Source organism: Steroidobacter agaridevorans (assembly GCF_009932555.1).
Classification (GTDB): domain Bacteria; phylum Pseudomonadota; class Gammaproteobacteria; order Steroidobacterales; family Steroidobacteraceae; genus Steroidobacter; species Steroidobacter agaridevorans.
Genome location: NZ_BLJO01000001.1, coordinates 763,230 through 983,665, shown reverse-complemented (window position 1 = coordinate 983,665; position 220,436 = coordinate 763,230). Strand labels below are relative to the sequence as shown.

The following is a 220,436-nucleotide window of genomic DNA, read 5'->3' as shown; positions in this document are numbered from 1 at the left end:
TTATATGACGGCGGACGCGTTGGTCACCACTCAGCAACATGTGTTGTTGATCAAGCGGGGTGGAACGATCGGTCATGGCTTGTGGGCGCTGCCTGGCGGATTCGTCGATCCATGGGAACGTTTCTATCCGGCCGCCGTGCGCGAGCTGGCGGAGGAGACGGGCTACAAGCCGCATGCCGCACAACTGCGCAACGCGCTGAAAGCTTCCGCGATCTTCGATCATCCCGCCCGCTCGCCGCGTGGGCGCATCATCACCAACGCATTTCACTTCGATCTCGAGGGCGCCGAGTTCCCCGACGTCCAGGGCAGCGACGATGCCAAGCTCGCGAAGTGGGTGCCCATCGCGCAGCTGCCATCGCTCGAATCGCAGCTGTTCGAAGACCACGCGTGCATTCTCGATCATTTTCTCGGGCTGTACCCGCCGCCGTGACGCGCCGCAGTTCGGTACGATTCGTCTGACCTCATAACATTTCAGTCGGCGACAGCTCCGGAGCTTCGATCTATAGTTGCCCGTTGTCAGCGGTTGAACGGGAGCAGCACCATGTCATTGAGAATTGGCGACAAGGCGCCGGACTTTCAGGCACAGACCACGAAGGGCGCCATCAAGTTTCACGAATGGCTCGGCGATTCCTGGGGCATTTTGTTTTCGCATCCCAAGGACTTCACGCCGGTGTGCACGACCGAGCTGGGGTACCTCGCGAAGCTCGAGCCGGAGTTTGCGAAGCGCAACACGAAGATCCTGGGATTGTCGGTCGATCCGGTGACGGATCATGAGCGCTGGCTCAGCGACATCAAGGATGTCGGCGGCGCAGCGGTGAATTATCCGCTGATCGGCGATCACGACCTGGCCGTTGCCAAGCTCTACGACATGCTGCCCGCCGACGCGGGCACGACATCGCAAGGGCGCACAGCCGCGACCAACCAAACCGTGCGCACGGTGTATATCGTTGGCCCGGATAAGCTGATCAAGGCGCTTCTTGTTTATCCGATGAGCAGCGGTCGCAATTTCGATGAAGTGTTGCGCCTGCTCGACTCGATGCAGCTCACCGCGGAACACAAGGTTGCGACGCCGGTGAACTGGAAGCACGGTGAGGACGTGATCATCGTGCCATCGGTCTCCGATGAGGAAGCCAAGCAGCGCTTCCCGCAGGGTTGGAAAACCGTAAAGCCGTACCTGCGCGTCGTGCCTCAGCCCGAGAAGCAATAAACTGCTCTGGTCGGCACGCCCTCATGACGTGCCGACTTCTACTAGAACAAAACGGCCGATCTTCGATCTCGCCTGCTGTTGTCCGCGATGCCCTCACTACGCATCGTATCGGCACCGACGCGTTTCATACTGCCGCGTACTCGTCGAGGGGATCACCAGGAAACGCAAATGACGCGGACAGCTCGGTTCACGACGGTCCTGGCGTGTTGTTGCCTGCCATTGAGCTTTGTGGCCGCCGACGCACAGAAGAAATCAGCGCCGCAGGGAACGCGCATGGAGCACGACCTGCTGGGCGACAAGGCGGTGCCGGCGAATGCCTACTACGGCGTGCAGACCGCGCGCGCGCTGGAGAACTTCCAGATCTCCAACGTGCCGATGAATTTCTACCCGGAGTTCGTCGAAGCCTTCGCGATCGTGAAAGTTGCCGCCGCGCGTGCGAACACCAGCGTTGGCGCGATGAAGCCGGATCGGCTCGCCGCCATTGAGAAAGCCTACGAAGCCATCAAGGCGGGCCGTTATCACGATCAGTTTCAGGTCGACTGGTATCAGGGCGGCGCGGGCACGTCGGCGAACATGAACGCCAACGAAGTGATGGCCAACGTCGGCCTGGAGCTCACCGGGCGCAAGAAGGGCGAATACCAGCACCTCGAGCCGCACGACGACTTGAACATGTCGCAGTCGACCAACGACTCGTACCCGACGGCGATCAAAGTGGCTTTTATCCTACGCAACGCCAAGCTGGTCGATGAGCTGCAGAAGCTGGCGCAGTCGTTTCGCACCAAGGGCAACCAGTTCATCGAGATTCCCAAGATGGGGCGCACCGAACTGCAGGACGCGGTGCCGATGACCGTGGGCCAGGAGTTCCATGCGTTCGGCGCGTCGCTGGAAAGCGAGATCGAGCTGCTCAAGGACGCGGAGAAGTATCTGTATCCGGTCAACATGGGCGCGACCGCGATCGGCAGCGGCATCAACGTGCCGAAGGGGTATTCGGAAGCGGTTGCCAAGGAACTGGCCAAGCTCACCGGCAAGCCGATCGTGCCCGCGAGCGATATGTTCGCCGCGACCTGGGATCAGCAGGGATTCGTGGTGTACTCGGGCGCGCTCAAGAGCGTGGCCATCAAGCTCTCCAAGATTTCGAGCGATCTGATCCTGCTGGCATCGGGGCCGCGCGCCGGTCTGGGTGAGATCGATCTGCCCGCAATCCAGCCGGGCTCGTCGATCATGCCCGGCAAGGTCAATCCGGTCATTCCCGAGCTCATCAATGTGATCGCGTTTCGCGTCGTCGGGAACGATGCGGGCGTCGCGATGGCCGCGCATTCGGGCCAATTGCAGCTCAATGCCTACGAGCCGCTGGTAGGACTGGCGGTGATGGAGTCGCAGCACTTGATGTTCAAGGGCGCGGTTGCGTTGCGGACCAAGTGCGTCGACAGCATCACAGTCAACGAACAAGTGCTCAGCCGCTACATGGAGGAGACGGTGGGCATCGTCACCGCGCTGAATCCGGTGATCGGCTACGAGAAGGCGACGGAGCTGGCCAATGAAGCCTATCGCACCGACAAGGGGCTGCTGGAAATCATCCGCGAGAAGAAGGTGCTGACCGAGGAGCAGATCAAGGATCTGCTCGATCCGGTCAAACTGGCGAACCTGGACAAGAGCAAATATCCGCGCTGACTCGACTGCGTCGAGGAAGGAGAAGATGGTATGAATGCGCCTCTCAAATGCTGGGCAGCCGCGCTGTTCGCGTTGTCGCTCAGTTCGGTCGGCTGGTCCGCCTCCGCGGATCAGCAGAAGCCGAAAGTAACGATTCTGGCAACGGGCGGAACCATCGCTGGAGCCGCGGCGACCGGAACGCAATCCGGCTACACGTCGGGCGCCGTCACCATCGATGCGATGCTCGCCGCTGTGCCCGGCATCGACAAGGTCGCGACCGTGAAAGGCGAGCAGGTCGCCAACGTGGGCTCCCAGGATATGTCGTTCGATGTCCTGCTGAAGCTCGCCAAGCGCATCAACGAAATCGCGCCCGGTTCCGATGTCAACGGCATCGTGATCACGCATGGCACGGACACGATGGAAGAGTCGGCCTATTTTCTCAACCTCACTGTAAAGACCGACAAGCCGGTCGTGATGGTCGGCTCGATGCGGCCGTCGACGGCGGTGAGCGCCGACGGTCCGCTCAATTTGTATAACGCCGTGGGAGTCGCCGCCGATCCGAGGGCGAAGGGGCGCGGCGTGATGGTCGTCATGAACGATCAGATTCACGCCGCGCATTCCCTGACGAAGACCAGCACGACGGCCGTGGAAACATTCATGTCGCCGGGACGCGGTCTGATCGGCGTCGCGAGCTATGGCAAGAACGATTTCTACAATTCGCCGACCTGGAAGCACACCTCGCAAAGCGAGTTCGACATCAGCCAGGTCACGAAGCTGCCGCGCGTAGATGTCGTCTTCGCGGACGTCGACATGCCGGCGGACCTGATCGATGCTTCCGTCGCCGCTGGCGCGAAGGGAATCGTCATCGCGGGCGTCGGCAACGGCAACATGAACAAGGCATCGGTCGATGCCGCTGCCAAGGCTGCCAAAAGTGGCGTCGTCGTGGTTCGCAGCAGCCGCGTGCCGACCGGTCTGGTCGGCCGTAACGTCGAGCTCGACGACGACAAGCTCGGTTTCATAGCGTCCTACGAGCTGAATCCACAGAAGGCAAGGGTGCTATTGGCGCTGGCGCTGCTACAAAAGCGCTCGCTTGACGACATCCAGAAACTCTACGACCTCTATTGATAGAGGGAGTATGCGAGTCCGCGCTCGCTGGGCGTCATGCTTGCTTCTGTCGGTCGCGGCCCATGCCGCTGCCGCGGAAGGGCAGGATGAAATATCGGAGCGGTACCGTACTCTCGACGCGGCGGAGGCGGACGACCCCGGCCCCCGCCGCAAGCTCGTCGATTGGAACGAGTATGAAGGCCCTTACTTCACGATGCGTCTGGGGGGCGGCTTTCTCTACGACTACGTCGCCTACTCCCAGGACGACGACAGCAAAGAGCAGATGACATTGCGGCCGACCGGTCAGCTGCGCGACTTTCGTTTGTTGCTGAAAGGGCGATTCCCGACACTGCCGCGGCTGAGTTACACGCTCGGCTACATGTACGACGCCGGCATCGAAGAATGGCGCTTCCGACAGACCGGCCTGATGCTCGACGTACCCGAGCTGGGCGGCAATCTGTTCGTCGGCCGCACCAAGGAAGGCTTCTCGACCAACAAGGCGATGGTCGGCTATCACGGTTGGGCGAACGAACGCTCGGCCGCGAACGATGCCTTTCTGCCGATTCTAGCCGATGGCGTGAAGTGGACCGGTTGGGCGGCGGACGGCCAGTTTGTTTACAACCTCGGCTGGTTCAAGGACACGCGTTCGGAGAACGAGTCGTTCAATCGGAACGACAATCAGTTCGCGGCGCGCGGCGTGTGGTTGCCGTTGGGAAACGGCCAGGAGTCGCCGAAACTGTTACATCTGGCGTTGGAATATCGCTACGGAGAAGCCGACGACGGCGCGTTGCGCTACCGTTCCAAGCCGGAATCGTTTCCCGCGCAGTCGTACGCGATCGATAGCGGCAGCTTCGCTGCTCATCATTCCAATATGTACGGCGTCGAGACGTACTACCGCGACGGGCCATGGACGTTCGGCATGGAGTATTACTTCAACAAGGTCTCGGCGCCGGCGTCGGGCGATCCGCTGTTCCATGGAGGGGAGGTGTTCGCGGCCTGGATTCTGACCGGGGAGACACGTCCCTACAGCGCCCGCGGCGCTTTGTTTCAAGCAGTTTCGCCGTCGAGAACCGTGTTCGAGGGCGGCCCCGGCGCCTGGGAGTTCGTGCTGCGATATTCCTATGCCGATCTGAACGAAGAGTCGATTCGCGGCGGCCGGTTTCGACGCATCACACCAATGGTCAACTGGCATCTTTCCGACCACGTGCGCCTCGAGCTCGCCTATGGCTATGGCGTGCTCGATCGCTTCGGCCTGCAAGGCGCAACGCACTTCTTCCAGACGCGCCTGCAATTGCAGATGTGATCTAGGGCACGCGTCTCTTCACCTAGAGCCAGTGTCGGCACCTCACAGACGCGACTAGTTTGTATCCCGCGTCGCGCGGCGTTCTTGCGCGCAGCCGTGCAATCCACTTTCAGGAGCGATGCGGAGGCGATATGCGAACGTTGCTGCTAGGGGTTACCAGTCTGTTCTGTTCGAGCGTCGCGCTGTCAGCGGAGGACACGAATACGACCATGGACCTGTACGGCTTCGTGATGCTCGATACCGGCTACCAGAGCAAACAGAACGATCCCGACTGGTTCGATGTCGTGCGGCCGACCAAGTTGCCCGCCTTCGAAGATGAATTCGGCGCGGACGGCAACTGGTTCGCCAGCGTGCGCCAGACCCGCTTCGGCGTCAAAACCAGCACGCCGACCGGTCTCGGCGAGTTGAAGACCCAGTTCGAGTTCGAAATGTTCGGCACCGGCGTCGATGCCGGGCAGACCACGATCCGCCTGCGTCACGCCTACGGCGAGCTGGGTCAGTTCGGCGCTGGTCAGACGTGGAGCCCGTTCATGGACATCGACGTGTTCCCCAACTCGGTGGAGTATTGGGGACCGAGCGGCATGGCGTTCTTCCGCAATGTCCAGGTGCGCTGGATGCCGATCAAAGGGGACTACACGCGGCTCACGTTTGCGCTGGAGCGTCCGGGAGCATCCGCCGACCAGGGCGCGTACGCAGACCGCATCGAGCTCGAAAACATCTCGCCGCATTTCCCGTACCCGGACGTGTCCGGGGAATTTCGCATGGGCAATGAGAACTGGGGCTATGTCGAGATCGCCGGCATCGTGCGCTACATCGAATGGGAAGATCAGCTGGCGGATCAGTTCGATCTGGGCGGCGACGAAATGGGCTGGGGAGTGAATCTCAGCTCGAATCTCAAGCTCGGCAACAGCACCCTGCGGCTGGCGGTCGTGTACGGCGAGGGCATTCAGAACTACATGAACGACGCGCCGGCCGACGTCGGCATTCGCAATAACTTCGCGGATCCGCGCCGGCCGATCGTCGGCGAAGTCCTGCCTGTGCTCGGTGTCACGGCCTTCATCGACATCAACTGGAGCGACAGCATGTCGACGTCGATCGGCTACTCCCTGATCGATATCGACAACTCCGACGGCCAGACCGACGACGCGTTCAAGCATGGCGACTACGCGCTGGCGAACATCCTGTTCACTCCAGTGAAGAACTTCATGTTCGGGCCGGAGATCCAGTACGGCCGCCGCGAGAATTTCCGCGACGGCTTCACCTCGGACGATGTGCGTGTGCAGGTCTCGTTCAAATACAGCTTCAGCAAGACTTTGGGAGGAGAGTGACATGGGCCCGCGCAGTCGAAGATTCATCCAGCTGGCGTCGCTTCTCAGCGTATTCGCCCTCTCGCCAGCGATGGCGCAGATCCAGTCCGCCGATCAAGTCCAGTCGGCGCTGAATGCGGTGTACACGAGATACAAGGACATCAAGGAAGGCAAGAATGCCGACTACATTCCGGCGCTGGCGCGCGTCGATCCGAAGATCTACGGCATCGCGCTGGTGACGACCGACGGCAAGGTTCACACCGCCGGCGACGTGAAGTCCGAGGTCTCGATCCAATCGATCTCAAAAGTGTTCACCATGGCGAAGGTCATGGAGCAGCTGGGGCCGGATGCCATTGCCAAGCGCATCGGCGTGGATGCGACCGGCATGCGCTTCAACTCCATCGTTGCGGTCGAGTTCGCGGAGAAGGCGCTCGGCGGGCCAGAGATCAATCCGCTCGTGAATCCCGGCGCGATCACTGCGACCAGCATGGTGCAAGGTAAGACGCGCGACGAGGTCTGGAAGAGCATCCTCGATTTTCATTCGGCGTTCGCGGGTCGTCCGCTCAGCGTCAACAAAGAAGTCTTCGACTCGGAGGCAGCGACCAATCAGCGCAACCAGGCGATCGGTGCATTGATGTATGCGTACGGCTTCATCAAGGAAAAGCCGGAGCAAGCCGTCGACGTTTACACCGAGCAGTGCGCGATCAGCGTCAACGCAAAAGATCTCGCGACCATGGCGGCGACGCTCGCGAACGCCGGCAAGAATCCCGTGACCGGCAAGCAGGTGATGAAGTCGCAGAACGTGCCTGAGGTGCTGGCCGTGATGGCGACCGCTGGGCTCTACGATGACTCCGGCAAGTGGCTATATCACACCGGCCTGCCGGCGAAGAGCGGCGTGGGCGGCGGAATTATCGCTGTTTCGCCCGGCAAGTTCGGTATCGCCGTCGTGTCGCCGCCGCTCGACGAGGCGGGCAACAGCGTACGCGCGCAGAAGGCGATCACGGATGTGTCGAACACGATCGGCGGCAATCCCTATGCGCCGTCGGTCGCCAAGACGAAGTGACATCGAGTCGGTCGGGAGACAGCGAGGGGAAGCATGGGCACGATGCCGTCGCTATGGGTTCGCGTGTGGATCGTGTCGATGGGTTCTTTGCTGCTCCTGGCCGGCACCGCGGTCGCCGAGGAAGCCGAGGTGCCGGCCGAGCCCGGGCACAAGTTGTTCGAACCGGACCCGAGGCTGGCCGATGAGAAACCCACTTGGGGGGCCATCGACACGACCGGTCAGGGCATCGTGTTGTTCGACGATAAGGACATGGGGCAGGTGGCGCTGAGCGCCTACGCGCTGGTGCGTTACATCGATCAACGCCCCGCGGACCAGACGTTCGTCGATCACTTGGGCAACGAGCGGGACGTCGATACGCGCCGGGACATCCAGTTCCATCGCGCGATGATTCATCTGAAGGGCTGGTTCTATACGCCAAAGTTTCGCTACCAGATCACGGTGTGGACCGTGATGTCGACGGATCAGACCACGTTGTACGGATTCCTGGGTTATCAATTCAACAAGTGGTTCAATCTATACGGCGGCATCAACACCCCGGGCGGCTCGCGCTCCGTGATGGGCTCGCATCCGCTGTGGCTCGCGAACGATCGCGTGATGGCCGACGAATTTTTCCGCGGCAGCTTTACCGGGACGTTGTGGGCGAATGGCGAGGTTCTGCCGGGACTCTGGTATCACGTTGCGCTGTCCAACAATCTGAGTCAGCTGGGCATCACCGCCAGCCAGCTCACCCGTGACATGGGCACCGGCTACGGCATGTGGTGGATGCCGACCACGCACGAGTTCGGTCCGCTCGGCTCATACGGCGATTGGGAATGGCACGAGACGCTGGCGACGCGCTTCGGCTTTTCTCACATCCGCAGTCGCGAGAACCGGCAGGAGCTGGAGAACAACAATCCCGAGAACACGCAGGTCAGGCTGGCGGACAGTTTGCTGCTATTCAACACCGGCTCGCTCGCGCCGGGCGTGACGGTGGAGGAGGCGGATTGGGAATCTCTCTCGATCGACGCAGGCATCAAGTACAAGGGCATCTTCCTGCAGGCCGAGTACTACCGCCGCCAGCTCGACAACTTCGTCGCCGACGGCCTGGTGCCGGTCAGAAAAATCGTCGATGACGGGTTCTACGTGCAGGGCGCGTTCTTCCCGATCAAGCAGAAGCTGGAGCTCTACGGCGTCACGTCATGGGTGTTCGGCGACGAGGATGCCGGCTTCGGCGAGTCGCGGGAATACATCATCGGCGCGAATTACTATCCAGCGCGGACGCGCAAGCTGCGCGTGAACGCGCAGATCATCGACGTAAAGAAGTCTCCTGTCAGCAGCACGTTCGGCTTCTATGTCGGCGGTCAAACCGGCACCACCTATTCCGTAGCGGCGTCGTTGCTGTTCTGAGAGGACAACCATGCGTTCACTCGCCGTCATCGCCGCGCTCGCATTCACGGTCGCTGCCGAGGCCGCGCAGTCGAAGTACGATGTCCACGACTCGCACTTTCACCTGACCAACTATGTCCAGGAAGGCACGGACATCCGTGACTTCGTCCGTATCATGGGAGATCGGGTAGGGCGGGTCGCGCTGTTCGGGATTCCGCTGCAGCAGACCTGGTCGCATCGAAATACCGGCGATTTCGCGCCGACCTACTATCTGCAGACCGATTCGCCGCTGTACTACTACTCCTTCACCGACGCCTACATCGCGCAGGCATATCTGTCGTTGCCCGAGAAGGATCGGGCGCGCTTCGATCCCATGATCACGGGCTTCAATCCTGCCGACATGTACGCGGCGGATCACATCAAGCGGGTGCTGAAGACGTTTCCTGGCGTATTCACGGGCATCGGCGAGTTCACGATCCACAAGGAGTTCGTGTCCTCGAAGATCGCGGGCGATGTCGCCAGCCTCACCGATCCGGCGCTGGATCGGATCATGGACTTTGCGGCCGAAGCGGGGCTGGTGGTCATTCTTCACAACGACATCGACATGCCCTATCCACGGGAGGACCAGGAGCCCTACGAGCTGAAGCAGCTGTCGGAGCTGTTCCAGCGCCATCCGAAGACCAGCATCATCTGGGCGCACTGTGGTGTCGGCCGTGTCGTCCGGCCGATCGAGCGTCAGCTGGAGCTGCTGGAGCGCGCGCTCAGTAATCCAGCTTCGTCGCACGTGTCGATCGATATCTCCTGGACCGAGACCGCGAAGTACATCCTGGCGACGCCGGAGACGACCCGGCGCGTCGCTCAGACCATCAATCGATTTCCGGATCGCTTCCTGTTCGGCACCGATGAGGTCGCCCCGAAAGATCAGACGAGCTATCTCAAGATCTACGACATGTATCAGCCGCTGTTCGCTCAGCTCACGCCCGAAGCCAGCGAGAAGCTGCGCAAGGGGAACTACGAACGGCTGTTCGATGAAGCGCGTCGCCGGGTGCGCGCATGGGAGAAGGCAAACGTGAAATGACGCGGACGGTTCTCATCGTTGTCGTGTTGCTCGCCTGCTTCGAAGCATCCGCACAGACAGAGGATGTGAAAGCTGGCGAGCCTGCGGTGCTGTCGCTCTGGAACCGGCCGATCGTGACTTTTCGCGCCACCGTCGACGGCGTACCGCCGGCGCAGCGCGTACACAATTCCCGCGAGCGCATCGATGAGCATCTCGAAGCACACACCGCAGCGCCGGTGACAACACGGGTCACGACGATCGGTGACGTGAAGGGCATTCTGGTGACGATGGGCCCGGACGTTGCGTTCGGACTGGTCGAAGGCGATCTCGACGCCGAGTCGTCGATGTCGCTCCAGCAAGCGGCTGCGCGGGCTGCGCTACGCTTGCAAGAAGCGCTGCAGGCTCATGAGCAGCAACAGCGACCCTTGATTGTGGCGCGAGGCGTGGGCTTGTCTGTGCTGGCGCTACTGGTGTTTGTCGTACTCATCAAACTGATACTGGTGGGGCGCGAGTGGGCGATCCATGCCATCGACCGGCGCTTGCAGCTGCGACACTGGGTGATCGGCGGCGTCGACATTCTGCCCACGATTTCGACCATCGAGCGCGCGACGTTCCGTGTGCTCGCCTGGGTCGGCATCGCCGCCGCTACCTATCTTCTGGTGATCTTCGTCCTGCAAGCGTTCCCTTACACCGAACCGCTGGGCGATCGCCTGGGCACATACCTGCGAGGCAGGCTCGCCGATGCCGGTATCACGGCGGTCAGGGCATCGCCAAACATTCTGGGAATCGTCGCAGTCATTTACATGACACGCACGATTTCGCTCTGGGTCTCCCGTGTGATCGCCGAGGTGGAGCATGGCGTGCGGACCGTGACATGGATCGGTCCGTGGCAGGCACGCGCCACCCGGCGCATCGCGAGCGGCTTGATTTGGGTGCTGGGCCTCGCGGTCGCCTATTCGCTGCTGCCGTGGTCGAACAATCCCATTTTTCAGGGCATGAGCCTGGTCATCGGTCTGGGCGCGTCGCTGGCGTCGGCGGGGCTGGTGAATCAATGGATCAGCGGCGTCGTCGTGCTGTATTCACGCTCGTTCCGAATCGGCGATTACGTGAAGATCGGCAACGTCGAAGGCTACGTCACCGAGATGGGGCCGCTCGCCACCAAGCTCCACACCATACGTCGAGAGGAAATCACGGTGCCGAACGCTGTGATGACCAGCGACAACCTGGTCAACTACTCGAAGCTCGGCGACGAGCAGGGCGCTTTGCTCAGTGTGTCCATTCAGATCGGATATGACGTGCCGTGGCGACGCGTCGAGGCGCTGCTGTTGGAGGCGGCAGCGAAAACCGAGGGCGTACGACGCGATCCGGAGCCGCGGGTGCTGCGTTGGGAGTTGAGCGATTTCTCGGTCTTATATCAATTGCACATCCGACTCGTGAACGCCGAGTATCGGGCCACGGTGCGTTCGGAGCTGAATTCAAACATCCTCGATGCGTTCATGACGGCGCAGGTGCAGATCATGACGCCGCATTTCGAGGGACAACCGGAGAAGCCGGTGCTGCCGGCACTTCAGTAGAACGAGTATCCGAGCGAGGTGGTCAGTCCGTAGTCGGAGTTCTCGGCATTGGCATCGGGCGGCTCGCTGTCGTAGGCATGGTAGAACGACAGGTCCAGATAGAAGTCTTTCACCAGTTCGCGGCGCAAGGACAGATTGAGATTGGTGCGATAGCGGCCGCTGTCGGTGAGGCTCGGGAACAACAGGGCCGCGGAGCTCATGCTTACCGTGGGCGAGTTGAACTTGAAGATGCGCCAGTTGCCGCCGACGATGCCTTCGATGCTTTCCTGAGAATCCTCCGAGCCAGTCGCCCATTCGCGCGTCAACGCGAGGCCCAGCATGCCCGAGAGCTCGGACTTGGAGGTCTGCCGGAAATATTTCCCGTAACCCGCGCCGAGTTGCAGGCGCGCGTCGATGCCGGTCTCCTCATTGCGTTCCAGCAAGCTCAACCCCGAGATGAAACGCTGCTGCCGAAGCAGCCATTGATAGGTGAAGCCGAGCGAGTGCCGGTCGACGGTGCCTTGCTCCGGATCCTTGGTTGAATTGATGTCCGCGCTGACATTCCATCGGAACTCGGGGGCGCGATACGTCGTGTCGAAGCTGCCGGAGACCGTCGAGATTTCGGTGGCCTTGGCGTAGTCGAATCCCACCGAGAAGGAGCCACTCAGACGATTCCAGAAGATCGTCTCGTCCGCGTAGACGCGCTCGATCTCATCGAGCCCGAGCGCGGTCATCGTTCCGTCGTCGCCGCGGACGACAATGCGACGGTCGATGCCGCTCGCGACGAGCGATCCGGAGAAATAACGCCCCCGCAGGTCTTCGACGATGAACTGCTGGGGGCTCTCTGCCCGAGCGATATCGAGCCATTCGATGGTCGCCGTGCCGAGATAGTCGGTCTTGAGACTGAGCTTGCCGAATTGCATGACGACGATCTGGCCGGTGAGCCGATCGCCGTTACGCATGGTAAGCACGTCCGCTTTCTCACGCGCCGCTGCCGCCGTCCAGTACGAGCACAGCACGAGTAAGAGAATGCTTGCAGGAGGCGGGAGTGGCGCCATGCAGGGAAACTTAGTCGGCGCCGCTGCCACCGATGTATCCGCGCGATGGGCACGAGCACGCGGTCAAAGCCGCTTCGGTGCGGCCGCGCAACTCTCGATCTGGTGTTTTGCGGCTGCCCGCCGTACGGACTCGCGCACGAAGTGCCCGAACGCAACATCGTGCGCTACGCGCCAGAACAACTGAGGAGAACGTCATGCGTTCGTCGATTTCTCGATCCTTGCGACACGCCTGCATCGTGTTGACGGTTGCTTTCTTCTCCAGCCAGGCGATGGCGGATGACAACGACTCCGGCATCTACGTCGGCGCGGGTTACGGCGAGTTCGACACCAAGATCAAGAACGTCGAAGGCGTCACCGACGTCATTGGCAACATCGATACCGACGACGGCGCGTGGAAGGCGTTCGTCGGGTGGCGCTTCAACAAATTCATTTCGATCGAGGCCGACTACATCGATCTCGGCAATCCGCGCGGCAACTTCGATGCGTCGGGATCGGACGGCGACTACAACCTGGAGCTCTCGGGCTTCAGTGGATATGTCATCGGCACGTTGCCCATCACCATCTTCGAGCTCTCGGCGAAGATCGGCTACTACTTTCATGATGTCGAGCTCGATGTGAACCTGGACAACATCGGCGGCGGCAATGGCAATGTCCTCCACACCGACGACAATGGCGAGGCGCTGGTCTACGGCGTCGGCGCGGGCGTCACATTCATCGATCACATCAACCTGCTGGTCGAATACGAGCTCATGGATTTCGACGAGATCGACGACTCCAACGTGCTCTGGGTGTCGGCGGCGTGGCGCTTCTAACCTTCCTGACGTGTTTGTAACGTCCGTTATTACTTGAAATATTTACTATTTCAGAGTAAATCATGCGGCGGGGAATTATCGCGGCCGACTCGAGGGGCGGTGGAATGGTGCTCGGACGTTAGCTATGGCCATCGATCTCCAGGGATGGATGTTTTGGTTGCCGAGCTTTATATGTTTCGCGTGCAGCCTGATTCTGGGTCATCTGTACGTGAAGCATCGCGCGCGTTCGAAAGTTCTCGCCGAGCGATTGTGCAGAAGCCGATCGGCTCTGAAGCGAGTGCGGGCGCAGCTGCGTTCAAGGATAGAACGGCAGAAACTCACATTGCGCGCCAGCAACGATGTCATTTTCCATTGGAATGCGCATAGCGGCCTGCTGCGCTGGAGCGCCAACGGCGGACGTTTCTTTACCGCGCCGCCGCGGCCCTGCAATGCCTGGCGATTGTTACAAAGATGTGTGGACAAGCGCGACCGCGAGCGGGTCCGGCACGAGTTGCAACTCTTCATGGCCGGCGGCGCAGCGGTCTGGGAAAACGAATTCACCCTGAAAGGACGCGGCAAGGCGCGCGTCCCGGTGCGCGTTCGCGGCATCCTGGTGCGAGATGTTTCAGGGAAACCCCTAAAGATGGTCGGCGCGCTCAGCGACATGACCGACGCGCATGCCGCCAAGGAGGCAGCCCGAGCGCTGGCGCGGGCGGCCCGGCTGGCAACGATAGGAGAGATCACCGCCGGCATCACGCATGAAGTGAACCAGCCGCTCGGCGCGATTCTCAACAACGCCGAGACCGGACTGTTCCTGCTGCAAAGAAAACGGCCCTCGATCGGCATGCTCAGGACCATTCTGGAGGACATTCGTAACGACGACCTGCGCGCCAGCCAGGTGGTGCGTCGGACGCGGGCGCTGCTTCAAACCCGCGAGATGATTCGCGAGCAGGTCAGTTTGAACAAAGTACTCGCCGAAGCAGTAGACCTGCTGTGGATGCAAGCCAAGCGCCGGGGGATCGCTTTGACGCTCTCGCAGGGATCGATTCCATCGATCAGCGGCGATTCCGTGCACCTCCAGCAAGTGATCATCAATCTCATCGGCAATGCGCTGGATGCCACCGAGGTGGATATCACCGGCAGCAAGCGCGTCGAAGTGCTCAGCCAGTATGTGGATAGCAGCATTCGAGTGTCGGTGCGCGACACGGGCTGCGGGATTGCTCCGGAGCAGCTCGAGGACATCTTCGAATCGTTCCACAGCGGCAAGGTCGAAGGGCTCGGCCTCGGCTTGTCGATCGCACGCGCCATCGTCAAGGCCCACGGTGGCCACATCTACGCCGAGAACAATCTGCATGGCCCGGGAGCGACCGTGTCGTTCGAGCTGCCCGTGCCGGTAGATGCGTCAACGACGCCATTTCCCTCGACGCTGCTGGTGCGCCAGGCAGCCGACTAATTCCTCTCGTTCTCCGTGCACGTGCGTAGTAGGGGTATCGCCCTGCTCACGCCGTACTGGTTCTCGCGCGCCAAGCCTCCGCGCTACCTATGTGCTTCACAACACGGAATCGACAACTCAACGAGGGGCCATGGTTACTACCTCATCGCCGCTGGCGTTCGCTAACTTCGTGACGCGCATTCATGCGCATGGCCTGGACGAGGCAGCGGCCCAGCTCGCTCCGTTCCTGAGAGCGCGTTACGTGCAGCTGGAACGCGGAATGGCTTGTTCGCGAGGCTCGGCTGCGCGGCTGGATCAAATGAGCGTCGGCTATGTGGGCGCGGATCGTCACAAGGTCGAGTGGCTGGAGGTGCCTCGGGGGCGGATGCTCATCGTCGTTCCTACACGCGGGCGCGCGCGACTGGGCACCACGAATGTCGGGCGGGGACGGGCCATCGTTGCGCATGGGCCGACGGAGTTGACTCTCTGCACCGACCGGGACTATCGATCGACGTTTGTTTCGCTGCCGGATCGTGGGGTCGGTGAGTTCATCGCGCAGAGCTACGTCGTCACGGGCTCCGTTCGTGTCCGGGTGCTGCCTGCGGCAGAGGAGGCGATTGAGACATTCGATGCCTGCGCTCGGCAGCTGACCGAAACAGCGGGCGCCGCGAACGATGCGTTGCTCGAAGTCTGCGAGTCGTGGCTGCGCGAAGAGCCCGATGACGACGTGGCATTCGCGCCCTCGACGGCCAGGTGCCAGGCGGCGATCCGGGCGCGCCAATACATCGATGAGCATCTGGATCGCCCATTGACGCTCGCCACGGTCTGTCAGGCCAGCTACTCCAGTCCGAGAGCCCTGGAATATGGCTTCAGGGAGATCTTTGGCGTCTCGCCCATCGCATACCTTCGCTGCGCACGGCTGTCGCGCGTGAGGCGGGAGTTGCACTGTTCGGCTCCCACGAGCGGCCGGATCACTCAGCTCGCGATGAAGTGGGGCTTCTGGCACCTGAGTCAGTTCTCTAAGGACTACTACGACCTGTTTGGCGAGCTGCCATCGGTCACTCTGGGGCGGACACGCATGGCCGTGGCGGAGGAGCTGTGAGGCTGCTGTTTACCCTGCTGCTGGTCGTGGCGGCGGCAACGGGCTTCGCAGAAGGTCCGGAGCGCAGCGGCGGGGATCGGCTGGCCATCGACACCTCGGCGAGCAAAGCCGAACGGCGCTTCTTCGATATCGTGGCGATGCGCGCGACGGCCATCGACCAGGCGCTCGGGCCGATACTGCAAGGCGCGGGTGACAAAATTACGATCGAGCTCGTTTATTCGGGCGACCCTTCCTATCCGCGCAACGGCCCCGCTGTCTACGATCCGGCGCGCCGCACGTTAACGTTCCGCCGGAGCATGCTTGGCTTGGTGGGCCGCGGTGTGAAGTCCTGGGCCAAGGCGTACTGGCCCTATTATAAGAATGACGAGATTCGCGCGCTGCTGCCGGCCATCGAGCTCATCGACAATGCGCTGTGGATGACTCATCTGCAGGAGGCCGCGTATCGCAAGGGACTCTCGTGGCCGCACCAGGACTGTTCGTCGCTGGAAATCCAGAAACGTCTGGGCTGCGAGATGCTGGTGTACGGCGTGGAGGCATCGCGCCGCCAGGTGCAGCCGTTCTACAACACCAATCGAGTCGACATGATCTGGCCGGAAGACTTGCGGGAGTTACATGGCCGCGGTCAGGAGGACACGGATTATCGCGACGTCCAGCAACTCGGCGGATCGATGTTGATACGCCCGCTGATTGCGGAGTTCGGCGTGCCGCGCGTCCTGCAATACATAGCGCAGACGCCGTTTTCCATCCAGGACGACAACGTGCGCGCATCGGCGCTGCGTTATCAGGAGCAGGCGCGGCTGGCGCTGACAGCCAATGCGATAAATTGATAGCTCGCACGCCGATGCGAAACGATGATCCCGGAGACTCATGACGAGGTCATCCATGAACGCGGCAAACTCGATGGTGAGATGCGGGCTGACGGTGGCGGTGGCGTTGCTGGCCGCCTGTGCCAGCAAGCCGACGATCCGCACCAATGTCGATCCGGCAGCGGACTTCTCGAAGTATCAGACCTACGGCTTCTTCGACGAAGTGACCGGTCGGGCATCGGCGTACGACTCGTTCGCGACCCGCTACATCAAGACCGCGATCGACAACGAGATGCAGAAGCGCGGCTTTCAAAAGAGCAGCAATCCGCAGCTGCTGGTCAACACTCACGTGCAGACCAAGGACAAGGTGAAGGTCACCGAGTCTCCTTCGGGCTACTACGGTTATCGCTACGGAATGTATGGTTGGGGCGCAGGCGTCTCCACGTCCGTGGACAATTACACCGAGGGCACGCTCAACGTCGACGTCATCGACAGCTCGACAAGCCGCTTGCTATGGGAAGGTGTGGCAGTCGGGCGCATCCACGAGAAGTCGCGCGACGACCCGCAGGCGGCGATCGATGAAGTCGTCCGGCAGGTGTTCGAGAAGTTCCCGAAGCAGCCTGCCACAACACCTCAGGCATGAGGCAGGGCGGCGGCGACGGCGTCCAGGATCTGCGCCGTCGGGCACGGTTTCACCAGCACCGCGGCGAACAGCTGCAATTTCTCGTCCCAGTCCGGCGGCGTGGCGGTGAGCGCGATGATGGGAATGTGCGCGAGCGGCTGCTGCCCTTTGATCTGACGCGCGGCCTCGAGGCCACTGCCGTGGCGCAGGTGCAGGTCCATCAATATCACATCCGGGTTTAGCGCCGCGGTCTTCTGGACCGCTTCGGCCGCGCTCGCTGCTTCGATGGTCGTGTAACCGCGAGCGCCCAACAGGCGCAGCGTGCTGGCGCGCATGCTGCGATCGTCATCGACGACGAGTATCACTTGACTCAAGTAGCCACCCTGGCACGTTGTTGCTGTCCGTGACGAATCAACGGCGCGGACTTTACGTTCAGGATTGCCTGCGGACTGGGACGCCGTTCATCTTTCGACAACGCCGGCGCACCGGTTCGCAAGCTTGTGACACGGATCAATTTCGCCGAAATATCTCAGAACATAAAAGCCATGCCGAGCCGGAACTGGTCGAAGTCCGGCGTGCTGCTGGATTTCGAATAGTCGAGCCAGTGCTTCTCGTACAACAGCCGCAGCGAGTAGCTCTTGTTGATGTCCCAGCGCACCCCGGCGCCGAGCTGATAGGTGAAATCGTCGAACGATTTCGTGCTCTGGTAAGGCGTGCAGATGTAGCCCCACCAGGGATCCCACCAGCAGCCGACCTGCACCCGGCTGTTGGGAATATTGGTGTCGACGAAGGCCCAGCCCATGCCGACATTGAGGAACGGCGTCAACGGGCCCTTCAAGATGTTGTAGTTCAGGACCACCTTGGGGACGAACGTCTCGATGTCGCCGCTCACGTCGGCCGACACGCCGGGCACAGTCCCCGACTGGAAGGTCGCGTCATAGTTTATTTCGGACCAGTCGAGCGCGGCCTGCAGATCGAGGTGCTCGTTGAAACGGTAGGACCACCACAACGTGACGCCGACGTCGTCCGAAAAGTCGACCTTCGAGCCGCCGTCGAACGAGATCTTCTGGCTGAGCTGATACACCACGTCGAAGCCGAATTCCGAGCCGGGCGGGCGGGTCTCCTGCGCTTGCGCGGACCACGACAGGCAGGCAGCCAAAATGCCCGAGAAGATCAAAATGCGCATGGACAAGCCTCCTGATGACTTCCGGTCTATATGACGACCAGCCATCGGGGCTCGCCATCCGTAGCGCGGGCCGGATTCGTGCCACTTGCCGCTGACAGCAACGCGGTCGGCGCCAAGTGCGCACGGGCCGTCCAAGACCGCAACGGCCGCCTCGCATACCTTGCAACGGCGCGAGAGCGAGAGATTTCCTATGACGTCCTCCACGGCCAGCCCAGCGCGCGACGCCATGCGGGCGGTCGCCATCAGCACGTTCGGCACGATTGTGGCTGCGACCATGCCGCTTGCCGTGATCCTGTCGATCGGCGACGTGGCGGGCGGCCTGTCGGTCGGCGCCGATGAGGCGAGCTGGATCACGACCCTCTACAACGTCGGCGCGATTGTCGGCGTACCGATGACGGTGGGCTTCGTCGGCATGTTCGGACGCGGACGCGCCATGCGAATCGTCGGGCTCGGATTTGCGGTTGCGAGCTTCGCGGCGGGCATCGCTCATTCACTGGAATGGATGGTGATTGCGCGCTTCGTACAAGGCTTCTTCGGCGGCTCGTTGCCGCTGCTCATGATGCTGCTGGTGCTGACGAGCATGCGGCCCGGCCAGGGTCAGCTCGAAGGCATGACGGCGTTCGCAATCGTAACGACGCTGGGCGTTGGATTGTCCGCCGGCGCCGCATCGGGCCTGATCGCGCTTGGCGGTTGGCGAATGTTGTTTCTGTCACAGGCGGTCGTCGGCCTCGTCTATTGGTTCGCAGCTCGCTTCGTATTCCGCGAAGAACGCGGCAAGCGCGAGTTGGTGAAAGGCTTCGACTGGCAGGGATTTGTTCTATTGTCGCTCGGTGCGGGCCTGCTGCTGGTCGTCCTTGCCGAGGGAGAGCGGAGGTTCTGGCTCGAAAAATGGTGGATCGCCGCGTGTCTCGCGTGCGGGACTCTGTGCATGGTGTTTGCTCTACGACACCTCGTGTCAACGCCGCGGCCGGTGGTGCTGCTCGATGTGTTTCGCAAGCCGACGTTCTCGATCACCATCGGGCTGCAATTGTTGTTTCGCTTCGGCACGCTGCTGGCGGTCTTCATCACGCCTCAGTTCCTGAGCCGGCTGCAGGCGTTTCGCGTCGAGCAACTTGCAACGGCGATGCTCGTCATGGCGCTCGCAACGATCGGCGTGACGCCGCTGGCGTACGCCATAACGCGTGATCACGATCCGCGAATCGCGCTATCGGGCGGGCTGGCGTTGCTGGCGCTCGCCGCCGCGTTGTGCCTGCAGCTCGCGCCCGATTGGGCCATGAGCGAATTCGTCGTACCGCTGGCGTTGGCTGGCGCGGGGCAGGCGTTGTTCTCGACTGCCACGATGCGTTACGCAGTGCATGGAGCGACGCTTCAAGACGGGCCGTCGCGGGGCATCGTGTTCAACGTCGCGCGTACGTTCGCACTGGTCGGCGGGCTCGCGGTTGCATCGCATGTCGTCATCGAGCGAGAGAAGTTTCATTCGGCGCACCTGGTCGAATCGTTGACGACTTTCGAGCCGCTTACCGTCGAGCGCGCTCGAGTGCTGGCCGGAACGTTCGGGTCGATGCTGTCCGACGGCGCCAGCGCCCAGCGCGCCGCTTCGGCCGGGCTGGCTCAGCTGCAAACGAAACAAGCGTTCGCCCTCGCATTCGGCGATGCGTTCTTCATTACAGCGATCGTGATGTTGCTCGCTGCTGTGCTCGTCTGGGCGCTGCCTGCGTTGCCTCGTTCCACGGTCTCGCCACTTCCCCTGCAGGTGCCGTCGCGATGAGTGCCATTCCAGAAGGGCAAGTGTTGCCCGCGCCGCCGGCATCGTCCGGGCTCTCGCCGGCGATGCGGCGGCTGCTCATTGGCGCCGGCAGCGTGCTGGCGACAGCCGCCGTCGTGGCCTTGGCGTACGGAAGCTGGCATGGGGTAACGCCGTTCGAGACGACCAACAATGCTTACGTCAAGGGCGATCTCACTTTCGTCGCAACGAAGGTTGGCGGTTACGTCGTCGAGGTGAACTCCGAGAACAACCAGCGCGTCGCCGCTGGGCAAGTCCTGGCGCGCATCGATTCGCGAGACTATGAGTCGACGCTGCGTGATGCGTCGGCGCTCGTCGCTCAACAACGGGCGGCGTTGGTCCAGATCGATGCGCAGGAACAATTGCAGCATGCGCAGATTCGCATTGCCGATGCGGCCGTCGCCAGTGCGAATGCCCAGTTGCGTAAGGCCAGAGAGGAGTTCACACGCGCATCGGCGTTGGTGGACGAGGGCGGTGTGAGTCGTTCGATCCATGATCAAGCGACTGCGGAGAAAGTGCGCGCCGAGACGGCGGTCGAACAGGCGCAAGCGCAGGCGGTCTTTGTTCGCAAGCAGCTGGCCGTGATCGATGCGCAACGTCAAGCGATCAAGGCGGCGCTGCAGGGCGCGGAAGCAAGACAGCTGCGTGCTCGGAACGATCTGGAGGCGACGGCGATTACGTCGCCGCGCGAAGGAGTAGTCGCCGGGCGCAACATTCGGCTCGGCGAGTTCGTCAATGCCAGCACACGGCTGCTTGCCATCGCGCCCACCCAAGATCTTTGGATCGAAGCGAACCTGCGGGAGACGCAACTGTCGCGCATTCGGCCGGGCGATCGGGTTCGCGTGGAAGTCGACGCCATTCGCGATGTCGTTTACTGCGGCACCGTCGAGAGCATTGGCGGCGCGAGCGCCGCCGAATACGCATTGCTTCCGCCCGACAACGCGACCGGCAACTTCACGAAGATTGTCCGGCGGTTTCCGGTGCGCATCCTGCTGGACGAGGCACAGCCCGGTCTGGACCGACTCGCAGGCGGCATGTCCGTCCAGCCGATGATTGCAATCGACTCTCACACCGATGGTCGCGCACATCGCGGTCTGATCGGATGGTTGTTCGGTCCCTTCGGCTGCGAGTCGCCCGGAGCACGCTCGTGATCCGTGCTGTAGCAGCGGCTTGCACGCTTGCACTGGCAGCGTGCGCGATCGTGCCGGATGTCGGGCCGAAGCGAGCGCCCAAGTCGGTCGACGATTACGCGATTCAGAGAACGATCGCCGACTCCAATGGTGAATGGCCGAGCGACGCCTGGTGGCGAGCTTTCAACGATGCACAGCTCACGGCGCTGATCGATGAGGGCTTGCAAGCGGCGCCTTCGATTGCCTTGGCTAACGCGCGCCTGCTCAAGGCCGATGCTCTTTTGGAACAGACCCGGGCTGTGCGATTTCCCAATGTGAGCGCCGGTGTTGCGCTGGCCGAGTCGAGACCGAGTTACAACACCGGCTTGCCGACGCCGCCCGCGTTGCATGGCTGGAATGACACAGCCCGGCTGTCGCTCGACGCGGCCTACGAGATCGATTTTTGGGGTAAGAATCGTGCAGCGATTGCCGCGGCGGTCGGCGATGTGCAGGCGGCACGAGCCGAGTTGGGCGCGACGCGCTTGTTGTTGTCGGCGGCGATCGCAGCGGAGTACGCCGAGCTCAATGCCCTGCAGAAAGATCGGGCAGCGCTCGAACGAACACTGCAGGTACGCGAGCAAACGTTGGCGCTCGTGCAACGTCGGTTTCAGTTTGGCTACGACTCGGAGGCGGACCTGCGACAAGCTGAAGCCGGGCCGCCGACGTTGCGAGCGCAGTTGGTCGCGGCGGATGAAAGAATCTCGATTTCACGTCTGCGTTTGGCCGCATTGATCGGCAGTGGCCCGGATCGGGCGTTGCAGTTCGAGACCGCGACAGTCACGCGAATCCAAGGACTCGAGACGCCCGCAACGTTGCCGGCCGAGCTGCTCGAACATCGTCCTGACGTTGCAGCGGCGCGACGACGCGCAGAGTCCGCAGCGGATCGCATCGACGTGGCGCTCGCGCAATTCAAGCCAAGCGTGAATCTGCTTGCGTTGCTCGGGCGGCAGTCTCTCGGCATCGACGATGTGTTCGCCGACGGTTCGGGCTTTGGCTCGATCGGTGCTTTGATTTCGATGCCGGTATTCGATGGCGGACGGCGCGCCGGTAACTATCGAGCCGCACACGCTGACTACGACGCTGCGCTCGCAGTGTACGAGGCGACGCTCGTTCAAGCGTTGCAAGAGATTGCAGCGGCGATGCTCCAACACCAGGCAGTCGATGCGCGGCTGATCGAGGATCAGGCGGCGCTGGCTGCTAATACGCGTGCGTTGGAATTAGCTCGCGCCCGATTCACTGCGGGGGCGGCGGATCTGCAGTCAGTGTTGCTCGCCGAGGATCGTTTGCTCGCCAGCGAACGAGCGGTTGCGGCCGATGAGTCGCGTCGAATCTTTCTGCAAGTGGCTTTGATTCGCGCACTGGGCGGCGGGTGGACGCCGCCCGTTCCATGATCAGGTTGTGCCGACCTGCGCCGTGCGCCACGCCCTCGGCGTCACGCCGACGATGCGACGGAACAGGCGGGCGAGATGGGCTTGATCGACCAGGCCGCATTCGAGTGCGATCTGATTCAGCGGTGTGCGAGTCGAGCGCATCAGTTGCTGTGCGCGCTCGATGCGCCGACGGATGATGTATTCGTGCGGCGGATTGCCAGTGCTGTTGTGAAAAGCACGGCAGAAGTGAGATCGGCTCAGCCGAGCCACGTCGGCGAGCTCGCTGTTGCGGATCGGCCGGTCGAGATTGCTATCGATGTATTCCTTGACGCGCCGGGACTTCCATAACGGCAGCTCCGGACGGGGCGGGCTGCTCACGGACGGGACGATCTGGGCTGTGAAGGGCATCTGCTGGTTCATTCGCCGGCTCCATTACGGTTGCCGTCAGCATGACGCTTCGCGCCGCCGCCGTCGTGTTAAGGGATGTTCAATGGTGCAAGCTGGCGCAGGCACAGGCCGCGAGACGCGCGTCGCAAATCCCGGTCGCCGCCGATTGCTAATCAACACTAGTGTCGATTAAGATCCCCGCCATGGAAACGCTGGCGGCAGTGCGGAGCTTCGTCGTAGACAACCCGATCGGGCGCTTTCTGGCGTTGTTCGTGGTGGTGGGGTTTATTGCGACCGTGTTTCAGGGCTACCTGCGCGCCCGGAAAATCCAGCCGAACGGGTTCAGATGGCGGACGCTGCGTAACGAGTTCCTGTTCGCCGTGCTCAATCTGACCGTGACGGTGTTCGCGCTCGGGTTCTTGACCGGGGCGCTGACCAAACACGGCTTCATCGCATTCAGGACCGGGCCGGTGGAGTGGTGGGTGGTCGCGCTGGAGTACTTGTTCTACTTCTTCGCGTTCGACACTTATTTCTATTGGCTGCACCGCTGGATGCACAACGAGCCGGTCTACACCTGGGTGCACAAGATCCATCACCACTCGACGGCGCCGAACCTGCTCACGACGCTGTCGGTCGGGCCGCTCGAATCCATCATCAACGGCGGCTTCGTGCCGTTGTTCACAGCGGCGTTGACGGTGCACGAGACGACCATGGCGCTGATCACGCCCACCAGCATCATCATGGGACTGTACGTCCACTCGGGTTACGAGTTCCTGCCGCGCTGGTGGAACAAGTCGTGGCTCACCCGGTGGTTCATCACCGCGACATTCCACGATCAGCACCACAAGTACTTCCGCTGGAATTTCGGCGGCTACACCACGATCTGGGATTTCCTCTGCGGCACCGCGCGGCCGAAGTACCTGTCGGACTTCGATCAGATCAAAGCCCGCGCCAGCGGCACGCAGCCAGCGACGCCCGCGGCTGCATCGTCAGATTAGGGGCTGGGCTCGCCGGGCGGATTCTCCGCGAACCACTCGACGATCGACGGCATCTGCCGCTCGAAGCCACCGGGCACATTGATGCTCATGAAGCCGACGCGCGCCGGGCTGCGATTCTGGAAATCGTGGGCCGTGCCGCCCGGAATCAAGATGTATGAGCCGCGTTCGGCCGGCGACCAGGTCCCATCGAAGAACACGCTCAACTGACCTTCGATCACGTAGTAGACATGGTCCTCGGGATGAGCGTGCGCTCCCGGTCCAGTCGTGTGCGGCTCCAGCCACCACTCCGAGATCGAGTACTTCGTTTCGGTCTCGTCAGTATCGGCCTTGAAGATCGCGCGCATCTTTCCCATCGGATAAGCGCGCCCCTGACCTGGCGCCACGATCGCGGCAGTCCGGGAAGGTTTGTTGGCAGGATTCATGGAGCTCTCCCGACTCTGGGCGCGTCCGGCGCCCGGTTAGGACATCGATCTCCTAACGATCCTGCACCATCTGCCTGTTGATAAACAATGCCACCAGCGTGCCCACCGCGCCGGACAATAGATAAGCGCCCGAGAAGCCCAGGCCGAAGCTGCTCGACAGCTGCAACGCCACCCATGGGGCGAAGCCGGCGCCGAACAACCACGCCAGATCCGAGGTGATGGCGGAGCTGGTGTAGCGATAGTTCATCTGGAAGTTCGACGCCACTGCGCCCGATGCCTGGCCGAAGGCGAGGCCGAGCAGCAGGAAGCCGGAGATCATGAACACCAGCTCGCCGAGTTCGCCGGCGGCCAGCAACTGAGGCGCGAAGCCGCTGAACGCTGCGATCGCGGCGGCGGTGCCAGCAAGCAGGGTGCGACGACCGACACGATCGGCCAGCCAGCCGGACGCAACGATGGCCGCGACACCGAACGCGCCGCCGATGGCTTCGATCAACAGGAAGCGTGCCGGGCCTTCCTGCGTGTACAGGAACACCCACGACAGCGGGAACACGGTCACCATGTGAAACAAGGCGAAGCTGGCGAGCGGTGCGAACGCGCCGATGACGATGTTTCGTCGTTCCTGGCGCCATGTTTCCAGGATGGGCTGCGGTTGCAGCTCCCGCGTCTCGAACAGCTGGGTATATTCCGGCGTGACGACGATACGAAGGCGCGCGAACAGCGCCACGACGTTGATGGCGAAGGCTACGAAGAACGGATAACGCCAGCCCCAGCCGAGGAAGTCTTCGGCGGACAGATGCGCGATGATGTAGGCGAACAGCGCGGCTGCGACCATCAAGCCGAGCGGTGCGCCGAGTTGCGGAATCATCGCGTAGTAGCCGCGACGTTTCTGTGGCGCGTTCAATGCGAGTAGCGACGCGAGGCCGTCCCATGAGCCGCCCAGCGCCAGACCCTGGCCAATGCGCAGCGCGCCTAGAAAATATGCGGAAGCGACGCCGATGGATTCATAACTTGGGATGAACGCGATGGCCACCGTCGACGTGCCGAGCAGGAACAGCGCGATGGTGAGTTTCATGCCGCGCCCGTAGGTGCGGTCGATGGCGGTAAATATTACTGTGCCGAAAGGACGCGCGACGAACGCCAGAGCGAAGATCGCAAACGAGTACAAAGTACCCGTCAACGCATCCACGTAGGGAAAGATCAGCTTCGGAAACACCACCACCGAGGCGATGGCGTACACGAAGAAGTCGAAGAACTCCGAAGTACGGCCAATGATGACACCGATGGCGATGTCGCCCGGCCGCACTTCGCCGGCATGCGCTTCATTGGTCCGCCGGGCATCGCGTTCCAGCGACGAGGTGGGCGCACCGGACTGCGCGGCGGTCATAACTTACTCCTACGGATCATGACGCCATTTATAGCTTCGGAAGAGCACAGGGACCATTGGGCAAAACGCCCAATGTCGCGCGGCACCAGGAATGCCTATCCTGTGCGCATCTATGCTGGGTTCTAGGCATGACTCGATGAAACTCCGCCTGCGCTCTCTCGCAGTGTTGCCGTTGTGTGCGGCTTTGTCCGCTTGTGACATGGTCGTGCTCAATCCGGCGGGCGACGTGGCCGCTCAACAGCGCGATCTGCTGGTCACATCGACGTGGCTGATGCTGCTCATCATCGTTCCTGTGATGGCGCTCACGGTTATTTTTGCCTGGCGTTATCGGCACAACAACCGTGAGGCGCGTTACGAGCCCGATTGGCATCACTCCATGCGCCTGGAGCTGGTCATCTGGTCCATGCCGCTGCTCATCATCATTTGTCTGGGCGCGTTGACCTGGCTCGGCTCGCACCTGCTCGATCCCTACCGTCCGCTGGACCGCATCGCGCCCGGGAAAGAAATACCCGAGGACACGCGCACTTTGCAGATCGAAGTCGTGGCGCTCGACTGGAAGTGGCTGTTCATCTACCCACAGTACGGTGTCGCCACCGTCAACGAGATGACGGTGCCCGTGAATCAACCACTGTCGTTACGAATTACCGCGTCGTCGGTAATGAATACGTTCTATGCGCCGCATCTGGCGGGAATGATTTACGCGATGCCGAGCATGGAGACGCGATTGCACGGTGTCTTGAACTCGCCCGGCGAGTCGGAAGGATTTTCGGCGAACTACAGCGGCGCTGGATTTTCCGGCATGAAATTCAAGATGCGCAGTGTGAGCGACAACGAGTTTCAACGCTGGGTCGGCATGACGCGTGCCGCCCAACAATCGCTGACGCGCGATGCCTATCTGCAATTGGCGAAGCCGTCGGAGCGAGAGCCGGTGCGATATTTTTCCGCCGTGGACAGACAACTCTTCGACGCGATCGTCGGGATGTGCGTCGAACCCGGCAAGATGTGTACGCATGACATGATGGCGATCGACGAGCGGGGCGGGCTCGGCATGGCCGGCATCTACAACGTCGCCCGGCGTTCGGGAGATCAGCCGCGCGCGGTGTTCGGCGCCGATCATTCTCACGTCATCGGGATCTGCGCGGCGCCCGTTGTACGTACTTTTGAGGACGACTTGCTCCCGCAAGTCGATCGCTCGCCGCTGCGAGGCGCGGGATTGCCTCGCCCGGCGCCCAGCCGGTCCGGTTCATTGCTCGCGGACGCCGTTGATTCCTCGAGCGCGCGGTAATCGATGATGCAAGCAGAATTGCCAGTGTTGGATCCGATCTTTGGGCGCTTGAGTCTTGCGGCTCTGCCGCTGCACGAGCCCATTCTGGTCGCGACTTTCGTCGCCGTCGCAATCGGCGGCATCGCGTTGCTCGCCGGCGTGACGCGCTATCAGCTGTGGGGCTATCTGTGGCGCGAGTGGATCACGACCATCGATCACAAGCGCATCGGCATCATGTACATGATCCTCGGCATCATCATGCTGCTGCGTGGCTTCGCCGACGCCGTCATGATGAGACTGCAGCAGATGATGGCGTTCGGCGGCTCCGAGGGTTACCTCAACGCGCATCACTACGATCAGATCTTCACCGCGCACGGCGTGATCATGATTTTCTTCGTGGCCATGCCGCTGGTCACCGGCTTGATGAACTACATCGTGCCGCTGCAGATCGGCGCACGCGACGTGGCGTTCCCGTTCCTCAACAACTTCAGTTTCTGGATGACCACGGCGGGCGCGATTCTGGTCATGTTCTCGCTGTTCGTCGGTGAGTTCGCGCGCACCGGCTGGCTCGCCTATCCGCCGCTCTCGGGCATTCAATACAGTCCGGACGTGGGCGTCGACTACTACATATGGGCGCTACAGATAGCCGGCGTAGGAACCTTGCTATCCGGCGTCAACTTGCTGGCGACCATCATCAAGATGCGCGCGCCCGGCATGACCCTGATGAAGATGCCCGTGTTCACGTGGACGTCGTTGTGCACGAACGTGCTGATCGTCGCCGCATTCCCGGTGCTGACCGCGGTGCTGGTGCTGCTGTCGCTGGATCGTTACGTGGGAACGAACTTCTTCACCAACGATTTCGGCGGCAATCCGATGATGTACGTCAACCTCATCTGGATCTGGGGTCATCCCGAGGTGTACATCCTGATCCTGCCGTTGTTCGGCGTGTACTCGGAAGTCACCTCGACGTTCTGCGGCAAGAAGCTGTTCGGCTACAGCTCGATGGTGTACGCGACGGTCGTCATCACCATCCTGTCGTACATCGTCTGGCTGCATCACTTCTTCACGATGGGCTCGGGCGCGAGCGTCAACTCGTTCTTCGGCATCACGACCATGATCATCTCGATCCCGACGGGCGCGAAGATCTTCAACTGGTTGTTCACCATGTACCGCGGCCGCATCCGTTTCGAGCTGCCGATGATGTGGACCGTCGCCTTCATGCTCACGTTCGTGATCGGCGGCATGACGGGCGTGCTGCTGGCGGTGCCGCCGGCCGACTTCGTGCTCCACAACAGCCTGTTCCTGATCGCGCACTTCCACAACGTGATCATCGGCGGCGTGCTGTTCGGCTTGTTCGCCGGCATCAACTACTGGTTCCCGAAGGCGTTCGGTTTCAAGCTGGATCGGTTCTGGGGCCTGGTGTCGTTCTGGTTCTGGGTGATCGGCTTCTGGGTGGCGTTCACGCCGTTGTACGTGCTCGGTCTCATGGGCGTGACGCGCCGGCTGCGTTACTTCGAGGATCCGTCATTGCAGATCTGGTTCCAGATCGCCGCGGTGGGCGCGGGCCTGATCGCGATCGGCATCGGCGCGATGCTGATCCAGTTCTACGTGAGCATTCGCAAGCGCAACGAGCTGCGCGACACGACCGGCGATCCGTGGGACGGCCGCACGCTGGAGTGGTCCACCTCGTCGCCGCCGCCGGCCTATAACTTCGCGTTCACGCCCATCATCCATGACGGCGACGCGTGGTGGGACATGAAACAGCGTGGCTATCAGCGGCCGTTGTCTGGCTTCCGGGCGATTCTCATGCCGGCGAATACGGGCGCGGGCTTCGTGCTGGCGGCGCTGAGCACGGCGTTCGGCTTCGCCATGGTCTGGTACATGTGGTGGCTGGCGATCGCGAGCTTCATCGGCATCGTCGGTTTCACGATCTATCACACGTTCAACTACAAGCGGGAATTCCACTTGCCATTGGAATATGTAGTGCACGCCGAGGAAGAGCGCTCACGGCAGCTGGCGACGGTGCGGAGCTGATCGAATGGGACACGCACTGACCACCGAACAAGCGGCGGCTCGCACGCTGTTCTATCAAGCCGACGAGCACGATCACGAAGCCGGCGGCAGCACGCTGCTCGGTTTCTGGATCTACCTGATGAGCGACTGCCTCATCTTCGCGGTGCTGTTCGCCACTTACGGTGTGGTGGGCGGCAATTACGCGGCGGGGCCGGGGCCGAAGGATCTGTTCGACCTGTCGCTGGTCGCGCTCAACACTTCGATGCTGCTGTTGTCGTCGATGACGTATGGCTTCGCCATGCTGTCCTCGTATCGGAACAAGGTGGCGGCGACCCAGGTGTGGCTGGTCGTCACGGGATTGTTCGGCGCCGCCTTCCTGGGCATCGAGCTCTACGAGTTCGCGCACATGATTCACGAGGGCGCGACGCCTCAGCGCAGCGCTTTCTTGTCCGCATTTTTCACGCTGGTCGGCACGCACGGCTTGCACGTGACCTTCGGCATCGTGTGGCTGATCACGTTGATGGTGCAGATCGGCAAGCACGGGCTGAACAAGGCGAACGCGCGCCGGCTCGCGTGCCTGAGCCTGTTCTGGCACTTCCTGGACGTGATCTGGATCGGTGTCTTCACGTTCGTTTACCTGATGGGCATGCTGCGATGAGCGCTCACGAACATCATCACGAAGAGGGCCTGATCCACGGCGACGGCCCGCATGGCACGCTGAAGGACTATCTGACCGGCTTCATTCTGTCGGTCATTCTCACCGCGATTCCGTTCTGGCTGGTGATGGGCGACGTGGCCTGGAGCAAGCAGACCATCGCGTTCGTCATCGTGGCGTTCGCGGCCGTGCAGATGGTCGTCCACATGGTCTACTTCCTGCACATGACGCCCAAGAGCGAGGACGGCTGGACGCTGACCTCGCTGGTCTTTACGCTGATCCTCGTCGTCATCACGCTCGCCGGTTCCCTATGGGTGATGTACCACATGGACAGCAACATGATGCCCAAGCACGAAGTCAGCCAGCCGCTCTGAGCGCTCGGCCTCGTTCGGCGCGTCCGCCGCTGTCGCCGTTCCAGCTGGCGGTCGTATCGATCGCCGCGCTGGCCGGCATCGCCGTCCTGATCAGCCTGGGCGTATGGCAGGTCCATCGACTGGCCTGGAAGCGGGACTTGATCGAGCGCGTCGATCAGCGGGTCCATGCGCCGCCCGTCGCGGCGCCCGGCCGCGAGCAGTGGCCCAGCGTCAATCGAGCCAACAGCGAATATCTTCGCGTGGCCGTGCGGGGCCATTACCAAAACGATAAGGAAACGCTGGTCCAGGCGGTCACCGAGCGCGGCGGTGGATTCTGGGTGCTCACGCCGCTCGTCACGGACTCGGGCTACACAGTCCTGATCAATCGCGGCTTCGTGCCGCCTCCGCAACGGGACCCCGCCAGCCGGCCGCAAGGTCAGATCGAAGGCGAGACCACCGTCACCGGGCTGCTGCGTTTGAGCGAACCTGGAGGAGGGTACCTGCGGACCAATGAGCCGGCGAACGATCGCTGGTTTTCGCGGGACGTGGCGGCAATCGCAACCGCTCGAGGGCTGAGCGACGTCGCGCCGTATTTCATCGACGCCGAGGCGCTCGAGCCTGAAATCGCCGGCGCGCCCGTCGGCGGCCTCACCGTGATCGCATTTTCCAACAATCACCTGCAGTATGCGCTCACCTGGTTCGGGCTGGCGCTGATGTTGATCGCCGGCACGGGCCTGGTGCTCCGCCACGAGTGGCGCTTGCGCAGGCCGCAGACAACGTGAACGCCGTTCCATCGCACATCGATACCGCGAATCGAAAGAATCTGGCGCTGCTGATCCAGCTGCGCTGGATGGCGGTGCTGGGGCAGGTGGTGACGATTGCCATCGTGCACTTCGGCCTGCGGATTCCCTTGCCGCTGGCGCCGATGGCGATGGTGCTCGGCGCGTTGCTGGCGCTCAATGCGCTCAGTCATCTATGGCTGCGCCAGCATCTGCACATCAGCAGCCAGGCATTGTTCTCGGCGCTGCTGCTGGATGTCGCCGCGCTCACCGTCCAGTTGTATTTCAGCGGTGGCGCCACCAATCCATTCACGGCCCTTTATCTGTTGCAGATCGCGCTGGCAGCGGTGTTGCTGCCGGGACGGGGGGCATGGCTCATCGTCGTGGTGACGTGTGTGGCGTTCGTGGGATTGATTGGCATCAATCAGCCATTGGCGGTGCAGCCGCCGACCAGCCTGCTGAGGCTGCACATCCTGGGAATGTTTGTTTGCTTCGTGCTGGGCGCGGTGCTGCTCGTCATCTTCATCAGTCGGATGTCGCGCAATCTGCAGGAGCGAGATATCTATCTGGTCGAGTTGAAGCGGCGAGCGGCGGAAGAAGATCACATCGTGCGGATCGGCTTGCTGGCGTCGGGCGCGGCTCATGAGTTGGGCACGCCGCTGGCGTCGGTCTCGGTGATCCTCGGCGACTGGCGACGCATGCCGGAGATCTCTCAAAACCCCGAGATGCTGCAGGAACTCCTGGAGATGCAGGCCGCGATCCGTCGTTGCAAGAGCATCCTCAGCGGCATCCTGCTGTCGGCCGGCGAAGCGCGCGGCGAGGCGCCGGTCGTGACCTCACTGCATCGCTTTCTCGACGAGATCGCCCGCGATTGGTCCGACGGCCGGCCGAGCGGAACGCTGCAGTATCATGCGGGCAGCGGTGCGCTGGGCGAGGACACCAGGATCGTGTCGGATCCTGCGCTCAAGCAGGTCGTCACCAATCTGCTCGACAATGCCTTCGAGGTCTCGCCGGGCTGGGTTCGGTTGAACGCCGAGCGTCGCGGTGACATGCTGAGAATCGAAGTGCTCGATCTCGGGCCCGGCTTCACGCCCGAGATGCTGGAGAACTTCGGCAAGCCGTACAACTCGACCAAGGGCCGGCGCGGCGGCGGGCTGGGGTTGTTCCTGGTCGTCAACGTGATTCGCAAGCTCGGCGGCAGTGTGTCGGCGCACAATCGTCAGCCGGGCGGCGCCACCGTAACGGTCGAGTTGCCGCTCGCGGCCTTGGAATATCGAGAGAAAGATCGTGGCTGAGCATGGAGTCGAAAAACTGTTGCTCATCGTCGAAGACGACGAGTCGCTCGCGCGCACCCTGAAGCGTTCGTTCGAGCGGCGCGAGTATCGCGTGCTGACGGCCTCGAGCCATGACGACGTAGTCGAGTTGCTGAAGACGGAATCGCCGGGCTTCGCGGTCGTCGATCTGAAGTTGAACGGCGCGTCGGGCCTCGCGTGCGTGCAGACCCTGCATGCGCACGATGAGGATATGAACATCGTCGTGCTCACCGGTTTTGCGAGCATTGCGACCGCGGTGGAGGCGATCAAACTCGGCGCCCGTCACTATCTGGCCAAGCCGTCGAACACGGACGATATCGAGAAGGCTTTCGGCAAGACCGAGGGCGATACCGACGTGGAGCTGGGCACGCGGCCTTCGACCATCAAAACACTCGAGTGGGAGCGCATCCAACAGACGCTCGCCGACGCCGACTTCAACATTTCCGAAGCGGCCCGCCGCCTCGGCATTCACCGCCGCACGCTGGCGCGCAAACTGCTGAAGCGGCAGGTCAAGTAACTTTCGCGAGCTTGTTGAGATAGGTGCAGAACAGGATGCGTGTGCGGGCCAGGTGGCAAGCACTACTTCCAAGGATTCACTATGGATTTCCCGGACGCTTCGAAGTCCGACGCGTTGCGAGTGACCAAGGTGAGCGCATGCACTTGAGCGGTGGCTCCGATGATTGCATCCATTGCATGGATAGGGCGACCGAGGGATTCGTGGCGGGCAACCAAGCGGCCCCACTCATCAGCTACGGCTCCATCGACAGGCAAGATGCGCTGCTCGAACCGGAGAGGCAACTCTCCCTTCAGCCACTCATCAAGCTGCTTCTTGCGCTTGCTCGTCGGCAGTCTCTCAATGCCATGCCGCAATTCGGCGAAGGTGATCACGCTGAGAAAAACCGAATCTTCGTCGATCTCCGAGAGCCAGTTCACGACACCGGCATCCGGGCGGGGTTTCGTCCATTCGGAAACGACATTAGTATCGAGCAGGAAGTTCATAGATCAGTCGGGCGCATCCGATCTTTCGATCTGCGGACCTTCAAACCCGAACCGCGCAGAGGAGACGCCGCGAAGAATTCGGCGAGGTTGCCGCTGCGTTTTGTCCTTCGTTCCCATTCTTCAGCATCAACCACAACCACGGCACGGCGTCCGTTACGGGTGATAACCTGCGGGCCTTCTTTCTGAGCATGTTCGATGACTTCGCTCAGTTTGGCTTTTGCCTCTGCCACCGTCCAAAGGTCGTTGTCCACGAGGGCTCTCCGTCAATTGGTCAGGATGGTCATTATAGTCATCAGCGGATGGTTGGCAAGCCAGTCGATCCTCCCACACTCGATATCCAAGCGACGCTGCCATCGCAAGGTTGAGTGCGAAGAAGCGCTGCACGCTGTTCCTTCAGTCTCGGTGGGGTCCGCGTGCGGTGACCAAGAGACGTCAGCTCCCTCGGGCCAGAATCGGCCATTGCGCGACGTTGTCACGAATACCAGCCTCTCGTGTGCGCGCATTCGCCGACTGCTAACATCATTCGAAATGCAAGAGAGTGAATCGATGCTCGACCGTGCCATGCAAGCTTTTTTGTCGGACCGCCCAGTGGCGGTCGGTGAAACGGTACAGGCTGGATGGCTCGTATTTCGAGTTGCGGACCTCGGACCCGCCCGTCAAACTTGAAAGCCTCGATTTTGTGCGCATGGCGTCCTTCACTAGGGACCTCAGTCGAGCCGAAGCCATCTATCGTGATCAGCAAGCGATGCTCAGGCGTCATGGCGTCGAAGAGGAACTGTGCACTGTCATGCACTCAGCTATTGTCTCCAAGAGCTATCAGGCGGGTCATCCGAGCGCATTCCTCAAGCGCGATGCTGCGGTTGAGGGCCACAGTTCCGGTTGGTACGTCGGTATTCTCAACGATCCACTCAGTATGGATGACGAAAGTACGTTCGAACTTCGGTCTCTCTACGAGCTCTCCATTTTGGATGAGCGAATGATTCCGTTCTGGCTGATGCCTGTCGGAACCACTGCCTTCTTGGCAGACGGGACAGTTGAGTGGATAGGAACGTAGGGCTCAGGAGCGATCGGTGTGATGCCGGTAGTTCCGAAGAAGCGATTTGAACATGCGCGTGCGTATGGATCGAGCAGCCTGGAAGTGCGCTTGGTGGCGGGCGATGAGCCCTCTTGCGCTGCGGGGGCGCCGCGGGCAGATTACGCGCCATGCGTAAAACCCTGCTCGCCAGTGCGGTACTGGCTGTATGCAATCTGTGGTCTGTAGCGTCGATGGCTGAAGACTTTCCCAATCCGGAACAGCTTTCGTCGATGGCGGCGCGCTTTGCGCCGGTCGAAGTGAAGGTCGATCTGGCGAATCTGCCGGCGCAGGAAAAGGCGGCGCTGGCGAAGCTGGTCGAGGCTTCGCGTTATGTCGATGCCGTGTTCATGCGTCAGCGATCCCCCGGTAACAACGCGCTATTACTGCAGTTGCTGTCGGATCGCAGTGCCTTGGGGCGTGCGCGGGTCGACTACTTCCTGCTCAACAAAGGGCCGTGGTCGGAGCTGGACGAGGATCGGGCGTTCCTGCCGGGTGTCGGCGCCAAGCCGCAGGGCGGGAATTTCTATCCCGCCGATGCAACGCGCGAACAGATCGACAGCTGGATGCAAGGTCTGCCGCAAGAGCAGAAGGCCGAGGCCACCGGCTTCTTTACGACGATTCGTCGTGGCGCAGACGGCAAATTCGTGTCCGTGCCGTATTCGCTCGAATATCAAGGTGAGCTGATGGAGATGGCGCGTCTGCTGCGAGAGGCGGCAGCGCTCACTCAGCAGCCGACGTTGAAGGCGTTTCTGGAGAAGCGCGCCGCGGCGTTTGTTTCCAACGATTATTACGCCAGCGACGTGGCGTGGATGGAGCTGGATGCGTCGATCGAGCCCACCATCGGGCCCTATGAGGTGTACGAAGACGAGTGGTTCAACTTCAAGGCCGCCTTCGAGGCTTTCATTACTCTGACCGACGCGGCGGAGACCGACAAGCTCAAGCGCTTCAGCTCGCAGCTGCAGGACCTGGAAGATCACCTGCCCATCGACAAGAAATTCCGCAAGCCGAAGCTCGGCGGCTATTCGCCGATCCGCGTCGTCAATGTGGTGTTCTCGGCCGGTGACGCCAATCACGGCGTGCAGACCGCTGCGTTCAACTTGCCGAATGACGAGCGCGTCGTTGCGGAGAAGGGCTCGAAGCGCGTGCTGCTGAAGAACTTCCAGCAGGCCAAGTTCGACAAGGTGCTGACGCCTATCGCGGATATCGCACTGGTGCCGCAGGATCGGCAGCTGCTGTCGTTCGACGCGTTCTTCACTCACATTCTCATGCACGAGTTGATGCACGGCCTCGGGCCGCAGACCATCGAAGTGAACGGTCGCGCGACCACGGTCCGGCAGGAGCTGAAAGAATTGAATGGGCCGCTGGAGGAGGCGAAGGCCGACGTGTCCGGTCTCTGGGCGCTCCAGTACCTGATGGACAAAGGCTTCCTCGACAAGAAGCAGGAGCGGAACATGTATGTAACGTTCCTGGCCTCGACCTTCCGCACGCTGCGCTTTGGATTGAACGCCGCGCACGCGAAGGGCATGGCGCTGCAGGTGAACAACCTGCTCGATGCGGGCGCGATCCGCATCGATTCGCAGGGCCGGTTCTCACTCGACGTTCCCAAGACCAAGCGCGCCGTGACGTCGCTGACGGCACAGATCATGACCCTGCAGGCGCATGGCGACTACGCGGGCGTCAAGCGCCTGTTGGATCGCATGTCCGTCATCCGACCCGAAGTCCAGCGTGTGCTCGATCAGTTGGACCAGGTGCCTGTCGACATCGCGCCCCAATTCGTTACTGCGAGCACCCTCGCGCCGTAATCAAGGGTTGTAGCGCACCCGATCCGGCACGGGTCGGGTGCGATCCACCTTCGTATACCACGGCATCAGAATAAAGAACGCGAAGTAAACAACCGCGAACACTCGTGCAGCGTTCGTGTAGCCCGGCGTAGCCGGCTGCAAGCCGAGATAACCTAGCGCGAGGAAGCTGGCCGCAAAGGAGAACAGAAACCCTTTGAAAAGCCAGCCGCGATAGCGGATCGATTTCACTTTCGAGCGGTCGAGCCAGGGCAGGAAGAAGAACGAAACGACCGCGAGCCCCATCAGCACCACGCCGAACAGCTTGTTCGGAACGGCACGCAGAATCGCGTAGTAGGGCGTGAAGTACCACACCGGCGCAATGTGTTCCGGCGTCTGCAGCGGATTCGCCGGATCGAAGTTGGCGTGCTCCAGGAAGTAGCCACCGAAGTCCGGTGCGAAGAACAACACTGCCGCGAAGAGCATCGCAAACGCGACGATGCTGACCAGGTCCTTCACCGTGTAATAGGGGTGGAATTTCACGCCATCGACGGGATGACCGTCGCGGCCCTTGACCTTCTTGATCTCGACGCCGTCGGGATTGTTCGAGCCCACCTCGTGCAGCACCAGAATGTGAGTGACGACGAGGAACACCAGCGCCAGCGGCAACGCGATGACGTGCAGCGCGAAGAAGCGGTTCAACGTGATATCGGAGATGTAGTAGTCGCCGCGGATCCACTCGACCAACGATTCGCCGATGCCGGGAATCGCGCCGAACAGCGACACGATCACCTGCGCGCCCCAGTAGGACATGTTGCCCCAAGGCAGCAGGTAACCGAAGAAGGCCTCGGCCATGAGGCATAGATAAATAAGCATGCCGAAGATCCACACCAACTCGCGCGGATCCTTGTACGAGCCGTACAACAGGGCCCGGAACATGTGCAAATAGATGACGATGAAGAACGCCGACGCGCCGGTGGAATGCATGTAGCGGATCAGCCAGCCCCATTCCACATCCCGCATGATGTACTCGACCGACGAGAACGCCTCGGCGGCCGAGGGCTTGTAGTTCATCGTCAGGAAGATGCCCGTGACCAGCTGGAGTATCAGCACCACGGACGCCAGGGCGCCGAAGTAGTACCAGAAGTTGAAGTTCTTCGGCGCGTAGTACTCGGTCGCGTGCTTCTCGATGATTTGAGTGAGAGGAATACGCGCATCGAACCAGGCGAGGAGAGCCCGCAGGCGCGAGCTCTCCTTGTTTTGCGGTTGGGCACTCATGACGTGCTTGAATTCCTCAAGCCACCAGCCGGGCGTTGGCATCGACGCTGCCTTCCTCGGCAACGATCGAGGCACGCACGCCTGGATCGGCAAGCATTCGTGCAAAGAAGCTCGCCAGATTGTCGAGCCCCTTGGCATCGATGTGCAGCTTGACCGTCCAACGCAGCATCACGAACAGATAGGGATCGGCGACGGAGCGCTGGTCGGCGATCCATTCCCGGCCTTTCATCCGTCCATTGATGCGCTCCAGGTACTCGCGAACGTTCTTGCGTGCCGTATCCGCGACCACCTTGGACTGCGACGCGTCCGGGTGATAGCGGTTCGGCGCGAAGATCGGCTTGAAGGCCGGATGCACGTCGGAGTTCAGCAGCGAGAGCCACTTCATAACTTCGGCTCGTCCGCGAGTCGTGCCGTCGCCGAACAATCCTGCATTCGGATGGCTCGCGGCGAGGTATGTCAGGATCGCGGCGTTCTGACTGAGCACGAAATCGCCGTCGACCAGCAGCGGCACCGCACCGTTCGGATTCAGCTTCAGAAACTCCGGCGACTTGGTGCCGTCGCGATCCAGCTTGACGGTCTCATACGGCGCGCCCAGCCACTCGAGAACGACATGCGTGGCCAGCGAGCACGCACCCGGAAAGTAATAGAGTTTCATGACAGTCCTCACTTCGCAGCTTGCGACTCTTTCAGCCAGATTTCGAAGCGCTTCGACCCGCTGCGCGCCCCCGGACCGGTGACCAGCGACTGGTCGTCGATCTCGGCGCCGAAGTAGGGCACGTGGGTATCCCGGATGATCTCGCGTGTATCGCCCTTCGCTCGCAGCACGCGCTCGACCAGCTCATCCATGCGGAAACGTTCCGGGCCGCCGACTTCGACGACGCCGTTGACCGGCGCGCCGAGCGTCAATTCGGCGAGCGTTGCAACCACGTCGTCGGAGACGATCGGTTGGAACATCGCGGTCGAGACGCGAACGCTCTTGCCGTCGGGGCTCGCCTCTGGAATGCGGCCGATGAACTCGAAGAACTGGGTCGAGTGCAGGATCGTGTACGGGACCGGCGATTTCTTGATGAGCTTTTCCTGCGCGACTTTGGCGCGCATGTAGCCGCTATCGGGCAACCGCTCGCTGCCGACGATGGACAGCGCGAGGTGATGCCGCACGCCGGCGCGTTCTTCCGCCGCGAGCAGGTTGGTGGTGGAAGTCTCGAAGAACTTCAGCACGGCCGCGGTCTCGAAGGACGGCGAGTTCGCCACGTCGACGACGACCTGGGCACCGGCCAGCGCCGCGGCCAGACCTTCGCCGGTGATGGTGTTGACCCCTGAATCGGGCGACGCCGCGAGCACTTCATGTCCCCTGGCGCGCAGTGTGCTCACCAGCTTGGAACCGATCAGGCCGGTGCCACCGATGACGACGATTTTCATATCTGACTCCTAACGTTGCGTTTGACTGCTTGAAGCCCGCCCTCGCGTCGTCGTGTAACTGTCCGGCGCCTTGCGGCGGATTCGCGCATGAACGGGCGGAAAATGCGCCTTCCGGAACAGCCCCTCGACGAGCTGATGGCCCGTCTTCTTCGTTGCGAGGGCGGGCGATGATCGAACCTAATTCAATGCGCGTGCGCCTCCGACGTGTTTCAGCCAGTCGTCGAAGCGTCCCACGCCGATGATCGCGCCTTCATCCGGAGTCAGGGTGTCCTCACTGAGCTTCGCGCCGAAATAGCGGGCCTGGGGATCCGCAATGACTGCACGCGAATCTCTCTTCGCCTGCATCACGCGGAACACGGCGTCGTCGAGACGGAAGCACTCGGGCCCTGCGAACTCGACCATTCCGTTGCGAGGCGCGGCTGTCGCAAGATCGGCGAGCGCCGCGGCAACTTCAGCCGACTCGATGGGCTGCACCAGGGCCGGGGAAACGCGCACGGCATGCTGGTCTTTTTCCGATTGCACCACCGTCGGCATGAACTCGAAGAACTGCGTCGAGCGCAGCACGGTGTGAGGAATCAACGACTCCCGCACCAGATCTTCCTGACGCATCTTGGCGCGGAAGTAGCCGCTCTCCAGCAGCCGATCGGTGCCCACGATCGACAGAACGACGTGATGCTTGACGCGCGCGGTCTCGGCGGCAGCCACCAAGTTGCGGCTCGAGGTCTCGAAGAACTTCAGAACGTAGTTGTCTTCGAAGGAAGGCGAGTTGGTGACGTCGATGACGACGTTGCAGCCGGCCATCGCCGCGGCCAGACCTTCTCCAGTAATCGTGTTGACGCCGGTGCGAGGCGAGGCAGCCAACACGTCGTGGCCCCGGTGGCGAAGGATCTCCACCAGCTTTGCGCCGACGCGGCCGCTGCCGCCGACTACCACGATTCTCATGACCCACTCCGCGTGACCGATGTGGCGACATGGTCTGCGAGCGCCGCGGGCGATTCTTGACTGGGTCAGGGGCGACTTGGACGAGAGCGGCGCAATGCCGCTTAGCGCTGTTTAACACCACTGAACTTGGGGCTGCGCCGCCGCAGTGGGACAGTTCACTCAGAGCTTGAACACCACAACACGGAGTCAGCCTGATGAACGCATCGCCGTCGTCGACGGATCAACTCACCCCTTCCTCCCCGCGCCAAGGAGCCCGAAACGTGAACCTCATTACCAGTAAAGACGGCACCCAGATCTACTACAAGGACTGGGGCCGTGGCCCGGTCGTCACCTTCTCGCACGGCTGGCCGCTCAACGCCGACGCGTGGGACGGGCAGATGCAGTTTCTGGTGCAACAGGGATTCCGAGTGATCGCCCATGACCGCCGCGGCCACGGCCGTTCGGAGCAGGCGTCCTCGAACAACGACATGAACGGTTACGCCGACGATCTGGCGGCCGTCATCGAAACGCTCGATCTGAAGAACATCACCATGGTCGGCCATTCGACCGGCGGCGGCGAAGTGGTGCGCTACCTGGGGCGCCATGGCACCAAGCGCGTTGCCAAGGTCGTGTTGATCGGCGCCGTTCCGCCCATCATGGTCAAGTCCGCCGCGAATCCCGAAGGCTTGCCGCTCGACGTGTTCGACGGTTTGCGCTCGGCCGTGTTCAAAGATCGCTCGCAGTTCTACAAGGATCTGGCTCTGCCGTTCTACGGCGCCAATCGCCCGGACGCGAAGGTGTCGCAGGGCACGCTCGATCAGTTCTGGCTGTGGAGCATGCAGGTCGGCCTGAAGAATGCGTACGAATGCATCAAGGCGTTCTCGGAGACCGACTTCACGGAGGACCTGAAGAAAATCGATGTGCCGACGCTGCTGATGCACGGCGAAGACGATCAGATCGTGCCGGTGCACGACGCGGCGAAAAAAGCCGAGAAGCTGCTCAAGAACGTCAAAGCGATCTATTACCCCGGTGCGCCGCATGGCCTCACGGCCACGCATCAGGACCAGGTGAACGCGGATCTGCTCGCGTTCCTGCGTGCTTGAACGGAGCGAAGTCATGGACACGTTTACACCCCAGCTTACACCCCAGCTGACATTTGCAGCCCGCATGCCGCCCGACGAAATGGCCGGACAGGGCGTGTGCGTGCGGCAGTTACGGTCCGTCATGACGGAGCTGTGCACAGCTCTGCGTAGCGCACTCGACGACGAGCGCGTGACCGCGGAGGACAGCTTGCGAAGAGCCGCCGAAATCCTCGAGGGATTGGGCGGCACGGAGACGGTGGCCAAAGAGCCGGTGCGCGGCGGCTTGTCGCCGTGGCAGATCCGCAAGGTGACCAGCCACGTCGACGCGAATCTGGATCGACCGATCAAGAACGAAGAGCTTGCTTCGCTGGTGCGCTTGAATGCCTCGCACTTCGGCCGGGCGTTTCGTAACAGCTTCGGCGAGCCGCCGCACGAGTATGTGATCCGGCGGCGAGTCGAGCGGGCGCAGGGCCTCATGTTGTCGACCGAAGCTTCGCTCAGCGACATCGCTCTGGACTGCGGTCTCGCGGATCAATCTCATCTGACCAGATTGTTCCGTCGCATCGTCGGAGAGAGTCCCCGAGCGTGGCGTCGAGCCCGCCTCAGCGAGCCCGGAGAAGTTCAATGATGAATGTGAAGGATCTGGTTGTGGTCGTCACCGGCGGCGGTGGCGGGATCGGACTCGCTGCCGCTCGGGCGTTCGCCAGGGAACAGGCGAACGTGCTCATCACGGGCCGGCGGGCTGCAAGGCTCGAGGAGATTGTGAGATCGGAGCCGCGCATCGAGTCGTTGACCGCGGACGTCGCGGATCCTCTGGATGCGCGTCGGACGATCGATCGTGCGATCGAGTTGTGGGGGCGCGTCGATGTGCTGGTCAACAATGCCGGCGCCGGCGCGCCATCGCCGCTCATTGAGACGACGCTCGAACACGCCCGCGACATCTATGGTGTGAATGCGATCGGGCCGACGATGCTCGCGGCGGCGGCAGCACCGCATCTGATCAGAGCTGGCGGTTCGATCGTCAATATTTCGAGCAGCCTGGCGCAGAAGGCGGTGGCGGGTTTCGGTGCCTACTGTGCGAGCAAAGCCGCGCTGGAGCAGCTGACTCGCTGCTGGGCCCTGGAGCTGGCGCCTCACGGTGTGCGAGTCAATGCGATTGCGTCGGGGCCGGTGGAATCGGATTTTCTGCGCGATCGCATGGGCCTGTCGGAGGCCACCGTCGAAGCGGTGAAGGAGCAGGAGCGAAGCATCATTCCGGTCGGTCGGCGCGGCGTGCCCGACGACGTTGCGCGTTGGATCGTCGCGCTTGCGAGCAGGGATGCCGACTGGGTGACCGGCCAGGTGTTCAGCATCGACGGCGGGTTTACGTTGGTGTGATGCGTTGGATTCGCCGGCGACCGAGTGGTCGCCGGCGACCGGACTTACTCGATGACCGTGAGAATCGGCGCGTTCTGCTTCTTCAGCAGCACGACGATGAACTTCGCCGTCTCGGTCTGGCTCGCGTTGCGGCCGACGGTGTGCACATCGTTCGGACCTTCGTAGAACGTTTGTCCGGGCTTCAAGGTGACTTCCTTGCCGCCCTTGACCTGCATGACGATGGTCCCTTCGAGCACATAGACCATCGCGTGCGCGTCGTGTCGATGCACCGGATCGACCGAACCTGGCGGATACTCGACCGTGATCATCTCCAGTTCCTTGCCCGCGAGCTCGGGCACGGGCTTGGTCATCAGCTGGGTGACGATGGCGTGATTCGCGTCTTCCGATGCGTACACATTGGGCGCCGCGGCTGCGCAGGCGACGACGATGGCCGGGGCCAGTTTCTTCAGAACAGACATAGCAAAGTCCTCGGTTGGGGAACAGATCACTCGGAAATCCACGGATCGCGCCAGCTGAGCTCGACGATCGTTGTTTCGGCAGCGATGTCGGGCTGCTCGTAGTTCGAGCCGAGCAGCTGCAGCTGCACTTCGCAACGGGTCAGCACGCACAGCTCGTCGGCCCACTGATGACCTTTCGCAAACCAGACGGGCAGGGCGTCGTCGCCGTCGGACGTCGGCTCCAGCGTGATGTACACGGCAATGAGCGAGCCGCGTTCGTGAACCGCCCAGAGATGACGAACCGAATCGTTCGCGGCGTACCACTTGGTGAGACAGTCAGTCACGGCTGCGACTTCCTGGGCGTCGGTCGAGAGGCGATTGATGGCGAGATCCATGATGCTTCCAGCAAGGGCGCATTGATGCGCTGGTGAGTGTTCAACGGATCGGACGGCGATGCTTGATGAATCTGCTCTTCAGTTGAATGGAACCGGCCCGCGCAGGTCTATTCCAAGGTCGGCGCGGTTCTCCAAGCTTTATTGCCTGCGCAGGAGCAGGATCGTGGCTCTAGAAGATTTGGGAGAGCGCGATGAACTCGATCGATAAAACGTTGTATCCGACGGTGCCGACGCGCCTGCTCGCCGGCGTCATCGTGCCCGATACCCGTATCGTGACCAGCGCAATTGAATTTGCGCGCGAGCATTGCGAGCCGTACCTGTTCAATCACTCGATGCGATCGTGGCTGTTCTCCGCGGCGCTCGCGCAGCTGAAGAACGCTTCGCACGATCCGGAGGTTTTAGCGGTTTCGACGCTGCTGCACGATATCGGTTTGGTGCAGGAGTTCAGTGGGCCGCTGCGATTCGAAGTGGAAGGCGCGAATGCGGCTCGCGAGTTCGCTCGCACGCTTGGGATGGAGGATCGGCAGGCGCAGTTGATCTGGGACGGCGTCGCGCTGAACTCGACGCCGTCGATCGGGTTGCACAAGGAGCCCGAGGTGGCGCTGTGCACGGCGGGCATCGGGTTGGATTGGGGCGGGTTTGGCTATGAGATGTTGGCGCCGGCACTCATCGGTTCCATCGTCGATGCGTATCCGAGGCTCGATATGAAGCAGGCGTTTACGCATGCGGTGTGCCGGATTGTCGAGGCGCGGCCGGACACGACGTACGATAATTTCGCGCGAGACTTCGGTGAGCGACTCGTGCCGGGGTATAAGAGGCCGTCCGCTGTCGATTTGCTGATGGACGCGCCGTTTAAAGAGTAAGAATGCGCGTTTGCGGTTTCGCGCCGCTCCCGACGCCGCCGAGATGTCACAGCGGAGTCGGACGGGCGACTTACGGTCGCGGCTATCGCGCTCTGCGAGCGCTCACGTTTCTTGCTGTCGCTCGAAACTGGACGAGTCGTCTTCGCGACGACTCGCGACGGAGAGCTGTCCGATCGAACTGCGCGTAAGGTCACTCGCTTGCAACAGAGATCTGTACGATCGAACTGCGGTAGGGTCTCTGCTCGCAATAGAGATCTGTACGACCGAACTGCGGTGCCGTCACCCGGCGGCCGCGCCGAGCGCGGCCGCAACTGCCGTTACGACATTGAGCAACGCCAAACTCACAACCGAGGGTTGGTGGGTTGGAGAAGAGTCACGCGCGAATGCGCCTGTGACGTATCGGCGGCGTCGGGAATGTCCTAGGTCTTCCCGGCAGCTTCGAACAAGAGGGACCTTGTCGGAGCAGTGCGCCCAGGGACGGGACCCAAGGAATCCGCGCGACAGCGCGAGTGACGGGGAGCACGGTGCCGGGAAGACCTAGGACGTTCCCGGCGACGCAGCCCACAACGCCTCCGACAGCAACGCGGAGATAACCCACCGCCGGGCGACGCAGCCCACAACGCCTCCGACAGCAACGCGGAGATAACCCACCGCCGGGCGATGCAGCCCACCAACGCCTCCGACAGCAACGCTGAGATAACCCACCGCCGGGCGACGCAGCCCACCAACGTCTCCGACAGAAGCGCCGAGTTAGACCACCGCTGACGTCGAGGTCAAAGCCTGCCCCCAAGCCACAGCGCCACGTTCCGAACGTAATTGTGAACCGACGCCATCGCCGGCGAACTCGGGAATTCATAGACCGGCGTTTCGCTGACGAAGTCCGGGCTGCCGCGACGGGGATCCCAGTTGTAGTCGGCGAAGTGGTGGAAGGTGGATTCCGCAATCGCCGGTCCTTCGCTTTCCGTTCGCTCGAACGCGATAGAAATATTGAAACGCTGCCCGCTCGCGAGACTTTGGCCCGTGGCGATCACCCTCGCATGCGGCGCCGACGCCGGAGCGACGACCGCGCCTTCGTGGGGGTGAGCAGGCAGGAACGTTACTTCGCGCATGACAGGATGCACCGGCAGCACCGCCTCCACTCGCTGAGCCGCGCCATTCGCACCCGAATGAAAGTTCGGCCACCCAATCTGTGGCGTGCCTTTGTCGTCCGGCGGGGGAATCGTAGGCCCCGCGTTGTGCGTGTGGAAAACATGGGCGGCGCCGATCACGCCGAGGTCGCAGATCGAACAGCCCAGGTCCATGTGATCTCGCGTGATCATGATCCCGCCGCCGCGGGCGCGGAAGCGAAGGATGCCGGCGCGGTCCTCGTCGTTGAGGCCGTTGCCCACATCGACGGCGAACAGCCAAAGCTCGTCGTAGTTGGAACGATCGAGCGAAGACAGCACCGAATCCGACGCGCCGACCGGGTCTCGATCTCTCGCCGTGACCCGAAACAGGGGCGCGCCGTCGGGCGTGGTCAGCGAAGCGAGATAATCACGCAGCATCGAAAAGCGGCCGATGTGCCAGTCGTTTTCGGTGGGCTCGATGGTCGTTTGCAGCAGGATGTTGATGGGCTGGGTCATGGGGCGATCCTATTCCTGCGGAGTTTGTTTCCACACAGCGCAGTAATCGTAGCAGGCGTGCAGCTGCTTGATGACGGTCAGAATCTGCTCCGCTTCGAGCACCACGGTGCCCGACGATTGTTCGATGACCGCGCGTCCCTCGGCGGTGGTGTAGACCCGGATGTCTTGCAGGCCGTCAGTATTGGCGCTCATGCCGCACCTCCCGTGATCGCTCGGCTGTGAGCCGTGATGATTTCTCAGGAGGCCGCGGCCCGTCTTGGACGGGATTGACGGCTCGTCGGCGAATTGTGCTAATAGCGCGCATCTCGCCCTGGGAGCCGACATGGACTCATCACGAATCCGCACAGCGCTTGCAATTCTGGTCCTCGCGCTGACGGCCGCTTGCACTCCGCGAGACCAGCAAAGCACCTCGGCCGTCGATCCGGAAGCCGAGAAACAGGCGATCCTTGCAGTCATCAACCGCATGGAGCTGGCCTGGAATCGCGGCGACTTCCGCGGTTACATGGAGGGTTTCGCCAACCCCGACGTGATCTTCGTCTCCCGTGGCGAGTTCCAGAAGGACTGGCAGGGCACGCTCGATCATTACATCCGGGACTACGGCGCCTCGGAAGAAACGCGTGGCAAGCTGCACTTCTTCGACATCAAAATCGAGCTGCTCGCGCCCGATGCCGCCCAGCTCATCAGCCGCTATCAACTCGACCGCCCCAAGGGCGCGCAAGACGGCATCAACACGCGCCTGATGCGCAAACGCGATGGCAAGTGGGTGATCGCACTCAATCATGTGTCATCGCGCGAGTTGCCTTGACTGCGCAGCGGTCTGAAGAACTTTCGAATGTCCTCGGCAAGCAGCTCCGGCTGCTCCCACGCCGCGAAGTGGCCGCCGCGAGGCAGGGTCGACCAGTGCACGACGTTGAATGCGCGTTCGGCCCAACTGCGCGGTGGCATGGGTAGCTCGCGAGGAAGATGGACGATGCCACAGGGCGGCGTGATTTTTTGCCCGGCCGCGAGATGAAACGGATGCTCGCGCGACTCGCTGTAGAAGCGCATAGCGGAGTGCGCTGTGCCGGTGAGCCAGTAGAGCATGATATCGGTGATCATCTCGTCCTTGGTGAGCGCCTCATCGGGCAACAGTTGATTGTCGCTCCAACTGCGAAACTTCTCGACAAACCACGCTGCGAGGCCCGCGGGTGAGTCGGTGAGCGCATAGCTCAACGTGAGTGGCTTCGTTCCCTGAATGGCGATGTATGCGCCCTCGGTGTCCATCCATCTTGCAACTCGCGCCAGGTAGTCCTCTTCGGCGGCGCTCAGCGGCGGATCGCTTGAGCTGAGCGCGGGGCGGAATCGTGTCGAGAGATAGTTGAGATGCAAGCCGACGATCCGCTGCGGATGGCGGAGTGCGGTGGCGGCGCTGATCCATGAGCCCCAATCGCCGCCTTGCACGCCGAAGCGCGGATAGTTCAACCCAGTCATCAGCTTCGCCCACAGATCGGCGACGACGAAAACGTTTGTTCCACGGCTCGCAGGCCGGCTCGAAAAACCATAGCCCGGGATGGAGGGCGCGATGACAGTGAACGCATCGGCGGGATCGCCACCGTGCGCTGCCGGGTCCGTGAGCAGCGGGATGATCTTCAGCATCTCGACGACGCTGCCCGGCCAGCCGTGCGTCAGCACCAGCGGAATGGGCGAGGGGCCGTTGCCGACCTGGTGGATGAAATGAGTACGATGCTCGTCGATCTGCGCGACGAATTGCGGAAACGAATTCAGGCGCGCTTCGTGCGTCCGCCAGTCATATTTATTCAGCCAGTAGTCGATGAAGCGCTGCATGTACGCCACGGGCGGGCCGTAGCGCCACGGCTCGGCGGCGACTTCATCGGGCCAGAGTGTGCGACGGAGTCGCTGTTGCAGATCGTCCAGCGCCTCGGGTGGCGCCTCGAAGCGGAAGTTCTCGATCGCGAAATCGGCCATGGATCCTCCTGTCGCGCGCCGAGTCTACAAGCGCGGCGACCGAGGCAAATCCAATTAAGAAGGCCGGCGATCTATGAGGCGAAGTTATATCGGCCGGACCCGCTCAATGCTTGCGTCCGGGCAGGAAGTGCACGATTGCGACGATCACGCCGCCGATGATGAGTCCCACGACGGCTGAACTCGCTGCAAACGTCAGCCAGGCGGCCACGGCCCCGAGCACCGATGCGTGATGGGCCATCTCCGAGAGCGTGTGGATGAGATGAGGCACGGTCTCCAGGTGAAAGTGCTCGAGCCCGTGCACGATGATGCCGCCGCCGACCCACAGCATCGCGGCCGTGCCGACGACGCTGAGGGTTTGCATGACATGAGGCATCGACTTCACCAGCGCTCGTCCCGTGCCACGCGCCACGGTCGATGCGCGTGCGGCCAGATGCACGCCGATATCATCCATTTTGACGATCAAGCCGACCACGCCATAGACGGCGGCGGTGAGCGCGAGGCTCACGAGGACGAGTGCGCCGGCTTGGATGCCGAAGGGACGATCCGCGACGGTGGCGAGGGCAATCGCCATGATTTCGCCCGATAGAATGAAATCGGTGCGAATCGCTCCAGCGACTTTCTGAGCTTCGATCTCTGCCGAGCTCTGCGCAAGCTCTTCGACATGAGGAGTGCTGTCCTCGTGGCTCGCGGTCTTCGTGACGGCCTCGATGATCTTCTCGGTCGCTTCGAAACACAGATAGGCGCCGCCGACCATCAGAATCGGCGTCACCGCCCAGGGCGCGAACGCGCTCAGCAGCAGTGCGCCCGGCAGCAGGAAGAAAAACTTGTTGCGTAACGAGCCGAGCGCGATCTTCCAGACGATCGGCAGCTCGCGCTCGGGCGTAAAGCCCATCGCGTAGCCGGGCGTGACGGCGGCGTCGTCGACGACGACTCCCACCGCCTTGGAGCCGGCTTTGCCGGCTGCCGCGGTCACGTCGTCAAGGGACGCGGCCGCCAGCTTGGCGATCGCCGCAACGTCATCCAGTAGTGCTGCAAGTCCTGAAGCCATCCCGCTAGGTTGGCGTGCGCGCGCGCACAAGGCAAGGAAATTGAGGGTTGCGCAGACTGAAAAGACGGACAAACGCGGAGCGGAGCCCTGTCTACATCTGGGAACAGGTGGACCTGGCCCGGACAGAACTACAAACTGCCTCTGTGTGCGGGTAGAGCGACTACGTGCCGACAGGCCATCTGTCCCCTCGTTCAGGGGTTCTCCGATGTGATCGCATCAGGCGGACTAGTAACGTTTCGCCATCGCCCCGGCCCCTCTGGCCGGCCCGAGCCGGTGCATCCGGCCTCGCAGGATAGAGGCCCACTACGAGGACCCCATTTGATGACCGAATCATCGTCGCAGACTTTTTCGAATCGTCTCACGGCCCGCGCTGTTCGACTGGGCCTGATCGCCTCGGCTGTTGTTGCGTCGGGCGCCGCATCGTTCGCGGCGGACGCCGCCGTTTCCGTGATCCCGAATGTGAAGACCAACGGCATCACGACGCCCGCGGGCCGCGGCGGCGCCGTTCATCGCGTGACCAATCTCAACGCGGACGGAGCAGGCTCGCTCAAGGCCTGCGTCGATGCCAGCGGTCCGCGCGTGTGCGTATTCGAAGTCTCCGGCACCATTCGGCTGACCGGCGATCTCGTGCTGCGCAATCCAAAGATCACGATCGCGGGTCAGACCGCTCCCTCTCCGGGCATCATGCTCCGAGGCGGCGGCCTGAATGTGCGGACCTCGGACGTGCTGGTCCAGCACCTGCACGTGCGCCCCGGCGACGATGCCGGCGGCGAGCCTGCGATCAACCGCGATGGCTTGAAAATCTCCGGTCCGCCCGAGGCTGCGATCAAGAACATCGTCATCGATCATTGCTCCTTCAGCTGGTCGATCGACGAGCTGGCGAGCGCGTGGGCGAGCTGGGACAACGTCAGCATCACCAACAGCATTTTCGCCGAGCCGCTGCACGAGTCGCTGCATCCCGAGGGCGCGCACGGCTACGGCGTGATCTTCGGACCGGTCGCCGGGCATATCACGTTCGCGAACAATCTGATCAGCGGCGCGAAGTCGCGCAATCCGCTCAGCAACTCGACCAACACCACGATCGTCAACAACGTGATCTACAACTGGACGAACAAGGGCATCGAGCTGCAGAGCCATGGCGCCAAGACGAACAATTCGATCGTCGGCAACGTGCTCATCCGGGGGCCGCTGACGACCAGCTCGGAACAGCCGATCCTGGTGCGCGCCGACTCGACCAAGCCGCCGTCCGGCAGCAAGGTGTTCGTCGTCGACAACGCCGCCGAGGGATCGACGTCGGATCCGTGGGCGCTGGTCGGCACGTCTTTCGGCTCCATGAGCCTGTCCGGCTACAAGGCTTCGGCGCCGGTCGCCTGGCCGGCGGGTTTCACGACCAAGCCGACGGGAGACGATGTGACTCTGAACTACGTGCTCAAGTACGCGGGTGCGCGGCCGGCCGATCGCGATCCGATCGACACGCGAGTCGTGCAGAACGTGCGTAGCCGTACCGGTGAGTCTATCAACTGCGTCGCGCCGAACGGCACCGCGCGTTGTAACAAAAACGCCGGCGGCTGGCCGGCGATGGCTGAGAACGCTCGCGCGCTGACGTTGCCGGCGGATCCGAACACGGTGACCGCGAGCGGTTACACCAATCTCGAGCTGTGGCTGCACGGCATGGCTGCCGAAGTTGAAGGCCGCTCGCGCAAGACGCCGGCATCGCCGGTGCTCGCCAACAAATAAGTTTTCACATCCTGAGTTGTGAATTCGCCGTCTGCGCCTGGTGCGCAGGCGGCTTTTTTTTGCCCCAGGCTTAGTTGCAGCTGGTGAGCGAATCGATCCATTCGCTGATCAGCTGCACGCCGGCGGTATCGACGTGTGCGCCGATGGGCGGCATCTGATCCGTAGCGTTGCGCAAGCTCATGCGCGCGACGGCCACCGATCGAGTGGCGGCGCCGGGCGCGATGATTCGTGCGTTCTCGATCTCGAGATCGCCCGCCGTGGGTGCTACATCGCATGCGTTGGTGCTCGCGAGCGGCGTCGAGTAACGCAGATCCATGTTTGCCGTCGTCGGTCCGCCAGGGCGATGGCACTGCGAGCAATTGGTATGCAGATAAGAGCGCGCTCGCTCGGTGAGCGTGCCGGCCGTTCCCGTCGGAGCAGGGTACGCAGTCTCCGCCGTTGGATCGGCGATCGGCGGCGACAGGGTATTGATCGCGTTCAATGTCACGAGCTGATTGGCGGTGCGCTCGGTCTGCGGATAGGCGATGGCAGTCGCCAGTTGTTTGGTTTCCAGGCCGAGGGAATGACCGGCCGCTTCAGTGTGACATTGCGTGCACTGGGACTCGCTCGGATAGATCCACGTGTTCGCGCCGATCGTCACTTGCTTGCCGCCGCGCACCAGCGTCGCGTCGGTTTGCTCCGCGTTCCATTCGTAGCTGTAGCCGGCCCAGACGCCATCTGGATGGCGCATGAAGAGACGTGTTTCGACCAGTCGATTGTCGAGGCGGAAGTTCTTCACCAGCACCGTGCCATTGGGGAAGTCCCAATCGCCATCGTCCTTGACGGTGATGTTCTGTCCGTCCGGCAAGCCGATCCAGCGCTGCTTGTCTGCGCCGTCGGACCAGAATGCCGCGCTCGGCTCATAAGGAATGAGTCCGCTCGCGGGCAGGGTCGCATTGTTCGGATCGACGCAGCCCGTGGCGGAGAGCTGCGTGGCGACGCCGCCCGTTACCGTCCCCGTGCCGGTGATCCGATGCAGATCGCCGCGCATGCTCACGACGTACAGCTCGCCATCGAGATCCTCGCCGAACGAAGAAACCAGCAGGCCCGAGTCGTAGCCTTCCTCCACGTTCAGTGTGGGCGGGGTGTCGACGGGAATGTGCCAGATGCGTCCGCTCACGAAATCGCCGAACAGGTAGTGACCGAAAAGACTGGGAATGGCCGAGCCGCGATAGACATAGCCGCCGGTGACGGCTTGCCCGAGCGCATGGGTGTATTGAGCGACCGGCGGCAGCAGCGGACCGACCGGTGTGCCGCAGCCGCGGCCGGTGTCCTGCGCGCCTTCGAAGCAGCGCCAGCCATAATTGCCCTCGCGCACGACATGATCGACTTCTTCGATGGTCGCCTCGCCGACATCGCCGAGCCAGATGTCGCCGGTCTGGCGATCGAAGCTCCAGCGCCACGGATTGCGAAAGCCCCACGCCCAGATCTCGGGACAGTTCTGCGCGCCGCTGCCGTTGGCGTGACAGGTCGCGGTGCTGGCGGCAAACGGATTGTCGGAAGGAATGCCATAGAGCGCGGAGCCCGTCGTGCCGTCCACGTCGATGCGGATCACTTTGCCCAGCAGGGTGTGCAGATCCTGCGCGTCATTTCTGCGTGCCGAGTTGCCGTCGCCGGCGGCGAAGTACAGATAACCGTCGCGGCCGAAGATGATGTTGCCGCCATGGTGATGCACCGAGTTCTTATAAACAGTGATGAGGACGCGCTCGGAGGCCGGATTCAGCGTCAGCCCGCCGTCCGGCGAGGTGAATTCGGAGAGATGAGTATCCGGACCGCCGCCACCGTTGCGATCCAGGCTGGTGTACACCAGATAAGCACGTGGGGTGGCGGGGAAGTCGGGATGAAACGCCATGCCGAGCAGTCCGCACTCGGCGCAGGTCGATTCGACGCGTGCGCCGATATCGAGAAACATCGACGAGGTCGAGACGGCGGGATTGTTGTCGAACACTTTCACGGTGCCGAAGCGCTCGACCACGAACCAGCGGCTGCCGTCGCGAGGCGCCTGAATCATCAGCAACGGATTTCGGGTCGTGCCGCTGGCGTCGACGAAACGCAGGTTTGGAAAAACCCGCTCGGTGGCGATGCTGCCGCTGCCGCTGGCTCGCTCCGGCGCGATACAAGTGGTGTTGCTCGGCCTTGCATCCAGTCCAACGACGCTTGGATCCACGGGTTGTGTCGGCGGCGGGTCGGGTGTGGTTGGCGGCGGTTCTTGCCCGGAGGGCGCCGGACTATTGTCGCTGTCGCCGCCATTGCCATCGCAACCGGCGATCAATAAAGCCAACGACATCAACACCCAGGTTGCGTGCCTGGCCAGAGGCATGGTGGCGTCCTCGTGCGCATTCGTCCCACCGTCGAATCAGTATTGTTACGCGCGGCGTGTCGACTAGTTCCGAGGGTGCGGTTCGAATGTTTTATTTGCCCACGCTCGCTATTGACGCTCTGTAATTTAATTCGACGTCAGGAAAAACAAGCAGTTTCCTACTAAAAACGTGGGTCGAGCCGGCCAAAATTGCATTCCGATGCCCGCGGTGTTCGCCTATAAAGGCCGGCGGTTCCCGTTGAAGGCAAAGTGATGACCATCGAAGCCACAGATTCGTTCGTGGATGTGCCGGGCGGCAGAATTTTTGTTCGGCAGTGGCAGGGCTCGCGTACTCGAGGTGCGCCGCTCGTGCTGCTGCATGATTCGTTGGGCAGTGTCGGGCTGTGGCGTGATTTTCCCGCTGTCCTGGCGCAAGCGTCGAGCCGGCATGTCATTGCCTACGATCGGCTCGGCTTCGGCCAGTCGACGCAGCGGACCGACCGGCCGTCCTTCGCATTCATCGACGAAGAAGCCGAACGATATTTTCCCGCTGTGAGAGACGGCCTGGGATTGGATCGTTTCGCGCTGTTCGGTCACAGCGTGGGTGGCGCGATGGCTTTGCGAATCGCCGCGTCGTTGCCAGAGTCGTGCGAGGCCGTCGTCACGGAGTCTGCGCAGTGCTTCGTCGAGTCACGCACGCTGGAGGGAATTCGTGCGGCACAGACACTGTTCGAAGATCCTGCGCAATTGCAGAAGCTCGCCAAGCGGCACGGCGACAGAGCGCAGTGGGTGCTCGACGCATGGATCAAAGTCTGGCTGGCGCCGGAGTTTCGGGATTGGAGCCTCGATCCTCATCTCGGCCGCGTCGCCTGTCCGGTGCTGGCGATCCATGGCGACCAGGATGAGTATGGCTCGGAAGAGTTTCCCAAGCGCATTGCCAGCGGCGTGCGCGGTCCGTCGCAAATGGTCCTGCTCAACGATTGCGGCCACGTGCCGCACCGGGAACGCAGCGAGCAGATCGTTCGGCTGACCGCCTCGTTCCTCGAGAGTCTCAACACGACTCTGCGTGTATGACAAGTCGCAGGCGTGGCCTGCGTTAAAGTTAAAATCGCATTGTCGATTTGACAAGACCCCGCAGGTCGCAGACTCTTGGCGTCCGCCAAAGCTGCACAACGACGGCTGACGCGGACCCAAGCGGGATAAGGAACGCTTCATGGCTCAAGGAAGAGCGACGCTGGCGGTCGTCGAGACCTCGGCGCCGAAGGCAGCGCAAACAAACGAATCGCGCGATCTCGCCCTGCACGGCCTGGTGCTGCTGGCGCAATTCCATGGAGTCGCCGCGGATGCCGGCCAGCTCGCGCATGAGTTCGGTCGCGCCGGCGAGCGCTTCGACGAAACGACCCTGTTGCTGGCAGCGAAAAAGCTGGGCCTGAAGGCCAAAGTCACAGCGCAGCCCGCCGCGCGCGTGGGCCTGGTCAGCCTGCCGGCCCTGGTCCTCGCGCCCGAGGGCGAACCCTTCATCCTCGCCAGATTCGAAGGCGAGCAAATTCTCATACACGATCTGGCCGAGCGACGCCCGCGGGCGATCTCGATGCAGGAATTCGAGGCGCGCTACGCCGGCCGTCTGTTGCAGATCGCCTCGCGCGCTTCGGTGCTTGGCGAGCTCGCGAAGTTCGACTTCACCTGGTTCATCCCGGCGGTGGTGAAGTACCGCAAGCTGCTGCTGGAAGTCTTCGTCGTCTCGTTGTTCATCCAGCTGTTTGCGCTGGTCACGCCGTTGTTCTTCCAGGTCGTCATGGACAAGGTGCTGGTCCACCAGGCGCTGACGACGCTGAACGTGATCGCGATCGGACTGGTCACGATGGCGGTATTCGAGGTCGTGATGACCGGGCTGCGCACCTATGTCTTCAGCCACACGACCAGCAAGATCGACGTCGAACTGGGCGCGCGCCTGTTCCGTCACGTGCTGACATTGCCGCTTGCATACTTCGAGTCACGGCGGGTCGGCGACACCATCGCCCGTGTTCGTGAGCTGGAGAATATCCGCAACTTCCTCACTGGCCAGGCTCTGACCTCGGTGCTCGATCTGCTGTTCACCGTGGTGTTTATCGCCGTAATGTTCTGGTACAGCGGCTGGTTGACCCTGATCGTGCTGTTGTCGCTGCCGGTGTACGTGCTGATCTCGGCGGGAGTCACACCCGTCCTGCGCAAGCGCCTCAATGAGAAGTTCGCTCGCGGCGCGGACAATCAGGCATTCCTGGTCGAGACCGTCACCGGTATCGGCACGATCAAGGCCACTGCGGTCGACCCGCGAGTGACGCGCACTTGGGACAATCAGCTGGCCGGCTATGTCAGCGCCGGGTTCGGCGTCACACGCATTGCCACCCTCGGCCAGCAAAGCGTGCAGCTGGTGCAGAAGCTGGTCGGCATCGCGTTGCTGTTCTGGGGAGCGAAACTGGTCATCGACGGCAAGCTGTCGGTCGGCCAGCTGATCGCTTTCAACATGTTGTCCGGCCAGGTGGCGGCGCCGATCGTGCGGCTGGCGCAGCTCTGGCAGGATTTCCAGCAGGTCGGCATCTCGGTCGAACGGCTCGGCGACCTCCTCAACACGCGCACCGAGACAGTCGGCAGCCGGCTGGCGCTGCCTCCGATCGAAGGCCGGGTCACCTTCGAACGCGTGAGGTTTCGGTATCGGCCGGATACGCCCGAGGTGCTCAGCGACATCGAGCTCGATATTCAACCGGGCGAGGTCATCGGCATCGTCGGCCGCTCGGGTTCCGGCAAAAGCACGCTCACCAAGCTGGTGCAGCGGCTATATATTCCCGAACGCGGCCGCGTCTTGATCGACGGCCACGATCTGGCGCTGGCCGACCCCGCGTGGTTGCGGCGTCAACTGGGAGTGGTGTTACAGGAGAATTTCCTGTTCAACCGCAGCGTCCGCGAGAACATCGCGTTGGCCGATCCAGGCATGCCGCTGGAGCGCGTGATCGAAGCAGCCCGGCTGGCCGGCGCGCACGACTTCATCACCGAGCTGCCGCAAGGTTACGACACGCAGGTCGGCGAACGCGGCGCCAGTTTGTCGGGCGGGCAGCGTCAGCGCATCGCGATCGCACGCGCGCTGATCACCGATCCTCGCGTCCTGATTTTCGACGAAGCCACCAGCGCGCTCGACTATGAATCCGAGCACGCTGTCATGACCAACATGCGCGCCATCTGTCGCGGCCGAACCGTGCTGATCATTGCGCATCGGTTGTCCACGGTCCGGCATGCAAACAGGATCGTGGTCATCGACAAGGGCCGCATCGTCGAGTGCGGCAGCCATGCCGAGCTCCTCGAGCGCACCGATGGCCACTACGCGCATCTGTACCGGCTACAGCGGGGGCCGGCATGAAACATGTCTTCGACGGGGTGTGGGAGTTCGTAACCCGCTATGTGGCTGCATTCAAATCCGCCTGGTCGCTGCGCCACCGCTTGCAGCCAGTCGAGCGTACGCCGGATGAGCTGGCGTTTCTGCCGGCCCATCTGGAGCTGACCGATACACCGGTCTCGCCGCTGCCACGCTGGACGATGCGAATCATCATTGCGTTCTTCTGCACGGCGTTGCTGTGGGCGTGTTTGGGCAAGCTCGACATCGTGGCGGTCGCGCCGGGCAGGACGGTCGTCAGTTCGCGGACCAAGGTCGTGCAGCCCGCCGAGACCGCGGTGGTGCGGCGGATCCTGGTGCAGGATGGCCAGCTCGTGAAGCAGGGTCAGTTGCTGATCGAGCTGGACGCCACCGCGACCAGCGCCGAGTTCGAGCAGGCCAGCGAGGCCGAGGCCGATGCACGGCTCTCATCGCTACGGCTCGCGGCGTTCGCGGAGTCGATCGAGACTGGGCGGGCACCGCGACTCGAAACAGTCAGCAACTTGGCTGCGAGCCGGGTCGAATCGGAGCAGGCGCTCGCGACCAGCCAGTTCGAGGCCTTCCAGGCGCGCAAGCAAGCGCTGGCCGCGACGATCGCCCAGCGCCAAGCGGAATTGCAAACATTGACGGCGACCATCAGGCCGCTCGAGGAAACGGCGCGGATCGCCACGACTCGCGCGGAGAGTTACGCCGGCCTCGTCAAAGACAATTTTGTGGGCCGTCACGATTACCTGGTGCTCGAGCAGGAGCGCATCGCTGCCGAGCGCGACCTGGCGTCTCAACGAAACCGCCTGCAGGAAGTCCGCTCCTCGATCGGCGCCTCGCAGGAGGAGCTGCGCGTGCTCATCGCCGAGACGCGCCAGCAAACACTCGACGATCTGCGCAAGGCGCGCGAACAGATGGCGCAACTGACGCCCGAAGTCAGCAAGACCGGACAGCGCGATCGTCAGATGGAACTGCGCGCGCCCGTGGACGGCACCGTGCAGCAGCTTGCCATCCACACGATCGGCGCGGTGGTCACGCCGGCTCAACCGCTCTTGGCGGTCGTGCCGAGCGAGGAAGGGCTTGAGGTCGAAGCCACGGTGTTGAACAAGGATATCGGCTTCCTGAAGCCGGGTCAGCCGGTCACCATCAAAGTGGAAAGCTTCCCCTATACTCGTTATGGATATCTCACCGGTACGTTGACCAGCGTCTCGCACGATGCGGCTCAGGACGAAACCCTGGGCCTGGTGTTTCCCGCGAGAGTGCGGCTCGATGAGGCAGTGCTCATGATTGACGGGGTGCGAGTGCGGCTGAGCGCCGGAATGAGCTTGAGCGCAGAGATCAAGACTGGCAGACGTCGAGTCATCGACTATCTGCTCAGCCCGTTGCGTACCCAGGCGGAACAGTCGATGCGCGAGCGGTAGCAGGGAGTCATGGAGTAGCGATGTTCGAGTGGATCCGTCCACGTTTCATGCTGGTGCTCATAGCGACGCTGGGCGCATGTACCAAACCGGAAGATCCTTCCGACCGTACCGCACGCGAGACGCAACGGAATCTGGAGCTCAGCCAGGTCCGTCTGGATCCCGCCAGGTGTCCGGGAGGTGGCGATGGAATGCTGTACGTCGCGTTGGGCGATCTGGTCATGCGCGTTCCCAACTTCAGCGCTCCGGGACTGCGCGGTCCGGTCTACTCGGGCGCAGAAAAGCTGCCACGTCCTCCCATGCCCGATGCTCCGGAGGGCTGCAAGCAGCACCCGGCGCGGGCGCAGGTGCTTCATCTCTCGTTGCTGGTCGCGCAGAGCCCGGATCATATCGCCGCGCCATTGAGGGCGATCGGCGTGTACCGGAGCGATGGGCGTGCACACATGCAGGAAGTCAACGAAGGCGCCTTCGATCGGGCGCGCGCGCGAAGCGATTGCATGACTTCGCCGTCGGGACTGACGATCTGCGGCCGGCGTGAGGAGGGCTTGCGCGTGGCCACCGGTATGCAAGTTGCTGGTGGCAATGTCGCTGGAGGGCCGCGGTGGGTGGCCGCATGCGGCTTCGGCAGCGGATCCATTCTGGTCGATGACTGCACCGTCTACTACCGGCTTCGAAAGCACATGCTGGTGAAGTACCTGTTCAACCAGCAGCAAGTGTCCCTGGAGCGCATGTTCGAGCTGGACCCCGCGATCCGAGACTGGCTCAACTCCCTCGTGGTGGAAAACTATCCATGGCCTGGCCCGTCCATGAGTAAACAAACATCGAGCAAGGAGAGATGATGGCGCGGTTCTTCAAACGTTGTGCGGCTGTCGCGCTCGGATTGGCGCTGCTGTTTGTGGGATTGCGCGCGGGATTGAACTATTCCGGCTTTTGTCTCGAGCAGCGGCGCTGGCTGACGGATCGCGAGAAGATCGAGATTGCGATCAAGAGAATCCTGGCCTCGTACCCGCCGACGCTGATCGAGGTGGTTACCTATCCGGACGGACGCAAGGCCGACCGCTATTTCCAGCCGGAGAACCCGGTTCCATATCGATCCGTCGATGAGTTCCTGCAGGTCAATCCGGAGTGTTGTGAAGTGACGCAGCGGGAGCATCCGAAGATCAGCGGCAGCATCTCCCTCGGCAGCCGGCTGTTCGGCATCACGTCCGCGAACGTTCGCGTGCGCTATCAGGTGCGCTATCTCGATGCGAGTGGACGGATGATCACCCGAATCATGGAGCCTTATATAGCGATTTCCAACTGCGGTCGCCCGCTCAACTGAGCCGCGTCGGTTTCTACCTCGTGCAATCGAGTCAACAAGGAGTGTTCGATGACTTTGCCCAGCTCGCAGCAAATTACCAATCTGTATCTCTATGGCCAGGATACGACGCCCGAGAACCTGGCGAACGATGCGTTGATCAGGCCCTCGGATGCGCGTGCGCACACCACGGTCAACGTCAACGAATATATGGAGAGCGGGGCGGGCCGCTTTGCCAACGCGGCCTTCTTCGAGTTCATCAAGCTGTTCTTCTCGCCCACTTCATCCGGGCTGCATACCCCCGGCACGAGGCGAGAGCTGACCCAGCAGCAATTGCGCGCGGAGCTCGGGCTCGATAATTCGACAGCCCTGATCTCGCAACAGCAGTGGGCCTATGCGGATGGTCAGGACGATTGGGCCGAGCGTGTCTACATCTGGAACACCGTGGCCTACGAGCTGGCGAACGATGCGCGCTTCATCATCACCGAAACCGGCGAGAGGTACATCGAGAATTTTCGCATCCGGCCGTGGACCAACACCGGCGAAGAGAATTTCGATTTCGAGTCCAGCGACTGGATTGCCGAGCTGGGTGGCTGGGCGCTGGGAACGGAGGAGGGCGTCGATCCGAGCGGTATCGGCAGAACCGTCGATATCGGCTTCACCGGCGAGCGCACCATGCAGCCACGCTATGACTTCGCGGACTATCAGGCCGACACCGCGAGGGCGGTGCTGCCCAACCCGTTGCTGCTGGCCACTCGCACCGGCGAGCTGGTGGATCTGGTGGACCGACTGAACTGGAATGGCACGACGGATTTTCGCGAAGACGGTCGACCCATCATCTATGGCACGACCGGAAACGACGAAATCAGCGAATATGAGACGACCACCGGGGTCGATCTGGACGATCACGACTATCTCGGCCCTCACGTCGGCAACGGCATCCACTACATCGCCGGAGGCGGCAACGACAACGTCACAGGCACGGGCGCGAGCGACGTGCTCGACGGCGGCACAGGCAACGACGACTTGCGGGGCGGCGCAGGCGACGACACGCTCCGCGGCGGCGCCGACTTCGATGAGCTGCATGGCGAAGCGGGAAACGACAGGCTCTACGGCGGCGACACCGTGGACACGCTTTACGGCGGCGCCGATCGCGACTATCTCGAGGGCGGGGACGGCACCGATCTCATGTACGGCGGCCAGGGATTCGATACCTATACCGCCGACGCTCTGGACGTCATCACCGACGAGGACGGCAGGGGCAGCGTCTACCTCGGTCGCCGCCGACTCACCGGCGGCACGCGCACGGAAGAGGACCCGGAGAACGAGTATCGCAACGGCAGTTTGATCTACGTACTCGACGGCAGCACGTTGACCATCAACGGCGGGCTGACCATCAACGATTTCAGCAACGGCGATCTGGGCATCTTCCTCGAAACCGAAGAAGACGACGAGGACGGCCCGGACATGGACGAGCCTGAAAGACGCGTCTCGCCCCTGGTGATCGATCTGGATGGCGATGGCGTCGAGACTGCGGCGTACAGCCGCGACCGTTACTTCGACCACGACGCGAACGGCATGCAGGAATCGACCGCTTGGGCGGGCAGCGACGATGGCTTGCTGGTGCGGGATCTGGATGGCAACGGCAGCATCGATAGCGGGCGCGAGCTGTTCGGCAGCCAAACGCGGCTGGCCTCGGGCGCTTTGGCCGCGAATGGTTTCGCAGCGTTGGCCGAGCTCGACAGCAACGGCGACGGCATCGTCAACGCTGCCGATGAAAACTTCGCGCAACTGCGCATCTGGCGGGATGCGAACGGCAATGGCGTCAGCGAGGCCGGCGAGTTGCTCACGCTGGAGCAGGCAGGCCTGCAAGGATTGAACACCGCGTGGTCGAGCTCCACTCTCGTGGACGCCAATGGCCAGGCGCATCGTCAGGTAGGTTCCGCCATACGCGCGGACGGCAGCGCGGCCAATGTCTCTGACGTGTGGTTCACATCGGACTCGTCACGTCGCATCAACAACGTGGATGTTTCCATCGAAGCGTTGTTCGAGCTGTCGGAGACGCCGAACGCCAAGGCCTTCGGCAATCTTCCCGATTTGCATCAAGCGCTGGTGAGCAACGCGGCGCTACAGCCGTTGCTGGACGCCTATCTGACGGAAACCGATCCGGCCGCACGCAAGACCAGGCTCGAAGCGTTGATCTTCGAATGGGCAGGGGTCACCGGCATCGACCCCGCCACTCGCGGTCCCTACATGGACGCGCGCAAGATGGCGGTGGTGGAACTGATCGTGGGCAGGCCGTATCGCAACCAACACACGCCCAACGATCCGAACCCGCGCTGGGAAGCATCCAACTTGCTGCTGGCCGAATATGCAGAGTTCGAGCAGTACGTCGCCGCGCAGCTCGCCGCTCAAGTCGATTACGGCGAAACCGGCATTTTCGAAGCGGGCTTCTCCTCCGGCTACTCGCGAGTGATGGTCGACTGGCAGGCGGTCGTCCAGCACGTCGGTGTGCTACGCGCGAGCACGAACATGGAGGGCATCGCTGCGCTGTGGGACACGCTGCGTGCACTGTCGGTGTACTCGCTGACGTTCCAGCAGGAAATGAACGGCATCCTGCCGACGCTGGTGGCGATGTATCCGGACGTCGAGCCGGTGCTGTCCGGCGCGAAGTTCGTCACCGGTACCGCCGCAAACGAAACGTTGTATGGCACCAGCGCGAACGAGATCATTCGCGGCGCGGCGGGCAACGACATCCTCTATGGCCAAAGCGGCAACGACAGTTATGTCTACCGTCCCGGCGACGGCGATGACGTCATCTTCGATAGCCGTGGCAACGATCAGCTGGTGTTTGCGGGCGGCATTCTGCCGGCGCATATCTCCATCACCCGCGATGTGTCGGCGATCCGCATCGATGTCAATACCGGCACATCGACCGGCAGCATTCGCATCAGCAACGTATTCGAAGGAGCCCAGGGCGCGCTGCGCGAGGGCGTGATCGAGGGGATCCGATTCGAGGATGGCACACTCTGGGATCTCAATCGCATTCTGGCGGAGATCCAGCAGCCCAGCACGCCCGGCAACGACGCAATGTACGGCTCGGCGGTGAACGAGACGTTTGCCAGCGGCGACGGCGACGATCAACTGTTCGGCTACGGCGGCGACGATCATCTGAGCGGTGAGGGCGGTGCGGATGTTCTGGACGGCGGGGACGGCAACGACCAGTTGTTCGGCGGCGCGGGCAACGACGACCTCCTCGGCGGCATTGGCAACGACATCCTCCAAGGCGACGCAGGCGCCGACGACTTGCGCGGTGGCGATGGCGCCGACCAGCTCACCGGCGGCGCGGACAGTGATTTCCTCGACGGCGGCATGGATAACGATATTCTGCAAGGCGATGCCGGTGCCGATTCCTTGTACGGCGGCGGCGGCGCCGATCAGTTATGGGGCGGCGCTGACGCTGACTTTCTCGCTGGAGGCGAAGGTGACGATCAGCTGATCGGCGGGTTGGGCAATGACCGCATGGAAGGCGGCGCCGGCGACGACCGTTACTATCACGCTCGCGGCGACGGCACCGACACCATCTACGATTCGAGCGGCCACAGCACGATCTATGTTTCCAACCTGCCGTTGAACGAGGTGTACTTCCGTCGCGACGGCACCAGCCTGGTCATCCGCTTCACCAGCAGCGCGGACGATGAGATTCGCCTGGAGCGCTGGTTCGATCCCGTGAGTGGCTTGGCGTTGTCCGGCATTCGAGTCGATCAGGGCGACGGTCTGCCGTGGGAGATCACGCCGGCGGCGCTCGATCTGGAAGTGCTGAAGGCGACGACGGCGGCCGACGTCATCCTTGGCAATCAACTGGACAATGTCGTGGAAGCGTTGGCCGGCAACGATACGGTCCGGGGTCACGATGGCAATGATCAGATTACGGGCGGCGATGGCGACGACCAGTTGTATGGAGACGCGGGCAACGACGTCCTGAGCGGCGGCGCCGATGTCGATCTGCTCGAAGGCGGAGCCGGCGACGATCAACTCGACGGCGGTGACGGCAATGACACTCTGGCCGGCGGCGACGGCGTGGATATATTGCTCGGCGGCTCGGGCGCCGATGCCCTGACCGGCGGAGCCGACGCAGATCAGTTGGATGGCGGCGAGGGCAACGACACGCTCGATGGCGGCACCGGGGCCGATCAGCTCATGGGCGGCGCGGGCGACGACATCTATCTCGTCGACGACGTCGGCGATGTAGTGACCGAGTCGTCCGATGGCGAAGACATCATCCGCAGCTCGGTCAGTTACACCATCGCCGCGAATGTCGAGTCGCTGGAGCTGATCGGCACAGGCAACGTTGACGCGACCGGCAATGCCGTCGCCAATCGCCTGGTCGGTAATGAGGGCGACAATCGTCTCGACGGCCTCGATGGCGATGACATTCTGGAAGGCGGCGCGGGCGCGGACGAACTCGTGGGCGGCGCTGGCACGGATCAACTCGATGGCGGAACCGGCCAGGATCATTTGGCCGGTGGCGCGGGTGACGACGCGTACATCGTCGATCAAGAGTCGGACGTCATCCTCGAGCTGGCGGCGGAAGGAAACGATACAGTTGTCGCGCACAGCAGTTACGCGCTCTCCGACAACATCGAGTCGCTCACGTTGGCCGAGGGCTCCGGCGCCTACAGTGGCACGGGCAACGCGAGCGACAATCTCATTACGGGCAACTCTTCCTCCAATCGCATCGATGGCGGGGCGGGCGCCGATCGGATGGTCGGCGGTGAGGGAGGCGACACTTATGTAGTCGACGATGCCAACGACGAGGTCGTGGAGCAGGCTGGGGAGGGCGACGACACCGTCGAATCCAGCATCGACTACGTGCTCGGCTCGACGCTGGAGAACCTCACGCTGACCGGAAGCCTGGACCTGCACGGCGCCGGCAACGACGGCGACAATGTTTTGATCGGCAACGACGGCCACAACCGCCTCGATGGCGGCAGCGGCGGCGACGATATGTACGGCGGCGGCGGCGACGATTATTTCATCAACGATTCCAGCGGCGACTGGATCTACGAATACTCGGATGAAGGCATCGATACCGTCGAGCGTCGTCACGAAACCAACCTGGTCCTCTCCAACAACGTCGAGAATCTGATCCTGGCCGAGGGCATCGAGACCGGCAACGGCAACGCGCTCGACAACACGATCACCGGCAACACGGGCGACAATACGCTGGGCGGCTGGGATGGCGACGACGAGATCCACGGCCTCGACGGCGACGATGCGTTGTTCGGCGGCACGGGCAGCGATCTGATACTCGGTGGGACGGGAAGCGATTACCTCGACGGCGGTGCGGGCGTCGATCATCTCGAAGGCGGTGTCGGCGACGACACCTACATCGTGGACGACAGCGCCGATGTGGTCGTGGAAGCCGATGGTGCGGGAGAGGATGACAGGGTCCAGACGACTGCTTCGTACACACTCAGCAGCAACGTGGAAATCCTGTTCCTGCAGGGTTCGGCAGCTATCGACGGCACCGGCAATGCGTTGGACAACTACATCGCGGGCAATGGCGCCGCCAACACGCTGAGTGGCGAAGGCGGCAACGACACCTTGGTGGGCGGTGGCGGTGACGACACTATGATTGGCGGCGCGGGCGATGACAGTTATGTCGTCAGCGACACCACTGGCTCGGATGTCATCGACAACACGGCTGGCGGCGGCTTCGATGGCGTGTTCTTCATCAACGGCATTACGCGGGAGCGACTCTCGTTCAGTCGTGATGGCGATGACTTGCTGATCGGCGTTGACGGGGCAAGCATTCCCGCCGTTCGCGTCCTGAATCATTTCCTCGGCGGCGTGGCGGCGATCGACTTCGTCCAGCCCGACGGTGGTTACTATCTCACCACGGCCGAGATCAATCAGATCGTCGCCGGCGGTCAGAGCGGCGAGTACGACCAGGTGATCGAGGGCACGGCCGCAGGCGAACAGTTGGTCGGCAGCCAGGGCAAGGACCTGATCAAGGGTCTGGGCGGCAACGATCAGATGTTCGGCATGACCGGCGACGACACTCTGCAAGGCGGCGATGGCGACGACTATCTCGCTGGCGGCGACGGCGGCAGCACGGGCTCGGGCGCCGACCGGCTGGAGGGCGGAGCAGGCAACGATACGCTCGCCGGGCAGGACGGCAACGATACGTTGATCGGCGGCATCGGCAATGACTCTTATGTCTACGGCGGCGGCCAGGACACCATCGACAACGGGGATGGCGGCTACGACGGCATCTTCTTCAACGACGGCATCGATGCGTCGCGCCTGGATTTCAGCCGCGAGGGCGACGACCTGCTCATCACCGTAGATGCCGATGCGAACAGCACGGTGCGCGTGGTGAATCATTTCTTGGGCGGCAATGCGGCCATCGACTTCGTGCAACCCGATGTCGGCGCGATGCTGGATACCGCGGCGATCAATGCGTTGGCGGATCCTGGCACGGGCGGCCCGGGCGGCGGCACACCAGGCAATGACGCCGATTATTCGAACGTGGTGCAAGGAACAGCCGCCGGCGAACAGATGCTCGGCAGCAGTGCCCGGGATTTAATGCGCGGCCTGGGCGGCAATGACACGATGTTTGCATTCGGCGCCGACGACAAGCTCGAGGGCGGCGACGGCAACGACGACCTCTATGGCGGCAACGGCTCGTTCAGCAATTCGGGCAACGACATCCTGATCGGCGGCGCCGGCGATGACAGTCTCAAAGGCGAAGACGGCGCCGACTACCTGATGGGCGGCGCAGGCAACGACAACTATTACTACACGGCGAATTCCGGTCGCGACACCATCGACAACTCCGGTGGCGGCAGCGATTACATCTATTTCGCCTCGATCGCCCGTACGCGCCTGAGCTTCCATCGCGACGGCGACGATCTGCTCGTCCGTGTGGATGGCAGTGCGAACGCGGAGGTGAGAGTGCTCAAGCACTTCCTGGGCGGCGAGTACGCGATTGCGTTCGTCCAGCCGGGAGATGGTGGATTCGCGATTCCCGCCTCGACATTCGGCAATCTCTTGACGCCGTTGCCGGGGGCCTTCGCGGCGTCAGAGCAGCAGAATGTGCTGACCCGTCCGACTTCCGAGCTGGCGTGGCTCCACGATGCGGTCGGATCGCCTGTGCTCGATGGCTTCGGGGACTTCGCGTTCCGCGGTTCCGTCAGACGAACCCAAGAGCTCGACGGCGCACTCGAAGTCGGCGTGGGCGACCCGACGGCGGATGCTCGTCGCGAGCTCGAGTTGCTGGTCAACGCCATGAGCGCTCATGTGGGTGCAGCCACGACTGAGGCGGATCGGCACGACATCGGCTCTCTCGCACGGGAGCTGACATCGAGCGCGTTCCGACAGCATCACCTCCGCGGCACACAGCAAGCCACGATGCTCGACGTTTGATGTCATAACGCGGCTCTGGGGCCGGTCTCTCCGGCCCCAGAGCTTGTCGAGCGGTCGGGGTGTGATCGGCTGTAGACTCTCTACTTCGAGGGGCGGACCCCGCGAGTAGGGAAGAATATGAATAGAAGAGACCTCGACGCATTCGTGGCTCACTATGGTCTGTCGGCCGAGGCAACCGACGTCGTTCTGGATCTGGCGGCGGCGAGGCCGGCGCCCGCCGAGTTTCGATTGTTTCTTGTCCGAGTGCTGCAACTCGCCGGCGTGCTGTCGCTCGCGGCCGGGCTCGTATTCTTTATCGCCGCGAACTGGCAGGACATCGGCGTCACCGGCAGATTCGCGCTGATCCAGGTTGTCATCGTCGTGAGTGTCGCGCTGGCATTGTGGAAACCGCCGCCGCACGCACTGGGTCGTTACGCATTGCTCATGGCTTTCATTGCAACGGGTGCGTTGCTGGCATTGTTTGGCCAGACATATCAGACTGGGGCCGACGTTTATGAGCTGTTCCTCAGCTGGGCGCTACTCGGATTGGCCTTTGTCGCGGCGGGGCAGTGGTCGGTCCTCAGCGCCGCGTGGTTGGTTGTATTCAACGTCGCGTTACTCCTGTTCCTCGGCGGGCGCCCCAGTGGCGGGTGGTTGTGGACGGTGTTCGCGCCCTTTCGTGGCAACCTGTCTTTGGAGCTTCTCGCGCCGGCGCTGCTCAACCTGGCGTTGTGGTGGCTCGCGGAGTTCGGCAGGCGAGTGCGCTGGAGTGCTTTCGAGGCGCGCTGGGTTTCCGGGTTGGCGCTCGCTTGTGCTTTCGGCTTCTTGACGGGCGCAGGAATCGACGCGGTGGAATCCAGCATGATGGATGGTTTCGACGTCCTGGCTCTGTTGTTCGTGCTGGCGATCGAAGCCGCTTTGGTCGTTCATGCGATGCGCCTGCGGAACGACGTGTTTCCCTTGGCGCTGACCGCCGCGAGTGTGATCGCCATCGTCAGCTGCGCTGTCATGGAGCACATTGATGTAGGCGATCTCGGCATCACCTTCTTGCTCGCGCTGTGGCTGACGGTGAGCTCCACGGTCAGCGGACGTGTGCTGATGTCACTCGTCCGGGAGTGGCGCCAGGCAGGAGAGGCGGCATGAACGGAACGATAACCGCTGCTGAGTTGCGGCACGAACTGGTGCGTCGTCAGCTGATCGAACCCTCCGCCGACAATGTTCCCGATACGACGGACGGCCGGCCCTGGTTCATCAGCCTTGTGCTCGGCGCATCGGGTTGGTTGGCCGGCGTGTGTGTGCTCGCCTTCGCGTCGACGCTGTTCGAGCCGGAGTCTCCAGTCGCTGTTGCGGTGATGGGCCTGGTGCTGCTGGCGGCGGCGTTCGCTTTATATGCTGTCGATCGCGACAGCCAATTCTTCGATCAGTTCGCGCTGGCGCTGTCGATCGCGGGGCAGTTCGCGATGGTATGGGCAGCCCATGGCGCTACTGACTCCGATGCCACGACGGCTGCGGCGACGTGCGCGATGCAGGTCCTGCTGTTATTCGCGATGCCGAATCCTTTCGCGAAAACCATCGCTGCTTTCTTCGCGTGCTGCGCGTGGGCGTTGACGGTTCGATTCGCGTGGTGGGGTTCGAGCACCCACGACGACGCTGCGCAGGTGGCTCTGGCGCCCGCGCTCATCGGCTGGTTCATCGTCTGGCTGCCCATCATCGGGGCCACTCACGCGCTTATAAACAATGAGTCCCGCTGGATGCCCGGCGCCGCTCGACGAATCGCGCGACCGGCACTGACCGGGTTGCTCATCAGCCTTTCTCTGGCGACCTGGATCTCCGAACCGTTCGATAGCCTGATGTTCTGGAACGATCAACCTCAGAAGAACTGGCTTGCGCTGTGGCCGCTGCTCGGCGCTGCCGGCGCGCTGCTGGCTGCGATCTACGCATTCCGGTTGCGCAGTCGTGCATTGATCGGTATCGCAAGTGTCGGTGCGTTGTTGCACGTCGGCCAGTTCTACTATCTGCTCGGCCTGACCCTGCTGACCAAGTCCTGCATCATGGTCGCCCTTGGGGTGCTCGGGCTGCTGACGGCGACGTGGCTGCAACGGCGCGGGTCGGAGCAGGAGGTCGCGACATGATGAGCTCGATGTTGACTCGCGCGATCGCGGTGCTCGGCGCGATTCTGGTCCTGGTCGCGGTCAATCACTCGATCCGCGCCAAAGAGCGGATCATCAGCACCGGCGAGCTCATCTACCTCGAGCTCGCTCCGGTCGATCCTCGCTCGCTCATGCAAGGCGACTATATGGCGTTGCGATTCCAGCTCGCCGACCAACTCGCCGACACGCTGGCTGAGAATCTCTCGAACCTGCGCGTACCGATCGTGCTCGACAAGCGCGGCGTCGCGACGCTCGCCGGGCAGGGTATCCCCACCGATCTCTTCATCCGCTATCGCCTTCGCGACGGCCGCGCGTGGCTGGGCACAAACGCCTATTTCTTCGAGGAAGGGACTGCCGCCCGTTTCGCCAACGCGCGTTTCGGTGAGTTCCGGTTGGATCGTGAGAGTGGGGAGGCGGTGCTGGTCGGGCTGCGGGATGTGGAATTGAAGGCGCTTTGACTGTCATTGAGTCCGGCCGGAAAGGCGCCGTCCGTGCGACTAATCCGTCCGTAGGTCCGGTGGAGACTCGCGTTTGACTTTTATTCCTTCGATGACTTTCGCGATGAGCAGGATGTATTGATGTCGTGCAGCGCCCGGTGACATCTTTGCCTTCTCAATGACCTTGATTGCGACATCGACCTCCTCGTCACCGACACTGTCTTCAGTTAGAGAGCACTTGATTGCTCTGAGATTCATCACCACGATGCCCAGTACAGGTAAGCCCCAGGCAGGCAGGCGGGTGAGATTGAGCAGTGTGAAGTTATTCAACATCGGCTCGAAGATGAGGGTAAGGACGTATACGCCCAAACCGAGGACGACCCCCAAACCGGTGCGGTTGGGGGAGTTCATGAGTAGCAGGTCCGCGACCTTACCGACAAGCTGGGTCCAGCGATCCATAGCGGTCATTCTGTAATTGCTCCAGCCGGGACCTTCTGACGACCCGTAGATTGAACTGGTGGCTCGAATATTCGCCGCGGTTTCCCGTTGCGATCGTCAAAATCGATGGCGCTGGAGTTCTGGATGAGAAACCGGAGCAGAAGTCGTGCCTCGGCGGCCGTGCTACCGAAAAGCCCGTGAGAGATACGGTAGCTGACAACACCTTCCTTCAATGCGACTGCGGCAAGGAACGAGATCGAAAGACCAGCGACTGGGAGCGCCCCGGGGAAGCCCAGCATGGAGACAATCAGGATCAGTAGCGACACACCGACGAGCGCCAGCTTTGCAGGGCGGTTCGCTTTCTGGAAATGTACGAGGTAGGTTGAACTGAGGGAAAGGCTGAGCAAGTCAGCCGCTGCTTGCTCGTGCCGCGCGGGACAAGTCGATTTTGTCTGCCGTGGCGGATATAACGCGAGTCCGCATGCAAGGAACACGTTGCTCGAATTCGCTCCGCCGAGCGAATCCACTCGTTGCTGCCCAGACTTGCCATCCAGTTCCATCACTCTCAGGATTGCTGAGATATTTTCTGGACTCCGCCTGAGCCAAGCGGACAATTGTCTTCGATCCGATCGAGTCAGCTGCCGCTCATCCGCCATTCTTATCCACCAATACGCAGCCTCCTGTGAGACCAGGCGGAGCTTCTCATTGGGCTTTGGCGATTCCATTGCAGGTATGACCGGTCGAGCTCTGAGAGTGATCCTCAATGTCAGAGGCTGCTCCAGCGCCGAAGAACTGAATCCACAATGGGCGTAAGATGGGCCTCGATCTGATACGGGAGGCATCCCATGACGATGTTTCACGACGGCAACCGAGAGTTGCAGCAGCACTTTGCTTCGACGGCGCTGGCCGATCGCCTGGTGGAACGACTGCGCCACTCCGAATTCACCGATGACGATCGGGAGTTCATCCAATCGGTAGAGTTCTTCTTTCTCGCCACCGCGGCTCCCGACGGTCAACCGGATTGTTCCTTCAAAGGCGGGCCGCCCGGCTTCGCGCGCGTCGTGCGGCCCGATCTTCTGGTTTGGCCGGACTACGACGGCAACGGGATGTTCAAGAGCCTTGGAAACATCGGCGTCAATCCGTTCGTGGGCTTGTTGTTCATTCGAATGGGCGCGGCGCCCAAGCGTCTGCGCGTCAACGCGAGAGCAGAAGTCGTGCTCGACGACCCGCTGATGCAGGAGTTCACGGGCGCACAAGCGCTGGTCCGCGTCACTCCAATCGACATCTTTCCAAATTGCCCGCGTTACATCCCCGATCTCGAGGCGGGTAAGCCGTCGCCCTATGTTCCGCGCGAGGGCGAGCCGCCCGTCGAGCCTGGGTGGAAATCGAATCCGGCGTGGAAAGAAGTTGTTCCACCGCGAAGGGGGTGAGCGACCAGACGTTTCAGGTTCGGAATGCTTACGAACGCCATTCATCCTCGATGTGCTGAGCGTCTCGAACCGCGGGCGATGAATAACTCACCGTTGCGCTGCGACGCGCGGACAGTGGAGCCCGTGCCGCGCCCTTGTTCTACCGAGCGCCGCTTAGGTGGATTCAAGGTTCCCGCTCGGTTGCATGGGCAGCGGATCCCGTCCTTGTACTTATAAGTCTCGAATCGCGCCTGCACCATCCCGCGTTGCCGGAACCTTTCTTTTCGCAACTCATTGGCTATGCATCCGGCCATCATGAGATGGAGAAGAAACATGCGAAGCTGTCTCGGATTCCTGGTGCTCATGGCGGCCGCCGGCAGCGCCGCCGCGCAGAGTGAAAACCCGGGAGATATTCCTTCCGGTCACGAAGCCCAGGTGCAGCTGAGTAATGACACGCTGCAGCTCAAATACATTTCCGGCGGCAAGAAGGTGGGCGTCGACAACAGTCGTTTCTCCGGCGCCTTCTTTCTGAGCGAAGAGCGCGACATCGTGCTCAGCGCGGGGCTGGTGTTTCCGGTGGATTTCGATTTCGGCCGGCTCAGCGTGCTGGTCGGACCGCAGGCCTATGCAGCGCTGCTGAACGATGAAAACAACGACGTGATGGCGTTGAGCCTGGGCGCGGAGTTGCGCTTCGTCCTCGATAAGGATCTGGACCTCGCAGTCGCAGGCTACGCCTACTATGCGCCCGATATCACGACGTTCGGCTCTGCGGACAGCCTCACCGATCTGAGCGCGCAGGTGGAGATTCCGCTCTCGGATAAAATGAAGGGATTCGCGGGGATGCGCTGGTTCGAGTTCGATCTGACGGAAGGCGGCGGTTCGCAGACGCTGCAGGAGGAAATCTTCGTCGGAATCGGCTATCGCTTCTAGCTCGACACTTCGAGCAAGGTGCGAGGCTCGGTGGCTGGAGCCACCGTGACCTGATTGCGCCCGAGCCGCTTGCTTTCATACAAACCGCGATCGGCTTCATCGAGCACGTCCAGGGTCGTCTGCGGCTCCATGCTGACGCGGTTCGACAAACTTCCAATCCCGATGCTGACCGTGACGCGCAGCTTGCCCGCCGCCGTGGCAAACGGCGTGCTTTCGATGGCTGCGCGAAGTCGCTCTGCGACGATAGCGGCGTCATCGCGACTGGTGTGAGGAAGAACGGCCGCGAATTCCTCGCCGCCAATCCGCGCGAGCACATCGTATTCGCGAGGTAGATGCTCCCTCAACGTCGCCGCGAGACGTCGCAGGACTTCGTCGCCCACATGGTGGCCGTACTGATCGTTCACTTGTTTGAAGTGGTCCGCGTCGATGAGCAGCACCGAGATGGGCTCGCCAAAGCGGCGTGCGCGCTTGAACTCGGCGTTGAGCCTTCGATCGAAGGTGCGGCGATTGGGCAGTCCCGTCAGGGCATCGGAAGCGGCCTGGCGAGCCTTGCTTTCCAGGGTGCGACGAAGGCGCTGTTCGAGTGTCACGATGCGCTCCGCCACCCGCAAACGTGCGCGGAGCTCGGCCGGAGGCGCGCCCTTGTGGAGATAGTCATCCGCGCCTGCATCGAGCGCCTCGACCACACCGTCCTCCTGGTCGTGGCCGGTCATCACGATGATATAAACATAGCCGGGCCACTTGCCGGTGCGCAGCTTCCGACACAGCGACAGGCCGCCCATGCCGGGCATCTGCACGTCCGTGATCACGATCGGGCAGAAGAATTTCCGCATGTCCTCGAGTGCCGTCTCGGCATTCGGGCAGGAGCGGGTCTGGAAGCCTTGCTCCTGGGTGTAGATGTTTACTAAGTCCTGAATGGCCTCATCGTCGTCGACGATCAGAATCGTCGGGCGCGACGCCGAGCTGAGCAGCGGAATCGAATCTGTCGGCTTCATTCGTGCGGCTTCGTGTTCTTGCGCTCCAAGAACCGCGATTATCGCCAGCAACGGATGTCAACGCCATGAACGGCGCTGTCTGCATACGCTGACAGGAAGAAACTACAGGACGTAAGTCATGCGGATCCGGATCGTCTGAGATCGCGAAGGAACGCGCAATCGACAGCGGCTTGAGGGGAGTGGCCTTCATCGTAGAAGGTGCGCCACGAATCCCAGTCGATATCGCCGTCCTTCACATCCCTCAACACTTCGCCAAAGTCGAATCGGATGATGGCGACCACACTGGCGCGCCACTGAAACCATGAATATTGCATCGAACTCACAGTCATCGCAGGGGACAGCCCCGCGATAACTGTACCAGCCTCCGGTCGCGAGGTCAGTCGTGTGCAGGTTACATGGGGGTTATGGCGCGAGCGGTCGATTGACCTGTCGGAAATGCCCGGGCGTGACGCCGGTCACCGCCCGAAACGCCGCCGAGAAATTCGATGCCGCACTAAACCCGAGACGGGCGGCGATTTCTTTCAAAGGCAGCTGGGTCTCCGTCAGGTACGACTGCGCTTTCGCGATCTGCGCCACGCGCAGATAGTGGCCGATCGATTGTTTGGTTTGCTCACGAAACAACTTGGCGAAGTAACGTTCGCTAAAGCCGCATGCGGTCGCGAGCGCGGCGACGCTGGGCGCCTCGTGATTCAACTGGCGCAGATAGTCGTCGATGATGCGGAAGTGGCGAGGCGTCAGTCTGCCGCGATCCCGATGATGGCCCTCGACGAGTAATGCGTGCGCGCACTCCAGTAGCACTGCTTGTCCCAGCGATTCCACCAGCGCAGTGCTGATGAAACTTGGCGAGAGCACTTCGGCCATGAGCCTCGTCATCAGGGCCGGCAACAAAGTGCTCGGCACGCTCAGGCAGCCCTGCGAGTGCGACCGTGAGAGATCGATCAAGCCGCCGATGATGCCTTCCGAATGCGACCGCTCGTAGTAGCAGGAGACCAGCCGGACTCTGCCAGGCTTGCGGGTGCGGCCGAACACTGGTGTGTCCGGCGGCGTGAAGACCACGCGCCCAACCTGTTGCAGCCCGCGACGGCGGCTGCCCAGATAGCTTGCCTCGATGCGGCTGCGACCGCCGGCCAACACCAGTGTAATTGCCGGGCGGTCGACCGACATCATCGTCTCGGCCGCGCGCTTCCAGGAAAACTCGCTGACCTGCACTTGGACGCTCGGCGCGCTCAGGCTTGCAATCGGGTTCGCCATGGCGGTTGCAACGTGGTGGAAGTCGAAAATCATAATAACCGGCCGGTCTCATAACGCCGCCGCGAATAACCTATATCTGCGAGTGCGCAGGGCAGACGCCTGCGGTCAAGACAGAACGGGCTGGGAATGCTAGGGGCGAGCGCCATGGCTGTATATTACGATCCGTATCATCCCGACATCGTCAAGCAACCCTATCCGGTGTATCGACAGCTGCGCGACGAGGCGCCGCTGTACTACAACGATAAATATGATTTCTACGCGGTCAGCCGTTATCAGGATGTGCGCAAGGGGCTGCTGGATCATCGCACCTTCATCTCCAGCCGCGGCGGCATTCTGGAGCTGATCAAAGAAAACGTGCCCATGCCGCCGGGCACCTTCATCTTCGAGGACCCGCCGCGACACACGATGTATCGCCAGACCGTGCAGCGCTTGTTCATGCCGCGGCGGATGAATGGCCTCGAGCCGATGGTGCGGGACTTGACCGCCAAGGTGCTCGAGCCGCTGCTCGGGCGCGACGAGTTCGATTTCATCGCCGACATCGGGCGACAACTTCCGATGCGCGTCATCGGCATGCTGCTGGGCATCCCCGAGCAGGATCTGCAACAGGTGCGTGAGATCACCGATTCGAAAATGCGCACCGAGCAAGGCAAGCCGCTCAACTATGAAGGCGGCTTGCAGATGGAGCAGAGCTTCGGCGAATACATCGACTGGCGCGCGAAGCACCCCGGCGACGATGTGCTCACCGAGCTGCTGAACGTCGAGTTCACCGATGATCTTGGGGTCAAGCGAAAGCTGACGCGTGAAGAGCTGATCACGTTCTTCAACGTGCTGGCCGGTGCGGGCAATGAGACCACCAATCGATTGATCGGCTGGACGGCGAAGACGCTCGCCGAATATCCGGAGCAGCGGCGCGAGCTGGTGCAGGATGCTTCGCTGATTCCGGCTGCCATCGAAGAAGTGCTGCGACTCGAGCCGCCGGGGCCGCATGTGGCGCGCTACGTCGCCAGCGATGCCGAGTTTCAAGGCAAGACCGTGCCCGCGGGCAGCGCGATCCTGTTTCTGGTCGGCTCGGCCAATCACGACGAACGCGAGTTTCCCGATCCGGATCGATTCGCCCTGCACCGGACCCGAGCGGCGCACGTCACCTTTGGCTACGGCATCCATACCTGCATCGGTAATGTGCTGGCGAGGCTGGAAGGTCGTATCGTCTACGAGGAACTGCTCAAACGCATTCCCGAGTGGGACATCGCCATCGAGCATGCCAGCCTGCTGCCCACATCCACGGTGCGAGGTTGGGATACCTTGCCTGCGTATGTGAACGCGCGCGGCGCGAGCAAGATCAAGGCACGCGCCGCCGAGCCGGTTGCTGAAGCTTCGCTCGCGGCACCGACCTCAGTTGCAGGCACGTGGATCGTCACGGTGAAAGGGCCGACGGGTCCGATGGATAGCACGCTCACGATCGAATCCGCCAATGGCGCGTTGAGCGGCACGCGCCTGGCGATCCAGCGGCAGCCCCATCATCTTCAGAAAGACCTGAACGGGCAGGGGCTCGGCGATCGAGGTCAGGAAGTCGCAATGGCCCTGATCTTTCACGGCGTCGATCAACGAGTCGGCGAGGGCGCGAATTTCTTCTCGTTTACCGACCGCCGACTTGGGAGAGAAGGTGGCCTGCAGCGGGCCTCGATATTTGCCGTGCGCGGGCGGATCGAGCGTGATCGGGATTTGCTGGGGAATGTGACGGCCGATCTTCTCTTCCAGCGCCGCGAATCTCGCCATGCCCGCGGCGTCGGCCGGAGAGCTGGAGAATGTTTCTGGATCGCGTGACACTGTGAACACTGCCGCGTGTCCGATGGCCGCCCAGTGGCCGCCATTGTGAGGCGTCCAGATCACACCGTTCGGCGCGCGTCTCAGCAGATCTCGAACGCGCTCGTGCGGATCGCGCAGCAGCTCCGGGTCCTTGAACATATCGAAATCGCAGACGGCGGCGTCGGGCACGTGGTCGGGCTTGGCGACCGGATGGATGCCTCTCATATCGCACTCCTTGGCGGGCGTATCAAACGTCGTTGAGATCGCTGTCCTCGGGCATTCCAGTGCCGCGATAGTGCGAAGTCAATGACAGCAAGCGACACGCCGTTTCATCCATTTCGTCGCCCGCGATACGCGGAGCCGCGGGCGGCCGACGTTGCTGGAACGTGACGAGTGTGGCTAGATCCGCGATTACCTGCGCCAGGAAGTCCATGGCTCATTGAACCGGCGCGTCCGCTTCCGCTCAAGCAACATTGCTGGCCGGCTGCCATAATCTGAACTTATGCCAACTTCGCAACGCCTGCCGTCGCTGCATACCTTGCATGTTTTCGAAACCACAGCCCGGCGCCTGAGTTTCACACGCGCGGCTGAGGAACTGCATCTCACTCAGGCCGCGGTAAGCCGGCAAATCCGGCAGCTCGAGGAAGCGCTTGAGCAGCCTTTGTTCATTCGCATGCACCGGCGTGTCGAGCTCACTCCCGTGGGCGAGCGCTTGGCTGCCGATCTGTCACACAGCTTCATGCAGATCGCACGCTCGGTTGCACAGGCACGGGGCGAGACGCGCGAACGATTGCGGCTCAGCGTGGAACCTGCTTTCGCCGCTCGGTGGTTGTTGCCGCGTCTGCCGCGATTCGTGGCGAGCGAGCCGCAGATCGATGTGGAGGTCGATTCCACCGAGATCATGCGGGAGCTGGGCAGCGAGACCGATATGGCGATTCGCTACATCGAAGGTCCGCGACGCAGCCCGCAGCGGAGCGCCATCCTGGTGGAGGAAGTCGCGATGTTTCCAGTGCTCGCGCCATCGCTGCTACGTCCAGGCCAGAGCCTGCGGACGCCGGAGGATCTGCTGCAGTATCCGCTGCTCCATGAGGATGAAGACCGCTCCTGGCAGGCGTGGTTTCGAGCGGCCGGCCTGCCGGGTATTTCGATTCCGCGTCGCATGCGATTCAACGACGTTGCGCTGGTCCTGCAGGCCGCGGCGAACGGTCACGGCATCGCGTTGGGTGACGATCTGCTGGCGGGCGACGATTTGAAAGCGGGCAGGCTGATCAAGCCCTTCGAGATCACCGCTCCCTGCGGCACTTATTGGCTGCTCGGCGGGTCATCGCGGTCCCGCGCGAGGCGGACGTTTCGCGATTGGTTGGCGGAGCAACTGACGCACTAACCTTTGCAATCGACAGCCATCGGCGCAGGCGGTAACTTGGCCGGTCGATGGGCAAACGAACCGGCAGCGCAGATCTTCCCCTACACGGCGGGCACGTTCCGCCCTGGCTGTCCGCGCGCATGGCCAAACTTGGACGGGTCATCGTCGAAGCGGTCGTGCTGGAGTATGGGCGGGACGAGTTGCTGCGCAGGCTGGCTCACCCGTTCTGGTTTCAGTCCTTCGGCGCGGTCATGGGGATGGACTGGCATTCCTCCGGCATCACGACCAGCGTCATCGGCGCGCTAAAACGTGGGCTCACACCCGTGCAGCAGGAGCTGGGCATTTACGTCTGCGGCGGCAAAGGTGCGAAGTCCCGAGACACCCCGCAAGAGTTGACCGCTGTTGGCGATCGCACCGGACTGGATGCGACGCCTCTTACGAATGCGAGCCGCCTGGTGGCGAAAGTCGACAGCGCAGCCGTGCAGGATGGCTATGACCTTTATCTGCATGCGTTCATCGTGAGCACCGAAGGTCGCTGGTGCGTCGTTCAGCAAGGAATGAATGAGCAGCGACGCGAGGCTCGTCGCTATCACTGGCTCTCGGAGAATCTGCAGAGCTTCCTGGACTCGCCGCACTCGGCCATCGAGGGGCGCAACCAGGGTTCGATCATCAATCTCGCGGATGCCCGAGCCGAAAGGAATCGACGCGCCGGACTCGAGCTCGTGCATGCCGGCCCGGACCGGCCCGTCACGTTGTTGAAGCGATGGCGCGATTCGGGGAACACGGCGCTCAGTCTGTTCCCCGAGTTGGAGCCGGCGCCCGAACCGCATTTGCGCTTGCCCGCCCATCACGAGGTGCGAGCATCGGACGTCGTACTCAGACGTTTGCATGCAGCGCTCGCCGCGGCGGCAGATCGTGGTCCGAAAGATTTCGCGGATCTGCTGCTCACGCCGGGCGTCGGTGCTCGGACGGTTGCAGCGCTCGCATTCGTTGCTGAGGTCCTGCACGGCGCGCCGTCGCGTTTCACCGATCCAGCGCGCTTCTCGATGGCTCACGGGGGCAAGGATGGCCATCCATTCCCGGTGCCCTTGAAGGTTTACGATCAAACCATCCGAGTGCTCAAGGACGCGGTCGGTCGGGCGAAACTCGGCAACGACGAGCGACTCGCCGCGATTCGCCAGCTCGATGCTCAAGCGCGCGCGTTGGAAGGGCAGGTCTGCGGGCCGAGCTTCGACGAGTTCATCTCTGAAGAACGCGCGAACGCCGCCGAGTACGGCGGCCGGACAGTGTTCGACCCTAAATAGGATTTGCGAGCGCGGCTGCTTGCTCGAGGGTGATGCTGCCCACTAACGGATCGGCGTGGCGATGCGCCAGCCGCCAGCCGCTTCCTTCCCGGCGATACACCAGAGTGACGCGCAGCGCCCAAGGCTGGGGCGGCAAGCCGCCGACTTCGACATGGGCTCGTTCGATGAGCGCGAGCACGACCATGTCCGACGAGCCATAGGCCGCAATCACTTCCTGCTTCAGCGTGCCGTTCCTGAAGAAGCGCCCCATGGCGCTCATTCGCTCATCGGTGAGCTCGGCGCGATGCGTCGGTTTGCCGCCGAAAGGAGCCATGATCGTGAAGTCGTCGGTGAAGGAGATCAAAGCTCGATACTTCTCGATGTCCCCTCGCATCAACGTGGCGTTGGATTCTTCGGAGAGCTTGATGAGCTCTGCGATCGTCTCGTTCGTGCCGGTGGCGGCAACGTCGAAGGAGGTCAGGGCGGCACCGGCGGCAGCCAGGACGGAACGGCGGGAGGCAGGCATGGGTGCGCACTCGAATTCAACTGGAGTCGCGACGGTAGCGGGGTCCTGCCGGCGGTCGAACTGTCTTTGGTTATCCCCGGGCGCCGACCCGAGTCTGGAGGTCCGGATACATTCGGATACAGACGGGTGCGCTGGCGACATCAACCGTATACATGCGCACGTTTGAATACGCCTCACCGGGTTATCGGACGAGGACGAGCATGAAGACGGTATTCATTACGGGTGCGAGCAGCGGCTTGGGCAAGCTCACCGCGGCCTACTTTGCTAAGCAAGGCTGGAATGTGGCGGCGACGTTGCGCAATCCCGAGGTCGACACCGAGTTGCGCAAGCTGAGCAATGTGCGGTTGATCAAGCTCGACGTAACCGACGTTGAACAAGTGAAACGCGCCGTCGACGAAGCGATCCAGGCCTTCGGCTCGGTGGACGTGGTCGTCAACAATGCGGGTGCGGGCTCTTACGGGCCGCTCGAATTCGCGAGCGAGGAGACCATCGACTGGCAGTTTCGGCTGAATGTCCGTGGCCCGATCAACGTCATGCGCGCATTTCTCCCACACTTCCGTGCTCGTCGACGCGGGATGTTCATCAACATCAGCTCCTTCATGGGCCTGACGACGGTCGTGCCCACGGGCTCGCTGTACAACATGTCGAAATTTGCGCTCGAAGGACTCACCGAAGGGCTGTACTACGAGCTCGCGCCGCTGGGTATCGAGCTGCGCCTGATCGAGCCGGGCGGGTCGCGCGGCAATAACTTCAAGCACAACATCGTGTTCAACGCCAACCCGGACATTCGCGACTACGACGCGATCGTCAACAAGGTGCAATCGCTATTCGAGGCCACGCCCGAGGACATGCTGGACGATCCGCAGACCATCGTGGATGCGATCTATGCGTCGGCGACGGGAGCGAACCAGCAATTTCGCCAGGTGGTGGGCAACCAGGGGCAGGGACTGGTCGCGCTTCGCAAAGAGTTGCCCATCGAAGAATACCTGGAACGAATGGCGGCAATGTTCCGGTAGCCACTACCAGACGCCGGGAAAGAAGCGCCAGCGAACTTTCCGGGCGTACTCCGCGTAGCCGTTGTCGAGGAGCCGCAAATGCCGCTCTTCGGTGACGGCGCGCAATGCATAAATTGCCGTCCAGCCGAACAGGGCGAGCAGCGAATACGCGAATGTTTGCCAGTGGCCCGCGGCGAGCGTGGTTCCGAGCAGGGGTAGGGCTCCAAGGCACCATGCGAGATTTTTCGCCGCATAGCCCGGATGTCTGACGAACGCATAGGGACCGTGCGTCACGATGCCGCGATTCGTGAGATTGCTGGCTTTGAAGCCGAGCGCAATGGAGGCCCAGGAGAAGATGCCGAGCGCCATCAGCACGCCGATGTTGAGAGTGAAATGCAGGAAGTCGCTGCGGAACTGCGGAAAGTCGCTGCTCTGCCATTCCAGAAAGCGCAGCGTGAGATCGTTGAACGGCGGATAACAGGCCAGGCAGATGAACCAGCCGAAAAACGTCGGATCCACGGAGCGGATGCGATTGCCGAGCGCGGGCAGCTCGATGATGTAGCCGAGTGTAAACAGCAGTGTGTCGACGAACAGGATCAGCTGAAAGGCGGCCCAGAACAGCGAGGTGTCGAACAGCTCGCGCCCGGACAGGCCGCCTTGCGTCCCATCGATGAGCTGAAACAACGACCCGGTGAGATTGGCGACATGAACCAGGCACCAGTTGATCATCAGCGGCGCAAAAAAGAACTTCAGCAACAACGCCAGGCCTGCCTGTCGAGCGAGTGGCGAGAGCTGCGGATTCGAGCGATCACGGCGCAACGCGAACCACACGCCCTGCGCAAATGTGAATGCCTTCGAGCGCATCCAAGGGTAGGCGGCGTAGTACGGAATCAATATCGCTGCATAGATCGCGATCAACGTCACGAACAGTGCGTGCACCGTGATGACCAGGTCGGCGCCGAACAGGCCGAGCTGCCACTGACCTTGCAGCATCGAACGATGGAAATTGCTGAGTTTCGAAACGATCCAGTACGACAGGCCGATGAAGGCCAGTGTCGACAGGTAGTTCGAGACGAAGCGCCCGCTCCACAGCCTCGCGAGCAGGCTGTAAAGAAGGGTGGACGGGGATCCACCCTTGGCAGGGACCACGCGAACTTCGGCGTTCATGCTTCGCGAGTCAGAGTTGCATCGTTATCGATCACGGATCCAGACCGGACTCAGGGAGTATTGCCGTAGCCAATGGCGCCATTGCAATGCATCCACTCGCTGTTCGAGCCGCCGCCACAACTGCCATTGGCGTACAGCCCGGTGTTGTAACTTTGCGCTTCGGACTGACGGGTCTGGCCGTTCACCTGGATGTAGTCGACCTGCACGTCGCGGTTGCCGCTGTCGTTGGTGTAAGCAACCGTGATGCCGCCGCTCAGCGTCGTCGTCGCAGTAAAGTTTTGCATGCCGGTTGAGAGCGACCAGGTCGCAACAGTGCTGTTGTTGACGCGGAGGGAGATGGATTCTCCGCCAACCGTGCCGCGTGCGCGCACGAGAATGGTCTTGCTGCCGCCGCCACCGCTGCTGCTACTACTGCTACTGCTACTGCTACTGCTACTGCTACTGCTCGATGACGATGAGCTGCTGCTGCTACTGCTACCGCCATCGCCGACAGTGATGTCGGAGCTGCCGCTGCTTTGATAGCCCTCGGTCGCCATGATCATGTAGTTGAACGTGCCGAGATTCAGCCCGTAGCTGCGCCAGGCATCGAAATGATTGCCGGTGGTGATGGTGCCGCCGACCCGTTTCTGCTGGCGCACGCTCCAGTACTGATAGAACGTTCGCGTGCCTTCGATGGAGGGCTGATTGACCCGCTGGGTGCGATAGACATCGTACGTGCCGCCATCGCTGGTGACGGTGCCGAGGTAGCCTTCGCCACCGGGCGGGCGCCACGTGCCCCAGCTATCGACGATGTAATATTCCACCAGCGGATTGGTCGTCCAGCCATACAGCGCGAGATACGAATTGCCCGACGGATTGAAGCTGCCCGAATAGGTCACATTGCGGCGTCCGCCGGTCTGCCAGCCTTTGCCGCCGACCCAGTTGCCGACATTGCTCCATTGCGACGTGTAACGTCCGCCGGATTGCAAGGTGAAGGAAACGGAGCCGCCGCCGTCGGTCCAGAACGAGTAGTAATAGCCGCCGTGAGTGCCGGTTTGACTCTGGGTCAGAGTCTGGGCGTTGGCGGCCGAAGTGCATAGCGCGGCAGCGCAGGTGAGTGCAGAGAACAGCGTGCCGGCAACGGAAAATCTTCTCAAGATTCCATTCATGGAAAGTCCCCCTTTCGTTGTGGCGTCAATGTAAAACAGGCGTTCGATGTGCTGTTTGTTATAAACCTCCTTGAATTTTGTTACCGCTACCTTTCGGGCGTACTTATCCGCCGGTCGAGCCAGCGTGTCAAGCGCCGCTGCGAATGTATCGAGAGATATAAAATGCCGAACTGGGCTCGGGTCGCAGGAGTTGGGTGTCGTCGGCGCCGGAATCGGCTCGATTACAGGGGCGAAGGTTATGAGCGAGAAGAATCACGACACGATGAACGTCGAGGGTGGCGCGCACGTCAAGATGTGGACGCAGGGCGTGCCGGTCGAAAACGAGGCCAGGGAACAGCTGCGCAAGACGGCCAAGATGCCATTTATCTTTCATCACATCGCGGTGATGCCAGACGTGCACGTCGGCAAGGGCTCGACTATCGGCAGCGTCATTCCGACCGTGCAGGCGGTGATTCCTGCGGCGGTGGGCGTCGACATCGGTTGCGGCATGATCGCGGCCAAGACCACGTTGAAGGCTGCGGATCTTCCCGACAACTTGAGCGGCGTGCGTTCGGCGATCGAACGGGCCGTGCCGCATGGCAAGTCGCCTGGACGACGGGACAAGGGTGCGTGGGGCGACGACCCTCCGCAGAACGCGGATTCTGCGTGGTCCAAGCTGCAAGAGGGCTTCAAGCGCATCACGGACAAGTACCCGCGCCTCGAGAAGACGAACAACCGTGCGCACCTCGGTACGCTCGGTACTGGCAACCATTTTGTCGAAGTTTGTGTCGACGAGGAACAGTCGGTGTGGTTCATGCTCCACAGCGGATCGCGTGGCGTCGGCAATGCCATCGGTACGCACTTCATCGAGCTGGCGCGGCAGGACATGCAGCAATGGATGATCAATCTGCCGGACCGGGACCTGGCCTATTTCCCGGAGGGCACGCAGCACTTCGACGATTACGTCGAGGCGGTGGAGTGGGCGCAGAACTTCGCGAGATTGAATCGCGAGGTGATGATGCAGAATGTGATCGCGGCCGTGCGCAAGGCGATTCCGAAGCCGTTCGAAAGTCACATCGAGGCGGTGAACTGTCATCACAACTATGTGAGCCGGGAACATCATTTCGGCCGCGACGTCCTCGTGACCCGCAAGGGAGCCGTGAGCGCGCGAAAGGGCGAGCTCGGCATCATTCCGGGAAGCATGGGGGCGCGTTCGTACATCGTGCGCGGCCTCGGCAATGAGGACAGCTTCCATAGCTGCAGCCACGGTGCGGGGCGGACGATGTCACGAACCGAAGCTCGGAAGCGCTTCACGGTAGAGGAGCATCGTGCGGCAACGGCGGGAGTGGAGTGTCGCAAGGACAAAGAGGTGATTGACGAGACGCCCGCTGCTTACAAGGACATCGACGCGGTGATGAACGCCCAGCGCGACCTGGTCGAGGTGGTCCATACGTTGAAGCAGGTCGTGTGCGTCAAGGGATGAACATGATCGAGATCGATGGCGCCAAGGGCGAAGGCGGCGGGCAGATGTTGCGCTCGTCGCTTTCGCTGGCCATTTGCACTCAGCAGCCGTTCCGGATTACCAACATTCGCGCCAATCGCGATAAGCCGGGGCTGTTGCGCCAGCATCTCACTGCGGTCAAGGCCGCGGGGGAGATCTGCGATGGAGAATTGATCGGCGCCGAGATCGGCAGCCGAGAGCTGACGTTCAAGCCGGGCCGGTTGAAGGGCGACAATTATTCGTTTGCCATCGGCACGGCGGGCAGTTCGACGCTCGTTTTGCAGACGGTGCTGCCGCCATTGTTGACCGCGGAGGAGCCAAGCGTCGTTCGCATCACGGGCGGAACTCACAATCGCGGTTCGCCGCCGTTCGACTTCCTGCAGCGAGCGTTCTTGCCGGTCCTCGCACGGATGGGGGCGCAGGTAGAGCTCGAGCTGCGGCGTTACGGTTTCTATCCGCGAGGTGGCGGCGAGATCGTCGCCAGGATCACTCCGTCTGCTTTGTCGGCACTGACGCTGATGGAACGGGGCGATCGAGTGCGAGCCTACGCCGAAGCCTACGTGGCGGCGTTGCCGATCGATATCGCGCGGCGCGAGTTGGAGGTCATTGGCCATCGGTTGAATTGGTCGCAGGATCAGTTGTTCGTGCGCGGGCTGTCGAATGACATGGGGCCGGGCAATGCAGTGACGATCACGGCCGAGCACGAGCATGTCACTGAAGTGTTCACCGGCTTCGGCGAGCGCGGCGTTCGAGCAGAGACTGTCGCGGGTGGCGCAGTCGACGAAGCTCGCAACTACATCGCAGCGACCGCCGCGGTCGGCGAGCACCTGGCCGATCAGTTGCTGTTGCCAATGACGCTCGGGCAGGGCGGGTCGTTCACGACCACGATGGTCACGGAGCATCTCCGATCGAACGCATCGATCATCGAGACGTTCACGCCGAAGCGCGTGTCGATCAGCGAGGCTGAGAGTGGCTTCCTGGTGCGTGTCCGGTGATCATCCCAGCTCGATCACACCGTCGAACACGACGTTGAGCTTCACGCCTTCGAGCTCCAGCGTCATCCGGGCGGGGAGGGTTGCGGTGCCTGAAATCCTGCCCTCCTGGATCGCCTGGGCCACTGCCTGCTCGATCTCGCGTTGCGAACCGACGCCGACCATTTTCAAAAACTTGCGAATGCTGAGATTGAAGGTTTCGTCGTTCATGAGTGGCTCCAGGCGCGTGATGGACTCGAGCAGATAACGCGCCGTCCCGGGGAGTGGTTGCCGGTCAGGTCGGCAGGGGTTCGCCCGTCTGCTCGCGAACCAGGTAATCGGCGTACCAGTCGGGCCAGTTTTTATCGCGCTCTCCGGTGCGTTTCTCATGCTCTCCATGGGCAGCTTCCGCGCGCCGCAGCGCTTTAGCGAGCTCGCCCGCCGACGTGAACCTGGTACCTGCATCGACGCGTCCGGGAAGGCGAGTGGTGACTTCTTGCAGCAGCCAGGTGTTGCCGTCCGGATCGCGGAACGTTGCAAAGGAAGCGTAGCTGCCTCGCTCGGGATGAATGCCCGGGCGAATGGGTTGTCCCGGGCCCTGACGATGCGCTACTTCGCTGACCTCGACGCCCAGTTCGATCAAGCGGGCGCGCACTGCCTGAATGTCCGAGACGACCAGAAACAATCCGGATGCCGAGCCGGGCGTGGCTTCAGTGAGGCCCTTGCCGAAGTGCACCGAGCACGAGGAGCCCGGCGGTGTGACCTGCACTCCTCGAAAAGCATCGCCGACGACGAAATCGCCATCGAGCCGCCAGCCCAGCTGGGTATAGAAGCGCAGGGCGCGCTCGACATCTGCCACCGGGATGACGACGACTTCCAGCTTCATGATTTCGGGTGCGGTGCTCATGTGGGCTCCTCGGAGGGGAACGGACCGACTCCGGCAACGTAGCGAAACTGGCGCGGGCCGCGATTAGACCAAGGGGGCATCGACCTGGGCTGCAACCTTTGGCGGATGTGCCGCGTCGTAGGTCGCATCCGCAGCGAACCTGGAAGGTTGTTCTCATGCATTGGATGATCCCTATCTCGATCGTTGTGCTGGCGCTCGGCAGCACGCGAGCAATCGCTGCTTCACCTTCGAATCCCATTCCTTGCGAAGTCGGCAGCTATGCCATGGCGGACGGGACCAGGCTGGACATCGCGCCCAGCTCCGAAGGCAAGTTGCGATGGAGATTTCTCGACGGCCGCACCGGCGCGCTGACTTCGCAGGGAAAGGGGCGGTGGGCCAGCAAGCTGGGCTGGACCGATCGCGCCGACGGACATCACGTCACGTTTTCCGATTGCAAGCGGGGTGAGATTCGATTCGACGAAATCACGGGCAAGCGCCAGGCTTTGATTCAAATCGACACGCGTTTTCAAGGCAGCGGTGTCGAGCTGGCCGGGCGATTGACGCTGCCGCCGGGGCAGGCGCGAGTGCCCATCGTCGTATTGATTCATGGCGCCGAGCATTCATCGGCGCTCGAGGATTATTCGTTGCAGCGGCAGTTCGCGAGCGTCGGCATCGGCGTGTTCGCCTATGACAAGCGGGGCACGGGCGCGTCGGGCGGGCGTTACTCGCAGAATTATTTGTTACTGGCGACCGATGCAATTCACGCCGTGCGTGAGGCGCGGCGTCTCGCCGGCGAACGCGCAGGACGAGTTGGATATCAGGGTGGCAGCCAAGGAGGCTGGGTGGCGCCGCTGGCTGCGCAAATCGAGCCAGTCGACTTCGTCATCGTGAGCTTCGGGCTGGCGGTCTCGCCGCTCGATGAAGATCGCGAGGCGATCCAGTTCGACATGGAGCGTGCCGGCTTCGGGCCCGAGATCGAGGTCAAGGCCCTGGAGATTGCCGATGCCACGGCGCGAATCGTCGAGAGCAACTTCACTGAAGGCTACGAGCAGCTCGCCGCCGTGAAGCGCAGGTATGGCAACGAGCCCTGGTTCAAGTCGGTCCGCGGCAACTTCACCTGGTATCTGCTGGCCGGGTCGGAAGAATCGATACGGAAGGAAGGCCCACCCTTACTCGAAGGCGTACCGGCTCGCTACGACCCGATGCCAGTGTTGTCGAATCTCGACGTGCCGCAGCTGTGGGTCCTGGGAGGACAGGATCGCGACGCGCCGCCACGGCAGACACTGCGTCGGCTGGAGGCCCTGAGAAAAGCCGGTCGGCCAATTACGGCGGCTGTTTTTCCCGACGCGGATCATGGGATGTATGAGTTCGAGACGCAGGCGGATGGCGAGCGCGTGTCGACACGCCAGCCGCAGGGCTATTTCCAGATGATGCAGGACTTCATCGAGGGCAAGCCGCAGGCTCCGGGCTATGGAAGTGCGGAGCTGCGAGGCGGCAGCACGTGGATTACAGAGCGCCGAAGCCCCGAACGGCCAGCCACGACGCGCCCACCCACACCGCGCCCTTGACGAACAGGGCCAGGAACGTGGCGCGTGCAACGCCTTTCACCCACGTGGGCGGGTTGTGGAAAGTAGCGGCGACAGAAGCGGCAATCGGCGTATGCATCGCGTGAGTTCCTCGAGCGCAATAGGAAACTGCGAACGAGCATACGAGCGGAGTCCGTGCAGCAAACATGGTCGTACGGACCAACGACCCCTACGGCCGGATCTGCGATTTGCTCTACGACATCGCCTTAACCGGATCGACCACAGCGGGCGCTAATTTCTCCAGTCCGTCAGGCCCTCGCGGTCGTTGACCTCGATAAATGCAGGGCGGGAGCGCATGCGATGGATGTAGGGCGCGAGATTTTTCCAGGCGGTCGCCGGTCGCGGCATGTTTCGCGACCAGCGCATGACCATGGTGGCGAGGAAGTCGGCCGCGGTCAGTTCACTGCCCATGATGTAAGTGCGACCGTCGGCGAGATGCGCATCGAGCCGGTCCCATGCACCTTCGATTCGACGTCGCGCGAGCGCCTTGACCGCGTCCGCGTCCGCAGGATCGCCATCGGTCTGGGCATAAAACCAATCGCGCTTGGCGGGCAGCACCGTGTTCGCGAGGAAGATCATCATCTCGAGCCAGTCGGCGCGACCGGGCGCTCCCGGCGACGGCGCGAATTTCTTCTCTGGATGACGCTCGGCGAGCAACATCAGCAGCCCGGCGGATTCTCCATGCGCCTTGCCGTCGACGATCAGGGTGGGAATGCGTCCGGTGGGATTCACACGCAGATACTCCGGCGATTTCTGCGCGCCGGCATCGATGCTGACCAGCTTCGCCTCGAACGGCACGCCGAGCTCGATGAGCATCCAATGCACCGCCAGGCTGGCGGACCCCGGCGAGTAATAGAGCGTGTAAGTCATGGCGATATCGTTCCGGGAAATGTCGATGCGGAAGTTTAGCCCAGCGACGTGCCCGAACTACGGACCGAAAGCGCCATCGTTGCGGCCAGAGACGGTCATCGAGGCGGGGGAACCGTTGTCCGAATTGGGTGTTACAAGTCAAACCGAATCGACGAGGACCGCACCATGGCGCAAGCACGGGACAGCTCCATCCTGGCCAGCTCACTTTGGATGATCCTGATCAGCCTGGTGCTGTTCTTTCTGCCGGCCATCAACGGCCTGATCGGCGGCTGGGTGGGTGGCTACAAGGCGGGATCGGCGGGGCGCGGGGTGGGTGCGGCGGTGTTGCCGTCGATCGTGGTCGGCGCGGCGCTGTGGATCATGTTGGCTTCGTATGGCCGTCCGCTGCTCGGTTTCTTCGGCGGAATGGCGGTCGGCTTGTGGGCGCTGATCTCGAGTGTGAGTTTGTTGATCGGCGCCGCCATTGGCGGCGTGATGGCGCCGGACCGCTCGGGCCTGCGGCTTTAGTAGAGATTCTTTTCATAGTCGTGGTCGAGCCCTTTGCGCATCATGCCCGGGATCGACACGCTGGCCCGGGCCAGGGCCGCCTCTGCGCCGCGGACCCGGCTCAGCTTGATGTGAGCTTTGAATATCTCCGCGGGTTCGAGGCCGGTGGCGGTCTGCACCGCCGGCCAAAGTCGTGCGCGAGACAGGGCTTCGCTTCTACGCAAGATACATTCGGTTTGCTCGATTCGGGTCACGAGCTTCGGGGTTTTCTCGTTCACCGCAAACGATGCGCGTACCGCTTCATCGGTGGACACACTGGCGACGCCCGTAACGAGCATGACGTCCAGCGATCCTGGAATCACCGCCATCGCCGCGATCCGCGGTTGGGTCAAGATGTTCCGAAAGCTGTCGACGCGGCGGTTGCCCGGACGATCCGGGTACCACACAGCCTCCTGATGCGCTTTCAATAACGCGCCGGCTGGATCTCCCTTGGGGCTCACATCTGCGCGGCCGTCCTTGTCGATGGTGGCCAGCGCCATGAAGCGGCTTTGCGCGACGAAAGCGGCAGCATCGGCAGTCACATTTCCATCGATAGGCGTTGCGCTCCAGAATCCCGATCGCATGAAAGCCTTGGCGCAATGTAAGTAGCATTCTGCCACTGCGACACCGATATGACCGTCGGAGACGCTGCGAACACGTCCATTGATGCGCAACGTTTCATCGATCCCGGGCACGAGGAAGAGCGAACCGAGGCCTTGTCCTTCACGCGCCAGGCCGGGATCGTCGAGCAGCGACCGGGGCAATTGAATGGACTGAGGATCGGTCACGCGCAGGAAGCCCGTTTCACCGCCGCCCGCCGTCACCCGGATTCCGCCGTGATCGCCAACAGCCGCAAACATGAACGGCGCAGCCGCGAGCCAGCGCAGGGCGTTGTCGTCGAGGTAATCGATGACTTTCAAGTCGCGCGGGGCGGGCAGTTTGCCAACGTGGCCTTGCAACGTGTCGAGATCGGTGACCAGGTCGTTCACGGCGTTCCTTCGTCCTTCGGCGGCGGCAGTCGAGCGCAGTTTGCCCGAATCGGCGATACATGCGGTAACCTCTCCGTATGACTCAAAGCTGGTGGGTTTATTTGCTCGTCTGCCGTGATGGCCGCACCTATGCGGGCATCGCGACCGACGTTGCTGCCCGTTTCGAAGCTCACAGCCGTGGCAAGGGCGCGAAATTCACGCGCTCGAATCCGCCCGTTCGCGTGCTCGGCGCGCAAGCCTTTGCCACCAAGTCCGAGGCGATGAAAGCGGAAGCGGCGTTGAAGAAGCTCGACCGCCCGGCGAGGCTTGCGTGGGCGAGGCTGACTTGGGCAGGGATGCCCTGATGCAGCGGGCACATGGATGTGCAGGAGCTGCCGGAAGTCAGCACATGACCGGACCGTTACGCCGCAACTCGCTCCGTTGCCGCCGGTTCGGCGCGGTGGCCGTCTCACTGTGCATGAGCCTGATCGCGAGCTGTATGAATCCGCCAGTGCGCGAGCCGGCCATCGATCCGGATGTGGCGCGGGCCGAGATCGCCAAGCGCATTTCTCCCACGGTCAAGAATCGCGACGGCTGGGCGATCGACATCTTCGCCGCGTTCGAGGCGCTCTCGATCCGTCCGACCTCGGAGAACATCTGCGCGGTGATCGCAGTGACCGAGCAGGAGTCCACGTTCCAGGCCACTCCAGCGGTGGCGGGGTTGCCAGCCATTGCGCGCCGTGAGATCGATGCGAGGGCGGCACGTTACAAGATTCCAAAGTTTCTGGTGGATGCGGCGTTGAGCGTGCAGTCTCCGGATGGCAAGAGCTATCGCGAGCGGCTGGACAAGGTCAAGACCGAGCAGGAGCTGAGCGAGATCTTCGCCGACTTCATCGGCATGGTGCCGCTCGGCGGACGTTTGTTCGGCAGCTTGAATCCCGTTCGCACCGGCGGCCCGATGCAAGTGAGCATCGCGTATGCCGAACAGCACGCCGATCGGAAGCGCTATCCCTATCCCATGCCGGGCAGCGTTCGCGAGGAGGTGTTCACTCGACGCGGCGGCATGTATTTCGGCATCGCGCATCTGCTCGATTATCCCGTGAGCTATCCGGGCATGGTGTATCGCTTCGCCGATTTCAACGCCGGCCACTACGCCAGCCGAAATGCGGCGTTTCAGAGCGCCATCGCCAAATTGTCCAAGACGAAGCTGGCTCTCGATGGTGATCTATTGATCGAGGGCTCGAGCGCGCCGAGCAAGACGGAGCTGGCGATTCGCAGCCTGGCCGGTGAGCTGGAGCTGGACGACCGTGCGATTCGGCGGGACCTGGAGTTGGGCCGTGAGCAGGCGTTCGAAGACAGTAGACTTTTCAAGCGAGTGTTCGCGTTGGCTGACAAGAAACTGAAAGGCTCAGTGCCACGCGCGCTCGTGCCTAACATCCGTCTGGAAAGCCCCAAGATCACACGCAAGCTCACCACCGAATGGTTCGCCAGGCGCGTCGACGATCGCTACCAGAAATGCCTGGCCCGAGGCCGCGCCAGCTGAGCTGACTTGGGCATGGATGCCCTGATGCAGCGAGCGCATGGACGTGCAGGAGCTGTGCTATCGTCGCGTATGCCGTTCGATCCCTCCCTCCCGTACTCCGACGACGAAGATCTGACGCCCGTGGCAGTGCCGCACACCGAGCTGTCGGCCGATGCGCTTCGCGGCGTCATCGAATCGTTCGTGTTGCGTGAAGGTACGGAGTACGGCGAGCGCGAGTTCACGCTCGAGGAAAAGCTGGCGCACGTGATGCATCAGCTCGAGCGGGGCGAGGCGCAAATCATGTTCGATCCGCAGTCGAATTCGGTCGACATCGTGGTCACCCGAAAGCTCAAGTAGATTCCCGGTCATGTCCCAACGCGATTTCAATCTGTTCGTCATCGGCGCCGGTTCCGGCGGTGTGCGCGCGGCGCGCGTGTCAGCGGCGCATGGAGCCAAAGTCGCAGTCGCCGAGGAATATAGGATCGGCGGCACTTGTGTGATCCGCGGCTGCGTGCCGAAGAAGCTGCTGGTGTACGGCGCTCACTTCGCCGAAGACCTGGAAGATGCGCGCCGCTTTGGCTGGCACGTCGAGGGCAAAAGGTTCGATTGGCCGACATTGCGCGATAACGTGCTGGCCGAAGTCACGCGACTCAGCGGCCTGTACACGCAGACGCTCGAAAATAACAAAGTAAAGATTCTGCAGGAGCGGGCTGTGGTCACGGGCCCGAACAGCGTGCGAGTCGGCGAGCGCGAATACACGGCCGACGTGATTCTCATCGCGACTGGAGCGCGACCGCACGTGCCGAAGCAGCCGGGCTGCGGGCATGGCATCACTTCCAACGAGGCGTTCCATCTCGAACAGCTGCCGAAGCGGTTGTTGATCGCCGGCGGCGGCTATATCGCCAATGAGTTCGCCGGCGTGTTCAACGAGTTCGGCGTCAAAGTCACGGTGGTCAATCGCTCCGATGCGATCCTGCGTGGCTACGACGCGCAGATTCGTGACAGGCTGCTGCAGATCTCGATGATCAAGGGCATCCAGTTCCTGTTCAATTCGCCCATCGAGAAGATCGTCAAGGAGTCGAGCGGCGCGCTCACCGTTCACATGCCCGGCGGACCGGCCGAGTTCGATGCGGTGATGTTTGCTACCGGCCGCGTGCCGAATACGCAAGGTCTGGGGCTGGAGAGCGCGGGCGTCGAGGTCGACGAGAATGGCGCGGTCCGCGTGGACGATGAAAGTCGCTCGACGTGTCCATCCATTTACGCCGTCGGCGATGTGACCGATCGCGTGCAGCTGACGCCAGTCGCGATCCGCGAAGGACAAGCATTCGCGGACACGGTGTTCGGCAAGAAGCCGACCAAGGTGGATTACAGCTGCATTCCTTCAGCCGTCTTCAGTCATCCGCCGCTCGCCGGTGTCGGGATGACGGAAGGGGAGGCGCGCAATCGACTCGGCGCCGTGAAGGTCTACACCGCAGACTTCCGTCCGATGAAGAACGTACTCGCGGGACGCAACGAGCGCGCGCTGTACAAAGTCATCGTCGACGGGGCGAGCGAGAAAATCGTCGGCGCTCACATGATCGGTCCGGATGCGCCGGAGATTCTGCAGGTGCTGGCAATTGCCGTGAAAGCCGGCATCCGCAAGTCACAGCTCGATGAGGTGGTCGCGGTTCATCCGACGATGGCCGAAGAGCTGGTGCTGCTGAAGTAGCCTCAGGTTTCCGGCGTCGGTTCCGGCGCCGGCGGGCTGGGGCGTTTCTTCAGTGCATATTCGCGCCACAGGATGATGAGCCCGCCGGCGACGACCAGCGGCGCGCCGATCCATATCGAAGCCGTCGGGATCTCCGCGAAGAACACATAACCCAGGATGACCGACATGATCATGTTGGTGTAATCGAGCGGGGCGATGGTGGAGGCCGGCGCGTATCGATAGGAATACGTCATTACCAGCTGGCCGGCGACGCCGAACACGCCGGCTCCGACGATCAGCAGCCACTGTGCCAGCGTCGGTACCACCCAGCCACCGAACGCTGTGAGCGCCGCGCAGACCATGAAGGTCAGCGAAAAATAAAACGTGATCGTGAGCGCGTGCTCGCCGCCGCTCATCATGCGCAGGAAGATCATCGCCACGGCCGAGAACATCGCCGCACCCAGCGCAACCAGAACGCCGAGCGACGCGCCATCTGCAAACGTGAGATGCGGGCCGAGCATGATCAGCACGCCGATGAAGCCAAGCGCCAGCGCGGTCCAGCGGAAACGATGGATCTGCTCGCCGAGGAACACCATCGCGAGCAAGGTGATGAACATGGGCGAGGTGAACGAGATCGCTGTCACATCGGCCAGTGGAATCATGGTGACGGCCGTGAACAGGCAGAACATGCTCACCGTGCCCGACAGCGAACGCAGCGCGTGCGACTTCAGGTTGTTGGTCTTCAGCAGATGCAGCTGATTGGTATGCCAGGCAATCAGCGCCAGCAGCAGGATCGACAGCAAACCGCGCACGAAAATCGTCTGCCCGACCGGCACCGCCGGCCCGAGCAGCTTTACGCACAACGTCATCCCGGCGAACAGGACGACAGACACGAGTTTCAGCGCGATCCCCAGGATCGGGCGGTGTAAAGCAGCTGCGGCGTGCAAGGAGGGCTAATTCGGTGAGCGACGGCCGCCAGGGAGTGCGGCCCAAGGCCCGGCAGCTTACCCTATGGCCGGTATTTCTCACAGAGCTCGGTGCATGCACAACCTTGGAACGTACCGTCTCATCGGCCTGACTCTAGTCGCGCTTGTTCCGTTCTGCGCACACGGCCAGAAGCAATGGGACGCGAGCGCGCCCTCCGCGGAGCCCGTGCCGGGGTTTGCGAGTGTCGATATCGGCGGGCGTTCGTTGCGCTATAGATGTCAGGGCAGCGGCGCGCCGACGGTGATCATCGAGCCAGGCGGCGGTGTTTCGGTCGAGACGGTCACCACGTGGAATCTTCCCAGAGGCTGGCCGGTCATCATTCGCGACGTCGCGAAGACGACGCGGGTCTGCGCCTATGATCGGGCGGGCCTGGGTCGAAGTGACAAAGCGACTCTGCCGCGCACCAGTCTCGACGTGGCGAAAGATCTGCACGTGCTGCTCGTCGCCAGCAAGGCGGGACACAACATTCAAGCCGACGAGCCGCAGCTGGTGACCGACGCGATCCTCGACGTAGTCGCTCAGGTGCGGGCGAAGGCGAAGTAACGTTATCCGTCCTGCTCTTCGTCGACGATCTTCAGCTCGCCACGCTCGTAGGCGTCGATGATGCGCCTGGCGGCGCTGGCGTCGGACTCGTCGACCAGGATCGCAAGGTGGCCGAGCGCGGGCAGTTCGCCCAGGCCACCTTGCAGCATCGCGCCCTGCAGGAATGTCTCGATGCCTCGCTCTCTCAGCAGTCCTTCGACGAGATGAGCTTCGATGTAATCGCTGCAGCGGAACACTCGTATCACGCAGACTCCTATTTGACCTCGGCGATCTGATAGAACATATCGACATAGCCCATGACTGCGTCGACGATGCCCGCAACTTTGGGATTGGTCGACTCGACCACGTAGTACTCGTCCGGAGCGTGCGCGCCTGACCCGTGGCCGAGGCCGAAGTGACCTGCAGGCAGTGACACCGGCGGAGCGGTGAACACAGCGCCGGGCCACGAGCCAGCGAGTCGCGGATTGAGCGTCGCCTTCACGCCAGCGCGCTTGTAAGTTGCAAGCTCGGCGCGAATGATGCGGCTGTCTTCGGCTGTTTCGGTCGGGTCGTAGCCGCCGGTGACTTTCAACTCGACGTCGTTGAAGCCCTTCTTGTCCAAATACGCGCGCAGCTTTTCGACCACTTCCTTGCGCGTCTGGCTGGGCACCAGGCGCAGGTCGAGCTTGGCGACGGCGCGTCCGGGCAGGATGGTCTTGCCGCCGGGCCCGGTGTATCCGGAGACCAGGCCTTCGATGTTGACGGTCGGTTGCGAGGCCAGCCGTTCGAGCGCCTGCGCGTAAGGCAGGTCGTCGATCCATCGGGTCACACCGAGCAATTTCTTCTGAGTCGCCTCATCGCCGCTGCGGGCGATCTCCGCGATCAGTTCTTTCTCGCGCGGTGTGAGCGGGCGGACGTTTTCGAACCAGCCATCGATGGCCGCGGTATTGCCGTCCGGCGTCACCAGCGTGTTCAGCGCCTGCACCAGCCGCCAGGCGGGCGAATCGACCATGGCCTTCATGCTGGAGTGGATGTCGCCCTTCGGACCGCGGCCCCACTTCTCGCCGCTGGCAATCAGCTCCAGCTCGACCACGCCCTTGGAGCCCAGATTGACCGCGACATGGCCATTCATGTCCTGCCAGCTGGCCGGAATGAAAATGCCCTCGGCTTTCTTCAGCGCCGCGAGCACATTGGGGCTCTGCACGACCTGATGGAAATTCGGCGAGCCGATTTCTTCCTCGCCCTCGGCGACCAGCACCAGATTGACCGGCAGCTTCACCTTGGCGGCTCGGAAGGCGTGAAGTGCGGCAAGCACGGTCGCTTCGGGGCCTTTCTGATTGACCGCGCCGCGACCGACGATCGCGCGGCCGAAGCCGGGCTTATCGACGATGCGGCCTTCGAGCGGCGGGGATGACCATTCGGCGGGATCGAACTGCTTCACGTCGTACATGAAGTACAGCGCGAGCGTGCGCTTGGCGCCGTTGTCCATGGTCGCGAACACACCGGGATGGCCGTCGGTCGGCATGAGGGTGGCCGAATCGAAACCCGCCTCGCGGGCAAGGTTGGCCATGTACTCGGCGCCTTCCTTCATGTTGAGGTTTTCGGCGGCGATGGATGGGTGCGCGATCCAGTCCTGGATGCGCTTGATGGCGGCTTCGCGCCCGGCTTCCGCAGCCTTGCGGATCGCGGGATAGCGTGCGGCGGAGGATGCCCATGCGGGTGTGCCTAGCGCCAGGGCGCTGGCGCCTGCCAGAGCCAGAAAATCGCGACGATCGACGCCGTCGCGAACGCGGGTGAACTCAGCCATCGATTCTTCCTCGCCGGTAGCCGGAACTGGCTGAGATTCTGCCCTGAATACTGCTGACGGCCAACAGGCGAGGTGTTGGCCGTCAGCCGTTGGCGGGTCACGGCTGCGCGATCACGACGTTGTCGAGGTCCAGCGCTGTCTTGTACATCGCGACGCCGGCGGTGGAGGCGACGGGCGTGATCGATGCGTCGGCGGCTTCCGCCCGTAACACGCCGTTGACATAGACGCGCAGGCTCGAGCCGACCGCTTCCAGCCGGACGCGATAGGAAACATTCGCCTGCACCGTGAAGGGCACGCTGACCAGGGTCTGGGCCGTGCCGTTGACCAGCTTCCTGATCTGCAGCGTGCCGCTGGTGCGCAACGTGACATAGTGATAGTTCGCGTCGTCGCGATAGCGCGCCATCAGGCCGAACCAACGGTCCGTGCCTGAGAACTGCGTCGGACGCAGGTCCGCTTCGACGATCTGATCGCCGAGCGTTTCGCCGATGGTCACCAGGCGAGCGCCGCCCGTGAGATCGCTCTGTCGGCGCACCCACGTAGTGCCGGTATCGACGCGATTCCACGTGCCCGCGACCGCGTTCCAGTCGAAGTTGATCAGCTGGAAGTCGTCGACGAACGCCGTGAAGGCGGGGTTCTCGTTCACCACGATATTGTCGTAGTCGGCCTGCGTTCGAAACATCATGACGCCGGGCTGGCCGCCGCCGGCGATGCCCGAGTCGCGCACGCGAATGACTGGCCGGTTATTCACCAGCACACGAATGTGATCTGCCACCGCTTCCAGGCGGATGCGGTGAGTGGCGCCGATGGTGACGGGCAGCGCGGCGGTGCCTAACGTTGTGAACGTTCCGCCCAACATGCGCTTCAGATGGATGCCGCCGCCGGAACGGGCGGTGACGTAGTAGTAGTTGTTAGCGTCGCTGTAGCGGGTCACCAGGCCGAACCATCGATCCGCCCCATCGAACGCGCGCGGCGTGATGTCGGCTTGGATGGATTGATCGTTGTTGGGCGTCGTTTGCCACAGAGCTGCCGCGTTGCCGGTAGTGTTCGTCTGTCTGTAGAAGCGCGACGTGCCGCTGGTCGCGACAGCAAACGTGCTGCCCGGCGTTGTGACCCAGCCGACTGCGTCGCCGTCCTGGAAGGTGTCTTCGACGAGTGCGTTACGGTTGAGGTTCGACGGCACCTCGTATAGATAAGCTGCGGCTGTCGGGCTTCGATATGACGCGAGCAGCGCGCGGCCGGCATCGGAGCTCATCGATGTAATGCGAGCCTCGTCACTTGCCGCCAGTTCGGCGCGAACGGGCCACGCATCTCCCGAGGTGGTGCGTCGATGCAGCTGCGCATAACGGTACGCCCCGGCAAAGCCGAGAATGGTCACCTCGTCATCATCGAGTTGGGATGCGCCTGGCACTATGGTTTCAAAACGCCATTGACCGTTTGCATCGGGCCGGAACACATAGCCTTCGATCAACGCCGTATTGGCGGAAATCATCACTTGCCGAGACCAGCCGGTCGCAGTCGGTGGGCCATTCGGTTGCGTGAGCGCGGTGACGGTGGGCTGTGCCCAATTGCCGCCCGGGCCCGGCTTGTAGATATAGGCCGTGGACAGATGCGGCGGGTCGCTGTCGAAGCCCCAACTGCCGTGGATGGCGTAATTCGGCGAGATATCCACGCGCGGCGAATAATACTCATCGTCGCCCAGGGGAAAGCCGTTTTCATAGCTTGCGATCCGCACCCAGCCCGTGGCCTGGCGTTGGTAGAGCACCGCGCCGTGCGGCTCTTCTTCGCCGATTGCGATGATGCCGTTCTCGATTGCGACCGAGAAACCGCTGCCACTGCCCGGTGTGCTTCCCAACACGGCGGTTTGCTGCCAGCTGCCTGAGATTTTTTCGTACACGTGCGCGAGGCCGGAGAAGACGGCCGCCACGACAATGACATTGCCGCCGACGGCCACGTCTATTCCATACAAATCGCCATCGTCGCCGGTGGTGAGTTTGGCCGTTTGTATCCAGGCGCCGGACGCCTGGCGCTCGAAAACATATGCCGCGCCCAGTAAATCTTCTCCCGCGCCGTGCGTGGCTTGCTGGTTGTTCGCCGTGATCACTGCGACATTGCCGTCGATCGCGACCGAGCGGCCGAATCCGCCATCGGGCGCGCCGTCGGATGGAGCCAGTCTGGCTTTTTCGAGCAACACCACCGGTGCGGCCGGCAGCGAGAGGGAATAGCAGGCCAGAACACCGCCGGCCAGCAGACGCAGGAACGCCGCGGAACACTTCATTGTGCGCATGACCGCCCCCTGGAGAAATATAATTGTCCGTTCGTTAGGCACGAACGAACGCCGCGCTGCCAAGTTCCAGGAGCGGCGGGCGGCCGAAAGAATATTTTTTAGCGCGGCGCGATTCAGTCTTTCAGTTCGGCGGGCACCTTGCCGCCGTGCGCGGCCAGTTGTTTCATGACTTGCTTGTGCAGCCAGATATTCATGGCGGCGGAATCGTTGCTGTCGCCCTGGTAGCCCAGCTCGCGAGCCAGTTCCTTACGATTCTCGAGGCTGGAGTCGAGGCCGACCAGTTTCATCAGATCGACGATGGAGGTACGCCAGTTCAACTGCTGTTTTTGATTTGCGGCCATCTGCTGCAGCACCGCTTCCACGTCGACGGCGGCTGCGGCCGGCGCAGCTGTTGAAGGCGTGCTCGCTGGAGCTGTTGCTGGTTTCGGCGCCGCCGTCGTTGTCGGTTTGGGCGCCGCCGAAGGTGCAGGCGCCGGCGCCGCCTTGGCGCTCGCTCCGAAGATGGCGTCTTTGATACGTGAGAAGATGCTCATGAGATGCTCCCGCGCTGATGACCATACAACGAAGCAGCTAACACGGCGCCAGGTTCCAACCCCGACGCTGTAGGCAAAAATCGAGCTCAGGGCGACAGGGTGAGCGCCGCATCGATGGCTTGGATCAATGCCTGTCCGGTGAAGGGTTTGGTGAGATAGGACGCACCGGCGCGCGCTGTATAGCGGGTGTGTGCATCGTCATGGGCGGTGATGAAGATGACGGGCCGGTGGATACCGGCCGCATCCAGCCGGTCGAGCAGCTCGACGCCGGTGATGCCGGGCAGATGAATGTCGAACACAAAACAATCCGCGGCCGGCGCCGAGGCGCTCTGGAGCAAATGTTCGGCGGATTCGAAGCTGCTGGAGCGGAAGCCTGCGATGTTCAACAGTCTCGCGACGGCACGGTTCAAGCCCATGTCGTCTTCGACGATGATGACGTTGGCGCGGCACACTTGCATGCGAAGCGTCTCATGGGCTTCGCGCTCGCGAGGCTACTGGTTGACAGCTTGCATGTCACTTGCGCCGCTCAGTACGTCCAGCATTTTCGCGGTCTTCACCAGTCCGGCGACCGACGAGACTCGCATCTTGCGCATGACGCTGGAGCGGTGCGACTTGATCGAGCGCTCGCAGATGCCGAGCTTCAGCGCCATCTGTTTGTTCAACTTGCCGTGCACCACGCCTATGTAGATGTCTCGCTCGCAAGGGGTCAGCTCGGAGTACCTGGATTGCAGTTGCTCGAGCTCCCGGCGCTCGGCGCGCCTTCGGGCGTCGCGCGAGATGGCGTCCCGCAGGGATTGCAACAGGCGCTTGGTATCGAGCGGTTTCGACAGCGAGTCCATGGCGCCGGCCTTCATCGCCTGCACCGTGGCCGGAATGTCATTGAACGCGGTGACGAAGATGACCGGCGGCGCGTTCCTCTGATGGGCCAGCGACGCCAGCAGTTCGAGCCCGCTCGGCCCGGGCATCAACATATCGAGCACGATGCAGCTCGGACAGTCGGCATGGTCGGCCAGCAGATAATCGCCGACGCTTCGGCACGGCACAGGAAACATTCCCGCGGTGCTGAGCAGGCGCGCCAGGCTGCTGCGGAAACTGTCATCGTCGTCGACGATATAAATGCGGTGGTCGCAGGTGAGTGGATCGTAAAGCTGCATATCAACCTCCAGGACTCGTCAGTTCAGGGATGCCAACTCTGGGAGTGCGTTGGCGTTGACGTTGGGGTAGGGGCAGGCGAAACGCGAAGATCGAGCCGCCACCGGGGCTGCGTTCGGCCCAGATCGTGCCGCCGTGGGCCTGCACGATCGAGCGGGCGATCGACAGGCCGAGACCCATGCCGCCCTCCTTGGTGGTGAAGAACGAGTCGAACAATCGGCCGGCATTCGCGGCGTCGATGCCGTGGCCGTTGTCTCGAACGGCAATTTCTACCGCCGAGCCGGCCCGCAGCCGCGTGCGCACGTGCAGACAGCGTGCCTGCGGCGGGGTCTTGTTCATCGCATCCATGCCATTGACCAGCAGGTTCAACACCACCTGCTGCAAATGAATCGGATCGACGGCCACCGGCGGCAGGTCCGGTTCCAGCTCGATGCGCAGTTGCACCAGTCGGCGGCCCGCATCGGCGCGAATCAGTGTCACGGCGCTACTGACGAGCGCGTTGATGTCCATGGGCTCCAGCTTCAGCTCGCGCTTGCGAAGCAGGGCGCGCAGGCGGTTGACTACTTCGTTGGCCCGCATGTCGTCGCGCTTGATATCGGCGAGAATGGGCGCGAGCGCCTCCGCGTCCGTCGAGTTCTGACGCTGTTTGAGGATCAGCTCCGCCGTTTCGACATTATTGAGAATCGCGCCGAGCGGCTGGGCGATCTCGTGCGCGATCGACGCCGTCAGCTCGCCGGCCAGCGCCAGGCGGGCGTGGTGCGTGACTTCGGCGCCGAGGCTCGAATTTCGCTGCGGGTTCCCGTGTCTGTCGTAGGTGAGGACGATCACGACCAACGCCAGCTGAGCGATGAGGACGAGGCCGATCAGATAGGCATAGTTGAGAAAGTCACCCGTCATGAGCGGCTTGCATTCCAGTGACCAGGGGCTGGTTGAATTGAAATTGGCATGGCCGTCCCTGCCGGAACAGTTGGACCTAGGTCCAACCGCGGTCAGCGTGTGCAAGCGCCCGTGGCTAGAGAGGAAACTGCAGATTGAGCCCGGCGTATATCTGAAATTCGGGCACGCCGTCGCCATCGTGCGCGAGCGTCCACTGCGGTTCGACGAACACGTTCCAGGTCGCGGCGGAGGGCTTCCAGACCTTGCCGACGCCGGCGCCGACCGGCAGGTAGTAGGTGCCCTCGTGCAGGTCCCAGGTCCAGGTCGCGGTGCTGCGCAGGTACCAGCCCCTGGGAAGGTTGAATATCACCAGCGGCTGCGCCTGCAGATTGTTTTGAGTGCGACGGTCGCTGTCGCCCGCGAACGAATGCTGCCAGGTCACCAGACTGCCCAGGATTCCCCAATGCCGCGGACCGATCGCCAGGAAGGCGAGGCCCGCCTGCCACTTGCCGGTGCCTGTTTCATCGCGGCCCGCGGTCGGCAAGGTGAGTTGCGGGCCCAGGCCCAGTTCGAACTTGCCGGCCTTCATCAGCAGCAGATCGAACAGATTGAGATCGCCCACATCGGTCTGCGAGCCGGTGGGCGGCAGGTCCGGCGTGGTGACGATCGGCAGCGTGGCACGCATCAACAGCGGCTTGCCGAAAAGTTTGTGCGGCGTGGATCCGCGCAGCAGGCCGTTGTTGCCGTCGACATCGCGCAGTCCGTAATAACTGTCGATGTAGATGTTCTGGAGGTTGAGGCTCACGCTGGGCTGCAGCGGATTATTCGCTGCATTCATTTCAGCGTCGGTCTGAGCGAAGGCTGGCGAGCTTTCGGCAATTAGCGTAACGATACAGACCAACCACAAGGGAGCGGAGCCGGCCTTCATTTCGTTCCTTCCGAAAAAATCGCGCCGCCGGTGTGCTTCGGGCGAAGTATCGACCGGCGGCGTTGAGGCCAGGGGATGCGCTATAGCACGGGGAGTCAGCGCCACGGCCTCCAGGGGGACGAGACAGCTTTATGGGAACGCGTTTTGGCACGTGGCAGCAATAGGTGCGAAGGGAGCGGAGTGCGCCCGCAGCTCGCACTGACTTCGAGCACGCGGCTGTAACAGAGTCGGGTCGATATGAAATCTTTCTCGCGCGCCGTTCTCACAATCGTCGCTGCTGCAGTCCTGCCGGGTGTAGTAGCAGCGTTGCCCACCGATATTCTCGGCAACAGTGCATTGCTGAGGCTGAGCGACGAAGACAAGAAGTTGCAGTACCAGGCCGTGGTGGATGTGCTCGAGAGCAGCGATGTTCATGCCGTGCGCGAGTGGGAGAACAAGAAGACCGGTTTCAAAGGCCGCGTCGACGCGCAGGGAGATATGACATCCGCCGACGGTTTGCGCTGTCGCAGGCTCCAGCTGCGCATGCAGCTCAACGGCTCGCAGAGCCTGTTTACTTTTCCATTTTGCAAGGACGAGCAAGGCCAATGGTTCATCGCCTCCGGCAGGAAGTTCAGCGATGAGTCGAGCCAGCGCTAGTCACGCGACCGCGCTGGCCGACGGTTCCTGACTCGGCGCGGGGACGTTGGTCGCCACCTTTCTGACGACGCAACGAAAGCCGATGTGACAGGTCGACGAGTCGATGGGCTGCGCATGGCGGGCGGCCGGGCGATAGCGCCGGCAGTAATTCGGCGCGCACAGGAACGAGCCGCCCTTCAGCACCTTGCGAGGAATCAGGATGTGCGGCTGGCAAGGATCGTAACTGCCGCGTTCGAGGCCACCGCGCGGATTGTGAGGAATGCAGCAGGGCTTGGTGGCGTCCGGCGGATGATTCGCGGCGAACCAGTCATCGGTCCATTCCCACACGTTGCCGATCATGTCGTAGATGCCATACGGATTGGGAGGAAATGCTTTCACGGGCGAGGTGCGTGGATAGCCGTCGCTGGAAAGATTCTGATAAGGAAATTCGCCCTGCCAGGTGTTGGCGAGATGACGATTGCGAGGCGTGAACTCGTCGCCCCAGGCGAACTCGGCGCCTGCCAGGCCGCCGCGGGCGGCGAACTCCCATTCGGCTTCGGTCGGCAACTCCTTGCCGCGCCATCGCGCATAGGCGAGGGCGTCCTGATGGGTCACGTGCACGACCGGATGATCGCTGAGATGACGGTTCGAGGCGGCGCGACCGTAGGGCCGGCGCCAGTTCGCGCCGAACTTGAATCGCCACCACGCCTGCCAGTTGCGCAAGTCGACCCGATGTTTCGGCGGCGTGAATACCAGCGAGCCCGGCTTCAGCATGTGAGGCAGCGCGCCGGGGTACATTTTCGGATCCGGCGGCAACTCCGCCTGAGTGACGTAGCCCGTGGTCTCGACGAACTCACGAAACTGCCGGTTGGTCACCGGCGTCACATCGATCCAGAAGCTGTCGACGGTGACGTGATGGGCGGGGGCTTCTTCGGGGTAGTGATGGTCGGATCCCATCAGATAGGCGCCGCCCCGCACGAACACCATGCCTCTCAATGCTGTCATCGCGGTCATGTTGTTACTTCCCTGCGCTGAAGACGCGCAACCAGTCGCGTTTCATATCGATGATGAGCCACTGCTGCCGCTGCGCTTCGTCGAGTGCCTTATCGAGCTTGCCGACGGCGGATTGCCGGTCGTAGGCGAACTCGCGATCGGCATCGGTGTGATGGATCAATGCGACGAAGCGCGGCCCGGCGCCGCCCGCCGTCCACTGCAGCATCTGCAGGTCGCCGTCCGAATTGCCGAACGCAAGCAGCGGGCGCCGGCCGATGAAACGATTGATCCCCGAAGGCTTGCCGATGCCGTCGTCGATGAATTCCACGTGCGGCTCCTTGATCAGCGCCGGCTTGCCATCGGTTCCCACGGGAACGAATTTGGTGGCGGCGGAAGAGCCGATGACCTGCTCGGGGGGAATGCCGTAAACCTGCTCGGCGAACACTCGCATGAATTCCACGCCGCCGCCCGAGACGATGAATGTCTTGAAGTCCTGGCTGCGCAGGTAATCGAGCAGCTCGAGCATGGGCTGATACGCAAGCTCGGTGTACCGGCGCTGGAACCGCGGATGTTTCGCCGTGGCGAGCCAGGAGCCGACGATGGTGTTGAAGTCCTCGGTGGTGATCCCGGAGTGCGAAGCTGCCATGACTTGCAGCAGCCCTTGCTTTCCTGAAGCAGCCAGCGCTTTGATGTCGCCGGTCAGCACGTCTTTGAACGGCGCGGTCGTGCGCCACTCCGGGTGCACGGACGAGAGGGTCTTCACGCGGTCGATCGCGAAGGCGAACTGAAAGTAGATCGGCTGCTCGGCCCACAACGTGCCGTCGTTGTCGAATACAGCGATACGTTCGCGAGGTGCGATGTAATCGGCGCTGCCTTCCCGAGTGACGCGGCCGACGAATTCGAAGATCGCCTTCTTCGGGGCGCCATCGTTCCATGAGGGCAGCGGATCGGCAGCGGAAGCGACCGCCGCGACCGCGACCAGCGGCGCAGCCATCAATAACGAGCGGGAAGTACGTTGACGAGATATCACGAGCCTACCTCAGTGATGAATCGACGCGGCCTCGGCGCGGGCCGCGTCTCGCTCGCGGACCTCCGCGAGATCGCGCTCGAGGAAATAATTCAAGAAGGTGCGGATCGCGGCGATGGCCGCCAGCCGGCCCACCGCATCCCAGCTCTCCACGATGGTGGATTCGATGATGTCGGCTGCGAGCTGGAACGTGAGGCCCGCGACCAGCCAGCGGGCGTACGCAATCCAGACCAGCCGGCGCTCGTGCCCCTCCGGTTTCGTGCGCATGACGCGAAGCATGGAGACAAACGCGTTCGCGGTGCCGAACAGAATGATCAGCACCGCGATGACGTCGATCACGCCCACCGCAAGGTGCGTCGCCTCTAACATCCATTGACTCACGGTGGCGCACGCTCCGGTTCCGGCTAGTCGCCGCTCGGCACTTCACTCATCTTTGCGAGCGCCTGGTCGACGGTGAAGCTGCCCGGCCGTTGCGCCGGCGGGAAGTCTTTGAACGACTCGGCGAACTTTGCCGCCGCCGCTTGCGCCGCGTACAGGAAGTACGCGTTGTGGAGCATCCAGTCGTAGTAGGTGTTCGAGGTGATGTCGGAGCGCTCGAACGGATCGGTGCGCAGGTTGAAGAACTTCGGCAGCCGCAACCGGGTGAATGGCTCCGCCCACACTTGCAGCGTGCCATGGCAGCGCTGCTCCATGAAGACGATCTTCCAGTTGTCGTAGCGCAGCCCGAGCATGTCGCCGTCGTCGCTGAAATAGAAAAAGAAGTTGCGCGGGCTCTTCGGCTGCTCGCCGGTGAGGTAGGGCAGCAGGTTCATGCCGTCGATGTGGTTCTTGTACTCGCGGCCGATCGCCTTGTAGCCGCGCTTGAGCTTCTCGACGACGTCAGGCTCGCCGGCCATCGCCAGGAAGGTCGGCAACCAGTCGTGATGCTGGATGATTTCGTTGGAGATCGAGCCGGCCTTGATCTTGCCCGGCCAGCGCACCATCATCGGCACGCGGAACGCGCCTTCCCAGTTGGTGTTCTTCTCGCTGCGGAACGGCGTCATCGCGCCGTCGGGCCAGGTGTTCATGTGCGGCCCGTTGTCGGTGGAGTACATCACGAATGTGTCTTCGGCGATGCCCAGCTCATCGAGCAGATCGAGCAGCTGGCCGACGTGGCGGTCGTGATCGATCATGGTGTCGTGATAGGGCGATTGCCAGCGGCCGGCCTGGCCCAGGCTCTCTTTCTTGGTGTGGGTGAACAGATGCATGTGGGTCGTGTTCACCCAAGTGAAGAACGGCGTGCCGGCATTGTGCTGGCGCTTGATGAAGTCCTTCGCGGCGGCGACGAATTCGTCGTCGCAGGTTTCCATGCGCTTCTTGGTGAGCGGACCGGTGTCCTCGATCTTCTGCTTGCCGACGCGGCCCCAGCGGGGCTCGTCGGTCGCATCGTCCTTGTCGGTAGCCTGCGAGCGGATTACGCCGCGCGGCCCGAACTGTTTACGAAAATTCGGGAAATCCTTGTCGTTGGGATAGTTGGCCATCTCCGGCTCTTCCTCGGCGTTCAAGTGATACAGATTGCCGAAGAACTCATCGAAGCCATGCGCCGTCGGCAGGTGCCGGTTCAGATCGCCGAGATGGTTCTTGCCGAACTGGCCGGTGGCGTAGCCCTGATTCTTCAGCAGCGCCGCGATCGTGACGATGCTCTCGGGCATGCCGACCGGCGAGGCGGGAATGCCCACTTTCGACAGGCCGGTGCGATACACGCTCTGCCCGGTAATGAACGAGGAGCGGCCGGCGGTGCACGACTGCTCGCCATACGAGTCGGTGAACATCATGCCTTCCCGCGCGATGCGGTCGATGTTCGGCGTCTGATAGCCCATCAATCCGTGCGTATAGCAGCTGAGATTGGCGATGCCGATGTCATCGCCCCAGATCACCAGGATGTTGGGCTTGTCGGATTTCTTGGCTGCGCGTGCCATGGATGCTCCTCGTTGCTACGAATCAACCGAAAGGCCCGGTGCGAAACGTCATGCTCACGATCGCGGCGATCCCGAGGATCAGCAGCGCGACGGCGGTGAGCAGCGTCAACGACACCGGGAAATGACTTTCCGCGTGAATCAATCCTTCCTCTTTCATCTGCCCGCGCTCATGACGCAGGCCGATCATGAACTGCACGTGGAACAGGATGCCGAGCGCCAGCATGCCGATGCCGATCCACACCAGCGTCATGCCGAACGCGCGGGTCGAAGTCGCGGTGCTCACGATGTTGTTCTCGGCGAGCTTCTGGAAGAACTGGAAGATGGTGAAGCCGAAACTGATCAGCGACAGCGACGTGCGGATGATGGCCATGAGCGTCCGGTCGGCGCTCATGCGCGTGCGATGGAACGACATCCCCGTCCGGCGGGAGGACAGCTCGACCGAGATCTCATCCGATGGCGATTGCGCTGAAATCATGGCCTTCATCGATGCACGGCTCGGTGATGGGCTGCGTGCCGGGACTGCCACCAGCGCGCGACTCTCGCGGCCGGGCCACGGATCAGAAAGTAGGGCACGACGGCGAGCACGACGGAGACGATCAGCGCCTCCAGCGGATAGAACTTCTTCAGCACGACGAACTGGTAGACGGTGTCCATGACCAGCCCGAGCAGAAAGATTCTGAGGGTCGCCGACACTCCTTCGCGCAATCGTGCTTTGCGCTCGGCGGGCTCGGTCCACAGCGCGAGGAAATACGGCGAGCGGCCGGTGCGTGCATCGACGATGCCGGCGCGGATCGCTGCGATCGCGGCCATCGTCGGCTGCAGCAGGAAGCGGAAAGCGAACGGACCGCTCGGCCGCGCCAGCAGGTCGTGCCAGAGTCGCGTCGTCATGTCCTGCAGAAGATCGAGCATCGTGGGAGCGCGCACGGCGAGTTTGGAACGAGCATATGAATCCGCGATCAGCAGTCAGACCATACGCAGATGGTGGTCAGTCGCGTGCCCGACTCAGCCGGATTTCTTCGGCGTTTGGCGCTCGCATCGCGCGCACGATGAAGCGCTGCGGCGCTGAGCCTGCGAAATAGAATGGATAGCACGTCACCAGTGTGATGGTCGGCTCGGCCGTCGCTCGCAGCACGCTGGTCTCGGAAGGATCGACGACACGCGTGCTCACGATCCGGTAGCTGACCGTCGCTTCGGGCAGGTCCACCTGCAGGACATCGCCGACTTTCACATCGCGCAGGACGCGGAAGAATCCGTCGCGATGGGCCGCTATGCCGGTGTTTCCCGACGCACCGAAGGGTGAGGTTCTTTCGATGCGGCCCGCCGCCTGGTCGAGAATCTCCGGGCTGGTGCCCGCGAACACGGGTACGACCAGACCGACGCTCGGGATTCTGAGCATGGCTTCGGGTTTCTGCTGCAGCGGGACCCGCTTGCGATAGGCGGCGATGCGAGTGGCCGACCACGAGGACATATCGACGACGTGATCGGCGATCGTATCGGCGTGACCCATCGCGCCGTCGCCGCTCAGCGCCGCGACGCTCAGCAGCCACGCCATCATCGCAGTTCTCACGCAGAGCAGTCTCATGGGCCAAAGTTGTAACGCAGGCCGAGCAGCGGACCGCTGACCAGCATGTCGAACTTGAATCGATCGGCGCCGGAGCCGTCGCTGTAATCGGTATCCAGCGCGCGATAGCCGAAGACGAGGCCGAAGTTCTCGGAGATGCTCCAATCGACGGCCGCCAGCGCGCTCCAGGTGAGGTCGGAGCCGACACCGAAACCGCCGACGTCGGCGCGTGCTATGAGTGTGAACGCTTGCCCCAGTGGCCACGCGGCGCGCGCGCCGAGGAGAGGATCGAACAGACTCTTGGACTTGGATGCGGCATCGCTGGCGCCATCCGACTGCTTGAGGGAAAGGTCGACTGCCAGCGATTGATAGCGCCCGCCGACGTAGAGCTCGTAGAAGTCGTTCAGGCGCCACGACCAGGCGAGCTCGATCATGTCCTGACTGACATCGACGTCGTAGAAGGCGCCGCCCGCATTCTCGCCCTCGGCGCTGAGCCCGGTGAAGACCGCATTCATAGTCAGCGCATAGCGATCCTTCTCGCTGCGCAGAGCCATCATGCCCGCCATGTCGAGGTGATCGAACAATTCGCTGGAGCTCACTTCGACATCGGCTTGCCGGCCACGCACCTCGATGTGACCGTCCATGTTCGCGAACTGAGCGTAGATCGTGCCGCTGGTATGCCACTCGTCCGCATGCGCCGGCGCCGTGAGCGCGATCACGGGCGCGGCGACGATGCCGAAGCGAATGTGAACTTGTCTCAAGGCCGCAGTCATCGCGATGTTTGGGATATTCATCGTGCGTGGCCGGGTGCAGCGAAGAATCGGCATCGCGGGCGCAGCGCTGTGCCCGAGCTACGAATGGCCGCTATTGGGAATTTCCACTGAGGTAGCGGCCATGTGCGGACGCATCGCAGTGCTCATCGGTTCGATGGTGATGATGTTGCCGGCGCATGCATTCGACTTCGGCGCAGCGTTCACCGATCCGCTCGACCACCAACGCGGCATCGCCAAGAGCAGATACCAAGGCGACGCTGTCGTTACCACCGAGTTCGAAGCGCGCTATGCACTGGATGCCCGCTGGTCCGGTGTGACATTTGCAGGCGTCGGCCGCGCTGCGGATTCAAGCGGCGATCTGCACGACGCACCGAACCGATGGAGCGGCGGCATTGGCGCGCGCTATCTGATCGCTCGTCTGCTCGGGCTGCAAGTGGGTGTCGATGTGGCGTGCGGCCCGGAAGAATGGGCGTTCTATATCCAGATGGGCAATGGCTGGTCGTTCTGAGAGCGATGACCGTTCATGCGCGGACTCTTATTATTAGTGCTGGCGACGATGGTGGCGGGCTGCTCCGTAGCGCCTGCGACCGACGACGGCGGCATCGAGCATGTAACCGTCACCGGCCTGGAGGATGTCCGCTTCTCATCGGCGCACATCCGGCAAGGCGTGTGGTCACCAGGTGAATTTGAGCGAGAGGCTCGCGGCGGGATCTTCTTTGTCGATCCGCCTGTTGCCGGGCGCACGGTCGTGCTGTTCATCCATGGGATCAATGGCTCGCCGCGCGATTTCAGATTCTTGATCGAACATCTGGACCGCAGCCGTTTTCAAGCCTGTGTGTTCTTTTATGCATCGGGTTCCAGCCTGGCGCAGATCGGCCGCGAGCTGGCGGAGGACATCGGCGAATTGCATCGCCGCCATGACATCGAGTCGCTGGTGCTCGTCGGGCACAGCATTGGCGGGTTGATTGCACGCGATCTGGTGTTGCACCGATCCTCGCATCCCGACGTCGATATTCCGCTGTTGATCACGATGTCGGCGCCGTGGGGCGGTGTGCCGAGTGCGGGTGTCGGTATCCGCTTTTCGCCCGTAGTCATCGATTCCTGGCGCGATATCGCCTCCGGTAGCGGGTATCTGAGCTCGCTGTTCGTCGACGCTGACGGCTCCACCAGGGATCTGCCCGTGTCGACGCGCCATTATCTGTTGTTCTCTTATCGCAAGAGCTGGTCGTCGTTCGGCCTGTCGGGCGATGCCGTGACCAGCGTCGCCAGTCAGCTGTTCCGCACGGCGCAGCAACAAGCCTATCGCGTCTACGGCTTCGACGTTTCTCATTCCGAGATCCTGCGCAACGGCGGCGTCGTGAACGTCCTCGATGAAGCGCTGCGCTCCCTGTCGTCTCAAAACACCAAGGCCGCACTATGATGACGTTCGTCTCGCACTGCCTGCGCAGCGTGCTGTGTTCCGTCGCATGTTTGAGCGCGCTGGCCTATGGCGGGCAAAGCAACGCGGCGGCGGAAGAACCCTCGAGCATCCTGTTGGAGAACGTTCGTGTGTTCGACGGCAAGTCGCCGCGCGTATCGAGTCCGACGAACGTGTTGATCGTCGGGCCGCTGATCAAGAGCATCTCGAGCACGGCGCTGTCCGAGTCCGATGGCAGCGTGACGCGCATCGATGGCGGCGGTCGCGTGCTCATGCCGGGCCTCATCGATGCGCATTGGCACTCGATGTTTCTGGCGACGACACCGCTGGTCGGGCTCACGAGCGACGTGGGCTATCTCAACTTGCTTGCCGCGGAACAGGCGAAAGCAACCCTGATGCGAGGCTTCACGACGGTTCGCGACTTGGGCGGGCCGGCATTCTCGTTGAAGCAGGCGACCGATGAAGGTGTCGTTCCCGGCCCGCGCATTTACCCGTCCGGCGCGATGATCACGGTGACGAGCGGGCACGGCGATTTCCGGATGATGTATGAGCTCCCACGCGTCATCGGCGGGCAGCTGACTCGAACGGAGCAGATTGGCGCGAGTGCGGTCACCGACACGCCGGATGAAGTCAGGATTCGAGTGCGCGAGCAGTTGATGCAAGGCGCGACGCAGATCAAGCTGACTGCGGGCGGTGGCGTCTCCTCGCCTCACAGCCCGCTCGACGTTTCAACCTTCACGCTGCCCGAGTTGCGAGCAGCCGTGGAAGCGGCGGAGAACTGGGGCACGTATGTCGCGGTTCATGCCTACACGTCGCGTGCGGTTCGCACCGCGCTCGACGCGGGAGTGAAGTGCATCGAGCATGGCCACCTGGTCGACGAAGCCACCGCGAAGCTGATGGCCGAGAAGCAAGTATGGTGGAGCCTGCAGCCGTTCGTTTTCGACGAAGCTACGAATCCGTTTTCAGAAGGCTCGCAGGAGGCGGCCAAGAAGAAGGAAGTGGCCGAGGGTACGGACCGAGCCTACGCGCTCGCGAAGAAGTACAAGATCAAGACCGCGTGGGGCAGCGACATTCTGTTTTCACCCATCCTCGCCAAGGGTCAGAACGCGATGCTGACCCGGATGGTTCGTTGGTACACGCCCGCGGAAGTGCTGATCATGGCGACGAGCACGAACGCGCAGTTGCTGACGATGTCGGGCAAGCGCAACCCCTATCCCGGCAAACTGGGCGTGGTGGAAGAGGGGGCGTATGCGGACTTGCTGCTGGTCGACGGCAATCCGCTGGAGAACATCGAGCTGATCGACGACCCGACCAAGAACCTGGTTGTCATCATCAAGAACGGCGCGATCGCGAAGAACTCGCTCACGCCTGCAGGTAGAACGTCTCCTTGATCTCCTCCATCACGACATAGCTGCGCGACTGAGCGGAAGAGGGCATCCGTTGCAGGATGTCGCCGAGCAGCGTCCGATAGTTGTGCATGTCCGGGATGCGCGCTTTGACCAGGTAATCGAAGTCGCCGGACACCAGGTGACATTCCATCACGTCGGGAATGTTGTGCAGCTCGTTCTTGATCTTCTCGAACACCTCGTCCGATTTCACCGCCAGCTTGATCTCCAGGAACACCAGCAGGTTGCGTCCGACCTCCCGGGGCGAGAGGCGCGCGTGGTAGCCGGTGATCACCCCCGTGCGTTCGAGGCGACGGACGCGATCGGCGCAGGGTGTGGCGGACAAGCCGACCTGCTGGGCGAGGTCCGTGATGGAGATGCGCCCGTCGCGCTGAAGGATGTCGAGGATCTTGCGGTCGATGCGGTCGAACTGCTGCATGTCTGGGATGTTGGGGCGGTGGCGGACACCCCATAGATTACGTTCAGGTTTTGCCCGATGCCAGCGATCTGGGCTGGCATTCCAGGAAAAGACCAGTGATTTCCGCTGGCCTAGGCGAGTTATGTCTCCCCAGGACAGCGGAAACCGCTGAGAAACGCGCTACTTCGAAGGAAGTCGCTGCCGGGCTCTACATAGAATTGCTGACGCTTCAGATGCACTGTCGGAGTGTTCATGCGCGTAGTGGTTCTGGGTGGTGGCGTCATCGGCGTGGCTAGCGCGTGGTATCTCGCGCGTCGAGGCGCCGAGGTCACGGTGATCGATCGACAGACTGCGGTGGCGGCGGAGACCAGCTTCGCCAACGCCGGCCAGGTCTCGCCCGGCTATTCCACGCCCTGGGCGGCGCCCGGCATTCCGCTCAAGGCTTTGAAGTGGATGTTCCAGAAGCATGCGCCGCTGTCGATCAGCCTCGACGGCAGCCTGCACCAGCTGAAGTGGATGGCCCAGATGCTCGTCAACTGCTCGCCCGAGCGTTACGACATCAATAAGGAGCGCATGCTCCGCCTCGCCGAATACAGCCGCGATTGTCTGCGCGCTCTGCGCGTCGAGACTGGCATTCAATACGAACAACGCACCGGCGGCACGCTGCAGTTGTTCCGTACCCGCAAGCAGTTCGAGTCGGCGCGCCAGGACATTCGCGTGCTCGAGCGTTGCAACGTTCCTTACGAGTTGCTCGAAGAGCATCAGCTGTCGTCCGCCGAGCCGGCGCTCGAGCACGTGAAGGGCAAGCTGACGGGCGGTCTGCGTTTGCCCAATGACGAGACTGGCGATTGCAACCTGTTCACCCAGCGCCTGGCCGAGGCTGCGGAGAAGCTGGGCGTTACGTTCCGCTTCGGCCAGCACATCGCTGCGATCGACACGAGCGGTGGACGCATCACCGGCGTTCGCATCGGCGAAGAGCGGATCACCGCGGATGCTTACGTTTTGGCGTGCGGCAGCTACTCGCGCGCGTTGGCCCTGCCGCTCGGCATCGAGCTGCCGGTGTATCCGGTGAAAGGTTACTCGCTGACGCTGCCGATCGTGAATGAGTCGTCGGCGCCGGTGTCGACGGTGCTCGACGAGACTTACAAGGTCGCCGTGACCCGTTTCGACGATCGCATTCGCGTCGGCGGCATGGCGGAGCTGTCGGGCTTCGATCACGAGCTGCTGCCGCAGCGTCGCCAGACGCTCGAGTTGGTCGTCAACGACTTGTATGCGGGCGCGGGCGATTTGCAGAAGGGTCAGTTCTGGACCGGCCTGCGGCCGATGACGCCGGATAGCACGCCGATTGTCGGCGCGAGCGAGTACCGCAATCTGTTCATCAACACCGGTCACGGCACGCTCGGCTGGACGATGGCGTGCGGTTCGGGACAGCTCATTGCCGATCTGGTGACGGGCTATCGTCCCGAAATTCGCACCGACGGCCTGGATGTTTCGCGCTATCAGAAGGTGAGCGCGCCTCGGCCGCGTCTGGTCACTGGCGAGGAGACGGCGTGACGCGTCCGACCAGTGTTCGAATCGATCTGGCGGCGCTTCGAAACAACTATCTCTACGCACGCGGCGTGCACGGCGGTCGTGCGCTGGCCGTGCTCAAGGCCAACGCTTATGGCCACGGGGCGCTGGCGTCGGCTCATTCGCTCGCGTCGGTTGCGGACGGATTTGCCGTTGCGTTCCTCGATGAGGCCTGTGCGCTGAGGGAAGGTGGGGTTCGCAATCCCATCCTGGTGCTGGAAGGCTGTTTCAATGCGTCCGAGCTGAAGATTGCCAACGAGCTCGATCTTTGGGTGGTCGTGCATCAGGAGGAGCAGATCCGCCTGATCGAAGAGAGCCGGACCGGTGCGCGCTTCAACGTCTGGTTGAAGATCGATACGGGCATGAGCCGGGCCGGGTTCCGTGCTTCCGATGCTGCCAACGCCTATCAGCGATTGCAGAGCACGGGCAAGGTGAGCGCGATCACGTTGATGACTCACTTCGCGCGTGCCGATGAGCCGGGCGAGTCCATGACTGCTCAGCAGATCGAAACATTCGACGCGGCCACCGCGATGCTCAGAGGCGAGCGGAGCTTGTGTAATTCGGCTGGCGTGCTGGTGTGGCCGTCCGCACGGCGCGATTGGGCGCGGCCGGGATTGATGTTGTACGGCACGACGACGCATGGACGGGAGGTGCCTGAGTTGCAGCCGGTCATGACGTTCGAGAGCCGAGTGTTCAACGTGCGCACGCTCGAGCCGGGCGAATCGTTGGGCTATGGCGCGACGTTCGTTGCTTCGGAGCGCACGCGGGTGGGGTTGGTTTGCGCGGGTTATGCCGATGGCTATCCGCAGACGGCTGCGACGGGCACGCCGATCGCCGTCGATGGGCATGCGACGTCGCTGATCGGTCGGGTCTCAATGGATATGTTGACGGTCGATCTCACGAACGTGCCGAATGCCGGCGTCGGTAGTTCGGTCGAGTTGTGGGGTCCACGAGTTCCTGTGGCGGCCGTCGCCCAAGGAGCCAGTCGCAGTCCTTACGAATTGCTCTGTGCGGTGAAGCGTGCGCCACTCGTGCACGAGAATGTCGGACAGGGCATTGGTGAGCCCCTGCGAATGACGGGAACTCGCTGAGCGATCGTGGTCTAAGGGTTATGCCGGTGGGGACGACCCCACCGCGCTTTTCATCTTCCGGGGACGACCCCTCTAACAGCGCGAAGGCGCACCCCGGAGGCATCATGGCTTGGGTATTACTTCTCATCGCGGGCCTGTTCGAAATCGGCTGGGCCATCGGCCTGAAATACACCGACGGCTTCACTCGCCTGTGGCCGAGCATCGGCACGGCCATTTCAATGATCATCAGCGTCGCACTGCTGGGCTGGGCTATGCGCTCGCTCCCCGTCGGCACGGCCTACGCCGTCTGGACCGGCATCGGTGCCGTCGGCACCGTAGTTCTGGGCATCGTGCTGTTCGGTGAAGCGATGACCGTGGCGCGGCTCGCCTGCGTCGCGCTCATTGTGGCGGGCATCTTAGGGCTGAAGCTGGCGTCTTGAGGTACTGCGAGAGGCGTCGGTGGCTCGCGCCGCCCGAGGCGCCGTCTCTCCTCCCGGCACCGGGCGCCCGCCGGAGCGCATTGCGCTCCTCGCGTCACGTCCATGATGAGCCCTGCTGTTTCGGCCCCGTCCCTGTGCCGAAAAGCTGCCGGGAGGAGAGACGTCACCTCGGACGACGCCGAAAGGTTGGTTGAGCGCTTTGGCCGTAAAGACATCGAGCTCGGACGACGCCGAAAGATTGGCTGCGCTTGCGGTCGAGAGACGTCGCATCTCAGTTCTCTTCCCTTGCCAAACCTCCGAGCGCGGTCGATAGCAAGGTGCGCTGTCCGGCGACGATCAAGTAATCCGTCGCACCACCTTCCGCCGAAAGTCACTAATAATCTCATGCGCGGCGTTGTGTCCCGGCGCGCCGGTGACGCCGCCGCCGGGGTGGGTGCCGGAGCCGCACATATATAAGCCGGCGAGTGGGCCGCGGTAGTTGCCGTGGCCGAGCATGGGGCGGGCGGAGAACATCTGGTCGAGGCTCAGTTGGCCGTGGAAGATGTCGCCGCCGATCAGGCCGAAGGTTCTTTCCAGGTCCAGCGGGCTGTTGATCTGGCGGCCGAGCACGGACGCTTTGAAGTTCGGGGCGAACGCGTTGACCGTCTCGATCATCAGATCCGCGACCGTCTCTCTATGCGTGTCCCACGATTCGCCGTTCGGCAATGTCGGCGCGACATGTTGGCAGAACATGCTCGCGACGTGCTGGCCAGGAGGGGCGAGGCTGTCGTCGAGCGTCGACGGAATGAGGATCTCGACGATCGGTTGTTTCGACCAGCCATGCGTGCGCGCATCGAAGTAAGCGCGTTCCATATAACCGAGCGTCGGCGCGATGATGATGCCGGCCGTGTGATGAGGGGCTCGCTGTTTGCCGGGCAGGCAGGTGAAGTCGGGCAGTTCCGAGAGCGCGACGTTCATGCGGAAGGTGCCGGAGCCACAGCGCCATTGGCTGATGCGCTGTCGGAACGGCGCAGGCAATGCGGCCGCATCGATCAACCGGGTGTACAGCAGCTTCGGATTCAAGTTCGAAACGACGGCCGCGGCATGAAACGTTTCGCCCGACTCGGTGACGGCGCCGACGGCCTTGCCGTCCTCCACGATGATCTCGCGCACGCCAGCATTCACGCGAATGTCCACGCCGCGGCTCGCAGCTGACTTCGCCATCGCCTGAGTAATCGCGCCCATGCCGCCGATGGCATGTCCCCAAGCGCCTTTCTTGCCGTTCACTTCGCCAAAGACGTGATGTAACAGCACGTAGGCCGAGCCGGGCGAGTAGGGGCTCGAGTAGTTGCCCACGATGCCGTCGAAGCCGTACAGCGCTTTGATCGGTGCGCTCTCGAACCAGCCGTCCAGATAATCGCCGGCCGAGGTCACGAACAGGCTGAGCAGTTCCTGTCGCATGGTCATGTCGAGTTTGCTGAAACGTTTGCCGAGCCCGGCCGCATGCACGAGCTCGGGCAGCGCCACGCGCCAGCCGCCATCGACGACATTAGGTGGTGTTTGCAAGACCAGATCCCGCAGCAGATCGGCAATGATGTCCAGCCGCTCGCCGTAGGCATCGAGACGCTCGGCATCCTGCTGCGAGAACTTCGCGACTTCGCGCCTGGTTCGATCGCCGCCGGTCGCCAGGTAACGGCCGTCTTCCGTGGGAAGGAAGTTGGAGACTTCGCGTTCGACCACACGCAGGCCATTCGCGTGCAGGTCCAGATCGCGAATGACCTTCGGGTTGAGCAATGAAACCGTGTAGGAAGCGACGGAATTGCGGAAGCCCGGATGAAATTCTTCGGTGACGGCGGCGCCGCCGACGACATGGCGGCGCTCGAGCACCGTGACCTTCAACCCAGCCGCGGCGAGGTACGCGGCGCAGACCAACCCATTGTGGCCGCCGCCGACGATCAGGACATCAGACTTTGCGGGCACTGCGGCTCTCCGGAATCATCTCGTGCATCCGACGCGTGAAGCTGCGCAGGCAGACTTCGCTTTCGCTCAGCGGGCCGACGGTGTAGCTGCTCGAGCTCATGCCGGCTTGAACGCGCGCGATCAGAGTCGTGTCTTCCTTGTTCACCTGTCGGTTGATGCGCCAATTCAAATAGCGCGCGGCACGCATTTCGCGGCGGTTGTCGGGATGGACATAGGCGATCTCGCGGATCACGGTCTCCGTGGGAGAGACGGGAATGAACTGCATGAAGTCGATCTGATCGGGATAGATGTCGAACGCGACATTGGGCCAGAGCTTGAAGTAGGTCCAGAGCCGTTGCCGGTCGGCAGGCAGATGATCGACCGTGGGCAGCAGCTGTTGATAGCGTCGCTCCGACCAGTTGCTGCTCGGCTTGTCTTGCAGCACGCCCCACATCTTGTCGACCCACTCCCGAGCCTCGATGCCGTAGCTGTTGCCGAACAGTCTCGACAAGCCGGGATGCGCGACATCGATGTGCATGCCGTCGGAATAGTTGTCCGCGACATTCTTCCAATTCACGGTGCGCGGGCGGAGAGTGACGCGTCCTTGAGGCACCAGTTCTTCGAGTCGATACGCCGCCAGTTCGTGGGCGTACGGCGCCAGCATCTCCCGCACGCTGGGCAAGCCGGGCTCCAGGCGTACGAAAACGAAGCCCATGAAGATTTCCTGTTCGAGCGGCGCCAGCCCATGCAGCTCCGGTTTCAGGTCGCGAAATGTTTCTCGATGCGGCACGCCGATCAGTCGGCCGTCGAGCGAGTAGGTCCACGCGTGATAAGGACAGGTGATGCGTCCGCCGCAGTGGCCCTTCGGGCCGTCGACCAGACGGGAGGCGCGATGACGGCACACGTTGTGAAAGCTCCGGATCTCACCGTCGCGGCCGCGCACCGAGACGATGGATTCGCCGAGCATGTCGAAGCAATGATAATCGCCGGGATTCGGCATATCGCTGCCGTGACACACCAGCTGCCAGCTGGTCCGAAAAATCGTGCGCTTCTCCAGTTCGAAGAAGTCGGGATCGCTGTAAATCCAGGCCGGCAGTCCGACTGCGGGGGCTTCGGTGGATGCAATGAACTGAGGTCGGGCAGCGGCGGTCATGGCGCCATCCTCGGACCGGAAGATGCCGCCAGCATTGCCTTAAGCGGCGCCGATGTCCAGCCCGGCCAGCGCTAATCGCGATAGAGATAAGTGAGGATCATGCTCTTGGCGGGATGGCCGCTGAGCCACGTACGAATCGTCTCGACTTTGCCCGCATCCTCGGCGCCGATATCCCGGCGCAGGATTTCCTGACGCATGCGTTCGCTGCTCTCGGTGCGGATCTTCCGTTGCCAGGCGTCCGTGAATACCGCGGGCAGCTTGTCGCTGAGCTGCAGCTGTTCCAGCAACTGCCACTCGCCGCCGTCCAGCCAGGCCTCGTCGCAGATCGAGCACACATCCAGTCGATTGGCGACGGTGCCGCTCAGTCGGTACTTGGTCATGATGCGCTCGCATTTCGGGCAGCGCAGGGCGCTGGTCGAGTCCGCCGGCAACTCCGCAACGCTCGCCGGGCCGCTCGCGTCCGAAGGCGGCTTGTGATGTTCGGCCCAGTGCCGGTAGTAGAGCAGGCCGACCAGCGATCCTTTGCATTGCTCGCAGCCCATCGCTGGCAGCAGCTCCTCGATCATCGTGGGGCGCAGCTCGGGCGTCTTGCATACCGGGCATTTCATTCAGCTTCTCCTCGCCGAGGGACGCGGCGGATGATACGGCCTTCGGGGCGCTACAATCGACCACGCCGCTCTCATTATTGGCCCGAGCCCGGGGGCAGGGCCTGCAGCCGCATTGACGGAGAGACCCCTATGATCTTGGCAGAGTGGGTTTTGAAGGCGCGAACGCTCGGGGCGAGCGACGTGCATTTGCAGGCGGGGACGCCGGTGGTGGTGCGCGTCCGGGGAGAGTTGTCCGCGGTCAGTGAAGCGCTGCCGGCGGCCCGAGTGGCCGAGATGGGCAGGGAGTTGCTCAACAACGAACAGTGGGAGCACTTCCGTGCGCGCGGCTCCGCGGATTTATCGATCAACGTGGCGGGCACGCGCTGCCGGGTCAACTTGTTTCAAACCGTTCGGGGCGCGGCGCTGGCGGTGCGGCTGCTCGCGGCGTCGACGAACACGTTGAAGAGCTGCAATCTGCATCCGGATCTGGGCAAGCTCACCGCGGCGCAGACCGGCCTGGTCATCGTTTCGGGCCCGACCGGCTGCGGTAAGTCGACAACACTCGCGGCGATGATCGAGGAGATCAATGCCTCCCGCGCCAGGAACATCATCACCATCGAAAGCCCCATCGAATATCTGTACACGAACCATCGCTCGTTCATCCGTCAGCGTGAAGTGCCGACGCATTCGCCGAGCTATGAGCAAGCGATCATCGATGCGCTTCGGGAGAATCCGGATGTGCTCGTCATCGGCGAGATGCGCACGCCGGAGGCGATGAGGCTCACATTGAATGCAGCCGAGACCGGCCATCTGGTGCTCGCGACGATGCATTCGTCGACCTGCGCCGAGGCGCTGAATCGTCTGTGCATGTCGTTCGCGTCCGAGATCCAGGGCAGCGTCCGCGCGCAAGTGGCGGACTGTCTGGTCGCAGTGGTTTGCCAGCGTCTGGAGTATCTGCAGGATTACCAGCTGAGGGCGCCGCTTTGCGAAGTGCTGATGGCCAATTCCAATGCCAAAGGCACGATCCGCAGCGGTTCCTTCAGTCAGCTCGCCACCGTGATTCAGTCGGGCGGCGAGGACGGCATGTGGAGCTTCGACCGCTACCGTCGCTGGATGGAACAGAAGCGGGATTGGGTGATGCCGTCGCAACAGAGTGCGAGCCCGCCGCTGGAGATGCAGTCACACGCGCCGCCGCCGCCGGCGCCGGTCTCGCGTCCAACGCCGAAGCCTGCGACAGAAGCTCCGATCGATATTTCCATCGATGAGAGCGCCGATCTCACCGAGCTGGCGCGCAAGATCGAAAAGAAGATCCGCTGAGCTACTGCTCGACGCGCGATGCCAGGCGGAGCAAGTCGGAGCTGATCTTCAAGCCGGCGCGGCGCGCGTTGCCGACGTCGATATCGAAGCGCAGGCGGTTGTCTTCGGTGAACAAGCGAATGATGCCGCCGCACTCGGTAAAATCGCTGGCCTCGCTGACAGTCAGCGCGTCATTGCCGGCCGCCTGGGTGAGGGCGGTGCGCACATCCGCCGCGGCGTCCAGGTAAACGGCATCGCAGCCCGCCCAGTCGCCGTCCGCCGGCAATTCGGCAGTGACGATCGACCGCGTGCCGATTCTCTTATCGACGGTGGAGCCGGTCAGCGCGTCCTGCACGCCGCGCGCGCCCATGAAACAAACGCGGATCGTGCTGGCCGCGGCTCGCGGCAGTTCGATGAACTTCAGGAAATTGAACAAATAGGCGGCGCGCAGCTGATCCGCTCGCTCGAGTGGAGTATCGTCAGCATGCACGGTGCCGAAGAACAGCAACGTCACAACGGTAACGGAGCGCAGGAATCGCATCGTCGTCGTCGGGCGTTAGCGCCCCACGTGCCACACGAAGCGCCCGAAGAAGCTGCGGCCGATGCTCGCGCCCAGGGCGCCGCCGGTCTCGTCGTAGAACTCGATGTGGTCGTCGTCGAATGCGTTGTTCACCGTGAGCGAGAACTCGAGATTGTCCCGCACGTGCCAGCCGGCGCGCAGGTCGAATGACGAATATGACGGGATGTCGTAGGTGCTCAGGCTGCCGACGTAGCGCCACGACAAGTCGAGCTCGACGTGATGCGGCAGATCGATGCGCGCGCGGGTGCCGAACGATTTCGACGGATCGCTTGCCATCTGCAACAACAGGTCGGTCGCGGGCGGCGCTTCCGTCATGCGATGCCAGTTGCCATTCACTTGCCAGCGCAGCCAGTCGGTAGCGGCCCATTCCAGCGAAGTTTCCATGCCGTACACCGTGGTGTCATGGGCGTTCGCGTACACGAACAGCCGGTCGATCCGCGGCGGCGGGCCTGGCACGAGCGCCGTCTGGAAGTCGATCACGTTGATCAGATCTTGGTACTCGTTGTAGTACAGCGATGCATCGAGCGACAGGCCAGGATTCGGGCGCCAGCGCCAACCGAGCTCGTAGGCCTCCAATTTCTCTTCCTCGAGATGTTCGTCGCCGCTGAGCATGAAGCGTACCGGCACGTCTCGAGGAACGTCGACGCTGACATGGGAGAACAGTTCTATACGCGATGGTGTGCGTACCGCGCGCGAGACAGCTCCCCACACCGTTTGAGTCGGGCTGAAGTGCCACAAAGTGCGGAGCGTGGGCTGGAACGCAAGGCCGGTAAACGTGAAATCCTCGAGCTTCGCGCCGGCGATCACGCGCAAGCGGTCGTCGAAGAAATTGATCTCGTCCTGCGCGTAGATGTTCCATTGATCCTGCGAGGACTGGGTTTTCGAGAAGCGCACGCGCGCCGCGGGATCTCGCTGTTCCTCTTCGAGCTCGCGCAGTCCGAAGCCGCCGGTCAGCAGGTGCCGGCCGATGCGATTGGCGCTGAACTGCAGATCGAGGCCCGCGGTCGCCTCGCTCCAGCGGCCAGGCAGGCCACGATCGGCCCAGCTGTAATAAGTGTGCGCATCGATGCTGCCCAAGGTGACGTCGCGTTGCCAGTTGACCGTGACGTTGCCGGTACGCGAGCTGCCCGGGAGATTCGAGTCCGCGTAGCCGTCGGTGTCGCCGAAGTCGCCTTCCTGCACATCGCCTTGGAAGGACAGCTGTCCGCCCGCGGCTGCACGGTCGAGTCGCCAGCCCGCTTGAGTTCTGATCCAGGGCTCGCCGCCGTCTAAATATGAATCAGTGTGGGCATGCTCGGCATACACGCGGTAGTCGCCGATCGAGTCGATGCGATCCGAATAGCTCACAGCGCCCGACTGGCTATCGACCGTGCCGCTGCCCGCTTGTACGCGCAGCCCGGCGGAGTCGGCAGCGGTGCGAGTGATGATGTTGATCACCCCGTTGACAGCGTTGATGCCCCACAGGGCGCCGCCGGGGCCGCGCATGACTTCGATGCGCTGGATGTTATAGAGCGGCACCGTCTGCTCTTCCCACATCACGCCGGAGAACAGCGGCGTATAGATGCTGCGTCCATCGACGAGCACCTGAAGTTTGTTCGCGAATCGGCTGTTGAAACCGCGCGCAGTGATTGCCCAGCTGCGGGCGTCGATGCGAGCGACCTGCAGGCCCGGCGCCATGCGCAAGACTTCGGGCAGGCTGGTTGCTCCGCTGCGGCGGATATCGTCGCGGGTGATCACGAACACCGCCGCGGCGGCGTCGGCGCTCGCTTGAGCACGCTTGGCCGCCGATGTCACGGTCACGTCCATGCTCATCAACGTCGCCAGGTCCAGATCGGTGAGATCTTCGTGGGCCTGCGCCGCGCAGGTCGTCAACAACGAAGTAATGAGCAGCGCTAGCAGTCGCCGGGCCTTCATATGCTCCAATGAGTGAGCTGTTATAGAGGACAGGCGATGCAGCGCCTGGTTAGACGCTGTTTCGACGCGCTGCGCTGAAATCTTGAGCGCGAGCGGCGCTTATTTGCAGCAACTCGCGCTCCCGTAGGTTCTTTTCAGGCAGGGAATGTCTTAAGTATGCTCGGGTGCGTTTACCCAGGTTAGGGAGCGGCGCCGATGGGCAAGGTTCGTGTGAATTTTTTCTGCGTGTCGATGGACGGCTTCGGCGCCGGGCCGGATCAATCGCTGCAGCAGCCCCTGGGCATCGGCGGCGAGTCGTTGCACGAGTGGGCCTTTGGGACGCGCACCTTCCAGAAAATGTTGTTCGGCAAGGAGGGCGGCAGCACCGGCATCGACGATGACTTTCTGGTGCGGAGTTTCGACAACCTCGGCGCGTGGATCATGGGCCGGAACATGTTCGGCCCGATTCGCGGCCGGTGGCCGGATGAGGAATGGCAAGGCTGGTGGGGGCCGAATCCTCCGTACCACTCGCCCGTGTTCGTACTGACGAACCATTCTCGCGCGCCGCTCGACATGGAGGGCGGAACGACATTTCATTTCGTGACGGATGGCATCCATGCCGCGCTCGAGCGGGCGAGGGCCGCGGCCAATGGCAAAGACATCCGGGTGCTCGGCGGGGCGTCGACGATCCGGCAGTACTTGCAGGCGCGGCTGATCGACGAGATGCATCTGGTCGTGGTGCCCAAGCTGTTGGGGCAGGGCGAGCCGCTGTTCACGGGGGTGGATCTGGTGAAGCTGGGTTACAGCGTCACTCAACAGGTCACATCCGAAACCGTGTTACACGTCATCGTTACGAAGAACTAGAGACAGCGGCGGCTGCGTGCAGCGTTAGATCGTCTGCACGCAGCCAGCGCGTTACTTATATCGTTTCCGGAGTCCACACGTAGCCGTCGCCGCGGCGCTCGAACTTGCCCACGCCAGGATACGGGAAGTGCACGGCGTAGATGCGTTGACCGCTTTCGGCGCTTTTGCTGAGCACATCGATGCGGCTCTTTTGTCCCGTCGGCGCATCGAGATCGAATGCGACCGTCCAGTCCGGCTTCTGCACCGAGACGACGTAGTGATGCACGGAGTCGCCGACGTACAGCAATGTGTTGGCGCCCGAGCCGATCAGATAACCCGAGTGACCCGGTGTGTGACCATGATAGTCCACGGCTGTCACAACCCCCGGAATGAGCTCCGCGCCGGGAGCGAACGCATCGATCTTCGGAGTCAGAGCGGTGACCAGGGCGGTATGGTTCGTGGCGCCGATGGCTGCGGCGGTCTCGGCATTCAGCCCTTTCAGGAAATCCCAATCGGCGGCGCCGAGGTGAACCGTCGCATTCGGAAACGCCAGCGCGCCTTCGGCATTCAGCAGGCCGCCGATGTGATCGCCATGGGCGTGTGAAATGAACACGTCGGTGACGCTGCCCGGCTCGATGCCGGCGGCGGCGAGCGACTGGATGAGCTGACCGCCGGCCGGGCCGAAGTTCGAACCCGCGCCCGTGTCGAACAACAACACGCGATCCGCGCTCTTCACCAGCAGCGGCTGAATCGACACGCTGAGCTTGTCGGCGGGCAGGCTGGCCGCGGTCAACACGGCAGCGACGTCCTCGGGGGTCTTGCCGACGCCGAAGATTTTATTGTCGTTCGGGAAATCGAACGCGCCGTCACGCAGAGCGAAGGCGGACAGCTCGCCGATGCTGAAGCTGCCGGCGGGCGCTTGCGCGGTCGAAGCCGGAGCTGCGGTTTCCTGCGCCGGCTCTTTGGGAGCTTCGGACTTCGGCGAACAGGCAGCGAGCGTCAAACAAAGAGCGATAGCAAGCGACGTTCTTTTCATGCGAGTAAGGCGCTGAGTGAATGGGGCACGCATCCTAGCATCGCCACCCAGGCGTTCACACACTGCGCCCTGGAGTCGCCCGGCTATTGCTGTGGTTATGGCGGCGGTTCGACCGCCGCCGACTCTGCCGGTTTCTCGGCTGGCTCCTCGCCGGGACCGGCGCCGCTGCGCTTCTGTTTCTCGGGGTCGGGCAGCGGCACGATCTTGCCGGTGGGCAAGAGCGCCTCGACGGTCATCTGCGGCGGGATGCGTGACTGGTCGCGACCGCAGCTGGCGCTCCGCTGCGTCACTTTTACGTTGAGCTTGCGGAACAGTTGCGTGCCCATCTGTTCGAGCAGCTCGCAATCCTCGGGCTGCAGACGTACGGTGCGTGAGGACAATGTCACTTCCTGGCGTTGCGCCTCGAACACGATGGGATCGTTCATCGCGGCGCCGGGGTTGCGAGTCACGCGAGACACCAGCTCGCGGCGCGACTTGTCCTTCTCGATCTCCTTCATCACGGCTGGCGTGACCTCGACCGGCATCTGCACTTGAATGCGGATCAGCGCCGATTGGCGTCGCTCGCTGGCGGAGTTGCGGAAGGTGGAGGAGGAGCGGTCGAACGGATCGCCCCGATCGAACGGGTCGCCGCGATCGAAGGGATCGGAGCTCGCGCGGCCCGGCATCGGATCCATCATGTCGTCGCCGACCATGTATGCGTCGCAGTTCCTCACGTCTACTTTGACGTCGTCCCGGGCGCCGATGGCGAGCAGGATGTTGGCTACGCGGTTCTGCAATTCGTGGCAGGCCTGGAATTGCCTCGGCAACCGGTATTGCAGGGAGACTTCGTGGACTTTGTAAACCGCCGTGACCGGCCCGTCAGCGATCGCTGTGCCGGTGAGCAGCAAGGACGCGGCTGACAGCAGTTTCAAGACAGCCGACGCGCCACGGTCTGTGAACAGGTGCAAGGTCGTCATGGGCAATATCTCCGCCGCAAGCCGCATGCGATTTGCTGTCAGTCTAGGCTCGCGGCGACGCCGCGTCGAGCATGCATTAATGGGTTGGCCCTAGGGCTAATTGCTGCTCGTTCAGACTGAGCCGACGCTGTTCGCCCGAGAAGCAAAAGAGCTGGATCATGGCTCGAGCGAGCGTGAGTGGGGTGGCCAGGGTGGTAGAGCATGTCTGCTGGACCCTGGCATGCGTGGCGATCGTGCTGTACCTCGCGGCCAGAACGGATGCAGCCATCAGCGGCAAGGCCGATCTTGCGCGAGCGACGACCGCCGCGACTCGCGCGACAACAACAGCGAATGTTCCCCCGGCTGCACCGATCGTTGACACCGCTCCGCCCGTTGCTGCGGCGTCCGGACTGCAAGGCCTGTTGGAGATCCCGTCATTGGGCCTGCGCACGCCGCTTTATTCCGATACCAGCGAGCTCAATCTCAATCGGGGCGCTGGACTGATTGGCGGCATGTCCGTGCCGGGCCAGGGCGGCAACCTGGGCGTGGCGGCGCATCGCGACGGCATCTTTCGACCGCTGGAGAACATCCAGATCGGCGCCGCGATCGAGGTGCGGACCGCGAGTTTTCACTACGTCTATCACGTCACGTCGATCGCCATCGTCGATCGCACCGATGCCGCGCTCCTGCGGCGTACCGACGAGCCCGCCATCACGTTGGTGACCTGTTATCCGTTCCGATTCGTAGGACCCGCGCCCCGGCGATTCGTGGTGCGTGGCCAGCTCGATTCCGCTCGCGAGGCCACCGCGTCAGTGACGCCACCGCTTCGGGAGAAAACCGCCGCCATCTGAAACCTCTCGAACCATGCAGGAGACAATCATGGGTATCCGTTCTCGCGTCACCTTCGGCGCGCTTCTCGCACTCATTGCTACAGCGACCCTGGCGCAGAACCCGAAGGATTGCGCCGCCGTGAAGTTCAGTGACGAGGTGCTGGAGCGATTCCCACGGGCCCAGGAGGCTTGCCAGGATGTGATAACCCGCGATGGGCAGGACTATGCGGTCATCAACGCCCGTCTGGTCGACGTGCGAGGGAACACGATGCGAGTGCGTTTCAGGCACGCCGACGGTTCCATGGGGCCGACGCAGTCCGTCACACCGCCGCGCGATTTCCGTGTACTTATCAATGGCACACCCACGCGCGTTGCCGACCTTGCACCAAATCAGGACTTGAAAGCTTACGTGCAAGTCAGCCGCCCGGTGATGGCGCTGGAGCCGGCCGATAGCACGCAAACCCTGGTGATCGTGCCCCTGGTCGCCGAAGAAGCGGTCGCCGAGGATTCCGAGCGCACGCGCCTGGCCGAAGCCGATCCTGAAATGCCGAGCACCGCCGGGCCTGCGCCACTGTTTGCAGCCTTCGGCCTGTTGTTCGCCTGCGCCGCCGTGGGTCTGCGAGCCCTGCGCGCCGTGCGCCCGAATCCAGCCAAGAAGATCTAACGTCGAGGAGTAAAAATCATGATCCGGAATATTGTGGTTGTTTCGCTGGCCTGCCTCCCGTTGATGAGTCAGGCAGCGGATCCGAAAAAGGTGTCGTCGGAGAATGTCACCAAAGCGACGGCGACGGTGCAGTCCGTCGATCACGACAGCCGCTCGCTGGTGCTTCGCACCTCCGATGGCGTCGATACGGTGGTTGTCGTCGGGCCCGAGGTCCGCAATTTCGAGCAGATCGAGGCGGGCGATACCGTCTCCGCCACGTATCGCGAGGCACTGCTGGCGCAAGTCGTGCCGAAAGGCTCGGCAGCCGGCGAGCCTCGCACCACAGTGGCGAAGACCCGAGCCAAAGAGGGCGAACTACCCGCAGCGTCGGTGAGCGCTTCCGTGTCGACCGATGTGGTCATTCAGTCCGTCGACCAATCGTTCGACACCGTGACGTTCAAACGCTCCGACGGCGTGGTGCGCACCGTCGCGGTCGAAAATCCCGAAGCCACCAAGTTCGTGCACAACCTGAAGCCGGGCGACGAAGTGCGGATCACGTACACCGAAGCCACGGCCATCGCTCTGAGCAAAGCGGAGTGATGCTGCACAGTGGATACGCGAGCAGACTGGTCTTTTGCCGATATATCCAAATAAAAATCAGTTTCGATTCGGCAAATCCCGATCTACTCGCGTAAGCCGCTGCCGCATGATCTGCGCGGAAGTCCTTGACTGCACTGGTTCACCGCGAGATGAAGGTGACAGGCAGGTTACAAGGGGCGCGCTTCCTGGAATGTGGCCACGTCGTGAAGCGCGCGAAATACATCGAAATATGTATCGTCGGGTGCATAGCGGGAGTTTTCGTGAGCAGGACACCACCTACCGTATTCATCGTCGATGACGATGCGGATGTGCGACGAGCGCTGGCTCGTCTGTTATGCGCGGCTCGATATGTGACGCGCTCCTTTGGATCTGCGGCGGAGTTTCTCGCGCATCACGATCCAAACGTGCCGGGCTGTCTGCTGCTGGATCTGGCGATGCCCGATCAAAGCGGCCTCGATGTGCAATCGACGCTGGTCGAAATGGACTGTCACCGGCCGATCATTTTCTTGAGCGGTCACGGCAGCATCGCCGAGAGCGTGATAGCGATGCGCGCCGGCGCGGTGAACTTTCTCACCAAGCCGGTGGAGAACGAAGAGCTGCTCGGTGCTGTCGAAGAAGCGCTGCGCATGGATGAGGAGCAGCGTCGCGCGACCGGCTTGAAGCAGATCGTTCAAGAGCGGATCGCGACACTCACGCCGCGCGAACGTGAAGTGCTCGCGCACGTTGTCGAAGGTCGCATGAACAAACAAATCGCCGGCGACCTCGGCACGGTGCTCAAGACCATCAAAGTCCATCGTGCGCGGGTGATGCACAAGATGCGCGTGCGCTCGCTGGCTCAGCTGGTGAAGCTCATCGCCGCGTCGGGCGTGGTGCTCGACCGTCCGGCTCGCAGCGAGTTGCCGTCCGATGTGAAATACAGCGCGCCGATCGGCTCCAGCGGCAGCAGCCACTCGATCGGCGGCGTGGCGCACTGGTGACAACAAGAAATTTTCTCTGATGTCGTTGGTGACGTGGGCGATTGTCACGCCCCTCGTCACGCTTCCTGCCGGCTCGGCTTCCTGTGTACTGTGCGTACGCTATGCACAAGACACGGAAGACAATCCATCTGCTCTTCTTGATGCTGATCTGTGGCGCGAGTCCGCTATCCGCGCAGGAAACAACTCAGGAAGAAGCGATCCGTAAACTCAACGCCAGGATGGCTGAGCTGCAGGCGCAGATCGCAGAAATTCAGGCCGAATTGGCCGCGATCCATCCCGAGCAGCTGGCGCAGCCCGGCTCTATCGTGAGCACGCAACCTCCTGCTCCGGAGAAGCTGACTTCGCAGCAACAGGAAGAAGCGATAGGCGAGGCGACTCGACATCACCAGACCTTTGCACAGGATGAAGAGGACGCGCCGCGCCTGTACAACGCGCCCATGGATCCCACGTATCCGGGATTCTTTCTCCTGCCAGGCACGCACACGCTGCTGCGGATCGATGGATCGGCAAGAGCCGATCTGATTTACGATCCAAGAACACCCACGATGGGCGATGGCTTCATACCCTCGTCGATACCGATCGCATCGACCTCCGATCATTCGAATGTCAATGGCAGCATTCGTGGCAGCCGCTTCATGGCGGACTTTCGCATCCCCTATGGCGAGAGCGCGTCCGCGCGGACCTTCATCCAGTACGATTTCTTCGGGCCCAACGGGACGACGGCGCCACGGCTGCGTCATTTCTACGCTCAGCTGAACAACATTCTGGTCGGCCAGACATTCACCAACTTCATGGATCCCGATGCCTTCGGGGACGAGCTGGACAACCAGGGAGTCAATGCGGCGGTCAGTGTGCGTCTTCCGCAGGCCAGATACAGCTTCGGGCTGGGAGGAGGGGCAAGCGCCTCCATCGCTCTGGAGGATCCGGACTCCTCCATCGATTTCTCGATCGCCGGCGCGCCGGTCACGCCGACCACTTCCGCTCCGGACCTCACACTTCACTTGCGAAACGAATGGGAGAACGGACATCTGCAGCTGGCGAGCACCTTTCGCGACCTGGGGGTGGAGTTTCCGGACGGAAGGCGCGAGTCGACCTTTGGATGGGGCGTGAATGCGACGGGAGGGATAGAGGTGCTCGGCCGCAATTCCATCGTTCTAGGGCTTGCTTATGGCCATGGAATCGCGCGCTATGTGGGCGACACCGCGGGCGCGGGATTGGACGCAGCTCCCGAATCGCAGACAGATTTGTCTCTGAAAGCGCTGCCGCTCACGGCCGCGTATGGTAGTTACCAGCACTACTGGAACCAGAACATGCGTTCGAGCGTGACGCTCGGTCATGTGAAGGTGCAGAACACCAGCTTCCAACTGCCCGATACCTATCACAAGAGCACCTATTCGGGCATCAATCTGATCTGGAATCCGATCGGCAGCCTGGATGTCGGCGCCGAGTTCGTCTACGGCTGGGTGGAGGACAAGAGCGGCGCCAATGCCGATGCTCCCCGCTTTCGAATCACAGCGAGATACAACTTCGTGAAGCACCGCCCGGCCGAGGAAAAGGCGCCGTAGCGAAAGTTCATTCACAACTCGTTGGACCAGGGGCTAATTGCGGGCTGCCGGGTGCGATGCGAACGTGATCGGTATGGCAAGAGTGCACATCCTGGCGACCGGCGGGACGATTGCGGGTCGAGGCTCGAGCGACACCTCCTCCAGTTATCGTCCCGGCTCGGTCATGATCGAACAGCTGATCGACAGCGTGCCGGGCCTCGGCGCGCTCGCCGAGGTGACCGGCGAGCAGTTTGCCCAGATGAGCAGCCAGGACATGGACGAGGTCGTCTGGCAGGGCCTGGCGAATCGAATCAACAAACTGTTCGATGCCGATGCGGCGGACGGCGTCGTCGTCACGCATGGCACCGACACCGCCGAAGAGACTGGCTACTTCCTGCATCTGACCGTGACCTCGGACCGTCCGGTCGTGCTCACCGGCTCGATGCGGCCGGCGACCTCGTTGAGCGCCGATGGGCCGCTCAATTTATATAACGCGGTCTCGGTTGCCGCCGATCGCGATGCGCGCGATCGTGGAGTGATGCTGGCAATCAACGACGATCTGCACAGCGCGCGCGATGTCACGAAGTCGAGTACGACGGACGTGCAGACTTTCATCTCACCTGGGCCCGGATTGCTCGGCACGGCGCGGCTGGGACGCATTCGATATTTCCGCCGGCCGAAGCGTTTGCACACGAGCCAGTCGAGCTTTTCTGCTTTTGCTCAGCGACGTTTGCCGCGCGTGGATATCTTGTACTCGCACGCCGGCATGCAGCCCGACCTGGTGCGAGCCAGCGTATCGCTCGGTGTGCGTGGCATCGTGATCGCGGGTGTGGGCAATGGCAATGTGCCAGGGCCGGTGGTCAGCGCGTTGACGGACGCGGTGAAGGCGGGCGTCATCGTAGTTCGTGCCACGCGCGTCGGCAGCGGTGATGTCGAGCGGGGCGTAGAGCTCGACGACGATGCGTTGGGTTTCGTCGTGGCCGATCAGCTCAATCCCCAGAAGAGCCGGATATTGTTGCAACTGTGCCTGGCGCACGAACTGGATCGCAATGCTGTGCAGGAAGCGTTCTTTCAGTATTAGTTCTCGCGCGATACGTCACTTTGCTCAGCTCCGCGCCGAAGAACAGCATCTTGCTCATGGCGTGCATCCATAGCATCACCATCAGAATGCCGCCGATCGCTCCGTAGGCGCTCCATTTCGTCGCTGCATGGGCGGCGTACACCGACAGGACTTCGGCGCCGAAGATCCAGGTGAGGCCCAACAGGATTGCAGCGAGTCGCACGTCGCTCCAGCGCACCTGCATGGGCGGCAATGCTCGCAGCAGCAATGCAAATATGAGCGGGGCGATGACCAGCGAGCCGAGCAGGGGCAGCAGCCAGCCGAGTGTATCCCCGATCAGTGACAGTTCACCCGGCAGCGCTGCCAGCCACTGCAACGCCCCGATGACCGCGAGCAGCGCGAGCAACAACGCGCCGCCGCCAAACATGATGCCAAAGGCGATGGCGCGCTCGGTGAGTTTCATCCGCAAGGCATTCAATATGGAGCCGGACGCGAGCGGCGGCGCTTGCTTCCAGAGCGCCCGGAAGGTCATGCGCAGGTGAGCGAACAGTGCCGAGGACGTCATCAACAAACCGACGATGCCGATCAGTGTTGCCACGATCGAGCCGCGCTGCAGATACAGAGACACTTGTTCGACGGCGCCGCGCAAGTCGGCGCCGAACGTGACTTCGACCGTCTGCAACAGTTGTTGCTCGAGGTCGACAGCCAGTGGCGACAGGCGCAGCAACCAGCCCATGGCCGCCATGAGCAACACCAGCAAGGGCACCAGTGAGAGCAGCGCGTAGTAAACCATTGCGCCCGCAAAGTAGTGCGCGTAGTCGCGTACGTACTCGCCTGCAGCTGCGCGCAGCAGGCTCGAGTGTGCTGATATCGAGGGATTCACCGTCGTCGACTCTCGGCGCGATGCTGCTGGCGAACTGTTGGACCTAGGTCCTACGCGTGGCCATTGCGGAGTGAGATAGGTTCCTCGCGACAGTCAACGGACCACCGAGGGCGAACCATGAGCGATCCTCAAGCGGACGAGGCATTTCGCAGGAGCATCTGCACGCAGCTGCCGGGATGCGGCCGCGTGCGTTCGGAAGCGGACAGTCTTGGCGAACGCAAAGTGCCGCTCGATGCCTACTGGGGCGTCAATGTGTCGCGCGCGCTCGAGAACTTCGCCATCAGCGGTCGTCCGATCTCAATTTATTCCGACTTCATCTACGCTTACGCGTGCGTCAAGCAGGCGGCGGCGCTGGCCAACGCCGACGTGGGCGTGATGGAGCGCTGGAAGGCCGAGGTGATCGAACACGCCTGCGTCGAGATCCGGGACGGGGCGCTGCACGATCAGTTCGTCGTGGACATCATGCAGGGCGGCGCGGGCACGTCGACCAACATGAACTTCAACGAAGTGATTGCGAATCGCGCGCTGGAGTTGGCGGGCCACGCCAAGGGCGACTACGCACGCATCGATCCCAACGACGATGTGAATCGTTCCCAGAGCACCAACGACACCTATCCCACCGCTTTGAAGATCGGCTTGCACCTGGCGTTGGAGCGTCTGCAAGTCGAGCTGGTGTCGCTGGCCACGGCGTTTCACTCCAAGGGCAGCGAGTTCTCCGGCATCGTGAAGGTCGGCCGCACCCAATTGCAGGACGCAGCGCCCATGACCCTGGGCCAGGAGTTCCAGGCATTTGCGATTACGCTGGCCGAAGAGTGTCTCGATTTCGAGCACGTGACCAACAAGTTGTGCGAGATCAGCCTCGGCGCGACTGCGATCGGCACCGGCATCGCGGCCCACCCGAAATATGCGGAGGCAGCGCGTCAGCACCTAGCCGACATCACCGGCTTCGCGCTGCGGACTTCACCGAACCTGGTCGAAGCCACGACCGATGTCGGTTGTTTCCTGGAGCTGTCGGGCGCCTTGAAGAAATGCGCCATGAAGCTGTCGAAGATCTGCAACGACCTGCGGCTGCTCAGCTCGGGCCCGCAGGCGGGATTCGGCGAGATCACGCTGCCGCCGCGCCAGGCCGGCTCGAGCATCATGCCGGGCAAAGTGAATCCGGTGATCCCCGAAGCGGTCAATCAAGTGGCCTTCGCGGTGGCCGGCGGCGATATGACGCTGACCATGGCGGCCGAGGCCGGCCAGTTGCAGCTCAATGCGTTCGTGCCGGTCATGGCGCACGTGCTGTTCGAGAATCTGAAGTATCTGACGGCGGCGGTGACGACGTTGCGCGAGCATTGCGTGATCGGCGTGAAGGCGAACAAGAGCCGGCTCGAACAACACTCACGCTCGTTCGTCGGCGTGATCACGGCGCTCATTCCTCATATCGGCTATGAGCCGGCGGCGCGGCTCGCGAAACAGGCGCTGGCGGATGGCGGCGACATCGTCGATGTGGTGGCCGCTTCTGGATTGTTGTCGCGCGAAGAGCTGGCCTCGCTGCTCACTGCCGAGCGGCTTACCGGGAGTCCGCGCGAATCGAGCAGCGCGGACGCGGGTATCCCTCGGGATACGGGTAGAGAGCAGGTCAGACATTAGATGCGCATTCTGTAGAGGGGGCGTCATGCGTCAGTTCTCCACTCATCAGCTGTTATCGTTACTGGACAAACATGGCCCGCCCTGCATCTCGCTCTATCAGTACACCCACCGGCATCACCCGGACAGCCTGCAGGACCCGATCCGCTACCGCAATCTGCTGCGGGAGATGGAAAGCTCGCTGCTGCAGAAGTACGACCGGAAGGAAGTGCGCCCGTTGCTGGAGAAATTCCAGCCGCTGAGCCACGACGGCGAGTTCTGGAATCATCGCACCGACGGCCTGGCCATGCTGGCCGCGCCCGACATGTTCGAGGTGTTCGAGCTGCAACGGCCGGTGCAGGAGAACCTGATCGTCGCCGATACCTTTTATCTCAAGCCGTTGCTGCGCATCTCGCAGTCGGCCGATCGTTTTCAGATCCTGTGCCTGACGCGCGACCGGGCGCAACTGTATGAAGGCAATCGCGACGCGGTCGATCCGGTCGAGCTCATCGACACGCCCGGCACGATCACTGAGGCGCTCGGCGCCGATCTGACTCAGCAGCATCAGTCGGTGCGCAGTGCGGCCGGTCAGACGCCGATTTATCACGGCGTCGGGCAGAAGAAGGAAGAAGTGGATCGCGACCGGGATCGGTTCTTCCGCGCCGTCGATCGCGGCGTGATGGAGAATCACTCCAAGCCGACCGGGCTGCCGTTGATGCTCGTGGCGTTGAAGGAATATCACACGCCGTTCCGCAACCTGAGCCGCAACCCGCATCTGCTGAGCATGGGGGTCGACGTGGATCCGGGAGCGATCGGCCTAGATGAATTGCGTGCGCTGACCTGGGAGCAGATGGAGCCGCTGTATCTCGAACGCCTGGCGCTGCTGGTGCGCGAGTTCGAAATTGCGCGGACCCGTCAGCTCGGCTTCGACGATTTGTCCGAAGTGGCGGCAGCCACCGCTGCCGGCAGAGTGGCGAACCTGCTGGTCGAAGCCGATCGGCAGATTCCAGGCCGCGTCGATCTGGAGTTCGGCAGGATCGAGCAGGGCGTGCTGCACGATCCGGAGGTCGGCGACGTGCTGAGCGATCTGGCCGGCGCGGTGCTGAGAATGAAGGGACAGGTGGTCATCGTGCCCAAGGAGCGGATGCCCACCGACACGGGCGTCGCCGCGACCTGTCGTTTCTAGTTTATTGAGACCGCGCCACGGGCAGAAAGCCGACGAACGTGAGCCCGGCGAGCGCGAAGAACGAGAGCTTCAGCGCGAACAGCCGCGCGTCTGTGTTGATCTGCACCGCATTCGCGATGTGCTCGGGCGTGAGCGGCGACTGCTCCAGCACTTGCTGCAATCGATCGTTGCTGATGAAGGCAACGCGATTCAGATCCAGATGAGCGCGCAACTCGGTGCCGATCGCAGGATCGCGCGCCAGGTGTTGATTCACGTTGAGGCTGAGCACACCGATCACCAGTGCGCCCGCGATCGCCGCTCCGACCGCAGCGGCGAAATGACTCGTTGCGGAGCAGAGCGGCTCGACATCCTCGGAAATTTCCGTCGGCGCCACCGCCGCCAGGCTCTTGAACAGCAGCGTCGCGAGTGCGCCTTCGCCCAAACCGACCGCGGCCAGGCTGAGCACGACCGACGCGTTGCTCCAGTCGTTGCGCACGATGGCGCCCAGCAGCACCAGCCCCGTGCCCACGGCGAGAAACGCATATCGAGTGACGTTGCGCATGGCCTGCGGGCTTCTGAAGCGGCTGACGTACAGCGCGCCGATAAAGCTGGCCACCGTGAAGGGCACGAGGGCGTAGGCAGTTACCAGGCTGCTGCGCCCTTGCACGATCTCTATATATAAAGGAATGAGGAAGGTGACGCCGGAGCTGACCGCGGCGATGGTGAATATGGACCAGAGCATGGAGCGCTGCCCTGGAGTGTTCAGCAGTTGCATCACGCCCAGGCATCCGCCGATGCGTCGCTTGGCCATCCACACCAGCACCAGCTTGATGAGCACCACGCCGAACAGCATGCCCAACAGCGCCGGCGAGAGGTTGAGCGGACTGAACGGCGCGCCAGCGGTTGCTCGGACGACGCCCCAGTCGATCAGGTTGTCGCTGCCCAGGCCGATGAGCACCATGGCCAGTGCGACTGCACCGAGGCCGGCGATTTCCTTGTCGGTAATGGTGGTCCGGGGCAACAGACCGGAATGATGGCGCAAATACAGACTGCCGAAGTAAACGGTGCCGGCCAGCAGCAACAGCAATGCGAAAGTGATGCGCCAGTCATGCCACGTCGCGATCGCGCCAGCGATCAGAAAGGCCGGCGCCAGGCTCAGGCTTCGGGTCGCACTCAACCGGCCCAGTGCGAGGGCGCGTTGCTCGCCCGAGTAGTGAGCTGCTATCAATTGCACCGAGGCGGGCGTCAACACGGCCGCTGCGGCGCCCGCGATCATCTGGGCCAGCAGCACCATGGTGGCGTTGGGACTCCAGGCCATGATGGCCATGGCCACGCCGAACGCAGCGAGCGAGGCACGAAAGATGCGCCGGGCGCCGACGATGATGGCGAGGCGGGTGCTGCCCAGCACGCTGGCCGCGACCATCAGCGAGTACATGATGATCGCCGTTTTCACCATGCCCGAACCGGTGTCGAACGCCGTGACGATGCCTTCGATGGAAATCTTCAAGGTCGCGATGTTGAAGACCAGCAGCACCTGGGCGCTGGCGACGATCGTCAGGGGCAGCCAGTTGAATCGGTCTTTGCTGATCACGCGGGCGAGGAGGCGGTGGAGTGGGGTTCGTCCTTGATGTTGGCGGCGCCGTGTTTGGCGGGGTCGCGAATGTAGCCCGGCAATGCGCCGGCGGGAAAGAATGCGAGCAGTGCGCAGCCGGCGAGCGCGAAGAAGGTGGCCTTCAACGCCAGCAAGCGCGCGTCGGTGTTGATGCGCACAGCCTCGGCGATTTCTTCCGATGTCGCGCTGGTGTCCGCGAGCGCTCGCTCCAGGCGGCTGTTGCTGACGAACGCGATGCTATCCAGATCGACCTGCGCGGTGACTTCATCGGGTAGGCTCGAGTTGTGCACGAGCTCGAAATGCACGCTGCGATCGAGCAGCCCGATGAGCAGTGCGGTCGCCATCGCTGTGCCGACAGCAGTAGCGAGATTGTTGGTGACGCCGCGTACCGAGCCCACATCGGCCGCCAGCTCTCGCGGCGATGACGTCACCAATACATTGAATAGCAGTGTCACCAAAGCGCCTTCGCCGAACCCCGCCACCGCCATGCCGAAGATCACCATGGAGTGGCTCCAGTCGTTGCGGATGGTCGCGCCGAGCAGCGCCAGCCCGACGGTGACCAATAGAAACGAATAGCGGCCGATATGGGCGGGACTGAGATAGCTCTTCAAACGAACCACGGTGATCGCCGCAATGAAACTCGCCACCGAGAAGGGAATCACGCTCAGCGCGGTCTCGAAGCTGCCGCGGCCCTGCACGACCTGAATGTAGAGCGGGATCAAAAATGTGATTGCGGAGGCCAGCGCACTGACGATGAAGATCGACAGCAGTGCGGCGCGCTCGGCAGTGCCTGCAACGACTTCGAGCGCGACCAGCGAGTCCGCGCCTTGGCTGCGACGCCGTCGCGACCAGGAAATAAAAGCCTGCAGCAGGAACACGCCGATCACCACCATCAGCGGTGCAGGAGATATATCCAATATTGCGAACGGTGCGTCGGGCCGGGCGAGCAGCGTGCCCCACGAGGCGAGATTGCTGGTGCCCAGGCTGATGAGCACGACGCCCACGCCCGCCAGTCCCGCGCCGACCCAATCGATGTCGACGTGCGACGGTCGGCGCGCAGCGCTCAGTTTGTCGCTGAACTTCAAAAGTGCGAGCGCGAGTAGCGCCAACAATCCAAACATCGCGCGCCAGCCCACCCAACCGGTCAACGTTCCAGCGAGCAGGAACGCGAGCACGATGCCCATCGCCGGCGCGGCGCCGAGCCAACCGAGCGCCTTTGCTTGCTGATGACCCTGATAGTTGTCGGCGACCAGCACGACCAGCGTCGGCACGAGCATCGCCGCGCCCATGCCGGCGAGAACTTGCGCGACGATCATCATCGTTTCGTCGAAGCTCGCGGCCATGACGATCATGGCGATGCCGAACAGCCCGACTGAAGCGCGAAACACGCGACGCGATCCGATCAACTGCGCCACGCGCGCGCCCGGCAGTATCAGCGCGGCGACTACCAATGCATAGGTGACGATCGCCGTGCCGAGCGTCGTTGCCGCTGTGCTCAGACTGCCGGCAATCGCGTCCATCGATACCTGCAGCGTCGAGACATTGAAGATCATCATGATCTGCGCGAGCACGATCACGATCATCGGAGTCCACGGGGCGGCCCGCGTCCCGTCGGCTATGGAGTCGATGTCGTCGGTGCTCGATGACGCGTGCATGCCATGGCTTGATACCGCCACTGCCGCTCGCGCTGCGTTGGGCCTTGGCCCAATAGACGGTCAGGGCTTGCGCTTCGATCCTCGTCAGCTCCTCACCAAGGAGATGCATGATGAGCACGCTGGTAGCGATTGTGTTCGACGATCCGACCACGGCGTTCGAGATGCGCACCTCGCTGCTGAAAATGCAGAAAGAGCATCTGATCGACCTGGAAGATTCGGTGGTCGTCACCAAGACCGAATCGGGCAAGACCAAGCTCGATCAGGCCACCAATCTGACCGCGGCCGGCGCGATCGGCGGCGGCTTCTGGGGCATGCTCATCGGCATGATTTTTCTGAATCCCTTGCTGGGAGCGGCGGTCGGTGCGACGGCCGGCGCGGTGACGGGCAAGTTCACCGACATCGGGCTCAGCAATCAAATGATGAAGGACATCGCAGCGTCCTTCAAACCGGGCTCGTCGGCGCTGTTCGTGCTCGTGCGTCGCGCGACTGTCGACAAAGTGCTGGAAGGCCTGAAGGAATTCGCAGGTCGTGGCAAGGTGTATCAAACCTCGCTCGACAAGGATACCGAGCAGACGCTGCGTGAAGCACTCGAAGCTGCTTGACAGGTCGCGGTCCGGACGCGGCGCGAACGTCGCGCCGCAGAGGTGGCTATGGCGAAGCGTTCCGACACGTTGAGTCCCCACGATCTCGGCGCCGCGCATGCCGAGCCGGCGCGAGCCGCGCATCGCAAGTCCGGCTTCGAAAAATTCCTGGATATGGTCGAGCGGGTCGGGAACAAGGTTCCCCACCCGGTCGTGATTTTCGTCCTGCTGATCGGCGTGGTGATCCTGCTGTCGCACCTGTTCTACATGCTGGGCGCCAGCGCGACTTATCAGACCATCGATGCCGACACCGGCGAGATCGAAGAGCTCACGACCAGCGCGCAAAGTCTGCTGACCGCGGACGGCTTCCGTTTCATGTTCGAAGGCGTGGTTCAGAACTTCATGAACTTCAACGCCGTCGGCGTGATCATCGTCGCGATGCTCGGCGTCGGCGTGGCGGAAGAATCCGGCCTGATCAAAGCACTGATCCACAAACTGGTGAATGTCGCGCCGCCGGCGGCGATGACATACATCCTGGTCTTCATCGGCATCCTCTCCAGCATCGCCGCCGATGCCGGATACCTGGTGCTGATCCCCCTGGCGGCGGCGGCGTTCCTCAGTCTCGGCAGGCATCCCCTCGCTGGCCTCGCCGCGTCATTCGCGGGCGTCGCCGCCGTTTTCACCGCCAACATCCTGATCAAGCCGCTGGACGGCATTCTCACCGAAATCACCAACGACGCCATTCATCTGCTCAATCCGTCGCTGTCCATCGATCTCACCGCGAACTTCTGGTTCTCGGCCGCCTCGGTGCTGTTGCTGACCGTCGCGGTGGCGTTGATCACCGAGAAGATCGTGGAGCCGCGGCTCGGCGCTTACGACAGCGGTGAGACCGTGGTCAAGCGGAGCCAGATGACGCCGGAGGAATCGCGCGGACTGCGCTTTTCCGGTTACGCCATCCTGGCCGTGCTTGCCGTGTTCATGGCGTTGAGCCTGCCTTCGGGCGCGCCGCTGCGGAATCCGGACACGGGCGCGCTGATCGGCGATTCGCCGTTCATGAATGGACTGATCGTGTTCATCATGATCTTGTTTCTCGCCGCGGGCTGGGCCTACGGCGCCGGGGCAGGCACGATGAAGAGCACGGTTGACGTAGTCAACGCGATGGAGAAAGCGATCCGCAGCCTGGCCAGCCTGCTGTTTCTGTTGTTCGTCATCAGCCAGTTCCTCGCGTTCTTCAACTACAGCAACATGGCGACACTGGCCGCGGTGAATCTCGGCGACTGGCTCGAGGACGCGGGCCTCGGTCCGCTGACGCTGCTGATCGGCTTCGTGCTGGTGGTCGCGGTGCTCGATCTGATCATGACCGGTGCGATTCCCAAGTGGGCCATCTTCGCGCCCGTGTTCGTGCCGTTGCTGATGCGGCTCAATGTCGATCCGGAAGCCGTGCTCGCGGCTTATCGCGTCGGCGATGCGCCATTCAACGCGGTCACGCCTCTCAACGCCTACTTCGCGCTGATCGTGACGTTCGCGCAGAAATACGATCCCAAGGCCGGCGTCGGCACGGTCATCGCGCTGATGCTGCCGTACGTGATCATCGTCTTCGTCCTGTGGATCGTGTTGCTCGCGGCCTGGCACTTGCTCGGGATTCCGTGGGGCTTGTGAATGAGAGGTGCTGCAGATGTCCGCTAGTCCAAAGTCCAATGGTTCGGCGCATGCCACGCCGGTGGAATTGGTGCGCCGTCGCGAGCCGGTGCAGATCGGCCTGCGGCCGGCCTCGCAGCTCGGCAAGTCCGATCTGTTGGTGCTCGGTGTCTATTCGGACGGCTCGCTGCCACGAGCAGCCGAGCCATTCAATGCCGCATTGGATGGGCGCTTGACGGAGCTGGCGAAACAAGCGGACCTGCCGAAGAAAGTCGGTGAGACGCTGTTGGTGTACTACGCCTCGGGCGATACCGCGAGGCGAGTGTTGCTGCTCAGTCTCGGCCCTCGCAATGAGTTCGACGGCAAGGCCTATCACAAGGCGCTCGCGTCGGCAGCGCAGGCGCTGGCGTCGAGCTCGACTCGCAGCGTCGATATTCCGTTGCTCGACGTCTCGGACGCGGAACATTCCACGGCATGGCGCGTGCAGCAGGCGAGTCGTGCACTGGCGGATGGCTATTACAAGTTCGCAGCGCCGCTGTTTGCATCGAAGGGTGCTCAGCAGGACGCCACGGCGACTCCGCAGTTGTGTTTGCTGGTCGAAGAATCGATCACCCCGGAGCTCGAGCATGCGGCACGCAGCGGCCGCGCGATCGCTGAAGGCATGGCGCTCACCAAGGACCTGGGCAACCTGCCGGGCAATGTTTGTAATCCCGGCTATCTGGCGGACGCGGCGCGGGCGTTGGGCAAAGAGTTCGGATTCCCGGTGGAAGTGCTCGAGCGCGAAGACATGGCGAAGCTGGGCATGGAGTCCGCGCTGTCGGTCGGCAAGGCGTCGGCCGAGCCGTGCCGCTTCATCGTGATGAAGTACTTCGGCAGCGAGGCCGAAGAGAAGCCCATCGTGCTGGTCGGCAAGGGCGTGACCTTCGATACGGGCGGCGTCTCGCTCAAGCCGGGCGACGATCTGGACATGATGAAGTACGACATGTGCGGCGCGGCCAGTGTTTTCGGCGCGCTGAAAATGGTCGCGCGACTGGCGCTGCCCATCAACGTCATTGGCATCATCGGCGCAGTGGAGAACATGCCGGGCGGTCGAGCGAGTCGGCCGGGCGACGTGGTCCGCTCGATGTCGGGCCAGACCATCGAAATCCTCAACACGGACGCGGAGGGCAGACTGGTTCTTTGCGACGCGCTCACTTACGCCGAACGTTTCCAACCCGCCTTCGTCATCGATATCGCGACACTGACGGGCGCCTGCGTGATCGCGCTGGGCGCGCAGACCAGCGGCCTGTTCGCCAATGACGATGCGCTCGCCGATGAGCTGCTCCAGTGCGGCACCGATACTGGCGATCGGGCCTGGCGCATGCCGCTGTGGGACGAATATCAGGAGCAGTTGAAGAGCAACTTCGCGGACATGAGCAATCTGGGAGGACGCCCCGCGGGGGCGGTGACCGCCGCCTGTTTCCTGTCCCGCTTTACCAAGGGCTATCGCTGGGCGCATCTCGATATCGCCGGCACTGCCTCGGTCGGCGGTGAGCGCAAAGGTGCGACCGGGCGGCCCGTGCCGTTGCTCTCGGAGTTTCTGCTGAAGCGAGCCGAGCAGCCGCGGGCTCGAGGGTGAGATTGCCCTGGACGCGATTGGCCCTGCGGTGGCTCGCCCACGCGACCGGTCATTTGATCCAGGCGCTCTTGGTGATATGGGGCGCGCTTGCGATCTGGTTCTCGCCGGTGCCGTCGGTGGGGGTGCGCCTCGCCGTGGCGATCGGATTCGCGGCGCTGGGGATCTGGGCGTTCTGGCTTACTCGCTCGCGCCGCGTCTGGCTGGCCTTTGCCGGGCTGTATCTCGTGCTGTTGACCGGCTGGAGCGCCATCAAGCCGCAAATGGATCGGGACTGGCGGGCCGAAGTGGCGGTTCTGCCACGGGCCTATGTTTCCGGCGATCGGGTGCGCCTGGTCGGGGTGCGCGACTTCATCTATCGCTCCGTGGATGATTTCACGCCTCGTTATCGAGAGCGTGAGGTGCAGCTGTCGCGCCTGGTCGGCGTCGACTTCTACATCTCCTATTGGATGCCCGGCCCGATCGGCCACACCTTCCTGAGCTTCACGTTCGATGACGCCGAGCCGATCAGCTTCTCGATCGAGGCGCGGCCCGAGGCGCACGAGGGTTTCGCGCCGGTGGGCTCGCTGTTCAAGCAGTTCGAGCTGATCTATGTGGTGGGCGAGGAGCGGGATATCGTCGGCGTGCGCACCAACTATCGAGACGAGGATGTATTCCTGTATCGAATCAATACCACACCGGAGAATGCACGCCAGCTGTTTCTCATCTACCTGGACCGTATCAACGAATTGTCGGAGAAGGCCGAGTTCTATCATTTGCTGAGCAACAACTGCACTCTCAACATCGTGCGCTACGCCAATGCCGTGGGTCCGGGCTCCCGCTTCGATATCCGTCATTATCTCAACGGCCTGTTCGACAGCTATCTCTATCAGCGCCAGCTGCTGGACGGCTCGATGCCCTTCGAAGACCTGCGCCGCCACGCCCAGATCAATCGGGCCGCACAGGCGGCCGGCGCGGCCGAGGACTTTTCGGAGCGCATCCGCGCGCAGCTCGGGAAACGCAGCTGAGTTTGTTGGACCAAGGGTAAATTGCCGACGCGCGCGCGTCGCGGCCACAGTCGCTGCCAGACCTGGCAACCCACAGGGAGAGCACCAATGACCGCTGAGCATGGCCGGCTGCGTGAGGCCAACGAACGTGGCGTGCCATGGCGCAAGTGGGGTCCCTATCTGCGTGACAGTGCCCGGCCTGGGGTGCAGGCGCGTTCCGAGAACGATGAGCCGGCGACCGTATCGGGCCAGCAGCGAGCGTGGGCGTATGAATCCTGCGATGACGGTCCGGCGGGAATCTGCGACGAGCAGATGCGATTGTGTTTTGGAGTGGCGATCCGCCGCGGCGGCGACGTCACGTTACAGGAACGCCTGGTCTCGATGCCGCTAACGTCCAGGCGCAGCACCCAGGCCGACAACTTGCCGACGCATTCCTATCTGCGCGCTCACTATAGATATCGCGAACGGGAGCGGCCTGCGGCCCATCGCGAGACGGCGTGCTTCGATGTCCTGGTCGAGTACGCCAAATCGGGGCCCGAGGAAATCCTGATCCAGATCGAGGTCAAGAACACCAGCTGCGAAACCGCGATGTTACAGGTGTTGCCGCAGCTGTGGTTCCGGCAGGATGTGGATGCGCTTGCCGACCCGCGCGTCATCATAGAACGGGCAGCGGGTCGTGCCGATGTGCCATGCCTGATCGCACGCCATCCGGAGCTCGGCGCCTACTATCTGCATTGTGAGCTGGCCGGCGCGTTCTTGTTTACCGGGTGTGGACAGCCGATCGAGCTCGCTCGCGGCGGCACGCGAGCGGCGGCTCACTATCTGATGATCCTCGCACCGCGTGCTGTGCAGCGCATCCGCATGTTGCTGACGTCGACGCTGCCATCTGTCGGCAAGCCGTCGTTGGAGAAGCTCTTCGCCTGCCTGAAGCAGCACCGGCACGATGCGAACGAGTTCTTCTCCGTCATCACTTATGCCTGCGACAGCACGGCCGGCGCGTTCGATGTACGGCGTGCCTTCTGCAACATGCTTTGGAACAAAGCGGTGTGGGTGTCGGCGGTCACCGGCTGGTTGTATGACCGGCGCGCGAACTCGGCGGCCCCAGGCGAGGCGCACGAGCCGGCGTCGTTTCGCTTGAAAGTCGCTCGCGTGGTCGCGCCGCCTCACAAGAAGGAATGTCCGCATCTGGAGTCGCCCGCCTGGCTGTTACACACCCTCGCGTTGGCCTGTGTCGATGCGGATCTCGCCGCTCATCAATTGCGGCTGCTGCTGAAGGGCGAATTGAAGAACCGCACCGGCAAGGTCAGTCCCATTCATCACGAGTGGCAGGCGCTCAAACCGTGGGCCGCGCTGTTGATGTACCGGTTGCAGCGGCCGCGCCGCCCGAAGGACGCCCGCAACGATCTGATCGAAAACTTCGAAGCGTTGTCGTCGCAGACCGCCGGCGGCGGGTGGGCTGCGATACGCGCGCAAAGCATGCTCGAGATGGCTTTGGAGCTGGCGGTACACGATGCTCGCTACGAGCAGCGCGCGATGGAATGTTACGTATCGTTCGTCGGTTCGATAGCAGCACTGGATTGTGAGGCGACACTGCTGGATGCGCGCAGCGAGGAATCCGACGATGAGCCGGGCTTCCGGATCATTATCAGCGATCGTATGCAGTTTCAGGTGCTGTCGTCGTTCGGCCTGGTGGCGTTGTACGGAGCAGTGGCGTTCCGATCCGGAGCGCTCGCCGGGTTGCCGCGGTTCCGTGAGCAGTTGCGCTTGATTCATCGAGAGCATGCGGAGCGCATCTGCAAGCCCGATCATTTGCGCTGCGTGCTGGATCGGATGTTCGGCGCGCCGGTCAATACAGCCTGGGCGACGCTACCCGCCGGCCTGTTGTTGATACGCGCGCTGTCGCAAATCGAAACATTATATGGATCGTCGCTCCGCGTCCGCTGTGCGGCTGCCGGCGGCGCGACGATGAGTCCCGGCGAGTTGAGTCAATGGATCGTTCATCAGCACGTGGCTGCGCGAGTGGCTGCGACCAGCCGTTCGAAGCTGCTCGAGTTCTGTGAGTACGTGTATATGCAAGGCGCAGCGAGCGCCGGACAGCACACTGGCTGGGCCGGACGAGTCGCCGCGATGATATGCGCCTCGTGGGCATATTCACCCTTCGAAGATGCGATCGAGCCGCCCGCGCCGATGGTGCTCGCGCGCACCCGAGACGCCAAGGCTCAAGTCCTCAGTCTGCGGACGACGCGGCGTTAGCCCTTGGTCCATCTTTCGTCGGCGTGTGCGCCGCGTAGCATCGAATCGGCTTTGGCGTCCGACGGCGCCGCCCCACCAAAAAGCTCGAAGGAGACTTGCATGAACTCTCTGGCACGATCGATCGCCGGCGTGGCTCTGACCGCCGCGGCCGTGTATTTCCTGGATCCGGTGAGTGGACGCGAGCGACGCGTGCTGCTGCAAGACAAGTGCAGGCGCGCCGTGCGTAGCGTCGATCGCGGGACCCGAAACATACGGCGCGACGCGTCGGAACGTTACTTCACGTCGCGAGGAAAAGCACAGGCGCCTCTTCGTCAGAAGTCGGACAGAGCGGTGAGCAAAACGGTCTGCGGCGCTGTCCGGCAGTCGGTGGCGCATCCGGAATCCGTCGACGTGGCGGTGGATCACGGACATGTCTTTCTGCGTGGCCACTTGATGCCTCAAGAGCATAAACGTTTGCTCGACGAAGTGCGGCGTCAACCCGGCGTGCTCGTGATTACCGACCACTTGAACGAACATCACGGCAATGGCGAGTCCTCGATCTTCAACGGTCATAAATTCCGCTCGGCCGCGGGACGCAGCGGTTGGGGAACGACGGGCCGTGTACTGGGAGCTTGTGCCGGCGGCGCGCTGTTGTTCTGGGGTATCCGCGAGCGCAAGGCGCTAGGCGAGTTTGGCGTCGCCGTCGCCGAAGAATTCCAGCGCGCCATGGATCACAACGTGCGCGAGGGTCTCGATGCGGCGAAAGACACTGCCCAGGCAGCTGGCGAAGGGTTGTCGCACGCGGCCCAAAGAGCCGGCAGGAAAGTGGAAGAGGGCGTGGAGTGGGCCGAGTCCGCCAGTGCGGACGTCATCGAGGAGTATGCGCAAAAGCGTCGTCGATCGAACGTGGCAGACGCGCCTCACTAGCCGCTTTCGAGACGCCGCTCGGTTGTTGGAACACGCGCAGGCCGAACTCGGGAAGAATGGATAGCAAGTGCTCGAAGATTTCGGCCTGCACGCTTTCATAGCGTTGCCAGTCGGTCGCGGTGTAACAGTAGATCTCCAGCGGCAGGCCCGTTGCGGTTGGCTGCAGCTGGCGCACCTGGATGTCCATGTCGTGCCGGACGTGGGGGTGGGCGCGCAGATACGCTCGCACGTACGCGCGAAATATTCCCGCATTGGTGGAGCGCCGCACGTTCACCGGGTCCAGATCGGCGGCCATGACGAACTCCGCTCGCTTGCTTGCCAGGTGGTCGTTCAGAAGTGTGAAGCGCTGCAATCCCTCCCATTCCGCCGCGCCGAGAAAATGAATCGATGTTTGATCGAGCAGTAGCGCGCGCTGGATCAGTCGCGAGCCGGAGTCGAACATGCCGCGCCAGTTGCGAAAGCTTTCGCTGTACAAGCGCCAGGTAGGAATGGACGTGATGGAATTGTCTATGTTCTGCACCTTCACCGTGTGCAACGACAGATCGATCGCGTGACCGTCGGCCTTGACCTGTGGCATCTCGATCCAGTCGCCCACGCGCAGCATGTCGTTGGCGGAGATCTGCAGGCCGGCCACGAACGATTGGATGGTGTCCTTGAAAATGAGCATCAGCACCGCCGTCATCGCGCCGAGGCCCGACAGGATCAGCAAGGGATCGCGATCGAATAGCGCGGCGGCAATGAAGATGGCCGCCACCATGCCGACGATGATCTTGCCGAGCTGCAGATAGCTCTTGATCGGATGCACGCGAGCACGCTGCGGATCGTATCGCTCGTAGGCCGCGCCGATGGCTGTGAGCAGACTCATGATGGCGGCCGTGACCGCGACAACGAGATAAATGCTCACGCAACGGCGCAGCCCCGGAAGCACGGTATCGGGGATGGCGGGAAGCAGCGTGGAGCCGTAGTAAACAACCAGAGAAGGGGCGACGTGGGCGAGTCTCGAGATCACTCCCGGGCCGAGGATCGCATCGTCGAAGCGCGGTCCGGTGATACGCGCGGCGCGACCCAGAATCCGAACCAGCAAGGCGCGTGTGATTGCATAGGAGACGAGAACGGCGAGCATCAGCAGCAGGAGCTGCAGCGCCAGCCAGGCCATCGGATGCTCCTGCACGCTGGCTAACGCGTCTGCCAACATCGACGAGCTCAGTTCGTGACCGCGCGCGTCCGATCGGACGCAGTCTCGTGCTTCTGCGACAGCGGCACCGTAAACATGAAAGCGGCGCCGCCGGACGGCCGGTGCTCGGCCCAGATCTCGCCACCGTGCATATGCACGATGGCGCGCGCCATCGACAGGCCGAGACCCAGGCGGTCGCTCTTGGTCGTGAAGAACGAATCGAACAATCGCTGCGCCTGCGCGGGATCGATGCCGACCCCGTTGTCGAGCACCACGACCTTCACATGCTCGTCGTCGTGCAATTCGGTGCACACCAGCAGCCGTCGCTGCCTGGCGGGCGTGTCGTCCATCGAATCGAGCGCATTGTCGACCAGGTTCAACAGCACTTGCTGGAGCTGTAAACGATCTGCGGGAATACGCGGCAGTCCCGGCTCGAGCGTGCTTTGGATCGCGACTTTGCGACGCAGGGCATCGGGCAGCACCATGGACAGAACTTCCGCGATCAGCTCGTTCACGTCGACGCGCTCGAACTGCAGCTCGTGCTTGCGCATTGGCAGTCGCATGCTCTCGACGAAACGATTGGCCCGCAGATCTTCCTTGCGCACATCGGCCAGCAGATCGCGCACCGCGGCCAGATCCGGCTCCTTGCGGTTCAAGAGCAGCTGCGCGGTTTCGATGTCGGCCAGGATCGAGCTGAGCGGCTGAGTGACTTTGTGGGCGACCGATGCCGTAATTTCCGAAGCCAGCGCGAGACGGGCCACATGAGTCATGTCGGTATAGTTCCGTCGCGCGGTGGAGCGGGTGCGATGGCGCATGAAGCTCTGCACTCCGAGCACGACGAGGATGACGATCTGCACGGCCAGCAGAATCGCGAAATAGGTGTCCGCCTCGGAGAACATCTGCAAGCAGCTCCATGGACGTCGGCACTCTACGTAACAGGGATTACGAGCCGGCCGCATTGGCCCTTGTGCTCATAGCGGTATTTGCGTGCCGAGGCTTACATTCGGCTCGCGGCTCGCGCAATGACGGAACGTGCAGTGAATGAGGACACGCCAACGCTCGAAGACGTGCGCGCTGCCATGGATCGGGGTGAGCTGTTCGTCGAGTATCAACCCATTGTTTCACTCGTGACGCAGCGCTGCGTCGGCGCCGAAGCGCTGGTGCGCTGGCTGCGCAGCGGCACCGTGTGGCCCGCGAGCCGCTTCGTCGAGCTGATCGAGAACACACCGCTGTCGGGGCGTCTCACGTACTGGGTGATCGATACCATTGCCCAGGAGCTCGATCAGTGGCTCACCGAGCACCGGGACATCTACATCAGCATCAATGTGCCGCCGGAGATTCTCGGACGCGGCGGGCTGGAATATGCGGCCGTCCGTTCCGGCCTACGTGCCCATGTCAGTCAGATCCTGCTGGAGATCACCGAGCGCGGCGTGCCGGACCGGCTCGGTCTGGATGCGCTCAACTCGCTGGCCGAGCACGGCGTGCGACTGGCGCTCGACGATGTGTTTCTTACGGGCGCCAATCTCGCGGTGCTGTCGCGCGGCCGCTTCGAAGTGATCAAGGTCGATCGCAAGCTGATCGCGCAGTTGGCGGCTCAGGCGCCGGATCCGGTGTGGCTGCCAGGCTTGCGCTCGCTGTTGACTCATTCCGAGTTGCAGGTGATCGCAGAAGGAGTGGAGTCGCACTATCAAGCGGACGTGCTCGCGCGCGCGGGCGTGCAAATGGCGCAAGGGTTCCTGTTCTCTTCGTCACTGACCGCACGCGGGCTGATGCAGTTTCAGGAGCAGACCAATAATGTTCGCTAGTGCGGTGTCAGTGCTTGTGAGTTTGCAATGCTTCGGTCAGCGCACGCTGCAGATCTTCCGCCGCGCAGGGTTTTTCCAAAACGCTATGGAACAGCGAAATGGTTTCGTCGTCGCGAGGCGGAGTAGCGGTCAACGCAATGATGGGTGTATGGCCGAACTCGGGATGACTGCGCAGCAGCCGCGCGATGTCGACGCCGCTGTGCTCCGGCATGTGCAGATCGGTGACTACCACGTCGGGCCGATGTTCGGCCGCGAGCTCCAGGGCCGCATCCCAGTCGGCGGCTTCGACCACGTCATACGACATCACACGCAGCAGCCGGCCCAGGCTGTTGCGAATCCGTCGATCGTCATCGATCAGCAGGACGACTGCGTTCATCTGCAGTTCCGTGGCACACCGTTCTTGGGCTCGGGCCAACTCATCTCAGGTACACCTTAAGGGCTGTAGTTCTGATTCATTGAGCCAAACATTGCCGGCCAGACCGGCGTACACGGTCGCGGGACAACGTCTGGCGTGCGGCAGTGTTCCAAAGCCGGTGTACGCGTTATCGCGAATTGCCGCAATAAGCCGCGTTCGCGCAATTGAAAAAATTCGGAAATGCGACCTGATTATGTGAGATCAGTTCAGTCGCGCCCCGTATCTGTCGCTGCTACCAGACGACGACAGCATCACATTCGCCCCGAGGCTGTCGATCTCGAATGCCAACGTCGCACCCATGCCGTCGGCGTTGTTTTTCGCCCAGATCCGCCCGCCATGCGCCTCGACGATGGAGCGGGCAATGGCCAGGCCCAGCCCCATGCCGTGATCCTTGCTGGTAAAAAAAGAATCGAAGATTTTCGGCAACGTGGCCGGGTCGATGCCTGAGCCCCGGTCGACGACTTGAACCTGAATGCGCGTCGCACCGACGCGCGCTGTCCGGATTGCGATCCGGCGGCGGGTTTCGGGCAGCGCCGCCATGGCATCCATGCCATTCAGGATCAGGTTCAGCAGCACCTGTTGCAGGCGCCCATGGTCGCCGAGCACGGTGGGCAGCTCGGCGCATTCGGTGTCTATGTGCACGTGACGTTGTCGGACCTCGATGCGCAACAGCTTGATCACATCGTTGATGATGTCGTTCATATCGACAGAGTCGAGCCGCAGCTCGTGATCGTGGAGCAACTCGCGCAGTCGGCCGATGAGATCCGTGGCGCGGCGATTGTCCCGGCAGATGTCGTCGAAGATTTCCTGGAACTCGTGCTTGTCGTAACGCCCGCGATTCAGAAACAGCAGGCCGGCTTCGGCGTTGTAACGGATCGCGCCCAGCGGCTGATTCATCTCGTGGGCGATCGACGCGGTGATCTGGCCAAGCATGGCGAGCCGCGCGAAGCGCTCGAGCGTGCGATTCGCCTCTTCGAGATTCTTGCGATCGCTGCGATCGGTGATGGCGCCGATCATGCGGACCGCGAGGCCGCTGGCGTCGCGAATGATATATGCACGGTGACGCACCCAACGGGGCGCATCGCCATCGCGCCCGATGTAAAGATATTCGGACTCCCATGTGCCCGCCGTGCCTCGCAGCGCCTGACGGCAGTCGCGCGCGACTCGCTCGCGGTCGCTCGGATGGATGCAACACCCCCACGACTCCATGTTCAGATGCCGCACGCTCGGCGTGCCGGCGCTGCGTTCGTCGCCAGAGCTGGACCACAGTTCGCCACGCACGATGTCCCATTCGTAAATCACATCGCCCGCGGCTTGCGCGATGAGCGAGAGCCGCTCGTCGTTTTTTTGCAGGGCCTGTTCCGCCTGCGCCAGCGCAGTGATGTCGCGACCCGTGCCTTGAAACTCGACCAGGCGTTGCTGGGCGTCGAAGATGGCCGTGTTGACCCATTCCTGCCAGCCGGTGCGTCCGTCGGGAAGTTGCACCGGATGTTTCAGCATGAAGATCGGATTCTCCGGCGTCGCGCGGCTCAGCGCCTGCCGCAACTCGGCGCGAGTCTCCTCGGGGACGAATTGCAGCCATTGGGTCCCGAGCACTTGCTCTCGCGGCATGCCGAAGTAACGGCAGATAGCGGCGTTCGCAAAAGTGAGCGTGGTGTCGGGCAGGCTGCGGCAGACGAAGTCGGTCTGACTGTCGACGATGGCTCGATAACGTGCGTCGCTTTCGGAAACGGCCTGCGCGACCCGCCGGCGCTCATCGACGACGATAGCGATCACCACGGCCATCAGCGTCATCACGCCCAGGAACGTTTGCAGATCGATAGCGGCCGCTTGCGGAGCGTCGTGCAGGCGCACGCTGTGAGGAATGCGATCCGCCGCGGCCGCCAGCGTTGCAATCAGCGTGACCGCCATCGCGGCTGCGTCGACGCCGAAGCGCACCGACTGCCAGAGCAGGGGAACGAAGAACAGATATAACGCCGCGTGATTCTCGGCGTCGCTCACGAACGTCAAGCGGAAACAAACATACAGCGCAATGACGATCGCCAGGGCTTCGGCATACTGCGCGGGAGTGCGCCGTTGCAACCAGCCGGGTCGGGGGAGCAGGGCCAGGTACGTGCATGAGCCCCAGGTCAGCATCGCCAGCGAGCTGGCGACGGTTTCCGCCTGCCAACGATCGATTGCCAGGTCCGGCGCGCCGCTCAGCAGAGCCGGGGCAACGGCCGGCGAGAAAATCGTCAACAGCGCGGGGCCGGCGATCACGGCGACGACGATGTATACCGAGAACTCTCGCAAGCTGTCGAAGGGGTTGCGTTGCCCGAGCCATAGACGCAAGGTCATGGCGACACCGGTGGCAAGCCCACAGCTGAAGAGTGCTTGCCAGGCCAGCTGCCACCACGGCAAAGCGGTGCTCCAGGACGCGAGCAGGTGAGCGGGCACGACGGCGGCGGCGATCAGCCACCAGCGCTCGGCGCGCGTCGTCATGAAGAGTGCCGCCAGCACGCCATGTTGTGGGGACAACAACAGGATGCCGTCCGGTTCGCGCAACATCAGGTCGAGGCTGGCCGCCAGGTAATAGAGCACTCCACTCAACGGCGCCAGAACCGCCGCCGAGTCGAAGGACGCGCAGCCCGGCAGGCCCATCGTCCACGTGCCGTTCCTGGTCAACGGTCGTCTCCCCTCGGACTTCAGACGACAAAAACGCTCAGATCATTCGTGTCACGTTGCTGGACAGGTTTCTCGGCCGGTCCCGCGAGGCATTCTTGGGCGCATCTCTCGGCAGCCGCACCCGGAAGTGAGCGCCGAGCGACTGAGCCTCGATCTGCAGCTCGCCGCCCAACTGCGCGACCAGGCCTTGAACTATCCGCATCCCCAGTCCGGTGCCGCTGCGAGGATCGAAATCGTTCGGCAGGCCCCGGCCGTCGTCATCGACCTGTAACAGTAACTGGCGCTGCGCGCCGCTGACACTGATGCGCACCGAACCTTTATTGCTGTCTGGATACGCATGTTTCAACGAGTTCGTGATCAGCTCGGTCGTCATCAGCAGCAGGGCCACGGCGCGGTCCGTCGCCATGGTGAGCCCCTGCGGACACGAAATCGTCACGGCAATATGATCTTCTACGCCCAAAGCCGCAATGGCTTCGCGGGCAATTTCGGCCAGCGACGGACACAGCTCGAGCCGATCGATATCGCGGCCCTGTTGCAGGCTGCGATGAATGCAGGCCACGGCCTGGATTCTGGACTGCGCTTGTTGCAGCGAGGCGCGGACCGTTTCGTCGCCGCTGTAGCGGGCCTGCAGCGCCAGCGCGCCGGCGATGCCCGCCAGATGATTCTTGACCCGATGGCTGGCCTCGACCAGCAACAATTCCTTGCAGGCGATTTCCTGCTGCAGCGAGCGCTCCGCCTGCTTCAGCTCGGTCACGTCGCGGCACACGCAAAACATTTGTGATGGCACGCCATGCGCGTCGAAAATAGGATTGGCGGCGATGTCCCACCACCTGGGCAAACCGCTGGCAGTCGGTCGGCACGCCGTGAAACGGCATTGATGCCCGGAGCGAGCCTCGTCGATGCTGAATTCGGCCAGATCATGATTGTCGGGCGACCACAGCTCGGACCACGACACGCGCTGCTGCGGCGGGCGGCCGTCCAGGCCCATCAGATACGATCCTGGCAGGTTCATATAAACGACCATGCCTTGCAGATCGACCACTGCGATGCAGTCGTGACTGTTCTCGAAGGCGTGCTCGATCACGCTCGAGTCCGGGGACAGGGGGATGTCGGCCATGAGATGACCTGCCTCTTCATCGGCGGGAGGGGCGCGGTTGGGTTCGCGGCTAATCAAGGACAAGGGCGTCCGAGCCAGTGGCGATTGCATCTGCACCTCCAGAGGCGAAGTTGCTCGAGCCCGAGGGCTCAGCATGGGTGGAGGTCGATTAAATCGTTTCCCCTGCAGGCTGCATCTTGGCCCAAGGGCTAATTGTGCCGAGCTTGTGCGCATCAGCCGGCAACGCTGTAATCGACCTTCGGTCAGCGAATCAGATATCTTCATTGCCGATCGGATGCGCGATATTTCCACTCGGCGGGGTGCACGCATTTTGCTGAAATGTCGCAGCGAGGGTCGCGGCCGTGCATGACCGGGCGGATGAGCCTGTTCGGCGCCCTGCGCCGATGATCGATCAAGCGAGCTGGGCCCGGCTCGGCGTCGGGCCCGTGGCGACCGCGCTCGCCTATCTGCTCTCTGCATTCCTGGGCGAGGCGCTGGCGTTTCCTTCGGCGCCCGTCTCGGCGCTATGGGCGCCGAACGCCATTCTGTTTGCGGCGCTGCTGCTGGCGCCGGTGAACCGGTGGTGGATCTATCTGGCAGCGATCCTGCCAGGGCACGTGCTGGCGCAGGTCTCGGACGCGCCGTTCTCGCAGATCGTCATCCAATACATCGTCAACAGCGCCGAGGCCATGATCAGCGCCGCGGCCCTGGTGCGATTCGAGCAGGAGCCGCGGCGTCTCGGCCAGTTGAGCGCGATGACCAATCTGGTGCTGATCGGCGGCATCGCTGCGCCCCTGATCACCAGCGTGGCCATGGCGCTGGCCTTCGTGCCGCTCGGGCTGACCGATGACTTCTGGTTGACCGTGGTCGCCCGCACCAGCACCAATACCTTTGCCACCATCACGCTGGTGCCGTTGATCATTCATTTGGCCCTGCGCTCGGAGCGGGGCTGGCCGGCTCCCAATCGGCGCAAGCTGCTCGAAGCGGGTTTCATCGGCGCCTGTCTCGCGCTCGTTTGCGTCTATGTATTCGTCTGGCCCGGCGTTTATGACGAGCGCGCGCCGGCCCTGCTGTATGCACCGTTGCCGTTGCTCATCTGGGCGACCGTCCGCTATGAGATCGCGGGCGTGTGCGCTTCGGTGCTGCTGCTCGGGGCTTTCGCGACCTGGGGCGTGTTGCACGAGGTGGGCCCGTTCGTGGTGCACTCGCCGGTGCGCAACGCGCTCACGACCGTGTTGTTTCTAAATGTGATCTGCATCCCTTTGCTGATGCTGGCGGCGGTGCTACAGGAGCGGAAGGCGGCGTTTGCCGAAGCCGCGCGCCGAGAGCAGCAGTTGGCGCATCTGTCGCGCGTAGCCACGGTGGGCGAGATTTCCGGAGCCGTGGCTCACGAGATCAGGCAGCCGCTGGCCTCGATGCTCGCCAATGCGGAGGCTGCTTCGGCGCTGCTTGCGAACGGCGAGATGGACGTGGAGGACGTGCGGCCGATCGTCGCGGACATCATCGCGGACAATCGCCGGGCCGCGCAGGTCATCAAGCGCATGCAGTCGATGCTTCGCTACAGCCAGACGGATCGCCGGCCGGAGCAGTTGAATGAGCTGGTGATGGAAACGTTGGCGCTATCGCGCGCCGATCTGCATCGGCGGCAGGTCGTCGCCATCCAGAGCCTGGGGAACGAGCTGCCGAGGGTCGCGGCCGATCGGGTGCAGATTCAACAGGTGATCCTCAACCTGATCGTCAACGCATGCGACGCCATGGAAAGTGTCGCGCCGGGTCAGCGCCGGCTGTGGATCGGCACGTCGATGCATCCCACGCTGGGAGTGGAGCTGTCGGTGCGCGACTCGGGGCCGGGCATCGAGGAGTCGATGCTGGAGCGGGTGTTCGATTCCTTCGTCAGCACCAAACCCTCGGGCCTGGGACTGGGCCTGTCGATATCGCAAAAGATCGTGGTCTCCCATGGCGGGCGGTTATGGGCCGAGCGCAGCCCGGCCGGCGGCGCGATCTTCCGCCTGACCCTGCCGGTGGCGGCGCGCAGTCACTGACTCAAAAATTCTTTCTTGGGCCCTGTCGAGAACGCGAGGTCGGCTCCGACTTACTGGCACAACGTCCCCATCGGGACGTGCCATGCAACTGAAGGAGACCCGCGATGAACTCTGCCACTTCGATTTACGCCATGCCCGTCATCCGCCCCCGTTGGTACCGCAGCGTCGGCGCCGTGCTGGCCGGCCTGCTTCTCAACGCATTCTTGTCCAGCGGAACCGACCTGTTGCTGGTTGCGCTCGGCGTCTTTCCGCCGCTGCGTGACTTTGGCAATCCCGCCGCCCATAGCGACTCGTTGCTACTGCTGGCCTTGATCTATCGGACTGGGTTCGGTGTGTTGGGCTGCTATGTCACAGCTCGTCTGGCCGGCTCGCGGCCCATGGCGCATGCGCTTGCATTGGGTGGCATCGGCGTACTCATCGGCACGCTCGGAGCGATCGCCACGTGGCAAGCCTGGACCCACTGGTACCAGCTCGCCATCATCGCCGTGACATTGCCAAGCAGCTGGCTGGGCGCCCGCATCTACCTGGCCCGTCGCTGAGCGGCCGCTCCCTGACTAAGGCGGGGCCTGAATCGGCAGGGCCCCGCTCAAGTACCCGCCGGTCGTGACGATAGGGGAGACGACAGGAAATAACCGGGGGAGTTGCTCATGAGCTCGGCAGTCAGCGCCGCGCCGGCCCAGATTCTCACATTCCACCTCGATCAGCAGTTGTTCGGCGTGGATATTCTGCGTGTCCGTGAGATCCGTGGCTGGACGCCAGTGACCCCCGTGCCCGAAACGCCGCCCCACGTGCTGGGCGTGCTGAATCTGCGTGGCGCGATCGTACCCGTGATCGATCTGCGCACCCGGCTCGGATTGCCAGCCGTCGCCGGTACGGCGACCACCGTTATCGTCGTGCTCACGGTCGTCGGCTCGCAGGGTCGCCGGGACTTCGGCCTGGTCGTCGATGCGGTGTCCGATGTCAGTCACCTGAATCAAAACGACGTTCAACCGACGCCGTCCGGCATCACACTCGGCGATCGAAACAGCGTGCCCGCACTCGCCACCCTCGGCGAGCGCATGATCCTGTTGCTCGACATCGACGGCATGCTCGCCGCCGATGAAGGCGTGGCGCTCGCGGCGTGAGTCGAAAGGTTATTCGGCGGCGATCTTCCGCAGCGCCTGCTCGAACACCGCGACCGGCTGGCCGCCCTGGATCAGATATTTGTCGTTGACGATGACCGACGGCACGGCGCGAATGCCGAGCTGACCGAATAACTGCTCGCGCTGGCGAACGTCGGCGGCATAACGGTCCGATGCCAGAATCTCTCTTGCCTGTTCTGCATCCAGGCCGGCTCGCGAGGCGACGTCGATCAGCACCTCGCGGTCGCTGGGATTGCGGCCATCGGTGAAGTACGCCTCGAACAGCGCACGTTTCAGCTCGAGCTGCCGGCCTTCATGCTCTGCCCAATGCAGCAGTCGGTGCGCATCGAACGTGTTGTAGATGCGGCCGCGCTTTTCCATGTTGAACGTAAAGCCAAGCTCCGCGCCGCGCGCACGGATGCCTTCGCGACTGGCCTGCATCTGTTCCGGCGTCGAGCCGTATTTGTTGGCGATGTGCTCGGCGATGTCCTCGCCCTCGGGCGCCATCTGCGGATTCAGTTCGAACGGCTGGAAGTGGATGTCGGCGCTGACCTCGGGGCCGAGCTGCTCGAGCGCCCGCTCGAGCGACTTCAAGCCGATCACGCACCAGGGACAGGACACATCGGAAACGAAGTCGATTTTGAGGGGAGCGGTCATGACTGAGCCTCGCCGGGAAACGGCCATCCTACCAAGAGAAGCCCATATGGGGTCGAAAGCTGGCGCCTACAACCCCGGCAATTTCGCGGGCAGCAGCAGCATGGCTTGCAGTCCGCCGCCGACGCGGTTGCTCAGTTCCAGCGTTGCGCCGATCGCGATCGCGAGCTGCTGAGCGATGGCGAGACCGAGACCCGCGCCACCGGTTTCGCGACTGCGCGAACGCTCCAATCGATAGAAAGGTTGAAGCGCGGCTTCGAGTTGATCTTCCGGAATACCCGGCCCACGGTCCAGCACGCCGATGGCGATGCCGCCCTCGGTGCGACGGATTTCAATTTCGCCAGCGCCGGCATATTTGATGGCGTTGTCGAGCAGGTTGCCGATCACGCGACGTAGCGCATGCGGACGCGTGTTGACGGGCTCATCCACCTTGCCGGTCAAGGTCACCTGCTTGCCCATGTCCTGGTAGTCGTAGACCAGGCTGTCCAGGAACGCATTCAGATCGACGTTGACTGGGGGCTCCGTCGCGCCATGCGAGCTGCGGGCGTAGGCGACGCCTTCGCGCACCAGGTGCTGCATCTCACCCAGATCTTCCAAAAGCTTGCTGCGCTCATTCGAGTCCTGCAACGCTTCGGCCCGCAGTGACATTCGAGTGATCGGCGTTTGCAGATCGTGAGAGATGGACGCGAGGATCTGCATGCGCTCACGCAGGTAACGGGCGATCCGATCCTGCATGGCGTTGAACGCGGCGGCTGCGTGCGCCACTTCGGTCGGACCGCCTTCTTTCAGATATTGTCCGCCGCCGCTCGGGCTGATGGATTCGGCGGCGCGGGCCAGATCGGCGAGCGGGCGAGTGACGAGCCGTACTGCAATCCAGGCGCACGCCAGCAAGAGCACGACTTGTGCGCCCAGCACCGTCGGCAACCATTTAGCGATCGGCATCACCGAAGGAGTGACTTCGATGGTCAGGGGCGAGCCGTCGCTGAGCTGGGTGTGCGCCTGAAAGCGATACGGATCCTGCGAGGTGCTGTTCGCTGTCACCGGGTATCGATCGCCCAGCGAGCTGACGATCATCTGTGTCATCCCGCGGCCGACTTCGTCGAGCGGCTGGTCGTTCACTTCGCCAGCCCCCAGAATGTATCGATACGTTCGTCGTTCCAGACGAGGCAGCCAGTCCGCGCGTTGCTCTTCGGGCAGGCGATCGAGCAGTGCGACCGCCGTGCTCACATCGTGCTCCAGGTTGCTCCACAGCATCGAGCGGGCGGAGAGATAGCGCTCGTACAGCATCAAGCTGGCGGACAATGCGTGCGCGACCAGCAGGCCAGCACACAGGATCAAATACAATCGGGCCGCCATGGTTCGCGGCACGAGACGTGACATCCAAGCGGGCCGGCGCACTTTCACGAATCTCCGCCGACCAGCGTGACGGGCATGCAGAACACATAGCCCTCGCTGCGCACGGTCTTGATGTAACTTTGTTCGCGCGCATCGTCCGCCAGCCGCTGACGCAGACGGCTCACCAGCAAGTCGATGGAGCGATCGAAGTGCTCGGCGTCACGGCCTTGCGTCAGATTCAACAGCTGGTCGCGGCTCAGCACGCGCTGTGGATGATCGAGGAACACCCGTAGCAATCGAAACTCGGCGCCGCTCAGTGCGACGACGGTGTCGTTCTTATCGAGCAAGTGTCGAGACGTGGTGTCCAGGCGCCAGTTGCCGAAAGCGATCAGTCGGCTCGCCTCGGTGATCTGCAGGTTCGGCGGCAGCATTCGCGTGCGACGGAGCACGGCTTTGATCCGGGCCAACAGCTCGCGAGCGGAGAAGGGCTTGGTGACGTAGTCGTCGGCGCCCATTTCGAGGCCGACGATCCGGTCGGTCTCTTCGTCGCGCGCCGTCAGCATCACGACCGGAATGGAACGATGCTTGCTCTCGCGCAGTTGCCGGCACAACACCAGGCCGTCGTCGCCCGGCATCATCACGTCGAGCACGATCAGATCGATGCTGTTGGTCTCCAGCATCGCCTTCATTTCGCGACCGTTGTTGGCGACCGAGGCGCGCAGCCCGTTCTTGGCCAGGTGCTTCGCCACCATCTCCCGGATCTCGCGGTCGTCGTCGACGACCAGAATATGATCGATAGGGTCCACTCGTCTTCCTCGCGCCAGAGCAACTGGCGAGACGGATTTTACGGCAACCGCACGCCGGCGGGCGCGCCGCTTTTGTAAGCGAATCCGGGGATTTTTCGCCCGGATACATTTCGATACACAGGGCCCGGTAAGCGCACCGTCGCCGAAACGATCCGGATACATGCGTCGCGTTGAATCGCTGCCCAACGCAGAAGCAGAGGCCGCGACGATGTCATTGAAGTTTGTGTCCACCCTGATGGACCGCTTGAACGGGCTGGGAGAGTGGATCGCTCCGCTCGGTTTGCGCGTGCTGCTGGCGTGGGAGTTCTACGAGTCCGGGCTGGAGAAGCTACACGGCGAAAACTGGTTCGCCGAGCTCGCCGGTAAGTTTCCACCGCCATTTTCGCTGCTCGGCCCGGATGTGAATTGGGCGCTGGCGACCTGGCTCGAGCTGTTGGGCAGCCTCGCGCTGCTCTTCGGGCTCGGCACGCGCTTCTTCGCCGTGGCGCTGTCGGTGCTGACGGTCGTGGCGATCGCAGCCGTGCACTGGCCGGCCGAATGGTCGACGCTGGCCGAGCTGTGGCAAGGCTACTCGATTACCGATCACGGCTTCGGCAACTACAAGCTGCCGCTCATCTACCTGGTGATGTTGCTGCCCTTGATTCTGCAGGGCGCCGGGCGCGCGAGCCTGGATCACCTCCTCTGGCGACACCTTCGATCCTCCGCCCCAGGGCGGTCTCTCAACCCGCGTGGCACGCCACGTCTACTTCCGGAGTAAAGCTATGTCCAAGAATTCTTCCTTCCATAAGACCGGCCTCGGCGCTGTCGGCATCGCGCTCACCGGCGGCATGCTGCTCGCCAGCTCGGCGTTCGCGGCGCAGCCGATGGCCCACGGCTATCTGCTGACTGCGGCGCCCACGTCCAAGTCTGCCGAAGGCAAGTGCGGTGAAGGCAAGTGCGGCGGGTCCAAGGCCGCTGCCGCCAAGACTGCCGAAGGCAAATGCGGCGAAGGCAAGTGTGGCGAAGGCAAGTGCGGCGATGAGTCGTTCGCGAAGACCGACGCCAATAACGACGGCAAGGTGTCGAAAGCCGAGTTCCTGGCCGTGGCGCCGCAGCGTGAGGCGAGCTTCAACGAGATCGATGCCGACAAGAACGGCTTCATCAGCCAGGCCGAAGCTTACAAGTTCCTGCGCTCGGTCTATGAAGCGAACGGCAAACAGATGCCGGCCGACAAGTTCAGCATCGCCGCGGTGCTGGGCAAGTAAGCGCAACCAGTACGGCGCCTCGCGACGGCGGGGCGCCGGCGGCAAGCTCAGCATGCCGCCGTGCTGGGCAAACTAGGAGTAGCCACTGAAGGTGCGCCTTGTGAAAGCGAGGCGCGCCTTCTCGCGGAGTATCGTTTGTGAGCAAAGACATCGCTCCGACTTCGGCCGGTCTCGGCTTGCGCCGGAGTCTGCTGCCTGAGTTACAGGAGATGCCGGAGGGTGCCGTGGACTTTCTGGAGTGCGCGCCGGATAACTGGATCGGTGTCGGCGGCCACTTCGGCGCGTGTCTCGATGAGCTGTCGAGCCGGATTCCCTTGAGCTGTCATGGGCTGTCGTTGTCGTTGGCGGGGCCCGAGCCGCTCGACATGCAGCTGTTGACGCGCACTCGTGAATTTCTCGACCGGCACAAGGTGACGCTCTATAGCGAGCATCTCAGTTACTGCTCCGATGACGGACATCTGTATGACTTGATGCCAGTGCCGTTCACGGAGGAGGCCATCAAGCATGTCGCCGGTCGCATTCGTCAGGCGCAGGACGTGTTGGGCCGGCGGATCGCTGTGGAGAACATCTCTTACTACGCCGCGCCGTATCAGGCGTTGAGCGAAATCGAGTTCGTGACGGCTGTCCTCGAAGAGGCGGATTGCGATCTGCTGCTCGACGTGAACAACCTGTTCGTCAATGCCTGCAATCACGGCTACAGCGCGCGTGACTTTCTCGGCCGGTTGCCTGCCGGGCGTATTGTCTCGTTCCATGTTGCCGGCCATCACGACGAGGCGCCCGATCTCAAGGTCGATACGCATGGCGCGACCGTGAAAGAAGGGGTGTGGTCGCTGCTGGCGATGGCGTACCAACGCTTCGGTGTGCGCCCGACGCTGCTCGAACGCGACTTCAATTTTCCACCGCTGCCGGAGCTGTTGCGGGAAATGGGACGAATCAAGACTCTGCAACGGGCGGTGACGCAAGATGGCTAGCACGCTTCGAGAGCAGCAGTTTGCGTTCGCGCGTCATCTGCGCGATCCGGACCAGCATCCCAAGCCGGCCGGGATCGAGGACCGGCGGATGAAGGTGTATCGCGATCTGTTCTTCAATTCACTGCAGTCGCAGCTGGCGAGCGGATTTCCAGTCATTCGACAGACATTGGATCGAGAGGTCTGGCTGAAACTGGTCCGTGACTTCTACGCGGACTACCGAGCGCAGACGCCGCTGTTCACCGAGATTGCTGGCGAGTTCGTCAGTTATCTGCAGACTCGCGGTGACGATCCGGCGTGGCTGGCGGAGCTGGCGCATTACGAATGGATGGAAACCAAGCTGCATCTTTCCGATGCGCCTGCGCCGGGCCATGATTCCGACGGCGATCTCATCGAACAGACTCCCGTGCTATCTCCACTTGCCATGCCGCTGGCGTACCGATGGGCAGTGACTCACATCGGCCCCGAGTCCGTGCCGACTGCGGCTCCGGAGCAGCCCACCTTGTTACTGTTGCATCGAGGGGCCGATCATCGCGTTCGGTTCATGCAGCTTTCGCCGGTGACTTATCGGTTGCTCGTGTCGTTGTCATCGAACCCGTGGACCGGAAGGAAACATCTGGCTGTGCTCGCTGCCGAGGCAGGTCTTGCAGAAGGCGCGCTGCTGGAGCCAGGGCGGGGCATGCTCGAGCAGTTTCGTCGCGATGGCGTCGTGTTGGGCGCCGCAGCGGCGCCGGCGGAAGGCGCCGACGTCGCATGATATTCAAGGTCGTGGCCGTTCGCACCGGCGGCGTGCACGCTGCGACGCCTGTTCATGGCCGGCGACAAACTCAGCGCTTCGCCAGCAACTGCTGAATCTTAGCTTCCGTTTCGGCATAGCTGCCCTCGCCGTAGTGGCGGTACACGATGCGACCTTCAGCATCGATCAGATACAACGCCGGCCAGAAGCGATTGCCGTAGGCGTCCCAGGTCTGGTAGTCGTTATCGAGCGCGATCGGATATTCGAGGCCGAAGCGCCTGACGGTCTGCTGCACATTCGCGGGCAGTTTCTCGTGGTCGTATTCGGGCGTGTGCACGCCTACGACGGTCAAGCCCTGGTCTCGATAACGCGAGTGCCACTCTTTGATATGCGGCATGACGTGGATGCAGTTGATGCAGTCTCGCGTCCAGAACTCGACGAGCACCACCGAGCCGCGCAGCTGCGATAACGTCAGCGGCTCACTGTTGATCCATTGCTTGATGCCTTTGAACTCCGGAGCCAACGGCGCCGTTGCGTGGTTTGCCGGCGGAATGGGCTCGGCGGACGTGTCACCGGCGGTGCACGCGGCCGAGAGCAGGCACATGGACAAGGCGACAACTTGCTTCAACATGATCGACCTCACTGGGAAGAACCTGGTTGCAGTGTTCTCCCAAGCTGTGGCCGAAGCATTTCGTCACAAGCACGGTTTTGTAAGCGCAGTTCGATACGGGCGCCGCAGATACATTACGACACAAACTGCGGCTAGCTGCGGCGGGCGCGCTTGCGCGGGGCTTTGCGCTTTGCCTTGGCAGGGGTCTTCTTCTTCGCGGTGGCAGAGCGGGCTTCGCGCTGGGCGCGTCGTTCCGCCAGATTGATAGGTTCGCTGGCCTCGGCGGTTCGCACGACCGCGCTCTTGGACAGGCTCTTGCGCAGCACTTCCATGAGATCGATGACCTTCGCGCTTTCGCCGCCTTCGGTGTCTTCGGCGGCTTCGGCGCCTTTGGGATGAATCACGTCGTCGCGCTCTTTCTGCTTGGCTTCCACCAGCGACTGCAGCTTCTTCGCGTCCTGATCCTCGAGCTCGGCGATCTTCAGCTCCTTGTGAGTCAGCGCTTCGATCTCCTTGGCGAACTGCGTGACCTTGGCGGCCGCCACTTTGGGGTGTTTCGGCAGGCCGATCGCTGCGGGCGTGCGGATTTCGTCGGCATAGCGCAGCGTGTCCAGACGCAGCACGCCGTTGTCCGGAACGATCGCCACCAGATATTCATGACCGCGCATGACGAAGCTGCCGATCGCGACCCGACCGGTGCGTTTCATGGTCTCCGCAAGCAGCACGTATGCCTTCGCCGACTTGCCGGCGGGCGCGAGGAAGTAGGGCTTTTGAAAGTACAGCGCCGGGACCTGTTCGAGCGGCACGAAGCTGCGCAGCTCGATGTCGGCGGACATCTCCGGCGCCACGGATTCGAATTCTTTGTCCGTGATGACGACCATCTTGCCGTCGTCAGTCTCGTAGCCACGCACCAGATCGTCGTAATCGAGCTTCTTGCCTTCTTTGGAGCAGTGATACTGGCGGCCCAGCGCGTGCCCGTCGGTATCGACCAGTTTCATCGCAGTCTGGCGCGGACGCACGGCAGTCAGCAGATCCACCGGGATGCTGACCAGACCGAAAGTGATCGTCCCGGACCACAGCGAGCGCACGCGGGCGCTCGAGCTTTCCTCTTCGGGCTCTGGTTCCGGCGCGCGTTTGCGTTTGCGACTAGGCAACTTTCTTCTCCTTGGCGGCGGCGAGGCTGGCCTTCAGGCTGTCCGCCAGGCTGCCTTCGGCGCGCTTCTTCTTGACGGGCGCGGGTTTGATCTTCTCGCCGCGGGCCTTGGCTTCGATGAGCTTCAACAGGCGCACCCGATATTCGTTCTGCCACTGCTCCGGATCGAAGTCCGCCTCGATGGACTTGACCAGCTGCTCGGCCAGCTTCAGCTCGTTCGCCTGCGGTGTGGCCGACTTGGCGGGCTCGATGCCCGAGAAGCTCACAACCTGTTCCGCCCGCCGCAGCGTGGTCATGATCAGATAGCCATCGACGACGCTGATTGCACCGAGATAACGCTTCTTGCGCATGACCCAGCGCGCAATGCCGATCGCTTCCTTGCGGGACAGTGCCTCGCCGAATGCGAAGTAATCGTCGGTGTGACCATCGGGGCCGAGATAGTAGGGGCGCTCGTACCATTGATCGCCGACCGCGCTGGCCGGCACGAATCGCAGCAACTCGATTTCGCGGGACTCCGGCGGCACCAGCTCCTCGAGCTCTTCGGGCTGCAAGATCACGGCAGTATTCGGGCCGACCGCGAACGCCTTGCGCATCTCTTCCTTCGGCACATCCTTGCCGGTGTCCTTGCGGACGATGTGCTGCTCGACCGGCGCCTTGTCCTTCTCGTGCAGCAGATGGAAGCGGATGCTGCGGTCCTCGATCGCCGAGTAGAACTTCACGCCGACGTTGTGCTTGCCGAGCTGCAGCTCGCCTTTCCAGATTGCTCTAGCCGCCATCGCCCGGTCCTCCAGCGTCGAGGCAGGAAACGCACACCACGCGGCCATCGGGGCGCCGCCGCCGGCAATGAATACACGTCGTCATTTCACACTCGGGACAGCGAAACTCCATCTCATATATATAGAGCTGGCCGCAGCCGAGGCATTCTTCGTCGCCGTCCGTCAACCACCAGGGGGCGGCGTCGCTGGCGGGGGCCTTGGCTCGGGCTCTGGGCATGCAGTTCCTCATCCGATCGGCAGTCGCTGTTAGAAAACGAAGCAGGGCTGTGCCTGTTCCAAGAAGCGCGGGCCGGCGCGAGAGTTCGGGCGATTTCTGACACTCGGGCCGGGGTGAAGTTCTATAGATAAAAGCACAATCATATGTGAGAATGCGGCCATGCTCGGCTTTCCCGCTGTGATCCAGACTTGCCTGCCGCGACGCGCCGTCGGGCGTACCCGGCTGCAGGTGTCCGAGCTGGGGCTGGGTGCGGCGTCCCTGGGCAACCTGTACCGCCCGATGTCCGATGCGGAAGCGCACGAGACATTGGACGCGGCATTCAACGAAGGCATCGGCTACGTCGATTGCGCGCCTTACTACGGGTTTGGCCTGTGCGAGCAGCGGGTCGGCGAGGGCCTGAAAGGACGCGAGGGCATCGTGGTGTCGACCAAAGTCGGTCGGCTGCTGGAGCCCGCGCCGGGTGTCGTCGATGACTCGGAACGGTTCGGTTTCCGTTCCGCTCTGCCGTTCACGCCGGTGTTCGATTACTCCTATGACGGTGTGATGAAGTCATGGGAGTCGAGCCTGCAACGGCTCGGCGTGGCTCGCATCGACATGCTGTATGTGCACGACATCGGGCGGATGACGCATGGCTATCGTCATCCGGAACGGTTGCAGCAGCTGATTCATGGCGGCGGGCTGCGCGCGCTGGCCAAACTTCGCGCCGAAGGTCAGATCGATGCGGTCGGCATCGGTGTCAATGAGGTTCAGGTGTGCCTGGAGTTGATGGAGGAGGCCGACCTCGACGTCATCCTGCTCGCCGGCCGTTACACATTGCTGGAGCAGAAAGCGCTCGACGTGCTCTTTCCCGAATGTGCGCGGCGCGGAACTTCTGTTGTCATAGGCGGACCCTACAACTCGGGCATTCTCGCCACGGGAACACGCAGCGATGTCGTGCCACGCTTCAACTATGAAGTCGCAGCGACGGACATTGTGTTCCGCGTGCGCCGCCTCGAGCGCGTGTGTCGCGAATTCAACGTACCGCTGCCTGCCGCCGCCCTGCAATTTCCTCTGGCGCATCCGCAGGTCGCCTCCGTCATCCCCGGGCTCGGCGGTTCCGAGCAGGTCGCACAGACCATGACGTATTACCGGACGCGTATTCCGGCGGAGTTCTGGCAGGAACTGCGCTCGCAAAACCTGATTCACGAGGCCGCGCCGCTACCCGCGGCGCAGACCTGAAGCATGAGCTCGATCATCGACGCCCACGTCCATTTGTGGGATCCCGCGAGAGGCGACTACGGCTGGCTGACGCCCGCATTGCCGAAGTTGTACCGCCGGATCGATGAGCAGGAACTGCATGAGCAACTGACGCGAGCTGGCGTGAATGGCGCGGTGCTGGTCCAGGCCGCGCCGACCGAAGCCGAATCGGATTATTTGTTATCGATCGCCGAGCGGACGCCGTGGGTGCGTGGCGTGGTCGGTTGGGTCGACTTCGATGCGCCCGATGTCGAGCAAAGAATTGCTAAACGCGCCCGGCAAGCGAAGTTTGTCGGCGTGCGGCCGATGCTCCAGGACCTCGACGATGCCGACTGGATTCTCCATCCAAGCCGTGGTCGTGCGCTGAGCGCGCTCGCGTCGCACGGCCTGGTGTTCGATGCTCTGATCAAACCCGTTCACATGAGTCGCATCGAGCAGATCGCGCGTCGCCATCCGAATCTTTCCATCGTGATCGATCACGCGGCGAAGCCAACTATTGGCGGCGAGGTGAGCCGGTCGTGGCGTGAGTCGCTACGTGCGCTGGCGTCCTGTCCCAACGTCGTCTGCAAACTGTCCGGCCTGTTGACGGAGCTGGCGCCCGGTGTCGAGACGTCGAAAGCGCTCGATTGTGCCGACGTGGTCCTGCAACTGTTCGGGCCGTCTCGGGTTCTGTGGGGCAGCGACTGGCCGGTGCTCACGTTGGCTTCGACTTACGACCAGTGGTACGCGCTGACGCAACGAGCGCTGAGCTCGCTGTCCGAGGCGGATCGGAATGCTGTGACAGGTGACAATGCCGTTCGTATATACCGTATGAAGACAACTCTGGCCGCCGCCGCCATTCTCTTGCACCCTGATGACAACGTGCTCGTCTGCTGTCGCGCCGTGCGCGCCGGCGAGCGCATCCGCATCAACGAGAGCGAAGAAATCCAGGTGCTGCAGGACACCGACCTGGGTCACAAGCTGGCTCGGCGCGGTCTGTCGGAGGGCGACAAGGTCCTCAAATACGGTGCGCCGATCGGCTCGATGAAGGCTGCCGTGCCGGTGGGCGGATGGATTCATTTGCACAACATGAAGAGCGATTACATCAGCGCGCACACGCGCGCTGCGCGGGTGGATGCGACATGAGTTTTCAGGGTTACCTGCGCAAGGACGGCAGAAAGGGCATTCGCAATGTGGTGGCGGTGGCCTATCTCGTCGAGTGTGCACACCACGTCGCCCGGCGCATCGTGGATCGCTGCGACGACCCCGATGTGCATCTGATCGGCTTCCCGGGTTGCTACCCCAACGAATATGCGCTGCGGATGATGAAAGCGCTCACCATACATCCCAACGTCGGAGCTGTGCTGCTGGTGTCGCTGGGGTGTGAGTCGTTCAATCGCGAGGCGCTGGCCGCGCATGTGGCGGCCAGCGAACGTCCGGTGGAAACGATCGTGATTCAGAAGGCGGGCGGTACGCGCAGCGCCATCGATCGCGGCGTCGCGGCCGTCAGAGCGATGAAAGAGCAGGCGTCGGACGCCGCCGTTCGAGTGCCGATGGCGCTGAGCGAGCTGGTGGTCGGCACGATCTGCGGCGGCTCCGATGGAACTAGCGGCATCACTGCGAATCCCGCTGTGGGGCGCGCGTTCGATCGCTTGGTCACGGCCGGCGCCACCTGCATCTTCGAGGAAACGGGCGAGATGATCGGCTGCGAAGGACCGATGGCGGTGCGTGCGAGCACGCCTGCGGTCGGCGAGGCCATCGTCGCCTCGATCGGCAAAGCCGAAACCTACTATCGAGCGATGGGCTTCGGCAGCTTCGCGCCGGGCAATGCCGAGGGCGGCTTGAGCTCGCAGGAAGAGAAATCGGCCGGCGCGTATGTGAAGTCGGGCTCGTCGCCCATCGTGGGGGTGATCAAGCCGGCCGAGGTGCCCGAAGCGCCAGGATTGTATTTGCTCGACGTGGTGCCCGACGGTCCGCCGAAGTTTGGCTTCCCGAACATCTCCGACAACGCGGAGATCGTCGAGCTGATGGCGTGCGGCGCGCATCTCACACTGTTCACGACGGGGCGCGGCTCGGTCGTGGGCTCGGCGATTGCACCGGTCATCAAGGTCACTGGCAATCCCGAAACCTATCGTCGGATGACCGACGACATGGATGTGAATGCGGGTCGCATTCTGGAAGGCGAGGGTGATCTGGATGAAGTCGCCGATGAGATCGTCGCGCTGGTGACGGCCGTCGCCGGCGGGCAGCTCACCAAGTCCGAGGACATGGGCCATCGCGAGTTCATTCTCACGTACAAGTCGTTCGAGCCGAGCGGGCCGGGCTGCTTCCCACGCAGCGCCTGAGTCGCGGAGGGATCGATGTCAGGACAGCGACTGGCGGGCAAGACCGCTCTCATCACCGCCGCCGGCCAGGGGATCGGGCGCGCCATCGCGGAGATGTTTGCAAAGCAGGGCGCGTCGGTCGTCGCCACCGACATCGACGAAACCGCTTTGGCGCAGTTGAGCGGCGTCCGCACGCGGCTGCTGGATGTGCGCAGCCCCGTCGACATCGCGGCGGTCAGCAAAGAGGTCGGCCCCGTCGATGTGCTGGTCAATTGTGCCGGCATCGTGACCAACGGCAGCATCCTCGAGAGCACCGAGGACGAGTGGGCGGCATCGTTCGATATCAACGTAACATCGATGTACCGGATGATCCGCGCCACACTGCCCGGCATGATGGAGCGCGGGGGCGGCAGCATCGTCAACATCTCTTCGGTGGCCAGCTCCATCAAGGGCGTGCCGAACCGCTGCATCTACGGCACGACCAAGGCCGCCATCATCGGATTGACCAAATCGGTCGCGGCTGATTTCATCGCGCGCGGGATTCGTTGTAACGCCATCTGTCCAGGCACCGTCGCAACGCCATCGCTGGAAGCGCGGTTGCGGGCGACGGGCGATTACGCCGCCGCCAGGGCGGCGTTCATTCAGCGGCAACCGATGGGCAGACTGGGCGAGGCCAGCGAGGTCGCGGCGCTGGCGCTGTATCTGGCATCGGACGAGGCGGCATTCACGACTGGCCAATGTCACATTATCGACGGCGGCTGGACCAACTGAGCACGAGCTATGAAACTACTTCGATACGGTCAGACGGGAGCCGAGCGTCCGGGCATTCTGGATCGCGATGGCGCGATCCGCGATCTCAGCGGAGTGATCCGGGCCATCGACGGTTCGACGCTGACGCCGCAGCGTCTGCGCGAGTTGCAGGGGCTGAAGGTCGAGACACTGCCGCTGGTGCAAGGTGCGCCTCGACTGGGGCCGTGCGTCGCGCGGCCCGGCAAGTTCCTTTGCATCGGGCTCAACTACGCCGATCACGCGGCAGAGACGGGTGCTGCCATTCCGAGCGAGCCCATCATCTTCATGAAGGCGACGAGCGCACTGTCGGGACCGAACGACGCAGTGATCCAGCCGCGCGGCTCGACTAAGCTCGATTGGGAAGTCGAGCTGGCGTTCGTCATCGGCACCGAGTGTCGCTATGTCGATGAAGCCGCCGGCGCGGCTGCGATCGCGGGCTACTTTGTCTGCAACGACGTGTCCGAGCGCGCGTTTCAACTGGAGCGCGGCGGGCAATGGGATAAAGGCAAAGGCTGCGACAGCTTCGGTCCGATCGGCCCCTGGCTGGTCACCGCGGATGAAGTGGGCGACGTGAGCAACCTGGGGATGTGGCTGGAGGTCAACGGCCGCCGCTATCAGGACGGCTCGACGCGCACCATGATTTTCAAGCCGGCGTTCCTGGTGAGCTATCTGAGTCAGTTCATGAGCCTGCAGCCGGGCGACATCGTTACCACCGGCACGCCGCCGGGCGTGGGCCTGGGACAGAAGCCGCCGGTGTATCTGAAGGTGGGCGATGAGATGCGCCTGGGCATCCAGGGGCTGGGCGAACAGCGCCAGAAGGTGATCGCTTACGGCTGAGGCCTTCGCCCCACCAACAAATCCAGCATCGATTCGGGGGAGTTGATGAATCAGAAGTCAGGGACCGCGCTGGCGCCGCTGGTGCTGATCGTGACGTTGTTCTTTCTGTGGGGCGTGGCGAACAATTTGAACGATGTGCTGATGCCTCATCTGCGCAAGGCGTTCTTCCTGAGCGATTTCCAGTCGAGCCTGGTGCAGTCGGCGTTCTACCTGGGCTATTTCTTTCTGGCGCTGCCGGCGGGCTGGGTGATCCAGCGTCATGGATACAAGGTCACGGTGCTGGTGGGACTGGTGACCTTCGGCATCGGCGCGTTGATGTTTTATCCGGCCGCCGAGCTGCTGCAGTATGGCTGGTTCCTGACCGCGCTGTTCGTGATCGCGGCGGGGCTGGCCTTTCTGGAAACATCGGCGAATCCGCTCATCACGGTGCTAGGCGAGCCGTCGCGCGCCGAGCAGCGCTTGAATCTGGCGCAGGCGTTCAATCCGCTCGGGGCGATCACCGGCGTTCTGGTCGGTCGCGAGTTCATTCTCTCCGGTGTCGAGCCGACACAGGCCGAGCTCGCCGCGATGAGTCAGGCGCAGTTGACGGCATTCCAGACCGCCGAGGCGCAATCGGTGCAGACGCCTTATCTGATCGTCGCTGCCGTCGTGCTGGTGTGGGCGGCGCTCGTTGCGATCACGAAGTTTCCTCCACAGGCGCAGGCGCCCGCGCCGGATGATCCCGATCAGCTGTCGATGCGCCAATCCATCGCCGCGCTGGCGACCCGGCGGCATTTCATATTCGGTGTCGTGGCGCAGTTCTTTTATGTGGGCGCGCAGGTCGGCGTGTGGAGTTTCATGATTCGCTATGCCCAGGCCGAGGTGCCGGGGATGGGTGAGAAGACCGCGGCGGGTTATCTGACCGCCTCGTTGGTGTGCTTCATGATCGGACGCTTCGTCGGCACGGCGCTGATGAGCCGGTTCAGTCCGACGCGGCTGATGGCGAGCTTCGCCGCCATCAACATTTGTCTGACATTGATCGCCGCGTTCGCCGGCGGATCGCCGGGGCTGTATGCCCTGGTGGCCACCAGTCTGTTCATGTCGATCATGTTTCCAACCATTTTTGCGAATTCGTTGCGCGAGCTCGGGCCGCTCACCAAGGCGGCGTCGTCGTTCCTGGTCATGGCCATCATCGGCGGGGCGGTGCTGACCGCGATCATGGGCATGGTGTCCGATGCGAGCGCCATCAACTACGCGATCCTGGTCCCCACCGTGTGTTTCGCGGTCATCGGCTGGTTCGCCTGGTCGGCCGGGCGGCTTCCCGCACCCGCATTACAACCGATGCCGGCAGTGGCCCACTGACGGATTGGCGGGCGGCTGTTTATAATCTCCAGCCATGGCTGCCCGCGAAGACGAAGAACGCAAGTACAGCGCGCCCGCTCTGGAAAAGGGCTTGGACGTGCTCGAGCTGTTGGCTGCCCGCGGTACGCCGCTCACCATGTCACAGATCGCGACCGAGCTCGGCCGCTCGGTGAGCGAGCTGTTCCGGATGGTGGATGCCCTGGTTCATCGCGGTTACGTCGCCCAGGCCGAGTCCGGCGAGGGCTTCGAGCTGACCAATAAGCTGTTTGCGCTCGGCGTGGCTCGTGCACCCACCAAGAGTCTGCTCGAAGATGCGCTGCCCGAGATGAGAAAGCTCAGTGGCGTCATCGGGCAGGCCTGTCATCTGGCGGTGGTGAGCGAGGAGCAGATGGTCGTGGTGGCTCGCATCGAGGCGCCGGGCAATCAGGGCTTCTCGGTGCGGGTTGGCTATCGCCGGCCGTTGGTCGATTCCACGTCCGGCCTGGTGTTGTATGCGTTTCAGCCGGAAGAGGTCAGAACGGAGTGGCGCACGCGGCTCGCGCCCAGCGTGTCACAAAAGGCCTGGAAGAGCTTCGAGGAACGGGCCGCGCTTGCCCGCACTCAGAAGTATGTAAAGGCCGATAGCGATGTGACTCGTCACATCGTCGATCTGTCGGCGCCGGTGATGGCGGCCGACGGTAGCGCCGTCGCGGCGCTGACCTGCCCATACATCGAAACGCCGATGGCGATTTCGGTGAAAGACACCGTTGCGGCGATTCGTCACGCGGCCGGCGAGATCTCCCGGAAGATCAGCGCCAACTAAGTCGCGCTGAGCGTTCCTTTGCTCAGCTTGAGTGTCTGGCTGCGGCCGGCTTTCATCGATACTGGCAACGACGAGTTGCCGCTCCGAAGTATCCACTGGCCATCGCGGATCGCGGTCAAGTGACACTCTTGCAGCGATCCCCCGCGCCAGTTCAAATCCACTCGCAGTCCGCCGCGCGCTCGCAGGCCAGTGACGGAACCCTGGGGCCACGCTTTAGGCAGCGCCGGCAACAGCCAGACTTCATCATCGCCCTGCGGTGACTTGAGACTCTGTAACAACATCTCGGTCATGCCGCTGGCGCCGCCGAAATTGCCGTCGATCTGAAACGGCGGATGCGCATCGAACAGATTGGGATAGGTGCGCTCCGGCCCGAGTAACAATTTGAGCACGCCGTGCGCGTGTTCGCCGTCACGCAGACGTGCCCACAGGTTCAATCTCCAGCCGATGCCCCAGCCCGTGGCGTTGTCGCCGCGAATCTCCAACGTCCTGCGCGCCGCTTGCGCCAGCTTCGGTGTGTAGTCGACGCTGATCTGACCGGATGGATGCAGTCCGTACAGGTGCGATACGTGACGGTGATGGATGTCCGGCACCTTCGCATCCCAGTCTTCCAGCCATTCCTGCAGCTGACCCTGCGCGCCGATCTGATCGGGCGGCAGACGCTTGCGGGTCGCTTCCAGAGATGCGACGAACTCTTTGTCGCGGTTCAGGATGCCTGCGGCTTTGGCCGTGTTTGCAAACAGATCGCGAAGAATCTGGTTGTCCATCGCGGGGCCGGCGGCGATGGAAACATCGGGCCGATGATTGTTCTCCGGCGACATGGAGGGATTGGTCACCAGCCAGCGGCCGTTGGGATGCTCGACCAGCGTGTCCAGGAAGAATTCGCTGGCGCCTTTCAGGATCGGATACACCGATTCCAGATAACGAACATCGCGGCTGTAATCGTAGCGATCCCACAGATGCAGGCACAGCCACGCGCCGCCCATGGGCCACATGCCGTACTTGGCGCCGTCGATGGGGCCGGTGGCGCGCCACAGATCGGTGTTGTGATGAGTCACCCAGCCGCGGGCGCCGTACATCGTCTTCGCCATTTTCGCGCCGGTGACCGACAGATCTTTCAGCATCGCGACCAGCGGCTCGACGCATTCGCCCAGATCGGTGGGCTCGGCCGGCCAGTAGTTCATCTCGGTGTTGATGTTGATGGTGTACTTGCTGCCCCAGGGCGGGTTCGACATGTCGTTCCAGATGCCCTGCAGATTCGCGGGTTGCGAGCCCGGGCGGGAGCTGGCGATCAACAGGTAACGACCGTATTGATAGTAGAGCGCGGCCAGCGCCGGATCGTCGCTCGTCATCGACGTAAGCACGCGCTCGTCGGTGGGGCGACTGGCGGCGGGCGTTCGCCCCAGATCGATCTGCACGCGACGGAACAAGCGGCGATGATCGGTTTGATGCCGGCTGAGCAGTTCCTCGAAGGATCGGTCGGCGGCGCGATCCAGCGCTGCCTTGTTGAGTGCGGCTGGATCGCCGTCGACATGCTGATAATCGCGATAGCTCGTGGCCATCGCGATCAGCACGATCACACTGTCGGCGCCGCGCACGCCGAGGCTCGACTCGTTCGATTGTTTCTTGCCGCCGGTCACAATCAACCGTGCACGCGCTTCATACGTCAATGCGCCCGCGACGCCTAACTGTGCGGAGTTGCGACCTTGCATGATCAGGTCGCCATCGGGCAGTGCGCGCAGCACCAGATTGGCAGGGGCGGGCACGCTGTCGTCGAACTCGACGGGCCCCGCAGTCTGTGAGCTGCCTTGTTTCAGCTTGTCGCCGGGCGGATCGGCGGGGCGCGACGGCCGTGGCCAACGGAAAGTCACATCCACATCGACGCTGCCCGGTTTGCTCGCGCTCAGCCGAAATACCAACACGTTGTCCGGTGCGCTCGCGAACAGCTCTCGCGTGTGGGTGACGCCGTTGCTCGTGAATCGAGTGGTCGAGATCGCGCCATCGAGATCCAGCTCGCGGCGATAGTCGGTTGCCGTCTCGATACCTGGGAAAACCAGCCGCAGATCGCCGATGCTCTGATAGGACATCTGGCGCGATGGCTTCGCCATCACTTTGGCGTTCACCAACTCGGTGGCCTTCTCGTACTCGCCGGCGAAGATCAGCTTGCGCACTTCGGGCAATGCTTCGCGCGCTTCGGGGTTCGCGGGGTCGTAAGGCCCGCCGCCCCACAGCGTGTCTTCGTTCAGCTGCAGACGCTCTTGGCTCGTGCCGCCGAATACCATGGCGCCGAGGCGCCCATTGCCCACGGGCAGCGCTTCGACCCACTCTTTCGCGGTCCCGATGTACCAGAGCAGGTTATCGATTTTCGGCGGCGAGGTGGATCCGCTGGCGGAGCGGGCGAGACCCGAGGTCAACAGCGTGGTCGCGGCTGCGGCTTGCAGCACCGTGCGTCGGCTAAGTTTCGTCATCGGTCGGTCGCGGTCTTTGAATGCAATGACGCCCCCAGCCGAAGCAGACCACATCGAATCAATATATGCAAATAGTTTTACAAATGAAAATTGAACAAACTTACCCGATCGCCCGACGGAGCGCGGCGTAGACCTTGTCGCCCTCCATCTGCGTGACGTTGAATCTCACAAATCGAGTGGCTGCGCCACTGACGCTGAATGCATTGCCTGGCGCCAGCACGACATTCTCGGCACGGGCGAGGCGGGCGACTTTGGCCGCGTCGCAGCCCTCGGGCAGCTGGCACCAAAGAAACATTCCGCCGGCGGGCTCGACGAACGGCACGATGCCGAGTCTGGCGAGCTTCGTCTTCACGATCTGGCGCTGTTGCGAAAGTCGGGTCCGGATGCGCTCGACGTGACGGCGATACGAGCCGTCCATCAGCATCGACGCCACCAATTCGGCGTTGAGCGGACTGGAAGCCATTCCGGTCACCATGCGCAAATCGGCGAGCCCGCGGAGCCAATCGGGGCGGCACGCGATGTAGCCACAGCGCATGGATGCGGACAGGGTCTTCGAGAAACTGCTGACGCGCACGACCCGATCCAAGCCATCGAAGGCCGCGAGCCGCGGCGAGGGTTGTTCTTCGAAGTCGCCGAAGATATCGTCTTCGACGATGACGAGTCCGTACGGCTCGGAGAGCTTCAACAAGCGGTGCGCGACCGGGGCGGTCAGGCTCGCGCCGGTCGGGTTCTGCAGCCCCGAGTTGGTGAGATAAATGCGCGGCCGATGGGCTTCGAGCAGCGACGCGAACACCGACAGATCGGGGCCGTTGGCCGTGAAGGGCACGCCGACGACATGCGCTCGATGAGCGCGCAGCAGCGCTTTGAAATTGAAGTAACAAGGATCGTCGACCAGCACGGTGTCGCCCGGCTCGAGCAGAAATCGACACACCAGGTCGATGGCTTGCGTGCACGAGTCGGTGATCATCACCTGATCGGGCACGGCTTCGACGCCCTGTTCCAGGAGCCGCCGCGTGATGAGTGCTCGCAGCGTATCGGCGCCTTGCGCCGGGCCGTATTCGAAGAGCGTCGGGCCGGAGCCATCGCGGGCAGCGGAGCGCAACGCCTTGCGCATCATCTCGTGCGGCATCCAGCTTTCCGGTAACCAGCCGCAACCGGGCCGCAGACTGTCTTCGCCGGGGCGCAGCGACTGGCGCATGACCCACAGCGGATCGACAGTCGGATCGGTGTCCGCGCTCAGCTCCGCCAGGTTCAGCGGCGCGAGCGGGGCTGCGACATAGAAGCCCGAGCCGAGGCGCGGCTGCACGATGCCTTCGGCCGCCAGCCGGCCATAAGCCTCGACCACCGTGGACTTCGAAACTCCCATGGATTCGGCCATGGCGCGCACCGAAGGGATGCGGGCGCCGGGGGTGTACTGGCGGCGGTCGATGCGCGTCTGGATCAGGCGCATGACTTGCCCGACCAGGGTGGGCTCCAAGTGTTCGGCTGATTCGACCATGACAGTTCACTTATATCGTACTGGACTGTCCTTGGCCATTGTCCAGCGAGTTGGCCAAGATGCCGCCATGAAAAATCGTGACCACGGATTGATGTTGGGCTTGATTGGGGTGGTGATCTTCAGCGGCTCGCTGCCCGCGACGCGCGCGGCCGTGACGGGATTCGAGCCGGTGTTTCTGACTGCCGCGCGTGCCTTGCTCGCGACGGTCGGCGCCGTCATCGCGCTCGCATTGTTCCCGAGCGAACGGCCTTTGCGGTCCGAGCTACCGTCGTTGTTCGTGGTCGCGGCGGCGGTTGTCGTTGGCTATCCGCTGTTGAGCGGTATCGCCATGACCGAGATCACTTCGGCGCGAGGCTTGTTGTTTACCGGTCTGCTGCCGCTGTCCACGGCGGGCTGGGCGATGGTGCGCGGAGGAGAGCGTCCGCATCCTGCGTTCTGGTTGTTTGCTATCGCGGGCTCCGGCCTGCTCGCGATTTACGCCCTGTTGAACGGCGGCGCCGAGGGTGTGCTCACTGCCGACAGCTTGATGTTGGTCGCAATCGTTGTGTGCGGACTGGGTTATGCGGAAGGGGCGGTGCTGTCTCGCCGACTCGGCGGGTGGCAAGTCATTTGTTGGGCGCTCGTCATCGCTGCGCCGATCATGCTCGCGGTCGCTGTTTTTACCTGGCCCGCGGGCTGGCCCAGCTTCGATTCGAGCGCGTGGCTCGGACTGGCGTACATCGCGCTGTTCTCGATGCTGATCGGATTCTTTTTCTGGTATCGCGCCCTGGCCATCGGCGGATCGTCGCGGGTCGGACAGCTGCAGCTGTTGCAGCCGCTGATCGGCATGGGATTGTCGGCCGCGCTACTGCAGGAACGAGTGGCGTGGCCGTTGGTTGCGACAGCCGTTGGTGTACTCGGCTGCGTGGCCGGCGCGCGTCGAGCGGCGTGAGTGTTGGATCAGCTCGGAAGCTGCGTGACCGAGGCGACTTCTGGTTGCGGCGCTGGCTCCCGAGCTGGAATCCAGCGCACCAAGGCAGCACGCAACGTCGCGCGGCTGAAAGGCTTGCCCAAGTAATCGTCCATACCCGCGACCAGACAGGCTTCGCGAGCTGCGTTGGTGGTATCAGCGGTGAGAGCGATCACCGGCACACGCGGACCGTCACCTTCGCGGCGGCGTAACTCGGTGGTCGCGGCATAGCCATCCATGACAGGCATGCGGCAATCCATGAGTACAACGTCGTAGCGAGTGCGCGCGAGCATTTCCAGTGCGTGACTGCCATCGTGTGCGGTGTCGACTTCCAGTCCGAGCGCTTTGAGCATGCCTTCGGCGACATCGCGATTGAGCGATTGATCCTCGACCACGAGCACGCGCGCGCCGGCCGCCAACATCAGCGGAGGAGCCGGCGGTGTCACTGTAATCGACGTATCGTGAGCCGTGTCGCCAGTCAGGGTTCGCAGCAGGTGCGAAAGGCGCACGGGCTTCGTGATCTCTCCATCGAAGCACTGCTGATCCGCGCCTTCGCTCTGCGCGAGATTGACGAAGCTCGCAAGGCGGATGACGCGCGGACGAACTGCGCGCTCCCCGACAACAGATTGCAGCTCATCCGCGATCGCGCAATCGAGTAGCGAGTGATCGATGATCACAGCGTTGTAGGCGGTGGCGCGCAGCTCCCGGAGCACTTCCGCCATGCTGCCCACGTCCACCGGATGCGCGCCCCATTGATCGAGGGCGTGCGTAATGACACGACGAACCGCAGCGTTGTCGTCGGCGACCAGAATGCGCAGACCAAGCAGGTCCGCGGACAAGGCGCGCGGCTGAACTGTCGGACTTGCAAGCTGCAATGACAGTTCGACGCTGAATGTCGAGCCCACGCCAGGTGAGCTCACTAGTGACAGCTCTCCGCCCATCAGCTCGACGAGTTGCCGCGCGATGGCGAGACCCAGGCCCGTGCCGCCGTAACGGCGCGTGGTCGACGCGTCCTCTTGCACGAACTCTTCGAAGATACGCGATTGATTCACGGGCTCGATGCCGATGCCCGTGTCGGAGACTTCGAGCCGTACGCGGAGCCGGTCGCCTTCGATCTGGGGTGGCGCCACGCGCAACGTCACCTCACCTTGCTCGGTGAACTTCACGGCATTGCCACCGAGATTGACGAGCACCTGTCGAAGGCGAACGACGTCTGCGCGAACGCGAGGCACCGGGCGAGCAGGGGAGTCACAGAGCAGCTCGATGTTTTTCCCCGAGGCGCGCGCCGCGAGCATTTCCGCGGTTTGCTCGACCAGTTCGACGAGGTCGCATTCCACGGGCGCAAGCTGCAGGCGTCCCGCTTCGAGCTTCGAGAAGTCGAGGACATCGTCCACGATCGCGAGCAGCGAGTCGGCGGAGCGGTGAATGCCTTCCGCGAAGCGTCGCTGAACCGCGTCCAGGTGCGTGTCGAGTAGCAGCTCGCTCATGCCGAGCACACCATTCATAGGCGTGCGCAGCTCGTGGTTCATGCGTGCGACGAAATCGCTCTTCGCGCGGCTCATCTCCTGCAGCTGATGGTTGCGTTCCTCCAGTTCGTGCGTGCGGACGCTTACCATCATTTCCAGCTCGCGATTGTAGTTGCGCTCGCGCTGTCGCTTTTTCCTATGCTGCCACCAAAAGTAGCCAAAGATCAGAAGAGCGACCGCCACGTAGCTCAGCCGCGCGGGCAGTGTGTGCCAGGGCGCTGCCGCGACGCGCACGGGAATCGTCAGATCATCCCGGTTCCAGATGCCATCGGCATTGGTCGCGCGCACTCGAAACAAGTAGTCGCCCGCGTCGAGGTTGGTGTAAGTCGCGCGATGCATCCGGCCGGCTTCGACCCAATTCGGATCGAAGCCTTCGAGCCGGTACATGTAGCGATTGTTTGCCGGAGAAACGAAGTCCAACGCCGCGAACTCGAAGGTCACGAGTTTGTCGTCGTGTTTGAGCGCGAGCGGTCGATCCACTGAGGGCAGCTGCGGGAACGGCAGTTGTTGATTGAGGATGGCAACGGATGTCAGCGCGAGGCGCGGCGGTGGCGCGCTCGGCGAGGAAACATCGGGCTGGAACGCGTTGAATCCGCCGTTGCCGCCGAAGTACAGCGTACCGTCGCGGCCGCGGTAGTGTGCGTTGAAGTTGAACTCGTCGGCTTGCAAGCCATGAGGTTCGCGCAGCAGCCGGCTGGCGCCTTCGCGCGGATCGAGTCGAACCAGGCCGTTGTTCGTGCTCAGCCACAAGTTGCCTTGATGGTCCGACTCGATGCCGTACACCACCTGGCTTGGCATGTTCGCGAGCCGTTTTTCGCTCTGGAACTGAATGGCGTCGGGTTGGTCCGAGCTGCCGACGACCCGGTCGAGGCCGCCGCCCGCGGTGCCGACCCACACATTGCCGCTGGGATCCGCATGCAGCGCGTAGATAGTGTCGTCACTCAGGCTGCTCGGATCGCGGTCGTTGCGGCGGAATGCGTGAAAGCGGCCGGTGCTGCGCTCGAGCAGGTTCAGACCGCCGCCGATCGTGCCTATCCAAAGATTGCCTTGCCGGTCCTCGACGATGGCGCTGGCGCGCGGGCTGCTGAGCGAGTTGCCATCGGTGCTGTGAGGATAGCGAGTGAGCTGCCCGGTCGCCTGGTCGATGCGCGCGATACCGCCGCCGAACGTTCCAATCCAAACGTCGCCGGCGCGGTCCTCGTACAAGGACATGACACCATCGGCCGGCAGCGTCGTCGGATCGTTCGCGTCCGTACGAAAGAAGCGCAGCGCGCGCCGCTGCGGATCCATGCGCGCGAGGCCGCCCGTCATCGTGCCGATCCACAGCGCGCCGGAGCGGTCGTGAAGCAATGCCATCACGCTGTTATCGGCGAGTCGCAGCGGGCCTTGGGACTTGCTGGTATAGCGATGCTCTTGTCGCGATCGGGTGTCGATCTCGACGAGACCGTCCGAGGTGCCAACCCACACCGTGTCTTCGCCATCGTCGGCGAACGAGTTCACGGCGACGTTGGCGAACAGGCTGCTGCGGTAATGGCCCAGCGACCAGCTCTGCGGGCTCCAGTGACTGGCGCCGCCGGCGCGCGTGCCAACCCACAGCACGCCACTGCGATCCTGATACAGCGACATCACATCGTCGTCGCGCAGGCTGTGGGGATTGTCCGAGTCGCGGCCGTAGCGCACGAAGCTTTCGGACGAGCGATTGAACAGGTTGAGCCCGTCGGACGTCGCGATCCATAGCCGGCGCGCGTCGTCTTCCATGATGGCGCGCACTCGATCGTTGCTGAGCGAGCGCGGGTTCTTCGCGTCGTATTGGAACGAGGTGACTTTCCTGGTCTGCGGATCGAGACGATATAAACCGCTATCGAATGTGCCAATCCATAGCGCTCCCGTGTGGTCTTCGATGATGGCGCGCACTTTCACGCCATCGAGCGCTCCGGCCTCGGCAACGTCGTTGTTGAAGTCATCGCTGCTGGGCTCGTAACGGCTCAGGCCTCTATCGGTGCCGACCCAGAGGCGGCCAGCACGATCCGTGTACAGAGCGAACACCGCGTCTGCCGAGAGCGAGCGCGGATTACCTTGTATGTGATGGAAGTGGCGCGCCCGTCCGGTCTGCGGATCCAGCACATCGAGGCCGTGGCGTTCCGTCGCAGCCCAGACTTGCCCCTTCGCGTCGATGTGCAGCGTGCGAATCGCGTCGCTCGCGAGGGAATGAGGATCGGAAGGATCGTGTCTGAACTGCTGGAAGTGATCGTTGCGCCGGTCCCAGCGCGCGATGCCGCCGCCGATCGTTGCGAGCCACAAATCGCCGCGCGCGTCTTCGGCAACCTTCCAAACGTAATCGCTCGCGAGCCCGTTTTTGTTGCCGCGCTCGCGCCGGTATTCGCGAATCGAGTAGCCGTCGTAGCGATCCAGACCGCTTTCGGTCGCGAGCCACAGAAAGCCCTGCGAGTCCTGCAGGATGCTCATCACCGTGCTTTGCGACAGACCGTCGCGCATGGTGAGATGCTCGAAGTACATCGGGCGTACTTCGGGCACAGGAGGCGCTGCCTGCGCGGTCAGGGCCGCGCAGACGAGCAAAGCAGACACCCATTGGTGACGCACAGCTGTCTGCCTGTCAGGGTCCGTTGTTATTCCTGAGGCGCAGGCTCGATGCCGGAGCTGTTGGGCGCGGAGGTGTTGCTCCAGGTATACCCGTTACTCCAGGTGTAGCCGTTGCTCCAGGTATAACCGTTGCTCCAGGTATAGCCATTGCTCCAGGTGTATCCGCCGGTCCAGGTGACGCTGTCGTCGGTCGGCGGGCTGCCATCCCACAACAGACCGTCGAGCGCCGTGGCGAGACCGACCAGGAGCTGACCGAGCAGCGGCAGGCTGCCGAGCGGGCTCAACAACGTCGTCAGCAGCCCCATCGGCTCCTCGACCTCCATGATGTAAAAGTTGCCATCGGCATCCTGGTTCGCGCGCCCGCCGTAGTGCTGGAGGCCAGCGAGATCGGCCGTGACATTCAAGCCCTGGTTGGCGCAGTTCGTCTTCGTGCTGTACAGCGCATCCTGTGCATTCACGAGGCCCGCGCCCTGTTGGAACACGGAGTAGGCGAGGTGTCCGTTGGATCTCACCGCGGGACGCGCGCCGTCCATGAGGCGGCATTTCACGTTGTTGGGTGACAGTGCAGGGTTTCGTTCCAGCATCAGCGCGACTACGCCGCTCGTCACCGCCGCGGCCTGCGAGGTTCCCGACATGGTCATGTCCGGGTAACGAGTGTCCACCCACTGCGGAAACAGCTGCGCGAGTGTGCCGTCATCCGGTGCATAGGCGCGAATGTGACCGCCCATGGCCACGACTTCGGGTTTCACGAAGCCCTCGTAGGTCGGGCCGGCGGAAGAGAAGGTTGCGAGCTTGTACTTGGCGGGCTCGTACGGATGATAGGCGTCGGTGACCGCGCCGACGGAGATGACATACGGATTGTTGGCCGGTACGCCGATGGTCATCGGCGCCGGGCCCGCGTTGCCCGCGGCCACGACCACGACGATGCCCGCGCCCCATGCCGCCATCACGGCTTGGTTGAGCGGATCTTCCCAATAGTGCGACTGAACCGGCGCGCTCAACGACAGGTTGATCACACGGATGCCATACGTGAGCCGCTGGTTCATGGCCCATTGGATGCCCGAGATCACATCGAAGTAGCGGCCCGCGCCGCTGCTGTCGAGAACGCGTACCGACACCAGGTTCACGCCCGGCGCGACGCCTTGATATTTCCCGGTCGATGCGATGCCACTGCTGGCGATGATCGACGAGACATGGGTGCCGTGACCGTTGAAATCGTCGATGTCGCGGCTGTACTTGTCCAAAGACAGCGTCGGATACGCGCTGGGATTCTCACGCGCGAGGATCACGTCGTACTGTGCAAGCACGCGGGGATTGCGCCCCGACGAAGAGACTTGCAGCGGACCTTTCTCTTGCCACACGCCGGTGTCGAGCACCGCGACCGTGACGCCACGGCCGGTGATTCCGCCCGTGTGTAGCGGGCTCGCGCCGACCTGCGTTGGATAATACGTTTCTGGCAGCGGTGAAGTGGTGCTGCTCGATGTGACCGAAGCGTCGTCGTACACACGCAAGCCGGCGACAGGTTCGCTCCACAGCGAGGCGAGCTCGCGATCGTCCAGCTCGGCGCCGACTGCGCGGATGATTGTGAGATCGCCAGTGATCACGCCGCCCGCGCGCAGGACGGCGCTGCGCGCCAGCTCTGCACTGGACGCTTGCACGATGTAACGCTGGCGAACGCCAACAGGAGCCTTCTGTTCCTGAGTCGCGGCTACGGTGCGCACCGAGGGCGTGGGCTGTGATGCGATGGGTCTCTCGGATGTCCGAGGCACGGCGACAGCCGGTGTTACCGACGCTTCTTCCCACGGCGCCAATACAAACAAAGTGAGAGCAGCACCGAGCGCGCCGGCTCCCAGCAGCCAGCGTTTGCGCCGAACGATCTTCCCCATCGCGTCCTCCGTTTCTTGAGCCGGTAGTGATTTGCGCCGGCCGAGTTTCTACCGAACACGCTTCACTACAACAAGCGAGACTTACAACAATCTGCTGTCTATGTCGCAGTCGCTAAGTACGCGGGGCAACTGCGGCTGCGAGCTCTTTTGCGACTTGTTCCAAATAATGTTCTAACGCTGCGCGGCATTCGGCCGCGAGCGCGACGAAGTCACGACGCGCATCCAGCGGATCTGGATTGCGCAAAATGTGTCCGGCCTTGACCAGCTCGCGGATGCGGCGTAGCGCAGTCGTCGGTGAGATGTGCGCGACCGAGATGCTCAGCGCCGAGACGGAGATGCGTTGCGCGGTCTTGTCGGCGCGCAGCAGTTCGAGCAACAGGTCCCATGCCACATCATCCAGTTCCCCCATCGGGTTCAATGCGTGGCGCGGGCGGCGCAGGCGATCGAGGCCGAGCGTGGTGAGGTCGCTGCGATTGACTTCGGCAGGCTGCGCGGCGACTGCTGTCGATTGCGGATGTTTCCAAGCGCTGAGCGCCGCGGCCAGCGCTTCGGCTTGCTGGGCCAGCAGCGCGGCCTGGTCGGTCAACTGCATCGCAGCACGATTGCGGTCGACGCTCTCGACGGCGCCGCGCACCGCGTTCAGGAGTTCTTGAGGACGAACCGGTTTGACCAGGAAGTCCACCGCGCCGAGCCGCAGCGCCTGGACCGCGAAATCCACTTCGGGGTACGCGGTGAGAAAGATGAAGCGGGGCACCGACGCGGCGCCGGCCAGCGAGCCCAGACTCTTGAGCAGGCTGATGCCGTCCATGCCCGGCATGTGGATATCGCTGATGGCGACCAGGATGTCGGGCGTCGAGCGCAGGATGGCGAGCGCTTCCTCGCCGCCGAAAGCCGTGCGGCAGTCGTAGCCCTCGGTCTGCAACACCGAACGGACCCACAGCACCATCGAGGAGTCGTTGTCTATAACCAGCACGCGGCTCTTCGCCGCATCTTCATTCGTACCCGTGCCAGACTGCGTTTTCATCCGTGGTCTCGTTACGTGTACGGCCCCACAGGTGGGCCGCATGCAATGTACCCTATCCTGACCCGCGACTGTCACCACTTACATATGTCACATTCCGCAGACGCCCCATCCGACTCGCCCGCGGTACTCGACCCCTGCATGTTTCAAGACCTGCTCGAGAGCCTGGTTGCACCCGTCGCCGTCGCTGCGATCTACCAAAAATTCCTCGACAATGCCGCTACTTTCATTCGCGAGCTGGCCAGCCAGGACGATGCCGCGCGCGTCGAGACCATGCATACGTTAAAAGGCAGCGCGGCGATGCTGGGGGCCAACCGTCTCTCGGCATTGGCAGCTAAACTCCAGTCACAATTACATGGTTCCATCGTTCAGGTTGATCAGGCCGCGCGCGAGCTCGAAGTGGAGCTGGCGAAGTTTCGCGAGGCGGCGGCGGAGCGATTGCTCTCGGCCGGCGTCACATTGGGTCCCTGAGTCTGCGTCAAATTGACGCAGACTCCGATGCGTCAAAATTCTGTCGGGCCGATGCGCGTGGCCACGGCTTCCACCAGCGTGTCGTGGAAGGTGCCTTTGATGACGTAGTAAGTCGCGCCGGCGTCGAAGCCGCGCCACCGTTGCTGGACATCGTCCTTGTCGCACGCGAGCAGCACCGGCAGTTTCTTGAAGCGCGGATCCTTCCTGATTCGGCGGGTCAACTGGATGCCATCCAACAGCGGCATGTCGATGTCGGTGAGCACTAGATCGATGTTGCCGCTGAGGACTGCGTACCACGCCTCCAGGCCATCGGCCGCGGTCACGACGTCGTAGCCGCGAAAGCGCAGTAGCTTTCGCTCCAGCTCTCGAATTTCCATGCAGTCATCCGCTACGAGCACGACCGGCTTGTGCTTGCTGCTGCGTGGGAGCTCGACCGGTTGCAGATCCGGATCCGGCCCGGCGGACGATTTCGTCGGCGGAGTCCGCGGCAACTTTGCCATCGAGTCGAGCAGATCGACGGCTTGTAACATCATGCCGATGAGCTGCTGCTGCAACTCGATCTCACCGCGACGGACCGCGGCCAGGCATTCTTCCATCGAGCGCGCCAGCTCGGCGCCCGCTTCGAGACCGACCATGTGCGCGGTCGCCTCGAAGGAGCGCGCGGCGGAAGCGCACGCGTTGAGTTGATCGGGAGACAAGGGATCGCGTGCTAACGCGATCACGCAGTTGGTCAGAAGTTGGACCTGCGTCTGCGCCTGAACACGAAGCAGTTCGAGCATTACCATGGCTCTGGTTCTTCTTCCGCGGTTGGATCCAGCGGGTTGTGCTGGATTCTGCGCGAGCCATGGCGAGCGACGGCGCTCTGTCTGCGTCAGATTGACGACGATACTCGCTGCGTGACGCGCGCAGCGAGCTGCAACTTCACATCAGGCGGCGTCTCGTTTCGGACGGCGCACGGCTCTCACTTTGCCGGTGCGGCCGCCGCCGCAGAAGAATCGATCCGCGCCGTCGGACTCGAGCCCCGACACGCCCGCGCCTGGCGGCATCTCGACACTTTCCACAACCTGGCCGGTGCGCGGATCGAGATGTCGCAGTTCGCTCTCGTCGTTCTCCCACGTGGCGTGCCACAGCTCGCCCTCGACCCAGGTGACACCGGTGACGAAACGATTCGACTCGATCGTGCGCAGGACCGCGCCATTGTCAGGATCGATTTGATAGATCCTGCGCGCCTGGTAATGACCGACCCACAACGTGCCTTCGGCCCAGGCCAGACCCGAGTCGCCGCCATTGCCGGGGGCAGGGATGGTTGCCAGCACTCGGCCGGTCTTTGGATCGATTTTCTGAATTCGATTCTCGGCGATCTGGAACAGGTGCTTGCCGTCGAACGCCGTGCCGGCGTGAGCCGCGACTTCGAGCGAGCGCACGGTCTTGCCGCTGGCCGGATCGAGTGCATTCAACTTATCGCCGGAAGCGAACCAGACCTGCTGGCCGTCATAGGTGACGCCATGCACGCCTTCGACACCCGGGAAGGGACCGTATTCACGAACGATGTTGGCTTTGGTGCGTTTCATGGAGTCATCCTAGTCGCTGGGCAGCGGAGCAGGGAGTAACAAGGTGGTCGCGAATCCCGGCACGGGCGGCGTCATCCAGCGACGCGCGCGCCCGCGACCGAACGACTGCACTTTGCCGGTCTCGGCCAGCGAGTCGAGCGCGCGTTGCACGGTGCGTTGACTGGCGCCGAGTCCCAGAGCCAGCGCCGAGCTCGACCACGATTCTCCATCGGAGAGCAACGCCAGCACCGACGCATATTCTTCCTCGACAGGACGCGCCAGCACGACCACTTCGCGCGCGCTGCGTGGGTTCAGTGAGAATCCACGTTCCGTCGCGCTCACATTCGCAAACGATCGCAGCTGAGAGCGCAGCCGGCCCATCTCGACGCGCAGTCTCGCACGATGCGATTCATCGGCGACCTTCGCTCGGAACGCTCGAGCGACGAGCGTGCCTCGGGCAACATCTTCGGGCCAAGCTTCGGCCAATGCGCGTGCCAGGGTGAAAAGCACTGGACGCGTCGCGAGCGAAACCGAAGAGCGTTCGTTACGAATGACGTGACGGCACGCGTCGACGACGAGCGCTTTGGAGGCGAGGACGGCTTCGACTTCATCGAGCACCAGCGGGCGTTCTTCACCGCGTGCAATCAATCGAGCTGCTGGCGAATTCAAAACGTGCGACGCGTTCTCGACTTCGGCGCTCAGCGCCGGAATCCGCGCTTCGCGAGCGGCGCGTCCAGCACGAGCGAGGGCGGCGCGAGCCGTTTTCGAATCGACGCGTCTCATCGCGATGCCCGCGACAATCAATTCGTGCGCAGCTCGCAGTGCCGCCGGCATGGCGGCGAAGTTCAGTTCGGCGAGCAGTTGTTCGGCCGCATCGACGCGCCCGATCAACAGCAGACGGCGGATTTCGAGATAGCGAGCCAGCGCGGCGTTGGTCGTGTCGCCGTGCGTTTCGAGCGTCACGCGTGCCGCATCGAGTGCCTTTTGCGGCCAATGCAGGTCGCGCGAGGCCAGCGCAATTTCGGCTTCGGCGACGACGCATCGGGCGCGGGCCATCGTCTCTTTCGGGCCGAAGGCTCGCCCGGCGCTGCGCACGAGCGCCTTCGCTCTGACGAAATCTCCAAGCTGCGCCATGGCAATGCCTCGTAGCGCCAGGGCAGGTGCGTCGTCGCGTAGGGCGACGCGCTTCAGCGCACCGAGTGGATCGCCCGCCGCCAGCGCCCGCGCGGCGGCAGTGATCATTGAATCCATCTGAATCCCGTCAAACTTGTAACTCCCATCGCGGCCGTCGGAGTGCTTACGCTGCCTGGCAGGTAAAGCATACCAATGGAGCGCGGACTCATGACGCGAGACCTGACTGCCAATTCGGCCTTTTATGCTTGGTCGGCGCTGCTGTTCGCAAGCAGTGTGACGGTGACCGTCGTCTGGTGCGCGTCCATGTCGGGCATGGGTGGAATGTCCATGCCCGGCGGCTGGACCATGTCGATGGCCTGGATGCGGATGCCCGGACAGACCTGGACCGGCGCCACCGTAACGTTCGTCGGCATGTGGATGGTGATGATGGTGGCGATGATGCTGCCTTCGTTGGTCCCGATGCTGGGCCGATACCGACGCGCTGTCGGTCACGCGGGCGAGGCGCGCTTGGGGCGACTGACAATATCGGTCGGCGCTGGGTATTTTTTTGTATGGACGCTGCTCGGCCTGGCGGCGTTTCCTGTCGGCGTGATGCTGGCAAGCTTCGCGATGCAAGTGCCGGCAATTGCTCGCGCCGTTCCCGTCGCAACAGGTGCGATCGTCATGCTGGCGGGCGCGCTTCAGTTCACGACTTGGAAGGCCCATCATCTCGCGTGCTGTCGTCACTCGCCGGGCTGCGTTCGCTCGTTGCGAACGGATGCCGCGACAGCCTGGCGGCATGGCGTTCGACTCGGCATTCATTGCACGCACTGCTGTGCAGGTCTGACCGTGCTCTTGCTGCTCGTTGGCGTGATGGACCTGCGGGCGATGGCAGCGGTGACGGCGGCAATCTCGCTGGAGCGGCTTGCGCCCGCCGGGCAGCATGTCGCTCGGGCCATCGGCATCCTGTTGATCGGGGTGGGGTGTTGGATGACGCTCACGTCCCTGTAAATTCTTTCGGGTCGAGCGCTCGCGGCATGTCGGTTTTGTCGGTGCTGGTTCGTCTTTGAACTACTGCTGAAGGAGGCGCCATGAAGCTGTACGAGTTTGCACCCACCCGTTCGATTCGAGCCCGCTGGGCATTGCAGGAGTTGGACGTGCCGTTCGAGGCCGTCGAGATCAAATTGCTCGAAGGCGCGGGCCAGACGCCCGAATATCTGGCGCTCAATCCGACCGGCAAGGTGCCCACGCTGGTCGATGGCGATTTCGTGGTGACCGAGTCGGTTGCCATCGTGGTGTATCTCGCCGAAAAATATCCGGAGAAGGCCCTGCTGCCGACCGACATCAAGCAGCGCACGCAGCTCAATCGCTGGATGCTGTTCATCGTCACCGAGCTGGAGCAGCCGATGTGGCGAATCGCGCGGAATTCCTTCCTCTACCCGGAAGAGCAGCGTCAGCCCACGGACATCGAGATCGCGAAAGGTGAGTTCAGGACCATGGCCGCGGTGCTCGAGAAGCACATGCAGGGCCGGGAGTTCCTGGTCGGCGATAAGGTGAGCGTCGGCGACTTCATCGCCGCCTACACGCTCGACTGGGGCAACGAAGTCGGGCTGCTCGATCAGTGCCCGACGCTGCTCGCCTACATGCAGCGGATGTATGACCGCCCGAAAGCGGCAATGCGAATCAAGGATGCATTGCAGACCGTGCAGGCCGCCTGACTAGAGCGTGCTGACGCCGCCGTCCACCAGCAGTTCGCTGCCGAGCATGAAACGGGACTCGTCGGAGGCCAGGAACACCGCGGCCTTGGCGAGCTCCAGCGGCGTGCCCATGCGGCCGGCGGGGACCATCTTCTTGATTTGAGTGCGCAGGGCTTCTTGCGCCTGCGCGTCCTTGTCGAGCTTGGCGAACGCCGATGTTTCCGTCGGCCCAGGCGTCAGTGCGTTGACCCGAATGCCCCGAGACTTGAGCTCGCCCGAGAGCGTGCGGGCCAGCGACAGCAATCCGGCCTTGCTGGCCGCATACACGCTCGATTGCGGCAGACCAATGTGAGCAGCCACCGAGCTGCAAAGAACGATCGACGCCGGATTGGCCAAGAGGGGCAGCAGCGCGCGGATCAGGAAGAACGGACCTTTCAGGTTCGTTGCGATCAGCGCGTCGAACGAAGCTTCATCCCAGTCGGCCAGCGGACGATGCGTCATGTCCGCTGCGTTGACGAACAAGACGTCGAGCCGAGGCCAGTGCTCACGCAGCGCCGTCGGCACTGCGTCCTGGCGAGCGGCGTCGGCGGCATTGCTGTGGATTGCGAGAACTGCGTCGCCGAGTTCTTTCTTTGCCGCTGCCAATCCATGCGCCGAACGGCCAGTGATCGCGACCGTCGCGCCTTCGTTCAAGAACTGGCGCGCCGTTTCCAATCCGATGCCGCCCGTGCCGCCTGTGATCAGCGCGTATTTGCCTTGAAGTCGCGACACGTCGGCGTCTCTGAAGTGGCTGCCCCGAGAGCCAGTCTCACGCCGTGGGCCCCGCCTTGTACAGTGGGGCGGGTTGTTTCATTAGTCGAAGCGTCAGAACGTCTTGCGCACTTGCAGTTGCACGAAGCGGAGTGCGTCGACGTAGCGGTCTTCGTGATAAAGAATCGAGCCGCTCGCTCGCGTGCCGTCATAGACCGTGCGCCAGCGGCTCTTCGGACGACCGGTGAAGTTGTTGAACATCAGGCGGATCACGGTGTCGGCCTTTGGCGTCCAGTCCCAATACAGCCGGAGGAAATGATCCCAATGATCGGTGCGGACCTCGCCGATCCGGAAATAGGTTTCGCGCTTGCTATAGGAGTTCTCGAGCGACAGCGTCGAGCCCAGCGATGGAAACTCCTTGGTGATGAGCACGTCGCCGCCGACCGGCGAATGTTTGGTGATGCGCCGTGACTCGTGGGTCACCGGATCGTCGACCTCCGACCAGTTCCAGTCGCCGTTGAAGCGCAGCTGCGTGCCGGACAGGCCGACGCGCTCCAGCGGCAGCGACAGACCGAGAGCGATTTTTTCGCGCGTGCCGTCGCCGAGGTTGCCGGGCGCATCGAATTCGCCCACCGGCACCAGATCGACCACATCGCTGACCATCGAGTAGGTGTAACTCAGCACGATGGCGCCGCTGCCCCAGAAACGCTTTTCGACCGCGCTTTCGAACTCCCATGCATTCTCCGGCCGCAGCTCCGCGTTGCCGCCGTTGATGGTGCCGGCATCGAGCGAGGCTTGCGACGCGAAGTCGCGGAACTCGAGCTGGCTGACCGTGCGTTCGATGCGACCCCGCAACTGAATGTTGCTGTCCATATCGAACCTGACCATGACGCGCGGCTTGGGATAGCTCAGCGTGCGTTTGGCGTCGTGATCGCCGGACTGGCTGATCGTCGACACTTCGTACCGCATGCCGATGTCGCTCGCCAGTCGCGGGGTGACCTTCCAACGAAAATCGACGAACGCCTCGCCGCGACGCTCTTCGATCTTCACGTTGTCGGCGGGCAGCTCCACCGGCGCGCCATTGCGACTCAGGCGCGCGTCGACATCCAGAAAATTGTATGCGCCTTCGAGTCCGCTCTCGACGGTGAGCGCGGACGAGGCGCGATACGTCGCCGAGCTGCGCAGGATGGACTCGCCGCGAAACGCTTCATCTTCCGAGCTTTGCAGGTTGAGCGCATCGATCGAGTCCGCGGCGATGACTTTGCGTTCCAGTGTCTGCAGCAGCAAAGCGCGGCCGGTGAGTGCATCGCTGAAGGAATGTTCGTAGTCGACGCCGGCTTCGCCTTGATCCAGGCGGATGTCCGTGACGATGGTCGAGTCGAATGTCTGCGGCACGCCGGTGCGCGGCGTGAGAATGTCGAGCTGTTTCGTATCCTGGCTGGTGCCACCGACGTTGATGCGTAAGAGTCCCGCGTCGCCCTGATATTCCGCCGAACCGTTTGCCTGGTATTGCCGCTGACGCCAGTCGGTTTCGAAGTCGCTGGCAAGAATGAGCTCGCGATCGGCGTTACGACGGATCAGCTCGCCGCTGCCGGAGTTGCCGTACTGCTGCTCGTCGCGGAAGTTGAGCGTGCCGTTGAGCGAGAGCCGGTCGATGTTGCTGGCCGATTCCAGTCGCAGCCCGATGCCTGGCTCGTGCTCGGTTGCAAACAATCCAGTGACTTCGCCGGCGTGCGTACTCATGTTGCCGCTGCGACGGATGACGTTGGCGACAACCGATTGACCTTGCATGTTGATGCCCGCCGCCCCGCCTCGAATCACTTCGATCGTGGCGACACCGGACACGGGAATGCGTCGAAGCACATCTTCGAGCAGCACGGCTTTCGATGCCGGACGCTGGCCGTCGATCAGCACGTTGCCGAGCGCGCCCGCAAAGCCTCGCACCGTCGTGTCTCCCGGCTCGAACGCGAAGCCCGGCAGGCGCTTGACCATGTCCAAGGCGGTGGTCGGCTGGAATTCAGTGAAGAAGCTCGCCTCGTAGCGAATCACACCGGCGCCCGCGTCGATCGGCGTCGCCGAGATCGGCGCGCCGCCAATGGGCGGATCGTCGGGATCGCTCGTGGTGGCGGGTTCAGATGCAAGTGCCGCTGCAAACGGAATGCAGGCGACAAATCCGCCGCGGACGCGACGGGAAAAAACGAGAGATTGACGATCCCGCATGACATCCCACTGCTTTGTGGTTATCCGCGGCTCTGACGGCCGCGGTTCTTAAAAAGAAGTTTAGGTGGCGGCCGCGGAAAGGTTCATGTGATTCGGGTGCCAAAGCACCCGCCGCTTGCATGGATCAAGCGGCGCACGGTGGGGCAGTGGAAGATGTCTGCGCGAGCGATTGATGCGTCAGCCGGGATCGCGAACCCCGGCGCTGCTGTTGGCGGCTTGCCAGCGAGCTTGCAGTGCTGCGAACAGCGCCCGCGTCGATTTCTGGAGCGCTGGCTCGGGCACTTTGGAAATCCACCAGCTCAGCGCGAGCACGAGGGTGACGCTGGCGGCCAGCGCCATGCCGGTCGGAATGCCCCATTCGACGAACGCGCCCAACAGCGCTCCGCCAGTCACACTGTGCAGCAGGTAGAGCGGATAGGTCATCAAGCCGAGCCGTCGCAGCAGCTGCAGACACCAGGCGGGCAATTGCTGCACGCGGGCATTGTTGGCGACGACGACCCAGAAGAACAGCATCGCACTCAGCCAGATGATGCACGGTGTGAGAGGGGAGAACGACATGCCCGTCTTCTCCAGCTTCAACATGCTTTCGCCCGCGATCTGCAAACAGCCGCCGACGGCGAATATCGCCAGCCAGGCGAAGTGAGCGCGCGAGGCCTTCTTCAGGAAGTGCGACCAAAGCACGACGCCAAAGGCGAAGAACACACCGTGCTGTATCAGCAGCAACTGCGCCAGCCGCGACCATTGCACGTGGCTGAACAATTCGAACACGGCGCTGTTCTTGTCCTGGGCGGCAAGGGTGTAGCCGATCCAGAACAGCGTGCTGATCAGACCGACGCCGCACATGATGGGCTTGATCCAGCGCTGCCGGCCGATCGTCAGCAAGACAAACATCAGCGCGTAGAAACAGATCTCGACACCGAGCGTCCAGTAGACGCTGTCGATCCATGCGCCGGTGGGAAAGAACGCAACGCTGCGTATATACATCGCGAACAGCGACAGCGGCCGCATGCCTGAGTCCACCAGCAGCCAGGCCAGCAACGCGATCGTGGCGCAGATCCACACGGCGGGAACCAGCCTCGTGAAGCGGCTCACGAAGAATTTATACGCCGAGCTGCGCTCCGCCGACACGACGATGACGAAGCCGGAGATCACGAAGAAGATCTGCACGCCGGCCCAGCCGAACGGGGCGAAGGTGTCCCAGTCCTGGAAATCCGCCACGCCGTGCGAGGCGAGCGCGATCTGCCCCGCGGGGAAGGCCCACGACCAGAACGCGAGATGGAACACCATGACGATGCACGCGGCGAAAAACCGCAGCAGGTCCAGTCCCGGGACGTATTGAGCTTGATGGACTTTCATCGGGAAAGGCGGGAGGTTAACAGCGTTGTGGCTGCATGCGGAGATGTCGCGTTCTGCGAACACTCGGCACGGCTGCCACAATTGATCACGATCTGCGCGCGCGCCGACGCTATGCTTGCCGGACCAAGGAGAAATTACATGTCGCGCAGCTGGATCTTGAGTGTCGTTACGTCGTTGTCGCTGGCGGGTTCTGTCCACGCTGCCGCGATCGATTGCACGCGGTGCGAAGCCTGGAACCAGGAGCAGGCGCCCTTTCAGATCTACGGGAACACTTATTACGTGGGGCCTCGCGGCTTGAGCTCGGTGTTGATCACATCGCCGCAAGGTCACGTGCTGATCGACGGCGCCTTGCCGCAATCGGCGCCGTTGATCGCGAAACACATCCAGCAGTTGGGATTCAAGTTGACCGATGTGAAAGTCATCGTGAACTCACATACGCACTACGATCATGCCGGCGGCATCGCCGAGCTGCAGAAGCTGACGGGTGCGAAAGTGATCGCGAGCGATAAGGCTGCGCCGGTCTTGCGTAGCGGACACGTCGGGTCCGACGATCCGCAGGTTGAGCATCTGCTCCCATTCCCTGCCGTGAGCACTGTGGAAGCCCTGGGCCAGAAACAATCGGTGCAGGTGGGCACATTGAAGCTGAGCGTGATTCACACACCAGGCCACGCACCGGGTGGCACATCCTGGCGCTGGCAGTCGTGCGAAGCGGACCGCTGCCTGAACATGGTGTACAGCGACAGCTTGAACGCGGTCTCGGACAAATCGTTCAAGTACGGCGGCGACCCGCGCTGGCCCACGGCGGCGAAGGAGCTGAGCGCGAGCATGGAGGCGATCTCGGCCGCGCCCTGTGATGTTTTGATCACGGCGCATCCGGATGTGTCGGGGTTCTCAGCTGCAATCGATGAGGGCGGCAATGGCGATCGATCCAAGCTCATCGATTCATCGGCCTGCAAGCGTTACGTGGAAACGACGCGACAGTTGCTCGACAAGCGCCTCGCCAGCGAGAAGACCGACAAAAAGTAGCGCTTGCCCCCCTTGACCTCAAGCCCGCTTGAACTTGTACAGTGGCTGTCGCCGAGGCAATGCAGACGGGGGACTTATGAGCGAAGCACTCGCAGCCAATCAGGATCAGGTGGCGCTCTGGAACGACGCGTCCGGGCGAACCTGGGTGGAAATGCAGCCGGTGCTCGATCGGATGCTGGCGCCGTTGGCAGCGCCATTGATCGACGCGGCATTTCCGGGGCAGGGCGGTCGGGTGCTCGATGTGGGCTGCGGCTCCGGCGCGACGACGCTTGCGATGGCGCAACGATTGGGCGCGAGCGGCAGATGTGTCGGCGTGGATATTTCCGGGCCGTTGCTCGCGGCGGCGAAGCAGCGTGCGGCCGCCGATGGAATCGACACAGCGACGTTCGTGCAGGCCGATGCGCAGACCCATGCGTTCGACGCCGGCAGCTTCGACGCGATGATTTCACGGTTCGGCGTGATGTTCTTCGATGCTCCGGAAGCAGCGTTCGACAACATACGTCGCGCGATGCGTACCGGTGCGAAGCTCGCCTTCGTTGCGTGGCGAAGTCCCGCGGAGAACCCGTTCATGACGACGGCAAAACGCGCGGCTGAGCCGTTACTGACAAACATGCCGAAGCCCGACCCGAATGCTCCTGGCCAGTTCGCGTTCGCGGACGGCGATCGGGTCCGACTCATCCTGCGAGCCGCTGGTTGGAGCGATATCGACCTTCAGCCGCTGGATGTGGAAGGAACAGTCGCCGAGAACGAGCTGCTGGCCTATGTGACCAGGCTCGGTCCCGTGGGGCTGGCATTGAAAGAAGTGGACGAGGCGACGCGAGCGCGCGTGACAGAAGTCGTGCACGCGGCATTCCAACCCTATATCAAGAATGGCGCCGCCCGCTTCAATATGGCGTGCTGGCTCGTCACAGCGACGAGAAAACATTAGCCGAATTCATATCGACCGGCGCCCGGCGGGGAAGTTCAAGTGGCTTGTACCGGCTTGAACCGGGCGCGCGCCGCGTTAGTTTCCATCCATTGCGCGAACCAGCTGAGGGCCTGCGAACACTCATTTGATGGGCTGCGACGAGCTATTGCGGTTCAGGGCTAGGCGCGACGACCGCCGTGTACTCTCCGTACATAAGGGAGGAGTAACGACGTCCTGAACCGCAATAGCTCGTCCCATTAAAGGATATTTATTCATTAAATGGGTTGCGCCTCGAATCGCCTGCCGCTGCGTTACAAAGCTTGCCCATATCGACATATGGGCTGCGCTTTGCGCCTTGCTGCAGGCGATTGGAGGCGCAACGCAACCCATCAAATGAGTGTTCACAGGCCCTTTAGTCGATAGCTCTCACAGAAAGGAGTTACGTCATGGCGATGAGCGTTTCCGCGGGTGGCAATGGCGAGCCGTTGGTCGATATGAACACGACGCCGTTGATCGACGTCATGCTGGTGCTGCTGATCATGTTCATCATCACGCTGCCGGTGATGACCAACAACATCAAACTGGATATGCCCGTTGCCGATGGCGGAACGCCCGCGACGGAAAAAATCGATCTGACGATCGATTACGACGGCACCATTCTGTGGAACGGCGCCGTGATCGACAGCCTCGCGCAACTGGAGCAGTACTTCCGTGCCGAGGCAGCCAAGCCCAATCAGCCCGAGCTGCATGTTCGACCCGACAAGCGCGCGAAGTACGATCGCGTCGCGCAGGTGCTTGGCAGCGCGCAGCGCAGCGGCATGCACCGCATCGGCTTCGCGGGCCAGGAACAATTCCTGGAAAGGTAGCCGTCAGACGGGCGTATTGGTGACGGCTTCGATCCGATAGCCGTCGGGGTCGAGCACGAACGCGGCGTAATAGTGCGGGCCGTAATCGGGACGCAGTCCCGGCGGCCCGTTATCTTGCCCACCGTGTGCCAGGGCGGCGGCGTGAAAACGATCGACTTGATCGTGGGTTTGGGCCGCCAACGCCAGATGAAAACCGGGCCCCGGAATGGCAATCCCTTCCGGCACCAGCTTCAATGCCAGTTTGTCGTTGCCACCCGGATAGCCATAACCTGCCGCCGTGTCGTCGCTCCAGACACGCACGAAGCCCAGCGGCGCCAGCGCCGCGTCGTAGAAGGACGCCGCCCGCTGCAGATCGCGGACGGCGAACGAGATGTGGTGGAGCATGTCAGGCGACGGAACCGATCGCCTTGGCGATGTAATCGATCGCTGCCATGCTGACACCGGCGATGTTGATACGGCCATCGCGTGTCATATAGATGTGATGCTGCTGACGCAGTGTATCGGCCGCCTCCGGCGTCACCGGGATGGTCGAGAACATGCCGCGCTGTTTCTCGATTACAGAAGCCATCTCGGCGCTGCACGTCTTGGCCAACGCCGCCGACAGCGCGCTACGGAGCGAAAGCATCCGATTGCGCATGGCGTCGACTTCGTAGCGCCAGTCCTGGTTGAGCTTCGCGTCGCTCAGGATGCGAGCGACGATGGCCGCCCCGTGATCCGGCGGCATCGACCAAATGCCACGAGCGATTTTGCGGAGATGGCTGGCCGTTGCGGTCGTCTGAGTGCTGGACTCCGTCAGCACCATGAGGGCGCCCACGCGTTCGCGATACAAACCAAAGTTCTTCGAGCAGGACACGGCGATGAGCGCTTCGGGGACCGTCGCTGCAATCAAGCGAGCCCCTTCGGCGTCCTCGTCGATGCCTTCGCCCAGGCCTTGATATGCGATGTCGACGTACGGCACGAGCCGACGTTGCAACAACACATCGGCAATCTTGCGCCACTGCGCGATCGACAGATCCGCACCGGTGGGGTTGTGACAGCAGCCGTGCAACAACACGACATCGCCCGCGGGCAGCGAGCTCAGGCGCTCGAGCATGGCATCGAATTTAACGGTGCCGGTGCGATGTTCGAAATAGGGGTAGCGCTCGAGCTTCAATCCCGCACCACTGAGCAGCGGCACGTGATTCGCCCAGGTCGGATCGCTGACGTGAACCGTCGGGCGGGCGCCGCCGACCGTCAGCAGTTCAGCGCCCAAACGCAAGGCTCCGCATCCACCCGGCGCTTGCACGGCGCGTACGCGGCCGCTGGTCAGTGCCGGATGTTTACTGCCGAGAACCAGCTCGGCGATCAGCGCATTGAATTGCTCGTTACCGGCCGGACCCACGTACGTCTTGGTCTGTTGGTCGGCGAGCACCGCCTGCTCGGCGGCCCGTACGGCGCGCAACACCGGGGTTTTGCCGTGCTCGTCTTTGTAAACGCCGACGCCCAGATCGATTTTCGTGGTGGCCGTGTCGGCGCGAAAGGCAGCCATCAGGCCGAGGATGGGGTCCTCGGGAAGCGCTTGCAGGTTCTCGAACAAGGGAGCAACTCCGTGACAGGCGGGCGGCTGTGCGCCGAACGCGCCATATATTAAAGAGATGCGGGCCGCTCGGCCATGGGCGGGCGCCTACCGCCGCTTCAGCCTTGCACGCCGCCCGATCGATACAGCGCGCGCACGAAATCCGACTGGGTGATGATGCCGACCAGCCGGTTGTCGTCGCAGATGACGGGGATGTGATGGTGGCCGTGCTCGGAGAAGATCGGCATCAGTTCGCCGACCGATCGGTCCGCGCTGACGACGCGCACCTTGGAGCACATGATCTGGCCGACGGCTTCCGGCTTGGTCGTATGCGAGTTGCCGCTGCGCTTGATCAGGAGGTTGAGCCGCTCGCGCATGTGGTCGCTGCGGTCCACGTCGGCGTGGCGCATGAAGTCGGCGAGCGAGATGATGCCGATGATGCGTCGCTGCCGATCGACGACGGGCAGCGCCTTGACCCGATGACGGCGCATGAGCGCCCAGGCTTCTTGCAGGTCGGTGCCGTATTCGACCGTGAACACCGTGCGCGTCATGATGTCTTCGCAGCGCAGCTCGCTCATCCGCCGCTCCATGGCGTTCATCTCGGCCATGTGCAGGATGTTCTCCAGCTCGTCGCGGCTCACGTCGAGCACCTGGTTGTAACGTTTCAGCACCTCGTCGAGATCGGCGGAGCTGAAACGGCTCTTCGGCGTGTGCACACGCTCGACCCCCTGGCCGTGCGGGTAGCGGCGGCCGGTTGCCGTGTTGTAGACGATGCCGACGAGCACCAGCAGCACGCTGTTGGTCAGCACGGGGAACAGCACGAAGTCGAGCGAGCTGGCCTGTGTGAGCACGGCGAGGAGGGCAGCAGCACCCCCTGGCGGATGCAGGCAACGCAGAGCAAACATCGTCACAACCGCCGCAGCGACCGCGACGCCTGCGGCCAGAGCCGGATCGTGAATCAGCTGGACGCACAGCACGCCCATCAACGCGGAAACGGTGTTGCCGCCGACCACAGCCCATGGCTGCGCCAAGGGACTCGCAGGAACGGCGAACACCAGCACGGCGGTCGCGCCGAGCGGCGCGATCAACCACATCGCTGTCTCCGGGCTTGCGCAGAGACGACATAACACCGCTGTGATCACGATGCCCAGCATGGCGCCGACGATGGCGCGCCATTGCTCCGACGTATCCACGGTGAGCGGAGCGGGGAGGAAGCCTTTCAGCCAGATCGAAACGTTCTTTTGCCAGGCGGGACTACGGGAAGGCGCGACGGTGCGCGGCGGGTCGAAAGGCGGCACAAATACCAGGAGCAGTGGAACAAAGGGCGCGCAATATACGAGCGCGCCGGTTGGCTGTCACCGACCGGCTGGGCATACCGTTATTCCCGATAACTGGTGAAGATGAGTTTGGCGCTGGCAGCTATGCGGCGCTATCTTGGCGGCGCGGCTTACCAGATGAAGACACTTTACATTGTGCTGGCTATTGGGTTGACGGCGCTCTCAGAGGCGCAGGCGTGTTCCTGTGTCGCGCCGGATACCTCCTCCGAGGAGGAACAGATCAAGAAGGAGTTCTCCGAAGCGGACGCGGTCGTCATCGCCAAGGTCGTGTCTGTCGAACAATCGCTCGACCCTGAGGATCCCTCAGGGACATACAGAATCGAAGAGGCTCGATTCGTAGTCGAGGAAGTGCTGAAGGGCACACACAAGGTGGGTGAAACGATTCGCGTGCGCTCGGTCGTCGGCAGAGGCGCCTGCGGTCGGAGTGCACGGAACGATCCACCTTGGATTGAAGTAGCCAGCGAGGTGCTTCCCTCCGCATCTGGCGTGGCTGTGCTCTCGGATGAATGGCTGATATACACTGCCGGCCAGCAGCCCTACGACCTTTCCAGATGTTCACGCTCCTTCCCGATGAATCTGCGCGGCGGTGAAGATGCGGAATACCTGCGCGGTATGCTGGCGAGTGGAAGCGAATCGAGTGAAGACTGAGAACATCAACTGGACCTCGACATTCAATGGCAGAGTCATACGCAGTCTGCCCGTCACGCTGGCGGCTAGCTTCTGCATTGCTGTAGTTGGGCTGGTGCTGTCCGCCTTGACAAGGGGACGAGAGATCAAGTGGCTGACGATCGTGTTGGCGGCTCTCGCATTCTCGTTTGTCTGGAGCGGAGTCATGGGCCCTGTCGTGGGCTATAACATGCGTCGATCCGAAGGCATTGCCAAGGGTTCGCCGCTGGTCAAGCGAATGTTCCTGCTTTCGCTGTTATGGTCGGTATCGCTGTGTGGTTTGGGTTTTTTTCTGCTTGGCTGCAGCGGCATTGCAGGTTCCTCCTGCTGGTCTGCTTTGAACCTGGAGATCTCGGCAACAGCGGCCGTGGTCATGGGGGCATTCCTTTCGCTGATCGTCTTGTCGTCGTAGCTATGAAAACGCGGGCCATCATCACACGGACAGGAGAACCGCTGACGGTTTATCGAGCCGACGACGGCTGCTGATGTTGTCCCGTCTGCGGCAGTCCCGAACTTATGCTGGCTCCCTACGACGACGATGGCGCGGCCTCGTTTGAAATGTGCAGCTGTGGCTTCGAGTTCGGCTTCGACGATACTCCCGGCGCTTGCGCCTAGGCGCTGCCGACTGTTACGGCAAATCTGGAGCGCTGGAGATCCAATGTGATTGAGAGGCTGCGCCGCTCCGAAAGTAAGTACGCGCAGCTTCGTGCACAGCTCGCATCGATAGGAATCACACAGGTCTGAGCCGGAGCCTCTTGTGTTTCTCGGAGTGGCCGTCGTGGCTTCTCTACCGCTGCTTTGGTTTTATGGCAGGTTCGTTCATCTTGTAGGGAGATGAGCTCGTCATGAACAAAAAGGAACAGTACAGCCGCGCCGCCGTCATCACAGCGACGGTGGCCTGGCTAATGGTCGGAGCGCTGCTCGGCTTTGTGCTGATCGCGGATAGAGTCCGGAACCTCGGCCTGCCGCCTTGGGTCGTTTGTATCCTGCTTGTCGGCGCGGTGGGTTCCTTGGCCGTCGCGACGGTGGTCCCGGGGCAAGTTCGCTGCAGGCTGGTGGCGTGGCTGCCGTTTGGCTGGTAAGTGGATGCACATCGACGCCTGCGCTGGGAAAGGCCAGTCGGAAAAAGGACAGCGGTGAGGACATTGACAGACGAAATCATCTGCGCCAGCCTCGAGCTGAACGTCAGATGATCGGGTTCCACGACAACGGCAAGTACCACGCTGAGTTTCAGCGCGAGGTGGCTGTGCGCTGCCCACGATGCCAGCGTCGCGCGCATGTGTTCAGCGACGGCAACGGCTGGCGGGCCATGAGCGCCAAACCCTGGTAGGCGAAGTGAAGGGTAGCGTGTTCTGGGCATACAACTCAGCGCATCTATCGTTCATCAGAAACTACGTGCAGGCCACGGTCCGAATCCGGGAACCGAACAGAAATTCGTCGCTGGCAAGCAGGCTTCCTCGCTTCTTGCTAGACCGAAAGAATCGCAGTGCCGTCTTGAAAGAGATTGCCAGCTTGGAGGACAAATGAGACAGCTGACGGATCTGGCGCCACGATGCTAACAGCGGCGGCCTCTGACCTGCGGCGTCATACCTGATGCCTCGGAAGCGAAATCCTGTGGGGATTGCAGCTGGGAAGCTGGTCGTCGCCATTCAGAAGGAATGCGGCGAGGCCATCGGTGAGTCCGATGCGGCTCTTGCTCAGAAGGTCATGAATCGTGCTCACGTCCTGCTGCAAGCGTCGCAGAGCTCATCCGTGCTGAGCCTCCTCGACGGCAGGACGGTTGTTGAATACCTGGATCCGGCATGGGTGGAAATGCACCCATCGATCGAGCCAAGCATCGTCGCATTCGTCGCCGCGTTACATGCACATGAGAACGTCTAACAAGCACATCGTTAGATTCTTTGGGAGAAATCCGGGTGTTGCTACCCGTACCTGAGATACCTGGATCGAAGCCTGAGAGCCGCGGCCTCTGGTGGCTTCGGATCGTGGGAACCTATTGCGTTGGAACGGGAGTGATGCATGTCTTCGGGCTGCTGAGAGTTCTGGATCTGACCAGAGGGGAGGCTCAGGCGCCAGCATGGCCGATCTGGCTCTACGCGACGTCTTACATCTACCCGTTGGCGCGAATCGCCGCGGGAACATTGCTCCTTTCCAGGTCTCGTTTCGCCCCTGCATCGATGGTCGTCACAGCCCTTAGTGCAGCGAGCTCGCTGTTCGTTCTGCCGGCAGTGTGGGCAAAGCAAATAGGATTCGAGATACCGTATGCGCCGATGCAGATCGTGATCAGCCGGCTGGACTTCATAGTCATGCTGGTGATTACCTGGGTCGTCTTTCGGTGGAGAGCGCAGGGGCTGCTCGGATCTGAAGAGAGCCTTGCAGGCGACGTGCGGAACGCCGACGCGTGAAGCTAGACGCTCATTCGTGCCTCGCAATGTTCGTTCCCCTTCTCGGCGGGTTGGCAGTCATGAACAACGTTGCAAACGCGCGCGCATGACGCGCGGCGTTCGGCCTGAATCAGATCACAACTTCGAAGGAGATGACGTAGTGGCAGATCTTAGCTGGAGAGAAGCGATAACAAGAGTGCTTCGAAACAGTGCTGAGGCTATGCACTACACGGACATAGCGGAAGAGATTGCAGAACAGGAACTACGGGCGGAGTTTGGCGCAACCCCTGCCGCTACGGTGAACAGCGTCATCTCCACGTCGCTTCAGGCAGAGGGAAACGCGTCGCCTTTCATTCGCGTAGACCGTGGGCGCTATTGGCTTCGAGAGCTGGCACAGAGCAATCCAGTTGCAGGGGTGATGTCTGCGTCAGAAGACCAGGCGCTAATTGCGGATTCGGAAAACACCGGCCTGATCAACGCCTTCGGGATGTATTGGTCGCGAGCGAACGTGCTGTGGACGGCAACTCCAAAGATACTCGGACAGCAGCAACCCGGAAGCACCGCTGTGGATTTCTGCAATCAGAAAGGCGTTTACCTTCTTCACGATGGGCGCGCCGTCGTATATGTGGGCCGAACTACTGACCAGCCGCTCGGAACGCGTTTACGTCAACACATTGTGGATCGCCTGAACGGAAGGTGGGACCGCTTCTCTTGGTTCGGCGTGTACTCGGTCGCGGACGACGCCTCGCTCAAAACGACGAAGAATGTGACGTACGATTTGAGCATGCTTATCGTTACTATGGAGGCGCTTCTGATCGAGGGGCTTGAGCCACCGCAGAATAGAAAGCGTGGTGACGATTTCCGCGCGGTTGAATTCCTTCAGGTGGAAGATCCAGAGATTCAGAAAACCCAGATTGTGAAGCTGATGGATGAATTGAAGAAGAAACTATGAGCCGCAATCGATCAGATCACGGCGCTCGATGACGAACGGATGTGACTTTACCGCCACAGGCGTCGCAGAGCTCATCCGTCCTGGACCTCCTCGACGGCAGGACGGTTGTCGAATACCTGGATCCGGCATGGGTGGAAATGCATCCATCGGTCAGGCCAAGTATCATCGCATTCGTTGCCGCGTTGAATGCACATGAGCGCGTATAACAAGCGCATCGTTAGATCTCCGCGAGCCACTCATCGTTGGCGTTGGATTCTATGAAATCGTACGCGTGTCCCAGCTGCGGAGAGCCGACGTTCTCGTACTTGCAGAAGCATTTTCTGGGGCCGGCGCGCACGATCGAGTGTGCCGCGTGCGGAGCCAGAGTCAGCGTGCCCTGGTTGCGTTCCATAGCGTTTGGCTTGCTCGCAATGTTCGTTCCCCTTCTCAGTGGGTTGGCGGCAGTGATATTTGCCGGGCCTGCTGGCGCGGCAATGTATCTTGTGTTTCTCGGAGTGGCCGTCGTGGCTTCGCTGCCGCTGCTTTGGCTTTATGACAGGTGCGTTCATCTTGTCGCGAGGTGAGCGATGCGCAGAACACGCAGGGAGCAACCATGACCAGGGAAGCGTACGAGACACTGCGCAAAAAGGGTTACGCCTTGGCGGGTGGCTTGAGTGATTTGAGCCAGCGGGCTTGCGTCTACCACCACATGTATGAGGCCTCCGGGAACAGGAATGTTTTCCCGCTGATTGCCGCACATGGGGCTCTATGGGCTTCCGGATACTTCAAAAAGGGCATGTTCGGCGGAAAGGTTCTATCCATTCAATACCTGCTGACGCCCTGGCTCATCAAGCAGCATCTGGACTCGTTGTCAGAGTTCGCTGATAGGTTCAGGGACATCAACCGCAGGGTTTGCGCCGAGTCTTATGCGTTGTATTACTACACGCGAGACCACGAAGAGACTGACCTCATAAGGTCCATCATCGGTAAGGACTTCGCAAAGGTCCTGTATGAGTGCCACAGGTCCAAGGATCTCGGCAGTCAGTTCAGCCGGGAGAGCAGGGAGGAGCTCTTCAATCAGTTCTTCCGCTGGGAGCAAGAGAACATAGTGGCGCCATCGGTCACCGAGGCTTACGCGACGTTTCATTGGAGAGCCGTGAAATATCTCGCGCTGCGCCCGAGAGTTTCATTCTCATACTTTGGCAAAGGGTACGATCTGCCCTTCGAAGACTTTTCTTCGAAAGAGGAGCGCGTGGCAAAAGGCGTGATGGCGTACCGGCGTGCTGAAGATGTTGGCCTGTCGCAGGTGGAGGAGGCGTTGCGCCACTATGGAATCCTGCCTGCGGCATTCTTCCGTGACCCTAGGGCACATTACCAGGCGATCGTACGAGCCTCGCTGCCCAGCGCCGTGATCGATCAGATCACGGCCCTCGTTGCCGAACTTAATTGACTACCACCAGACCGTGTAGAGCGCGGTGAGGATCAGCACCACGCCGAGCGAGCACATGTTGAAGCTCGCCGAAGTCTTGTAACTCACATCCGTGGTGTTGACCTGGCTCTTCGAGGCCTCGGTCGGTTGCCACAGCGAGAACACGACCGCGAGTGCGAGGGCCAGCAGGAACACGACCATCATGCGATCCATGAAGGGCAGGCCAGGCCACAGCGCTTTGATCCCAATCGACAGGGCGAAGGAACCGATCGTCGCGGCGAGCGCGCCGGCTTCGGTGGCGCGCTTCCAGAACAAGCCGAGCATGAAGATCACGACGATGCCCGGCGTGAAGAAGCCCGTGTACTCCTGGATGTATTGGAACGCCTGATCGAAGCTGCCGAGCAGCGGACGCGCCGTCACGATCGCTAGCAGGATGGAAACGGCCGCGGTGATGCGTCCGACCCGCACGAGCTGCTTCTCGGGCTTCGGCTGGCCCATCTTGTTGTAGATGTCCAGCGTGAAGATGGTCGCGATGGAATTGATCTTGGACGCGGTGGACGCAATGATCGCCGCGATCAGCGCCGCGAACACCAGGCCGGCGATGCCGGTGGGCAGCAGCCGCATCATCGTCGGATAAGCCTCATCGGGCTTCGCCAGATCCGGCGCGAGAATCACCGCGGCGATGCCCGGCAGCACGATGATCACGGGCATCAGCAACTTCAGGAAGGCCGCGAAGATCACGCCCTTCTGCGCTTCGGCCAGGCTCTTCGCCGCCAATGCGCGCTGAATGATGTATTGATTGAAGCCCCAGTAGCTGAGGTTCGCGATCCACATGCCGCCGATCAGCACCGACAGGCCGGGCAGATCCTTGTAATAGGGGTGCGCGGCGTCGAGGATCATGTGGAAATGTCCCGGCGCGCGCTCGAGCAATGTATCGAAGCCCGCCACGATGCCGTTACCGCCACTGATCTTGTTCAGCGTCAGGTACGACACCATCAGGCCGCCGAGCACCAGCAAGGACACTTGCACGATGTCGGTCATGGCAACCGCACGCAATCCACCACGCAACTGATACACGAGCGCGAACAGACCCAAGCCCACCAGCGCCCAGGTCTGATCGGCGCCGGTGACCTTCGCCACCGCGATCGAGCCCAGCCAGATGATGGAAGTGAGATTCACGAACACATACAGACCGAGCCAGAACACCGCCATCAGGGTGCGGATCCGCGTTCCGTAACGCTCTTCCAGGAACTGCGGCATGGTGTAGATCTTGTTCGCCAGGAAGATCGGCAGGAACCATTTGCCGACGATCAGCAGCGTCAGCGCCGCCATCCATTCATAGGAAGCGATCGCAAGTCCGAGGGCATAGCCCGAACCCGACATGCCGACGATCTGCTCGGCCGAGATGTTGGCGGCGATCAGCGAGGCGCCGATGGCCCACCAGGGCAGGGTCTTGGACGCCAGAAAGTATTCCGCCGAGTCTTTTTCCTGGCCGCCGCGCTCGCGCGACACCCACTGCGCGAGGGTGAACAGGCCGATGGCGTAGATGACAATGATGATCAGATCGAGCGTGGCTAGCTGCATGTCTGTTGTTCTCTATCCGTGTCGCGGGCCGTTCAGGCAAGGCCGCTTTAGAAATGGAAGGCGGCGCTTTGCTGGCGGTGGCCGAGCTTGAAGGCGTCCGCGACGAGTTGCAATGGTGTCGAGTCGACATCGCTGTTGCCGGCCGCGATCAGCTCGGCGAAGCGCTGGTACAGTCGCGCGTATTCCTGATCGGCGGCTGCCAGGTGCGGCATTTCATCGATATACAACCGGCTGCCGCCCTCGGCGAGCAGCAGCGTCTGCTCGTCGGTGAGCACTTCGATGTCCCAGCAGGGCGTGCCCGAATACAGAAAGTCGAACGAGGCTTGCACTCGCGCGGCTGAGCCGTGCGACATCGCGACTTCCGCCGCGATCGGCGATTCCCAGTTGCTGGGATATTCCAGTGTCGCCGAGCGCATCGTCAGCTTGTCCGGCAGGATGCGCGTCAGGATGGACAGCGCGTTGATGCCCGGATCGAACACGCCCATGCCGCCGGCCTGCAGGATCCAGTGCTGGCCGGGATGCCAGACGCGAATGTCTTCCTTCCAGGTGACGCGAACGCTTTCGATGGTCCGTTCGCTGAGCCACTCACGCGCCGGCTCGACGCCAGCCGCTTCGCGCGAATGCCAGGTCGTAAAGAGGGTCAGCCCGCGCTGTTGCGCTCGTTGCTCGAGATCATGGACCTCTGCGACGCTCGCCGCCGGCGGCTTTTCCAGCATTACGTGAAGTCCGGCCTCGATCGCTTCGCGCGCGAGCTCGTAGCGACAGGCGGGCGGCGTGCACAAGGACACGGCATCGACCTCGATGCCGGAGGCCAGCATCGCGGCGATGTCAGAAAATGTGGACACGTGGGTGAGGGGGCCATCGCGGTTCACCGCCGCGACCAGCTCGAAGGCCGGATTGCGCGCCAGCGCGGGTAAGTGCTGGTCCCGCGCTATTTTTCCCACTCCTACGAGCGCGAGTCTGATCGCTGCTGATCCCACCTTGTGAACCTCGTCGAGCCGGGCCGGCGATAGGGCGCTGGCATTTGCCAACGCTTGCGGCTATCTTCGTCGCGGCAAAGCTGATTTATATGATATATAGGCTTTATAGACTGCGACACCGCCAATAGCAACAGCGGGGCCGCTTCGGCGACAGGGGATTTGAATGAGCGAGAATGGGCAAGGCCGTCGGAAACTGCGTTCGCGTTCCTGGTTCGACAATCCGTCGAATCCGGACATGACCGCGCTCTATATCGAGAAGTACCTGAATTATGGGCTGTCGATCGAGGAGCTGCAGAGCGACCGGCCCATCATCGGCATCGCGCAGACCGGCAGCGACCTCACACCCTGCAACCGCCAGCACCTGATCCTGGCCGAGCGCGTCAAGGCCGGCATTCGCGAAGCCGGCGGCATTCCGCTCGAGTTTCCGCTGCATCCGATTCAAGAGACCGGCAAGCGCCCGACCGCGGGCCTGGATCGCAACCTCGCTTACCTGAGCCTGGTCGAGACGCTGTTCGGCTATCCCCTGGATGGCGTGGTGCTGACCATCGGCTGCGACAAGACGACGCCCGCTGCGTTGATGGCGGCCGCCACGGTGAATCTGCCGGCCATCGCGCTGTCCGTGGGCCCGATGCTCAATGGCTTCTACGAAGGGCGACGCGTCGGTTCGGGCACCATCGTCTGGAAGGCACGCAGCATGCTCGCGGCGGGCGAGATCGACTATCAAGGCTTCGTGCGCCTGGTGGCGTCGTCGGCGCCGTCGACTGGCTTCTGCAACACCATGGGCACGGCCACGACCATGAACTCGCTGACCGAAGCGCTCGGCATGTCGCTGCCCGGATCCGCTGCCATTCCGGCGCCTTATCGCGACCGACAGGAGTGTGCGTACCGCACTGGCTTGACCATCGTCGAGCTGGTGAACGCAGATCGCAAGCCCTCGGACATTCTTACTCGCGACGCATTCCTCAATGCGATTCGAGTGAACTCGGCGCTCGGCGGTTCGACCAACGCGCCGATCCACCTGAACGCCATTGCGCGCCATATCGGTGTGGAACTGACGCTCGAAGATTGGGAGCGCCATGGCCGCGATGTGCCGTTGCTCGTGAATTTGCAGCCGGCCGGCGAGTACCTCGGTGAGGACTTCTATCGCGCGGGCGGTGTGCCTGCCGTGGTTGGGGAGTTGATCCGTGCGGGCCTGATCGCGGGCGACGCGCTGACTGTGAACGGCAAAACCATCGGCGAGAACTGCGCAAATACTCGCATCGTCGACGAAGACGTTATCCGTCCCTTCGCGCGGCCGCTGAAGCCTACCGCCGGACTGACCGTGCTCAGGGGCAATCTGTTCGATTCGGCGATCATGAAGACCAGCGTGATCTCGCCGGACTTCCGTGCACGCTATCTGTCCGATCCGAAGGATCCGGATGCGTTCGAGGGCAAGGTCGTCGTGTTCGACGGTCCCGAGGATTATCACTCGCGCATCGACGATCCCGCACTGGGCATCGACGATCGTTCGATTCTGGTGATTCGCGGCACGGGTCCGATCGGCTATCCCGGCGGTGCAGAAGTCGTGAACATGCGTCCGCCCGCCGCGCTGATTCGCGCCGGCGTGGATGCATTGCCTTGCATCGGCGATGGCCGGCAGTCCGGAACGTCGGGCTCGCCCTCGATTCTCAACGCGTCGCCCGAAGCCGCGGTCGGCGGCGGTCTGTCCTTGCTCCGCACTGGCGATCGCGTGCGTATCGATCTGCGCCGCCGTGAAGTTCGCGTGCTGATCGAGGATCAAGAGCTCGCCGCGCGTCGCAAAGAAGCCGAGGCTGCGGGACCGACGTATCCGAAGTCACAAACGCCGTGGCAGGAAATCCATCGCTCGCTGACGGGTCAGTTCGAAACCGGCGCGGTGCTCGAAATGGCCGTGAAATATCAGCGACTGGCGCAGACCGTGGACAACCTGCGCGACAGCCACTAGTTCCAAGTCAGTTGGGGGCAATTCGATGTCGAGACGTTCGATGAGCGCGACGCTGGCCAGCGTCGCGCCGCTAAGCCTGATTTGCGCCATGTCGTTCATGAGTCAAGGCGCGCAGGCTGCCGACTATGCACGCGCATCCTTCGGCAAGCTGGCCGACGGTCGCGCGGTCGAAGCAGTCACCTTGCGCAATGCCAAGGGTGTGAGAGCGGCGGTGATCACTTACGGCGCGGCCCTGCAGTCGCTGGTGATGCCGGATCGTGACGGCAAGCTTGCCGATGTGACCTTGGGTTATGCCTCGCTCGATGGCTACCTCGCCAAGCCCGAGTATTTCGGCGCGACCGTGGGCCGCTTCGCCAATCGCTTGGCCGATGGCAAGTTCACGCTGGACGGCAAGGTCTACCAGACGCCACGCAATAACAATGGCCAGGCGTTGCACGGCGGCGAGCGCGGCTTCGACAAAGTTCTGTGGGAAGTCGTGGAAGTGAAGCGCGGCGACACGGCGTCGGTTCGCATGCGCTATGTCAGCAAGGATGGCGATCAAGGCTATCCGGGCACGCTGACGGTCTTCGCGACCTACTCGTTGAACGAGTCGAACGAGCTGCGCATCGAGTACACGGCGACGACCGATCGTCCGACGATTGCGAATATCACCAATCACGCCTATTGGAATCTGGCGGGCGAGGGCGCCGCAGTGGGAGCGATGGGCCACATCCTCACCATTCCCGCGGAACACTACACGCCGGTGAATGACAAGCTGATTCCGACGGGCGAGTTGCAGCCGGTCGCGGATACGGTGTTCGATTTCCGGAAGCCGCAACCGATTGGCGCCCGCGTGCGTGCAGCGCGCGACCCGCAGATCGTCTACGGCAAAGGTTACGATCACAACTTCATGATTGCTCGCGACGTGGCCAAGGAGCCGCGCCTGGTGGCGCGAGTGGAGGAGCCGACCACCGGTCGTGGCTTCGAGCTGCTGTCGAACCAGCCGGCGTTGCAGTTCTACTCGGGCAACTTTCTGGACGGCAGCGTGATCGGCAAGTCCGGCCGTCTGTATCGCCAGGGCGATGCTCTGGTGCTCGAGCCGCAGCTGCCGCCGGATGTGCCCAACCAGCCGAAATTCGGTTCGGCGCGACTCGAGCCCGGCGCGACTTATCGGAACGTCCTGGTTTATCGTTTGTTTGTCAACGGAGCGCGTGCGCACTGAAGCGCCCGCCGCCGCCCGTCATAGGAGAAACCGCATGAACAAAATTGTCTCCATCGCGCTCGTTGCCTTGCTGCAACTGGCGCTGTTGGTCGCCGCTCCGGCCTTCGCGGCCGAGCGATGGACCGAGCAGCAGGCGCACGAGTGGTACAACCGCCAGCCGTGGCTGGTCGGCGCCAATTACATTCCGGCCAATGCCATCAACCAGCTGGAAATGTGGCAGGCCGACACCTTCGATACCGCGACCATCGATAAGGAGCTGGGTTGGGCCAAGGCCATCGGCATGAACACCATGCGCGTCTACCTGCACAATCTGTTGTGGGAGCAGGACGCCAAGGGGTTCAAGCAGCGTATCGATGCATTCCTCACGATCGCGGCCAAGCATGGCATCAAGCCCATGTTCGTGCTGTTCGACAGCTGCTGGGATCCCGAGGTGAAGCTGGGTCCGCAGCGTCCGCCGATTCCCGGCGTGCACAACTCGGGTTGGGTGCAGGCTCCGGGGCGCGCGCGCCTGGAAGATGTTTCCCAGTACCCGAAGCTGCGTGAGTACGTGCAGGGCGTGGTCGGCGCCTTCGCGAAGGATTCACGCATTCTGGCGTGGGACGTTTGGAACGAGCCCGATAACGACGGCGGCGGCAACTATCCGAAGCACGTCGGCAAGCAGAAGTATGTCGAGACACTGCTGCCGCAGGTGTTCGAGTGGGCGCGCTCGCAGAAGCCGACGCAGCCTCTGACCAGCGGCGTGTGGCATCACGATGACTGGTCGACGCTGGACAAGCTGAACGCCATCGAGAAGATTCAGATCACGCAGTCGGATGTGATTTCTTTCCACGATTACAGCTGGCCGGAAATTTTCGAGCGGCGCGTGAAGCAGCTGCAAGCCTATGGCCGTCCTCTGCTGTGCACGGAATACATGGCGCGCGGCAATGGCTCCACGTTCGACAACTCGCTGCCGCTCGGCAAGCGTCACAACATTGCCATGTTCAACTGGGGCCTGGTCGACGGCAAGACGCAGACGCGCATGCCCTGGGATTCCTGGAAGAAGCCCTACACGGCGGAAGAGCCGACCATCTGGTTCCACGACGTGTTCCGCGCCGACGGCAAGCCGTACCGCGCGGCTGAAACGGAGCTGATCAAGCGCTTGACCAGCTCGCCGCGCGAGGCGGCCGGCACTCAGTAATCGGGTATCCATAACCGATATCCCCAAGGGACGAGCCACGGACGGCTTCGTCCCTTTCTTATTTCGCTTGGGCGCCGGACGTGAGCCGTTTCCCGTCCGGGCATGCCAGTCTCGTCGCCCGCTACCCAGACGAGCATTCTCAAAAGAGGTTTTGAGAGGCGAGGTCATGGGCACGGTTGACGGCATCCTGCGCTGGTCGGCGGCGCTGGCGCTAAGCACGACGTCGGCAGCCTATGCCCAGTCGACGCCGGCGCAGAGTGGCGAGATCGAGGAAGTCGTGGTCGTCGGCCTGCGCGCCAGCCTCGAAGCCGCGGCGGAGATCAAACAAAACTCCGACCTGGTGATGGACTCGATCGTCGCGGACGATATCGGCAAGTTCCCGGACAACACCACGGCGGCCGCCTTGCAGCGCGTGCCGGGCGTGCAGGTGACCGTCAACGACAACAACGAAATCGCGAATCCCATCATTCGCGGCATTCCAGACATTCTGACGACGCTCGACGGCCGTGAGATTTTCACCGGTGTCGGCCGCGAATTTGCGTTCCAGGATCTGCCGGCCGAAGCGCTGGCGGGCGCGGATGTGTTCAAGTCGAGCAACGCGAGCTTGATCGAAGGCGGCGTGGCCGGCGTCATCAACCTGCGTCTGCACAAGCCGTTCGATTTCGAGCAGGGCTGGAGCGGGGCGGTCAATACGCGCGGCATCTATGGCGACAATGTCGACAAGGTCAGCGGCACCATCGGCGGTCTGGTGAGCAATCGCTGGAATGCGGGCGATGGCGAGATGGGCGCGCTGCTGAATGTTTCCTACTCGGACATCGATTTCGATCGGCCGATCTCGTTCAACTGCGATCCGCGCTCGGGAACTCAGGGCCCGCCGGGCGGCGCGGGCGCGATCCTGCCGACCTGTGTCGGCGGTTTGAACCAATACGGCGACTATCAGCGTCCGCAGGTGAATGCAGCTTTCCAGTGGAAGCCCTCCGACGAATTGGAGATCTACGCGGATGGCATCTACACCGAGTATGAGTCGCGCTGGGAGACGGATTTCATCTTCTCCGACATCTTTGCCGCCCAGAACATCACGAACCTGACGACCACGGGTCGTTGCGACAGTTACCGTGTGAACGATGCAGGCTTCCAGGGATCGGAAGGCGATCCCGAGGCTGATCCGCCCGAGCCGCCCGATCCTGTGCAGAGTCTCTGCGTGGGCCAGGCGGCGCGCTTCAACAACGTTCCGGGTTTGACCAGCACGCAGGCCAGGGACAGCGGCACCGACCAATATGTGATCGCTACGGGCGTGCGCTGGAACTTCGGTTCGTGGCACTTCGACGGCGACGTTTCCTACGAGCGCTCGCACACCGAGAACCGCATCATCATCGTGGACATTGGCAAACAGGTGGCCACCGTCGACGTGACCATCGATGACGACAAGCATGGCACGACCGGCATGGCTGGCAATCCGCTCGGCGTCGCGGACGACTTCCGCTTCGCCAACAGCTTGTTCCAGGATCTCAACGACGCGGTCGGCAAACAGTTCGCGGTCGCGGCCAATGGCGCGTATGACCTGGATGGCTGGCTCAGCCAGATCCAGTTCGGCGTTCGTTATGCCGATCGCGATTCGACGTTTCGTGCGTTTTCCGGCGGCCCGCCGGCGCCCGGCGGCAATCGCGCCACGCTGGTGAGCTCGGTCGACCTGCCGAGCAACTTTTTGGTGCGCTCGCCCTCGAGCATTTCCTATATCAACGGTGGCCAGCACTGGCTGACACCGACCCGAAATTTCCTGCTCGATCAGACCGACACATTGCGTGCGTTGTACGGAGCGCCGCCCGGCGATCCGGATTGGGACCCGACGCGCAACTACGATGCGAACGAGCAGGCCTACGCCGGCTACTTGCAGGGCAAGTATCTGTTCGAGTTCGGCAACGGCTGGCAGCTCGACGGCCTGCTCGGCGGCCGCATGGTCCGGACGGATCGTGAGATCACGGGCACGGGCACAATTACGCCAGCGCCGACCGCGGAGGAGCCGGATCCCCCCGCGGTGCTGACGCCGGTGACCACCGACACCAGCGACGACGATTTCCTGCCGAGCTTCAGCGCGCGCTTGAAGCTGTCGCCGGATCTGCAGTTCCGTTTCTCGGCAGCGCGCACGATGGCGCGGCCTGCATTCGAGGATCTCAATCCGGGTCTGACCTACGAGGTGCCGATCAACGCCAACATTCGTCCGAATGGCTTCGGCGGCAACCCGAATCTGAAATCGCAGAGATCGGATGCATTCGATCTCACGGTCGAGTACTACTTCGCACGCAGCAACTACGTGTCAGCGGCGCTGTACTACCGGGACATCAAGGATCGCATCGTCGACGCCATCAACCCCGAGACGATCGGCGGGGTTACTTACAACATCACGCGTCCGCGCAACGTCGGCAGCGCCGAGCTGCAAGGCATCGAGCTGGCGGGGCAGATGTTCTTCGACTTCCTGCCGGGGTTCTGGAGCGGCTTCGGCGCGATGGCGAACTTCACGCTCGCCGATAGCGAGATCACCACGCAGGACGATGTGCTGGAAGGGGAGGAGCTGCAGGGCGTGTCCAAGTACAGCTACAACCTCGGCTTGCTGTATGAGCAGTCGGGCGTCACCGGCCGGTTGATCTACACGCATCGTTCGGACTACACCGAAGCGTTGCTCGGCGGGCTGCTCGCGCCGCTGGGCGCCGGCGCGCAGTTCAACGGCGTGCGTGACAATGGCCGGCTGGATTTCTCGCTCGGCTATGACTTCACGGACTACCTGACGGTCAGCATCGACGGCACCAATCTCACGCAGGCCAGGTACTACAGCTACTTCGGCAACGAATCGTTCCCGCACGACGTGCGGGACGACGAGCGCACGTTCGGCGTGAGCTTGCGCGCCAGATTCTGATCAGCGCCGCTTCGCGGCCGCTTTGCCGGGTTCGGCCGCATCGATCAGGTCGAGCACATCGCTGACCAGCTTCTTCATCGCCGCGCGCGCCTTGTCCGGCTGGCGCTTCATGATCGCGTGCGCGACCGCGGCGTGATCCGGAATGCTAGCCGAATGGCCCTTCAGGCGGTTCGTGAATTGAATCGAGCTGCGCAGCGCCGTGCCGACCACGTCCTGGAACTGCGCGAAGAAAGGATTCTTGGAGCCTTTCAACACCGCCACGTGAAAGGCGATGTCGGCTTCGAGAATCTGCTCGCCGCCGGTTTCGGCCGCCTTCATCCGCTCCAGGCCGGCATTGATCGCGGCCAAGTCGTTGTCGTCGGCGAGCAGCGCCGCGAGCGCCGCCGCTTCGGGCTCGATGGCGCTGCGCAGTTGATTGAATTGTCTGAGTAGATCCAGCGAAAACTTGCGATTCAACAGCCAGCGCAGCACGTCGGTGTCGAACAGATTCCACGACGAGCGCGGCTGCACGATCGTTCCCTGGCGCGGCCGGGCGCTGACCAGGCCCTTGGCGGTCAGCATCTTGACCGCTTCGCGCGTCACCGAACGGCTGACGCCATGTTGTTTGGCCAGCTCCGCCTCGGTGGGAAAGGCGCCATTGTCGTATTGGCCAGTGACGATCGCACGGCCGAGTGCATCGAGCAGGCCATGGGTGAGGTTCCGGCCAAGGTTGAGCCGCAGCTCCGCGGGAGTTGTATCGATCACGGCGATGACTTGAATGTCCTATTCGTCATATAAATGGACATTACCATTCAGCGGCGCTCCCTGCCAGGATGTCTCGACAAAACGCCGCGCGATGTTCGGCCGGAGCCGAGCGTGGGGATCGGCTCAGCTCCGACTGGCTGCAATATTCAGACTACCGATGCCGCATGTCCCGTCCGGAGCCGCCGCTCTTGCGCGGCCGGGCTGCCACGCCGGCTTCCGGAGTATCGCTTTCGGGCTCGCCATCGGAGTAGGTCGGGCCCTGGCGATTCTGTCCCGGCGCGGGCTTGCCCTCTAGCGGCGGCAATGCCTTCGCCTTTTCCAGATCGATGCCCGCGCCCTGCGCGACCCGTGTGCCGTAATCCGGGTCGCAGTGCCAGAAGTGCCACACCATGCGCAGCTGGATCTGCTCCGGACATTGCTTCAGATCGGTCGCCAGGTTGTCGATCAGATCGTCGCGCTCCCAAGCCTCGAACGTGCGATAGCGCTCGCCGGCTTGTTTGTAATCGTCGGACGTGCGGGTGGTTTGATACCGGCCCAGGTGGCCTTCGACATACTGGTGATAGTCCGGGCCGGAGCGGGGCGATTCCCGCAAACCGCCGATGTTGCTCGGCTCGTAGTTGACGTGCGGATTCTCGCCGCCGTCGTCGACGAAATAAGCCATCTGGCCGTCGCGCTGATTGGTGGCGGGCGCCTGCGCCGGTGCATTCACCGGCAGTTGCAGATAGTTGGGGCCGACCCGATAGCGCTGCGTGTCCGAATAGGAGAGCGTGCGACCTTGCAGCATCTTGTCGTCGGAGAAATCGATGCCGTCGACCAGCACGCCGGTGCCGAACGCGGACTGCTCGGTCTCCGCGAACACGTTGGCCGGATTCTTGTCGAGCACCAGCCGGCCGACGGGCAGCAGCGGGAACTTGTCTTCGGGCCAGCGTTTGGTGTCGTCGAGCGGATCGAAGTCGAGCTCCGGATGGTCGCCGTCCGCCATGAGCTGCACGCACATCTCCCATTCCGGATAGTCGCGCCGCTCGATGGCGTCATAGAGATCGTGAGTGGCGTGGCCCACGTCGCGCGCCTGTATTTCAGCGGCCTGTTTGCTAGTGAGATTCTTGATGCCGAGCTTCGGCTCGAAAGAGAACTTGCACAGCAGCGCCTGGCCGCGTCCGTCGACCAGTTTATATGTATTCACGCTCGAGCCTTCCATGTGCCGATAGTCGGCGGGAATGCCCCAGGGGCTCTTCACCCACGTCACCATGTGCAGCGCTTCCGGATGCAACGACACGAAATCGTAGAAGCGCCAGGGCTCCTGCCGGTTCGACACCGGGTCGGGCTTGAACGCATGAATCATGTCCGGGAACTTGATGGCGTCGCGGATGAAAAAGATCTTCAGGTTGTTGCCCACCAGATCCCAATTGCCGTCGACCGTCTTGAACTTGATGGCAAAGCCACGCGGGTCGCGCGCCGTCTCCGGAGATTCCTTGCCGCCGATGACGGTGGAGAAGCGAACGAACACGGGTGTCTTGACGCCGGCCTGCGTCAGCACTTTCGCACGCGTGTACTTGGACGCCGGCTCCTTGCCAATTTTTCCGTACGCCTCGAAATATCCATGAGCGCCGGTGCCGCGCGCATGTACGACGCGCTCGGGGATGCGCTCGCGATCGAAGTGCGTGATCTTTTCGATGAACGGATAATTCTCGAGCGTCGCAGGCCCGCGCTCGCCCACGGAGCGCAGACTCTGATTGTCGGTGACTGGATGACCCTGACGGGTCGTCAGCGTGCGATGCTGTTCGGTCATGGGAAAGCTCCTTCGATGAGCGTGCGCGAAGATGACCGCAGACAATACTTGCCCGCCGAGCACTGTTCCTCAGCCCCTATCCGTAATGGCCGGAGCCTTCGGCGGTGCGGTATCCTGAGCGAAAGCGGGGGACGACGTGAGTAACGACAAGCGAGCGGCATCGCCGGATGACGAAGACGAACAGCGCGAGTACAGCTCGCCGGCGTGCTATCTGCATGAGTTCGAGTCGTATAACCGCGTCGACTCGGCATCCCGAGTCATTCACGCGTCGCCGGAGAGAATTTATCGCGCGCACATGGATCCGCGTGAGCTCATTTCCTGGTTGCCGCCGGAGGGCATGAGCGGCCGCATCGATCGATTCGAGCCACGCGTCGGCGGCGCTTATCGAATGGTGCTCACCTACGACCAACCCTCAGCTGCCGCCAAGACAACGAAGAGCTCCGACTCCGTGCAGGGACGGTTTGTCGAGCTCGTGCCCGACCGGCTGATTGCGCAGGGCGTCACGTTCGATTCCGACGACCCGGCGTACGCGGGCGAGATGAAGATCACATGGACGTTCATGCCGGTGCCGGAAGGAACGCGAGTGGATGTTCGTTGCGAGAACGTGCCCCGAGGCATCCGCCCGGAGGACCACGCCGCGGGTCTTGCATCGTCGCTGGCAAACCTGGCGAAATTTTGCGAATGAGACGTCGCCCGTAAAGCGCAGGTGTCGACAGAGCGGGGCGCGTGCTCCATGCTCCGGCGATGGCTACCAGAGTCTTCGCCGTGTCGGATATTCACGTCGACTTCGACGTTAATTTCCAATGGGTGCGGCAGCTGTCCCGCGCGGACTATCGCGACGACGTTCTGATCCTGGCCGGCGACGTCACCCATAAGCCCGCCGAACTGGCGAGCTGCCTGCACGAGCTCGCGTCCCGCTTCGCCAACGTGCTGTTCGTGCCGGGGAACCACGACGTGTGGGTCTTGGGCGAGGCGCCGCAGCGAACCTCGCTGCATAAGTTCGAAGAAGTCGTGGCGCTGGTGGAACGCAATGGCGCTTCCATGCAACCCTATCGGCGCGGCGAGGTGCTGATCGCGCCGATGCTGAGCTGGTACGATTATTCGTTCGGCGAACCCAGCGCCGAGTTGTACCATCTGTGGATGGATTTCCACGCCTGCCGCTGGCCGGCAGACTTTACGCCGAAGGACGTGGCCAACTATTTCATGGACCAAAACCCGCAGATTTCGAGCCAGGGCGCGGGCAAGATCATCACGTTTTCTCATTTCCTGCCGCGCATCGACCTGATACCGGCGCAGGTTCCAAGCCGGCACCGTCTGCTCGATCCCGTGCTCGGCAGCTCGCGACTGGACCGGCAGATCCGCCAGCTGGGATCGAGCATTCACGTATATGGCCACAGCCATATCAATCGCCGCATCGCCATCGATGGTGTAACGTACATCAACAATGCCCTTGGATATCCTGGCGAGGAGCGCATCACCAAGCGTCAGCTCCTCTGCATCGACGAGCTATGACACTTCCTCCCCGTGACACCCTGGTCGCCAGCGAGCGCCACATCGACGTGTGGCTGGCTTATTACCACGACATTGCCGATCCCGAGCTGCATCGGAACTATCGCGCGCTGCTGACCGAAGAGGAGCGCGGCAAAGAATTCCGTTTTTATTTCCCCGACGACCAGCGGCGCTACCTGGTGACTCGCGCACTGGTGCGGACCGTGCTGTCGCGCTATCTGCACGTTCAGCCCACCGACTGGCGCTTCGCGAACAATCGCTACGGCCGGCCGGAGATCGCGAACCTCAGCCGCGATGAATGCGGCCTGAGCTTCAACATCTCGCACACTCGCGGATTGATTGCTCTGGGCGTCACCAAACATCGCGAGCTGGGCGTCGACGTGGAGAACTTGCGAACCCGCGAAGTCGCGCTCGGCGTCGCCGACCGTTTCTTTGCCAAAACCGAAGTGGACGAGCTCGCGACCGTGCCGAAGGAGCGGCAACAGGATCGTTTCTTCGAGTACTGGACCTTCAAGGAGTCCTATATCAAGGCGCGCGGCATGGGATTGTCGATTCCGCTCGGGCAGTTCAGTTTTCATTATCCGCACGAGCGCGCAGTAAATCTGGCGGTCGCTCCGGAGTTGGGGGATGACGCGAGCCGGTGGAGTTTCTGGCAGTACCGGCCGACGGACGAATATTTGATGGCGGTATGTGCGGAGCGCCGCGCGGAGGGCGCTCCGACGATTGCGTTGAGGAAGGTGGTGCCGTTGGTGGGGGAGGAGGGGGTGGAGGCGCGAGTGCTGAAGACGTCGGAGGGGATCTGATGCTGATTACTTTCCGAGCTGGCTGAACACGTCGATCAAACCGATGATCGCCGGGCCGACCACCACCAGGAAGAAGGACGGGAACAGGAACAGCACCAACGGAAAGATCATTTTGGTGCCGATCTTGGCGGCTTGTTCCTCGGCCGCCTGCGTGCGCTTGTCGCGAAACTCCTCCGAATAAACACGAAGGGCGTCGGCGATGCTCGTGCCGAAGCGCATCGTCTGCACCAGGAGTGCGGTCATGCCGCGGATATCGTCCAATCCGGTCCGCTCCGCCAGATTCTTGAGAGCCGTGCCGCGCTCGACACCGGCGCGCATCTCTGCGTTCACCAATGTAAGCTCGTCGGCCAGTGCCGGATGACTCACCGCCAGCTCATCGGCGACTCGCGCCAGGGCGGGCGCCAGGCCCAAGCCGGATTCGACGCACACCACCAGAAGATCGAGAGCGTCCGGAAAGCCCACGCGCAGTGCGCGCTGACGTTTCGAGACCTGTCGATCGAGCCACGCGGAGCAAGCGATCCAGCCGAAGTAGCCCGCACCGCCTGCCATCAACATCAGCTGATTGGTGGAGATCTTTGGCAGCAACGGCGACGCGAGCAGCACGGCCAAAGGCAGAACGATTATCGCCAACGCCTTGGTGCCGTAGTACAGCGTGCGAGCATTTGCCGAGCGATAGCCGGCGTGGATGAGCAGGCGCTCGACGCGTTGGCGTTCGCGATTGGAGCGAGGCGCAACCAGCGCGGCGACGTTACTCAAATTCGCAGCCATGCTGGTTGCCATCGACGGACGCTCGCCATTGGCTGAGCCGAGCTGTCCGAGCCGGCGCCGCACTGGATCGAGCAATCCCACGACAAACGCGGAAAGGCCCATGGTGAGCGCGAACGCGGCAGCGGCGGCTAGCGCGATCAACAGGATGCCGGTTCCACCGCTATCGCCGAGGAAGTCCTGCAAGGCAATCATTACTGCGTCCATGGGACCTCCTAAACGTCGATACGGACCAGGCGTCGAATCCACAGGATCCCGATCGACCCCATCACCACCGCGCAAGTAATCATCGTCGGCCCTTTGGGGTGATTGGTCAGCCGCGCGATATATTCGGGATGCAGCATCCAGAAGATGCCGAACAGCACGATCGGGTTCATCGACAGGATCCAACCCGAAAGCCGTCCTTCCGCGGAAAGTGTCTTGACACGCCGCTGGAAGCGGAAGCGGCCGCGGATCACGGCGCTGATCTTCGCGAGATTCTCGGCGAGATTGCCGCCGGACTCACGCTGCACGATCACCGCCGTGATCAAGGCAGTGACGGAGACGCTGGGCACCCGTTGCAGCATGCCAAACAATGCGCGCCGAGCATCGTTGCCATAGCTGAGGTCGGCAAAGGTGAGCTCGAACTCGCGCGAAATGGGCTCAGCCATGTCTTCGGCGACCAGTTTCAGACAATGACCGAACGGATGACCTGCCTTGAGCGCACGCTGAATCATGTCGATCGCGTCCGGCATCTGCTCTTCGAAGCGGGCGAAGCGCTGCGCGCGCTGCCTCAGGACGACGAGGAACGGGCCGGCCAGTCCGATGAATC

208 protein-coding genes and 1 pseudogene are annotated in these 220,436 nt (G+C 62.6%); 117 read left to right on the top strand and 92 right to left on the bottom strand.

Features of this window, described 5'->3' with window-relative positions:
• From GYH35_RS04330 to GYH35_RS04285, 10 genes are all read left to right on the top strand, one after another.
• Positions 1–430, top strand: a 430-nt coding sequence (locus GYH35_RS04330) for an NUDIX domain-containing protein (RefSeq protein ID WP_161827728.1), incomplete at its 5' end; no start/stop codon positions are given.
• Between the two features lie 111 nt (positions 431–541).
• Positions 542–1,207 (top strand): peroxiredoxin, encoded by a 666-nt coding sequence (locus GYH35_RS04325; RefSeq protein WP_161827727.1) that lies wholly within the window; start codon positions 542–544, stop codon positions 1,205–1,207.
• A 273-nt stretch (positions 1,208–1,480) separates the two neighbouring features.
• Entirely contained in the window at positions 1,481–2,878 is a 1,398-nt protein-coding gene (locus GYH35_RS04320; RefSeq protein WP_161827979.1) for an aspartate ammonia-lyase, read from the top strand.
• A gap of 30 nt (positions 2,879–2,908) precedes the next feature.
• Positions 2,909–3,982: a type II asparaginase gene (locus tag GYH35_RS04315; protein WP_161827726.1), complete on the top strand. Its 1,074-nt coding sequence runs from the start codon at positions 2,909–2,911 to the stop codon at positions 3,980–3,982.
• A gap of 40 nt (positions 3,983–4,022) precedes the next feature.
• Positions 4,023–5,264: an OprO/OprP family phosphate-selective porin gene (locus GYH35_RS04310; RefSeq protein ID WP_161827725.1), complete on the top strand. Its 1,242-nt coding sequence runs from the start codon at positions 4,023–4,025 to the stop codon at positions 5,262–5,264.
• 131 nt (positions 5,265–5,395) lie between these two features.
• Positions 5,396–6,592: a DcaP family trimeric outer membrane transporter gene (locus tag GYH35_RS04305; protein WP_161814467.1), complete on the top strand. Its 1,197-nt coding sequence runs from the start codon at positions 5,396–5,398 to the stop codon at positions 6,590–6,592.
• 1 nt (position 6,593) lies between these two features.
• Positions 6,594–7,634 carry a glutaminase A gene (gene glsA, locus GYH35_RS04300; RefSeq protein ID WP_161814466.1) on the top strand — a complete coding sequence of 347 codons (1,041 nt, stop codon included), beginning with the start codon at positions 6,594–6,596 and terminating at the stop codon, positions 7,632–7,634.
• 33 nt (positions 7,635–7,667) lie between these two features.
• Complete coding sequence (locus GYH35_RS04295) at positions 7,668–9,020, top strand: porin (RefSeq protein ID WP_161814465.1); 1,353 nt, start codon at positions 7,668–7,670, stop codon at positions 9,018–9,020.
• A 10-nt stretch (positions 9,021–9,030) separates the two neighbouring features.
• Positions 9,031–10,077, top strand: coding sequence for an amidohydrolase family protein (locus tag GYH35_RS04290; protein WP_161814464.1), 1,047 nt, complete (start codon positions 9,031–9,033; stop codon positions 10,075–10,077).
• Complete coding sequence (locus GYH35_RS04285; protein ID WP_161827724.1) at positions 10,074–11,630, top strand: mechanosensitive ion channel family protein; 1,557 nt, start codon at positions 10,074–10,076, stop codon at positions 11,628–11,630. The genes GYH35_RS04290 and GYH35_RS04285 overlap by 4 nt, the downstream gene beginning before the upstream one ends.
• On the opposite strand, the gene GYH35_RS04280 is transcribed toward GYH35_RS04285, so the two are convergent.
• Complete coding sequence (locus GYH35_RS04280; RefSeq protein WP_161814462.1) at positions 11,624–12,667, bottom strand: DUF481 domain-containing protein; 1,044 nt, start codon at positions 12,665–12,667, stop codon at positions 11,624–11,626. The genes GYH35_RS04285 and GYH35_RS04280 overlap by 7 nt on opposite strands.
• Positions 12,668–12,861: 194 nt before the next feature.
• Here GYH35_RS04280 and GYH35_RS04275 point away from each other — a divergent pair, with 194 nt between their 5' ends.
• The 5 genes from GYH35_RS04275 (at position 12,862) to GYH35_RS04255 (ending at position 17,441) form a co-directional block, all read left to right on the top strand.
• A complete protein-coding gene (locus tag GYH35_RS04275) occupies positions 12,862–13,479 on the top strand; it encodes an outer membrane beta-barrel protein (protein WP_161814461.1) in 618 nt (205 codons plus the stop codon).
• A gap of 322 nt (positions 13,480–13,801) precedes the next feature.
• The gene (locus GYH35_RS04270; RefSeq protein WP_161814460.1) at positions 13,802–14,911 is read left to right on the top strand and encodes a sensor histidine kinase; all 1,110 of its coding nucleotides are present in this window, start codon (positions 13,802–13,804) and stop codon (positions 14,909–14,911) included.
• A gap of 130 nt (positions 14,912–15,041) precedes the next feature.
• Complete coding sequence (locus tag GYH35_RS04265; RefSeq protein WP_161814459.1) at positions 15,042–15,992, top strand: helix-turn-helix domain-containing protein; 951 nt, start codon at positions 15,042–15,044, stop codon at positions 15,990–15,992.
• A complete protein-coding gene (locus GYH35_RS04260) occupies positions 15,989–16,819 on the top strand; it encodes a hypothetical protein (protein ID WP_161814458.1) in 831 nt (276 codons plus the stop codon). The genes GYH35_RS04265 and GYH35_RS04260 overlap by 4 nt, the downstream gene beginning before the upstream one ends.
• Before the next feature lie 55 nt (positions 16,820–16,874).
• Entirely contained in the window at positions 16,875–17,441 is a 567-nt protein-coding gene (locus GYH35_RS04255) for a DUF4136 domain-containing protein (protein ID WP_161814457.1), read from the top strand.
• On the opposite strand, the gene GYH35_RS04250 is transcribed toward GYH35_RS04255, so the two are convergent.
• Complete coding sequence (locus tag GYH35_RS04250) at positions 17,432–17,785, bottom strand: response regulator (RefSeq protein WP_235936723.1); 354 nt, start codon at positions 17,783–17,785, stop codon at positions 17,432–17,434. The two genes, GYH35_RS04255 and GYH35_RS04250, sit on opposite strands and share 10 nt — an antisense overlap.
• A gap of 164 nt (positions 17,786–17,949) precedes the next feature.
• Positions 17,950–18,606, bottom strand: coding sequence for a porin family protein (locus GYH35_RS04245; RefSeq protein ID WP_161814456.1), 657 nt, complete (start codon positions 18,604–18,606; stop codon positions 17,950–17,952).
• A 190-nt stretch (positions 18,607–18,796) separates the two neighbouring features.
• Between GYH35_RS04245 and GYH35_RS04240 the strand changes: the two genes are divergently transcribed.
• The 3 genes from GYH35_RS04240 to GYH35_RS04230 are packed head-to-tail and all read left to right on the top strand — an operon-like array spanning position 18,797 to position 22,949.
• Entirely contained in the window at positions 18,797–20,374 is a 1,578-nt protein-coding gene (locus tag GYH35_RS04240; RefSeq protein WP_161814455.1) for an MFS transporter, read from the top strand.
• Positions 20,371–21,540 (top strand): HlyD family secretion protein, encoded by a 1,170-nt coding sequence (locus GYH35_RS04235; protein ID WP_161814454.1) that lies wholly within the window; start codon positions 20,371–20,373, stop codon positions 21,538–21,540. Before GYH35_RS04240 ends, GYH35_RS04235 begins: the two co-directional genes overlap by 4 nt.
• Positions 21,537–22,949, top strand: a complete 1,413-nt coding sequence (locus GYH35_RS04230) for an efflux transporter outer membrane subunit (protein WP_161814453.1) — start codon at positions 21,537–21,539, stop codon at positions 22,947–22,949. Before GYH35_RS04235 ends, GYH35_RS04230 begins: the two co-directional genes overlap by 4 nt.
• Here the strand turns inward: GYH35_RS04230 and GYH35_RS04225 are convergent, their stop codons facing one another.
• Positions 22,950–23,348, bottom strand: coding sequence for a helix-turn-helix domain-containing protein (locus GYH35_RS04225; RefSeq protein ID WP_161814452.1), 399 nt, complete (start codon positions 23,346–23,348; stop codon positions 22,950–22,952).
• A 149-nt stretch (positions 23,349–23,497) separates the two neighbouring features.
• Here GYH35_RS04225 and GYH35_RS04220 point away from each other — a divergent pair, with 149 nt between their 5' ends.
• Positions 23,498–24,313 carry a sterol desaturase family protein gene (locus GYH35_RS04220; protein ID WP_202624073.1) on the top strand — a complete coding sequence of 272 codons (816 nt, stop codon included), beginning with the start codon at positions 23,498–23,500 and terminating at the stop codon, positions 24,311–24,313.
• On the opposite strand, the gene GYH35_RS04215 is transcribed toward GYH35_RS04220, so the two are convergent.
• Positions 24,310–24,735 (bottom strand): cupin domain-containing protein, encoded by a 426-nt coding sequence (locus GYH35_RS04215; RefSeq protein WP_202624072.1) that lies wholly within the window; start codon positions 24,733–24,735, stop codon positions 24,310–24,312. The genes GYH35_RS04220 and GYH35_RS04215 overlap by 4 nt on opposite strands.
• Before the next feature lie 52 nt (positions 24,736–24,787).
• A complete protein-coding gene (locus GYH35_RS04210; protein ID WP_161814451.1) occupies positions 24,788–26,119 on the bottom strand; it encodes an MFS transporter in 1,332 nt (443 codons plus the stop codon).
• 136 nt (positions 26,120–26,255) lie between these two features.
• Here GYH35_RS04210 and cyoA point away from each other — a divergent pair, with 136 nt between their 5' ends.
• Genes cyoA through GYH35_RS04175 form a run of 7 tightly spaced genes read left to right on the top strand, consistent with a single transcriptional unit; the run spans position 26,256 to position 33,013 of the window.
• Positions 26,256–27,404, top strand: a complete 1,149-nt coding sequence (cyoA, locus tag GYH35_RS04205) for a ubiquinol oxidase subunit II (protein ID WP_161814450.1) — start codon at positions 26,256–26,258, stop codon at positions 27,402–27,404.
• A gap of 6 nt (positions 27,405–27,410) precedes the next feature.
• Positions 27,411–29,417 (top strand): cytochrome o ubiquinol oxidase subunit I, encoded by a 2,007-nt coding sequence (gene cyoB, locus GYH35_RS04200; protein ID WP_161814833.1) that lies wholly within the window; start codon positions 27,411–27,413, stop codon positions 29,415–29,417.
• A 4-nt stretch (positions 29,418–29,421) separates the two neighbouring features.
• Positions 29,422–30,054 carry a cytochrome o ubiquinol oxidase subunit III gene (cyoC, locus tag GYH35_RS04195; RefSeq protein WP_161814449.1) on the top strand — a complete coding sequence of 211 codons (633 nt, stop codon included), beginning with the start codon at positions 29,422–29,424 and terminating at the stop codon, positions 30,052–30,054.
• Positions 30,051–30,425 carry a cytochrome o ubiquinol oxidase subunit IV gene (gene cyoD / locus GYH35_RS04190; protein ID WP_161814448.1) on the top strand — a complete coding sequence of 125 codons (375 nt, stop codon included), beginning with the start codon at positions 30,051–30,053 and terminating at the stop codon, positions 30,423–30,425. Before cyoC ends, cyoD begins: the two co-directional genes overlap by 4 nt.
• Positions 30,362–31,186, top strand: a complete 825-nt coding sequence (locus tag GYH35_RS04185; RefSeq protein ID WP_161814447.1) for an SURF1 family protein — start codon at positions 30,362–30,364, stop codon at positions 31,184–31,186. The genes cyoD and GYH35_RS04185 overlap by 64 nt, the downstream gene beginning before the upstream one ends.
• Complete coding sequence (locus GYH35_RS04180) at positions 31,183–32,478, top strand: ATP-binding protein (protein WP_235936693.1); 1,296 nt, start codon at positions 31,183–31,185, stop codon at positions 32,476–32,478. Before GYH35_RS04185 ends, GYH35_RS04180 begins: the two co-directional genes overlap by 4 nt.
• Positions 32,471–33,013: a response regulator transcription factor gene (locus tag GYH35_RS04175; protein WP_161827723.1), complete on the top strand. Its 543-nt coding sequence runs from the start codon at positions 32,471–32,473 to the stop codon at positions 33,011–33,013. The genes GYH35_RS04180 and GYH35_RS04175 overlap by 8 nt, the downstream gene beginning before the upstream one ends.
• Before the next feature lie 62 nt (positions 33,014–33,075).
• On the opposite strand, the gene GYH35_RS04170 is transcribed toward GYH35_RS04175, so the two are convergent.
• Positions 33,076–33,495, bottom strand: coding sequence for a type II toxin-antitoxin system VapC family toxin (locus GYH35_RS04170; RefSeq protein ID WP_161827722.1), 420 nt, complete (start codon positions 33,493–33,495; stop codon positions 33,076–33,078).
• Positions 33,492–33,746 (bottom strand): type II toxin-antitoxin system Phd/YefM family antitoxin, encoded by a 255-nt coding sequence (locus tag GYH35_RS04165; protein ID WP_161827721.1) that lies wholly within the window; start codon positions 33,744–33,746, stop codon positions 33,492–33,494. Before GYH35_RS04165 ends, GYH35_RS04170 begins: the two co-directional genes overlap by 4 nt.
• A gap of 347 nt (positions 33,747–34,093) precedes the next feature.
• On the opposite strand from GYH35_RS04165, the gene GYH35_RS04160 reads away from it, so the two are divergent.
• Positions 34,094–34,549 (top strand): immunity protein Imm33 domain-containing protein, encoded by a 456-nt coding sequence (locus GYH35_RS04160; RefSeq protein ID WP_161827720.1) that lies wholly within the window; start codon positions 34,094–34,096, stop codon positions 34,547–34,549.
• Between the two features lie 149 nt (positions 34,550–34,698).
• Positions 34,699–36,372 (top strand): dipeptidyl-peptidase 3 family protein, encoded by a 1,674-nt coding sequence (locus GYH35_RS04155; protein ID WP_161827719.1) that lies wholly within the window; start codon positions 34,699–34,701, stop codon positions 36,370–36,372.
• Here the strand turns inward: GYH35_RS04155 and GYH35_RS04150 are convergent, their stop codons facing one another.
• From GYH35_RS04150 to GYH35_RS04135, 4 genes are all read right to left on the bottom strand, one after another.
• Positions 36,373–37,590 carry a cytochrome b gene (locus GYH35_RS04150; RefSeq protein WP_407700191.1) on the bottom strand — a complete coding sequence of 406 codons (1,218 nt, stop codon included), beginning with the start codon at positions 37,588–37,590 and terminating at the stop codon, positions 36,373–36,375.
• 52 nt (positions 37,591–37,642) lie between these two features.
• A complete protein-coding gene (locus GYH35_RS04145) occupies positions 37,643–38,281 on the bottom strand; it encodes a glutathione S-transferase family protein (protein ID WP_161827717.1) in 639 nt (212 codons plus the stop codon).
• A gap of 8 nt (positions 38,282–38,289) precedes the next feature.
• Positions 38,290–39,045: an SDR family oxidoreductase gene (locus tag GYH35_RS04140; RefSeq protein WP_161827716.1), complete on the bottom strand. Its 756-nt coding sequence runs from the start codon at positions 39,043–39,045 to the stop codon at positions 38,290–38,292.
• A gap of 177 nt (positions 39,046–39,222) precedes the next feature.
• Positions 39,223–39,987: an SDR family oxidoreductase gene (locus GYH35_RS04135; protein ID WP_161827715.1), complete on the bottom strand. Its 765-nt coding sequence runs from the start codon at positions 39,985–39,987 to the stop codon at positions 39,223–39,225.
• 194 nt (positions 39,988–40,181) lie between these two features.
• On the opposite strand from GYH35_RS04135, the gene GYH35_RS04130 reads away from it, so the two are divergent.
• Genes GYH35_RS04130 through GYH35_RS04120 form a run of 3 tightly spaced genes read left to right on the top strand, consistent with a single transcriptional unit; the run spans position 40,182 to position 42,425 of the window.
• Positions 40,182–41,069: an alpha/beta fold hydrolase gene (locus tag GYH35_RS04130; RefSeq protein ID WP_161827714.1), complete on the top strand. Its 888-nt coding sequence runs from the start codon at positions 40,182–40,184 to the stop codon at positions 41,067–41,069.
• A 13-nt stretch (positions 41,070–41,082) separates the two neighbouring features.
• Entirely contained in the window at positions 41,083–41,676 is a 594-nt protein-coding gene (locus GYH35_RS04125; protein WP_202624071.1) for a helix-turn-helix domain-containing protein, read from the top strand.
• Complete coding sequence (locus GYH35_RS04120) at positions 41,673–42,425, top strand: SDR family NAD(P)-dependent oxidoreductase (RefSeq protein WP_161827713.1); 753 nt, start codon at positions 41,673–41,675, stop codon at positions 42,423–42,425. Before GYH35_RS04125 ends, GYH35_RS04120 begins: the two co-directional genes overlap by 4 nt.
• Before the next feature lie 44 nt (positions 42,426–42,469).
• Here the strand turns inward: GYH35_RS04120 and GYH35_RS04115 are convergent, their stop codons facing one another.
• Together GYH35_RS04115 and GYH35_RS04110 are read right to left on the bottom strand one after the other, a co-directional pair.
• Positions 42,470–42,883: a cupin domain-containing protein gene (locus GYH35_RS04115; RefSeq protein ID WP_161827712.1), complete on the bottom strand. Its 414-nt coding sequence runs from the start codon at positions 42,881–42,883 to the stop codon at positions 42,470–42,472.
• 26 nt (positions 42,884–42,909) lie between these two features.
• The gene (locus GYH35_RS04110) at positions 42,910–43,257 is read right to left on the bottom strand and encodes a hypothetical protein (protein ID WP_161814434.1); all 348 of its coding nucleotides are present in this window, start codon (positions 43,255–43,257) and stop codon (positions 42,910–42,912) included.
• Between the two features lie 191 nt (positions 43,258–43,448).
• Between GYH35_RS04110 and GYH35_RS04105 the strand changes: the two genes are divergently transcribed.
• Positions 43,449–44,120, top strand: a complete 672-nt coding sequence (locus GYH35_RS04105; protein ID WP_161814433.1) for an HD domain-containing protein — start codon at positions 43,449–43,451, stop codon at positions 44,118–44,120.
• Between the two features lie 773 nt (positions 44,121–44,893).
• On the opposite strand, the gene GYH35_RS04100 is transcribed toward GYH35_RS04105, so the two are convergent.
• Both GYH35_RS04100 and GYH35_RS04095 read right to left on the bottom strand, forming a co-directional pair.
• Positions 44,894–45,742 (bottom strand): hypothetical protein, encoded by an 849-nt coding sequence (locus tag GYH35_RS04100; protein ID WP_161827711.1) that lies wholly within the window; start codon positions 45,740–45,742, stop codon positions 44,894–44,896.
• Between the two features lie 9 nt (positions 45,743–45,751).
• The gene (locus GYH35_RS04095; protein WP_161814431.1) at positions 45,752–45,934 is read right to left on the bottom strand and encodes a hypothetical protein; all 183 of its coding nucleotides are present in this window, start codon (positions 45,932–45,934) and stop codon (positions 45,752–45,754) included.
• Between the two features lie 271 nt (positions 45,935–46,205).
• Here GYH35_RS04095 and GYH35_RS04090 point away from each other — a divergent pair, with 271 nt between their 5' ends.
• Positions 46,206–46,547, top strand: coding sequence for a nuclear transport factor 2 family protein (locus GYH35_RS04090; protein ID WP_407700190.1), 342 nt, complete (start codon positions 46,206–46,208; stop codon positions 46,545–46,547).
• Here the strand turns inward: GYH35_RS04090 and GYH35_RS04085 are convergent.
• Positions 46,520–47,707: an epoxide hydrolase family protein gene (locus tag GYH35_RS04085; protein WP_161827709.1), complete on the bottom strand. Its 1,188-nt coding sequence runs from the start codon at positions 47,705–47,707 to the stop codon at positions 46,520–46,522. The two genes, GYH35_RS04090 and GYH35_RS04085, sit on opposite strands and share 28 nt — an antisense overlap.
• Positions 47,708–47,810: 103 nt before the next feature.
• Positions 47,811–48,755 carry a DUF808 domain-containing protein gene (locus tag GYH35_RS04080; RefSeq protein ID WP_161827708.1) on the bottom strand — a complete coding sequence of 315 codons (945 nt, stop codon included), beginning with the start codon at positions 48,753–48,755 and terminating at the stop codon, positions 47,811–47,813.
• Positions 48,756–49,076: 321 nt separating this feature from the next.
• Between GYH35_RS04080 and GYH35_RS04075 the strand changes: the two genes are divergently transcribed.
• The gene (locus GYH35_RS04075; protein WP_161827707.1) at positions 49,077–50,492 is read left to right on the top strand and encodes a pectate lyase family protein; all 1,416 of its coding nucleotides are present in this window, start codon (positions 49,077–49,079) and stop codon (positions 50,490–50,492) included.
• A gap of 70 nt (positions 50,493–50,562) precedes the next feature.
• Here the strand turns inward: GYH35_RS04075 and GYH35_RS04070 are convergent, their stop codons facing one another.
• Positions 50,563–52,851 (bottom strand): PQQ-dependent sugar dehydrogenase, encoded by a 2,289-nt coding sequence (locus GYH35_RS04070; protein WP_161827706.1) that lies wholly within the window; start codon positions 52,849–52,851, stop codon positions 50,563–50,565.
• A 252-nt stretch (positions 52,852–53,103) separates the two neighbouring features.
• Between GYH35_RS04070 and GYH35_RS04065 the strand changes: the two genes are divergently transcribed.
• The 9 genes from GYH35_RS04065 to GYH35_RS04025 all read left to right on the top strand — a co-directional run bounded on the left by GYH35_RS04065 (position 53,104) and on the right by GYH35_RS04025 (position 68,951).
• Positions 53,104–53,904, top strand: a complete 801-nt coding sequence (locus GYH35_RS04065; protein WP_161827705.1) for an alpha/beta fold hydrolase — start codon at positions 53,104–53,106, stop codon at positions 53,902–53,904.
• 139 nt (positions 53,905–54,043) lie between these two features.
• The gene (locus GYH35_RS04060) at positions 54,044–56,221 is read left to right on the top strand and encodes a type I secretion system permease/ATPase (RefSeq protein ID WP_161827704.1); all 2,178 of its coding nucleotides are present in this window, start codon (positions 54,044–54,046) and stop codon (positions 56,219–56,221) included.
• Positions 56,218–57,639 carry an HlyD family type I secretion periplasmic adaptor subunit gene (locus GYH35_RS04055; protein WP_161827703.1) on the top strand — a complete coding sequence of 474 codons (1,422 nt, stop codon included), beginning with the start codon at positions 56,218–56,220 and terminating at the stop codon, positions 57,637–57,639. The genes GYH35_RS04060 and GYH35_RS04055 overlap by 4 nt, the downstream gene beginning before the upstream one ends.
• Positions 57,640–57,659: 20 nt before the next feature.
• Positions 57,660–58,475 (top strand): hypothetical protein, encoded by an 816-nt coding sequence (locus tag GYH35_RS04050; RefSeq protein ID WP_161827702.1) that lies wholly within the window; start codon positions 57,660–57,662, stop codon positions 58,473–58,475.
• The gene (locus GYH35_RS04045; protein ID WP_161814422.1) at positions 58,475–58,957 is read left to right on the top strand and encodes a hypothetical protein; all 483 of its coding nucleotides are present in this window, start codon (positions 58,475–58,477) and stop codon (positions 58,955–58,957) included. Before GYH35_RS04050 ends, GYH35_RS04045 begins: the two co-directional genes overlap by 1 nt.
• A 48-nt stretch (positions 58,958–59,005) precedes the next feature.
• Positions 59,006–66,364, top strand: a complete 7,359-nt coding sequence (locus GYH35_RS04040) for a calcium-binding protein (protein WP_161827701.1) — start codon at positions 59,006–59,008, stop codon at positions 66,362–66,364.
• A 117-nt stretch (positions 66,365–66,481) separates the two neighbouring features.
• Entirely contained in the window at positions 66,482–67,486 is a 1,005-nt protein-coding gene (locus tag GYH35_RS04035; RefSeq protein WP_161827700.1) for a DUF2157 domain-containing protein, read from the top strand.
• Complete coding sequence (locus tag GYH35_RS04030; protein ID WP_161827699.1) at positions 67,483–68,475, top strand: DUF4401 domain-containing protein; 993 nt, start codon at positions 67,483–67,485, stop codon at positions 68,473–68,475. Before GYH35_RS04035 ends, GYH35_RS04030 begins: the two co-directional genes overlap by 4 nt.
• Entirely contained in the window at positions 68,472–68,951 is a 480-nt protein-coding gene (locus GYH35_RS04025; RefSeq protein ID WP_161814418.1) for a GDYXXLXY domain-containing protein, read from the top strand. Before GYH35_RS04030 ends, GYH35_RS04025 begins: the two co-directional genes overlap by 4 nt.
• A gap of 39 nt (positions 68,952–68,990) precedes the next feature.
• On the opposite strand, the gene GYH35_RS04020 is transcribed toward GYH35_RS04025, so the two are convergent.
• The gene (locus tag GYH35_RS04020; protein WP_161814417.1) at positions 68,991–69,389 is read right to left on the bottom strand and encodes a hypothetical protein; all 399 of its coding nucleotides are present in this window, start codon (positions 69,387–69,389) and stop codon (positions 68,991–68,993) included.
• 5 nt (positions 69,390–69,394) lie between these two features.
• Positions 69,395–69,928, bottom strand: a complete 534-nt coding sequence (locus GYH35_RS04015) for a hypothetical protein (protein ID WP_235936691.1) — start codon at positions 69,926–69,928, stop codon at positions 69,395–69,397.
• A gap of 285 nt (positions 69,929–70,213) precedes the next feature.
• Between GYH35_RS04015 and GYH35_RS04010 the strand changes: the two genes are divergently transcribed.
• Together GYH35_RS04010 and GYH35_RS04005 are read left to right on the top strand one after the other, a co-directional pair.
• Positions 70,214–70,798, top strand: a complete 585-nt coding sequence (locus GYH35_RS04010) for a pyridoxamine 5'-phosphate oxidase family protein (RefSeq protein WP_161827697.1) — start codon at positions 70,214–70,216, stop codon at positions 70,796–70,798.
• Between the two features lie 312 nt (positions 70,799–71,110).
• Positions 71,111–71,707, top strand: a complete 597-nt coding sequence (locus GYH35_RS04005; RefSeq protein WP_161814414.1) for a YfaZ family outer membrane protein — start codon at positions 71,111–71,113, stop codon at positions 71,705–71,707.
• Here the strand turns inward: GYH35_RS04005 and GYH35_RS04000 are convergent.
• The 3 genes from GYH35_RS04000 to GYH35_RS03990 all read right to left on the bottom strand — a co-directional run bounded on the left by GYH35_RS04000 (position 71,704) and on the right by GYH35_RS03990 (position 73,953).
• On the bottom strand, positions 71,704–72,702 hold the full coding sequence (locus GYH35_RS04000; protein WP_161827696.1) for a diguanylate cyclase: 999 nt from the start codon (positions 72,700–72,702) through the stop codon (positions 71,704–71,706). The genes GYH35_RS04005 and GYH35_RS04000 overlap by 4 nt on opposite strands.
• Positions 72,703–72,818: 116 nt before the next feature.
• The gene (locus tag GYH35_RS03995) at positions 72,819–73,016 is read right to left on the bottom strand and encodes a hypothetical protein (RefSeq protein ID WP_161814412.1); all 198 of its coding nucleotides are present in this window, start codon (positions 73,014–73,016) and stop codon (positions 72,819–72,821) included.
• Between the two features lie 88 nt (positions 73,017–73,104).
• Positions 73,105–73,953, bottom strand: coding sequence for a helix-turn-helix domain-containing protein (locus GYH35_RS03990; RefSeq protein WP_161814411.1), 849 nt, complete (start codon positions 73,951–73,953; stop codon positions 73,105–73,107).
• Positions 73,954–74,079: 126 nt separating this feature from the next.
• Here GYH35_RS03990 and GYH35_RS03985 point away from each other — a divergent pair.
• A pseudogene (locus GYH35_RS03985) lies at positions 74,080–75,270 on the top strand (cytochrome P450); the annotation flags it as partial.
• A gap of 736 nt (positions 75,271–76,006) precedes the next feature.
• On the opposite strand, the gene GYH35_RS03980 reads toward GYH35_RS03985, so the two are convergent.
• A complete protein-coding gene (locus tag GYH35_RS03980) occupies positions 76,007–76,192 on the bottom strand; it encodes a hypothetical protein (RefSeq protein WP_161827694.1) in 186 nt (61 codons plus the stop codon).
• A gap of 69 nt (positions 76,193–76,261) precedes the next feature.
• On the opposite strand from GYH35_RS03980, the gene GYH35_RS03975 reads away from it, so the two are divergent.
• Both GYH35_RS03975 and GYH35_RS03970 read left to right on the top strand, forming a co-directional pair.
• Entirely contained in the window at positions 76,262–77,143 is an 882-nt protein-coding gene (locus GYH35_RS03975; RefSeq protein WP_161827693.1) for a LysR substrate-binding domain-containing protein, read from the top strand.
• Between the two features lie 47 nt (positions 77,144–77,190).
• Positions 77,191–78,426 carry a DUF763 domain-containing protein gene (locus GYH35_RS03970; protein WP_161814407.1) on the top strand — a complete coding sequence of 412 codons (1,236 nt, stop codon included), beginning with the start codon at positions 77,191–77,193 and terminating at the stop codon, positions 78,424–78,426.
• Here the strand turns inward: GYH35_RS03970 and GYH35_RS03965 are convergent.
• Positions 78,419–78,931 carry a YybH family protein gene (locus GYH35_RS03965; RefSeq protein ID WP_161827692.1) on the bottom strand — a complete coding sequence of 171 codons (513 nt, stop codon included), beginning with the start codon at positions 78,929–78,931 and terminating at the stop codon, positions 78,419–78,421. The two genes, GYH35_RS03970 and GYH35_RS03965, sit on opposite strands and share 8 nt — an antisense overlap.
• A gap of 200 nt (positions 78,932–79,131) precedes the next feature.
• On the opposite strand from GYH35_RS03965, the gene GYH35_RS03960 reads away from it, so the two are divergent.
• Positions 79,132–79,947 carry an SDR family oxidoreductase gene (locus GYH35_RS03960; RefSeq protein ID WP_161827691.1) on the top strand — a complete coding sequence of 272 codons (816 nt, stop codon included), beginning with the start codon at positions 79,132–79,134 and terminating at the stop codon, positions 79,945–79,947.
• Between the two features lie 3 nt (positions 79,948–79,950).
• On the opposite strand, the gene GYH35_RS03955 is transcribed toward GYH35_RS03960, so the two are convergent.
• Together GYH35_RS03955 and GYH35_RS35220 are read right to left on the bottom strand one after the other, a co-directional pair.
• Positions 79,951–81,093, bottom strand: coding sequence for a methyltransferase family protein (locus tag GYH35_RS03955; protein WP_161814404.1), 1,143 nt, complete (start codon positions 81,091–81,093; stop codon positions 79,951–79,953).
• Between the two features lie 50 nt (positions 81,094–81,143).
• On the bottom strand, positions 81,144–82,229 hold the full coding sequence (locus GYH35_RS35220) for a glycoside hydrolase family 11 protein (RefSeq protein WP_308683776.1): 1,086 nt from the start codon (positions 82,227–82,229) through the stop codon (positions 81,144–81,146).
• Between the two features lie 250 nt (positions 82,230–82,479).
• Between GYH35_RS35220 and GYH35_RS03945 the strand changes: the two genes are divergently transcribed.
• Together GYH35_RS03945 and rtcA are read left to right on the top strand one after the other, a co-directional pair.
• On the top strand, positions 82,480–83,703 hold the full coding sequence (locus GYH35_RS03945) for an RtcB family protein (protein WP_161827689.1): 1,224 nt from the start codon (positions 82,480–82,482) through the stop codon (positions 83,701–83,703).
• A gap of 2 nt (positions 83,704–83,705) precedes the next feature.
• The gene (gene rtcA / locus GYH35_RS03940) at positions 83,706–84,716 is read left to right on the top strand and encodes an RNA 3'-terminal phosphate cyclase (RefSeq protein WP_202624069.1); all 1,011 of its coding nucleotides are present in this window, start codon (positions 83,706–83,708) and stop codon (positions 84,714–84,716) included.
• Here rtcA and GYH35_RS03935 read toward each other — a convergent pair whose 3' ends face one another.
• Both GYH35_RS03935 and GYH35_RS03930 read right to left on the bottom strand, forming a co-directional pair.
• Positions 84,717–84,923 carry a DUF6494 family protein gene (locus GYH35_RS03935; RefSeq protein WP_161827688.1) on the bottom strand — a complete coding sequence of 69 codons (207 nt, stop codon included), beginning with the start codon at positions 84,921–84,923 and terminating at the stop codon, positions 84,717–84,719. It lies immediately after the preceding gene.
• Positions 84,924–84,987: 64 nt separating this feature from the next.
• Positions 84,988–85,599 (bottom strand): VOC family protein, encoded by a 612-nt coding sequence (locus GYH35_RS03930; RefSeq protein ID WP_202624068.1) that lies wholly within the window; start codon positions 85,597–85,599, stop codon positions 84,988–84,990.
• A 155-nt stretch (positions 85,600–85,754) separates the two neighbouring features.
• Here GYH35_RS03930 and GYH35_RS03925 point away from each other — a divergent pair, with 155 nt between their 5' ends.
• On the top strand, positions 85,755–87,146 hold the full coding sequence (locus GYH35_RS03925; RefSeq protein WP_202624067.1) for an alpha/beta hydrolase family protein: 1,392 nt from the start codon (positions 85,755–85,757) through the stop codon (positions 87,144–87,146).
• Positions 87,147–87,395: 249 nt separating this feature from the next.
• Here GYH35_RS03925 and GYH35_RS03920 read toward each other — a convergent pair whose 3' ends face one another.
• Entirely contained in the window at positions 87,396–88,034 is a 639-nt protein-coding gene (locus tag GYH35_RS03920; protein WP_161814399.1) for a glutathione S-transferase family protein, read from the bottom strand.
• A gap of 165 nt (positions 88,035–88,199) precedes the next feature.
• Between GYH35_RS03920 and GYH35_RS03915 the strand changes: the two genes are divergently transcribed.
• Entirely contained in the window at positions 88,200–88,541 is a 342-nt protein-coding gene (locus GYH35_RS03915) for a hypothetical protein (RefSeq protein WP_161814398.1), read from the top strand.
• Here the strand turns inward: GYH35_RS03915 and GYH35_RS03910 are convergent.
• Positions 88,538–89,548 carry a pyridoxamine 5'-phosphate oxidase family protein gene (locus GYH35_RS03910; protein WP_161827687.1) on the bottom strand — a complete coding sequence of 337 codons (1,011 nt, stop codon included), beginning with the start codon at positions 89,546–89,548 and terminating at the stop codon, positions 88,538–88,540. The genes GYH35_RS03915 and GYH35_RS03910 overlap by 4 nt on opposite strands.
• Positions 89,549–89,625: 77 nt before the next feature.
• Between GYH35_RS03910 and GYH35_RS03905 the strand changes: the two genes are divergently transcribed.
• The 4 genes from GYH35_RS03905 to gorA are packed head-to-tail and all read left to right on the top strand — an operon-like array spanning position 89,626 to position 92,757.
• Positions 89,626–89,892 carry a GIY-YIG nuclease family protein gene (locus GYH35_RS03905; protein WP_161814396.1) on the top strand — a complete coding sequence of 89 codons (267 nt, stop codon included), beginning with the start codon at positions 89,626–89,628 and terminating at the stop codon, positions 89,890–89,892.
• Positions 89,893–89,936: 44 nt separating this feature from the next.
• Positions 89,937–91,070, top strand: coding sequence for a DUF1615 domain-containing protein (locus GYH35_RS03900; protein ID WP_161827686.1), 1,134 nt, complete (start codon positions 89,937–89,939; stop codon positions 91,068–91,070).
• 54 nt (positions 91,071–91,124) lie between these two features.
• The gene (locus GYH35_RS03895) at positions 91,125–91,406 is read left to right on the top strand and encodes a YheU family protein (RefSeq protein WP_235936689.1); all 282 of its coding nucleotides are present in this window, start codon (positions 91,125–91,127) and stop codon (positions 91,404–91,406) included.
• 10 nt (positions 91,407–91,416) lie between these two features.
• Positions 91,417–92,757 (top strand): glutathione-disulfide reductase, encoded by a 1,341-nt coding sequence (gorA, locus tag GYH35_RS03890; protein ID WP_161827685.1) that lies wholly within the window; start codon positions 91,417–91,419, stop codon positions 92,755–92,757.
• Between the two features lie 2 nt (positions 92,758–92,759).
• Here gorA and GYH35_RS03885 read toward each other — a convergent pair whose 3' ends face one another.
• Positions 92,760–93,683, bottom strand: a complete 924-nt coding sequence (locus tag GYH35_RS03885) for a DMT family transporter (protein ID WP_268894912.1) — start codon at positions 93,681–93,683, stop codon at positions 92,760–92,762.
• Between the two features lie 94 nt (positions 93,684–93,777).
• Between GYH35_RS03885 and GYH35_RS03880 the strand changes: the two genes are divergently transcribed.
• A complete protein-coding gene (locus GYH35_RS03880) occupies positions 93,778–94,266 on the top strand; it encodes an alpha/beta fold hydrolase (protein ID WP_161827683.1) in 489 nt (162 codons plus the stop codon).
• Between the two features lie 2 nt (positions 94,267–94,268).
• On the opposite strand, the gene GYH35_RS03875 is transcribed toward GYH35_RS03880, so the two are convergent.
• The 8 genes from GYH35_RS03875 to GYH35_RS03840 all read right to left on the bottom strand — a co-directional run bounded on the left by GYH35_RS03875 (position 94,269) and on the right by GYH35_RS03840 (position 101,735).
• On the bottom strand, positions 94,269–94,511 hold the full coding sequence (locus GYH35_RS03875) for a putative signal transducing protein (RefSeq protein ID WP_161827682.1): 243 nt from the start codon (positions 94,509–94,511) through the stop codon (positions 94,269–94,271).
• Positions 94,512–94,519: 8 nt separating this feature from the next.
• Positions 94,520–96,052 (bottom strand): M20/M25/M40 family metallo-hydrolase, encoded by a 1,533-nt coding sequence (locus GYH35_RS03870; RefSeq protein ID WP_161827681.1) that lies wholly within the window; start codon positions 96,050–96,052, stop codon positions 94,520–94,522.
• Positions 96,053–96,149: 97 nt separating this feature from the next.
• Positions 96,150–98,336, bottom strand: a complete 2,187-nt coding sequence (locus GYH35_RS03865; RefSeq protein WP_161827680.1) for an FG-GAP repeat protein — start codon at positions 98,334–98,336, stop codon at positions 96,150–96,152.
• Positions 98,337–98,449: 113 nt separating this feature from the next.
• Positions 98,450–98,869 carry a DUF3597 domain-containing protein gene (locus GYH35_RS03860; RefSeq protein WP_161814388.1) on the bottom strand — a complete coding sequence of 140 codons (420 nt, stop codon included), beginning with the start codon at positions 98,867–98,869 and terminating at the stop codon, positions 98,450–98,452.
• An 86-nt stretch (positions 98,870–98,955) separates the two neighbouring features.
• Complete coding sequence (locus GYH35_RS03855; protein ID WP_161814387.1) at positions 98,956–99,327, bottom strand: response regulator transcription factor; 372 nt, start codon at positions 99,325–99,327, stop codon at positions 98,956–98,958.
• 33 nt (positions 99,328–99,360) lie between these two features.
• Positions 99,361–100,023, bottom strand: a complete 663-nt coding sequence (locus tag GYH35_RS03850; RefSeq protein ID WP_161814386.1) for a response regulator transcription factor — start codon at positions 100,021–100,023, stop codon at positions 99,361–99,363.
• Between the two features lies 1 nt (position 100,024).
• Positions 100,025–100,918, bottom strand: coding sequence for a sensor histidine kinase (locus tag GYH35_RS03845; RefSeq protein WP_161814385.1), 894 nt, complete (start codon positions 100,916–100,918; stop codon positions 100,025–100,027).
• 115 nt (positions 100,919–101,033) lie between these two features.
• On the bottom strand, positions 101,034–101,735 hold the full coding sequence (locus tag GYH35_RS03840; RefSeq protein WP_202624066.1) for a hypothetical protein: 702 nt from the start codon (positions 101,733–101,735) through the stop codon (positions 101,034–101,036).
• Between the two features lie 327 nt (positions 101,736–102,062).
• Between GYH35_RS03840 and GYH35_RS03835 the strand changes: the two genes are divergently transcribed.
• Entirely contained in the window at positions 102,063–102,461 is a 399-nt protein-coding gene (locus tag GYH35_RS03835) for an RT0821/Lpp0805 family surface protein (protein WP_161827679.1), read from the top strand.
• Here GYH35_RS03835 and GYH35_RS03830 read toward each other — a convergent pair whose 3' ends face one another.
• From GYH35_RS03830 to GYH35_RS03795, 8 genes are all read right to left on the bottom strand, one after another.
• Entirely contained in the window at positions 102,462–103,454 is a 993-nt protein-coding gene (locus GYH35_RS03830; RefSeq protein ID WP_202624065.1) for a formylglycine-generating enzyme family protein, read from the bottom strand.
• A gap of 4 nt (positions 103,455–103,458) precedes the next feature.
• Positions 103,459–104,427, bottom strand: coding sequence for an HAD family hydrolase (locus GYH35_RS03825; protein ID WP_161827975.1), 969 nt, complete (start codon positions 104,425–104,427; stop codon positions 103,459–103,461).
• A 45-nt stretch (positions 104,428–104,472) separates the two neighbouring features.
• Positions 104,473–104,829 (bottom strand): DUF1622 domain-containing protein, encoded by a 357-nt coding sequence (locus GYH35_RS03820; RefSeq protein WP_161814823.1) that lies wholly within the window; start codon positions 104,827–104,829, stop codon positions 104,473–104,475.
• 35 nt (positions 104,830–104,864) lie between these two features.
• Complete coding sequence (locus GYH35_RS03815) at positions 104,865–106,418, bottom strand: arylsulfatase (protein ID WP_161814382.1); 1,554 nt, start codon at positions 106,416–106,418, stop codon at positions 104,865–104,867.
• 22 nt (positions 106,419–106,440) lie between these two features.
• On the bottom strand, positions 106,441–106,893 hold the full coding sequence (locus tag GYH35_RS03810) for a YidH family protein (RefSeq protein ID WP_202624063.1): 453 nt from the start codon (positions 106,891–106,893) through the stop codon (positions 106,441–106,443).
• Positions 106,894–106,898: 5 nt separating this feature from the next.
• On the bottom strand, positions 106,899–107,327 hold the full coding sequence (locus tag GYH35_RS03805) for a hypothetical protein (RefSeq protein WP_161827678.1): 429 nt from the start codon (positions 107,325–107,327) through the stop codon (positions 106,899–106,901).
• Between the two features lie 76 nt (positions 107,328–107,403).
• On the bottom strand, positions 107,404–108,000 hold the full coding sequence (locus tag GYH35_RS03800; protein WP_161814380.1) for a class D sortase: 597 nt from the start codon (positions 107,998–108,000) through the stop codon (positions 107,404–107,406).
• Positions 107,997–108,773 (bottom strand): YfaZ family protein, encoded by a 777-nt coding sequence (locus GYH35_RS03795; protein WP_161814379.1) that lies wholly within the window; start codon positions 108,771–108,773, stop codon positions 107,997–107,999. Before GYH35_RS03795 ends, GYH35_RS03800 begins: the two co-directional genes overlap by 4 nt.
• Before the next feature lies 1 nt (position 108,774).
• Between GYH35_RS03795 and GYH35_RS03790 the strand changes: the two genes are divergently transcribed.
• The 3 genes from GYH35_RS03790 to GYH35_RS03780 are packed head-to-tail and all read left to right on the top strand — an operon-like array spanning position 108,775 to position 111,560.
• The gene (locus GYH35_RS03790) at positions 108,775–109,260 is read left to right on the top strand and encodes a hypothetical protein (RefSeq protein WP_161827677.1); all 486 of its coding nucleotides are present in this window, start codon (positions 108,775–108,777) and stop codon (positions 109,258–109,260) included.
• Positions 109,261–109,275: 15 nt separating this feature from the next.
• Entirely contained in the window at positions 109,276–110,172 is an 897-nt protein-coding gene (locus GYH35_RS03785) for an esterase/lipase family protein (RefSeq protein ID WP_161827676.1), read from the top strand.
• Positions 110,169–111,560 (top strand): metal-dependent hydrolase family protein, encoded by a 1,392-nt coding sequence (locus GYH35_RS03780; RefSeq protein ID WP_202624062.1) that lies wholly within the window; start codon positions 110,169–110,171, stop codon positions 111,558–111,560. Before GYH35_RS03785 ends, GYH35_RS03780 begins: the two co-directional genes overlap by 4 nt.
• Here GYH35_RS03780 and GYH35_RS03775 read toward each other — a convergent pair.
• Positions 111,532–111,993, bottom strand: a complete 462-nt coding sequence (locus tag GYH35_RS03775) for a winged helix-turn-helix transcriptional regulator (RefSeq protein WP_161814376.1) — start codon at positions 111,991–111,993, stop codon at positions 111,532–111,534. The genes GYH35_RS03780 and GYH35_RS03775 overlap by 29 nt on opposite strands.
• 231 nt (positions 111,994–112,224) lie before the next feature.
• Here GYH35_RS03775 and GYH35_RS03770 point away from each other — a divergent pair, with 231 nt between their 5' ends.
• From GYH35_RS03770 to sugE, 3 genes are all read left to right on the top strand, one after another.
• A complete protein-coding gene (locus GYH35_RS03770; RefSeq protein ID WP_161814375.1) occupies positions 112,225–113,526 on the top strand; it encodes a D-amino acid dehydrogenase in 1,302 nt (433 codons plus the stop codon).
• A complete protein-coding gene (gene alr, locus GYH35_RS03765; protein WP_161814374.1) occupies positions 113,523–114,632 on the top strand; it encodes an alanine racemase in 1,110 nt (369 codons plus the stop codon). Before GYH35_RS03770 ends, alr begins: the two co-directional genes overlap by 4 nt.
• A 104-nt stretch (positions 114,633–114,736) precedes the next feature.
• Positions 114,737–115,051, top strand: a complete 315-nt coding sequence (sugE, locus tag GYH35_RS03760; RefSeq protein ID WP_161827675.1) for a quaternary ammonium compound efflux SMR transporter SugE — start codon at positions 114,737–114,739, stop codon at positions 115,049–115,051.
• 336 nt (positions 115,052–115,387) lie between these two features.
• Here sugE and GYH35_RS03755 read toward each other — a convergent pair whose 3' ends face one another.
• The 3 genes from GYH35_RS03755 to GYH35_RS03745 form a co-directional block, all read right to left on the bottom strand.
• Positions 115,388–117,010: a phytoene desaturase family protein gene (locus GYH35_RS03755; RefSeq protein ID WP_161827674.1), complete on the bottom strand. Its 1,623-nt coding sequence runs from the start codon at positions 117,008–117,010 to the stop codon at positions 115,388–115,390.
• On the bottom strand, positions 116,994–118,142 hold the full coding sequence (locus GYH35_RS03750; RefSeq protein WP_161827673.1) for an aromatic ring-hydroxylating oxygenase subunit alpha: 1,149 nt from the start codon (positions 118,140–118,142) through the stop codon (positions 116,994–116,996). The genes GYH35_RS03755 and GYH35_RS03750 overlap by 17 nt, the downstream gene beginning before the upstream one ends.
• Before the next feature lie 71 nt (positions 118,143–118,213).
• A complete protein-coding gene (locus GYH35_RS03745; protein WP_161814370.1) occupies positions 118,214–118,750 on the bottom strand; it encodes a TFIIB-type zinc ribbon-containing protein in 537 nt (178 codons plus the stop codon).
• A gap of 129 nt (positions 118,751–118,879) precedes the next feature.
• On the opposite strand from GYH35_RS03745, the gene GYH35_RS03740 reads away from it, so the two are divergent.
• Positions 118,880–120,046: a type IV pilus twitching motility protein PilT gene (locus GYH35_RS03740; RefSeq protein WP_161827672.1), complete on the top strand. Its 1,167-nt coding sequence runs from the start codon at positions 118,880–118,882 to the stop codon at positions 120,044–120,046.
• 1 nt (position 120,047) lies between these two features.
• Here GYH35_RS03740 and GYH35_RS03735 read toward each other — a convergent pair whose 3' ends face one another.
• Entirely contained in the window at positions 120,048–120,566 is a 519-nt protein-coding gene (locus GYH35_RS03735; RefSeq protein ID WP_161827671.1) for a YfiR family protein, read from the bottom strand.
• A 15-nt stretch (positions 120,567–120,581) separates the two neighbouring features.
• Positions 120,582–122,519 carry a TonB-dependent receptor plug domain-containing protein gene (locus tag GYH35_RS03730; protein ID WP_161827670.1) on the bottom strand — a complete coding sequence of 646 codons (1,938 nt, stop codon included), beginning with the start codon at positions 122,517–122,519 and terminating at the stop codon, positions 120,582–120,584.
• Positions 122,520–122,714: 195 nt separating this feature from the next.
• Between GYH35_RS03730 and GYH35_RS03725 the strand changes: the two genes are divergently transcribed.
• The gene (locus GYH35_RS03725) at positions 122,715–123,362 is read left to right on the top strand and encodes a dihydrofolate reductase family protein (RefSeq protein WP_161827669.1); all 648 of its coding nucleotides are present in this window, start codon (positions 122,715–122,717) and stop codon (positions 123,360–123,362) included.
• Between the two features lie 55 nt (positions 123,363–123,417).
• Here the strand turns inward: GYH35_RS03725 and GYH35_RS03720 are convergent, their stop codons facing one another.
• Both GYH35_RS03720 and GYH35_RS03715 read right to left on the bottom strand, forming a co-directional pair.
• Positions 123,418–124,377, bottom strand: coding sequence for an MBL fold metallo-hydrolase (locus GYH35_RS03720; RefSeq protein WP_161827668.1), 960 nt, complete (start codon positions 124,375–124,377; stop codon positions 123,418–123,420).
• A 95-nt stretch (positions 124,378–124,472) separates the two neighbouring features.
• A complete protein-coding gene (locus GYH35_RS03715) occupies positions 124,473–125,333 on the bottom strand; it encodes a hypothetical protein (RefSeq protein WP_161827667.1) in 861 nt (286 codons plus the stop codon).
• 158 nt (positions 125,334–125,491) lie between these two features.
• Here GYH35_RS03715 and GYH35_RS03710 point away from each other — a divergent pair, with 158 nt between their 5' ends.
• The 6 genes from GYH35_RS03710 to GYH35_RS03685 all read left to right on the top strand — a co-directional run bounded on the left by GYH35_RS03710 (position 125,492) and on the right by GYH35_RS03685 (position 130,987).
• Positions 125,492–126,163 (top strand): class D sortase, encoded by a 672-nt coding sequence (locus tag GYH35_RS03710; protein WP_161814363.1) that lies wholly within the window; start codon positions 125,492–125,494, stop codon positions 126,161–126,163.
• 28 nt (positions 126,164–126,191) lie between these two features.
• Positions 126,192–126,806, top strand: coding sequence for a hypothetical protein (locus tag GYH35_RS03705; protein ID WP_161814362.1), 615 nt, complete (start codon positions 126,192–126,194; stop codon positions 126,804–126,806).
• A gap of 18 nt (positions 126,807–126,824) precedes the next feature.
• Positions 126,825–127,385 (top strand): hypothetical protein, encoded by a 561-nt coding sequence (locus tag GYH35_RS03700; RefSeq protein WP_161814361.1) that lies wholly within the window; start codon positions 126,825–126,827, stop codon positions 127,383–127,385.
• 260 nt (positions 127,386–127,645) lie between these two features.
• Positions 127,646–128,362, top strand: a complete 717-nt coding sequence (locus tag GYH35_RS03695) for a response regulator transcription factor (RefSeq protein WP_202624061.1) — start codon at positions 127,646–127,648, stop codon at positions 128,360–128,362.
• A gap of 101 nt (positions 128,363–128,463) precedes the next feature.
• Complete coding sequence (locus tag GYH35_RS03690) at positions 128,464–129,927, top strand: DcaP family trimeric outer membrane transporter (protein WP_161827666.1); 1,464 nt, start codon at positions 128,464–128,466, stop codon at positions 129,925–129,927.
• A 73-nt stretch (positions 129,928–130,000) separates the two neighbouring features.
• Positions 130,001–130,987: an asparaginase gene (locus tag GYH35_RS03685; RefSeq protein WP_161814359.1), complete on the top strand. Its 987-nt coding sequence runs from the start codon at positions 130,001–130,003 to the stop codon at positions 130,985–130,987.
• On the opposite strand, the gene GYH35_RS03680 is transcribed toward GYH35_RS03685, so the two are convergent.
• Complete coding sequence (locus GYH35_RS03680; protein WP_161814358.1) at positions 130,896–131,849, bottom strand: YihY/virulence factor BrkB family protein; 954 nt, start codon at positions 131,847–131,849, stop codon at positions 130,896–130,898. The genes GYH35_RS03685 and GYH35_RS03680 overlap by 92 nt on opposite strands.
• A 117-nt stretch (positions 131,850–131,966) precedes the next feature.
• Here GYH35_RS03680 and GYH35_RS03675 point away from each other — a divergent pair, with 117 nt between their 5' ends.
• Positions 131,967–133,484: an aspartate ammonia-lyase gene (locus GYH35_RS03675; protein WP_161814357.1), complete on the top strand. Its 1,518-nt coding sequence runs from the start codon at positions 131,967–131,969 to the stop codon at positions 133,482–133,484.
• 25 nt (positions 133,485–133,509) lie between these two features.
• A complete protein-coding gene (locus GYH35_RS03670; protein WP_161814356.1) occupies positions 133,510–134,646 on the top strand; it encodes a baeRF3 domain-containing protein in 1,137 nt (378 codons plus the stop codon).
• A 1-nt stretch (position 134,647) separates the two neighbouring features.
• Here the strand turns inward: GYH35_RS03670 and GYH35_RS03665 are convergent, their stop codons facing one another.
• On the bottom strand, positions 134,648–136,216 hold the full coding sequence (locus GYH35_RS03665; RefSeq protein ID WP_161814355.1) for an MFS transporter: 1,569 nt from the start codon (positions 136,214–136,216) through the stop codon (positions 134,648–134,650).
• Positions 136,213–137,913: an MFS transporter gene (locus tag GYH35_RS03660; protein ID WP_161827665.1), complete on the bottom strand. Its 1,701-nt coding sequence runs from the start codon at positions 137,911–137,913 to the stop codon at positions 136,213–136,215. The genes GYH35_RS03665 and GYH35_RS03660 overlap by 4 nt, the downstream gene beginning before the upstream one ends.
• An 86-nt stretch (positions 137,914–137,999) precedes the next feature.
• Between GYH35_RS03660 and GYH35_RS03655 the strand changes: the two genes are divergently transcribed.
• From GYH35_RS03655 to GYH35_RS03630, 6 genes are all read left to right on the top strand, one after another.
• Positions 138,000–138,494 carry a DUF1269 domain-containing protein gene (locus tag GYH35_RS03655; RefSeq protein WP_202624060.1) on the top strand — a complete coding sequence of 165 codons (495 nt, stop codon included), beginning with the start codon at positions 138,000–138,002 and terminating at the stop codon, positions 138,492–138,494.
• Between the two features lie 153 nt (positions 138,495–138,647).
• Entirely contained in the window at positions 138,648–140,132 is a 1,485-nt protein-coding gene (locus tag GYH35_RS03650; protein WP_407700189.1) for an AbgT family transporter, read from the top strand.
• 16 nt (positions 140,133–140,148) lie between these two features.
• A complete protein-coding gene (locus GYH35_RS03645; protein WP_161814351.1) occupies positions 140,149–141,729 on the top strand; it encodes a leucyl aminopeptidase in 1,581 nt (526 codons plus the stop codon).
• Positions 141,726–142,733, top strand: a complete 1,008-nt coding sequence (locus GYH35_RS03640) for an Lnb N-terminal periplasmic domain-containing protein (protein WP_161814350.1) — start codon at positions 141,726–141,728, stop codon at positions 142,731–142,733. The genes GYH35_RS03645 and GYH35_RS03640 overlap by 4 nt, the downstream gene beginning before the upstream one ends.
• A gap of 87 nt (positions 142,734–142,820) precedes the next feature.
• On the top strand, positions 142,821–144,965 hold the full coding sequence (locus GYH35_RS03635) for a hypothetical protein (RefSeq protein WP_161814349.1): 2,145 nt from the start codon (positions 142,821–142,823) through the stop codon (positions 144,963–144,965).
• A gap of 99 nt (positions 144,966–145,064) precedes the next feature.
• A complete protein-coding gene (locus GYH35_RS03630; RefSeq protein WP_161814348.1) occupies positions 145,065–145,871 on the top strand; it encodes a hypothetical protein in 807 nt (268 codons plus the stop codon).
• On the opposite strand, the gene GYH35_RS03625 is transcribed toward GYH35_RS03630, so the two are convergent.
• Positions 145,813–147,066, bottom strand: a complete 1,254-nt coding sequence (locus tag GYH35_RS03625) for a mechanosensitive ion channel family protein (RefSeq protein ID WP_202624059.1) — start codon at positions 147,064–147,066, stop codon at positions 145,813–145,815. The genes GYH35_RS03630 and GYH35_RS03625 overlap by 59 nt on opposite strands.
• Positions 147,067–147,074: 8 nt before the next feature.
• Entirely contained in the window at positions 147,075–147,944 is an 870-nt protein-coding gene (locus GYH35_RS03620) for a sensor histidine kinase (RefSeq protein ID WP_235936720.1), read from the bottom strand.
• Between the two features lie 123 nt (positions 147,945–148,067).
• Here GYH35_RS03620 and GYH35_RS03615 point away from each other — a divergent pair, with 123 nt between their 5' ends.
• Positions 148,068–148,850: an EAL domain-containing protein gene (locus GYH35_RS03615; protein WP_161814346.1), complete on the top strand. Its 783-nt coding sequence runs from the start codon at positions 148,068–148,070 to the stop codon at positions 148,848–148,850.
• A 7-nt stretch (positions 148,851–148,857) separates the two neighbouring features.
• On the opposite strand, the gene GYH35_RS03610 is transcribed toward GYH35_RS03615, so the two are convergent.
• The 3 genes from GYH35_RS03610 to GYH35_RS03600 all read right to left on the bottom strand — a co-directional run bounded on the left by GYH35_RS03610 (position 148,858) and on the right by GYH35_RS03600 (position 153,046).
• On the bottom strand, positions 148,858–149,226 hold the full coding sequence (locus GYH35_RS03610) for a response regulator (RefSeq protein ID WP_161814345.1): 369 nt from the start codon (positions 149,224–149,226) through the stop codon (positions 148,858–148,860).
• A gap of 240 nt (positions 149,227–149,466) precedes the next feature.
• Positions 149,467–151,929, bottom strand: coding sequence for a PAS domain S-box protein (locus GYH35_RS03605; RefSeq protein WP_161827663.1), 2,463 nt, complete (start codon positions 151,927–151,929; stop codon positions 149,467–149,469).
• Positions 151,930–151,966: 37 nt separating this feature from the next.
• Positions 151,967–153,046, bottom strand: a complete 1,080-nt coding sequence (locus GYH35_RS03600) for a sensor histidine kinase (protein WP_161827662.1) — start codon at positions 153,044–153,046, stop codon at positions 151,967–151,969.
• 383 nt (positions 153,047–153,429) lie between these two features.
• Here GYH35_RS03600 and GYH35_RS03595 point away from each other — a divergent pair, with 383 nt between their 5' ends.
• The 3 genes from GYH35_RS03595 to GYH35_RS03585 all read left to right on the top strand — a co-directional run bounded on the left by GYH35_RS03595 (position 153,430) and on the right by GYH35_RS03585 (position 156,191).
• On the top strand, positions 153,430–155,067 hold the full coding sequence (locus GYH35_RS03595) for a sensor histidine kinase (protein WP_161827661.1): 1,638 nt from the start codon (positions 153,430–153,432) through the stop codon (positions 155,065–155,067).
• A 104-nt stretch (positions 155,068–155,171) separates the two neighbouring features.
• Entirely contained in the window at positions 155,172–155,606 is a 435-nt protein-coding gene (locus GYH35_RS03590; RefSeq protein WP_202624058.1) for a hypothetical protein, read from the top strand.
• A 108-nt stretch (positions 155,607–155,714) separates the two neighbouring features.
• The gene (locus tag GYH35_RS03585) at positions 155,715–156,191 is read left to right on the top strand and encodes a chemotaxis protein CheW (RefSeq protein ID WP_161814341.1); all 477 of its coding nucleotides are present in this window, start codon (positions 155,715–155,717) and stop codon (positions 156,189–156,191) included.
• A gap of 9 nt (positions 156,192–156,200) precedes the next feature.
• Here the strand turns inward: GYH35_RS03585 and GYH35_RS03580 are convergent, their stop codons facing one another.
• The 3 genes from GYH35_RS03580 to GYH35_RS03570 all read right to left on the bottom strand — a co-directional run bounded on the left by GYH35_RS03580 (position 156,201) and on the right by GYH35_RS03570 (position 158,983).
• Entirely contained in the window at positions 156,201–156,845 is a 645-nt protein-coding gene (locus GYH35_RS03580) for a DsbA family oxidoreductase (RefSeq protein WP_161814340.1), read from the bottom strand.
• A gap of 66 nt (positions 156,846–156,911) precedes the next feature.
• Complete coding sequence (locus GYH35_RS03575; protein WP_202624057.1) at positions 156,912–158,198, bottom strand: sensor histidine kinase; 1,287 nt, start codon at positions 158,196–158,198, stop codon at positions 156,912–156,914.
• A 44-nt stretch (positions 158,199–158,242) separates the two neighbouring features.
• Positions 158,243–158,983, bottom strand: a complete 741-nt coding sequence (locus tag GYH35_RS03570; RefSeq protein ID WP_161814338.1) for a response regulator — start codon at positions 158,981–158,983, stop codon at positions 158,243–158,245.
• A gap of 208 nt (positions 158,984–159,191) precedes the next feature.
• On the opposite strand from GYH35_RS03570, the gene GYH35_RS03565 reads away from it, so the two are divergent.
• The 4 genes from GYH35_RS03565 to GYH35_RS03550 all read left to right on the top strand — a co-directional run bounded on the left by GYH35_RS03565 (position 159,192) and on the right by GYH35_RS03550 (position 161,952).
• The gene (locus GYH35_RS03565; RefSeq protein WP_202624056.1) at positions 159,192–159,740 is read left to right on the top strand and encodes an HvfX family Cu-binding RiPP maturation protein; all 549 of its coding nucleotides are present in this window, start codon (positions 159,192–159,194) and stop codon (positions 159,738–159,740) included.
• 4 nt (positions 159,741–159,744) lie between these two features.
• On the top strand, positions 159,745–160,227 hold the full coding sequence (locus GYH35_RS03560; RefSeq protein WP_161814337.1) for an HvfA family oxazolone/thioamide-modified RiPP metallophore: 483 nt from the start codon (positions 159,745–159,747) through the stop codon (positions 160,225–160,227).
• 137 nt (positions 160,228–160,364) lie between these two features.
• On the top strand, positions 160,365–161,198 hold the full coding sequence (locus GYH35_RS03555) for an HvfB family MNIO-type RiPP peptide maturase (RefSeq protein ID WP_235936688.1): 834 nt from the start codon (positions 160,365–160,367) through the stop codon (positions 161,196–161,198).
• On the top strand, positions 161,191–161,952 hold the full coding sequence (locus GYH35_RS03550) for an HvfC family RiPP maturation protein (RefSeq protein WP_161814336.1): 762 nt from the start codon (positions 161,191–161,193) through the stop codon (positions 161,950–161,952). The genes GYH35_RS03555 and GYH35_RS03550 overlap by 8 nt, the downstream gene beginning before the upstream one ends.
• Positions 161,953–162,022: 70 nt before the next feature.
• Here GYH35_RS03550 and GYH35_RS03545 read toward each other — a convergent pair whose 3' ends face one another.
• The 3 genes from GYH35_RS03545 to ku (GYH35_RS03535) all read right to left on the bottom strand — a co-directional run bounded on the left by GYH35_RS03545 (position 162,023) and on the right by ku (GYH35_RS03535) (position 164,470).
• The gene (locus tag GYH35_RS03545) at positions 162,023–162,562 is read right to left on the bottom strand and encodes a thioredoxin family protein (RefSeq protein ID WP_202624055.1); all 540 of its coding nucleotides are present in this window, start codon (positions 162,560–162,562) and stop codon (positions 162,023–162,025) included.
• A gap of 131 nt (positions 162,563–162,693) precedes the next feature.
• Positions 162,694–163,695 carry a non-homologous end joining protein Ku gene (gene ku / locus GYH35_RS03540; protein ID WP_161827660.1) on the bottom strand — a complete coding sequence of 334 codons (1,002 nt, stop codon included), beginning with the start codon at positions 163,693–163,695 and terminating at the stop codon, positions 162,694–162,696.
• Entirely contained in the window at positions 163,688–164,470 is a 783-nt protein-coding gene (ku, locus tag GYH35_RS03535) for a non-homologous end joining protein Ku (RefSeq protein ID WP_161827659.1), read from the bottom strand. Before ku (GYH35_RS03535) ends, ku (GYH35_RS03540) begins: the two co-directional genes overlap by 8 nt.
• A gap of 376 nt (positions 164,471–164,846) precedes the next feature.
• Between ku (GYH35_RS03535) and GYH35_RS03530 the strand changes: the two genes are divergently transcribed.
• The 7 genes from GYH35_RS03530 to GYH35_RS03500 are packed head-to-tail and all read left to right on the top strand — an operon-like array spanning position 164,847 to position 171,995.
• Positions 164,847–165,905, top strand: coding sequence for an aldo/keto reductase (locus GYH35_RS03530; protein WP_161814332.1), 1,059 nt, complete (start codon positions 164,847–164,849; stop codon positions 165,903–165,905).
• A 3-nt stretch (positions 165,906–165,908) separates the two neighbouring features.
• Positions 165,909–167,048, top strand: coding sequence for an amidohydrolase family protein (locus GYH35_RS03525; RefSeq protein ID WP_161814331.1), 1,140 nt, complete (start codon positions 165,909–165,911; stop codon positions 167,046–167,048).
• Positions 167,045–168,247, top strand: coding sequence for a UxaA family hydrolase (locus tag GYH35_RS03520; RefSeq protein ID WP_161814330.1), 1,203 nt, complete (start codon positions 167,045–167,047; stop codon positions 168,245–168,247). Before GYH35_RS03525 ends, GYH35_RS03520 begins: the two co-directional genes overlap by 4 nt.
• A gap of 15 nt (positions 168,248–168,262) precedes the next feature.
• On the top strand, positions 168,263–168,997 hold the full coding sequence (locus GYH35_RS03515) for an SDR family oxidoreductase (RefSeq protein WP_161814329.1): 735 nt from the start codon (positions 168,263–168,265) through the stop codon (positions 168,995–168,997).
• Between the two features lie 9 nt (positions 168,998–169,006).
• Positions 169,007–169,852: a fumarylacetoacetate hydrolase family protein gene (locus GYH35_RS03510; protein ID WP_161827658.1), complete on the top strand. Its 846-nt coding sequence runs from the start codon at positions 169,007–169,009 to the stop codon at positions 169,850–169,852.
• 45 nt (positions 169,853–169,897) lie between these two features.
• On the top strand, positions 169,898–171,193 hold the full coding sequence (gene fucP, locus GYH35_RS03505) for an L-fucose:H+ symporter permease (RefSeq protein ID WP_161814327.1): 1,296 nt from the start codon (positions 169,898–169,900) through the stop codon (positions 171,191–171,193).
• Positions 171,194–171,227: 34 nt separating this feature from the next.
• Entirely contained in the window at positions 171,228–171,995 is a 768-nt protein-coding gene (locus tag GYH35_RS03500; RefSeq protein WP_161814326.1) for an IclR family transcriptional regulator, read from the top strand.
• Here GYH35_RS03500 and GYH35_RS03495 read toward each other — a convergent pair.
• Together GYH35_RS03495 and GYH35_RS03490 are read right to left on the bottom strand one after the other, a co-directional pair.
• Positions 171,992–174,460, bottom strand: a complete 2,469-nt coding sequence (locus GYH35_RS03495) for a glycoside hydrolase family 95 protein (protein ID WP_161814325.1) — start codon at positions 174,458–174,460, stop codon at positions 171,992–171,994. The genes GYH35_RS03500 and GYH35_RS03495 overlap by 4 nt on opposite strands.
• 100 nt (positions 174,461–174,560) lie before the next feature.
• Complete coding sequence (locus GYH35_RS03490; protein WP_161814324.1) at positions 174,561–175,958, bottom strand: aminotransferase-like domain-containing protein; 1,398 nt, start codon at positions 175,956–175,958, stop codon at positions 174,561–174,563.
• A 67-nt stretch (positions 175,959–176,025) separates the two neighbouring features.
• Between GYH35_RS03490 and GYH35_RS03485 the strand changes: the two genes are divergently transcribed.
• Positions 176,026–176,889, top strand: a complete 864-nt coding sequence (locus GYH35_RS03485) for a DMT family transporter (RefSeq protein ID WP_161814323.1) — start codon at positions 176,026–176,028, stop codon at positions 176,887–176,889.
• Positions 176,890–176,897: 8 nt separating this feature from the next.
• On the opposite strand, the gene GYH35_RS03480 is transcribed toward GYH35_RS03485, so the two are convergent.
• The 3 genes from GYH35_RS03480 to GYH35_RS03470 form a co-directional block, all read right to left on the bottom strand.
• Complete coding sequence (locus tag GYH35_RS03480; protein ID WP_161827657.1) at positions 176,898–180,968, bottom strand: hybrid sensor histidine kinase/response regulator; 4,071 nt, start codon at positions 180,966–180,968, stop codon at positions 176,898–176,900.
• A 92-nt stretch (positions 180,969–181,060) separates the two neighbouring features.
• Positions 181,061–182,920 carry a S8 family peptidase gene (locus GYH35_RS03475; RefSeq protein ID WP_161814321.1) on the bottom strand — a complete coding sequence of 620 codons (1,860 nt, stop codon included), beginning with the start codon at positions 182,918–182,920 and terminating at the stop codon, positions 181,061–181,063.
• Positions 182,921–183,032: 112 nt separating this feature from the next.
• A complete protein-coding gene (locus GYH35_RS03470) occupies positions 183,033–183,944 on the bottom strand; it encodes a response regulator (RefSeq protein WP_161814320.1) in 912 nt (303 codons plus the stop codon).
• A gap of 138 nt (positions 183,945–184,082) precedes the next feature.
• On the opposite strand from GYH35_RS03470, the gene GYH35_RS03465 reads away from it, so the two are divergent.
• A complete protein-coding gene (locus tag GYH35_RS03465) occupies positions 184,083–184,412 on the top strand; it encodes an Hpt domain-containing protein (RefSeq protein WP_161814319.1) in 330 nt (109 codons plus the stop codon).
• A 32-nt stretch (positions 184,413–184,444) separates the two neighbouring features.
• Here the strand turns inward: GYH35_RS03465 and GYH35_RS03460 are convergent, their stop codons facing one another.
• The 3 genes from GYH35_RS03460 to GYH35_RS03450 all read right to left on the bottom strand — a co-directional run bounded on the left by GYH35_RS03460 (position 184,445) and on the right by GYH35_RS03450 (position 187,213).
• Positions 184,445–185,197, bottom strand: coding sequence for a response regulator (locus GYH35_RS03460; RefSeq protein ID WP_161814318.1), 753 nt, complete (start codon positions 185,195–185,197; stop codon positions 184,445–184,447).
• 141 nt (positions 185,198–185,338) lie between these two features.
• The gene (locus tag GYH35_RS03455) at positions 185,339–185,983 is read right to left on the bottom strand and encodes a Vgb family protein (RefSeq protein ID WP_161814317.1); all 645 of its coding nucleotides are present in this window, start codon (positions 185,981–185,983) and stop codon (positions 185,339–185,341) included.
• 9 nt (positions 185,984–185,992) lie between these two features.
• On the bottom strand, positions 185,993–187,213 hold the full coding sequence (locus GYH35_RS03450) for a helix-turn-helix domain-containing protein (protein WP_161814316.1): 1,221 nt from the start codon (positions 187,211–187,213) through the stop codon (positions 185,993–185,995).
• Between the two features lie 90 nt (positions 187,214–187,303).
• Here GYH35_RS03450 and GYH35_RS03445 point away from each other — a divergent pair, with 90 nt between their 5' ends.
• Positions 187,304–188,086 carry a DUF2182 domain-containing protein gene (locus GYH35_RS03445; RefSeq protein WP_202624054.1) on the top strand — a complete coding sequence of 261 codons (783 nt, stop codon included), beginning with the start codon at positions 187,304–187,306 and terminating at the stop codon, positions 188,084–188,086.
• Between the two features lie 80 nt (positions 188,087–188,166).
• On the top strand, positions 188,167–188,793 hold the full coding sequence (locus tag GYH35_RS03440; RefSeq protein WP_161814314.1) for a glutathione S-transferase family protein: 627 nt from the start codon (positions 188,167–188,169) through the stop codon (positions 188,791–188,793).
• On the opposite strand, the gene GYH35_RS03435 is transcribed toward GYH35_RS03440, so the two are convergent.
• The 3 genes from GYH35_RS03435 to GYH35_RS03425 form a co-directional block, all read right to left on the bottom strand.
• On the bottom strand, positions 188,794–189,543 hold the full coding sequence (locus tag GYH35_RS03435) for an SDR family oxidoreductase (RefSeq protein WP_161814313.1): 750 nt from the start codon (positions 189,541–189,543) through the stop codon (positions 188,794–188,796).
• A gap of 93 nt (positions 189,544–189,636) precedes the next feature.
• Positions 189,637–191,742: a TonB-dependent receptor plug domain-containing protein gene (locus tag GYH35_RS03430; protein ID WP_161814312.1), complete on the bottom strand. Its 2,106-nt coding sequence runs from the start codon at positions 191,740–191,742 to the stop codon at positions 189,637–189,639.
• 177 nt (positions 191,743–191,919) lie between these two features.
• Complete coding sequence (locus tag GYH35_RS03425; RefSeq protein ID WP_161814311.1) at positions 191,920–193,098, bottom strand: acyltransferase family protein; 1,179 nt, start codon at positions 193,096–193,098, stop codon at positions 191,920–191,922.
• A gap of 138 nt (positions 193,099–193,236) precedes the next feature.
• Between GYH35_RS03425 and bla the strand changes: the two genes are divergently transcribed.
• The 3 genes from bla to GYH35_RS03410 all read left to right on the top strand — a co-directional run bounded on the left by bla (position 193,237) and on the right by GYH35_RS03410 (position 195,897).
• On the top strand, positions 193,237–194,124 hold the full coding sequence (gene bla, locus GYH35_RS03420) for a subclass B3 metallo-beta-lactamase (RefSeq protein ID WP_161814310.1): 888 nt from the start codon (positions 193,237–193,239) through the stop codon (positions 194,122–194,124).
• A 76-nt stretch (positions 194,125–194,200) separates the two neighbouring features.
• On the top strand, positions 194,201–195,052 hold the full coding sequence (locus GYH35_RS03415) for a class I SAM-dependent methyltransferase (RefSeq protein ID WP_161814309.1): 852 nt from the start codon (positions 194,201–194,203) through the stop codon (positions 195,050–195,052).
• Positions 195,053–195,477: 425 nt separating this feature from the next.
• Positions 195,478–195,897 (top strand): ExbD/TolR family protein, encoded by a 420-nt coding sequence (locus tag GYH35_RS03410; RefSeq protein WP_161813578.1) that lies wholly within the window; start codon positions 195,478–195,480, stop codon positions 195,895–195,897.
• Positions 195,898–195,900: 3 nt separating this feature from the next.
• Here the strand turns inward: GYH35_RS03410 and GYH35_RS03405 are convergent, their stop codons facing one another.
• From GYH35_RS03405 to GYH35_RS03395, 3 genes are all read right to left on the bottom strand, one after another.
• Positions 195,901–196,281, bottom strand: coding sequence for a VOC family protein (locus GYH35_RS03405; RefSeq protein ID WP_161827656.1), 381 nt, complete (start codon positions 196,279–196,281; stop codon positions 195,901–195,903).
• A 1-nt stretch (position 196,282) separates the two neighbouring features.
• Positions 196,283–197,473 (bottom strand): amino acid aminotransferase, encoded by a 1,191-nt coding sequence (locus GYH35_RS03400; RefSeq protein WP_161827655.1) that lies wholly within the window; start codon positions 197,471–197,473, stop codon positions 196,283–196,285.
• Between the two features lie 98 nt (positions 197,474–197,571).
• Positions 197,572–198,681 (bottom strand): HPP family protein, encoded by a 1,110-nt coding sequence (locus GYH35_RS03395; RefSeq protein ID WP_407700188.1) that lies wholly within the window; start codon positions 198,679–198,681, stop codon positions 197,572–197,574.
• Between the two features lie 165 nt (positions 198,682–198,846).
• Between GYH35_RS03395 and GYH35_RS03390 the strand changes: the two genes are divergently transcribed.
• From GYH35_RS03390 to GYH35_RS03365, 6 genes are all read left to right on the top strand, one after another.
• Positions 198,847–199,437, top strand: coding sequence for a hypothetical protein (locus GYH35_RS03390; protein WP_161827654.1), 591 nt, complete (start codon positions 198,847–198,849; stop codon positions 199,435–199,437).
• Entirely contained in the window at positions 199,427–199,867 is a 441-nt protein-coding gene (locus tag GYH35_RS03385; RefSeq protein ID WP_161827653.1) for a hypothetical protein, read from the top strand. The genes GYH35_RS03390 and GYH35_RS03385 overlap by 11 nt, the downstream gene beginning before the upstream one ends.
• Positions 199,868–200,300: 433 nt before the next feature.
• On the top strand, positions 200,301–200,537 hold the full coding sequence (locus GYH35_RS03380) for a hypothetical protein (protein ID WP_161813583.1): 237 nt from the start codon (positions 200,301–200,303) through the stop codon (positions 200,535–200,537).
• A 532-nt stretch (positions 200,538–201,069) separates the two neighbouring features.
• Positions 201,070–201,336, top strand: coding sequence for a hypothetical protein (locus GYH35_RS03375; protein WP_161813585.1), 267 nt, complete (start codon positions 201,070–201,072; stop codon positions 201,334–201,336).
• 131 nt (positions 201,337–201,467) lie between these two features.
• Entirely contained in the window at positions 201,468–201,860 is a 393-nt protein-coding gene (locus GYH35_RS03370; protein WP_161827652.1) for a hypothetical protein, read from the top strand.
• A 139-nt stretch (positions 201,861–201,999) separates the two neighbouring features.
• A complete protein-coding gene (locus GYH35_RS03365) occupies positions 202,000–202,791 on the top strand; it encodes an HTH domain-containing protein (protein ID WP_161827651.1) in 792 nt (263 codons plus the stop codon).
• Positions 202,792–203,008: 217 nt separating this feature from the next.
• Here the strand turns inward: GYH35_RS03365 and GYH35_RS03360 are convergent, their stop codons facing one another.
• Positions 203,009–203,182, bottom strand: a complete 174-nt coding sequence (locus tag GYH35_RS03360) for a hypothetical protein (RefSeq protein ID WP_161813588.1) — start codon at positions 203,180–203,182, stop codon at positions 203,009–203,011.
• Between the two features lie 201 nt (positions 203,183–203,383).
• Here GYH35_RS03360 and GYH35_RS03355 point away from each other — a divergent pair, with 201 nt between their 5' ends.
• Positions 203,384–204,220 carry a hypothetical protein gene (locus GYH35_RS03355; protein WP_161827650.1) on the top strand — a complete coding sequence of 279 codons (837 nt, stop codon included), beginning with the start codon at positions 203,384–203,386 and terminating at the stop codon, positions 204,218–204,220.
• On the opposite strand, the gene GYH35_RS03350 is transcribed toward GYH35_RS03355, so the two are convergent.
• Positions 204,221–205,783, bottom strand: coding sequence for a sodium/sugar symporter (locus GYH35_RS03350; RefSeq protein WP_161827649.1), 1,563 nt, complete (start codon positions 205,781–205,783; stop codon positions 204,221–204,223).
• Between the two features lie 47 nt (positions 205,784–205,830).
• Positions 205,831–206,763: a Gfo/Idh/MocA family protein gene (locus GYH35_RS03345; protein ID WP_161813591.1), complete on the bottom strand. Its 933-nt coding sequence runs from the start codon at positions 206,761–206,763 to the stop codon at positions 205,831–205,833.
• A 163-nt stretch (positions 206,764–206,926) separates the two neighbouring features.
• Here GYH35_RS03345 and GYH35_RS03340 point away from each other — a divergent pair, with 163 nt between their 5' ends.
• The 4 genes from GYH35_RS03340 to GYH35_RS03325 all read left to right on the top strand — a co-directional run bounded on the left by GYH35_RS03340 (position 206,927) and on the right by GYH35_RS03325 (position 214,015).
• A complete protein-coding gene (locus tag GYH35_RS03340; protein WP_161813592.1) occupies positions 206,927–208,726 on the top strand; it encodes an IlvD/Edd family dehydratase in 1,800 nt (599 codons plus the stop codon).
• A gap of 25 nt (positions 208,727–208,751) precedes the next feature.
• The gene (locus GYH35_RS03335) at positions 208,752–209,927 is read left to right on the top strand and encodes an aldose epimerase family protein (RefSeq protein ID WP_161827648.1); all 1,176 of its coding nucleotides are present in this window, start codon (positions 208,752–208,754) and stop codon (positions 209,925–209,927) included.
• 34 nt (positions 209,928–209,961) lie between these two features.
• Positions 209,962–211,104 carry an endo-1,4-beta-xylanase gene (locus tag GYH35_RS03330; RefSeq protein WP_161827647.1) on the top strand — a complete coding sequence of 381 codons (1,143 nt, stop codon included), beginning with the start codon at positions 209,962–209,964 and terminating at the stop codon, positions 211,102–211,104.
• A 166-nt stretch (positions 211,105–211,270) separates the two neighbouring features.
• Positions 211,271–214,015, top strand: a complete 2,745-nt coding sequence (locus GYH35_RS03325) for a TonB-dependent receptor (protein WP_161827646.1) — start codon at positions 211,271–211,273, stop codon at positions 214,013–214,015.
• On the opposite strand, the gene GYH35_RS03320 is transcribed toward GYH35_RS03325, so the two are convergent.
• Both GYH35_RS03320 and GYH35_RS03315 read right to left on the bottom strand, forming a co-directional pair.
• Positions 214,016–214,756: a FadR/GntR family transcriptional regulator gene (locus tag GYH35_RS03320; RefSeq protein WP_161814256.1), complete on the bottom strand. Its 741-nt coding sequence runs from the start codon at positions 214,754–214,756 to the stop codon at positions 214,016–214,018. It lies immediately after the preceding gene.
• A 154-nt stretch (positions 214,757–214,910) separates the two neighbouring features.
• Positions 214,911–216,548, bottom strand: coding sequence for a catalase (locus GYH35_RS03315; RefSeq protein ID WP_161827645.1), 1,638 nt, complete (start codon positions 216,546–216,548; stop codon positions 214,911–214,913).
• A 136-nt stretch (positions 216,549–216,684) separates the two neighbouring features.
• On the opposite strand from GYH35_RS03315, the gene GYH35_RS03310 reads away from it, so the two are divergent.
• From GYH35_RS03310 to GYH35_RS03300, 3 genes are read left to right on the top strand one after another with little or no spacing between them, the layout of a single operon-like run.
• Positions 216,685–217,233, top strand: a complete 549-nt coding sequence (locus tag GYH35_RS03310; RefSeq protein ID WP_235936687.1) for an SRPBCC family protein — start codon at positions 216,685–216,687, stop codon at positions 217,231–217,233.
• Between the two features lie 59 nt (positions 217,234–217,292).
• Positions 217,293–218,060, top strand: a complete 768-nt coding sequence (locus tag GYH35_RS03305) for a metallophosphoesterase (protein WP_161827644.1) — start codon at positions 217,293–217,295, stop codon at positions 218,058–218,060.
• The gene (locus GYH35_RS03300) at positions 218,057–218,860 is read left to right on the top strand and encodes a 4'-phosphopantetheinyl transferase family protein (protein WP_161827643.1); all 804 of its coding nucleotides are present in this window, start codon (positions 218,057–218,059) and stop codon (positions 218,858–218,860) included. Before GYH35_RS03305 ends, GYH35_RS03300 begins: the two co-directional genes overlap by 4 nt.
• Before the next feature lie 6 nt (positions 218,861–218,866).
• On the opposite strand, the gene GYH35_RS03295 is transcribed toward GYH35_RS03300, so the two are convergent.
• The gene (locus GYH35_RS03295) at positions 218,867–219,832 is read right to left on the bottom strand and encodes a type II secretion system F family protein (protein ID WP_161813599.1); all 966 of its coding nucleotides are present in this window, start codon (positions 219,830–219,832) and stop codon (positions 218,867–218,869) included.
• Positions 219,833–219,840: 8 nt separating this feature from the next.
• Positions 219,841–220,436, bottom strand: a 596-nt coding sequence (locus tag GYH35_RS34510) for a type II secretion system F family protein (protein WP_202624051.1), incomplete at its 5' end; no start/stop codon positions are given.

Coding starts and splice junctions, on each gene's coding strand:
- GYH35_RS04325 (WP_161827727.1), top strand. CDS start 542: ATGTCATTGAGAATTGGCGACAAGGCGCCGGACTTTCAGGCACAGACC.
- GYH35_RS04320 (WP_161827979.1), top strand. CDS start 1,481: ATGGAGCACGACCTGCTGGGCGACAAGGCGGTGCCGGCGAATGCCTAC.
- GYH35_RS04315 (WP_161827726.1), top strand. CDS start 2,909: ATGAATGCGCCTCTCAAATGCTGGGCAGCCGCGCTGTTCGCGTTGTCG.
- GYH35_RS04305 (WP_161814467.1), top strand. CDS start 5,396: ATGCGAACGTTGCTGCTAGGGGTTACCAGTCTGTTCTGTTCGAGCGTC.
- glsA (WP_161814466.1), top strand. CDS start 6,594: ATGGGCCCGCGCAGTCGAAGATTCATCCAGCTGGCGTCGCTTCTCAGC.
- GYH35_RS04295 (WP_161814465.1), top strand. CDS start 7,668: ATGGGCACGATGCCGTCGCTATGGGTTCGCGTGTGGATCGTGTCGATG.
- GYH35_RS04290 (WP_161814464.1), top strand. CDS start 9,031: ATGCGTTCACTCGCCGTCATCGCCGCGCTCGCATTCACGGTCGCTGCC.
- GYH35_RS04285 (WP_161827724.1), top strand. CDS start 10,074: ATGACGCGGACGGTTCTCATCGTTGTCGTGTTGCTCGCCTGCTTCGAA.
- GYH35_RS04280 (WP_161814462.1), bottom strand. CDS start 12,667: ATGGCGCCACTCCCGCCTCCTGCAAGCATTCTCTTACTCGTGCTGTGC.
- GYH35_RS04275 (WP_161814461.1), top strand. CDS start 12,862: ATGCGTTCGTCGATTTCTCGATCCTTGCGACACGCCTGCATCGTGTTG.
- GYH35_RS04265 (WP_161814459.1), top strand. CDS start 15,042: ATGGTTACTACCTCATCGCCGCTGGCGTTCGCTAACTTCGTGACGCGC.
- GYH35_RS04255 (WP_161814457.1), top strand. CDS start 16,875: ATGAACGCGGCAAACTCGATGGTGAGATGCGGGCTGACGGTGGCGGTG.
- GYH35_RS04245 (WP_161814456.1), bottom strand. CDS start 18,606: ATGCGCATTTTGATCTTCTCGGGCATTTTGGCTGCCTGCCTGTCGTGG.
- GYH35_RS04240 (WP_161814455.1), top strand. CDS start 18,797: ATGACGTCCTCCACGGCCAGCCCAGCGCGCGACGCCATGCGGGCGGTC.
- GYH35_RS04235 (WP_161814454.1), top strand. CDS start 20,371: ATGAGTGCCATTCCAGAAGGGCAAGTGTTGCCCGCGCCGCCGGCATCG.
- GYH35_RS04225 (WP_161814452.1), bottom strand. CDS start 23,348: ATGAACCAGCAGATGCCCTTCACAGCCCAGATCGTCCCGTCCGTGAGC.
- GYH35_RS04215 (WP_202624072.1), bottom strand. CDS start 24,735: ATGAATCCTGCCAACAAACCTTCCCGGACTGCCGCGATCGTGGCGCCA.
- GYH35_RS04210 (WP_161814451.1), bottom strand. CDS start 26,119: ATGACCGCCGCGCAGTCCGGTGCGCCCACCTCGTCGCTGGAACGCGAT.
- cyoA (WP_161814450.1), top strand. CDS start 26,256: ATGAAACTCCGCCTGCGCTCTCTCGCAGTGTTGCCGTTGTGTGCGGCT.
- cyoB (WP_161814833.1), top strand. CDS start 27,411: ATGCAAGCAGAATTGCCAGTGTTGGATCCGATCTTTGGGCGCTTGAGT.
- cyoC (WP_161814449.1), top strand. CDS start 29,422: ATGGGACACGCACTGACCACCGAACAAGCGGCGGCTCGCACGCTGTTC.
- cyoD (WP_161814448.1), top strand. CDS start 30,051: ATGAGCGCTCACGAACATCATCACGAAGAGGGCCTGATCCACGGCGAC.
- GYH35_RS04185 (WP_161814447.1), top strand. CDS start 30,362: ATGGGTGATGTACCACATGGACAGCAACATGATGCCCAAGCACGAAGT.
- GYH35_RS04170 (WP_161827722.1), bottom strand. CDS start 33,495: ATGAACTTCCTGCTCGATACTAATGTCGTTTCCGAATGGACGAAACCC.
- GYH35_RS04155 (WP_161827719.1), top strand. CDS start 34,699: ATGCGTAAAACCCTGCTCGCCAGTGCGGTACTGGCTGTATGCAATCTG.
- GYH35_RS04145 (WP_161827717.1), bottom strand. CDS start 38,281: ATGAAACTCTATTACTTTCCGGGTGCGTGCTCGCTGGCCACGCATGTC.
- GYH35_RS04140 (WP_161827716.1), bottom strand. CDS start 39,045: ATGAAAATCGTCGTCATCGGTGGCACCGGCCTGATCGGTTCCAAGCTG.
- GYH35_RS04135 (WP_161827715.1), bottom strand. CDS start 39,987: ATGAGAATCGTGGTAGTCGGCGGCAGCGGCCGCGTCGGCGCAAAGCTG.
- GYH35_RS04130 (WP_161827714.1), top strand. CDS start 40,182: ATGAACGCATCGCCGTCGTCGACGGATCAACTCACCCCTTCCTCCCCG.
- GYH35_RS04125 (WP_202624071.1), top strand. CDS start 41,083: ATGGACACGTTTACACCCCAGCTTACACCCCAGCTGACATTTGCAGCC.
- GYH35_RS04120 (WP_161827713.1), top strand. CDS start 41,673: ATGATGAATGTGAAGGATCTGGTTGTGGTCGTCACCGGCGGCGGTGGC.
- GYH35_RS04115 (WP_161827712.1), bottom strand. CDS start 42,883: ATGTCTGTTCTGAAGAAACTGGCCCCGGCCATCGTCGTCGCCTGCGCA.
- GYH35_RS04110 (WP_161814434.1), bottom strand. CDS start 43,257: ATGGATCTCGCCATCAATCGCCTCTCGACCGACGCCCAGGAAGTCGCA.
- GYH35_RS04105 (WP_161814433.1), top strand. CDS start 43,449: ATGAACTCGATCGATAAAACGTTGTATCCGACGGTGCCGACGCGCCTG.
- GYH35_RS04100 (WP_161827711.1), bottom strand. CDS start 45,742: ATGACCCAGCCCATCAACATCCTGCTGCAAACGACCATCGAGCCCACC.
- GYH35_RS04095 (WP_161814431.1), bottom strand. CDS start 45,934: ATGAGCGCCAATACTGACGGCCTGCAAGACATCCGGGTCTACACCACC.
- GYH35_RS04090 (WP_407700190.1), top strand. CDS start 46,206: ATGGAGCTGGCCTGGAATCGCGGCGACTTCCGCGGTTACATGGAGGGT.
- GYH35_RS04085 (WP_161827709.1), bottom strand. CDS start 47,707: ATGGCCGATTTCGCGATCGAGAACTTCCGCTTCGAGGCGCCACCCGAG.
- GYH35_RS04080 (WP_161827708.1), bottom strand. CDS start 48,755: ATGGCTTCAGGACTTGCAGCACTACTGGATGACGTTGCGGCGATCGCC.
- GYH35_RS04075 (WP_161827707.1), top strand. CDS start 49,077: ATGACCGAATCATCGTCGCAGACTTTTTCGAATCGTCTCACGGCCCGC.
- GYH35_RS04070 (WP_161827706.1), bottom strand. CDS start 52,851: ATGCCTCTGGCCAGGCACGCAACCTGGGTGTTGATGTCGTTGGCTTTA.
- GYH35_RS04065 (WP_161827705.1), top strand. CDS start 53,104: ATGACCATCGAAGCCACAGATTCGTTCGTGGATGTGCCGGGCGGCAGA.
- GYH35_RS04060 (WP_161827704.1), top strand. CDS start 54,044: ATGGCTCAAGGAAGAGCGACGCTGGCGGTCGTCGAGACCTCGGCGCCG.
- GYH35_RS04055 (WP_161827703.1), top strand. CDS start 56,218: ATGAAACATGTCTTCGACGGGGTGTGGGAGTTCGTAACCCGCTATGTG.
- GYH35_RS04050 (WP_161827702.1), top strand. CDS start 57,660: ATGTTCGAGTGGATCCGTCCACGTTTCATGCTGGTGCTCATAGCGACG.
- GYH35_RS04045 (WP_161814422.1), top strand. CDS start 58,475: ATGGCGCGGTTCTTCAAACGTTGTGCGGCTGTCGCGCTCGGATTGGCG.
- GYH35_RS04040 (WP_161827701.1), top strand. CDS start 59,006: ATGACTTTGCCCAGCTCGCAGCAAATTACCAATCTGTATCTCTATGGC.
- GYH35_RS04035 (WP_161827700.1), top strand. CDS start 66,482: ATGAATAGAAGAGACCTCGACGCATTCGTGGCTCACTATGGTCTGTCG.
- GYH35_RS04030 (WP_161827699.1), top strand. CDS start 67,483: ATGAACGGAACGATAACCGCTGCTGAGTTGCGGCACGAACTGGTGCGT.
- GYH35_RS04025 (WP_161814418.1), top strand. CDS start 68,472: ATGATGAGCTCGATGTTGACTCGCGCGATCGCGGTGCTCGGCGCGATT.
- GYH35_RS04020 (WP_161814417.1), bottom strand. CDS start 69,389: ATGGATCGCTGGACCCAGCTTGTCGGTAAGGTCGCGGACCTGCTACTC.
- GYH35_RS04015 (WP_235936691.1), bottom strand. CDS start 69,928: ATGGAACTGGATGGCAAGTCTGGGCAGCAACGAGTGGATTCGCTCGGC.
- GYH35_RS04010 (WP_161827697.1), top strand. CDS start 70,214: ATGACGATGTTTCACGACGGCAACCGAGAGTTGCAGCAGCACTTTGCT.
- GYH35_RS04005 (WP_161814414.1), top strand. CDS start 71,111: ATGCGAAGCTGTCTCGGATTCCTGGTGCTCATGGCGGCCGCCGGCAGC.
- GYH35_RS04000 (WP_161827696.1), bottom strand. CDS start 72,702: ATGAAGCCGACAGATTCGATTCCGCTGCTCAGCTCGGCGTCGCGCCCG.
- GYH35_RS03995 (WP_161814412.1), bottom strand. CDS start 73,016: ATGCAATATTCATGGTTTCAGTGGCGCGCCAGTGTGGTCGCCATCATC.
- GYH35_RS03990 (WP_161814411.1), bottom strand. CDS start 73,953: ATGGCGAACCCGATTGCAAGCCTGAGCGCGCCGAGCGTCCAAGTGCAG.
- GYH35_RS03980 (WP_161827694.1), bottom strand. CDS start 76,192: ATGGACTTCCTGGCGCAGGTAATCGCGGATCTAGCCACACTCGTCACG.
- GYH35_RS03975 (WP_161827693.1), top strand. CDS start 76,262: ATGCCAACTTCGCAACGCCTGCCGTCGCTGCATACCTTGCATGTTTTC.
- GYH35_RS03970 (WP_161814407.1), top strand. CDS start 77,191: ATGGGCAAACGAACCGGCAGCGCAGATCTTCCCCTACACGGCGGGCAC.
- GYH35_RS03965 (WP_161827692.1), bottom strand. CDS start 78,931: ATGCCTGCCTCCCGCCGTTCCGTCCTGGCTGCCGCCGGTGCCGCCCTG.
- GYH35_RS03960 (WP_161827691.1), top strand. CDS start 79,132: ATGAAGACGGTATTCATTACGGGTGCGAGCAGCGGCTTGGGCAAGCTC.
- GYH35_RS03955 (WP_161814404.1), bottom strand. CDS start 81,093: ATGAACGCCGAAGTTCGCGTGGTCCCTGCCAAGGGTGGATCCCCGTCC.
- GYH35_RS03945 (WP_161827689.1), top strand. CDS start 82,480: ATGAGCGAGAAGAATCACGACACGATGAACGTCGAGGGTGGCGCGCAC.
- rtcA (WP_202624069.1), top strand. CDS start 83,706: ATGATCGAGATCGATGGCGCCAAGGGCGAAGGCGGCGGGCAGATGTTG.
- GYH35_RS03935 (WP_161827688.1), bottom strand. CDS start 84,923: ATGAACGACGAAACCTTCAATCTCAGCATTCGCAAGTTTTTGAAAATG.
- GYH35_RS03930 (WP_202624068.1), bottom strand. CDS start 85,599: ATGAGCACCGCACCCGAAATCATGAAGCTGGAAGTCGTCGTCATCCCG.
- GYH35_RS03925 (WP_202624067.1), top strand. CDS start 85,755: ATGCATTGGATGATCCCTATCTCGATCGTTGTGCTGGCGCTCGGCAGC.
- GYH35_RS03920 (WP_161814399.1), bottom strand. CDS start 88,034: ATGACTTACACGCTCTATTACTCGCCGGGGTCCGCCAGCCTGGCGGTG.
- GYH35_RS03915 (WP_161814398.1), top strand. CDS start 88,200: ATGGCGCAAGCACGGGACAGCTCCATCCTGGCCAGCTCACTTTGGATG.
- GYH35_RS03905 (WP_161814396.1), top strand. CDS start 89,626: ATGACTCAAAGCTGGTGGGTTTATTTGCTCGTCTGCCGTGATGGCCGC.
- GYH35_RS03900 (WP_161827686.1), top strand. CDS start 89,937: ATGACCGGACCGTTACGCCGCAACTCGCTCCGTTGCCGCCGGTTCGGC.
- gorA (WP_161827685.1), top strand. CDS start 91,417: ATGTCCCAACGCGATTTCAATCTGTTCGTCATCGGCGCCGGTTCCGGC.
- GYH35_RS03880 (WP_161827683.1), top strand. CDS start 93,778: ATGCACAACCTTGGAACGTACCGTCTCATCGGCCTGACTCTAGTCGCG.
- GYH35_RS03870 (WP_161827681.1), bottom strand. CDS start 96,052: ATGGCTGAGTTCACCCGCGTTCGCGACGGCGTCGATCGTCGCGATTTT.
- GYH35_RS03865 (WP_161827680.1), bottom strand. CDS start 98,336: ATGCGCACAATGAAGTGTTCCGCGGCGTTCCTGCGTCTGCTGGCCGGC.
- GYH35_RS03860 (WP_161814388.1), bottom strand. CDS start 98,869: ATGAGCATCTTCTCACGTATCAAAGACGCCATCTTCGGAGCGAGCGCC.
- GYH35_RS03855 (WP_161814387.1), bottom strand. CDS start 99,327: ATGCAAGTGTGCCGCGCCAACGTCATCATCGTCGAAGACGACATGGGC.
- GYH35_RS03850 (WP_161814386.1), bottom strand. CDS start 100,023: ATGCAGCTTTACGATCCACTCACCTGCGACCACCGCATTTATATCGTC.
- GYH35_RS03845 (WP_161814385.1), bottom strand. CDS start 100,918: ATGACGGGTGACTTTCTCAACTATGCCTATCTGATCGGCCTCGTCCTC.
- GYH35_RS03840 (WP_202624066.1), bottom strand. CDS start 101,735: ATGAATGCAGCGAATAATCCGCTGCAGCCCAGCGTGAGCCTCAACCTC.
- GYH35_RS03835 (WP_161827679.1), top strand. CDS start 102,063: ATGAAATCTTTCTCGCGCGCCGTTCTCACAATCGTCGCTGCTGCAGTC.
- GYH35_RS03830 (WP_202624065.1), bottom strand. CDS start 103,454: ATGACCGCGATGACAGCATTGAGAGGCATGGTGTTCGTGCGGGGCGGC.
- GYH35_RS03825 (WP_161827975.1), bottom strand. CDS start 104,427: ATGGCTGCGCCGCTGGTCGCGGTCGCGGCGGTCGCTTCCGCTGCCGAT.
- GYH35_RS03820 (WP_161814823.1), bottom strand. CDS start 104,829: ATGTTAGAGGCGACGCACCTTGCGGTGGGCGTGATCGACGTCATCGCG.
- GYH35_RS03815 (WP_161814382.1), bottom strand. CDS start 106,418: ATGGCACGCGCAGCCAAGAAATCCGACAAGCCCAACATCCTGGTGATC.
- GYH35_RS03810 (WP_202624063.1), bottom strand. CDS start 106,893: ATGATTTCAGCGCAATCGCCATCGGATGAGATCTCGGTCGAGCTGTCC.
- GYH35_RS03805 (WP_161827678.1), bottom strand. CDS start 107,327: ATGCTCGATCTTCTGCAGGACATGACGACGCGACTCTGGCACGACCTG.
- GYH35_RS03800 (WP_161814380.1), bottom strand. CDS start 108,000: ATGAGACTGCTCTGCGTGAGAACTGCGATGATGGCGTGGCTGCTGAGC.
- GYH35_RS03795 (WP_161814379.1), bottom strand. CDS start 108,773: ATGAATATCCCAAACATCGCGATGACTGCGGCCTTGAGACAAGTTCAC.
- GYH35_RS03785 (WP_161827676.1), top strand. CDS start 109,276: ATGCGCGGACTCTTATTATTAGTGCTGGCGACGATGGTGGCGGGCTGC.
- GYH35_RS03780 (WP_202624062.1), top strand. CDS start 110,169: ATGATGACGTTCGTCTCGCACTGCCTGCGCAGCGTGCTGTGTTCCGTC.
- GYH35_RS03775 (WP_161814376.1), bottom strand. CDS start 111,993: ATGCAGCAGTTCGACCGCATCGACCGCAAGATCCTCGACATCCTTCAG.
- GYH35_RS03770 (WP_161814375.1), top strand. CDS start 112,225: ATGCGCGTAGTGGTTCTGGGTGGTGGCGTCATCGGCGTGGCTAGCGCG.
- sugE (WP_161827675.1), top strand. CDS start 114,737: ATGGCTTGGGTATTACTTCTCATCGCGGGCCTGTTCGAAATCGGCTGG.
- GYH35_RS03750 (WP_161827673.1), bottom strand. CDS start 118,142: ATGACCGCCGCTGCCCGACCTCAGTTCATTGCATCCACCGAAGCCCCC.
- GYH35_RS03745 (WP_161814370.1), bottom strand. CDS start 118,750: ATGAAATGCCCGGTATGCAAGACGCCCGAGCTGCGCCCCACGATGATC.
- GYH35_RS03740 (WP_161827672.1), top strand. CDS start 118,880: ATGATCTTGGCAGAGTGGGTTTTGAAGGCGCGAACGCTCGGGGCGAGC.
- GYH35_RS03735 (WP_161827671.1), bottom strand. CDS start 120,566: ATGCGATTCCTGCGCTCCGTTACCGTTGTGACGTTGCTGTTCTTCGGC.
- GYH35_RS03730 (WP_161827670.1), bottom strand. CDS start 122,519: ATGAAGGCCCGGCGACTGCTAGCGCTGCTCATTACTTCGTTGTTGACG.
- GYH35_RS03725 (WP_161827669.1), top strand. CDS start 122,715: ATGGGCAAGGTTCGTGTGAATTTTTTCTGCGTGTCGATGGACGGCTTC.
- GYH35_RS03720 (WP_161827668.1), bottom strand. CDS start 124,377: ATGAAAAGAACGTCGCTTGCTATCGCTCTTTGTTTGACGCTCGCTGCC.
- GYH35_RS03715 (WP_161827667.1), bottom strand. CDS start 125,333: ATGACGACCTTGCACCTGTTCACAGACCGTGGCGCGTCGGCTGTCTTG.
- GYH35_RS03710 (WP_161814363.1), top strand. CDS start 125,492: ATGGCTCGAGCGAGCGTGAGTGGGGTGGCCAGGGTGGTAGAGCATGTC.
- GYH35_RS03705 (WP_161814362.1), top strand. CDS start 126,192: ATGGGTATCCGTTCTCGCGTCACCTTCGGCGCGCTTCTCGCACTCATT.
- GYH35_RS03700 (WP_161814361.1), top strand. CDS start 126,825: ATGATCCGGAATATTGTGGTTGTTTCGCTGGCCTGCCTCCCGTTGATG.
- GYH35_RS03690 (WP_161827666.1), top strand. CDS start 128,464: ATGCACAAGACACGGAAGACAATCCATCTGCTCTTCTTGATGCTGATC.
- GYH35_RS03685 (WP_161814359.1), top strand. CDS start 130,001: ATGGCAAGAGTGCACATCCTGGCGACCGGCGGGACGATTGCGGGTCGA.
- GYH35_RS03675 (WP_161814357.1), top strand. CDS start 131,967: ATGAGCGATCCTCAAGCGGACGAGGCATTTCGCAGGAGCATCTGCACG.
- GYH35_RS03670 (WP_161814356.1), top strand. CDS start 133,510: ATGCGTCAGTTCTCCACTCATCAGCTGTTATCGTTACTGGACAAACAT.
- GYH35_RS03655 (WP_202624060.1), top strand. CDS start 138,000: ATGATGAGCACGCTGGTAGCGATTGTGTTCGACGATCCGACCACGGCG.
- GYH35_RS03650 (WP_407700189.1), top strand. CDS start 138,648: ATGGTCGAGCGGGTCGGGAACAAGGTTCCCCACCCGGTCGTGATTTTC.
- GYH35_RS03645 (WP_161814351.1), top strand. CDS start 140,149: ATGTCCGCTAGTCCAAAGTCCAATGGTTCGGCGCATGCCACGCCGGTG.
- GYH35_RS03635 (WP_161814349.1), top strand. CDS start 142,821: ATGACCGCTGAGCATGGCCGGCTGCGTGAGGCCAACGAACGTGGCGTG.
- GYH35_RS03630 (WP_161814348.1), top strand. CDS start 145,065: ATGAACTCTCTGGCACGATCGATCGCCGGCGTGGCTCTGACCGCCGCG.
- GYH35_RS03625 (WP_202624059.1), bottom strand. CDS start 147,066: ATGTTGGCAGACGCGTTAGCCAGCGTGCAGGAGCATCCGATGGCCTGG.
- GYH35_RS03620 (WP_235936720.1), bottom strand. CDS start 147,944: ATGTTCTCCGAGGCGGACACCTATTTCGCGATTCTGCTGGCCGTGCAG.
- GYH35_RS03615 (WP_161814346.1), top strand. CDS start 148,068: ATGACGGAACGTGCAGTGAATGAGGACACGCCAACGCTCGAAGACGTG.
- GYH35_RS03610 (WP_161814345.1), bottom strand. CDS start 149,226: ATGAACGCAGTCGTCCTGCTGATCGATGACGATCGACGGATTCGCAAC.
- GYH35_RS03600 (WP_161827662.1), bottom strand. CDS start 153,046: ATGGCCGACATCCCCCTGTCCCCGGACTCGAGCGTGATCGAGCACGCC.
- GYH35_RS03595 (WP_161827661.1), top strand. CDS start 153,430: ATGATCGATCAAGCGAGCTGGGCCCGGCTCGGCGTCGGGCCCGTGGCG.
- GYH35_RS03590 (WP_202624058.1), top strand. CDS start 155,172: ATGAACTCTGCCACTTCGATTTACGCCATGCCCGTCATCCGCCCCCGT.
- GYH35_RS03585 (WP_161814341.1), top strand. CDS start 155,715: ATGAGCTCGGCAGTCAGCGCCGCGCCGGCCCAGATTCTCACATTCCAC.
- GYH35_RS03580 (WP_161814340.1), bottom strand. CDS start 156,845: ATGACCGCTCCCCTCAAAATCGACTTCGTTTCCGATGTGTCCTGTCCC.
- GYH35_RS03575 (WP_202624057.1), bottom strand. CDS start 158,198: ATGGCGGCCCGATTGTATTTGATCCTGTGTGCTGGCCTGCTGGTCGCG.
- GYH35_RS03565 (WP_202624056.1), top strand. CDS start 159,192: ATGTCATTGAAGTTTGTGTCCACCCTGATGGACCGCTTGAACGGGCTG.
- GYH35_RS03560 (WP_161814337.1), top strand. CDS start 159,745: ATGTCCAAGAATTCTTCCTTCCATAAGACCGGCCTCGGCGCTGTCGGC.
- GYH35_RS03550 (WP_161814336.1), top strand. CDS start 161,191: ATGGCTAGCACGCTTCGAGAGCAGCAGTTTGCGTTCGCGCGTCATCTG.
- GYH35_RS03545 (WP_202624055.1), bottom strand. CDS start 162,562: ATGTTGAAGCAAGTTGTCGCCTTGTCCATGTGCCTGCTCTCGGCCGCG.
- ku (WP_161827659.1), bottom strand. CDS start 164,470: ATGGCGGCTAGAGCAATCTGGAAAGGCGAGCTGCAGCTCGGCAAGCAC.
- GYH35_RS03530 (WP_161814332.1), top strand. CDS start 164,847: ATGCTCGGCTTTCCCGCTGTGATCCAGACTTGCCTGCCGCGACGCGCC.
- GYH35_RS03525 (WP_161814331.1), top strand. CDS start 165,909: ATGAGCTCGATCATCGACGCCCACGTCCATTTGTGGGATCCCGCGAGA.
- GYH35_RS03520 (WP_161814330.1), top strand. CDS start 167,045: ATGAGTTTTCAGGGTTACCTGCGCAAGGACGGCAGAAAGGGCATTCGC.
- GYH35_RS03515 (WP_161814329.1), top strand. CDS start 168,263: ATGTCAGGACAGCGACTGGCGGGCAAGACCGCTCTCATCACCGCCGCC.
- GYH35_RS03510 (WP_161827658.1), top strand. CDS start 169,007: ATGAAACTACTTCGATACGGTCAGACGGGAGCCGAGCGTCCGGGCATT.
- fucP (WP_161814327.1), top strand. CDS start 169,898: ATGAATCAGAAGTCAGGGACCGCGCTGGCGCCGCTGGTGCTGATCGTG.
- GYH35_RS03500 (WP_161814326.1), top strand. CDS start 171,228: ATGGCTGCCCGCGAAGACGAAGAACGCAAGTACAGCGCGCCCGCTCTG.
- GYH35_RS03495 (WP_161814325.1), bottom strand. CDS start 174,460: ATGACGAAACTTAGCCGACGCACGGTGCTGCAAGCCGCAGCCGCGACC.
- GYH35_RS03490 (WP_161814324.1), bottom strand. CDS start 175,958: ATGGTCGAATCAGCCGAACACTTGGAGCCCACCCTGGTCGGGCAAGTC.
- GYH35_RS03485 (WP_161814323.1), top strand. CDS start 176,026: ATGAAAAATCGTGACCACGGATTGATGTTGGGCTTGATTGGGGTGGTG.
- GYH35_RS03475 (WP_161814321.1), bottom strand. CDS start 182,920: ATGGGGAAGATCGTTCGGCGCAAACGCTGGCTGCTGGGAGCCGGCGCG.
- GYH35_RS03470 (WP_161814320.1), bottom strand. CDS start 183,944: ATGAAAACGCAGTCTGGCACGGGTACGAATGAAGATGCGGCGAAGAGC.
- GYH35_RS03465 (WP_161814319.1), top strand. CDS start 184,083: ATGTTTCAAGACCTGCTCGAGAGCCTGGTTGCACCCGTCGCCGTCGCT.
- GYH35_RS03460 (WP_161814318.1), bottom strand. CDS start 185,197: ATGGTAATGCTCGAACTGCTTCGTGTTCAGGCGCAGACGCAGGTCCAA.
- GYH35_RS03455 (WP_161814317.1), bottom strand. CDS start 185,983: ATGAAACGCACCAAAGCCAACATCGTTCGTGAATACGGTCCCTTCCCG.
- GYH35_RS03450 (WP_161814316.1), bottom strand. CDS start 187,213: ATGGATTCAATGATCACTGCCGCCGCGCGGGCGCTGGCGGCGGGCGAT.
- GYH35_RS03445 (WP_202624054.1), top strand. CDS start 187,304: ATGACGCGAGACCTGACTGCCAATTCGGCCTTTTATGCTTGGTCGGCG.
- GYH35_RS03440 (WP_161814314.1), top strand. CDS start 188,167: ATGAAGCTGTACGAGTTTGCACCCACCCGTTCGATTCGAGCCCGCTGG.
- GYH35_RS03430 (WP_161814312.1), bottom strand. CDS start 191,742: ATGCGGGATCGTCAATCTCTCGTTTTTTCCCGTCGCGTCCGCGGCGGA.
- GYH35_RS03425 (WP_161814311.1), bottom strand. CDS start 193,098: ATGAAAGTCCATCAAGCTCAATACGTCCCGGGACTGGACCTGCTGCGG.
- bla (WP_161814310.1), top strand. CDS start 193,237: ATGTCGCGCAGCTGGATCTTGAGTGTCGTTACGTCGTTGTCGCTGGCG.
- GYH35_RS03415 (WP_161814309.1), top strand. CDS start 194,201: ATGAGCGAAGCACTCGCAGCCAATCAGGATCAGGTGGCGCTCTGGAAC.
- GYH35_RS03410 (WP_161813578.1), top strand. CDS start 195,478: ATGGCGATGAGCGTTTCCGCGGGTGGCAATGGCGAGCCGTTGGTCGAT.
- GYH35_RS03405 (WP_161827656.1), bottom strand. CDS start 196,281: ATGCTCCACCACATCTCGTTCGCCGTCCGCGATCTGCAGCGGGCGGCG.
- GYH35_RS03380 (WP_161813583.1), top strand. CDS start 200,301: ATGAACAAAAAGGAACAGTACAGCCGCGCCGCCGTCATCACAGCGACG.
- GYH35_RS03360 (WP_161813588.1), bottom strand. CDS start 203,182: ATGGAACGCAACCAGGGCACGCTGACTCTGGCTCCGCACGCGGCACAC.
- GYH35_RS03355 (WP_161827650.1), top strand. CDS start 203,384: ATGACCAGGGAAGCGTACGAGACACTGCGCAAAAAGGGTTACGCCTTG.
- GYH35_RS03350 (WP_161827649.1), bottom strand. CDS start 205,783: ATGCAGCTAGCCACGCTCGATCTGATCATCATTGTCATCTACGCCATC.
- GYH35_RS03340 (WP_161813592.1), top strand. CDS start 206,927: ATGAGCGAGAATGGGCAAGGCCGTCGGAAACTGCGTTCGCGTTCCTGG.
- GYH35_RS03335 (WP_161827648.1), top strand. CDS start 208,752: ATGTCGAGACGTTCGATGAGCGCGACGCTGGCCAGCGTCGCGCCGCTA.
- GYH35_RS03330 (WP_161827647.1), top strand. CDS start 209,962: ATGAACAAAATTGTCTCCATCGCGCTCGTTGCCTTGCTGCAACTGGCG.
- GYH35_RS03325 (WP_161827646.1), top strand. CDS start 211,271: ATGGGCACGGTTGACGGCATCCTGCGCTGGTCGGCGGCGCTGGCGCTA.
- GYH35_RS03315 (WP_161827645.1), bottom strand. CDS start 216,548: ATGACCGAACAGCATCGCACGCTGACGACCCGTCAGGGTCATCCAGTC.
- GYH35_RS03305 (WP_161827644.1), top strand. CDS start 217,293: ATGGCTACCAGAGTCTTCGCCGTGTCGGATATTCACGTCGACTTCGAC.
- GYH35_RS03300 (WP_161827643.1), top strand. CDS start 218,057: ATGACACTTCCTCCCCGTGACACCCTGGTCGCCAGCGAGCGCCACATC.
- GYH35_RS03295 (WP_161813599.1), bottom strand. CDS start 219,832: ATGGACGCAGTAATGATTGCCTTGCAGGACTTCCTCGGCGATAGCGGT.